Below are 230,686 nucleotides of genomic sequence, written 5' to 3'. Positions count from 1 at the left end.
GGACGCCCGCGATCGCCGTCCATCATCGTCGGTCACCCCTCTCCACGACGTGTCCGCCGTACTCCGTTGTCATCACCTCTGCCGAGTCTGCTCGCCACGGTACTCACCGTCGGCGGGCTGTGCCGCCGCACGGGGTGTGACCGGGGCCGCACGCAACGTCTCAGCTTATCCGAGTCAGACAACGACGCTCATCGACTCGTGGTTCCCGAGCCTGACGAGCCGGGGATCGTCAGCTGTGCGCGCCGATCGCGACCGAACGGCTGCTGGTGTGCCCCTGGGCGGCCAGCGCGTCGCGGATGCTCTGGCGGCCACGGTGGATGCGACTGCGGACGGTGCCGAGCTTGACACCCAGGGTCGCGGCGATCTCCTCGTAGGACAGCCCCTCGATGTCACACAGGACGACGGCGGCGCGGAAGTCGGGCGCCAGCGAGTCGAGGGCGCGCTGCAGATCCGGGTCGAGGTTGGTGGCGTCGAAGATCTGCTGGGGGTCGGGGGTGTCGGCCGGCACGCGGTCGTACTCCTCGGGCAATGCCTCCATGCGGATCTTGCTGCGGCGGCGGACCATGTCGAGGAACAGGTTGGTGGTGATGCGGTGCAACCAGCCCTCGAAGGTGCCGGGGCGGTAGTTCGACAGCGATCGGAACACCCGGATGAAGGTCTCCTGCGTGAGATCCTCGGCGTCGTGCTGATTCCCCGACAGGCGGTAGGCCAGGCGGTAGACGCGGTCGGCGTGCTCGCGCACCAGTTCATCCCATGACGGCATCAGCAGTTCGTCGCCGGTGGCGTCGAAACCTGCGGTGCCCGCCGGAACGGCGGGCACTTCGTCGGTGGAATCGCGGGAATCGGTCATGGTGGGTGGTCGGTTCCTCTCTCGTGAACACAGCCCGGTGACCCAGAGCACTCACCGTGTCGAACAACGTCGCACCGGTCCGGTATTCCCAACGCGCCGGGGCTTCACACCGACTCGCCGGGCAGTACCGTCAACCGGACGCACTCACCCTCTCGTATCGGAGTGTGGTCGCCGTATGAGTCCCCTGAGTGTTCCCTGAGGATGTGACGGGCTCCGACCGCGGCCCGGGATTCGCCCAGGTCGGCGTGCCATGTCCGCGTTGACCGGGCCTGCGGTCTAACCTCGACGCGTGACCGAGTCAACCCCGTCCGCCGGCCCCGATCTGATCGCCTACGCCGAGTCGGCGATCGTCGAGGACGACGCCGTCATCGCCGCCCGTGCCCGCGCAGAGGAACTGGGTGCCACGCCCGTGAGCCCAGCGGTCGGTGCGCTGCTCGCACTCCTGGCCCGCACCGCCGACGCCAAGGCCGTGGCCGAGATCGGCACCGGCACCGGCGTGAGCGGTCTGTGGTTGCTCAACGGCATGGCCGCCGACGGGGTCCTGACCACCATCGACCCCGAACCCGAGCACCATCGTGCGGCGCGGGCGTCGTTCGCCGGGGCCGACATCTCCCCCGGCCGCACGCGCCTGATCAACGGCACACCCACCGACGTGCTGCCGCGTCTCTCGGACACGTCCTACGACCTGGTCTTCATCGACGGTCCCTTGCTGGACCTGCCGCGGTTCGTGACCGAGGCCGTCCGCATGCTGCGCGACGGCGGTGTCGTCGTGGTGCACAACGCGACGGCCGACGGCACCGTGGGCGATCCGTCCCGCACCGACCCGCCGACCGCGGCCGCGCGCGAGGCGGCCCTGCTGATCGCCGACGACGAGCGCCTCCTGCCGGTCGTGATCCCGCTCGGGCCCGGTGTGCTCGCGGCGGTCAAGACCCGCTGACCACAACGCAAACCCACCCATTTTCGGCAGATCCGCCCCCTGAGGGGGTGCTGGGTTTGCCGAAAAAGGGTGGGTTTGCGGGGTCTCACACGCGCGCCGAGTTCGCGAGGCGCCTCACACGTCAGTCGAGAAGCGGATTCCGTTGTCGGGGATCTCGATTCCCGGCCACACGCGTGCGCCGCGCAGGAGTTCGCAGCGCGCACCGATGTCCGCGCCGTCGCCGATGACGGTGTCGCGGATCAGTGCCCGCGGACCGATTCGTGCGCCGAAACCGATGATCGAGCGCTCGACGACCGCACCGGCCTCGATGACCGCGCCGTCGAAGACCACCGCACCGTCGAGGCGGGCGCGGGGCCCGACCTCCGCGCCTCGGCCGACGACGGTGCCGCCGATCAGCAGGGCACCCGGGCCGACGCCGGCACCCTCGTGGACCAGCGACTCGCCGTGGCGATCACCGAGCGCCGGTGACGGTGCGATGCCGCGCACCAGGTCGGCCGAGCCGCGGACGAAGTCCTCCGGGGTGCCCATGTCGCGCCAGTAGGCGTGGTCGACGTGGGCGTGGACGTGCTTGCCCTCGGTGAGCAGGCGCGGGAAGACCTCGCGCTCCACCGAGACGGGCACGCCATACGGGATCGACTCGATGATCTTGCGGTTGAAAACGTATGTGCCGGCATTGATCTGATCTGTCGGCGGGTCCTGGGTCTTCTCCAGGAAGGCGGTGACGCGGCCGTCGCCGTCGGTCGGCACGCAGCCGAACGCGCGCGGATCGCTCACCCGGACGAGGTGGATGGTCACGTCGGCGTCGGCCGCGCGATGGCTGTCGATGACGTCGCGCACATCGGTGCCGCCGAGCACGTCGCCGTTGAACACGACGATGGTGTCGGCGGTCAGCTCGTCGAGGACGTTGCGGATGCCGCCGCCGGTGCCGAGCGGCTCGTCCTCGGTGACGTAGCGCAGACGCAGGCCCAGTTTGGAGCCGTCGCCGTAGTACTCGCTGAACACCTCGGCCTTGAACGAGGTACTGAGGACGACGTCGCGGATCCCGGCCGCGTGGATGCGCGACAGCAGGTGCGTGAGGAAGGGCAGGCCCGCGGTGGGCAGCATCGGCTTGGGCGCCGAGAGCGTGAGCGGACGGAGCCGGGTGCCCTTGCCGCCGACGAGGACGACCGCCTCGACGCCCTCGGCAACAGGCGCCGATCCGCCGACGGACGCGCGCCCCACCGACTCGCGCACGGTGTACTGATCCACTTGATCGGTCCCTTCTTCGTGATGTCCGGTATTCACTTCAGCACTCATCCGTTGTCTTCGCTCGTCGAGGTGTTCTCCGTCGACGTGGTCCGGCGGGCCGCTCGGACCGCAAGACGCGACCGCGCGGCCAGGCCGACGCGCAGCGCGAGCCGCAGCGGTGCACGCCACACACCGGGGTTGCGGTCGGCCTGGAACCGATAGGCACTCTCGTGGTGTGCGGGCAGCATCTTCTCGGGGTTCCGACCGGCGCTGTGCCCCTTGGTGTGCACGATCTCGGCCGAGGGGACATAGACGTTCTGCCAGCCGGCCTTGCCCAGGCGGTCGCCCAGGTCGACGTCCTCCATGTACATGAAATAGCGGGGGTCGAAGCCGCCGACGGCGTCGAAGGCCTCCCGTCGAACCAGCAGGCACGACCCCGAGAGCCAGCCGACGGCCCGTTCCGACGGCGCCTCGTCGTCGGCGCGATAGGCCGCGGTCCACGGATTCTTTTTCCACACCGTGCCGAGGATGGCGTGACCGGTGCCGGAGACGAGGTCGGGAACGCGTCGCGCCGACGGGTAGATGGTGCCGTCGGGTTCCCGGATGAGCGGTCCCAGCGATCCCGCACGCGGCCAGCGCCGCGCAGCGTCGAGGAGTTCGTCGATCGAGCCCGGCTTCCACTCGACGTCCGGGTTGGCGATGAGCACGAACTCGATGTCGGGATCGATCTCGGCGACCCCGCGGTTCATCGCGCGGCCGTAGCCGAGGTTGCCGCCGGTGCGGACCAGTTTCACCGACTCGTAGTCCTTCTCGGCCTGTTCGGGTGCACCGTCGTCGGAGCCGTTGTCTGCGATGACGACCTGCGGCATCACATCGGTCACGGCGTCGAGACTGCGAAGGAATGTCGCGAGGTGATCACCGGAGAAGTAGGTCACCGTGACGACGGCTAGCTGAGCGGGCACCGGCTCAGGGTAACGAACCGCCCGGCTCGACGATCGACGCGTGCAGCGCGGCGCGCCAGTCCCGTAGCGGCGTCAGCCCCGCCGCGGCCCAGGAGCGTCCGGAGAGCACCGAATACGCCGGACGCGGTGCCGGGCGCCGGAACTCCGCCGTGGTGGTGGGCAGCACGCGTGAACGTTCGGCGCCGACCTCCTCGAAGACGGCCGCCGCCACCTCGAACCACGTCGCGCGGCCCGCGTTGGTGGCGTGCAGGACGGTTCCGGTGACCTCGGGGCGGGGCCCGGCGGCCACCAGCTCCCACAGCCCGTCGGCGAGGTCGATGCAGTAGGTGGGCGAACCGAGCTGGTCGTCGACGACCGACACGGTGTCGCGTGTCTGCTCGAGACGACGCATCGTCCCGACGAAGTCGCGGCTCTCGGGTCCGCCGGTGTAGACCCACGCGGTGCGCACGACGGTGGCACGCGGGTCCGCGTCGAGTGCGGCGCGTTCACCGGCGAGTTTGGTTGCCCCGTAGACGGTTGCCGGTTCGCCGCTCACGTCATCGGGTTCGTAGCCGTCGGGACGGTCGCCCGCTGAGCCCGGGCCGTCGAGCGGGGTACCGGGAAAGACGTAGTCGGTGGAGACATGGATCAACCACGCCCCCGCGGCGGCGGTCTGGGCGGCGAGCAGTGCCGGACCGGTGACGTTGACCCGGCGCGCACCCTCCGGATCAGACTCGGCACCGTCGACGTCGGTGTAGGCGGCACAGTTGACCACGACGTCGCCGGCGCCGAGGTCGCCCAGCGCGGCCGCGACCGATGTCTCGTCGGTGATGTCGATGTCGGCGGAGGTCAGCGGACGCCACACCACGGAGTCGGGTGCCTGGGCAGTCCTCTCCTGGAGTGCGGTGCCGAGCTGCCCGCCGGCGCCGACGATGTACACGGTGGGGGTGCTGGGCGTGACACGCATGGCCACCATCGTGCCGCAGACCCCGGCGTGCCACGACTCGGCCGTCCATCAACACGTGACGACCGCTACTCGACTTCTCGGCGTTGCGTTCTCGAATTCCCGAATCACTTCAGTAGCCTGGCGACAGCAACATCAGCTTTCACTCCTGCACCGACAATCCCATGGCGCGGACCGACCGGACGCCACCGTCGAGCAGCACGACGACCACGAAAGGGACCGCGGACCAGTGGATTCACCATCCGACGGCGCACGTGGGCGGCCGCGCCCCAGGCGTGCGGTACCGCCGGAGCCGGGCAGCCGGCGCACTCCGGATGCCGATCACGGCCGACGGCCGGTGCGCGGCGAACGCACTGGTGAACCGGGGTGGCCGCCTCAGGGCGCCCGCCCGCGTCCCGCCGACCCCGAGCCCGGCGCTCCCCGACGCCGGGTGGTGCGTGGTGCTCCCACGACGCAGTCGCGAGCCGAGTCCGCACAACACGCACGGCGCCAGCCGCCGCCCGAACGGATCCCCGCCCGGGATGCCGAAGGCAGGCCTCGTCGACGCCCCGCGGAGCCGCGCGACCCCCGCAGGCGTGTGCCCCCGCAGGAACCGGCGTCTCCCCGCCGGCCGCGGCGTGGCGACGAGCCTCTCGGCCGACGCTCGTCCGGCGAGATCCACACGCGGTCGGCACCCGCCGAACGTAAGCGTTCCGCGTCACCGGATTCCGCCCGCAAGCGCGTCCCTCGACCCGACGCCGAGAAGGCTCCCGCGAAGAAGGCCGCACCGAAGAAGGCCGCACCGAGGAGAACCCCACCGAAGAAGGCCGCACCCGGGAAGCACGCTTCGGCAGGAACAGCCCGAAGTGCTGCCGCGGTGACCGAAAAGCTCTCGGCCACTGCAGAGTCCACCACACCGACCGCTCCGCCGACCGCTCCGCCCGGCACCGTCACTCGCCCTCACGCCGGATGGGCGTCGGGCGCCGGATGGGGTCGCGCGTTGATCGCGATCGCATCGGTCGCCGTGCTGCTGTGCACCGGTTACGCATGGAACACGATGTCCGACCTGGAGACTCGCATCACGCAGCTCGGCGGACTCGGTCTGGGTGGTGCGAAGGACGGCGCCGTCGACATCCTGTTGGTGGGCACCGACTCCCGTACCGACGCGAAGGGCAACCCGCTCTCGCCGGAGGAGGTCAAGCTCCTGCGTTCGGGCGAGGAGGTCGCCACCAACACCGACACCATCCTGCTGGTGCGCATCCCCGAGGACGGTTCGTCGGCCACCGCGATCTCGATCCCACGTGACTCGTACGTCGACGTACCGGGTATCGGCATGAGCAAGATCAACGCGGCCTACGGCACCACCCGCGAAGGCGTGCGCGCCCGCGCCGTGGAAGCCGGGCAGTCGCCCGAGAAGGCGGAGAAGGAAGGCACGCTGGCCGGCCGGAAGGCGTTGGTGGACACCGTCGCCAACCTCACCGGCGTCCAGGTCGACCACTATGCGGAGGTCGGCCTGCTCGGCTTCGTCCTGCTGACCAATGCGGTCGGCGGCATCGACGTCTGCCTCAACGCCCCGGTCCGGGATCCGTTCAGCGGCGCGCGTTTCCGCAAGGGTGTCCAGACCCTCGACGGGCCCAGGGCACTGAGCTTCGTGCGCCAGCGTCACGGACTCCCGCGCGGCGACCTCGACCGCATCACACGTCAGCAGGCGTTCATGGCGTCACTGACCCAGAAGGTGTTGTCCGCAGGCACTCTCACCGATCCGGGAAAGCTCTCGGAGATGCAGAACGCGGTGGCGCGGTCGATCGTCATCGACGACGGTTGGAACATCATCAACTTCGCGGAGCAACTCAAGGACCTCAGCGGCGGCCGCGTGAAGTTCTCCACCATCCCGATCGTCACCGAACAGGGTTGGAGCGAGGACGGTCTGCAGAGCGTCGTCCAGGTGGATCCGCAGGCGGTGAAGACGTACACCAGCGACCTCCTCACCCCGAAGCAGGCCGGGGCCGACGCCCAGCGCGGCGATTTCAAGGTCGACGTCGTCAACGCGGGCACCATCGACGGACTGGGTTCGAACGTGGCGAACATCCTGACCAACAAGGGCTATCAGTCCGGTGAGACCTCCAGCGGCAAGGCCGACACCAAGGACTCGGTGATCTACGCGAAGGAGAATGGCGACGCCGCGCGGCTGCTCGCCAAGGACCTCGGCGGCGTGAAGGTCGTCGAGGACCCGAACCTCGCGGACGACCAGCTCAAGGTGGTCCTCACCAACACCTACGCCGGACCGGGCGGGCTCGGCGACACCGGCGACCAGACCGACAACACCCCGGCCATTGAGCGTGTCGGCAACAAGCGCCCGCCGATCACCGCCGCGAACAAGGGGCCGATGTGCGTGAACTGAGCAGTCCGAACACCGTCGCCGACGCGATCTTCGGTGCGGTGGCCGATCATTCGCGTCCACTGCTGACGTACTACGACGAGGCGACCGGCGAGCGCACCGAACTGTCGGCGGCCACCCTCGGCAACTGGGCGGCCAAGACCGCCAACTATCTCGTCGACGAGATCGGGGTGGGCGCCGGGGATGTCGTGGTGGTGGACCTCCCCGAGCACTGGCAGACCGCCGGGATCGTGATCGGCGCACTGTGGGCCGGCGCCGACGTCCACCTCGCGGACGCCGATGCCGCGGAGGCAGCTTCGGAGCCACGGGTGGTCTTCACCTCGCGCGACCGGCTCGACGACCATCCCGACGCCGACGAGGTCGTGGTGGCCTCACTCGATCCGTTCGCCCTGCCACTGCGTGATCTCCCGCCCGGGGTCGGCGACTACGGGAGCGTCGTGCGGGTGCACGGCGACCAGTTCGTCTCGCGGTCCCCGGCCGTCGAAGCCCTCGACGGCATGCCGACGGCCGAGGTGGTCACCGAGGCCCGGACCGTCGCCGAACGCGACGGCATCGCCGCCGGCACCCGCGTGGTGTCGACGCGTCCCTGGCACACCGCGCCCAGCGTGCTCGCACACCTGCTCGCACCTCTAATTGCCGGTGGCAGTCTGGTGCACGTCGCGAACGCCTCCGCCGAGCGGGTAACCGCGATCGCGGATGTCGAGAAGGCCGGAGTCGTGCTCGGAACACCCTCCGAATAGCCGCAATTGCCGCACGGCCAGGGAATCGCAGTGCACAAGACCCTGCGGGATCGCAGTTGATGCGGCACAGTGGGGACATGCGACTGCCCAACGCACTGGCCCGTTTCAACAAGATCGTCACCAATCCGATCCAGCGGCAGTGGGCACCCCACCTGCCGCCCTTCGCGATGGTCGAGCACGTCGGCCGCAAGTCCGGAAAGACCTACTCGAATCCGGTGCTGGCCTGGGTCGATCGTGACAAACTCACGATCATCCTCACCTACGGCCGGCACACCGACTGGGTGCGCAACGTCCAGGCGGCCGGTTCCTTCGCCATCATCCGCAAGGACGAGCGTTATCAGGTCACCGGTCCGCGCATCGTCCCGTCGGACTCCCCCGACATCGCCTCCGGCGCGAAGATCCCCGCCCGGCTCTTCGAGTCGGCTCTCCTCGGCACCCTGCACAAGGCCTGAACCCCGGTGGCCGACGACCCGCTCGACGATTTCACCGCCGAGGACGTGACCCTGCGCGGCGACACCCGCCGCGTCTACCGCAAGGGCACGGGTCCCGCGGTCATCGTGATCGCCGAGATGCCGGGGATCAGTCCGAAGGTCGCCGACGTCGCGCGGCGCATCGCCGATCTGGGGGCCACCGCCGTCATGCCGTCGCTGTTCGGCGTCGACGGGCGCGATCCTCGGCCGGACAACCTCGGCCGGGTCGGCTCGATGCGGTCGATGCTGGGTACCATCGCCAAGACCTGCATCACCCGCGAATTCACCATTCTCGCAACGGGAAAGACCTCACCGGTCACGGCGTGGCTGCGCGAGCTCGCCGCCCGCGAGCACGACCGCTGCGGCGGTCCCGGGGTGGGTGCGGTCGGAATGTGTTTCACCGGCGGCTTCGCGCTCGCGATGGCCACCGACGAACGCATGCTGGCCCCGGTGCTCTCGCAGCCGTCGCTGCCGTTCGCGGTCCTCCCCGGACGCGCACGCGCGATCGACGTCGGCGACGCCGATCTCGCGAAAGTGCAGGCACGATGCGCCCGCGGCCTGGAGGTGATGGGTCTGCGTTTCGCCGGTGATCAGCTCTCGCCACGTTCGCGATTCGCCTATCTCCAGGAAGTTCTCGGCGACTCGTTCATCGGGATCGAACTCCCCGACGACGCCGCGAACCCGGATTCGATGTTCCCCCGGCCGCATTCGGTGCTGACCGAGGACCTCTACGACGAACCCGGACAACCCACGAGAGAAGCCTTCGACCGGGTGCTGGACTTCTTCACCGACAAACTCGGCTTGTCGCCCGCCACCCCGGGATCGCCTGCGGCAGAGGGCTAGTCGCCGAGCAGTTCCTGCTGGAGCGCGGCATCCTTGTCGAGGACCATCTGCTCGAGGCCCTTCTGGAACGACACCATCCGTTCCTGCAGGACGGGGTCGGAGGAAGCGAGGATGCGCACGGCGAGCAGTCCGGCGTTGCGGGCGCCGCCGACCGACACCGTCGCGACGGGCACACCGGCGGGCATCTGCACGATGGACAGCAACGAGTCGAGGCCGTCGAGGTGTCGCAGCGGCACCGGCACACCGATCACCGGCAACGGCGTCGCCGAGGCGACCATGCCCGGAAGGTGCGCTGCCCCACCGGCTCCCGCGATGATGACCTCGATGCCGTTGGCGGCGGCACCGGCCGCGTAGTCGAGCATCCGCTGCGGTGTGCGGTGTGCCGAGACGACACCCACCTGGAATGGCACGTCGAACTCGGCGAGTGCCTCCGCGGCCGCCTTCATCGTCGGCCAGTCGGAGTCGCTGCCCATGATCAGGCCGACACGAGGGCCCCTGTTCTCGGTCATGAATGCACATCCCATCCGTCGGTCCACGTCGCGTGCGACATCCACTGCGCGGCACGCTCGGCGCGCTCGCGCACCGATTCCATCGATTCACCCGGGCGGCCGACGATGTTCACGTGGCCGATCTTTCGGTCGCGCCGCTCACCCTTGCCGTAGAGGTGCACCTTGGCCTCGGGCATCCGCGCCATCAGGTGGTGCAGGCGCTCGTCCATGGACATCTCCGGTGCGCTCGGCGCGCCCAGGATGTTGGCCATCACGGTCAGCGGCGCGGTCGGCGCGGTGTTGCCCAGCGGGTAGTCGAGAACGGCGCGCAGATGCTGCTCGAACTGCGAGGTGACCGCGCCGTCCATCGTCCAGTGCCCGCTGTTGTGCGGACGCATCGCGAGTTCGTTGACGACGAGTTCGCCGTCGACGGTCTCGAAGAGTTCCATCGCCATCACACCGACCACGCCGAGTTCGCCGGCGAGACGCAACGCCATCTGCTGCGCCTGCTTCGCGACGTCGTCGGAGAGATCCGGTGCGGGCGCGAGCACGACGGCGCACTGGCCGTGACGCTGGATGGTCTCCACCACCGGCCACGCCGCACCCTGCCCGAACGGGGACCGGGCGATCATGGCCGACAGTTCGCGCCGCATCGGCACCTTCTGTTCGGCCAGCAGCGCCGGCGCGTCGGACGGGTACTCGTCGAAGACCGCGAGGGCCTCGTCGGCGCCGTCGACGAGCCAGACCCCGCGACCGTCGTATCCGCCTCGGACCGCCTTGATGACGATCTCCCAGTCGTTGGCCGCGCCGAACTCGGCGAGACGCGCGCGGGCGGCCGTCCGGTCGCCGGCGAGATCGGCGAACTCCGGGACCGGCAGACCCAGCTCGGCCAGGCGAACCCGCATCGCCAGCTTGTCCTGGGCGAAGTGCAGCGCCTTCGACGGCGGGAGGACCGCCACTCCTTCGGCTTCGAGTGCCCGGAGGTGTTGCAGCGGCACACCTTCGTGGTCGAAGGTCAGTGCGGCGGCACCGGCGGCGGCGCGGCGCAGGTCGTCGAGTTCGTCGTGTGAGCCGAGGACGATGTCGGCACTCACCTGCGCGGCCGGGTCCGAATCCGACGCGGCCAGCACGCGCAGACACTGTCCGAGTGTGATCGCGGCCTGATGCGTCATCCGCGCGAGCTGTCCGCCGCCGATCATCGTGACCTTCGGCATACCCGACGCCGCGCCGGCGCTACGCGCCGCCTCCGGGGTGGGTGGCGCGGAATTCGAGGTCATCGGCCCGTTCACTGGCGCTCCATCCGCCTCGCGTGGATTCACGCGAACCATCGTGGCACGTCCGCTCTGTCATCCGCACAACCGCCCGGAGAACTTCCCCGGCGCTGTTGTTTCGTACACTCGGATCTTGTGCCATTGATCGACGAGCTGATCGCTCGCCTCCCAGCGCCGGTCCGACGGCTCGTGATGCGGCACCACGAACTCATCAAGTTCGCCATGGTCGGCGGCACCACCTTCATCTTCGATCTCGCGATCTTCTACAGCCTCAGCCTCACAATCCTCGAGCCGAAGCCGGTGATCGCCAAGATCATCGCCGGGGTGCTGGCGACGATCCTCAGCTACATCCTCAACCGCGAGTGGGCCTTCAAGAACCGCGGCGGCCGTGAACGCCACCACGAGGCACTGCTGTTCTTCATGATCAGCGGGATCGGCGTCATCCTGCAGGCCGCACCGCTGTTCATCGGCAACAACGTCTTCGACATGCGGTCCAACCTGAGTGTGTCCGAGGTCGTCGTCGTCGACTTCGTCCTCGGCTACATCATCGGCAACCTGATGCAGATGGCCTTCCGCTTCTGGGCGCTGCGCAGATTCGCGTTCCCCGAGGAACTCCTCCGCGGTGGCGACGCCGGGTCCACCGACCTGCATCCCTCGCTCGCCGAGCTCAACGATGAGGAACTCGGTCACGCCTGACGTCGGTGTCCGTGCCGCCGGGACCCTGGTCGTCCTGCTCGTTCGGTTCCTCGCCGTATCCGCTCGCATATCGGGCCGGGACGACGATGGCGAACACCGGGGGCCGTCGGACCGTGAGTTCCAGGCGCCCGCCGTCGGCCTCGATCAGCGCCCGTGCCAGCGACAGTCCGACGCCGCTGCGACCGGCACCGGGCCGCTTCCCGGCCGAGAAACCGCGGCGGAAGATGTGCGCGGAGATCTCGTCGGCGACGCCGTCGCCCTCGTCGGCGACCGTGATGCGGACCAGTTCGCCGGCCTGCAGTGTGCTCACCTCGATCCGGCACGTCCCGCGACCGTGCTGTAGCGCGTTGTCGACCAGCACGCTGACCGCCTCCCGCAGGCGTCCGGACTGCGAGGTGAGCGCCTGCGGTGCACCCGCGACCACCGCGGTCAGCTGTCGACCCTGCGCCTCGAAGGCGTGGCGGAAGTCCTCGACGAGTGTGGCGAGCATGTCGCCGACGTCGATGAAATGTGGTTCTGGTTCGTCGGCACGCGAGGCCTCCACCAGTTCGTCGAGATCGGTCGCCAGTCGCTCCACCTGGTCGAGTGCCGCCTCGGCTTCGCTGACGACCGCCGGATCGTCGTGCAGCGCCAGCTCGTCGAGCCGCAACTGGATGGCGGTCAGCCGGCTGCGGAGCTGATGCGACGCATCGCCGGCGATCTCGCGTTCGCGTTCGAGCCTCAGGGCCTGCGCGGTGTTGGCGTCGGCGAGCGCCCGCGACACCCGGTCGAGTTCGGCGATGCCGTACATCTTCCATTCGGTACGGAAGTCGGCACGGCCGAGAGTCGCCGCGCGGTCGGCCAGATCGGTCAGGGGGTCGACGATCCGGCCCGCCGACACCGCCGCCACCACCGAGCCGCCGATCACCGAAGCCACGACCACGAGCAGGACGACGCCGGCCGCGGTCATCTGGTCGTCCCGGACCTCGTTGCGCGGGATGGACAGGGTCAGTGTGCCGGCGGTGCCCAGGCCGATGGATTCCGAGAGTCGGGGCCCATCGATGTCGGCTCCGACGACCATCCGCCGATCGACTCCCCCGAGATCCGGATAGGTAATGGTCAGCTGGCCGTCGGGTGGCAGCAGCAGCTCGAAGGACTGCCGGTTGACCGCCTCGGACGGGATGCGACCGTCGGCTCCCTCCTGCCGGATGAGCTGGTCGGCGATGATCTTGAGCCGGTTGTCGAGAGCCTGATGCGCGTTGTCGGCCACCCACCACCAGGCCACGACGCTCAACGGGATGCCCAGCAGCGCACCCACCGCGATCAGGACGGCAGTCATCGTGGTGAGCAGGCGCCGGCGCATGGAAGCCGGTCGCATCGATGCCGGTCGCATGGGCACTTCCTAGGGGTCGAACCGGAAACCGACGCCGCGCACCGTCACGATGTGCCGCGGGCGGTTGTGGCGGTCGTCGCCGATCTTCCGGCGAAGCCACGAGATGTGCATGTCGAGGGTCTTCGACGACCGCAGATCTGCCGACCCCCAGACCTCGGTGAGGATCTCCTCGCGGGTCACGACCTCCCCCGCACGCTCCATGAGGAATCGCAGGAGGTCGAACTCGCGGTTGGCCAGGGTGAGGTCCTGTCCGTCCACCAGTACTCGCCGTGCCCGCGCGTCGAGTCGGATCGCGCCGCCCTCGAGTACGGGCTCGCCGTCGTCGGGCTGACGCCGGCGGAGCAATGCCCGCACGCGGGCGAGGAGCTCGGCGAGGCGGAACGGTTTGCCCACGTAGTCGTCTGCACCGGCGTCCAGGCCGACCACGAAGTCGACCTCGTCGGTGCGTGCGGTGAGCATGAGGACCGCGAGCGCGGGACGCTGGGCGCGCACCCGCCGGCACACCTCGAGGCCGTCGAGGACCGGGAGTCCGAGGTCGAGGATGAGCAGCTCGTAGCGGCTGTCGAGGGCCTTCTCGAGCGCGTCGGCACCGGTGCTCACGACATCGCACCCGTATCCCTCGCGGGAGAGGGCCCGCGCGAGCGGTTCGGCGATCGCGGTGTCGTCCTCGGCGAGCAGCACGTTGGTCAACGTTCCCGCGCCCCTCTGCTCTCGGGACGGTCGGCGGGGCCGTCCGGGACGCCGTGGTCGTCTTCCGCGTCGTCGCCGTACATCTCGAGCACTTCGTGGTAGAGCAGCGAATGGACCTTCTCCACCTGCGGGATGTCGTCGAAGGACAGCGGTTCGTCGGAGGCCGACTCGATGACCAGCGTGCCGGTCCGGAGCATCCGGTCGATGACGCCGTGCCGGAACTCGACGGTGTTGATCCGCCGGATCGGGATGTCGATACCCGACCGGGTGAGGATTCCGTTGCGGAACATCACCCGGCGGTCGGTCAGGACGAAGTGCGTCGTCTTCCAGGACAGCAACGGCCGGACGAAATACCAGACGAGGCCGAGTGCCCACACCACGCCGACGACGATCAGCAGCACAGTCCGCGGGGTCGAGCCCAGCGACGATCCGGTGATCACGCCCGCGAGGACACCCGCGGCCGCGGTGATGATCCCGAACAACAGGAACGGACCGAGCAGACACTTCCAATGAGGATGCCGGTGGAGAACGACACGTTCACCGGGCGCCAGGTTCTCCCGCGGGTAAGCCATGCGGCTCAGCATAATCGGGACGGCCCTGCCCGGGGCCACGCTGAGTAGACTGCGAGACACCAGTACCGATCGACTGCCGGGCACGTTGGGGCGGTCGGCGAGGAGAATTGTCATGACCTACCAGGACCCGCGGGGCCCGCACCGCGATCCCGACCCACGGACCGCCCGCTACGAGTCCGGGTACAACCCCGACTCGCGGGCCTACAGCCGGCAGGATCCGTATGCCGAGCCGTACCGGGATCCGTACCCGGCCGACGGCCCCGCCGCACCGGGCGGGTACGCCGAGCAGCCGCTGCCGGACCGGGCGCCGCGACGCGCACCCGACGTCAACCCGGTCACCTTCGCCGGTGGCGTGGTGATGACCGGTGTGGTCACCGGCCTCGCTGCATGGCTGGTCGCCTGGATCATCGCGGCGTTCGTCGAGAAGGTGAACGAGTCCGGCAAGCTCGGTGTCTGGAACCCGGTGGCGGCCAGCGAGATCTGGTTCGGTGTCGTGGGATTCCTGTGCGCGCTCGCCGCCGGCGCGCTCTGGTATGTGCTGCAGCTCATCACGCCGGCGCCCAACCAGTTCTATCGGTGGATCGTCGGGCTGCTCCTGATCGCCGCGGTGCTGATCCCGATCCTCACCTACCAGCAGACTTCGGTCGGCATCGAGACCGCGATCCTGCATTTCGTCATCGGTCTGCCGCCGTTGACGATCATCCCGGCGATGGGCATCAAGAGCCTGCAGCGCTGACCCGCACGTCTTCTAGACCGGCCGCAGGTGCGTGACGTCCCCGGCGGCCGCGATCACCTGACGACCGTCGGCGTCGACGACGATCCGCCCGGACGCGTCGACGCCGGTTGCGGTCCCGACGACCTCCTCGTCGCCGGGAAGCACCAGTCGTACGCGGCGCCCGATGGTGTCGCTGTCCTCCCGGTAGCGCGCCGCGAGGCCGTCGACGTCGTTCGGCCACCGGTCGAGCAGATCCGACAGTGCCCGCAGGTACGACGCCGCCAGCTCGGTGAGCGGGACGTCCTCACCGGTCGCCAGCTGCAGCGAGGTGGCGGTCGGGACCGGGAGCTGGTCCTCGGACATCGTCGTGTTGAGGCCGGTGCCGATCACGGCCACCCCGCCGTCCCCGTGCCGGGTGTGGGGTGAACGCGTGTACTCCGAGAGGATTCCGGCGGTCTTGCGCCCGTCGATCAGCACGTCGTTGGGCCACTTGAGACCCGGCCGCACGCCGATCGCCTCACTGATTCCCTGCACCGCGGCGAGCCCGGCCAGCAACGACAACCAGCCGAGGTGTTCGGTGTGCTCGCCGACGTCGACCGCCGCCGACATCGCCAGCTGCGTCCCGCGCGGCGCGGTCCAGGTCCTCGCGTGCCGACCCCGACCTGCGGTCTGGTCGGTGGTCAGGCGCACCGTGCCGTCGACCGGTTCGGTCGCCGCGCGGGTCACCAGGTCGGCGTTGGTCGACCCGGTGGAATCGACCACCTCGATCCGGTGCCAGCGCGTGTCGGCGAGTCGGGTCCGGAGCAGGTCGGCGTCGAGGGACATGTCTGAAGAACCTAACAAATGAACAACCACCGACCGATCGCTCGGGAACCTGAGGGATATCTCACGTTGATCCGGTTGACGTGGCTCACACCCGGGTAGTTAGCATCGACAGTCATGACCACAGCTTCACGCGACGATGCCGCCGCTCCCGACATCCACACGACAGCGGGGAAGCTCGCCGATCTGCGCAATCGTCTCGAAGAGGCGAAGCACCCCGTGGGCGAGGCCGCCGTCGAGAAGACCCATGCAAAGGGCAAACTGACCGCCCGTGAGCGGATCACCCATCTGCTCGACGAGGGCTCGTTCGTCGAACTCGACGCGCTGGCGAAGCATCGCAGCACGAACTTCGGCCTCGCCGAGCGTCGACCGGTCGGAGACGGTGTGGTCACCGGCTACGGCACGATCGACGGCCGCGAGGTCTGCATCTTCTCGCAGGACTCCACCGTCTTCGGCGGCAGCCTCGGTGAGGTCTACGGCGAGAAGATCGTCAAGGTCATGGATCTGGCCATCAAGACCGGCCGCCCGCTGATCGGCATCAACGACGGCGCCGGCGCGCGTATCCAGGAGGGCGTGGTCTCGCTCGGCCTGTACGGCGAGATCTTCCACCGCAACGTCCGCGCATCAGGTGTCATCCCCCAGATCTCGCTGATCATGGGTGCAGCCGCCGGCGGCCACGTGTACTCCCCGGCCCTGACCGACTTCGTGGTCATGGTCGACCAGACCAGCCAGATGTTCATCACCGGCCCGGACGTCATCAAGACCGTCACCGGTGAAGAGGTCACCCAGGAGGAACTCGGCGGCGCGAGTACCCACATGTCGAAGTCGGGCACCGCGCACTACGTCGCCTCCGACGAAGAGGACGCGCTCGAGTACGTCAAGGAACTCCTGAGCTACCTGCCGAGCAACAACCGTGCCGATGCCCCGCGTCTGCCGGTCGCGCAGCCGGCCGCCGGCTCCATCGAGGACACCCTGACCGACGAGGACCTCGAGCTCGACACGCTCATCCCGGATTCGCCGAACCAGCCGTACGACATGCACGAGGTCATCCGTCGCATCCTCGACGACGACGAGTTCCTCGAGATCCAGGCCGACTACGCGAAGAACATCGTCGTCGGTTACGGCCGCGTCGACGGTCGCAGTGTCGGCATCGTCGCCAACCAGCCCACCCAGTTCGCCGGCTGCCTCGACATCGACGCCTCGGAGAAGGCCGCACGTTTCGTGCGCACCTGCGACGCCTTCAACATCCCGATCGTCACCCTGGTCGACGTCCCCGGCTTCCTGCCCGGCACCGACCAGGAGTACCGCGGCATCATCCGCCGCGGCGCCAAGCTGCTCTACGCCTACGGCGAGGCGACGGTCGGCAAGATCACGGTCATCACCCGTAAGGCCTACGGCGGCGCCTACGACGTCATGGGCTCCAAGCACATGGGTGCCGACGTGAACCTCGCATGGCCCACGGCGCAGATCGCTGTCATGGGTGCCTCCGGCGCCGTCGGATTCGTCTACCGCAATCAGCTCAAAGAGGCCGCTGCGAAGGGCGAGGACGTCGACGCACTGCGCCTCGAGCTGCAGCAGGAGTACGAGGACACCCTCGTCAACCCGTACGTCGCCGCCGCCCGCGGTTACGTCGACGCGGTCATCCCGCCGAGCCACACCCGCGGCCAGATCGCGACCGCACTCAAGCTGCTCGAGCGCAAGATGGTCAACCTGCCGCCGAAGAAGCACGGGAACATCCCCCTGTGAGTGAGAGCCCAGCGAGCGAGGCATCCGTGAACGAGAGCACCGAGAAGGCAGCCGAGAAGCCGTTCCTGACCGTCGTCAACGGCAACCCGACCGATGAGGACCTCGCCGTGCTGGTGAGCGTCCTGGCCGGCGCGGGTGCCGGCGGTGGTGAGCCGGAGCCGGAGATCCGCAACGACTGGGGTCGCCCGGTCGATCGACTCCGTCCCCAGTGGGGCGCACCGTCGAGCTTCACCAATCTGCGCTACTGAACAGTGCCTGATTCCCAGATCGGGTCGAACACGCACGAGACCGGGCCGGCCACCGCCGGCCCGGTCTTCGTGCTCGGGTCCGCCTCCCCGGCCCGCCTGCGGGTCCTGCGCGCCGCCGGTGTCGAACCGGTGGTGCGCGTTTCCGACGTGGACGAGGACGCGCTGCTCGAACAGTTGCCGCCGGCCACTCCCGCCGACGCCGTCGTCGCCGAGTTGGCACGGGCGAAGGCCGAGGCCGTCGCCGCGCTGCCGGAGATCGCCGGTGCGGCCGAGAACGGCGAGACGGTCGTGGTGATCGGCTGTGACTCGATGCTGCGTCTCGACGACCGCCTGCTCGGCAAGCCGCACACGCCCGAACGTGCACTCGCGCAGTGGGCCGAGATGCGCGGCCGCAACGCCGACCTGCTCACCGGCCACCACCTGATCCGGCTCGATCCCGATGGCGGCTCGACCAGCGCGACCGGGACGAGTTCCACGACAATCCATTTCACCGATGCCGACGACGACGTGGTCGCTCGCTATGTGGACAGCGGCGAACCGCTACAGGTCGCTGGTGCGTTCACCCTCGACGGACTCGGCGGCTGGCTGGTCGAACGCATCGAGGGCGATCCTTCGTCGGTCATCGGGATCGGTCTGCCGCTCGTCCACCGGCTCCTGACCGAGGTCGGGTTGTCGGTCACCGACTTCTGGAAGCACTGACCACCCACACCCATTCTCACTGCCTCGAAGGGTCACCCCACCTCGAAGAACTCCGGCCAGTACCGCTGCAGGCAGTCCACGGGCTGTCCCTGACGATTGAACTGCGGTCCGGTCAGGCCGATGGTCAGCGCCCGCGCGCGTTCGGTCGCCGACCCGTGCCCCATCGCGCCGCCGGTGTCACCGATGATCGGGAGCAGGGTCGCAACCTGGAGGATCTCCTTGGCGCCCAACGCATCACGCTGGTAGGCCGTGGCCGCCCAGTTGGATGCGAGGCAGTCGGCGATCAGTTCGCTGTTCTTGCCCTGAGGCAGTCGCCGCTCCGGGATGCCGAACGCCTCGGCCATCCGGAACACCACGTTGTGCCCGTACTCGTGGGCGACGACGATCGCGGCGGTGAAGTCCCCGACGATCGGCGACGGCACCCCGAAGACGTTCCCGTCCCAGATGGCGGCGAAGGTGTCGACCGGCAGCACGATGCTGCCCTCGGTCTCCTGGCCGTCGCCGTTGGGTTCCTCGTCGACCCCGCAGAAGAAGGCGTTCGCCTCGTCGGACGGAATCCGGTTGGACGCCCCGTCCTCGTCGATGCACTCGGTGGCGAACGAGGTGCCCGACTCGATCAGGACACGTCCCGGCGCGGGGTCACCCCAACCGAGTTCACCGAACCATCCACCCCACGTCTGGTCGAGGTCGTCGAGCAGCGTGGTGAGGTACTTCGGTACCGCGGTGTCGACGTTGGACGAATTCACCCCGCTGGTCATGAGTTCCGCCGTCGGCGTCGCCAGCTTCGGGCAGTCGTCCGGACGGCATCCCCTGGGGTCGGCGTCGCCCGGCGTCGACGACGGGATGCTCGACCGTGTACTCGGTGTCGGCGATCCCGGTGACGAGGAGGTCGACGTCGAGGCCGACGCCGACGGCGCCGGGCTCGACGGGTCGTCGGAGGAGATGAGCGAACATCCACTCGTCACGGCGAGCACCAGCACCGCCAACGGAACACTCCACCGGACCATTCGCGAGACATCCCGGCGCTCCACGCGAGCCCCACGTCGATCGATCATTGGGCGAACTTAGCAGGCAACCACCCCTTGACCTGGGGATTGTCATCCGACCGAAGCACGCCCTCATCAGCTGCGACAGACGGGAGCCCATCTGCCACCGGGCAGTCGCACGCGCCCATGCCCTACCCTTTGTATCCGGGACCGGTCACGGTCCGCGCGATGTACGTCGAGACGCCCGAACGCACCAAGCTGGAGAACAGACCGTGAGTGTTGAAACCGACCCGAATCCGGCCTTCGCCGAGTACGCCCACCCCGAGCGGTTGGTGTCCACCCAGTGGCTGTCGGCTCATCTCGGCGCCAAAGGCCTCAAGATCATCGAATCCGATGAGGACGTGCTGCTCTACGACATCGGCCACATCCCCACAGCGCAGAAGGTCGACTGGCACCTGCATCTCAACGATCCGGTGACCCGCGACTACATCAACGGCGAGCAGTTCGCAGAACTGATGCGCAGCAAGGGAATCGAGCGCGACGACACCGTCGTCATCTACGGCGACAAGAGCAACTGGTGGGCGGCGTACGCACTCTGGGTGTTCACGCTGTTCGGTCACGAGGACGTGCGCCTGCTCGACGGTGGTCGCGACGCGTGGATGGCCGAGGACCGGGACACCTCCTTCGACGTCCCCGAATACCCGCGGTCGGACTACCCCGTCGTCGAGCGCGACGACACGAAGATCCGCGCCTTCGCCCCGCAGGTCCTCGAGGCGCTCGGCACCGAACCGCTCGTCGATGTCCGCTCGCCGCAGGAGTACACCGGCGAACGCACCCACATGCCCGACTACCCCGAGGAGGGTGCGCTGCGCGGCGGTCACATCCCCACCGCGGTGTCGATCCCGTGGGCCAGGGCCGCTGCTCCGGACGGCCGGTTCCGTTCGCGCGCCGAGCTCGACGAGATCTACGGCGACTTCGCGAAAGACAAGCCCATGATCGCCTACTGCCGCATCGGCGAGCGTTCCAGCCACACCTGGTTCGTGCTGACCCACCTGCTGGGGCACACCAGGGTTCGCAACTACGACGGATCGTGGACCGAGTGGGGCAACGCGGTTCGCGTACCCATCGCCGTCGGCGACGAGCCGGGTGCCGCGCCCGGCCGCAAGTGAGCCCTGACCGACGATGAGCTTGCCCCCAGCCCTGGCAGAAATCGTCGAAGACTTTGCCGCACTAGGTGATTCCGACAAGATCACCTTGCTCCTGGAATTCGCCGGCGAACTACCCGACCTCCCTGAGCATCTGCAACAGGAGGCGATGGAACCGGTACCGGAGTGCCAGTCACCGGTGTTCCTGTCCGTCGACGCCGGCGATCCGGAATCGGTACGGCTGTACTTCACCGCGCCGCGTGAGGCGCCGACGACGCGCGGATTCGCGGCGATCCTGCACCAGGGTCTCGACACCGCGTCGGCGCAGGAGATCCTCGACGTCCCGTCGGACTTCTACTACGACCTCGGTCTGGGCAGCGCGGTCAGTCTGCTCCGCCTCCGGGGTATGGCGGGCATGCTCGGCCGGATCAAGGCGCAGGTGCGCGATCAGACGGCCGGTTCCGGGTCCGACACACCCGGGGTATGAAGTTCATCCAGATCCGCGACGAGCCGATCGCACCGGGGGGTCTCGTCGAGTGGACCCCCTATGTCTCCGGCGGGTTGGGCGCCTGGCGTCCTGATCCCCGCCTGACCTCGCACAACCACGAACAGCATCTGCGTGCCGCCTTCGACTATCGGGTGCGGACCCAGCGCGAGGGTGGGCGGGAGGCCTGGCTGGGCCTGTCGATCGAGTTGGACGAACCGTTGTCGATCCCGGCGATCCGCTCGGTGCTGACCCAGTGGATCGACCGTCACGAGGTCCTGCGCAGCCACGTCGTGATCACGGGGACGGGCCTGCAGCGACTCACCACCGACCCCGGCACCGTGAAACTCAAGATGGGACGCATCGGCTGGTTCGCCGAGCCCGGCCCCCTCGTCGAGCAACTGGGCGGCTCCTTCGACCGTGCCACCGCGCCGCTGCACTGGCCCGCCTACCTGTTCGCGACGGTGGGACGCGCCGACTCGTTCACCCTGCTGTTCGCCGCGGACCACTCCCTGGTCGACGGCTACTCGCTGATCATGGCCCAGCAGGAGCTCGTCTCGCTGTACCGCGCGGCACGCGAACACCGGACCGCCAACCTGCCCGCGGTCGGCAGCTACGTCGACTTCAGCGCCGAGGAACGACGCCGCGCCGACCAGACCGGCGGCGACCATCCGGCAGTGGCCCTGTGGTCGGAGTTCCTGCGCACGGGCGCCAGCGACATGCCGGCCCTGCTGCGGTCCCCGCAGGGCACCAGCCGCGGAATCGGGGACGAAGCCGATCAGCAGTACCTCGAGGAGACGACGATCCCGCAGGAGTCGCTGTGGGGCGTCGTCGCCGACGACGAGACGGCCAACCGGTTCACCGCGATCTGTTCGGAGGCCGGCGGAACGCTGACCGCGGGCATCCTCGCCGCGTTCGCGATGGTCCATCACGAGATGACCGACGACGCGGAGTTCCGCTGCGTGCTGCCCCGGCACACCCGTGACGACGCGCAGTGGCTGACCGCGCTGGGGTGGTTCGTGGGCGTCGCGCCGTTCTGGATGGACATGTCCGACTCCCCGACCTTCGACCAGGCGGTCACCCGCGCCACGGCCGTCCTCAAGCGCGGTCGCCGGGGCGCCTCGCTACCCTTCCTTCGCGTGGCCGACCTGATCGGCCACCACGGTGAGCCGCGGTTCGTGATCTCGTTCATCGACACCCGGTACGCGCCGGGCGCCGGGGCGGCCGACGCCGGCCGCGCGAAGGTGATTCGCAGCCACAGCTACTCACCGCACGAGGTCTACATCTGGATCAACCGGACGCCGTCCGGTTTGCGCTATTCGGCCCGTTTCCCGCGCGAATCCCCGCTCCGCGAATTCGGCGTCGGCGAGTCGTCGACCGAGACTCCCCCCGTCGGGGCCCCGATGCCGGATGCGTCACCTTTTCCGGTCGACGCGGAGGCGAGTGACATTGATCCGACCATCGGTCCCGTACACGCCTACCTGCACAATTTCGCCGAACTCGTACGACGCCTCGGTGATGCGAGCACATTCTCCCGCGCGTTGTGACCCACGGCTCCACCGAACGATTGCTCGGTGGGCTACTGTATTTGCCGGAAGGTCGCGACGCCCGGACTCCCGGCGTCGTCCGCGCCATCACCGTCCGCATCCCGGCCGGCGAAGGCTGCACCCCCGTCTTGACCGTTGTCCGACAACCGTGTCGCACGCGCCACCGCGCGTCGTGAGCACCTGAGTACGAGTAAGGCCCAGGAGAACAAGTGCCCAGTACCGCAATCAGCAAGGTCCTCATCGCCAATCGAGGCGAGATCGCTGTCCGTGTGATCCGCGCAGCCCGGGATGCGGGCCTCGCGAGCGTCGCCGTGTACGCCGAGCCCGACGCGGACGCACTGTTCGTCAAGCTCGCCGACGAGGCTTTCGCACTGGGCGGCCAGACCTCGGCCGAGTCGTACCTGGTCTTCGACAAGATCCTCGACGCCGCCGCCAAGTCGGGCGCCGACGCGATCCACCCCGGTTACGGCTTCCTGTCCGAGAACGCCGACTTCGCCCAGGCCGTCATCGACGCCGGGCTGATCTGGATCGGACCGTCACCCCAGTCGATCCGCGACCTCGGCGACAAGGTCACCGCCCGTCACATCGCGCTGAAGGCCGACGCACCGATGGCGCCCGGCACCAAGGACCCGGTCAAGGACGCCGACGAGGTCGTCGCCTTCGCCAAGGAGCACGGCGTGCCCGTCGCGATCAAGGCCGCGTTCGGCGGTGGCGGTCGCGGCATGAAGGTCGCCTACACCATCGAAGAGATCCCGCACCTGTTCGAGTCGGCAACCCGTGAGGCCATCGCCGCGTTCGGCCGCGGTGAGTGCTTCGTGGAGCGCTACCTGGACAAGGCCCGCCACGTCGAGGCGCAGGTCATCGCCGACCAGCACGGCAACGTCATCGTCGCCGGTACCCGCGACTGCTCGCTGCAGCGTCGTTTCCAGAAGCTCGTCGAGGAGGCCCCGGCGCCGTTCCTGACCGACGAGCAGCGCACCAAGATCCACGAGTCCGCCAAGGCCATCTGCCGCGAGGCCGGCTACTACGGCGCGGGCACCGTCGAGTTCCTGGTCGGCAACGACGGCCTGGTCTCGTTCCTCGAGGTCAACACCCGTCTGCAGGTCGAGCACCCGGTCACCGAGGAGACCGCGGGCATCGACCTCGTCCGCCAGCAGTTCCGCATCGCCAACGGCGAGAAGCTCGAGTTCACCGAGGATCCGACCCCGCGCGGCCACGCCTTCGAGTTCCGGATCAACGGCGAGGACGCCGGCCGCAACTTCCTGCCGGCCCCCGGCCCCATCTCGGTCTACAAGGAGCCGACCGGACCCGGCGTGCGCGTCGACTCCGGTGTTGTCGAGGGCGACGTCATCGGCGGCCAGTTCGACTCGATGCTGGCCAAGCTGATCGTCACCGGCGAGACCCGCGAGCAGGCGCTCGAGCGTTCGCGTCGCGCACTCGCCGAGTTCCAGGTCGAGGGCCTCGCGACGGTCATCCCGTTCCACCGCCACATCGTCTCCAATCCGGCGTTCATCGGCGACGGTGAGAAGTTCGACGTCTACACCAAGTGGATCGAGACCGATTGGGAGAACCCGATCGAGCCGTACACCGGTGGAGAGCCGATCGAGGAAGACGACGCCGCACCGCGCCAGAAGGTCGTGGTGGAGGTCGGCGGACGCCGCGTCGAGGTCTCGCTGCCGGGCGATCTCGCCCTCGGTGGCGGCGGCGGCTCGACCAACGGTGTCATCCGCAAGAAGCCGAAGGCCCGCTCGCGCAAGAAGGGCGGCGGGGCAGCCGTTTCCGGTGACGCTGTGGCCGCTCCGATGCAGGGCACCGTCGTCAAGGTCGCCGTGGAAGAGGGCCAGGAAGTCTCCGCCGGCGATCTGGTCGTCGTCCTCGAGGCCATGAAGATGGAGAACCCGGTCACCGCCCACAAGGACGGCGTGGTCACCGGTCTGACCATCGAGGCCGGCGCCGCGGTCACCCAGGGCACCGTGCTGCTCGAGCTGAAGTAACCCACTCGCTGCCTGAGGTGCGAGGAGCGTAAGCGACGAGCCACGAAGGCCTGGTGAGGCAACCTCGCCGGCCTTCGTGGGCCGCTCCCTGAGTAGCGAGCTTGCGAGCCGCCCGCTCCCTGAGTAGCGAGCTTGCGAGCCTCCCTGCTCCCTGAGTAGCGAGCTTGCGAGCGTATCGAAGGGACACTGTGCAACCAGTCGAGATCAACGCCGGGACGTGGTACCTGCGTTCGCTTCGTGCGGACGACCGGATCACCGACGTCCCGGCGTTGTCTCTTCTCGGGGTCGAGGACCCCGCCGACTACGTCGAGGCAGCCAACTCCGACTGGGACACCGAGACGCGTTTCGTGTGGGCCATCTGCATCCCCACGACCGGCGAGTTGATCGCTCTCGTCGGGGTGACGCCGGACGGCGCCTCGGGCCGGTTGTGGGGTCAGGCGCGCGACGGCTACGACGCGGCGCTCGACGCCGCGATCGGGCCGGTGTCACGGTTTGCCGAAGGTGCGCTGAATCTCACTGTGGCCGAACCCCTCTCGCGCTCCATCAACTGAGATGGATCAGCAGATCGCCCAGGCGCCGTACTCGGATCGGTCTTCGTCGCGTTCTGCGATGCCACCGTTGATCCAGATCGCGCAGTACACGTAATTCGCGTTGTCATTCTGGATGCTTGCCGAGATGTACTGCCCGTACTCCTTGTACTCGGTAAAACTCGACGATCCACACCAGAGCCCATTGTTGCGCTCGGACAACTGAACTCGTTGATCGTAGTGGCGATTTCCGTTGTCGTACTCAACCTCGTTTCCGTAACGCTCGGTCGAACAGAAGACCGTCTTGACACGGTCGTATTGATCGGTGATCACGGCGTGGGCGGGGACCGCCAACCCGAGCACCGGTGCCGCCACGCTCGCGGCGATGGTGGTCACGCGGATGAGAGTGCGCATGTATAGCTCCTTCGAAAAAGCGCGCTGATTACTTCGATTGCACATAGTTCCGAGAACCTCCAGGGCGAGTCGGATGCAGACTCCTCCGCACGACCGACACGGACGGAAGAGAGTTCATCCGGACGGGCGACGCCGCTACGGTCCGAGGCAGCTTGATCTAAGATTCGGAGCAGAGCTCACACATCGCCCGGATACCCGCCGTGCTCTGCCGCAACTTTCCACGGCGGCCGCATAGCTCACATACAGTGCTCGACTCGTCGACGCTCGCGTCGACCAATCGCTCGCACACGCCTCTGGTGAAACTGTCGACGGATTGGCCGTAGACGACATGGCACCGGAGAATTCCGGACTCCTTCCTTACCTCCGCATACGCGAAGTCGGTCGTCACCGTAAAGAGCTGATTGTGAAGCCGAGTGAGCAACGGGAACCACCCGCGCCCGACTGTCTCGTCGACGGCCCGGGCCATGTCAGCGGGTAGCTGTACGGCGCCACAGGTCATCACGCCACACCTCGCTCCTGAGCTTCGATGGACTCCGCGACCGGTGCATCCGTGTCCACGCCCGCGAGCGCGTTCAACGCTTCCGCGAGCAGACGATCGATGCTGGTGTAGATCGAGCTGCATGACTTCTCGATCTTCTGCACATTGCTCTGGATAGAGCCGGCAGCCTTCTTGATGTCCTCGATCTTGCCGAGCTCGTCGACGGCGGCGGTGATCTTCTCTTCGGCGGTCGCGATCTCGTGAGCGCCACTTCTGCCGGCTGCGGCAAGCGCGGATGTCCGGAGAAGCATCAGGGCCGCTCGGACGAGATCGGGATCGTCCACGCCCGGATCGAAGGCAAGGACGATGCGCCGTTTGCCGAGGACCCGAATCGTCTCACCGCAGTTCTGCTCGACCGTCCGGACCAGGCCGATCGCGGCTTCGGCCTTGCGGTTGCGTTCCGCCTCGTCGAAGTACGCGCCCCATCCGTCACGCTTGGAGTCGGTCACTTCGACGACAACTCGTGCCGCACCACCGTCCACGATGAGGACTCCATCGCCCTTCTTGGAACGCGCGACTGATCCGACGATTGTCCCGGTCTCGGTGTACTCGTCACCGAGTCCCGAAGCGATCGCGTGGACAACCGCGTGAATCTCGGACTCGTAGGTCCCACCTTTGATCGGCGACACCTTGGTGACCGAGGCTTTCGCCTCGGCGACCTTCAGGGCAGTGACCACCACGTCGAGTCGTTCGGTCAACTCCGCGTGCTGTTTGCCCATTTGCTCGGTCAGTGCCTCCTGTCGCTTCGTCAGGTCTGCCGTGTGCTTGGCCATCGGAGACGACGGATCGCTGGGGTCGAACTGTTTGGCGGCCTTCGTCAGAAGCTCAGACGTGTTGGCAGACGCCCGCTTGTCCAGGTTCGCGGCGAACTGCTCGAGCAGCGGAGCGAAGCGGTCGATGACTTCGGGGTGAGTACCGCCGAAGAGCCGCTTGAGCTCCGCTTCGGTCTCGCGCTTCATCCCGGCGATCGCCTCGGTGAGGGCCTTGCGGGTCGCTTCATCCGCCTCCCGAAACGCCTTCTGCGCGTCAGCTGCAGCCTTGCTCACCGACTCCGAGGCCGCCTTGACGCTGCGGTCGGTCATGGCGGCCGCCTCGGCGGTGGAAGTCGCTGCTTTCTCACTGAGCTCGGTGACCATGCGCTCCAACGCCCGCGCTTCCTGGGCCTGTCCGGTAGCCGACAGCGCGTGCGCGCCGATCGTGATCGCCTTGGTGACAAACCCACCGAGGTCCGCCTCAGCGAGGGCCGCTACGTCATCGACGACTGCGTCGCGCTCTCCGGTTGTCCAACGTTGCGCCTCACGAACGACGTCCTTGTCGGTCACGGTCAGACCATCGATCACGACGGCTGTGCTCGCCTCGTTGAAGCGGGCGGGCGGGTGCATGGTGTCCATACCCAACTCCTTGTGGTTCCGGCGACCGCGGATTCGGCTGCCGAGAGCCACACTCGCAGCAGGTTCGCGTTCAGAACAGGCGGATCAGTGTTAAGGCGGCTTAACAGTGATCAAAGTTGATGAGTAACGTTCGCCTACTAAGGTGTGAGAGTCAGCTGAATACGCCGAGGAGGTGACCGCCCGATGGGAACTCTGACCATGCAGGACGTCGCCGATCTTGCGAGGGTATCGCGGCCGGCGGTCAGCCAGTGGCGTAAGCGAACTATCGTGCACGGCGAGTCGATGCCGTTTCCCCCGCCGGTCGCCACTATCGGCGGCGTCGAGCACTTCGACGAGCAGGAGATCGTCGCTTGGTTGCAGCGAACACGCCGAGGCAAGAATCGTGACGAGCAGCATCTGGACGTCGGCGCAGTGGCTGTACCGCACGGTATTCGATATGACGACGTCATCTGCCTCCTCGCCTTGTACGCAATCTCTGGAGTCGAACTTTCCACTGCTACAGCCGAATCGCTCATCGAAGTAGCGACAGAGGCCGACCCGGACGATCTGTCGATTCTTCGCGAAATCCGGGCGCTCGATGCCTCGGACGATCTGTTGCACTTCACCGAACAACTCATCGACGCGTCGCTGGGCACCCCGGACGCCCTCGACCGTCTGGAGAAGGGGCGACTGGGACGTTCACGCGGAGTCAGAGACCTCAAGCGTGAAGGATTCGAGGTTGTTCGCAGTATCGTCGGCGCCTTGCTTTCACATCTCGATGCCGATGGCGTTTCGATCGTCCCGGCGGGTGATCCGACGTTGGCTCTGGCATGCGTGAACGCCGAGGAGCAATGCGCGATCGGCGCTCACGTCGCAGATATCCGAAATCTACGGCGGCGTGCGGCAATCTGCCGCATCGAACTGATCGACACTGCACCCGACAGATCTGTCACGGTTGCTTCCTTCGTCGGATCTCCAGTGGCCGGTGCCCTCGACGCGGTCGACGGCATCGTCCTGGATCTGCGAGACGGTGAGGTAGCCGTGGTCATGGCTTCGGCTGCAGCCTTGACCGATCATCTCGCCGGCGACCTTCAAGTGCGTCGTTCGGAGACCCTCAAGATCGGCAATGTCGTGTGCGCCCTGCGCCTTCCACGGGGACTGTGGCGTCAGGCCCACCGGCAGAGTCAAGCTTTGTGGATCTGCCAGGGCGGCACCGAGGCTGACCACGTCGCGGTCGCCGACCTCGATACTGTCGGCTCCGCGGATCTCGGCGATGTGGCCGCAGACGTTTCCGCCGTGCTCGATCAAAACCCCGGCCGCGCACACCGTTTCGTCCGCCGACGCGACCTGCTCGGCATCCGCGCAAGCGGAACTGTCGTTCCGCGCGGCACCAGCGCACCAAAGCTCCGGTCCCGCGCGCAGGACACTCACACGGACCGCGTTCATCGCGCAACCTTGGAGACTTCGGCACCCATCCGGACGGTGGACGTACTCATCGCACCGGCCTCGGGCCGGTTTCGGACACAGGACCATTCGCTCGCCGAGCTGGTCGAACGGAAAATGGTCACCGTGAAAGGCGGCAGCCGTATCGACCCGCGCGACGCTGATGACGCCGGTACCGTCCGAGTGCTTCCGGACGATGTGTTGCGCCTGGACCCGTTCGACGCCGCCCGGCGCTATCCACGGGCGAGGCGCACCGAACCCGGCGACATCGTCTTCGTCGAGAAGCCTGCACCGCGAGCGGTGGTCGATCCGGTTGGTGGATCGTTGGTCGGCGCACCTGCGAAGCTTCTCCGTATCGACCAACGGGCGCCCCTCAGACCGAACGTTCTCGCCGCCGTCATCAACACTCGCTGCGAAGCGGGAAGCGAGTGGCAGACCTGGCGCATCCCGGGCTTCACCGCAGAAGAATCGCAGCAACTCGAGAAGGCACTGGCCGAGATCGCCGACTATCAACGAGCCGTCGAAGCGAAAGCGGCCGCGGCCAAGGACCTCGCCCTTGCACTCATCGACGGCGTTGCGGCCGGTGACATCTCGCTCGACGCGAACGAGACGACCCCGGGCATCTCCGCCGTGACCACGACCGTATCTACCGAATAGCACCCAAAGACTCGGCCGAGGGCACGCCCCTCGCGTCCACCCATGAGAGAGGATTCACCACCGATGGCCGCAAGGCGCAAGACGGCGGAGCCGACCGCTCCGTCGACAATGAAAGAGCTCAAAGACACGCTGTGGAAGGCCGCCGACAAGCTGCGCGGATCGCTCTCGGCGAATCAGTACAAAGACGTGATCTTGGGCCTCGTCTTCCTCAAGTACGTGTCCGACGCGTATGACGAACGGCGCGAGGAGATCCGGAACGAACTCATCGCCGATGGCTTCGACGAGTCACAGATCGCGGATGTGATCGACGACGCCGGCGAGTACCAGGGTGCGGGCGTGTTCGTGGTGCCGCCGATCGCCCGATGGACATACCTGGCCGAGAACGCGAAGGGTAAGCCCTCTGACGATGGTGGACCGGACAAGAACATCGGCCAGTTGATCGACGAGGCAATCGACGCCGTCATCGCGGCCAACAAGTCCCTCGCCGGCACTCTTCCGCGAATTTACAACCGCGACAACATCGATCAGCGACGCTTGGGCGAGCTCGTTGACCTGTTCAACAGTGCACGGTTCAGCCGTCAGGGCGAGCACAAAGCACGAGATCTCATGGGAGAGGTCTACGAGTACTTCCTGGGCAACTTCGCTCGCGCGGAAGGCAAGCGGGGTGGCGAGTTCTTCACACCCCGCAGCGTCGTCCGTGTGATCGTCGAGGTCCTCGAACCCACGAAGGGGCGTGTCTACGACCCATGCTGTGGTTCGGGTGGCATTTTCGTGCAGACCGAGCAGTTCATCTACGAACATGACGGCGATCCCAAGCAGGTGTCGATTTACGGCCAGGAAGCCATCGAGGAAACCTGGCGCATGGCGAAGATGAACCTCGCGATCCACGGCATCGACAACAACGGGCTCGGGGCCAGGTGGGGCGACACATTTGCGCGGGATCAGCACGCCGACATCCAGATGGATTATGTGATGGCCAACCCGCCGTTCAACATCAAGGACTGGGCGCGTAACGAGGAAGACCCCCGCTGGCGCTTCGGAGTTCCTCCTGCGCGCAACGCCAACTACGCATGGCTGCAGCACATCCTGTACAAGCTGGCGCCGGGCGGAAAAGCCGGCGTGGTGCTGGCGAACGGGTCCATGTCGTCGAACAGCAACGGCGAGGGCGACATTCGCGCCGAGATCGTCGACGCGGACCTCGTATCATGCATGATCGCGCTGCCGACCCAACTGTTCCGCAGTACGGGTATTCCGGTGTGCTTGTGGTTCTTTGCCAAAGACAAGACCAAAGGTTCTCAGGGTTCGAACGATCGGACCGGTCAGGTCCTGTTCATCGACGCCCGAGACATGGGTTACATGGTGGACCGCGCCGAGCGTGCGCTGACCGACCAGGAGATCGTCGAGATTGGCGACACGTTCCACGCGTGGCGCGGGTCGGCCTCGGCGACGAAGAAGGGCATTGTGTACGAAGACGTGCCGGGATTCTGTAAGTCGGCGACGCTGGAGGAGATCAAGGCAGCGGGCTATGCGCTGACTCCGGGGCGGTATGTAGGGGCGGCAGAGGACGAGGACGACGGAGAGCCGATCAACGGGAAGATCGCGCGTCTGAGATCGGAACTGTTTGCAGCGCTGGATGAATCGGTACGGTTGGAGAAGGTTGTGCGTCAGCAGATGGAGCGGGTCGATGGGTGACGTCAACCTTACGCCTCTATCAGAGGTTGCCGAGGTAACTGTAGGATTCGTTGGTTCTATGACTCGTGAGTACGTAGATGAGGGAATACCGTTCCTTCGCTCACTGAATGTCCGCCCATATCGAATAGAGATGACGGACATTAAGTACATTGGTAATGAGTTTCACACGAGGATTGCGAAATCCAAAGTACTTCCCGGCGACGTAGTCATGGTGAGGACCGGAAAACCTGGCCAGGCGGCAGTCGTTCCGAAATGGCTCGGCGAGGCGAACTGTTCAGACCTAATCGTGATCCGGCCCGGTCCCGACCTCAACAACGAATGGCTGGCCTATTTCCTGAATGGCATGGCAGCCCACGCCATCGCAGGCCAACTTGTAGGCGCTGTCCAGCAACACTTCAACGTAAAGTCAACGAAAGAGTTATTGCTTCCCCTCCCCCCCAGGGAGACCCAAAACGCCATCGCCGAAGTCCTCGGCGCCCTCGACGATAAACTCGCGGCGAACGAGCAAGTACTCTCCCGCACCCGAGAGCTCTTCGCAGCGATGTGGCAGCGTGCGATAGCGGAAGACGACAGCACGTCGGTCCCACTATCAAGTCTTGCTCGATTCGTGAACGGGCGCGCCTATACGAAGAACGCCACCGGCACCGGACGTGTAGTCGTCAGGATCGCCGAATTGAACTCAGGCCTCGGAGCGTCGACCGTCTACAACGAGATCGACGTGCCCGACGACAACATCGCGAGGCCAGGGGACCTGCTCTTTGCCTGGTCCGGATCTCTAACCGTAGCGAGGTGGCATCTTCCGGAAGCGATAGTGAACCAGCACATCTTCAAAGTCTTACCTCTTGACGGACAGCCGCGGTGGGTCGTCGAACAGGCCCTTCTAAGCAAACTGAGTGAGTTCCGCAATGTCGCCGCTGACAAGGCTACGACGATGGGTCATATTCAGCGTCGACACCTCGACGAACCTGTATGCGTGCCTAGCAGTGCGCAGGTGACGCTCGTCGGGCCAGCGATGCAAGCGTTGTCTGACCAAATCGACGCGTACGAATCTGAGAACTTCGCGCTTGCCCACACCCGCGACCAACTCCTCCCCCTCTTGATGTCCGGCAAAGTGACAGTCAAGGAAGCGGAGACCGAGATCGCCGATCTAGTCTGACGCGACACGGTACCCAGACCACTCAGAACGCCAGTACCCGAAGGACCAACGCATGAGCACAGTTTCAGAAGCCGAGTGGGAGAACCTGGCACTTGAGTGGCTGGCCGACCAGGAGTGGCAACCACTGAAGGGCTCCGACATCGCACCGGGTGTCGAGAACGGCCGGGCCCGACCAGATGACATCGTCCTCCCGGACCGGCTGATCACGAAGATGCGGGAGTTGAATCCCGATGTCCCCTATGAGTATCTCGTGCAGGCGCGGGCCGCGATCCTCGCACCCGAGTCGCAAGACCCGCTCGCCGAGAACCATCGGCTGCACGAGATCCTCGTCAAGGGGTACCGGGGCATCACCTACGTCGATCACGACGGCCTCGAACAGACTCCGACCATTCTTCTGGTTGGAAATCGGCCGGAGGACAATGAACTGCTCGCCGTCCAGCAGGTCACGGTCCGCAACTCAGAACACCAACGCCGATTCGATGTGGTGCTCTACCTCAACGGTCTGCCCGTGGCCTTCTTCGAGCTGAAGCAGGCAGGCGCCGCCCAGGCCGATCTCCCCTCAGCCCACGCACAACTGGGAACGTACCTGCGCGAGTTCCCCCTGGTGTTCCGCTTCGCGGTGGTTTCCGTCATCAGCGATGTCCTCAGCGCGCGGTACGGCACACCGTTCACTCCGCTCGAGCACTACGCCCCGTGGAACGTCGACGACGACGGTAAGCCCCTCAGCATGGGCCATCCCACCGACCCCGCACAGCTGGGACTCGAACTCGAGTACCTCATCGACGGGGTGTTCAATCCCGAACGCTTCCTCCAGATACTGCGAAACTTCACCGCCTTCGACGCGGGTGCCGACGGTTACGTCAAACGAATCGCCAAGCCCCATCAGTATTTCGCGGTCACTAAAGCCGTCGGCAACACCGTCGCCGCCGCCGAGAGCAACGGCAAGGCCGGCGTCGTCTGGCATACACAGGGTTCGGGTAAGTCGATGGAGATGGAGCTTTACGCCCATCTCGTCGCGCGGCAGCCGAAGCTCAAGAACCCCACGATCGTGGTGGTGACGGATCGCCGTGAACTCGACGGACAACTCTTCGAGACATTCAACCGTTCCGAGCTTCTCGACGAGTCACCGGTGAAAGTCACCACCCGTGAGCAACTGCGGGATGAACTGTCGAACCGCACCACCGGCGGCATCTACTTCACCACGCTGCAGAAGTTCAGCCGCACCCAGGCGGAACGGGATGCCGGCGCCGACCATCCCCTCCTCACCGATCGCCGCAACGTCATTGTCGTCGTCGACGAGGCTCACCGTAGTCACTACGACGACCTCGACGGCTACGCTCGCCACCTTGCCGACGCGGTTCCCAACGCCACCCTCATCGCGTTCACCGGCACGCCCATCTCGTTTGCCGAACGCAACACTCGCGAGGTGTTCGGCCCGTACATCGACATCTACGACCTGACTCGCGCCGTCGACGACGGCGCCACGGTGCCGGTCTATTTCGAGCCGCGTCTCATCCAGGTGACCCTCGCCGATGAGGTGACCGAGGACGATCTCGACAGGGCAGCCGACGAGGCGACCAAAGGTCTCGACGACGCCGAACGCGCACAGATCGAGAAGTCCGTGGCGGTCATCAACGCCGTGTACGGCGCTCCGGAACGCGTCAAGGCCCTCGCGAAGGACATCGTCGAACACTGGGAGGGCCGTTCGAAATCGTTGGAGACCTTCATCTCCACACCGGGAAAGGCCTTCATCGTCGCGGCCACCCGCGACATCGCGGCCCGGCTCTACGAGGAGATCGTTGCGCTGCGTCCCGACTGGCACGACGAGGCCGTCGACAAGGGCGTTATCAAGGTCGTCTACTCCGGCAGCGCGAAAGACCAGGGGCTCATCGCCAAACACGTCCGGCGCGACGCACAGAACAAGATCATCCAGAAGCGGCTCAAGGACCCCGACGACGAGCTGCAGATCGTCATCGTCAAGGACATGATGCTCACCGGCTTCGACGCGCCGCCTCTACACACCCTGTACCTGGACCGACCGCTCAAGGGCGCCCTTTTGATGCAGACCCTGGCGCGTGTCAACAGAACCTTCCGCGGCAAACCGTCGGGCCTCCTCGTCGCCTATGCACCGCTCGTCGACAACCTGCAGCAGGCGTTGGCCGAGTACACCGAGACAGACCAGGCAAGCCAACCGGTCGGCCGCAACATCGACGAAGCGGTGGCGCTGACGCAGCAGCTGATCTCTCAGCTGGACGATTTGTGCAGTGGGTACGACTGGCGCACGAAAGCGAAAGAGGCTGATCGAGGTTGGATTCGCGCGGCGATCGGTCTCACCGAGTACCTCCGGTCGCCGGCGACTCCGGGTAACAGCGTGCCGGAGGGCGAGGAAACGCTGGGCGGGCGATTCCGAACGCTCGCCGCACATCTCGCCAAGGCCTGGGCGCTCGCCGGCGGCAAGGACACCCTGGAAGAACTGCGACCGACCGTGCAGTTCTACGAAGAGGTCCGGGTATGGATGGGCAAGTTCGACGCCGCGGACCGGCAAGCCGAGGGCCGGCCCGTTCCCGAGGAGATCAAGAGGCTCCTGTCCTCCTTGGTCGCGACCTCGACCGCAACCGGCCAGATCGTGGACATCTACGATGCCGCTGGACTCCCCAAACCGTCCCTCGCCGATCTCGGACCAGACTTCGAGGCCAAAGCCAAAGCTGCGACGAATCCGCACCTCGCGATCGAGGCTCTGCGTGCGACGCTGACGGAGGAATCGGCGCGTGCCACGCGCAACAACGTCGTGCGACAGCGGGAGTTCTCCGAGCGCATCACCGAGCTCATGAACCGGTACACCAACCAACAGATCACCTCTGCCGAGGTGATCGCCGAACTCATTGCCATGGCGAAAGAGGTCGCTGCGGAAGGCAGCCGTGGACAGAAGTTCTCGCCGCCGTTGAACGACGACGAACTCGCATTCTACGACGCCGTCGCGACGAACGAGTCAGCCGTCGAGTTCCAAGGCGACGACATCCTCGCCCAGATCGCGCGTGACCTTGTGCGGATCATGCAGCGTGACACCAAGTTCGATTGGACGGTGCGTGACGATGTCCGAGCGAAGCTACGGTCGTCGATCAAACGGCTTCTCGTGAAGTACAAGTATCCGCCGGATAAGCAACCGGCCGCGATCACCACAGTGTTCGAGCAAATGGAGATGATGGCCCCGCGCTACGCGGAGAACAACGCCACCACCGACGGGGAGGCTCAGCACTGATGTCTTCTTCGTGCCTTCGGACCTGAAATGGGAGAGGTGATATGGATCGGCTCCCTCCTGGCTGTCATCGGGCTATTCAGCGCGATCGGGGCGCGAGGCACACGATCGAAGCAAGTTGCTTGGTGGCTCCTCCTTATGGGACTTGTCGTGGCACTCTCGCCGGTCTTCCGCGAAGGCGGAGCCGCAAACTGGTTGGGCGCAACCGTCACGTTCATCGGAGGCCTCGCGGCGGGAACGGCGATATTTGGATTCATCGTCTCCGTCGTCCGCAACAGCGAGTGAGAGCTGACGGGCGAGCGCCGCTGCAAAGATAAGCCCTTGACTCGAACAAATGTTCGAGTATTGTGGTGTCATGGCGCGAGGGGCTGGCATCGAATCCACGGATTCGGCAGGTATCACAGAACACTCTGTCGAGCCCACCCTGCGTCCCGATGCCGAACTCTCGGCCACCGAACTGGTCGAGGTCTTGAATCATTGCGCCGGGCTCGCCGCATCGACGGCCCATCGAATGATGACCGTTGCCAGCCTCATTCACGACGAACGCGAGATGGATTACGCCGCGCGTCGCGCCGAGGTGCACAGCGGCCAGCTCGACTCGCTCGAGGCCTTCGACGAGCTCGCTGCCCGGGCGGCGGCCGGCGAGGACCCGTACTCCGAGTTCGGCCCGGACGGACTCGAGCAGGCCATCGCGGAAGTCGGCGCCACCCTCACCATCACCCCCGCCGAGGCCAGAGAACTCATCGCCGCCGGTGACGCCCTGCGCTACCGGTTGTCGTTCACCGGTCACGCCTTGGCCTGTGGACGCATCGACAAGAGGCGATTCCTCGTCGCGCGCAAGCGGACCGAGCTGGTCACCGACCCCGACGAGATGCAGACCGTGGACGCCCATCTCGCCGAGGCGATCTTCGCGCGCGCACCGATGTCGACCACCCGGTTCACCGCCATGGTCGACGCGATCGTCGCCAAGTGGGCACCCGACGCGGTCCGCAGGCGTCGCGAGCGCGCCACCGACGACCGCAAGGTCTCCGTCGGACCCGATCGGTTCAACCCCGGACAATCCCGTGTGTCGGGGTCGCTACCGATCGCCGACGCCGCCGTCTTCGACGCCCGCCTCTCGGCGATGGCGGCGGGTGTCCATGCGGCCGACCCTCGCACCGTCGCACAACGCCGCGCCGACGCGCTCGTCGCTCTCGCCCGCAGCGAAACATCGCTTGCCTGCGCATGTGACGACTGCTCCTCGGGCGCAGCAGGAGCCGACGAGGCCACCGAACCCGAGGACTCCCCGGCGGCCGCCGCTTCTGACGTCGAAGCAGCGCCCGCTGCCGGTCCCCGTACCGTCGACACCACAGCCCCGCGCGCGACCTATCACGTCGTGGTGAACCTCACCACCCTCCTCGGTATCGACGACGATCCGGCATTTCTCGACGGCCACGGCATCATCGACGCCGAGACCGCCCGCACGCTGCTCAACGAAGCCCGACGCACCTACCTCCACCCCACCACCGCACCAACCCCGGAATCGGCGCTGCGCTATGCCCCGTCGAAGAAGCTGCAAGCGCTGGTGCGGGCCGGCGAACTGTGCTGCACCTTCCCCGGATGCAATGCGCCGGTCTGGCAGATCGACCTCGACCACACCCGACCGTTCGACCATCAGCAACCCCGACGCGGTGGCCGCACCCTCGAACGCAACCTGAAACCACTCTGCCGGTTTCACCACCGGATCAAGACCTTCACCAGCTGGCAGGACTACCAGGACGAGTTCCTGACCGCCTGGTTCACCACGCCCACCGGGCACATGTTCGTCGGCAACGCCTACAACGGCCGTGATCTGTTCGGCCGTCTCGCGCCGATTCGCTCACCCGATCATCCAGCGCGCGTCCGGCACGCCACTCAGCGCGACACCGAGTCCCGCCGGGCCCGGCGCGCCGAACAGCGGTGGAACCAGGCCAATCCCCCGCCGTTCTGATGTGCAATCGAACAGAAGTCGCCACGCACCTGCGCGTTCGGCGACTACTGTTCGTTGACCAGAGGCCGTCCGAGCCGATGGAGGTCGCGGTCAGCCACACCAGAGTGATCCATGCTCTCGGGGCCGTTGCCCGCCGTCGAGGAGGCCGACGCGCCACGTCTTCCGATCGCCGAGGCCGTCCTCGACGAGATCGGCTGGCGCACCGGGTATTCGCCGGTGTCCGATATCGACTACGGAATGTGTCTGCGGCGTTCACATCTCGATGACGCCCTCATCCGAACGGCGTCGTCGGTACGGCCGGTTGCTCGGCGAGCGACTCGCCCCGAGTACGCCCAGATCCTGAGCGACATCTACAACCGCGTCCAGGCGCCGTCGTCGATGCTCCCGCTGACCGCTCTCCCCAGCCTCATCCTCGGCGCACTCCGCCAACCCGCGTCGTCGACGCGGGAGGTCGTCGCCGATGTGCGAACCCAGGTCCGGCGTATCCGCGATGACCGGAACGAAAGGCGAGCCCTGGTCCGAGCATCCGCCGGATGAGCCCGCCCCTCGTCCGGTCTAGGTCGTCGCGTTGGCGAACGTGTCCAGATTGCCGGTCGCCTCGATGTACTCGGTCACCCAGCGCTCGATGACCGCCGACGTCTTCTCGACCTTGCGGAACTGCCCGACCACCTGACCGACGGGATTGAAGGCGACGTCGATGCTCTCGTCGGGATGCTTGTGCGTCGCGGCGACCGCCATACCGGAGACCATGTACTGCAACGGCATCCCCAGCGGATCGGGGTTCTCGGGGTTTTCCCACGCCTCGGTCCAGTCGTTGCGCAGCATGCGGCACGGCTTGCCAGTGAACGAGCGACTGCGAACGGTGTCACGGCTCGACGCATCGATGTAGGTCTGCTGCTGGACAGGGGTGTTCTCGGCCTCTTCGACCATCAGCCACTGCGATCCGCTCCACGCACCCTGCGCGCCGAGCGCGAGCGCAGCCGCGATCTGCTCGCCGCTGCCGATACCACCGGCAGCCAGAACCGGCACGGGCGCAACCTCTTTGACGACCTGCGGCCACAGCACGATCGAACCGACCTCACCGCAGTGACCACCGCCCTCGCCACCCTGGGCGATGATGATGTCGACCCCGGCGTCGGCATGCTTGCGCGCCTGCTTCGGGGAGCCGCACAGCGCCGCGACCTTGCGACCGGCCGCCTGGATCTTCTCGATCATGTCCTTCGGGGGCGTGCCGAGCGCGTTGGCGATCAGCGTGACCTTCGGATGCTGCAGCGCGATCTCCACCTGCGGCGTCGCGGTGGCCTCGGTCCAGCCGAGCAGCTGCAGCGAGTTGTCGTCGTCCTCGGCGAGGGGCACCCCGTGGTCGCGGAGCAGCTTGCGCCCGAATTCCAGGGTCTCGTTCGGCACCATCGACTGGAGCAGCTTGGTCAGCTCCTCGCCCGACATGTTCGAGTCCATGCCCTCGTACTTGTTGGGGATCACGATGTCGACGCCGTACGGGTGGTCGCCGATGTGCTCGTCGATCCAGTTCAGCTCGATCTCGAGCTGCTCCGGCGTGAAGCCCACCGCGCCGAGTACTCCGTAGCCACCCGCCTTGCTGACCGCGACCACCACGTCACGACAGTGGGTGAACGCGAAGATCGGGAACTCGATACCGAGTTCGTCGCAGATCGGGGTGTGCATACAGACTCCTCGCCAGGTCAGAATTAGAACGTGTTCTAATCTGAATACCAGGCTCCGCGACGACGGACAAGCGTTCCGCGGAACAGCCTGACGGGGGGCGCCAGACGACAGCGGCTGCAAGAAGTCAGGTGCTGCTGTGCACCAGTGGCCACATGCGTATCGGATACCCGACCGGGTCCGGCCCGGCGACGGTTTCAGACCAAGACCGTCCCTCCGGACAGTCGACGTGGTTGAATCCGAAGACGTCACCGGAAAACAACTCAACCGACCGGCGGCCGGTTCGGCTCATCGAATGATGTGAGTGCCGGTCCAGACGATGCGGAACTATCCCACGGAGGTTCAGATGCCCCGGAATGCCGGAGACCGCTACGAGTGCCAGGATTGCGGAGCGAGGCTCGTCTATGAGAAAGAGTGCCCATGCCCCGAAGGAATGGAACACCGGGAGATCTGTTGCGGCAAGCAGATGACGCCGGTGAAGGACTGACTACCCTGACCTTCGTTGACCTTCGTCTGACGTGACCTTCGTGTCTTACGCCGAGTCCGACGACTCGGCTGTGGGACTCAGAGCGAGGGGTAGCTGCTGATCGAGATCACTGACCCGTCCGTGCCGGGGGCCACGTTGATGGACGCTCCCCTGCCGCGCTTCTTCACCGTGATGCTGGCCGCGAACCGTGACACCGTCTCCGACACGATGTCCCAGTCCCCGTCCCGGACTGCGTTCTTGTAGAACTCGCCGATCTTCTCCACCGAGTCCGGCGAGGTGAGAACCAGCGATCCGGGCGCCTTGCTGACCTCATCGGACGGCTCATAAACAGGCAGACCACCGAAGGTCTCGCCGCCCGAGTCGTCGCCGTTCCCCGTCGTCGCAGAACCCGTCTCGGTACTCACCGCGCTGGTCGCCGAAGTGGTGTCCTCAGATGACGTGGTGTCGCTGTCACAACCCACGACCGCGACCCCGATCGTGATCGCGGCAAAGGACGAAACCAGCGCTTTCTGACGTCGGTTCATGATCAGGGCTCCTCAGGGATTGTGCCGCGATCCTCTTACGCCTCTATCCGTAGCACGCGATCAGCCCGCTCGACACGCCGTTCGGACATTTTGGGCCCGAGATCCGCACGGCCGCCGGGTCAGGCCGCATGCCCCCGCCCTCAGAGCTCTCCGGTGAGCGATTCGGTGACATTGCCCCTCTCGACCGATGGATACTGCAAGGACCGGACACCCTCACGGCACGGACGGAGGCGAACATGCAGTTGGATCGGGCGGACGCCTGCCGCCACTTGGCCATCCATCTCGACGATGAGGTCGGCAGTCTGCTCGACCGGGCGCGCACGACAGCCCGCAACCGAACCAGACAACCTGAATGGTGAGAAGACATGAACTCTCAAGCCGACGGTCACCGCGTGGGTGACCACGAGGTCGAGGTGGAAGCGGGACCGGTCAAGGTCGCGGGACACCTCACCGTTCCCGAGAACGCCAAAGGAGTGGTCGTTTTCGCGCATGGCAGCGGAAGCAGCCGGTTCAGCTCCCGCAACATCTACGTGGCCGACGTCCTCAACGCGGCCGGGATCGCCACCTTGCTGTTCGACCTGCTGACGCCGGAGGAAGAACTCACCCGCGCCAACGTCTTCGACATCGACCTGCTGGCACGAAGACTGGTCGATGTCACCACCTGGCTCGCCGCCCGAACAGACGTGGGGTCGTTGCCGGTCGGCTACTTCGGCGCGAGTACCGGGGCGGGCGCCGCGTTGCGTGCCGCCACCGACCCGGGTGTGGATGTCCAGGCGATAGTGTCGCGCGGCGGTCGGCCGGATCTCGCCGGCGACGCACTGGCCCGGACGACAGCGCCCACCCTGCTGATCGTCGGCGGACGTGACGAACTGGTCCTCGACCTGAATCAGCGTGCTCGAGAATCGATCACCGCCGAATGTGAGATCACCGTGGTACCCGGTGCCACCCACCTCTTCGAGGAGACGGGTGCGCTCGAGCAGGTCGCGGTCCTGGCCCGTGACTGGTTTCTGAGCCATCTCTGAACAGGGCGCGGCGGTCGCGGCGTTCACGCGTCGGAGTTGTCGCCGACTCCCAGACTTCGTCTCGACTACCAGACTTCGATCGAGGTCTGGAGGTCGAGATGAGGTCGACCGGACGACAAACTCTCAACGGACAACGCGGCGGACCTACTTCGGTTCCCGGCGCGCGTACGGTGTCCGGGCGGTCTCGGTGTCGCCGTAGATGATCGCGCGTTCCCGGCGGGAATCGGTCATCAGGGTTGCGCCCCAGGTCATCACGGTTCCCAGGCGGTTTCGGACGCCGGCCAGGAAGGCGATGTGGATGGCGCCCCATGCGACCCATCCGGTGAACCCCGACATCTGGAAACGCCCCGACTGCACGATGGCGTGGCGCCGCGCGATGTAGGCGGCGGTCCCGAGGTCCCGGTACTTGAACGGCGCCCGTTCCCGCTGCCCTGCAACGCTTTCCGCGATCACTCGACCGACGTGGTGACCGCCCTGCATGGCGACCTCGGCGACACCGGCCAGGTCCTTGTACGCCATCACGTCGCCGGCCACGAACACGTCGGGATGGCCGGGCACCGAGAGGTCTGATTCCACCGGGATCCGCCCTGACCGATCCTGTTCGACGCCGAGGGCCGTGGCCAGGGTGGTGGCGAACGGGACGGCCTCGACGCCGGTGGTCCACAGCGTCGTCCGCGCCGGATACACCTCTTTGTGCTTGTCGGCCTTGCGGGTCGTCTCCACGTAGTCGTCGCCCACATCGGTCACGTGCACCCCGAGGTGCGTCTCGACGCCCAGGGCGTCGAGGGTTCGCTGTGCACTCGCCGACAGTCGTGCGTCGAATGACGGCAGCACCCGATCCCCGCCGTGCAGCAACAGCACTCGTGCCTGGGCGGGATCGATGGCGTCGTATTCACGCTCGAGGGCGCGGGTGGCGAGCTCACGGATCTGCCCGGCCAACTCGACCCCCGTCGGCCCTCCGCCCGCGACCGCGAAGGTCAGCCAGGATCGCTGTTCCGCGGGGTCGGTGATCGTCTCCGCCATCTCGAAGGCGGCCATGATCTTGCGGCGGATCGTCAGCGCGTCGTCGAGCGACTTCATCCCCGGTGCATATTTCGCGAACTGATCGTTGCCTCGATACGCGGTACGCATACCGGCTCCGACGACGAGGTAGTCGTAGGGCAGACGGAACGACGACCGGTCGAGACGGTCCACGATGATCTCGCGCGTCTCGACGTCGATGCCGGCGGCCTCACCCAGGACGACATCGAGATTGCGCTGACGCCGGGTCAGGTGCCGGATCGGGCTGGAGATCGCGCCTTCGGACAGCAACCCGGTGGCGCACTGGTAAAGCAGCGGCTGGAAGACGTGGCTGGTTCCGCGGTCGACCAGGGTCACGTCGACCGCGGCCTTCCGCAGGCGCCGGACGCAGTGCATGCCCGCGAATCCTGCTCCGATGACGACGACTCTGGGTCTCGAGGGTGCCATTCCGCCGATTGTTCCAGACGGATCGGCCCACGGGCTGAACATCGCGGCGCGCCACCGCACCGGGCGGATACGGCAGGGGACGCCGTCGACCGTGGTTTAACCCCCATGCCGGCGGGTATCCGCGCCCTGTGGAAGCCAGGGTTTCTCTGTCGGTCAACGGTGTGGCCCGCGATGTCGTGGTGGACACGCGCACCACTCTCCTGGACGGCCTCCGGGATCGACTGGGCGTCTTCTCGCCCAAGAAGGGATGTGATCACGGCCAGTGCGGCTCGTGCACCGTCCTCGTCGATGGTCGCCGCATCATCAGTTGCCTGTCCTTCGCCGTCAGCTACGAGGGCACCGAGATCGTGACCGCCGAAGGACTCGCCGACGCCGACGAACTCCACCCCCTCCAGCAGGCGTTCATCGATCAGGACGCCTTCCAGTGCGGGTACTGCACGCCGGGCCAGGTCTGTTCGGCGGCCGGCATGCTCGACGAGGCCAAGAACGGGCACCCGAGTCACGCCACCGACGACCTCGACCCCGACACCTCGGACGAACCCCTCAGCGACGACGAGATCCGGGAACGGATGAGCGGCAACCTGTGTCGCTGCGCGGCCTATCCCAACATCGTCGCGGCGATCCGGCAGGCGGCGGGACGATGATCCCCTTCACCTACGAACGCGCCGACGACGTGGCCGGCGCGGTCGACTTCCTCCGCGACCATCCCGGCGCGAAGCTGCTCGCGGGCGGCACGAACCTCGTCGACCACATGAAGCTGGGCGTAGCCAACCCGCCTGCGCTGGTGGACATCTCACGACTTCCTCTGGACCAGATCGACGAAAACCCGGATGGTTCACTGCGTCTCGGCGCGACGGCGCGCAACGCCGACACCGCCGCCCATCCCCTGGTCCGCCGTCGCTACCCCATGCTTGCACGCGCCCTGCTCTCGGGCGCATCCCCTCAGCTGCGCAACCTGGCGACCAACGCCGGAAACCTGCTGCAGCGGACACGATGCGTCTACTTCCAGGACGTCACGACCCCGTGCAACAAACGCACACCCGGCAGCGGGTGCTCGGCGATCGGCGGCTACACGCGCTATCACGCCGTGCTCGGTGCGCCCGACACCGATGCCCAGGCAACCTGCGTGGCCACCCACCCGTCGGACCTGGCCGTGGCGCTCACCGCCCTGGACGCACGTGTCGTGGTGCAGGGCCCGGACGGTGAACGCGACTTCGACGTGCGTGCGCTGTACCGGCTACCCGGTGAACATCCCGACCGCGACACGGTTCTCGAGCCCCACGACGTGATCGTCGCGATCGACGTGCCCGCCCCGACCCCCGGATCGACGTCGACCTATCGCAAGGTCCGCGACCGTGCATCGTATGCGTTCGCGCTGGTCTCCGTCGGCGCCGAGATCAGTCTGAACGATGGGACGATCGCGGAGGCGCGGGTCGCATTCGGCGGCGTCGCCCACAAGCCGTGGCGCGCCGAACGGGCCGAGGCCGTGCTCCGCGGACAGCAACCCTCGCGCGAACTGTTCGCCGAAGCCGCCGACGCCGAACTCGCCGCCGCCCGGCCGCTCGACGGAAACGAATTCAAGATCCCCCTCGTCCGACGCACCCTGACCGCCGTTCTCGAGGAGCTGACCACCCGATGAGCGTCGTCGGATCGTCTCCAGCCCCCATCGGCCACGCCCGGATCGACGGCGTCGAAAAAGTCCGCGGCACAGCTCCGTACGCCTACGAACACGTCACCGACGCGGTGTACCTGTGGCCGGTCACCGCGACCGTCGCCCGGGGCCGGGTCACCTCGATGGACACCGCCGCAGCCGAGTCGACCGACGGCGTCGTCACGGTCCTCACCGTCGACGACGCGCCGCGTCTCGCCGACACCTCCGACGGCGATCTCACGATCCTGCAGTCCCCGGAGGTCTCCTACCGCGGCCAGCTCATCGGCGCGGTGATCGCGGAGTCACCCGAAATCGCCCGGGAGGCAGCCGCATCCGTGACGGTCTCCTACGACGAGGCTCCCCACGACACCGCGTTCCGCGTCGACCACCCCAATCGCTACCGGCCCCAGAAGGTCAACGGCGGATTCGAAACCACCTCCGAGACAGGAGAACCCGACCGAATTCTGGCGGATCCGCCGGAGGGCGCCGTCGTGGTCGACGAGTGGTATTCGACGCCAGAAGAGCACAACAATCCGATGGAGCCACACACCGTGGTCGCATTGTGGGCGCCCGACGAGGAGCTCCTCACCCTGTACGACTCGACGCAGTCGACGCAGGGCGTGGTCTCCGCGTTGGCTCCCGTCCTTGGACTCGAACCCGCACAGATGCGGGTGATCGCTCCGCATGTCGGGGGCGGGTTCGGGTCCAAGGGTTCACCCCACTCGCACGACGTGCTGGCCGCCATGGCCGCGATGCGAGTGCCCGGCCGTGCCGTGAAGTTCGCGGTCACCCGACAGCACATGTTCGCCTACGTCGGCCACCGTGCGCCCACGCGATCCCGACTCCGCATCGCCGCGGACGCCGACGGCAACATCACCGCGCTGATCCACGAGGCGCACACCCACAGCGCACATGCCAAGGAGTTCGCCGAGCAGGCCGCCGTCTCGTCGCGGATGATGTACACCGCGCCGCACCGGCGCACCGATCACCACGTCGTACCACTCGACGTCCCGCCGCCGTTCTGGATGCGTGCGCCGGGCGAGGCACCGGGGATGTATGCCGGCGAGGTGGCGATGGACGAACTCGCCCATGCCGTGGGGATCGACCCGATCGAGCTGCGTATCCGCAACGAACCCGCCGACGATCCCGAGACCGGGAAGCCGTGGTCGTCGCGACAGCTCGTCGAATGTCTCCGCGAGGGCGCCGAGCGATTCGGCTGGGACCGCCGTCGTCCAGAACCCGGGACACACCGGGACGGCCGGCATCTCGTCGGATTCGGTGTCGCCTCCTCGACGTACCCGCACATGGTGAACCCGGGCAACGAAGCCTCGATCTCGTACCGGGGCACCCGGTATTCGGTGAGCATCGCGGCCACCGACATCGGGACCGGCGCCTGGACCGCGCTGACGCTCATCGCCGCCGATGCGTTGGGAGTCGAGCCGGACCGCATCGACCTCCAGATCGGTGACAGCGCCCTGCCGAGCGCCACCGTCGCGGGCGGCTCGTCGGGCACCTCGTCGTGGGGTTCGGCGATAGTCACCGCGGCACAACGCTTCCGGACACGTTTCGGCGACGATCCCGCGGACGGCGCCGAGGTCAGCGCGAAGACCGACGAGAACCCCGATCTGGAGAAATTCACCATCGCCTCGTTCGGCGCCCACTTCGTCGAGGTCCACGTCGATGTCGACACCAGCGAGATCCGCATCCCCCGCATGCTCGGTGTGTTCTCGATAGGACGCGCCATCAACCCGCGGACCGTGCGATCACAGCTCATCGGCGGCATGACCTTCGGCATCTCGATGGCGCTGTACGAGGAGAGCGTCCGGGACCCGCGCTTCGGTCACGTCGTCACCCAGGACCTCGCCGAGTACCACGTCCCCGTGCACGCGGACATCGCCGACGTCGACGCCATCTGGCTCGACGATCCCGACGAACACGCGACGCCGATGGGTTCCCGTGGTGCCGGTGAGATCGGCATCGTCGGCAGCGCCGCAGCAATCGTCAACGCCGTCTACAACGCCACGGGTGTGCGCGTCCGAGACCTGCCCGTCCACCTCGACGACCTGCTCGAGCGACTGCCGGACAGCTGAGCGGGCCTCAGCCGACGCCCGGGTAGGCAGACCAGCCCGGGACCGCCGGTGACGCCAGCCACGGGTCGTCGCCCTGCGTTGGCAGCCAGTGCGGCATCCCCGCCTGTCGCGTTGCCGCACAGACCTTCTGGTCGGCGGTCGGCGTGGGATACAGCGCGGAGAAGTCGTATCGCGAGGTGTACCAGCCACCGAAGACGTTCACCTCCGGTGTCCGTTGACCACCACGCGGGGCAGCCGGTGGCCGGTCGCCGGTGCGCCGGATGTCGATCTCGACGGGCCGGGACGTGTCGTATCCGATCGCCCAACTCCGGTCGGGTCCGGACCCGTCACGCTCGACCGAGTGATATCCCTGTCGGCACAGCACGATTCGCGTCCAGTCGGCGTCGTCGGTGCGCCGTATGCCCGTATAGAACGCACTGCCCACCTGCCGTCGGGCGTCCGAGACGCCGGATGGGTAGGCCGTCACCATCTGGTCGATGTTCGACGGTGAGGCCTCGGCGAATCCCGGATAGCCCCACTCAACCGAGGCGCCGGCGTTGGCGAGTTCGAAGGACTCGACGTAGGCGCGCACGAAGGTCCCCTCGGCCGACTGTGGGTCGAGCACCGGTGTGGCAGACCAGCGGAAGGTGGTGTCGAAGCCCGGTGGCAGATGGGCGTCCTGGGTGGCGGCGGGCGACGTGGCCTGCGGTTCCGGCGACACCGAGCACGCGGCCACTCCGAGACCCGCGGCCAGCGCGGCGGTCATCGCGACGATTCGACGGTGGTGTCCTCGCGCCACGTGATCACCTTCTTCGCCGGTGATGGTCCTTACGGCCCGGTGTGCACCGGTTCTGGCTGTTCCGATGCGGGCTCTGTCTGCACCCTATGCACCCTCGCTCGCCAGAAGCGGGATCCCCATGCACCGGAACGGCGACGAGAAGGTCTCGAAATGGGCACATCACGCCGGCTCATCCCCTGGTGTCGACGTCCTCACCCGACGCGAGATCCCCGCACTCGACCGCCATCACCTCCCGGCTCCTCAGGTAGGCCTGCGCACCGACGTCGCCGCAGATGACCTCGAGTGCAGGGCCGAGATGATCCGCACCGATGTACACCGGATGGCCCGGCCGGCCGTCGAAAACCGCACGCACCAGACGCTCGCGCCGACCTCCGGATGTCCCGAGGATGCGCCGCACCACGTCGGGTCCGACGTCGGGGGTATCGACCACGGTGAGCAACACCCCGCCCACCCCGGGCCGACGCGACGCCCATCTCAGCGCCGCCGACACCGACGCACCCAAGCCCTCGGCCCAATCGTCGACGACGAGCGCGGTAGAGCCGATCGGCGGCTCGACGACCGCCGCACCCATGGTCACCGCGATGTCCGCGCAACCCCCGGCCCGCAGCGCGTTCGTCGCCGCATCCAGCCAGTCACCGTCGTGGGCGAGAATCTTCGGCATTCCGTACCGGGTACCGGCGCCGGCGGCGAGCACCACACCGAGAACCGCACCTGTCGTGCTCTCCTCCGGCAACGCTGTCACCGTTCCATCTTCCATGTGCCGCCCGGGCCCGCGAACCTGCGGTGCTCGGATCGACCTCCTAGGCTGGACGCGTGCGCCCAGACGATCGCCGCGATGCCGCCGACGAAGGAGACGTCCGCCGCTTCAACGAGCTGAGCGTCGACGCATGCGTCGAACGGTTGCTCGCCTGTTGCAGCTCGCCGACCTGGGCGCGGCGAGTGGAGACGGCCCGCCCCTTCGTCGACGCGCAGACCCTGCTGGAGCGGGCGGATCAGATCCTGACCGAACTGACCGAGACGGACCTCGACGAAGCTCTCGCCGGGCATCCCCGGATCGGCGACCGGCCCGACAACGCCTCGTCGGCGCGGGAACAGTCCGGCGTCGCCGGTGCCGACCCCTCGGTACTCGCCGAACTCGAGGAGTTCAACGCGGCCTACGAGCAGCGGTTCGGGCACGTCTATCTGGTCTTTGCCAACGGCCGCCCGGCGGACGAACTGCTCGGGATCCTCAAGAAGCGCATCGACAACGACGCCGAGACCGAACGACGCGTGATGCGTGCCGAACTGGCGAAGATCAACCGCAGCCGCCTCATCCGTATGCTGGCGACACACGACACCGACGAGGGAGCTTCCGCATGACCGGCCTGTCCACCCATGTACTCGACGCGACGTCGGGGGCCCCGGCAGTCGGCGTCGAGGTGTCTCTGCAGGACGCCTCCGGCACCGAATTGTCCTCGGGACAGACCGATTCGGATGGTCGTATCGGCGAGATCAACCCCGAACCGCTTGTCCCGGGCATCTACCACCTGGTCTTCGACACCGGGAACTGGTTCTCCGACAACGACATCAAGGCGTTCTACCCCGAGATCGACATCTGCTTCGAGGTCGACGACGCCGATCGCCACTACCATGTCCCGGTGCTGCTGAGCCCGTTCGCGTATTCGACGTATCGCGGTAGCTGATGCCCGTTCGAGAGGACATCTCGGCTCTCCTCGACACGGCCGACCGAGTGCTCGTCGGCATCACCGGGCCTCCGGGCGCCGGGAAGACGACGCTCGCACGGACGCTCGTCGACGACTTCTCGTCGACGCCGGGCGCCGACGCCGTCGGGTACGTGCCAATGGACGGCTTCCACCTGTCGAACGCCGTCCTCGATCGACTCTTCCGCCGCGACCGCAAAGGCGCACCCGACACCTTCGACGCCGCGGGATTCGTTGCCGTGCTTCAGCGCATCGCCGACGGCAACGAGACCGTGTACGTACCCGACTTCGACCACACCGTCGGCGAGCCGATCGCGGCGTCGCTCCTCGTGCCCGAGACCGCGCGACTCGTGATCGTCGAGGGCAACTATCTCGGGCTCGACGAACCCGTGTGGGACGGCGTACGGCCCCCCCCCTCCATCGCCTCGTCTACGTCGACGCCGACGTGGAGGTCCGACGCGAGCGGCTGCTGAAACGGCACATCGCCGCCGGGAAGACCGAAGCCCAGGCGCGCGCCTGGATCGAGACCGTCGACGAACCCAACGCGGAACTCATCGCGGGTACGCGGTCCCGGGCCGACGTGGTCATCGACGGGCTCTAAAAGTGCTGCCGCGCACGGGTTCCGTTCCCGCTCACCAAGATCGGGTGAGCGGGAACGGAACCTGTGAGCGAGACCCCGGAGGAAGCCGAGATCAGCTGAGCTCGATGAGCAGATCACCCGGCGAGACCTGGGTGACCGGGCCGACCGCGACCCGAGAGACCTTGCCGCCGACCGGTGCGGTGATGGCAGCTTCCATCTTCATCGCCTCGATGGTGCCGATCGTTGCGCCTGCGGCGACCTCGTCACCCTCGTCGACCGACAGGGACACGACTCCGGCGAACGGCGCCGCGATGTGCTTCGGGTTGGAGCGATCGGCCTTCTCGGCGGCGGCGACGGCGGAGTCGATGCTGTGGTCGCGCACCGCAATCGGGCGAAGCTGACCGTTGAGCACACACATCACCGTGCGCATGCCCTTCTCGTCCGGCTCGCTGATCGCCTCGAGACCGATCATCAACTCCACACCCGGCTCGAGCGAGACGCGATGTTCCTCGCCGTACCGCAGGCCGTAGAAGAACTGATTCGCCGACAACCGCGAGGTGTCGCCGTAGGTCTCGTAGTGCTCCTCGAACTCCTTTGTGGGACCGGGGAACAGCAGGTGGTTGAGCCGGACCTGACGATCGCGGCCGGGCTTGTCCAGGATCGCCTCGTCGTCGGTCGTCAGCGTCGCCATCTCCGGCGCGGGTGCGCGGCCCTGCAGCGCCAGGGTGCGCAACGGCTCCGGCCATCCACCGGGCGGGTCACCGAGTTCGCCACGCAGGAACCCGATCACCGAATCGGGGATGTCGTAGGAACTCGGGTCGGCGGCGAAGTCCGACGCGGTGATCCCGCGACCCACCAGCGCCAGGGCCAGGTCACCGACGACCTTCGACGACGGCGTCACCTTGACCAGACGGCCCAGCATCGAGTCGGCGGCGGCATAGGCCTGCTCGACGGCCTCGAAGCGGTTGCCCAGCCCCAGCGAGATGGCCTGCTGCCGCAGGTTCGACAACTGACCGCCGGGGATCTCGTGCGAGTACACGCGACCGGTCGGAGCCGGCAGACCGGATTCGAACGGCGCGTACACCTTTCGCAGCGCCTCCCAGTACGGCTCGAGATCACAGACCCGGGCCAGGTCCAGACCGCTGTCGCGGTCTGTGTTCGCAGTCGCGGCCACGATCGCCGACAACGGCGGCTGACTGGTGGTGCCGGCCAGCGCCGCACTCGCACCGTCCACCGCGTCCGCGCCGGCCTGCCAGGCCGCCATGTAGGTCGCGAGCTGACCACCCGGGGTGTCGTGGGTGTGCACATGGATCGGCAGGTCGAAGTTCTTGCGCAAGGCCGAGACCAGCGTGGTCGCCGCCGGCGCGCGCAACAGACCGGCCATGTCCTTGATGGCCAGCACATGGGCACCGGCCTCGACGATCTGCTCGGCCAGACGCAGGTAGTAGTCGAGGGTGTAGAGATCCTCCGACGGCGACGACAGGTCGCCCGTGTAGCTCATCGCCACCTCGGCCACCGCGGTCCCCGTCTCGCGGACCGCGTCGATCGCCGGGCGCATCGCATCGATGTTGTTGAGCGCGTCGAAGATCCGGAAGATGTCGATACCCACATCGGTCGCCTCGGAGACGAACGCGGTGGTGACCTTCGTCGGGTACGGCGTGTACCCGACGGTGTTGGCACCCCGCAGGAGCATCTGCAGACAGATGTTCGGGATCGCTTCCCGCAACTGCGCCAGCCGATCCCACGGATCTTCCTTCAGGAAGCGAAGGGCCACGTCGTAGGTTGCGCCGCCCCAGCACTCCACCGACAACAACTCAGGAGTCAGCGCCGCGACATACGGTGCGACGTTGACCAGACCGGTGGTGCGCACGCGCGTCGCCAGCAGCGACTGATGCGCGTCACGGAAGGTCGTGTCGGTGATACCGAGACGCGGATTCTCCCGCAGGTCGCGGGCGAAGCCCTCGGGTCCGAGCTGCAGAAGACGCTGACGCGAACCGTCGGGCGGCGACGCGAGCACCGAGCGCTCGACGGTGGGCAGCTTGTCCCGCGGGTACACCGTCGTCGGACGCTCCCCGTGCGGCTTGTTGACCGTCACGTCGGCCAGGTACGAGATGATCTTGGTGCCGCGGTCCGCCGACGACCGCGAGGTCAGCAATTCCGGGCGCTCGTCGATGAACGATGTCGTGACCCGACCGGCGCGGAAGTCCGGATCGTCGAGCACGGCCTGCAGGAACGGGATGTTGGTCGCCACACCGCGGATGCGGAACTCGGCCACCGCACGCCGCGCACGACGCACCGCGGTCGGGAAATCTCTTCCTCGACAGGTCAACTTGACCAGCATCGAGTCGAAGTGCCCGCTCACCTCGGCGCCCAGGTTGGCGCCACCGTCGAGGCGCACACCCGCGCCACCCGGGCTGCGGTAGGCGGTGATGCGACCCACATCGGGACGGAAGCCGTTGGACGGATCCTCGGTGGTGATGCGGCACTGCAGCGCGGCACCGCGAATGCGGATGGACTCCTGCGACAACCCGAGATCGTCCAGGGACTCCCCCGCCGCGATGCGCAGCTGCGAACTCACCAGGTCGACGTCGGTGATCTCCTCGGTCACGGTGTGCTCGACCTGGATACGCGGGTTCATCTCGATGAACACGTGGCGTCCCTGCTCGTCGAGGAGGAACTCGACGGTGCCCGCACAGGTGTAACCGATGTGGCGGGCGAAGGCCACGGCGTCGGCGCAGATCTTCTCCCGCAGCTCGTCGGAGAGGTTGGGTGCCGGCGCGAGCTCGATGACCTTCTGATGGCGGCGCTGCAGACTGCAGTCGCGCTCGTAGAGGTGGATCACGTTGCCGTGGTTGTCGGCGAGGATCTGCACCTCGATGTGGCGCGGGTTGACCACGGCCTGCTCCAGGAACACCGTGGCGTCACCGAACGCGGATTCCGCCTCGCGCGATGCCGCGGCGATCGACTCGGCCAGGTCGGCACGATCGTCGACACGCCGCATACCGCGACCGCCACCACCGGCGACCGCCTTCACGAACACCGGGAACTGCATGTCCTCGGCAGCGGCGAGCAGCTCGTCGAGATCCGACGACGGCGCCGAGGACGCCAGCACCGGAATGCCCGCGGCCTTCGCCGCGGCCACCGCGGTGGCCTTGTTGCCGGTCATCTCCAGGATGTCGGCGCTGGGTCCGACGAAGGTGATGCCGGCCTCGGCACACGCAGCCGCGAGACCCTGGTTCTCCGACAGGAAGCCGTAGCCGGGATAGATCGCATCGGCGCCACAGCGCACTGCCGCGGACACCACTTCGTCGACCGACAGGTACGCCCGCACCGGATGGCCCGGCAGACCGATCTGATACGACTCGTCGGCCTTCAGGCGATGCACCGAGTTGCGGTCCTCATACGGGAACACCGCGACCGTGCGCGCACCCAGCTCGTAGGCGGCGCGGAACGCACGGATCGCGATCTCACCCCGGTTGGCAACCAGAACCTTCTCGAACATCGGGTGTTCCCTTTTCTCCCGCTGCGACATTTTTATCGAGTTATCTCGGGTCCGTTCACTCGACGGACCTGTGCAGTACATCACGTGATCCTACTCACAACACAACCCACCCCGAGCATCCCGCGACACCTCCCCGACGAGTACCGAAACAGACTGCCGGACAACATAACCGGGAGAGATTGCACGGGGGTTGTGGAATGCTCTCACCGCAGGTTGGCACGGTGAGAGATCACCAGCGCGGAATATGCCCGAAAACCGACCGATCGCTCTGTCGAGAATTGTTGCCGCACAGTATCCGGATTACGAATAAATCGATCCGAATCGCGCAACCCGAGCACTCGCCTCGGTCAGTGACGCACGCCGCAGACTTTGGTTCGGCAGGCCCGGCACAACTAGCGTCGACTCCGGATTCGCCGTCGCCGTTCGTCACCGGCATTCGTCACCGCCGACCAGGAGGGTCAACATCGTGGGCTTCACACGCTTCGTCGCGCTCGGGGATTCCTTCACCGAGGGTGTCGGCGACACGGACCCGGCCCGACCGAACGGCCTGCGCGGCTGGGCCGACCGCGTCGCCGAACAACTCGCCGCCCGTAACGAGGACTTCAGCTACGCGAACCTGGCGATCCGCGGCCGGCTGCTCGACGCCGTGATCGCCGAGCAGCTCGACGCGGCGGTCGCCATGAACCCCGACCTCATCACCCTCTACGCCGGCGGCAACGACATCATGCGGCCGTCGATCGACCTCGACGCGCTGATGGCCCGATACGCCGCCGCTCTCGGCAAGCTGGTCGCCACCGGCGCCACGGTCGTCGTCTTCACCGCCTACGACACGGGCTGGGCCCCGGTCCTCCGCACGCTGCGCGGTCGCATCGCCATCTACAACGAACTGCTCCGCGAGGTCGCCGAGCGGCACGACGTCGTCGTCTTCGACTACCGGCGACTCAAGGGCTACGACGACTACCGGATGTGGGACACCGACCGCCTGCACATGTCGCCTCTGGGCCACACCCGCATGGCCGCCGAGGTTCTGGACCTCCTCGGTGTCGGCCACGACATCACCCCCGTCGAACTCGAGGCCGCGGCCGAGCTGACCCGCCGCGAGCAGCGTCGACAGAACGCCGAATGGGCGCGCACCTTCCTCGGCCCCTGGGTGATGCGGCGGGCGCGCGGCATCTCCTCCGGCGACGGCGTGACGCCCCGCTGGCCCGAACCCGTGTCGGGCGCGGCCCTGATCGCACGCTGAGACCGTTCCCTCCGGACGTCTCGGGCCGGGACGCAAACGTTCTCCCGCGACCGGGCCGGGATAGTCTGACCTTTCGGAGGTGTGAACGACGCATGAATACAACGGGTCGGACGAGCGAGTGACCAGCAGGACCGAGACCAACGGATCGCAGTGCGAAGAAGACCCGCACACCTCGTCGGACATCCGCCCTCCGCTCGACGCCACCGACGGACACGTCCACCCCCGTGCCGCGGTCACGGTGCTCTGCCTGGCAGGCATCGTCGTCGCCCTGATGCAGACGATCATCGTCCCGCTGATCCCCCAACTCCCGACCCTTCTGAACGCCGACGCGTCCAACACCACCTGGGCCATCACCATCACCCTGTTGGTGGGAGCCGTCGCGACCCCGATCGGCGGCCGCATCGGCGACATGTACGGCAAACGGCTCGCGATCCTCGCCAGCCTCGGATTCGTCGCGGTCGGTTCGATCACCTGCGCCCTGTCCACCTCACTGCCGCTCTTCATCCTGGGGCGCGGTCTCCAGGGCCTCGGATTCGGCATCATCGCACTGGGCATCAGCGTCATGCGCGACATCGTCCCGGCCCGCTACCTCGGCTCGGCGGTCGGCACGATGAGCGCCTCGCTCGGGATCGGCGGCGCGCTCGGACTTCCGTTCGCCGCGGCCATCGCCCAGCACGTCAGCTGGCACGCCCTGTTCTGGTCGTGTGGCGCCGCCGCCGCCCTGGCGGCCGTCGGCGTCGTGTTGACGGTCCCCAAGAGCTCCTCCGCATCCGGTGGACGATTCGATCTCCTCGGCGCGCTCGGCCTGGCCGGGGTCCTGGTCTGCCTCCTCCTGCCGCTGTCGAAGGGCGCGGTGTGGGGTTGGGCCGCCCCGCTCACCCTCGGCTGCTTCGGCGGGTTCGTCGTGCTCCTCGGTGTCTGGTCCGCCGTCGAACTGCGACGCCCGAACCCGCTGATCGATCTCCGCATCCTCGGCGAGCGTCCCCTGCTCCTGACCAACCTGGCGTCGATCGCCACCGGTTTCGCCTTCTACGCCATGCAGCTCATCCCGATCCAGCTGCTCATGGCACCCACCAGCAGTCCCAACGGCTTCGGCTACGACATGGTCCACGCGAGTCTGATCCTCGCCCCGAGCGGCCTGGTCATGTTCGCGCTGTCCAACCTCAGCGGTCGCATCAACGCCGCACTCGGCGCGCGGGTGTCACTCGCCCTCGGCGGCGCGGTGATCGGCATCGGATACGTCGTCTTCATCGTCGGACTCGCGGGCCCGTGGGCCCTGACCTGGGTCCACATGCTGGTGATCGCCTGCTGCATCGGCGCCGGACTGGGAATCGCCTACTCGGCGATGCCCGCACTCATCATGCAGTCGGTGAGCATCGAGCAGACCGGTGAGTCGAACGGCGTCAACGCCCTCATGCGCATCATCGGCACCTCGACCGCCTCGGCCGTCGTCGGCATGCTCCTCACCTGGTCGATGATCACGGTCACCGGACCCGATGGCACCGATCCCGACGGAGGTGTGATCTCGGTCCCGGCCAGCGAAGGCTATCTGTGGGCGTCCGGTATCGCGCTGACCGCCTGTGTCGTGGCGTCGGTGGTCGCGATGGCCATCCCGGGGCGGCGCGGACTCACCGAAACCCCCGTGTGACACCGGACCTCGCCGAACCTGACGTCGCCGACGTCGCCGGTCATCGAGATGCGCGGCCGGGCCGATCCACGTAGCGTGACGCCGTGCCCCCTGCGACGCTCATCGAGAACGCCTACGACGCCGAATCTTTCGGCTGCGCCCCACCGGACCACATGGAATCGGCCGGCCGGGTCGGGCCCGGCGCCGAGCGGTGCGTGTGGTCGGCACCGCGTCGTCGAATCGCGTCGATCGAACCCGGCGAGTTCACCGACCTCGTACTGTGGGACCTGACCACCGCGGTCGCGACGCAGCTCCGCCGCCTTCTCGACAAGGCACACTGATGGATCTCACCGCCGTCACCCAGTACCGATTCGCGCGTTCTCGGGGCGACGTGTTCGCGGGCCCCGGCGAACAACTCGTCGCCGGGGGAACCTGGGTCTTCTCCGAACCCCAGCCGGCCACCACCGGTCTCATCGACCTCAGCGAAATGGGTTGGGAATCGGTCGAAGACCTGCCCGACGGCGGTCTCCGCATCGGCGCCACCTGCACCATCGCGGAGCTGGTCGCACTGCCGCCACGCCCCGGCTTCCGTGCCCATCCCCTCTTCGCCCAGTGCGCGAACGCCCTTCTCGCGTCGTTCAAGATCTGGAACATGGCCACGGTCGGCGGCAACATCTGCCGGTCCTTCGCGGCGGCGTCGATGGTGTCACTGGCCGTCGCACTCGACGCCACGGCGCTCATCTGGAATCCCGACGGTGCCGACCGGTGTGTGCCGGTCGCCGAACTGGTGATCGGCAACGGCATCAACCTCCTGGGCCCCGGGGAAGTCCTCCGCGCCGTCGACTTCCCGGCGCACGCACTGGCCGCGGTGACCGGGTTCCGAAAGATCGCCCTCGCCGACCTGGGACGTTCCGGGGCCGTCGTGACCGGCCGCATCGACCCCGACGCCACCACGGTCTTCGGGATCACGGCCGCAACGGAGTGGCCCACGGTTCTGCGGTATCCCCGTCCGCCGACCGCGGACCGGCTGCATCACGACATCACCACCGCCCCCGGCTACTACACCGATCCGCTCGGGTCCGCCGACTGGCGGCGCGGGGTGTCGGCGGTCCTCGCCGAGGAGATCCGCCTCGAGCTCACCGGGACGGGGTAGAACGATGGAGTTCGAGGTCAACGGCGAGACGATCGACGCCGAACCCGCTGCTGGACAGTGCCTCCGGATGCTGCTCCGCGAACACGCCCACTTCGAGGTGAAGAAGGGTTGCGACGCAGGCGATTGCGGTGCGTGTTCGGTACTCGTCGACGGACAACCCGTGCACTCGTGCATCTTTCCCGCACAGCGCGCCGCCGGGAAGTCGGTGACCACGGTCGCCGGCCTCGGCACACCCGACGATCTGCATCCCGTGCAGCAGTCCTTCGTCGACAGCTTCGGCTTCCAATGCGGGTTCTGCACCGCGGGCATGATCGTCACCGCCTCGACGCTCACCCCGGACGACCTCGGTGACCTGCCGCGGCGGATGAAGGGAAACCTCTGCCGCTGCACCGGTTACCGTTCGATCCGGGACGCCATCGGCAACGCCCTGGCGCCTGCCCGTCCCCGTCCGGCGGTCGGCGCCGGCGTGGGCACCTCGGTCAATCCGCCCGCGGCGCGACGCGTGGTGACCGGTACCGAGGCGTACACCTTCGACGTCCCGGTCGACGGCGCACTGCACATCCACGTACTCGGTTCGCCTCACCCACACGCCCGCATCCTCGCGATCGACACCTCCGACGCCTCGGCCCTCCCCGGCGTCGAGGTGATCCTCACCCACGAGAACGTCTCGACGCCAAGGTTTTCCACCGGACGTCATCAGAACCGGCTCGAGGACCCCGACGACACCCTCGTCTTCGATCCCGTCGTTCGCTTCGTCGGACAGCGCGTCGCCGCCGTCGTCGCCTCGACACCGGGGGTCGCCGAGCAGGCCGCGGCGCTGATCCGCGTCACCTACGAGGAACTGCCCGCGGTCTTCGACCCGGAGGATGCACGCACGCCCGGGTCCCCCGTCATCCATCCCGACCGCACCGTCGACGACCGGGTGATGGAGGCCGAACGCAACATCGTCGCCACCTTCCACGAGGGTTTCGGCGGTGACGTCGACGAAGCACTCGCGGCATCGTCGACGACGGTGCACGGGACATGGCGCAACGGTCGGGTCTCCCACGCACAGCTCGAGACCCACGGTTCGATCGCCTGGACCGATGCCACCGGACGTCTGGTGGTCCGCACCAGCACACAGGTCCCGTTTCTCGTACGCGACGAACTCGCCCGGATCCTTGATCTCCCACCCGAGAAGGTCCGCGTGTTCAGCGGCCGCGTGGGCGGCGGATTCGGCGGCAAACAGGAGATGCTCACCGAGGATCTCGCCGCCGTCGCCACACTGCGCACCGGGCGTCCCTGCGTCTACGAGATGACACGCACCGACGAGATGACGCGAACGACCTATCGCCACCCGATGCGGGTGACGGTGGATCTCGGGGCCGACGACAGCGGCCGGCTCACCGCGCTGCGCGTCGACGTGTTGTCGGACACCGGTGCGTATGGCAACCACGCGATCGGCGTGATGTTCCATGCCTGCGCCGAGTCGGTCTCGGTGTACAACTGCCCGGTCAAGAGGATCGACGCCGAGGTCGTCTACACCAACAACCCGCCGTCGGGCGCGTTCCGCGGTTACGGTCTCGGGCAGGTGATCTTCGCCGTCGAGTGCGCGATGGACGAGCTCGCGATCCGCCTCGGCCTCGACCCCTTCGAACTCCGGCGTCGCAATGCCGTGGCCGACGGCGATCCGCTTCTCATCGCACGTCCCGACCCCGAGGTGGACCTGGTCTACGGCAGTTACGGTCTCGACCAATGCCTCGACCTGGCCGAGTCCGCCCTGCGGCGGGGCAACGGTGCCGTCGTCCCGCCCGGACCACGGTGGCGCGTCGGCGAAGGGATGGCGATCTCCGCGATCGCCACCATGGCCCCACGCGGTCATTTCGCGGATGTCACCGTGGCGGTCGACTCCGTCGGCAACTATCACGTCGGTGTCGGGACCTGTGAGTTCGGCAACGGCACCACGACGGTCCACACGCAGATCGTCGCGACCGCGCTGTCGACCGAACCGGGCCGGGTCTCGTTGTGGCACGGGGACACCGACGCTGTCCCACACGACACCGGAGCGTTCGCCTCTGCGGGTACCACCGTGGCCGGGAAGGCCGTGTACGGCGCCTGCCTCGCGCTCCGCGACATTCTCGTGGGGGCTGCGAGCCGACTCACCGGTATCGATCCCGCCCACATCCAAATGCATTCGGACGGCGCCCTTGCCGACGATCGGCTGATCGGGTTCCGACACCTGATCGACGCGGTCGACGACCGTCACCGGGTGCTGCATCCGGACGGTCCGCGCGCCATCGCCGCCGGCGAGGAACGGGGCGAGATGCGTTCCATCGCATTCGATGTGCAGGCCTTCCGGGTGGCGGTGGACACCGAGACCGGCACCGTCGCGATCCTGCAGTCCGTCCACGCGGCCGACGCCGGCACCGTGATGAATCCCGAACAGTGTCGGGGTCAGGTGGAAGGCGGTGTGGCGCAGGGCATCGGCTCTGCCCTCTACGAGGAGATCATGATCGACGACCACGGCGCACCGCTGACCAAGGTGTTCCGCACCTACCGTGTTCCCCAGATGGCCGACGTCCCGTTCACCGAGGTCTACTTCGCCGACACCGCCGACGAACTCGGCCCGTTCGGGGCCAAATCGATGTCGGAGTCACCCTTCAACCCGGTCGCTCCCGCGCTGGCGAACGCCATCCGACGTGCCCTCGACGTCCGCCCGTACGAGACGCCGATGTCACGGGACCGGATCTGGCGGCTCACGCACCCCGAATCCGCCGACAAACGCCGGAGTTAAAGAGCTGGCAAACAGGCATTCAACATCGGATAAACACTTCTTTGATTCCCTAACAAGTTTGGTGCTCAACAGATTTCATTTGGATGGCAATTGGGACCAAAGATCAAACATTTCGGCAGAATTCCTGCGAAATCGCCTCGCCGAGACGCACACTCCTCATAATCCGACAGTCCAGAGGAGGGCACCATGACACATACTGCACCCGTAGACGACGGCGGAACCCTGTCTGCCAAGCAGGGTATCGCCGCAGGGACGTCCATCGGCGCGGCGATCATCCTGATCGTCGTCGGTGTCGTCCAACTCGCACAGGGCATTGCGGCCGTGGCCGAGGACGAGGTCTTCGTCCGCGGAGTCGACTACGTCTACAAGTTCGACTTCACGACCTGGGGCTGGATCCACATCGTGTTGGGCGCCATCGCGATCATCGTCGGCGCCGGACTCATCAGCGGTGCCGGCTGGGCCAGATTCACCGCCATCGTGATCGCCGGCCTCTCCGTCATCGCCAACTTCCTGTGGCTGCCGTACTACCCGTGGTGGTCGGTCCTGATCATCGCGCTCGATGTGGTCGTCATCTGGGCGGTCTCGACCTGGAATCCCCGGGCCGACTACCGCTGATGATCCCGATCGGCGCCCTCGATGAACACGGAAACCCCTGAGGGCGATCAGGATCCGCACGGAGGATCCCCCATCAGCACGTCCGAACGTGCCGAGCTCGAGCAGCTGCGCACCGAGGTGGCCCGGCTGCGCGAACGGGCCGACACGGGCGAACCAGCGTCGGCCGGCACCGCGAAACGGCGGTCCGGCTGGCGCTGGTTCGCAGTGGGGATCCTGTGCGTCCTCGTCGCACTGCTGGCGATCACCTCGGTCACGTCCCGCTTCGTGCGCGGGGAGATCCTCGACACCGACCGCTATCTGACGACGGTCGCACCGCTGGCCTCGGAACCGGCGTTGCAGGCCGAGATCACCGACACGGTCACCGACGAGATCTTCCAGCGGATCGACGTCGAGGCGTTGACGGCGAACGCCCTCAACGCGCTGAGCGATGCGGTTCCCGCCACCGCGAACGCGCCCCGCGTGGATCGTGCGATCGACGGACTCGCACCGGTCCTCGCCGGCCAGGCCCGCACCTTCGTACAGCAGACGGTGTCGTCCCTGGTCGCGAGCGACCAGTTCGAAACGCTCTGGGTGGAGGCGAATCGCAGGGCGCATGACGCTCTCGTCGCCGTGGTGACCGGAGACGTCGGGCCGTCCTCGGTGACCGTCGATGAGTCGGGAACCGTGAGTATCTCACTCGGGACGGTGATCGAGAACGTCAAGAAACGCCTCCTGGACCGCGGGTTCACCTTCGCCGAGAAGATCCCCACGGTCGACAAGCAGTTCGTGCTGTTCCGGTCACCGGAACTGGTCCGCGCGCAAAGCGCGGTCTCCACGCTCGATACCGTCGCCGACGTCCTGCCGTGGCTGGCGATCGCATGTGCCCTGGGCGCCGTCGCGATCGCACCACGAGGTCGACGACTCCGCGCCCTCTCCCTCACCGGCTTGTCGTTGGTGGTGGGCATGCTCATCCTGGCGATCTCGCTGATCGTCGTCCGCGCACTGTATCTCGATGACATACCGGCGGAGGTGTTGTCGCCCGACGCGGCGGCCGTCATCGCCGACACCGTGACCGAACCACTCCGACTCGCGCTGCGAGCCGTTGCCGTGCTGGGACTCGTGATCGCGATCGGCGCCTATCTGATCGGCGGTTCGTCGTCTGCGACCGCGGTGCGGCACGGATTCTCACACGGTCTCGACTCCCTGCAACATCTGCGGAAGGCACGGCCCCCGAATGCGTTCGAGACGACCGCCTACCGTGCGCGCATCGCGCTGCGGGCGACCGTCATCGGCATCGCGGCGGTGCTGCTCATGTTCTGGAACTACCCGACCGGCCTCGTCGTCCTGCTCATCGCGTTCTTCGCACTCGTCGCGTTGCTGGTGATCGAGATCGTGATCCGGCCGGCACGGGCGTGGCAGGACGACGCGACGGCATGAGGCAGGAGCCGGGTACGGCCGTCCAGGAGGCACCGGTCTCTCGTCGATGGTGGGCGCGTGCGGCAGTCGCGGCGGTGATCGTCGCGCTGCTGCTCCCGGTCGCCGTGTCGGGACTGCGGGCACTGGTGTTGCTGCTGCTGGTCTGCATCGCGTGTGCCGTGGTCATCGTCGTGGCGATCTACTGGTTCCTCATCAGCCGCGGCGCGATCCGCGCGCTGGCCGCTGTCGTCGCCGTCATCCAGCTTCCACTGCTGGCAATCTTCTTGATCCGCGAACGCCAGCTCTGGGTCGTGATCGCCTCAGGGGCACTGGTCGTCGTCGCGATCGCCTGCGCCCGACGCGCATTGCGACCGACTCGGGCACAGTCACTCATGCCGGAACATCCGGCGGCGCCGGTGAGCCGTCCCTTCCTGGTGATGAATCCACGGTCAGGCGGCGGCAAGGTCGTCCGCTTCGACCTGCAGCGCCGGGCCGAGGAACTCGGCGCCGAGGTCGCCATGCTGAGCGGGCCGGAACAAGTCGACGTCACCGAACTGGCCAGGGATGCGGTGAGACGAGGAGCCGACCTCCTCGGGGTGGCAGGCGGTGACGGCACGCAGGCCCTGGTGGCCGCCGTGGCCGCCGAACATCAGGTGCCGTTCCTCGTGATCAGCGCCGGCACCCGAAATCACTTCGCGCTCGACCTCGGGCTGGACCGGCGCGATCCCACCCGATGTCTGGACGCACTTCACGACGGAATCGAGTTGCACGTCGACCTCGGCTGGATCAATGGGCGCCCGTTCGTCAACAACGCGTCATTCGGCGTCTATGCGGAGGTCGTGCAGAGTCCGCAGTACCGCGACGACAAGACCGGAACGGTCCTGCGGATGCTGCCGGACCTGCTCGGCGCGGACTCCGGGCCGGGCCTGCGAGCCCGGATCGGGGACGACACCGTGACCGGGCCACAGGCGATCCTGGTGAGCAACGGTCCCTACGCCACCAATGACCTGGCGGGGCTGGGACGCCGAACGCGCATCGACTCCGGACTACTCGGCGTGGTCACCGTCTCGGTCGCCGACACCCGCCATGCCGTGGGCCTGCTCCGGCGCGGCCACGAACAAGGCCTCGTACAGCGCACGGCGACGCAGGTCGTCGTCGACGCCGACGCCGCCGAGATCCCGGTCGGCATCGACGGCGAGTCGGTGCGACTCCGGACTCCGGTGCGCTGCACCATCGCCCCGGGTGCGTTGCGTGTCCGTGTACCTCGCGAGCGTCCCGAGATCCGCGTCGCACCGCCCCAACTCGACTGGGTCCGGTTACGGGATCTGCTCCGGCCGCGGCTCAGCGGTGGCTGAACCACGGTTCCGGTACGCCTCGACAGCCGACTCGACCGTGGGATAGAACCGCGATTCGTCGAACCGGTCATCGATTTCGAACCGGATGAGCTTGTCCTTGACCGGCCCCTTGAGCTCCGCGAACACCAGACGGATCGATGACGACTCGAGCGAGCGGTCGAGATCGACGAGTTCATCTGCGGCGGTCGTGTCGAGACCGGTGATCGGTTCGGCGGCGACGATGACCCAGGCGACAGGTGACCCGTGGCGCGCCAACGTTTCCCGAACGTGTGAGGCGAAGATCTTGCCGTTGGCGAAGAACAGCGGCGCGTCGAAACGGACCAGCACGAGCCCGGGAATCCGGTGGCCCTCCGGATGCCGATCGACGTCGTGAAAGCCGGTGTCCCGCAACTCCACCAGTTCTGTTCGGTACGGCTGCCAGGCGCGCGCCACCACCGCGACGAACGACAGTCCGATCGCGACCAGGATGCCCTGGAGAACACCCACGAGCGCAACGCCCACGAATGCCGCCGCGGCCAAGCCGAACTCGATCTTGCTCAACTTCCACACCCGGACCATTCCAGATATGTCGATCAGCGCGGTCGCCGCGACGATGACGACTGCCGCCAGCGTCGCGTCGGGCAGATAGGCGGTCACGCCGGGAGCCACCAGGACGAACACCAGTACCGCGACCGCTCCCACGACGCCCGCGAGCTGGGTGTGCGCGCCGGCCTGTTCGGCGACCGGCGTACGGGAACCGCTCGCCGAGATGGGGAATCCGCCGAAGAGTCCACTGGCGATGTTGGCCGTGCCGATCGCCTTCATCTCCGTGCTGCCGTCGACATCCTCGCCGCGCCGGGCGGCGAAGGTCCGCGACAGCACTCCGGAGTCGGCGAAAGCGATCAGCGCGATCCCCGCGGCGGGTCCGACGAGGGACAGCACGTCGTCCCAGTCGATGCCGCCGTACTGCGGCAGCGGCAGTCCCGCCGGCAGCGCGCCGACCATCCCGATGTCGTCGTCGAGTCCGAACAGGGCGGTCACCACGATCGAACCCACCACGGCGACAAGAACCCCCGGTATCCGCGGGAGCCAGCGTCGGAAGACCACGATGACCACGAGACAGGCGATCCCCATCGCGGCGGCGACCGTGTCGACGTCACCGGCGACCACGGAGGTGACGATCTCACCGATCTCCTGGAACAACCCCGAGGCGTCGACCGAGAAGCCGAGCAGTTTCGGCAACTGTCCCACGACGACGATGAGCGCTATCGCGTTCAGATAGCCGAGTCGCAGCGGCTTGGACAGGAGTTCGGTGACGAATCCGAGCCGAAGAAAGCCGCCCAGGAGGAGAATTGCGCCGACGAGCACGGCGAGGATCCCGGCGAGTGCGAGAGCGTCCTCCGGGTCACCGACCGCGGCCAGTGGCAGGACCGCCGCGGCGATCAGCGGCGCGAGCGACGAATCCGGTCCGAGCACAAGGATCTTCGACGGGCCGACCGCGGCATACGCGAGCAGCGGCACGATCGTCGCCCACAGGCCCGCATAAGCCGGCAGCCCGGCGGCTTCGGCGTAGCCCATCCCGGCGGGGATGAGCAGCGCGGTGAGCACCAGCCCGGCGGCGACGTCGGTACGAAGCCACTCGCGCTTGTATCCCCGGGCCGTCGCGAGACCTGGAAGGCGCCAGAGCGCCGACCTGCCGACGCTCATGCGCGCGCTCGCCGCAGTGCGACCGCGTCCAGGCAACGCCGCACCGCGGGTTGGTCGGCGGTCACCTCACCGCTCCTGGTAGGGCGTGGGGATCCAATGCAGCGCCTGGTCGGTATGTCGATACCCATGCGGCTTCTGCCGCTTCGGCAACGTGACGTCGGGAAGTTCGAGCGGGTCGTAGGGCACCTGACCGAGCAGATGGCTGATCACGTTGAGCCGTCCGCGCTTCTTGTCGTCGTTGGACACGACGTACCAAGGCGCCCAGCCGGTGTCGGTGTAACGGAACATCTCGTCGCGCGCCCGGGAGAAGTCGTACCAGCGGCTGTAGGACTCGAGGTCGGCCTTCGACAGCTTCCAGATCTTGCGCGGATCGTCGATGCGGCTCTGGAGGCGCAGCGTCTGCTGTTCCTGACTGACCTCGAGCCAGTACTTCAGGAGGATGATCCCGGAGTCGACCATCGCCCGCTCGACGGTCGGCGTCTGTTCCAGGAACTGACGCGCCTGCTCCTCGGTGCAGTACCCGAGGACACGTTCGATTCCGGCACGGTTGTACCAGCTCCGGTCGAAGATCGCGGTGTCCCGGCCTTCGAAGACCACGCAGACCTTGGCACCCGACGACCGGACCCATTCCTGCATCGCCACCAGTTCGGCATGCAGCGGTTTGAGGGCTTTCCGGTACGCCTTGTCGGACATCGGGTGGGCAGCGGTCCCGCCCGGCCGACCGCAGCCCGGTTGATCGGCCGCGGCCACGCCCGAAAGACCACTGCCGGAATTCTTCCCGCGATGCTTCTTGCCACCCATCGTTCACCTCACAGTCGCCCGACGTCCTGGGCAGCGGATGCGGCGTCCTCGACCACTCGAAGACCTCACATTGCCACACCTCTCCTGAGGGGGCATCGACGAATCACGTCGTATTGTCGACGGCCACGACTCATCTCACGCGCGATGACGCCGAAAAGGGCTCAGATCGATGCCTTCTCGCCACAAACAACGACGAGCGACGGCCCCGGCAGGCGTCTGCCGGGGCCGTCGCTCGGTGCGGTTCGCCGGGTCAGCCGCGCAGCAGCCCCTTGGCGACATGGGTCACCTGGATCTCGTTGCTGCCGGCGTAGATCATGAGCGACTTCGCATCTCGCGCGAGCTGCTCGACCCGGTACTCGGCCATGTACCCGTTGCCGCCGAACAGCTGAACGGCCTCCATCGCCACGTCGGTGGCGGCCTTCGACGAGTAGAGCTTCATCGCCGACGCCTCCGACAGACTCAGCGGCTTACCCGCCTTGCCCCGCTTGATCGCGCTGAAGAGCATGTTCTGCACGTTGATCCGGGCGATCTCCATCTCGGCGAGCTTGAGCTGGATGAGCTGGAACTGGGCGATCTCCTGACCCCACAGCTTGCGCGTCTTGGCGTAGTCGATCGACAGTCGCTGCGCCTCGTTGATGATGCCCAGCGACAGTGCGGCGATGCCGACACGTTCGGCGGTGAAGCCGGCCTTCGCACCTTCGGAACCACGGGAATCTCCCCCGGTGTCCTCCGTCTCGCCGAGCAGACGGTCCTTGCCGACCCGGACGTTGTCGAAGAACAGCTCACCGGTCGGCGAGCTCATCATGCCCATCTTCTTGAACGGCTTGCCCTGGGTGAGCCCCGGCATCCCCTTGTCGAGGACGAAGGACAGCACCTTGCGGTCACGCATGGGCGTTCCGCTGCCGTCGTCGAGCTTTGCGAACACGACGATGGTGTCGGCGTACGGGCCGTTGGTGATGAACGTCTTCTGCCCGTTCAGGATGTAGTCGTCACCATCGCGGCGGACGGTCGTCTTCATGCCGCCGAGGGCGTCGGAGCCCGAATCGGGTTCGGTGATCGCCCAGGCGCCGACCTTCTCCATCGTCACCAGCTCGGGCAGCCAGCGCTTCTTCTGCGCGAGCGTGCCCTTGCCGCGGATCGTCGAGGCGGTCAGGCCCATGCTCACACCCAGCGATGCGACGAGACCCAGGCACACACCCGCGAGCTCGATGTTGACCATCATGAACATCGAGCCGCCCATACCGCCGCCATCGCCGGAGGACTTCTTCTTCTCCCCGTTGGCTTCTGCGGCGAGTTCCTTCTCCAGCGCATCCTTGGCCATCGCGTCGACCCCGAATGTCGACAGCAGCTTGCGGGTGATGTCGTACGGGGGCAGCACGCCGGACTCGAGCTCGTCGAGATGTGGCCGGATCTCCTTGTCGATGAACGCGCGCAGGGCGTCCCGCACCATCAGATCTTCTTCGGACCACTCGAACATCGTCACTCTCCCAGACCGGTGCCCGCCGTGGCGAACACGTTTCAGTTTTGCCGACTCAACTGTGTCAGGAGTCACCCAGGATGTCTAGGTACGTTTACGCGAATTCGTTTCCTCAGGGTCTCGACCAGAGGTAGGAGGCCGCCGGACGGACCTCGACCCCGAAGTATCGAGCGGGGTCGTCGCACAGCAGAGCCTGGGCGACGGGCATCGCGACCACGATCGAGGCCGTCGCGGTGTCGTGATGGTCGCGCCAGGCGTGCACCCTGCGCACGAACTCCGCCACGCTCTCGCCGCCGTGGGGCCGGGCCGTCGGGTCGGTGAAGAAGGCCGCGAGATCGCTCGGGGCGATCTCCTCGGGCATCGATCCCGCCCAGGAACCGACGTCGAGTGTCCGGAGCGCGTCGTCGACGTCCGGCCGCCCGCCCAGGAGGCGGGCAGTCTCGCGGGTCGCGGCCTCGGGTCCGCAGAGGGTCACCGGTCCGGCGACCGATGCGGCGAGCGTTTCGATGTCGCGCCGCCCGCGCTCGTCCAGCGGCGCATCACCGCCGAAACGCACAGATCTGTTGGGACCGGTGCGCCCGGCGGTGATGATCTGCATGAGAACGTCCGGGGCCGTTCAGTTCCCGGTGGCGTCGACCGTCCGGGGCGTGGCCGGGTTCTTCGACCGCGCCATCGCGCCGAGAATCAGCGCGAAGGTCACCGTCAGCACCGTCCACAGGATGACCTGGTTGGTGATCGTGTACACGCGGAAGTCGGCGACCACGTCCGCCGGGAATCCCGGGAACACGATCTGACCGGTGCTGTTGCGCACCGGCTCGGGCACCTCGTCGAACGACGGCAGGAACGCGATCGTGATGCCGACGGCTGTCAGATACGCCGCGCCGCCCACGACCGCCGACACCAACCCGCCGATCCGCGGACGCAGCCACAGCGCGAGTACGACGGCCGCGATCGCCAGCACCACCGACGCGATGGTGATGGTCAGGAAGGCGCCGGTCCGATCCCCGATCGTGTCGTCGTCCCCCACGGCCGGCGGATTGGCCGGGTAGGCGAAGAACGGCACGCCGAAGACGGCCACGAAACCGATCGCGCCGGTCACTCCGGCGACCGCGCGGGCATCGGTGGCGGGATACCGGTTGCCGAGGTAGCTCCACAGCACGGTGAAGGCGACCGCGAAGAACGCCCCCATGCACAGCGCGAACACCAGGTTGCCGACGCCGGCGCCCAGGTTCTCCTGCATGGCGCGGGTGAAGACCTCACCGCCGTCGCCGTGGTGGTGCCCACCCGCCTCGGCGGCATGGGCCAGTGTCTCCTCGGCCTCTGAGCGGGCGCTCTCGTAGTCGACGGCCTTCGACACCACCGGTTCGATGTAGAAACGTGCGAAGACGAACGACAGGATGCCGGCGATCAGGCCCGACAGCAGGCCTGCGCCGATGAATCTCTTCTCCATGTGAACTTGTCCCTGCTGATCGGGTCAGACCGACTCAGTGGCAGGGAAAGCCGAGAAAGTGGCGGGCGTCGTGCACGAACTCGTGCACGTGCGTGTCCTCGCCGAAGACGGACACGACACCCTGGTCGTAGCCGAGGAAGTAGTAGGCGAGCCCGGCCAGCAGCACGGTGAGGCTCAGCCAGAGCGCTGCGCCGGCGACCGACAGATTCGGTACCGCCAGAGCGCGCGGTGCGGGTGTGACTGCTTCGGACGTACGGGTAGCCGTCATGTGAGTTGTCCTTTCGCCGATCTCGCGTCGGAGAGCTGTGGATCAGTTGTCGCCGGCACGGCATCCTGACTCACGTCGTCTCTGGGCACCGTCGAATCACTCGACCGCATCCCCCGAGTCGGCTTTCACAGTGGCGCGACCGTTCCGGATTCTCACCGGATTCCCCGTACAGGCGTGAGATGACTGTATACCCCGACCTGTCACACATGTGAGACATAGTGGAGAGATGCCCCGCCCTTCGGTACTCGACCGCCTCACCGCCCCCACCCGGCGATGGTTCACCGGGGCGTTCACCAAGCCGACCGCGGCGCAGAAGGGCGCCTGGACCTCGATCGCCGACGGCGCGAACACGCTGGTCATCGCACCGACCGGCTCCGGCAAGACCCTGGCGGCGTTCCTCTGGGCCCTCGACCGGCTCGCCGCCGACACCGCTGCACGCCGTCCGGGCACGAAGGTCGTCTACATCTCGCCGCTGAAGGCGCTCGCCGTCGACGTGGAGCGCAACCTGCGCGCGCCGCTCACCGGTATCACCCGCGCCGCGCAGGAACTGAACCTGCCCGAACCGAACATCACGGTCGGCGTCCGCTCCGGCGACACCTCGGCCGCCGACCGCCGCACCCTGGTGAAGACCCCGCCCGACATCCTGATCACCACCCCGGAGTCGCTCTACCTCATGCTGACCTCGGCGGCGCGGGAGAGTCTCACGAACGTCGAGGCGATCATCGTCGACGAGGTGCACGCGGTCGCCGCGACCAAACGCGGCACGCACCTGGCGCTGACCCTCGAGCGCCTCGACGAGCTGCTCGAGAAGCCCGCTCAGCGGATCGGCCTGTCGGCGACCGTGCGGCCACCCGAGGTCGTCGCCGGGTTCCTGTCCGGGTCGGCCCCGTGCCAGGTGGTCAAACCGAAGGCCGACAAGACCTTCGACCTCCGCGTCGACGTCCCGGTCGAGGACATGGCCAACATCCCGCCCGCCCCCGGCCCCGACGGCGCCGACCCGGCCGAACTCGACGATGCCTTCTCTCCCACCGCCGGTTCGCTGTGGCCGTACGTCGAGGCGTCGATCGTCGACCAGATCGAGGCCAACCGGGCGACGATCGTGTTCGCGAACTCGCGACGCCTCGCCGAGAAGCTGACCGCGCGGCTCAACGAGATCCACGCCGGGCGACAGGGCGCGACCACCGAACCCAGGGCCAATCCGACGGTCGCGGGCGGGGCCCCCGCGTTCGTGATGGGCAGCGGGGCGAGCTCCGGCGCCGAAGCCGTTCTCGCGCGTGCCCACCACGGTTCGGTGAGCAAGGAGCACCGCGCCCAGATCGAAGACGACCTCAAGGCCGGTCGTCTCGCGTGCGTGGTGGCGACCAGTTCGCTGGAACTCGGCATCGACATGGGTGCGGTGGATCTCGTGATCCAGGTCGAGGCGCCGCCGTCGGTCGCGAGTGGTCTGCAACGCATCGGCCGCGCGGGCCACCAGGTGGGCGAGATCAGCCAGGGCATCCTCTACCCCAAACACCGCACCGATCTGCTGCACTGCACGGTCACCGTCGAGCGCATGCTCGACGGTGCGATCGAGGAGATCAAGGTTCCCCAGAACCCCCTGGACATCCTTGCCCAGCAGACCATCGCGGCCGCCGCCGTCGACGATCTCGAGGTCGACCACTGGTACGAGGTCGTGCGCCGGGCGGCTCCTTACCGGGATCTGGGACGGGGGGTCTTCGACGCGACACTCGATCTCATCGCGGGCCGATTCCCCTCCGACGAGTTCGCCGAACTCCGTCCCCGGGTCAACTGGGACCGCGACGCGGGCGTGATCACGGGACGCCGTGGCGCACAACGACTCGCGGTCACCTCCGGCGGGTCGATCCCCGACCGCGGGCTCTTCGGCGTCTTCATGGTCGGCGAAAAGTCAACGCGCGTGGGCGAACTCGACGAGGAGATGGTCTACGAGTCGCGGGTCGGCGATGTGTTCGCGCTGGGTGCGACGAGCTGGCGGATCGAGGACATCACCCACGACCGCGTCCTGGTGTCGCCGGCGTTCGGCCAACCCGGCCGGCTGCCGTTCTGGATCGGCGACGCGATCGGGCGTCCCGCCGAACTCGGCGCGGCGATCGGGGCATTCACCGGGGCCATCGCCGACCCCGGGAAGCTCGACACCCACGCCGAGCGGCTCGGGCTGACCGAGAACGCCCGCACCAACCTCGCCACCCTCATCGCCGAACAACGCGAGGCGACCGGACATGTCCCCACCGACCGGACACTCGTCGTCGAACGGTTCCGCGACGAACTCGGCGACTGGCGCGTCATCCTGCACTCCCCGTACGGGCTGCGGGTCCACGCGCCGTGGGCGAGCGCCATCTCCCAGCGACTTCTCGCGACGCTCGGCATCGAAGGCGCCACCACCGCATCCGACGACGGGATCATCCTCCGCCTCCCCGACACCGACGACGCGCCCCCGGGCGCAGATGTCTTCCTCCTCGACCCCGACGAGGTCGAACAGCTCGTCACCGACGGTCTCGCCGACTCGTCGATGTTCGCCTCGAGATTCCGCGAATGTGCCGCGCGTGCACTGCTTCTGCCCCGCCGCGATCCGGGACGCCGCGCACCGCTCTGGCAGCAGCGCCAGCGCAGCGCCCAATTGCTCTCGGTGGCATCCAAGTTCCCCGACTTCCCGATAGTCCTCGAGGCCGTGCGGGAGTGTTTGCAGGACGTGTACGACCTCCCCGCCCTGCTCGATCTGCTCAGCCTCATCCGCTCGCGTCGGATCCGCGTCGTGGAGACCGAGACGCCGAGTCCGTCGCCGTTCGCGGCGTCGCTGCTGTTCGGCTACGTCGGCGCCTTCATGTACGCCGACGACGCACCACTCGCCGAACGTCGCGCCGCCGCATTGTCACTCGACACCAGCCTGCTGGCGCAACTGCTGGGCCGCGTCGACCTGCGCGAGTTGCTCGATCCCGGTGTCATCGCCGAGGTCATCGCCCGCCTGCAACGGCTGTCCCCGGATCGCCAGGCGCGCGACGCCGAAGACATCGTCGACCTGCTCCGCTGGCTCGGACCGCTGACCACCGAGGAGGTCGAGGTCCGGTACCGCGGCGAGACGCCGGTGGCCGAAGTGCTCGCCGAGCTGCACCGCAGCGGTCAGATCATCTCCGTCAACCACAACCGGCGTGCGCTCTGGGCCTCGATCGACGACACCGCGCGGTTGCGCGACGCACTCGGAGTCCCTGCACCACTGGGCATTCCGGCCGCCTTCCTCGAACCGGTACCCGATCCGATCGGCGACGTCATCGGACGTTACGCCCGCACCCACGGGCCGTTCACCATCGCCGACGCGGCGGCGGCCCTGGGGATCGCGACGGCCGTCGTGCGCGACACCCTGGGCCGCCTCGCGGGCGAACGACGCGTCGTCGAAGGTGATTTCCTCCCGGAGACCGGACCGGCCGATCCGGCTCAGGGGACGGCACCGACGACCCAGTGGTGCCACACCGACGTCCTCGGGCAGATCCGTCGTGGGTCGCTCGCCGCGAGCCGGGCCGAGGTCGCACCGGTCGGCACCGAGGTCCTCACCAGATTCCTCGTCGAGTGGCAGCACGGGTCACCCGGGACGCAGTTGCGCGGCGTGGACGGAGTGGCGACGGTCGTGGACCAGCTCGCCGGATATCCGCTCCCGGCGTCGGCCTGGGAGTCGCTGATCCTGCCCGCACGCGTCACCGACTACGCACCGTCCATGCTCGACGAGCTGCTGAGCAGTGGCGAGGTCGTCTGGTCGGGGCACGGCCGCATCGGCAACGCCGACGGCTGGGTGGCCCTGCATCCGGCCGACGTCGCCGCGTTCACCCTCCCCGAGTCCGACACCATCGACACCACCACCGTCCACGACGCCATCACCACCGCCCTCGAACCCGGTGGTGCACTGCGGTTCCCACAGATCGCCGGGGACATCGGCACGGGTACGACGACACCCGCCGCCGATGTCGAGAGTGCACTGTGGGACCTGGTCTGGGCCGGTCAGGTCAGCAACGACACCTTCGCTCCGGTGCGCGCGCTGCTCCATCCCCGGCGCAGTCCGTCGACTCCACGGTCGGCACCCGCCCACCGCGCACGAGGCCGCGCACCACGACTCCGCGCCGGACGCCTCTCCGCGCGCTACCTGACCGAGCACGCGTCCGGGCCACCGGTCGCGCCGACCGCGAGCGGTCGATGGTTCGCACTGGACCGGCCCGTGATCGACCCGACCATCGCCACGCAGGCACTGTGCGACCAGCTGCTCACCCGGTACGGCGTGATCACCCGGGGCAGCGTCACCGCCGAAGAGGTGACCGGCGGATTCGCCCGGGTGTACAAGGCGCTCAACGTCTTCGAGGACAACGGCCAGGTACGTCGCGGCTACTACGTCGACGGACTCGGCGGCGCACAGTTCGCCTCCCCGGCCACGGTCGACGAGTTGCGGCGGCACGCCCTACCCGACCGCAAGCCCCCGCGCGAGGCCACCATCCTCGCCGCCACCGACCCGGCGAACCCGTTCGGTGCGGCGCTGGAGTGGCCGAGGTCCCGGGATGCCGATGCCGGTCACCGACCGGGTCGCAAGCCCGGCGCGCTGGTGGTGCTGGTCGACGGCGAGCTCGTGTGCTTCGTCGAACGCGGCGGCAAGACGCTCCTGACCTTCACCGACTCGATCCCCGCCCTGGAATCCGCTGCCGGAGCACTGGTGGCCCTGGTCCGTGCGGGCCGCATCTCCCGGTTGACGATCGACCAGATCGACTCGGAACCGGTGCGCGGCACCGACTTCGGCAAGGTCCTCGTCGAGGCCGGTTTCGCCACGACCCCGCGCGGCATCCGACTCCGGTACGGAACCCATGCCTGAGGGCGACACGGTCTTCGCCGCGGCCGCCCGGCTTCGTCAGGGTCTGGAAGGACGCACACTCATCTCGACGCAGTTCCGCATCCCGTCGCTGGCCACCGCCGACCTGTCGGGACGGACCGTCGTCGGGGTCAGGTCGAAGGGAAAGCATCTGCTCATCGACGTCGAGGAGAGCGAGCCCGGTGCAGGCGACGCGGTCAGCATTCATTCCCATCTGAAGATGGAGGGTGTCTGGCATGTGCATCGCCGGGGCCAGAAGTGGCGTCGCCCCTCGTACCAGGCGCGGGTGGTGCTGCGCACCGACGATCACGAAGCCGTCGGCTTCGATCTCGGCACCCTCGAACTCCTCGCCGACCCCGACGCCGCCCTCGCCTACCTGGGGCCAGATCTGCTGGCCGACGACTTCGATCGTGACGAAGCGATCCGCCGACTCGGCGCAGACCCCGAGCAGACCATCGGCGCGGCACTCCTCGACCAACGCCTGATGGCCGGCGTCGGCAACGTCTTCCGCAGCGAGATCTGTTATCTGCGTGGCGTTCTCCCGAGCCGTCCGGTCGGAGACGTGGACCTCGGCCCGATGGTCGACCTCAGCCGTCGATTGCTGTGGGCCAATCGGATGCGCTCGGCCCGGACCACCACCGGCAACACCTCACCGAACGCGCGCATGTGGGTGTACGGCCGCAACGGCCAGTTGTGCCGCCGCTGCGCGACGATCGTCAAACGCGGCGAACTCGCCTCGACCGGTGGCGAGCGATCCGTGTACTGGTGCCCACGCTGCCAGAGTTGATCGCAAACCCACCGGTTTTCGGCAAAACCGGCACCCTCGAGGGTGGAGAGTTTGCCGAAAACCGGTGGATTTGTGGCGGCGTCAGACGGGGTAGCGTTCGGGTTCGGGTCCGAACTCGAAACGACGCGCGGTGATCTCCTCGACCGCGATCTCCACGTAGTTGTACTTGACCGTCGCGATCCACGGACGCAGCGGCAACCGGTCGGCGGCCTCGATCTCACTCAGTGCGGACAGAATCCGCGCCGAGCCCTTGGCCACCACACTCCACCCACCGGTGTCGGTGTGGGCGTCGGACTCGAACGCCACCCGGTTGTTCACCACCACCTCGGCGAGTTTGGTCCCCTCGCCCGTACGCAAGGTGATCTTCCCGTCCGCCGCATAGTAGTTGACCGGGAAGATGTCGGGAGTGTCGTTGACGCTCAAGGCTATCCGTCCCAGCTCCCCGGAGCCGAGCAACTCCCAGGCTTCTTCCGGAGCGAGTATCTGAACCGGCATCTCCGTCATGATCAGTCCCTTCTTCCCCAGTTCGATGATCCCCTACGAGAGACGGTGGCGACAGAGGACAAAGTCTCCGAGTTCGCCGAGTGGCCGGCGGTCTCACTCGGGGACGGGCACCGGCTCCAGGATCTCCGACCGCGCCTCGGGTGCGGCCGCCCGCAGGGCGTCGGCCGAGTCGTCGTCGGGTTGCTGCTGCGAGGCCACCTCGGCCTCCACCCGGGCGATGTAGGTCGCGACCTCGAAGTCGCGCTGTTCGGTGGTCCACCCCAGGATCGGGGCGAGCAGGTCGGCGACCTCGTCGGCACAGTCGACGCCGCGATGGGAGTACTCGATCGCGATACGGGTACGCCGCGCCAGCACGTCCTCGAGATGCCGTGCGGCCTCGGCGACCGCCGCGTAGACCACTTCGACGCGGAGATACTGCGGCGCCGCGCCCAGCGGTGCGAGCAGCGACCTGTCCTCGGACGCGTAGTAGAGAACGTCGTCGATCAGCGAGCCGTAACGGTTGAGCAGTCGTCGAATCCGGTACGGGTGGAGGCCGTACCGCTGTCCGAGATGCTCGCACTGGTTGATGAGCGCGAAGTACCCGTCGGCGCCGAGGAGCGGCACCCGCTCGGTGATCGACGGCGCCACGCGGGTGGGGATGAAGTCGTTGCAGGCTTCGACGGCGTCAGCGGCCATCACCCGGTAGGTGGTGTACTTGCCGCCCGCGATCGCCACGAGTCCCGGCGCCACGGTGGCGACGGCGTGCTCGCGCGAGAGTTTCGACGTCTCGTCATCCTCACCGGCCAGCAGCGGCCGCAGACCGGCGTACACGCCTTCGATGTCGTCGTGGGTCAGCTTGGTGACCAGCACCTCGTTGACACGCTCCAGGATGTAGTCGATGTCCGCACGGGTGGCGGCCGGATGTGCGAGATCGAGGTTCCAGTCGGTGTCGGTGGTGCCGATGATCCAGTGGGTCTCCCACGGGATCACGAACAGCACCGAATTGGCGGTGCGCAGGATGATCGCGGTCTCGCTGACGATCCGGTCACGCGGCACCACGATGTGCACGCCCTTCGACGCGCGCACCTTGAAGTGACCGCGCTGCTTGGACAACGCCTGGACCTCGTCGGTCCAGACCCCGGCGGCGTTGATGACGCAGTGGGCGCGCACCTCGGTGACGTCGCCGCTCTCGGTGTCCCGCACGCGCACTCCGAGAACGCGGTCGGATTCGCGGAGAAAGCCGATCACCTGCGTCGAAGTACGGATGACCGCGCCATAGTTGGCCGCGGTGCGGGCCACGGTGAGGCTGTGCCGGGCGTCGTCGACGACCGTGTCGTAATACCGGATCCCGCCGATGAGCGAGTTGCGCTTGAGTGCCGGAGCCACGCGCAGCGCGCCCGATCGTGTGACATGGCGCTGGCCCGGCACCGATTTGGCGCCGCCCATGCGGTCGTAGAGGAAGATTCCCGCCGCCACATACGGCCGCTCCCAGACCCGCTGAGTGAGCGGGTAGAGGAACGGGAGGGGTTTCACCAGGTGCGGGGCCAGCAGGCGCAGCGAGAGCTCGCGCTCCGTGAGGGCCTCCCGGACGAGACCGAACTCGAGTTGCTCCAGGTAGCGGAGTCCGCCGTGGAACATCTTCGACGACCTGCTCGAGGTCCCCGAGGCGATGTCGCGCGCCTCGACCAGCGCCACCCGCAGACCTCGCGTGGCGGCGTCGAGCGCGGCGCCGACCCCGACCACCCCGCCACCGATCACCACGATGTCGAACTGTTCGTCACCGAACCGCCGCCACGCCTCGGCGTGGTAGAGCGACCCCATGTCCGCCGGCCGGTCCGGGTTGAACTCGGTGTTCATGTTCGCCGAGCCTAATTGATTCCGGCCCACACCACAGCGTGCGACACTGACGGCGTGGGCAGTTCAGGCAATTATGTGGCGGCGATCGACCAGGGCACCACCTCGACCCGGGCGATGATCTTCGACCGCAAGGGACACGTCGTCGGGGTGGAACAACTCGAACACGAACAGATCTTCCCGCGGGCCGGCTGGGTCGAACACGACGCCGCCGAGATCTGGCGCAACACCCGCCGGGTCGGCGCCGCCGCACTGGCCTCGGCCGACCTGACCGCCAAGGACATCGTCGCCTGCGGCATCACCAATCAGCGCGAGACCACGGTGATCTGGGACCGCGAGACCGGACGGCCGGTCCACAACGCCATCGTGTGGCAGGACACCCGCACCGCCGAGGTGTGCACCGAACTCGCCGGCGACGTCGGTGTCGACCGTTACCGCGAACGCACCGGCCTGCCACTGTCGACCTACTTCGCCGGACCCAAGATCCGCTGGCTGCTCGACAACGTCGATGGGCTTCGCGAGCGCGCCGAATCCGGCGAGTTGTGCTTCGGGACAATGGATTCCTGGATTGCGTGGAACATGACCGGCGGAGTCGACGGTGGGCAGCACGTCACCGACGTCACCAATGCCTCGCGCACCATGCTCATGGACCTGCGGACGCTGAGCTGGGATGAGGAGATCTGCGACGAGATGGGCATCCCGATCTCGATGCTGCCCGAGATCCGCAGCTCGTCCGGCGACTTCGGCGCGCTGCGAGGCAACGGACCACTCCCCGGCGTCCCGCTGACCGGCATCCTCGGCGACCAGCAGGCCGCCACCTTCGGCCAGGCCTGCCTGTCACCCGGCGAGGCCAAGAACACCTACGGGACCGGTAACTTTCTGCTGCTCAACACCGGAACCGAGCCGGTCTTCAGCGAGCACGGCCTGTTGACGACGGTCTGTTACCGCATCGGCGACGAGCCGGCGCGCTATGCGCTCGAGGGGTCGATCGCGGTGACCGGCTCGCTCATCCAGTGGCTGCGGGACAATCTCGGCCTGTTCCCGGTGTCGTCGGATGTGGAGAAGCTGGCCGCGGAGGTCGACGACAACGGCGGCGCCTACTTCGTACCCGCCTTCTCCGGCCTCTTCGCGCCACGCTGGCGCTCCGACGCCCGCGGTTTGATCGTCGGTCTGACACGCTTCGTCAACAAGGGCCACCTGGCCCGGGCTGCGTTGGAGGCCAGCGCCTTCCAGACCCGCGAGGTCATCGAGGCGATGCAGGCCGACGCCGGCATCGAGCTGTCCACGCTCAAGGTCGACGGCGGGATGGTGGTCAACGAACTGCTCATGCAGTTCCAGGCCGACATCCTCGACGTCCCGGTCGTCCGGCCCGTGGTCAACGAGACCACGGCACTGGGTGCGGCATACGCGGCCGGTCTGGCGGCGGGGTTCTGGGAGAGCGAGGACGACATCCGCGCGAACTGGGCCGAACACAAACGCTGGGAACCCGCCATGGCCGAAGAAGAGCGGGAACGCCTGTACGGCGAATGGAATCGCGCCGTCGAGCGCAGCTTCGATCTGGCGTGAATCAGGCGACATAGTCGGCGAGAACCCCGACGACACCCGCGGTGCCCCCGAGCGCGGCGGCGGCTTCGTAGGCAGCCTCCCGCAGAGCGGTGCGCGGTGCCTCCGCGGCCGTCGACACCGACATCGCGGCGAGGACGCAGTCAACAGCCCGGGCACGGCGGAAGCTGTCGAGTTGACGATCGGTGTCACCGCGTCGCTGGTGGGCGAACGAATCGAAATCGTGTTGTGCGGCAACGACCCTCAACGACGCCACGCCCGCCGGCTCGGCACTCCCCTGCTGGCGCCACTGGCGGATCACGTCGCGGACCTCGGGGGTCGACACTCCGGTCACGTCCATGACGGTGGCGACCAGGAGATGCAGACACCGGATGATGTCCTCGTCGGGCACCGCGGAGGCGAGCCGGGCGACACCGCCGGGCAGCCTGTCCACCCGGCTCAGCATGTCCGGCCACGTGTCGTCGACGATGGTTCCTCGCCTCCGCCGGTACCCGCGTCGGCGGTACCGGGGTGCCGAACCGCCGGAGCGAGCGCGTCACCCGGCGTCGGCTGCGGGGGTACGGCCTCCGGTGCGGCCGGGGCCATGTGCGGAATCCAGTCGCCGATCACCGGCGGCCCGACGAGCGGCAGGTCGCCGACGATCTCCGCGCCGTGCTCTCGGTTGCGCAGGTAGGGCGCCGCCTTGTGCTTGTCGTCGTCCTCGGCGCCGGGCCGGCGGGCCGTGGGCGGCGCACCGGCGGGGCCCACCGGTGGTGCGATCCCCGCACGTGGTCCCGCAGCACTCGCTGCCGGCGGCGTCGACGTCGTCGGCGTGGCGACTCCGGGCGACGACGGCGTCAGCGGGAGCGGTCCGACCACCGGGGCGATCGGTACTCCGGCCCCGACGCCGGAACCCGTTCTGTCAGAACCATTTCCGCGATCGTTCCCGGATCGTCCGGCACCGGCAACACCGTGCGTGCCGACACCGCCCGGTGTGCCCTGACCGCCGCGGAGCAGACCGTCGGGGTCGTCGGCATCCCGGCGGCCGGACGATCCCGACGGCGAGGAGGACGACGAGACCGGCGCGACCGGGGTGGGTCCACCTCCCGCCGGTCCAGGTCCCGGCCCACCGGTCGCGACCGGGGCCGTGGCGCCACCGGAACGGCCGAAGTCTCCCGCGTCGACGGTGTTCGCCGCCTGGCCGCGCGGCGCCTCGGAACCGGACCCCGGGCCGGCCGCGGACGACGGGCCGTCGATCCCGCGCACCACGTCGTCGGGCCCGGTGGGCTCCGGAAGCGCGTGCTGGACACGCTGCATCGGTGACGAGTACGTGCCCGACATGGTGCGGTCCGCCTCGAACCGCACCATCGGAGCGTCCTCGGGGTTGTCGCGGAGATGCTGCTGCAGTTCTCGCAACCGCCCCTCCTGACCCCGTGTCGCACCGACGATCCCGACGGCGGTACTCAGGGCCTCGCCGACCACGGTGGCCGTCGCCAGGCTCCGTTGCATGGCGTCGGACAACGCCTTTCCCGTATCGAGGGCGGCATCGGAGGCGAGGCCGAGCAGCTCGTCGCCGAACATCGCCGCCATGCGATCCGACGAGCGGCGCACCGCCTCGATCGCCTTGAGGATCGTCTCGACGTCACCGGAGGCCCGACCGGGATCCATGGTGCGGAGGGTGTCGATGATCTCGTCGATGCCCATGCCGGCCCAGTCGGTGCGTCCCCCGCCGAACGACGGCGCGTTCGACACACCCCGGTTGTTCTGCGCAAACGGGTCGGCAACGGGCCCTGTCACGACATCTCCCCCTGCGTCGCGGTGCGCCCGGTTCCGGGCGGATTCTCCACGACCCTACCGTGATCGCGCCGCTCGACGAGGTGTCAGTCCAGATCGTCGTGCCGGACGAGCTGACGCGCGGCCTCGGTGATCGAACCGGACAGCGACGGGTACACCGAGAACGTCTGCGCGAGATCGCCGACGGTCAGTTTGTTCTGCACCGCGAGGGCCAGCGGGAGGATGAGCTCGGAGGCGTTGGGCGCCACCGCGACACCACCGATCACCACGCCGGTGGCCGGACGGCAGAAGATCTTCACGAATCCGCGACGCAGCCCGCTCATCTTGGCGCGCGGATTGGTCGCCAGCGGCAGCATCACCGTGCGCGCGGGGTACTCGCCGGCGTCGATGGCCTTCTGCGAGACCCCGACGGTGGCGATCTCGGGACGCGTGAAGATCGCCGACGCAACGGTTTTCAGCTTGATCGGGCTGACGCCCTCGCCCAGGGCGTGGTACACGGCGATGCGACCCTGCATGGCGGCCACCGAGGCCAGCGGCAGCAAGCCGGTGCAGTCGCCGGCCGCGTAGATTCCGGGCACCGAGGTCCGCGACACCCGGTCCACCCGGATGTAGCCACCCTTGTCGACCTCGACCCCGGCACGCTCGAGTTCGAGGTTCGCGGTGTTGGGAATCGAGCCGACGGTCATCAGCACGTGACTGCCGGTGACGGTGGACCCGTCGGCGAGATGCGCGGTGACGGTGTCACCGTCGCGAACGACCTTGTCGGCACGCGCGTGCTTGACGAGTTCGACGCCGCGCTCGGCGAGCGCATCCTCGAGCACCAGGGCGGCGTCCTCGTCCTCGTGCGGGAGCACGCGGTCACGGCTCGACACCAGCGTCACCTTCACACCGAGTTCGGTGTAGGCGTGGACGAACTCCGCGCCGGTGACACCGGAACCGATGACGACGAGATGCTCGGGCAGCTCTTCGAGGTCGTAGAGCTGACGCCAGGTGAGGATGCGTTCGCCGTCGGGCTGCGCGTCGGGCAGGATGCGCGGCGACGCGCCGGTCGCGATCAGCACGACGTCACCGTCGTAGCGCTCGGTGCTGCCGTCGGCGAGGGTCGCGACGACGCAGTGGGTCGAGACGCCGACCTGCGTCTCGTCGAGAACGGCGGTACCGGAGACCAGTTTGACGCCCTCACTGAGGAGTCGCGACTTGATGTCGGCGGACTGGGCGAAGGCGAGGTCGCGCACGCGCTGATGGATCTGCGGGAGGGTGACCAGGGTGTCGTCGGTCTTGATGTTGATGCCGAGGTCGACGGCGCGACGCACCTCGGTACGGATACCGGTGGAGGCGATGAAGGTCTTCGACGGGACGCAGTCCCACAACACACAGGCACCACCGATCCCGTCCGAATCGATCACCGTGATGTCGGCGCCGTACGCGGCCGCGGCGAGCGCCGCCTCATAACCCGCTGGTCCACCGCCGATGATGACGATCCTGGTCACTGTGCACTCCTGTCCTTCACCGGTCTCGTCGCGGCGGCCTTCGTGGGGCACCGTGCGCCCGGCGTGGTGTTGTCGAATGGGCGAACTGGTTGGTGCCGGACCGGCGGGCGTCCGACTGGCTGGTGTCCGACTGCTGATCCGACTGGGGCGAGCCTCGCGGGGTGGTGCGTCGCTCTGATGTGGCGGACCGTCACGTGGTGTCGCGCCACCTAACAACGTAGTCCCGATCGTCCCGCGGCACTCCTCGGGTGGCCCCGCATGCGGCGTACGCCACTCCTCCCCTCCTGCCTGTCGCCTTCCGGACTCGCCGCCGACCCACTAGGCTCCACCCGTGCCGATTTACGCAGCCTACGGATCCAACATGCATCCCGAGCAGATGGCGGAACGCGCGCCGCACTCGCCGATGTCGGGTACCGGATGGCTACGCGGGTGGCGCCTGACCTTCGGTGGCGGCGACATCGGCTGGGAGGGTTCACTCGCGACGGTCACCGAGGACCGCGACGACCCCGACGCCCGTGTCTTCGTCGTCCTGTACGACGTGACGACCGAAGACGAGGAACTCCTCGACCGGTGGGAGGGTTCCGAGCTCGGCATCCACCGCAAGATCCGCGCACGCGTCGACACCGCCGACGGCCCCGTGCTGGCCTGGCTGTATGTGCTCGACGCCTACGAGGGCGGACTCCCCTCGGCCCGCTATCTCGGTGTCATGGCCGAGGCCGCGGAGATCGCCGGCGCCCCCGCCGACTACGTCCAGGACCTGCGGTTGCGCGAGTCGCGCAACGTCGGGCCCGGGCCGGGGCCCGTCGAACCCTGAGGTCCTGGGCCCGTCGAACCCTGAGGTCCTGGGCCCGTCGAACCCTGAGGTCTTCTAGGGCGCGAACGGCGGCGTCAGTTCCGGCAGTTCGCCGGCGGCGCTGCGTGCGTTGAGTACGACCCCGGCGAGCGTGCGGACGCCGATGGCGAGGGCGCGTTCGTCCAGGTCGAAGTTGGGGGCGTGCAGGTCGACCTGCGGACCGAAACCGTCCCACACGCCGAGTCGGGCCATCGCTCCCGGAACCTGCTCGAGGTACCAGGAGAAGTCCTCGCCGCCGGGTGACTGCGGGGTGGCGGCGACGGTCTCGGGGCCGATCGCGGCGACCGCGCGTTCGAGCATGCCCACCGCGATCTCGTCGTTGACGACGGGCGGAACGCCTCTGAAGTAGGAGAGGTCGTAGCGCACGCCGAGCGGCGCGAGGAGTTCGCCGACGACGCTGCGGACCAACGGTTCCAGTGCCGCCCAGGTGTCGTGGTCACCGGTGCGGACCGTGCCGCGCAGCCGGCCTTCCTGCGGGATGGCGTTGGCGGCGCTGCCGGCATTGGCCGCACCCCACACCATCACCGTGCCCGATCGGGGGTCGACGCGCCGCGAGAGCACGCCGGGCAGTCCGGTGATCACGGTGCCCATCGCGTAGATCAGGTCGCCGGTCAGGTGCGGGCGGGAGGTGTGTCCGCCTGCGGAGTGGAGTTGCAGGTCGATGTGGTCGGCCGCCGACGTCAGCGGACCCGATCTCAGGCCGACGGTGCCGACGGGCAGACGCGGATCGCAGTGCAGCGCGAAGATGCGCCCGAGTCCGCTGGTCACACCGGCTTCGATGGCGTCGAGCGCGCCACCGGGCATGACCTCCTCGGCCGCCTGGAAGATCAGCCGGACACCCACGGGCAGCGGACCAGCCGAGGCCAGGAGTTTGGCCACACCGATCAGGATCGCCGTGTGGGCGTCGTGTCCGCAGGAGTGAGACGCACCCTCCACGGTCGAGGTGAACGGGAGGCCGGTGTGTTCGGTGACCGGCAGGGCGTCCATGTCGGCGCGCAGACCGATCCGCGGTTCACCGGAGGGACCGAGGTCGCAGACGACGCCGGTGCCCAGCGGGAGCCGGCGCGGGTCGAGACCGGCGGCCGACAGTTCGGCCATCACCAGCTCGGTGGTGCGCACCTCCTGCCGGGACAGCTCGGGATGAGCGTGGATGTCGCGCCGCCACGCGATGAGCTCGGGGCCGTGGGCGGCCAGCCACGCGTCGATGATGCGCGACGCGTCGGGGAGTCTGTCCGCCGTCACGCCGGTCACGACAGGACCCCTGCCGGAGTCGGAAGGGCGAGGTCGTCGAGCAGTGGTCCGCGCAGGCCTCGTTTGATCAGGGCGAGGTTTGGGCCGGCCGTCGCCGCGCGCGAAGCGGCGACCTCGGCGGCGCGGGCGGTCAGCCGCTCCGCCTCGACCGCCTCGTCGACGATCCCCGCCGCGGCGGCCTCGGCGGCGCCGTACCGCCGGCTGGTGTACATCGCCTCGGTCGCGGCCCGATCAGTGAGCCGCGTGCGCAGGAGTGTCGACATGCCGCGGGTGAAGGGCATGTTCAACGCGGCCTCGGGCAGGGACCAGAACCCACGTTCGGTGCGCATCAGCACATGGTCGGTGCACAGGGCGAGCATGGCGCCGGCACCGAACGCGTGGCCGTTGATCGCGGCGACGGTCGGGACGGGGAGCGTGAGGATCGTGGCGTACAGCGAGTGCACGCGGTCGAGGTATGCGGGCAGTTGATCCGGCGCGGCGAAGATGTGGTCGGTGTCGAGCCCGTTGGTGAAGAACTTGCCGGTCGCGGTCAGCACCAGTGGGCGGCTCGGGTCGGCGCTCACCTCACCGAGCAGTCGTTCCACCTCGTCGAGCCATTCCAGACGGAAGCGGTTCTCGGGGTCCGACTCGTCGAGTTCGGCGCCTGCGGCCCCGAGCTGGAGTTCGACGACCTCCCCGACCTCGTTGAGATATGGCATGGCCTGACCCTATCGCCCCGCGACGAGTCCTCTCCGGGCACGGCCGTCGCACGATGCCGCGGTGCCGCACCGGCGTCGGGGTCACCGTTTAGGGTTGGCGCATGGATCCCACTGCCGATGCCGACGCCGCAGCCATCGTCGCAGCCGCCACCATCGCCGCCGAGACCGACGCCGCCGCACACGATGTGGCCGTGATCCTCGGCTCCGGGTGGGCGCCGGCGGCCGACGCGTTCGGCGCGCCGATCCGTTCGTTGCCGATGTCCTCGATCCCCGGCGTCACCCCGCCCGCGGCCGCCGGTCACGGCGGAGTGATCCACTCGGTCCGGGTCGGCGACCGCCGAGTCCTCTTGATCCTCGGCCGGATTCACGCCTACGAGGGCCACGATCTCGCACGCGTCGTGCACCCGGTGCGTACCGCGGCCGCGGCCGGCGTCCACACGGTCGTGCTCACCAACGCGGCCGGCGGCCTGCGCGAGGACATGTCGGTGGGTCAGCCGGTCCTGATCTCCGACCACCTCAATCTGACGGCTCGTTCTCCGCTGGTCGGCGCACAGTTCGTCGACCTCGTCGACGCCTACTCCCCGCGGTTGCGGGAGATCGCCCGTCGCGTCGACCCGTCGTTCGCCGAGGGTGTCTACGCCGGTCTACCCGGACCGCACTACGAGACCCCGGCCGAGATCCGGATGCTCCGCACGCTCGGAGCCGACCTGGTCGGCATGTCGACCGTGCACGAGACGATCGCGGCCCGGGCGGCCGGACTCGAGGTTCTCGGGATCTCGCTGGTGACCAATCTGGCCGCCGGGATCACCGGCGAACCCCTCAGCCACACCGAGGTGCTCGACGTCGGGCGTGCGTCGGCGACACGCATGGGCGAGCTGCTCGCCCAGATCATCGGCGAGCTGTAGAACCGATCCCGACGCCGAATCCTCACCCGAGCAGTCCCGACAGATCTCGAGGAGCACCATGACCTATCCACCCGACGGTTCCGGCGGTTACCCGCCCGGCGGGTACCCGGGCGCCTATGGGCCTGGTGGCTATCCGCAGGGTCCGCCACCGCAACCGCCGCGCTCGCCTTGGACGTCGCCCGCGGTCCTGGTGGCGATCGGCGCCGGTGTCCTGCTGGTCGTGGCAGGGGTGCTCGCCGCATTTCTCCTGATCCCGTCGGACGAGGAGTCCGCCGACACGACCGCCGCGACCACCACCAACCCGGAGCCCGCGACGATCACGAGCACCGTCACCCGGTCCCCGACACCTCCCCAGACGACCGTCACGACGACCCCGCCACCGGCGCCGAACGGTCCGACCCCGACCGTGACGGGTGCCGACTGGCAGGGATTCGTCACCGGTCCGCGGTGCAACGCGGCCGACGACCCGGCCGTCGCGATCGGTCAGACCTCACGGTCCCGGGTGGTCATCTGCCAGGTCGGGAACCAGACGGGTCGCTGGTACTACAAGGGCCAGGCACCCGAGGGCGGCATCGAGCTGCAGTTCCCGACCCGCGTCGGCAACACCTTCGAGGCGCGCAACGGAGCGGTCCGCTATCTGGTGTCCCCCGCGAGTCTCACCATCGTCGAGGGCGGTTCGGTGCTGACGAACGAACCGATGCTCGCCTACTGGTCGCTGCCCGGCTGAACCGCTCGCGACCGGCCGCCGTCCTCGGCACGAACCCCGTCAGCGCGGCCCGAACTGACGATCGCCGGCGTCGCCGAGCCCCGGCACGATGTAGTTGACATCGTTGAGTCCCTCGTCGATCGCCGCCACGACCAGCCGGCACGGATGGCCCGACTCCTCCAGGAGGGCCACGCCCTGCGGCGCCGCGACGACGCAGACCGCGGTGATGTCGGTGGCGTTGCGCGCGACGAGCAGTTCGATCGTGTGCAGCATCGACCCTCCGGTCGCGAGCATCGGGTCGAGCACGAAGACCGGAAGTCCGGAGAGGTCCTCGGGCAGCGACTCGAGATACGGCACCGGTTGTGCGGTCTCCTCGTCGCGGGCGATGCCCACGAAGCCGACCCGGGACTCGGGCACCATCGCATGCGCCTGCTCGACCATTCCCAGACCCGCTCGCAGGACCGGCACGAGCAGCGGCGGCGTAGCCAGACGCGATCCGGTGTACGGGACCAGCGGCGTCCTGATCTGCATGTCGACACGCGGCGCACCGGCCAGCGCCTCATAGATGAGCATCTGGGTGAGATCCGACAGCGCCGCACGGAATCCGGCGTTGTCGGTGGTCTCGTCTCGCATCGTCGTCAGACGCGCGGCGGCCAGGGGATGATCGACGATCAGGCGTTCCATGGCGACCAGAGTATTTCCTGGGTCCGTCCGCGTGCGCAGTGCGTGCCGTGAGCCGCGTCGGGTGTCCGATGGAACCGAACGGGCGTCCGCCGCGTCAGAATCCCATGAGCCCGCGATCCACGACCTCATCCGCCGCCCTCACGCCTCCCGACCACACCCCGGGTACCACGCTACTGACGGATTCCGCGGCACTGCAGGACTTTTCGTCAGCCCACAGTGCCGGCGGCGCTCTGCTCGGTGATCGTGCCGCTGACGAAGCGGCACTGGTCGACCTCGCGATCACGTTCGGGATCATCGGCGCGGAGTTCCTCGCCGCGGTGGTCGAGTTCCTGCAGATCCACCGGCGCAGTATCGAGACGACCGCGGCACGTCAGGAACAACTGGCGGCGGCCACCCGGCGCGCCGACGAAGGCTACCTCGACTGCGACTGCGCGGCCGCCGACCGGGAGTTCACCCTGTGATGCCCGGTGTAGAGCTCTTCATCGAACCGTTGCGCCTGCTCGTCGGCGCACTCGGCACCGGCGTCCTGGCGCCGGGCAATCCGGCAGAGACGATCCGGTCCGCCGCGTCGGCCGTCGACGCCGCGCGCCGTGGGTCGGTGGCGGCCACCGAAGCCGTCCGCCCGCATTGGGAGGGGTCAGGCGCGGACGCCGCCACCGACGCGGCCGTCGGACTGCAGCAGAGCATGGGCGCGCTGACGGGGGACGCCGACGAATTCGCCCGCCTCGTCGAGAGCGCCGGCAGCAAGGTCCGATCGGCATCGACCCAACTCGGCGCCCTGGTGGATTCGCTCGAACGTCGCGCCCGCGCGTTCGGGAGCGAACTGTTCACGCCGGCCGGACTTCTGACGATGCTGCCGGTGGCGGCCGAGCACCTCGGGCGCGGCCTCGAGATCGTCTCCCGCACACGCGCCGACCTCCGCTCCGACACCGACGCGATGACTTCCCTGGGCCGACGGATCGCGCCCGCCGCGGTCACGACCGCCGCACCGCCGGGCGAGCGGCATTCGGGATCCCCGGCATCCGGACGCGTGCCGATCACCCTCCCCGACGGTTCGGTGGCGTACGCGCCCGACGAGCGAGCGGCGATAGCCGTCCGGGCGGCGTTGAGTCAGCGCGGTGTTCCCTATGTCTGGGGCGGGACGACGCCCGCCGGATTCGACTGCAGCGGTTTCACGCGCTGGGCGTATCGGCAAGCCGGCCTCGAACTCCCCCGCCTGGCCCAGGATCAGGACACCGCCGGATTCCGCGTGTCCCGGGCGCAATTACAGCCGGGCGATCTCGCCGTGTGGTCCGGCCACGTGGCGATGTACATCGGCAACGATCAGATGATCGAGGCCGGCGATCCGGTGGGTGTCTCACCGGTTCGGACCGCCAATCTCGACCAGACCTTCGAGGGATTCTTCCGGCCGCGCTGACGATGCGGCGCGAGTACCGTTCGGCGTCTGTGGGGGCACTACTGGATCCATGGCGATCAATCGCTAGGCTGTGTCCCCATGGCCGGAGACATCGTCCCGATTGAGCTCGGACTCACCGACGGAAACAGCTTCACCCTGTGGGCACCCCGCTGGCGGGAGGGTGACGACGAGTGGGAGGCGTTCCTCGGTCTCGACGAGGATCTCTACGTCCTGCCCGGCGTCGCCGAACTCGCGGCCTTCATCCGCACCAACGACGACAACGACCTCGTCGAGCATCCGGCGTGGCCGACCATCGTCGGCGTGCAGGCCGACGAGCTGGTGCCGGACGAGCGCCACACCTACGACCTGGTGGGCGTGCCGGAGCTGGCCGCCGAGGACCCGACCCCTGAGGTCATCGCCGAACTCGAGGACGCACTCGAGATCGTGCGCATCCTGGGTGAGGTCTGCGAGCTGACCTCGGTCACGAAGTTCTTCAACGGCAACCCGATCCTGGGTGCGGTCACGACCGGCACGCGCAACTTCGAGGGTCGCGAGGGCCTCGACCTGTGGGTGCGCATCGGACGTCTCATCGCGAAGCACTGGGACGACGTCCTCGACGCGATCGACGAGGTCATCACCACGCCGAAGGTCGACGCCAAGGCCGTGGAGACCGCCGAAGCCGAACTCGAGGCCGCCGCCTCCGCCGAGGACGAGGACGAGCCGGACGACGACGACATCGAGATCGTCGAGACCGCGGACGACGAGGCCGAGGACGAAGACGACGAAGACGAAGACGAAGAAGATGAGGACGATTACGACGACGACGATTTCTGGGCGTCGGTCGGCATCGACCCGATCAAGATCATCACGCGCGGCAACGAGTACCTGACGCTGCGCTGCTACCTCGGCGACGACCCGGTCTTCCTCGGCACCAAGGGCAAGATCTTCGTGTTCACCTCGGCGCGGGCACTCTCCCGCTTCCTCGCCGACGACAACAGCCATGACCTGTCCGACCTGTCGACGTTCGAGGACATCCGCACCGAGGCGACCAACGGCTCGCTCGAGTTCGACGTCATCGACGACAACGTGTACGTGCTGCCCGGTCTCGCCGAGGACATCGCCGACGGCCCGCGCCGCATGGACCGCGACCAGCTCGACCTGGCCGTCGAACTGTTCACCGACGCAGCCGACTACGCCGGCGACGACACCGTCAACGAGGCACTGGGATCGTCCACTCCCCTCGGCTGGTTCGTCGACTACACCGTCAACCCCGACCCGAAGCGGATGGCCCCGAGCGGACCGTTCGACAACGAGGCCGAGGCGTGGCGCGCACTCGAGCACGACTTCGAGAACCGGCTCGTCAAGAAGGGCTGAACCGCCGCCACCCGCTCCTTGAGTAGCCCCGGAGCTTGCGGAGGCGCTACACCCGCTCCTTGAGTAGCCCCGGAGCTTGCGGAGGGGCGTATCGAAAGGACCTACGCCGCCGGCCGTCATCCCCGCCGGCCGAGTAGGCCCGAGGGGTTACCCGAGGGCCGTCATCCCCGCCGGCCGAGTAGGCCCGAGGGGTTACCCGAGGGCCGTCATCCCCGCCGGCCGAGTAGGCCCGAGGGGTTACCCGAGGGCCGTATCGAGGTCACCCCAGCAGCACCGCGTAGCCCGGCTTGATCACGTCGTCGATGAACGCCAGACGTTCGTCGAAGTGGATGAACGCCGACTTCATCGCGTTGACCGTGAATCGTTCGAAATCGGCCCAGCCGTAACCGAACTGATCGGCCAGCAGTCCGAACTCCTTGCTCATCGTGGTGTCACCCATGAGCCGGTTGTCGGTGTTCACCGTGACGCGGAACCGGAGTCGGGCCAGCACGTTGAACGGATGCTCGGCGAGTGATGCGACCGCGCCGGTCTGCACATTCGAGCTCGGGCACAGCTCGAGCGGAATCCGCTTGTCGCGCACGACGTTCGCGATCAGGCCGAGCTTCGCGCCGGTGAAGGAATGGGCGGCGAGGTCGACGCCTTCGGGGAGTTCGATGTCGTCGAAGACCCGCACGCCGTGCCCGAGACGGTCGGTGCCGCAGAAGCCGATGGCCTCGTGGATCGACGGCAGGCCGAACGCCTCGCCCGCGTGGATGGTGAACGGCGCACTGTTGGCCCGCATGTACTCGAAGGCGTCGAGATGACGGGTCGGCGGGTGGCCCGCCTCGGCGCCGGCGATGTCGAAGCCGACGACGCCGCGCTCGCGGTAGCGCACCGCGAGTTCGGCGATCTCGCGCGACCGTGCCGCGTGACGCATTGCGGTGACCAGACATCGCACGCTGATGCGCTTCCCGCGGTCGGCGACGATCCGCTCGCCGTCGGCGAAGCCACGGAGAACCGCTTCGACGACCTCGTCGAGGGTGAGCCCGGCCTCGAGATGCTGTTCGGGTGCGTAGCGGACCTCGGCGTACACGACGTTGTCGTCGGCGAGGTCCTCCACACACTCGCGCGCGACCCGTTCGAGGGCGTCGACGGTCTGCATGACGGCGACGGTGTGGGTGAAGGTCTCCAGATAGCGCTCGAGGGAGCCGCTGTCGGCGGCCTCCCGGAACCAGCGCGCGAGCCCGGCCGCGTCGTCGACCGGCAGCCCGTCGTAACCGACCTGGTGTGCGAGTTCCAGGACGGTCGCCGGCCGCAGCCCGCCGTCGAGGTGGTCGTGAAGGAGCACCTTGGGCGCAAGGGTGAAGTGCGCCGGATCCAGCGTCGTCATCTTGTGAACCTAACGGAATCGAGGATCAGTGGCCGGTCGCCGGCGCCGCGTCTGTCGGTGCCCCCGTCCTCGATCCGAAACGCACCGTCGAGGCTCGAGCGCGCGCCGGCGATCCGTTCCTCATCCTGGGTGTGCAACGTGAACAGCGGTTGACCGGCGCGGATGGGGTCGCCGGGTTTGGCGTGGATGATGACACCCGCCTCGGCCGAGACCGATTCCCCCGGTTTCGACCGTCCGCCGCCCAGCCGCCACGCGGCGTCCCCGACCGCGCGCGCGTCCATATCCGTCACGATGCCGTCTCGATCGGCGGTGACCACCTCCTGGTGCCGGGCGACCGGCAGCGGAGCATCCGGGTCGCCGCCCTGCGCGGCGATCATCGACCGCCAGGAGTCCATCGCCCGGCCGTTGGCGAGATGCGACGCCGGGTCGGCGTCGGGCAGACCCGCGGCGTCGAGCATCTCCCGGGCCAGTGCCAGGGTCAGTTCGACGACGTCGGCGGGCCCACCGCCGCCGAGCACCTCGACCGACTCGGCGACCTCGACCGCATTGCCGACCGCCAGGCCCAGCGGAACGCTCATGTCGGTGATCAGCGCCCGGGTGTCGACCCCCGCGTCGTGTCCGAGTTCGACCATCGTCGACGCCAGTTCACGCGCATCGGATTCGTCGGGCAGGAAGGCGCCCGAGCCGGTTTTCACGTCGAGGACCAGGGCTCCGGTGCCCTCGGCGATCTTCTTGCTCATGATCGAGGTCGCCAGCAGCGGGATGGACTCGACCGTCCCGGTGACATCACGGAGCGCGTAGAGCTTACGGTCGGCGGGTGCGAGATCCGCGCCCGCGGCACAGATGACCGCACCCACCTGCTCGAGCTGGGCGAACATCTCCTCGGTACTCACCTCGGCCCGCCAGCCGGGAATGGATTCCAGCTTGTCCAGGGTGCCGCCGGTATGCCCCAGGCCGCGGCCGGACAGCTGCGGAACCGCGACTCCGAAGGACGCGACCAGAGGCGTCAGGGGCAGCGTGATCTTGTCCCCGACGCCACCCGTGGAGTGTTTGTCGACGGTGGTCAGGGGACGTCCGTCGCGGCGAAGGCCGGTCAGATCCATCCGGCGTCCGCTGTCGATCATCGCCCGGGTCCAGGTCGCGATCTCCCGCCGGTTCATGCCGCGGAGGTAGATGGCCATCAACAGCGACGACATCTGTTCCGGCGCGACCTCGCCGCGCGTGAAGCCGTCGACCACCCAGGCGATCTGCGCGTCGCTGAGCTCGAAGCCCCCACGCTTGGTCGCGATCACCGAGACGGCGTGGATGACCTCGTCGCTCGCAGCCCCGAGCGAGGAGGTCACGAGACGACCTCCGCGATGTCGTCGGGACCGAACGCGTCCGGCAGGAGGTCGAAGAGGGGACGCGGGCCGGCGGGGTGATCGACGAGGAGTTCGCGGCCTCCGTGCTCGAGGAGGACCTGCCGGCACCGCCCGCACGGCATCAGGATCTTCCCGGAGGCATCGGTGACCGTCACCGCACGCAGGGACCGATCACCCTGTGAGATCAGCTGCGCGACCAGCGCGACCTCGGCACATATACCCAGGCCGTATGAGACATTTTCCACATTGCAGCCGGCCACGACACGCCCCTCGGAGGTGACGCCCGCCGCCCCCACCGGGTAGTGCGAGTACGGCGCGTAGGCACGGGACAACATTTCAGTTGCCCTGTGTCGCAGGACATTCCACGGTATTTCGGTAAGCACGCCCACCTCCTGGCAAATCGTGTAACCAACCGGACATGCGCAATTCATCGCGGCCAAAGCTCGGGTAAGGCAAACCTAAGTCGTAATGTCTTGTGCCTCAGATCGGTTCGGGCAATTTATCACCGCAATGGGCATGGGTTTAGAGTCTCTTGTCATGGGTCCATGGTCGAGTCGGAGCATGCCGATTCGACGCGTCCATCGACGATGTTGGAGGCCACTTTTCCGATGAGCACCTCGACCGAAGTCGCACCTGACCCGGTGCGTCGACGTTCCCTGTACCGCGGCGACCCGGGCATGTGGTCCTGGGTCCTGCACCGCATCACAGGCGTCACCATCTTCTTCTTCCTGTTCGTACACGTGTTGGACACCGCGGTCATCCGCGTCGATCCCAACCAGTACGACGAGATCATCGAAACCTACAAGACCCCGATCATCGGTCTCATGGAGATCGCCCTGGTCGCGTGCGTCCTGTTCCACGCCTTCAACGGCGTGCGCCTGATCCTGGTGGACTTCTGGGCCAAGGGCCCCAAGTACCAGCGTCAGATGCTGTGGGTCGCGATGACCCTGTTCGTCGTCGTGTTCGCCGCCGGCGCCATCCGCCTGCTGCAGATCATGTTCAGCCACCTGTAGGAGACACCAGAGATGACCACCTCGGAAGCCACCGGTGTCGCGAAGACCCTCGGCAAGGAACACGACCGTCCGGCCAGCCTGGACAACCCTCGTTCGCCCCGCAAACCCAAGGGCGGCAACTTCGAGAAGAACGCATGGATGTTCATGCGCTTCTCCGGCCTGATCCTCGTCTTCCTGACGATCGGCCACATGTTCATCATGCTCGCCTGGGACGGCGGTGTGCACCGCATCGACGCCTCGTTCGTCGCCGCGCGGTGGAGCTCCCCCGGCTGGCAGATCTGGGACCTGACCATGCTGTGGTTGGCCCAGCTGCACGGCGGCAACGGTGTCCGCACCGTCATTGCCGACTACTCGCGCAAGGACTCGACCCGCTTCTGGCTCAACGTGCTGCTGGCCGTGTCGATGATCCTGACCCTTGTGCTGGGCACCTACGCGATCCTCACCTTCGACGTCAACAGCGTCGGCTAAAGGAGACCAACAACATGCAGGAACACCGCTACGACGTCGTCATCGTGGGCGCCGGCGGCGCCGGGATGCGCGCGGCGATCGAATCCGCACCGCGCGCCCGCACCGCGGTTCTGACCAAGCTCTACCCCACCCGCAGCCACACCGGCGCGGCTCAGGGCGGCATGTGCGCCGCGCTGGCCAACGTCGAGGAGGACAACTGGGAGTGGCACACCTTCGACACCGTCAAGGGTGGTGACTACCTCGCCGATCAGGACGCCGTCGAGATCATGGCCAAGGAGGCCATCGACGCGGTGCTCGATCTGGAGAAGATGGGTCTGCCGTTCAACCGGACCCCCGAGGGCAAGATCGACCAGCGTCGATTCGGCGGGCACACCCGCGACCACGGCAAGTCGCCCGTGCGTCGTGCCTGCTACGCCGCCGACCGCACCGGTCACATGATCCTGCAGACGCTGTACCAGAACTGCGTCAAACACGACGTCGAGTTCTTCAACGAGTTCTACGCCCTCGACATCTGCCTCACCGAGAACGAAGACGGCGAGCAGGTCGCCACCGGCGTCGTCGCCTACGAACTCGCCACCGGTGAGATCCACGTGTTCCACGCCAAGTCGATCGTCTTCGCGACCGGCGGCTCGGGCCGCATGTACAAGACGACGTCCAACGCCCACACCCTCACCGGTGACGGCATGGGCATCATCTTCCGCAAGGGCCTGCCCCTCGAGGACATGGAGTTCCACCAGTTCCATCCGACGGGCCTGGCCGGCCTCGGCATCCTCATCTCAGAGGCCGTGCGCGGTGAGGGCGGCATCCTGCGCAACGCCGACGGCGAGCGCTTCATGGAGCGCTACGCCCCCACCATCAAGGACCTCGCGCCCCGCGACATCGTCGCCCGCTCGATGGTTCTCGAAGTGCTCGAGGGCCGCGGTGCCGGACCCAACAAGGACTACGTCTACATCGACGTGACCCACCTCGGCGAGGACGTCCTCAACGAGAAGCTCCCCGACATCACCGAGTTCGCGCGCACCTACCTCGGCGTCGACCCGGTCACCGAGTACGTGCCGGTGTTCCCGACCTGCCACTACGTCATGGGTGGCATCCCGACCAACGTCGACGGTCAGGTGCTGCGCAACAACGACGAGGTCGTACACGGTCTGTACGCCGCCGGTGAATGTGCCTGTGTGTCGGTGCACGGTGCCAACCGCCTCGGCACCAACTCGCTGCTCGACATCAACGTCTTCGGACGCCGCGCAGGTATCGCCGCCGCCGAGTACGCCAACAACGCCGACTTCGCCGACCTCCCGGAGAAGCCGACCGAGATGGTCGACGGCTGGCTGGAACTGCTCCTGTCCGAGCACGGCCACGAGCGCGTCGCCGACATCCGGACCGAGCTGCAGGCGTCGATGGACGCCAACGCCTCGGTGTTCCGGACCGAGGAGACCCTCAAGCAGGCGCTGACCGACATCCACGCGCTCAAGGAGCGGTACGCCCAGATCAAGGTCCACGACAAGGGCAAGCGTTTCAACAGCGATCTCCTCGAGGCCATCGAGCTAGGCTTCCTGCTCGAGATGGCCGAGGTCACCGTGGTCGGCGCACTCAACCGCAAGGAATCGCGTGGCGGCCATGCACGCGAGGACTACCCCGATCGCGACGACGTGAACTACATGCGTCACACCATGGCCTACAAGAAGGGCACCGACCTTCTCTCGGACATCGAGCTGGACTACAAGCCCGTGGTGCAGACCCGTTACGAGCCGATGGAGCGTAAGTACTGATGACATCTGTTCTGGACAAGCCCGCACCCTCCTCCGACGAGCCGCCACTGCCCCCGGTGCCCGACGAGGCCACCATGGTCACGCTCAAGATCTTCCGGTTCAACCCGGAGAATCCGGACGCCCAGGGCTTCGAGAGCTTCCGCGTCCCGGCACTGCCGACCGACCGTCTGCTCAACCTGCTGCTGTACGTGAAGGGCTACCTCGACGGCACCCTGACGTTCCGCCGCAGCTGCGCACACGGCGTGTGTGGTTCCGACGCGATGCGCATCAACGGCGTCAACCGTCTGGCCTGCAAGCTCCTGATGAAGGACATGCTCCCCAAGGACAAGTCCAAGGAGATCACCATCACCGTGGAACCCATCAAGGGTCTTCCGGTGGAGAAGGATCTCGTGGTCAACATGGAGCCGTTCTTCGACGCGTACCGCGCGATCAAGCCGTTCCTGATCACCTCGGGCAACGAGCCGACCCGTGAGCGCATCCAGAGCCAGAGCGACCGCGCCCGCTTCGACGACACCACCAAGTGCATCCTCTGTGCGTGCTGCACCACGAGCTGCCCGGTGTTCTGGACCGAGGGTTCCTACTTCGGCCCCGCCGCGATCGTCAACGCGCACCGCTTCATCTTCGACAGCCGGGACGAGGGCGCCGTCGAGCGTCTCGACATCCTCAACGACGTCGACGGTGTGTGGCGCTGCCGCACCACCTTCAACTGCACCGACGCATGCCCCCGTGGCATCCAGGTCACGCAGGCGATCTCGGAGGTCAAGCGCGCACTGATGTTCTCGCGCTAGAGGTTCCAACGCTTTCTCTGCAGCCCGGCAACAGCCCGCACCGATTCGGTGCGGGCCGTTGCTCATCCGGGCGCCGGGCCTGCGCGCAGGCCCGCCTCGCGGCCACCGGAAACCCGCGTCGCACCTCTCGCCGCCACTGAGGTGCGAGGAGCGATAGCGGCCGGACTGAGTAAGCGACGAAGGAGCGCATCGAAGTCGACGAGCCACCACCGCTCCCTGAGGTGCGAGGAGCGATAGCGACGAGCCTCGAAGGGCCTGGTGACCATAGCGCGAGAACTGTTCCGAGCGAGTACCTCTCACCTTCGCTCGTAACGGCGGCCGCACGCATGCAGCATTAGGTGTCGCCAGACGACACCTAATGCTGCACCTACGGGATCGGACGTCGGGAGTTGCCATCGAGGTGCCCTGGCCGGGCCGAGATGAACTCGCGTGCGACATCGACCCGGCCAGGCGACACCGGCCGATGTCGCCCGTTCTGAGTGTCATCGCACACGACGTCAGTCCGACGCCCGTCGGTGAGAGACTCCCGCGACGATCGAGTCCACCAGCTCCGCCTCCTCCTCCGGCGCGGCCGGCCACAGCAGCATCGTCAGCACCGACCGGATGACGGCGCTCATCGAAATTCCCTAGTTTCGCTCACCGAAATTCCCTACCCGTGTGGCATCGCCAACGAGGGCGGGTCTCCCCGGATGCTGGTGGTCTCTGACCACGCACCAGCTATCCAAAGGAGACCCGCTCCTCATGCTTACACGAGAGGAAGACGTGGAAATTCGCGCCCTGAAAGAACGAGGCTGGACGATCGCGGCGATCGCCCGTCACACCGGCCGAGACCCCAAAACAATCCGGTCCTACCTGAACGGCACCACCGCCCCTGGCGTGCGTAAACGTAGCGCCCCGGACCCGTTCGACAGGTTCGTCGCCTACGTCACCGCCCGCCTGCTCGACGACCCGCATCTGTGGGTGCGGACGTTATGCGACGAACTCGAAGACCTCGGCTACGCGATGTCGTATCAGACACTTTCCCGCAAGATCCGCGAGCTGGCGCTGCGACCGATCTGCCAGGCCTGCCTGACCGCCACCGAACGTCCCAACGCTGTCATCGAACACCCACCTGGTGAAGAGACACAATGGGATTGGGTGGATCTTCCCGATCCACCGGCCGCCTGGGGCTGGGGTTCGACAGCCCACTTGTTCGTCGGCACCCTCGCCTGTTCAGGCAAGTGGCGCGGCGTACTGGCCCCAGCGATGACACAACCGCATGTCGTCGATGGACTCGATCGGATCAGCCGAGGACTGGGCGGAATCAGCCGAGTCTGGCGATTCGACCGGATGGCCACGGTCTGCCATCCAGAATCGGGACGCATCACTGCGAGCTTCGCCGGCGTCGCCAAATACTATGGAGTCTCGGTCGCGATCTGCCCACCGCGCCGCGGCAACCGCAAAGGGGCAGTGGAGAAGTCCAATCACACTGCCGCCCAACGCTGGTGGCGCACATTGCCCGACGATGTGACCGTTGAACAAGCTCAAGCGAGTCTCGATCAGTTTTGCCGCACCCGCGGCGATACCCGCTTACGGGCAACCAAAGACGGCAAAGCCTCCGTAGCGACGATCGCGACCGCCGAAGGGCTGCACCCCCTGCCAGCCACCGCGTATCCCGCGATTCTGGCCACCGAGCGCACCGTCTCACGACAAGCATTGGTCGCCTACCGCGGCAACCGCTACTCGGTTCCACCCGAGCTCGCCTGCGCACAGGTCACCGTCACCCAGGTCCTGGGCACCGAGGTCATCGACGTCGTCACCGCCTCGGGAATCACCATCGCCCGCCACCAGCTGGCGGCCGACGGGACCGGGGCGATGGTCCGCGATCACGGCCACATCTACGCCCTCGAACAAGCAGCCATGGCCAGCGCGAACACCGGACGACCCCACCGCCGCAAAGAACGCATCCCACCCGGCCCGGACTCCATCGCTGCCGCACAGCAGCTTCAGGCAACAGCTAGCAAAGCCGATCAGCACGACTCCATGATTACCGAAACAGTCACTAGTGCAACCCAATCCGAAGAATCAGACGCAGTGATATACGACCTTTCGGTCTACGAACGTGCCGCCCACGGAAGGAACACCCTGTCATGACCACCCACGACACACCGACCGGCGCCGACCGGTTGCCGGCACCGAACACCGCCGAAGCCGCCAGCCTCTACCAACGCCTGCGCGGGCATCTCGCGGTCCTCAAACTTCACGACGCCGCCGAAGCGCTGCCCTCGGTCCTGAACCAAGCAGCCGCCGAAGAACTATCGATGACCGCAACACTGGACCGGCTCCTTTCCATAGAAGTCGAGGCCACTGAAGCACGCCGGCTACTGGGTCGCCTGCGGTTCGCGTGCCTGCCCACACCAGCATCACTGCAGGACTTCGACTACGACGCCGCCGCAGGCATCGACCGCAAGCTGATCGAGGAACTAGCAACCTGCAGATACCTCGAAACAGCGACGAACGTGCTGCTCATCGGCCCTCCAGGAGTCGGAAAAACACATCTGTCGGTCGGACTCGCCCGCGCCGCGGCGCACGCCGGATACCGGACGTACTTCACCACCGCAGCCGACCTCGCGGCCCGCTGCCACCGAGCCGCCCTCGAAGGCAGATGGGCCACCACGATGCGATTCTATGCCGGGCCGACACTGCTCGTGATCGACGAACTCGGGTATCTTCCGCTGCCCGGCGAAGCGGCATCAGCTTTGTTTCAGGTTGTCTCACAACGATATATGAAGACATCAATCGTAATGACAACCAACCGTGGCGTGGGATCGTGGGGCGAAGTACTCGGCGACAACACCGTCGCCGCAGCAATGCTCGACCGCCTCCTACACCGCTCGGTCGTACTCAACCTCGATGGCGATTCCTACCGCTTACGAGACCACAACGCACGAACGGAAAAGCTCCGCAAAGCCACCACCGGAACCCGCCAACCGCTACAGTAAACACCGCTCACAGGTAGGGAATTTCACCGAGCATGATCAGGGAAATTCGCTGAGCCTCGTCACGGATGGCGAACCGTGCCGCGACGGCATCATCGGGGTCGATGCCGATGAGTTCCGCTGCCACGGCCAGCACCGTCGGCGACGCGAGCACGGTCGGGGTCGACGCAATGAGGTTCGCCGGGCGGAGGAACTGGCGGATCACCCGGTCTGCCCGGAGCGCCCGGACGGCCTCGGTGATCGCGACCCGCGCCCGCTCCTCCCCCACTGCGCCGGCCGCCTCTGCGTGGATCGCCTCGAGCACGGGCGCAGCGGTGGTCGCGAGAACCGCCTCGATCAACGCGGTCCGGCCACCGGCGTGCCGGTAGTGTCATTTGCCACTGCTATGGGACCGCCTGGATTGCCACGAGGATGGGACCACCTTGGCGCGTTATTGAGGATGCTCTGCGGGGTTGGGTCGGTCAAGTCCGGGTCGGTGTCGTTGGCGGTAGGAGGGGCCTTCGATGACGAGGGTGTGCGCGCGTGAGGTGAGTCGGTCGATGGCCGATTGGGCCAGTAGCGCGTCGGCGGTCATGGTGAGCCATTCGGCGGGTTCTCGGTTGGATGTGACGATGGTGGTCTTGGTCTGCTGGTGGCGTTCGACGATGAGTTCGTAGAAGTCGTTGGTTTCGGTCGCGTCGAGCGCTCTGAGTGCGAAGTCGTCGATGATCAGGATGTCGACGGCGGTGATGCGGCGGAGTTCGGCGTCGACGCTGTTGTCGAGGCGGGCGGCTTTGAGTCGGTGGAACAGTTTGTCCGCTCGCGCGAACAGCACTGTTTTGCGTCGGCCGATGGCCATGTGGCCCAACGCGTTTGCTAGGTGTGTTTTGCCGACTCCGACGGGGCCGAGCAGGATCGCGGAGTGGCCGGCGTCGATGAACCGCAGGGTGGTGAGGTCCTCGAGCAGGGGGCGGTCGTAGAGTAGATCGTCTGCCGCGCGCCAGTTGTCGATCCGCATGCTGGGGTCGAGACCTGCCTTGGCTGATCGTCGGGCGGCGGAGCTGGATTCACGCCGTGAGACTTCATCGGCGAGCAATTGTTGCAGGAACGTCAGGTGCGAGGTTTTGTGTTGGCGGGCCAGGGCTGCGCGTTGGGGCAGGGTGTCGGCGAGGGCTCCGAGTTTGAGGGTTTTGAGCAGGCCGAGCATGTCGGCGCCGACAGGTTCGGGCACACTGTTGGTGGTTCGGGTCATCGGTTCACTCCTGAATGGTGTTGTCGGGGTTAGGAACAAGTGTCAACTGTGTTCTGTTGGTTGCGTATTCGGAGGGGTCGCGGGCAAAGCGAGACGATTCCGACCCGGCGGCCACGGGCATGTCCGGGGTGGTGTTCTCGGTGGCCTGCTCAAGCATCGAGGCGATCTTGGGCACGGCGATGACATCGAACTCCAGGGCGGTGGCACAGGCAGCATCGACAGGTCCGGGCCCGTAGGTGCGCACCAGGCCGAGCAGGGTGTACACCGCCCGCACCCGAGACCACGGGCGCGGGTCGTCGACGATACGGGCCGCGTAGAGCCCGATATGGGGGCCGTGATGCTCGCAGGTGGCCTGCAGCTTGCTGATGTTGCGCAGCGCGTAGGCGGCCTTGTCTGCGGGGTAGTCGTTGGGGTCGGTGCTCTGCCCACCGGCGGGCTGGCGCGGGTGTTGCTTGACCAACTCGCCGCGGTGATAGAACTTCACCGCTTCGCTGTCCAGGCGAACGTCCAGTGTCGAGCCGATCCAGGTTTCGGGCAGTGAGTACAGTGCTTTGCCGACCGAGGCGTGAAAGTCTCTGTGCACCTTGACAGTTTTGAAGATCGGTACGTCGTAGTCGGCCGGTATCGGTAACAGGTGGGCGCGCTCGTCTGTGTCGAACAGCACCGCTGGCGCGGCGGCGGTGGTGCCGTGAATCCGCAGCCCCGCGGTGCTCTGGCACCACGCCACCGCGGCGGCCTGGGCATCGGGCAGGCTCGAGAATCGCTCACCGGCCCAAAAGTTGTTCTGCACGTAGTGGATGGTGCGTTCTACCCGCGGCTTGTCGGTTGGTGTGGCGACTCGGGCGGTGTCGGTGACGAACCCGGCATGCTGGCCGTAGTCCAACCAGCCCCGAGACAACCTCGGATTGAGGGTGTCTGCTTGGGTGACAATAGGTTTCATGTTGTCCGGAATGATCACAGCGAACACGCCGCCGAAGAACTCCCACGCCGCTGAACAGCCCTCGAGGATCGTTGACAGGGTTTGGGTGTGTGAGAGCCACACGAACGTGTGCCGCGAGTACACGGCGGTGAACACCAGCGCGAACACTTTGCGGCGCTTACCTGTTGCCGCATCATCGAGCATCCCGAGGTAGCCGAAGTCGATCTGGCACTCCACCCCGGGATCCCCATCGGCCACCCGCACCGTGGTCGTGGTGCGGCGATACCCACAGCACTCGGTCGCGAACCGCACCAGCGTCCGATACGGGACCACACACCCCTGACGGGCCAGCAGGATGTGAATCTTCGTCACCGTCAACGGTTCTGGATTCTCCGGCGTTCCTCCCCTCACCCACTGCGTGATCTGTTCGCTGAACGGCACCAACGCTTCCCACGCCTGGCCATGACCCTTCGGCCGCGCCGGACGCACCCCGGCCACCACCGCACCGAGCAACTCATCGGTCAGTGCCGACGCACCGACATCGCGCGTCAACCCCGCCGCCTGCGCCGCCGCGATGTAGCGTCGCACCGTCTTCCTATCGACACCCGCACGCGCGGCGATCGTGCGCAGACCCGGCGCCGGTAACCCCACCGCAAGGCCCAACCACAACCGCAGGACTTCTCTGATCTCTTCCACTGCAACCTCCCGGTAGCCCATGCCGTCGGCCCCTTCCGTGAACATCGTCACGGCCGAGTCAACGGACAAAATGAAGGACCACCAGCGCGACGCGCCGGTGGTCCCATAACTGGCAATCCAGGTGGTCCCATCCCTATGGCAAACAATCAGCCCAGGTGGTCCCTTCACGGTGGCAAATGACACCGGTAGATCGTCGCTCGCGAGCAGTGCGCTCGGAGCGCCAGTTCGTCGACGCTGAACGCGTCGAGTCCCCGCGTGGCGATGAGCGCCGCCGCCTGGGAGACGAGCTTCCTTCGCGCCGCGTCGCCTCGATCGCCACCGACGAGCCAGTCCGTCATCCCCGCACCTCCGTCACCGATTCTCATCATGAGACAGATGACCGAATCATGCACGCCCTTTCCGACAGGTCAGAGCGATCAGGTGAGACAGCGGAGCCGCTCACCGGAGTAGCCGGGTATCGACTTGGCGTGGGATCGTTGCCCCCTGCATGCCGGTCGGCGACGCTGAGAGAATGCTCGCACTCGACGATCCCGCCTTCCTGTCGCGCTTCCACAGCGGATTCCCGGTCCAGCGGATCGGCGACTCCCCGTTCTTCGCCGTCGGCTCCTGGGAACTCATCGCCGACGTGGTGCGCCGACCTCAGGAGTTCTCGTCGAACCTGACCGCCACCATGGTTGCCACGAGGACGGGTCGGTCTCGGAGTTCCCGGTGGCCGGCCTCGGCGACGCGATGCACGTCCTGGCGACCGCGGACGGTCTACGGCACCGGCTCCACCGGTCGCTGGTCATGCCGTCACTGACGCCGGCACGTATCCGTGCGTTGGAGCCCTATGTCGCCGAGGTGGTGGACACCGCGTGGACCGAGGGACTGAACGAGAACACGATCGACTGGACAACCGCTGTCGCACAACGTGTCCCGATAACGGTGGTCACCGAACTGCTCGGTCTCTCACACGACGACGTCGGCGATCTCGCCCACTGGGCGGGCGCAACCAATGTGCTGATCGACGGCGTCATCACCCCCGGTCAGCTCACCACCGCGACCACCGCCGTCGCCGAACTCACCGCCTACCTCGGCGACGCGCTCGATCGGGCGCGCGACGACGACCGGGCGGGCACGCCGGGACGAGGCGTGCTTGCCGACATCGCGTCGGCCGTCTCCCGTGAGGACCTGGATCGCCCGTCTGCGGTGATGATCCTCCTGCAACTGGTCGCGGCGGGCTCCGACTCCACCGTCAGCCTCCTGACCAGCGCCGTCCGGATGCTCACGCAGCATGCCGACGTCGCCGCGCGACTCCGCCGCGAGCCCGGGCTCATCCCGGCCTTCATCGAGGAGACACTGCGCCTGGATTCCCCTTTCCGCGGCCACTTCCGGCATGTCGTGTCCGACACCACCCTCGGCGACACCCACCTTGCGGCCGGCTCCCACGTCTATCTCATGTGGCGCGCGGCCAACCGTGATCCCGAGCATTTCGACGCCCCGCCGACCATCGACCTCGACCGTGCCACCGCCCGGTCGGGACACGGCTCGCACCTGGCATTCGGCAAAGGACTCCATCTGTGCGTCGGTGCCGCCCTGGCCCGCCTGCAGGGCCGCCTGGCGATCTCCCGATTGCTCAGCGCCACAACGGATTTTCGGCAGACTGCGGCGATGGAGCTGACACTCGTTCGGTGAACCGTGGAACCGCCCGGCGTTCGGCTGCGTCCAACAAGAACCCATCCAGCCCGCCGAACGGAGCGCCGACGTGGTCCGAGTCCTGTACTTCCGCCTTCTACTCACCGTCCTGGTCAGCACAGTGCTGTGCCTGGCGGTCTTCTCACCCGCAACGGCGTCGCCTCCGGACGAGCCGGACACCCACCGGATCACGATCACCTTCACCTCCGACCGGCAACTCAACGGTGCCGCCGTGTGGTTCGACGCCGACGGCCGGCTGCGAACGCAAACCGACGTCCCGCTCGCACATCAGGACGGCCCGACGAAGCTGTGGTCGGCGACCCTGGTGTACACGAGACCTTCGCCGCGCGAACCACTCGATGCGCTATTCCAATCCAGCGGAACCTTTTCCAGATGCGAGATCCGCGTCGACTCCGTTCTCGTGGCCGACGACACGGTACGCGGACCGCACCCGACGAGCAGGTGCCGACCACGCAATTGAGCCGGGTTTCGAACTTACCGGGAGGAACCGGAACGGAGAATCGTACTCTGGCTCTCGTCATGGATACGTGAGCGGAGAACGGGCATGTCGGAGCGCATCGAGGCCGGATCGGTCGGAGCCGACGCGGGCACGCCCGGCATCATCGAGAACCCGGGAAGCAAGGGACTTCGCGCCGGATCGATCGGGCTGATGGGAAACGTCATCATCGGCTTGTCCGCTGTCGCACCGGCTTACAGCCTCGCCGCCACCCTCGGTTACGTGGTCGACAACGTTCGCGACAAGGCACCGGCGATGTTCGTCCTCGCGTTCATCCCGATGCTGCTAGTGGCCTTCGCCTATCGCGAACTGTCCCGCGACACCCCCGACTGCGGCACCACCTTCACTTGGGGCACAAAGGCTTTCGGTCCATGGATCGGCTGGATCGGCGGCTGGGGTCTCGCGGTGTCGGCGATCATCGTGCTCGCCAACGTCTCCGAGATCGCCGCGCTGTACCTGTTCCGGTTCCTCGGCCTGGACGGTCTGGCCGACAGCCTGATCGCGAAGATCCTGCTCGGGAGTGTCTTCATCATCGGCATGACCTGGGTCAGCATCCGCGGCATCGTGATCAGCGAACGCATGCAGGCGATCCTGATGTTCATCCAATTCGCGGTGCTCATCGTCGCGAGCGTGATCGCCCTGGTCAAAGTGGGCACGGGCCGTGCCGGAGCGCAAGCGATCGACCCCGAGTTGTCGTGGTTGTGGCCGAACGGTCTCGATCAGTCGCAGATCGCGGCGGCGGTGATCCTGTGCATCTTCATCTACTGGGGATGGGATGCGTGCCTGGCCATCAGTGAGGAGACCAAGGACCCCGACAAGACCCCGGGACGCGCCGCCGTGCTCACCTGTCTGATCCTGGTCGCGACCTACGTGCTCGTCGCCTATGCCGTCCAGTCGTTCGCCGGCTTCGGCGACACCGGGATCGGACTGGGGAACGAGGCGAACGCCGAGGACGTGCTGACCATCCTCGGCGATCCGGTGGCGGGTGCGGTCATGTCCTCGGCACTGCTGTTGACCGTCTGCGTCTCCGCGTTGTCCTCGACCCAGTCCACAATCCTGCCCACCGCACGGAGCAGCCTCTCGATGGCCGTCTACAAGGCGCTCCCCGACAGGTTCGCCTCCATCCATCCGCGCTACATGACGCCGGCCTTCGGTACCGCCGCGATGGGCGCCGCGGCGCTCACCTTCTACCTGGCCCTCTCACTGCTCAGCCAGGACACGCTCGCCGACTCCATCTCCTCCCTCGGACTGGCGGTGGCGTTCTACTACGGCATCACCGCCTTTGCCTGCGTCTGGTACTTCCGGTCGACCCTGTTCGGCTCCGCCCGGAATTTCTTCCTGCGCGGCCTTCTCCCACTCCTCGGCGGACTCGCGATGGCCGCGGCCTTCATCCGTTCGGCGATCGACATGATCTCGCCGGACTACGGCGCCACCTCGGTCGGCGGTATCGGAGGTGTCTTCGTACTCGGCGTGGGCATGCTGGTCCTCGGCATTCCCCTGATGCTGGCCTGCTTCGCCCACAACAGTGACTTCTTCCGGGGCAGGACACTGACCGCGACCACCGAGGTGAAGGTTCCCGATGTCCACTGACACGACCGCGCCCCGGCCCGAGTCGGAGCCCCCCGACGAGGAGACCGAACCCCCGACCACTCCGCGCCTCACGGTCGGATACCTCGCGACGCCCTCCGGCGCCGACGGTGTCGTCCTGGCCGTGGCGCTCGCACGTGTCACCGGGGCGACGATCGACCTGGTGTGCGTGGTACGGCCGGTCCCCTATGACGGCCGGCCCGGTCTCGCCCAGTATCAGCAGCGCATCGAGGCGCAGGCAGCCGAATGGCTCCGCGAGGGGGCTGCACTCATCCCCGCGGGGTTCCCCCATCGCACCGTCGTCACGGTCGACGACTCCTTCGCCGGCGGCCTCGCATCGCACGCGGTCGCGACGCAGGCCAGGATGATCGTCGTCGGCGGCACCGGCGACGGTCTGCTCCGTCGCCACACCCTCGGCACCGTCAGCAACGAACTCGTCCACTCGTCGCCGGTTCCGGTCGCCCTGGCACCACGTGGATATGCCGACCGGGTCGACGCGGTCCTCGACACGGTGACCGTCGCCGTGCCGGTGAAGCCCGGCGCCGACAATCCGCTCCCGTTCGCCGAGAAGCTCGCCGAACGCGCAAAACTCGACCTCCGGCTGCTGTCCCTGGTCTCCCTCGAGTCCCCCTTCGACGACGACTCGTCGCGTGACGCGCGGACCGCACAGATCGCCGTCGCGCGTGAACTTCTCGACAAAACCCGCGCCGAGGTGAACGCCGAACTCGCCGTCGACGTCCTCGTCGCCGACGGCGCCACTCTCGACGAGGCACTCGCCAACCTGCCGTGGGACGCCAACGACATCGTCGCCGTCGGTTCCGGACACCTGGGATCGTCCAACCGGGTCTTCCTCGGCAGCACCGCCTCACGCATCCTCCGATGGACGACGGCACCGGTCATCGTGGTCCCCAAGAACAGCTGAGAACTGCCGAGCAGGAAGCGGGTCAGCTGTCGAAACCCAAGCCGACCTTGTCCAGCAGAGTGAGCCACGCACCCCGACGGCCGTTCCGGCGTTCGCTGCGCGCGATCTGCTGCCGGGTGACGGTGATGCCGGCCCACCGAACCGGCTCCGGTGGGAACGGTAACGGCTTGCGGCGCACCATCTCCAGGGCGGTCCGTTCGGTCTGCAGACCATCGACGAGGTCGAGTGCGGTCGCGGCCGCGAAATGCGAGGCACCGACGCCGAGACCGGTGAAGCCCACCGCCGTCACCACCTGCCCGTCGTGGGAGGTGTCCCAGAAGGCGCAGAACCTCGAGCAGGTGTCGATCACCCCGCCCCACGTGTGCGTCGCGGTGATCCCCTCGAGTTGCGGGAACATCTGCAGCAGATGCTCACCGAGCAGCGCCCACTCACCGGGGCGATGCGCGCGACGCGGATCGTCGTCGGAACCGAAGTGATACGGCGCATCCCAGCCGCCGAACAGCAGCCGGTTGTCCGCGGTGAGCCGGAAGTAGTGGAAGCGTGGACCGCTGTCGGCGAGTCCCTCACGCCCGGACCAGCCAAGAGACGCCAGCTGGTCGTCGGACAGCGGTTCGGTCATCAGCGCGTAGTCCCACACGGGGACGGTGTAGAGACGCAGCCTACGGACCAGCGACCTGCTCGCCGACGTCGCGACCACGACCCGGCCGGCGCGCGCCTGTCCGTATCCCGTTCGCGCGCAGACCCTGCCCGACGAACCATGGCCCGACGGCCCCCTGGACAGTCCCAGTACCTCGGTCTCCTCGTGGATTCGTACCCCGAGCCGTTCCGCGGCGTCGGCGAGACCGAACGCGAGCTTTGCCGGATCGATCAGCATGACCTCGGGGTCGTAGAGTGCGCCCCGGACCATGGGCGAGTCGACGCGTTCCCGCGCCGCGGATGCGTCGAGCAGCACGAGCTCCTCGCCGAGCGCCCGGCCCGCGGCCGCGGTCGCGGCCAGTGCGTCGTACTGCCATCCGGTGGTGGCGAGGTCGAGTTCTCCGGTGCGCTCGACGTCGGCGTTGATGCCGAGACGGGCCAGCGTGCCCTCGATGGCGTCGAGTGTTTCGCGCCCCATGTGCAGCAGCGTCGGCATCTCGTCGCGGAAACGCTGCAGACCGTTGCCGAGCCCGTGCGTGAGGCTGGCGGCGCAGAAGCCGCCGTTGCGTCCGGACGCGTGTTCGGCGATCCGGTCGCGTTCGACGAGCACGATGGTCCGAGACGGATCCCGTTCGGCCGCTTGGACCGCGGTCCACAGCCCGGTGAGGCCACCGCCGATCACCAGCAGGTCGGCGGTGACCTCACCGACGAGTCGGGGCCTCGGTTCCGGACGGAGATCCCGATCGAGCCAGTAGGGGCGGGCCGCGGCCTGCGCGACCATCTCGACGCCCCGGGAGGTCGGCTCGCGGGCCCACGTTCCGGTCGTCACACCGACCGACCATTCAGGGCGAAGACCGTTCGGTGCCATTGCTTTTCGGCGACGCCGTGGATGTCACTCATGACGTGCTTGATCAGCAGGTACTCGTCGAGGGAGTAGGTCGACATGTCCTTGCCGAAGCCGGAGGCGCCGTACCCGCCGTGCGGCATCTCGCTGATGATCGGGATGTGATCGTTGATCCAGACGCAACCGGCGTGGATCTCGCGCGACGCCCGCTGTGCGCGATAGACGTCGCGCGTCCACGCCGACGCGGCGAGGCCGTACGGGGTGTCGTTGGCGCGACGGATCGCGTCGTCGTCGTCGATGAAGGGGCTGACCGTGAGCACCGGTCCGAATACCTCCTCGCGGTAGATCTCCGAGTTCTCCGTGACATCGGCGACGAGCGTGGGCGGGTAGAAGGCGCCCCGACCGTCGGGCACCGCGCCGCCGGTGACCACCCGGGCCCCGGCTGCCCGGGCACGCTCCACCATCCCGGCCACCTTCTCGCGGTGCCGTCGTGAGATGAGGGAGCCCAGATCGGTGGCGGGGTCGGTCGGATCGCCGATGACGACGCGCGACATGAGGTCCGCGACGCCGTCGACGAATTCGTCGTGGAGCGTGGGGGCGACGATCGCCCGGGTCGCCGCGGTGCAGTCCTGTCCGCCGTTGATGATCGAGGCCGCGACCGCACCGTGGATCGCTGCCGGCAGGTCGGCGTCGTCGAAGACGACGAACGGCGCCTTGCCGCCGAGTTCGAGTTGGATCCGTGCCCCGGTGGTGGCGGCCTGCGTCATCACCTGCCGGCCGACCGCGCTCGACCCGGTGAAGGTCACCATGTCGACGCCGGGATGTCCGGCCAGGTGGGCGCCGGCATCCGGACCGGTGCCGACGACGATGTTGAGAACGCCGTCGGGCAATCCGGCCTCGGTGGCGATGCGGGCCATCGTCAGCGTCGTCAGCGGCGTGATCTCGGCCGGCTTCAGGACCACCGCGCACCCGGCGGCGAGTGCCGGGATGACCTTCCACACCGCCATCTGCAGCGCGTAGTTCCAGGGCGTGATGGTGCCGACGACGCCGACGGGTTCACGGCGGATCGACGAGGTGTGGTCGCCCGAGTACTCCGCACTCGCCTTGCCCTCGAGATTGCGTGCGACACCGGCGAAGAACTCGATGTTGTCGATCGATCCGGGGACGTCGAACTCGGTCGCGAGCCGGATCGGCTTGCCGGTGTGCGCGACCTCTTCGGCGATCAACACCTCGGACTGCGCCGCCAGCGCTCTGGCCAACGCGAGCAGGACACCCGCCCGTTCGGCCGGGGTGGCACGTCCCCAGGCCGGCTGCGCGGCGCGGGCACTCGCGATCGCGGCATCGACATCGCCGCGACCTGCGAGTTTCACAGTCGCAACCGGCTGATCCGTGGCAGGATTGACCACGATGTGATCGGCACCGGTCGAGTGATGTGGCTTACCGTTGATCCAGCCGGACGGAATGCTGGTTGGTGGGGACATACCCCCAGAGCCTACCGATGTCGTTGCGGATTCACGCGCTGAAGCCAGGTTTCACTACGGTTTCCGTCGTCAATGTTGCGATTTACTGCTAAATCCGTCACCATCATGGGGTGGCTGACCCTGTATCCACACAGCTGGACGCAACCGCGAAGAAGATCATCGAGCTCCTGCAGGCCGATGGTCGGAGCAGCTACGCCTCCATCGGCAAGGTCGTCGGACTCTCCGAAGCCGCCGTGCGCAACCGTGTGCAGAAGCTCAGCGACAGCGGTCTCATGCAGATCGTCGCCGTCACCGACCCTCTCAAACTCGGATTCGCACGCCAGGCGATGATCGGCATCCGTTGCGTCGGCGACACCCAGGCGCTCGCCGAACGGCTCGCGGAACACCCCGAGATCGACTACGTGCTCCTGACCGCGGGGTCCTTCGACATCCTGATCGAGGTCGTCTCCGAGGACGACGACCACCTGCTCGAGATCCTCAACAAGAAGGTACGGGTGCACCCGGAGGTCGTCGGTACCGAGACCCTCGTCTACCTGAAACTCGTGAAACAGCAATACAACTGGGGAACCCGATGACCGTGACCGCCCCCTCTACGCCCCCGAACTCCGCTCAGTCACTCGGCGCCCGCAGTGCAGCTCACCTCTGGGGACACTTCGCCCGGCACGGCGACGCCATCACCCCTCCGGTGATCACCCGAGGGGAGGGCGTCCGCATCTTCGACGATCGGGGACGCAGCTACCTCGACGGCCTGGCGGGACTCTTCGTCGTGCAGGTGGGTCACGGACGCGTCGAACTCGCCGAGGCCGCCGCCCGGCAGGCCAAGGAGCTCGCCTTCTTCCCGCTGTGGTCGTACGCGACACCGCCGGCCATCGAGCTCGCCGAGCGGCTCGCCGCCTACGCGCCGGGCGATCTCAACCGTGTCTTCTTCACCACCGGTGGCGGTGAGGCCGTCGAGAGTGCCTGGAAACTGGCCAAGCAGTATTTCAAGCTGGTCGGCAAACCCGGTAAGCACAAGGTGATCTCGCGTGCGGTCGCCTACCACGGCACCCCGCAGGGCGCACTCGCGATCACCGGCGTGCCGGCGCTCAAGGAGGCCTTCGAGCCGTTGACGCCCGGTGCGTTCCGGGTGCCGAACACCAACATCTACCGGGCGGACGACCACCTGTCCGATGACCCGAAGAAGTTCGGCCGCAGGGCCGCCGACCGCATCGCCGAGGCGATCGAATTCGAGGGCCCCGACACCGTGGCGGCCGTCTTCCTCGAACCCGTCCAGAATGCCGGCGGCTGCTTTCCGCCGCCGCCCGGCTACTTCGAGCGGGTGCGCGAGATCTGCGACGAATACGACGTCCTGCTCGTCTCCGACGAGGTGATCTGCGCATTCGGTCGCATCGGTTCGATGTTCGCCTGCGAGGACTTCGGCTACGTCCCCGACATCATCACCTGCGCCAAGGGCATGACGTCGGGCTACTCGCCGATCGGCGCGATGATCGCCAGCGACCGGCTCTTCGATCCGTTCCGCGACGGCACCACGACCTTCGCGCACGGCTACACCTTCGGCGGGCACCCGGTGTCGGCGGCGGTCGCGCTGGCCAACCTCGACATCTTCGAGCGCGAGGGCCTCAACGATCACGTCAAGACCCAGGCCCCGGCCTTCCGGGCGACCCTTGAGAAGCTGTACGACCTGCCGATCGTCGGCGACGTGCGCGGCGAGGGCTTCTTCTACGGGATCGAGCTCGTGAAGGACAAGGCCACCAAGGAGACGTTCACGGCAGCCGAATCCGAACGCATCCTGCGCGGGTTCCTGTCCACCGCGCTGTTCGACGCCGGGCTCTACTGCCGCGCCGACGATCGCGGCGATCCCGTCGTGCAGCTCGCGCCGCCGCTGATCGCGGGACAGGCCGAGTTCGACGAGATCGAGCAGATCCTGCGGTCGGTCCTGGGCGAGGCGTATTCGCTGCTGTAGTCCGCATGGCCGAACGTCGGACACGACGCGTTCGCACGTCCGGAGACCACGTGGTTCCGCTGGTAACGTGCGATCGGTGACCTCGGGGTGGACTCGCCGGACCGCATCGGCACTCGTTGCCGCTGTTCTCGGGATGCTTCTGTGCATGTCCGCCGGACCGGTCGGCGTCGGACCGGCCGGGGCCGTCCCGCTCCCCACCGGCGCCCCGCCCGCCTTCAGCACTCCGGTCACCGATCACTGTCCGCACAAGATCGGCACGCCGCCTGCTGTCGACGAATCCGAGGCGGTCGCACCGGGTTCGACGACCCCTTCCTCGCTGCCCGTCCCGACACCCGCGATCGGGGGTGAGGATCTCTCGTACTGCGGCGTCGTCGCCGACCCGGCGGCCGGTCCCGTTCCGCCACGGCTGACCTCGGCCGGGTGGCTGATCGCCGACCTCGACTCCGGCCGCGTCATCGCGGCCAAGGACCCCCACGGGCGGTACCGGCCCGCGTCGACGATCAAGGTGCTGCTCGCACTCATCGCCCTCGACGAACTCGACCTCGACGCGACGGTCATCCCGACCGCGGAGGACTGGAGCACCGAGGGCGACTCGTGCGGGATGGGACCGGGCGGTCACTACACCGTCCGCGACCTGCTCACCGGCCTGCTCATGGTGTCGGGCAACGACTGCGCGAACGCCCTCGCCCGCGAACTCGGTGGCGTGGAGACCACGCTGGAGAAGATGAACGAACGCGCCCGCGAGCTGGGCGCCGCCGACACGCGCGCGGCGAGCCCATCGGGTCTCGATGCCGCCGGGATGTCCTCCTCGCCTTACGATCTCGCGCTGATCTTCCGAGCAGCCATGGCGCAGGAGACCTTTCGGGAGCTCATCGCGAAGCCCACCTTCCGATTCCCCGGCTATCCGCGCCGACCAGACGTGCCCGGCGACAAGGACCATCCGGCCTACGACATGTACAGCAGCAATCGGCTTCTCGTGGACGGCTATCCGGGCATGCTCGGCGGGAAGACCGGCTACACCGACGACGCGCGCAAGACCTTCGTCGGCGTGGCCGAACGCGACGGCCACCGCATCCTCGTCGTGCAGATGTACGGATTGTCGGTCGAGGGCGACATGTACTGGGATCAAGCGCGGGAGATGTTCGAATACGGCTTCCGTGCAGGTCCCGAGATCACCGTCGGACATCTCGTCGACCCCACTGCTGAAGCGGCGGAATCCACTGCGCCGCGCGCCGCCTCGTCCCCGGACTCCCACCTCGCGAGTTCGGGTTCCGACACCGCCTCCCCGATGTCGGTGCGCGTCCTCATCGGTCTCGTCGCGGCGCTCGCCGCCGTGGTCTTGCTGCTGTTGGGACTCAGGCTTTTCGGCCGCAGGTGATCCACCCACCTGCTTCTGCTCAGAAGGGCGGTGGGTACGTCAACGCCTGCGGACGACCCCCACGAGCGTCGCGATCGCCGCGCCGGCACCCGCCGCGGCCGCCAGTGCCGCCGGACGCGGCGTCGGACTCACCTCGACCGTCGGCGAGATGACCACTGGCCGATGCAGTTCCGCGTCGGGGTCCTCCTCGACCTGGAACTCCTCGTTCGCTTGGTCGGTCGCACACCAGGCGGCGGCGTACAGCACGATGCGCGACGCGAGGTACGCGAACACCATGACACCGAGGATCGGGCCGAATGCCACACCCGCCGGGCTGCTCAGCACCGACTGGAGGTAGAGCCCGCCGACCGTCTTGACGATCTCGAACGCGACCGCGGTGATCAGTCCGGCTTTCAGGGTGTTGCGGAATGGCAACTGCACCAGGGGAAGCCGCGCCATGATGAACGTGAACAACGCCCAGGTCGCGAGGATCGAGACCGCGGTCGACACCACCCGCACGAGGATCGGCGCCCACGACGCGTCGTCGAGGCCCACCCACCCCAGCACAGTCTTGGTGAGACCCGAATTGCCCAGCGCGGTCACGGCCATCGTCACCGCGAAGGCGACGCCGAGTCCGGCGAAGGTCACCAGATCCCACACTTTCGACATGACCGCGTTGCGTTGTACTCGACCACCCCACATCTCGGTCATTCCGGTACGGACCCCGGAGATCCAGCCGATGCCGGTGAACGCCGCACCGAGCAGGCCGACCACACCCACCGTGGTACGGGAGTCGATGGCCGAGGTGATGATGTCGGAGACCTGATCGCCGAGTTGCCCCGGCATCTTCTCCACGACCGCGTCCTGGATCTCCTGCAGCACCTCCGGCTGTTGGGCCAGCACGAAGCCGGCGACCGCGAACGCCACCATGATGATCGGGACGAGCGCGAGGATGCCGTTGAAGCTGATGCTCGCCGCGTAGAGATTTCCGCGGCGGTCGTTGTAGCGGTCCACCGTCCGCACGACGTGGTCGAGCCAGGTCCAGCGCTCACGCCGGTCCTCGTAGATCGACTTCGCACGGGTGACGAGTGACTTCCCCGAATCGACCACCGAACTCACCGCACGCCTCCTCGTCGAATCGCCGAGGAGGTCGAACTCAGGACTGTGTCAGCGCCTCGGCGACAGGAATCCCACCTTGTCATAGACCGACTCGAGGGTCGCCGAGGCCACCGACCGAGCGCGTTCGGCGCCACGAGCGAGAATCGCGTCGAGCTGCGCGGGATCGTCCATGTAGTCGGAGACGCGGCCACGCAGCGGCGTGACGAACTCGGTGAGCACGTCGGCGGTCTCGACCTTGAGGTCGCCGTACCCCTTGCCCTGGTACTTGTCGACGAGGACGTCCACCGGAGTGCCACTCAACGCCGACTGGATGGTGAGCAGGTTGCTCACACCCGGCTTGTTCTCGGGGTCGAACCGGATCTCGGTCTCCGTGTCGGTCACCGCCGAACGGATCTTCTTCGCAGACTTCTTCGGCTCGTCGAGCAGATTGATGAGGCCCTTGTCGGACTCCGCCGACTTGCTCATCTTGGCGGTCGGGTTCTGGAGGTCGTAGATCTTCGCGAACTCCTTGACGATGTATGCCTGGGGGACCTTGAGGACCTTGCCGAAACGCGAGTTGAAACGCTGCGCCAGATCGCGCGTGAGCTCGAGGTGCTGACGCTGGTCCTCGCCCACCGGCACCTGATCCACCTGGAAGGCGAGGATGTCCGCGGCCATGAGGATCGGATAGGTGAACAGCCCGACACCCGCCGCGTCCACGCCCTGCTTGGCCGATTTGTCCTTGAACTGTGTCATCCGGCTCGCCTCACCGAAACCGGTGATGCACGACAGCACCCAGGTCAGCTCGGCGATCTCCGGGATGTGCGACTGGACGTAGATCGTGGAGCGCTCGGGATCCACGCCGACGGCCAGCAACTGAGCGACCGACAGACGCGTGCGATCGGCGAGGGTCTTCGGATCGAACGACGCCGTGATCGCATGCATGTCCGGGATGAAGTAGTACGCCTCGAAGTCGTCCTGCAGGGCCACCCACTGGCGGACCGCACCCAGGTAGTTACCTAGGTGGAAGGAATCGCTGGTCGGCTGGATTCCCGACAGCACGCGCGGTCGGGCGGCACCGGATGCGGAGGCGTCAGAACTCATTGGTCCATTTTCGCAGACCCGCAAAGCCCTTTGACGCGGGTGCCCGCCTCACTCGTAGACGACGGTGACCGGCGCATGATCCGACCACCGCAGGTCGTACGCGGCCGCCCGGTCGACGGTGGTCTTGACCGCCCGCTCGGCGAGCGAGCGGTTGGTCAGCTGATAGTCGATCCGCCAGCCGGAGTCGTTGTCGAAGGCCTTGCCACGCCACGACCACCACGAGTACGGGCCGCTCTCACCGGGATGGAGCTCACGGGAGACGTCACGCCAGCCGGTCTCGAGGAGCCCGCCCACCCACGCGCGTTCGTGCGGCAGGAAGCCCGGGCTCTTGAGATTGCCCTTCCAGTTCTTGATGTCCGCCTCGGCATGGGCGATGTTCCAGTCGCCACCGACGACGACGTGCCGGCGACGACGGACGAGCCGACCGAGATGGTCGCCGAACTCGTCGAGAAACCGCGCCTTCTCCTCGAATTTGGCGATGTCCTTCTCGGCGTCGGTGAGCGCCGCACCCTTGGGCAGGTACAGACTGGCCGCGGTCACCGGTCCGAGATCGGTGTCGAGGTCGACCTCGAGATAGCGACCGAGTTCGTCGAACTCGGCGCTCCCGAAACCGATCCGGACGGCGTCCGGCGCCCGGCGGGTGAGCACGCCGACACCGGCATGCCCCTTGACCGCCGACTCGCTCATCGTGAGATGCCAGCCCGCCTGAAGAGCGGGAGCCAGGGCGTCCCGGGCGAGGTCCTCGCTCGCGCGTACCTCCTGCAACAGCACGATGTCGAGCGACGAGTCCTCCAACCAGGGCAGGAAGCCGCGGTTGTTCTCGGAACGATGTTTGACCGCCGCGCGGATTCCGTTGACGTTGACCGTGGAGATGGAGAGTGGCACGAGGCCACATAGTACGGATTCGGTCCGACAGATCCCGCGCCCGCCGCATACCTCCCGAGACGGGTCTACGGGTCTCCGATTGAGACGAAATGGAGGTAAGGCAACCCTTGTGCTCACCGAGGAGAATATGTAAGCATTACCTAATCCAGGCACTACGTTAGGTCCGAAGATGTTCGTTTGCATATGCCGCGCCGTCACCGTCGACGAAATACATGAGCACTGTGATGCCGGTGCCTACACCGTCGACGACATCAGTGATCGGTGTGGCGCGGGCGAGGGCTGCGGAACCTGCCTGGAGAAACTCGACAGCATCCTGAGCGAAAGGGCGGCCACCTCGACGAGCGCTGCATGATCCGACACTGACAACTCCAGTCACAACCTCGCGCGAGTACACGCGCGGGGCGTTTTGCCGTGTTAACTTCGTCACCAGACAATCGGCTAACGGGAGGCTGTCAGATGCGTGGCGACGACGAGATCATTGCACTACTCAACGAGCAGCTCACGAGCGAGCTGACCGCGATCAACCAGTACTTCCTCCACTCGAAGATGCAGGCGAGCTGGGGTCTGACCGAGGTCGCAGCGAAGACCCGCGCGGAGTCGATGGAGGAGATGACGCACGCCGAGATCCTCACCGACCGCATCCTCTTCCTCGACGCACTGCCCAACTATCAGCGACTGCTGCCGCTCCGAATCGGGCAGTCCATCCGGGAACAGTTCGAGTCGGACATGGCCGTCGAGGTCGAGGTCGTCGAGCGACTCCGCCCGGGCATCGCCATGTGCCGCGAGAAGGGCGACATCACGAGCGCGAACATCCTCGAAAAGATTCTCGCCGACGAGGAAGAGCACATCGACTACCTCGAGACGCAACTCGAGCTGATCAACAAGCTCGGCGAACCGCTCTACCTGTCGAAGACCATCGCGACTCCCCCGTCCAACGGCTGACGAACAGCAGCCGACCGCTCAGGCGCCGACCGGCCGTCGCCGAGCGGTGGCGATCGCGACAACCGCGACGGCGATTCCGCCGACGGCGAGCACCGCGCCGATCGCCGACGGCGACAGGAACCCCCACCCGGCCGAGACCACCACGCCGCCGAGGAACGCGCCCGCGGCGTTGGCAACGTTGAGCGCCGAATGATTGAGGGCGGCGGCCAGTGTCTGCGCGTCGGCAGCGACGTCCATCAGCCGCGTCTGGAGAGCCGGCAGCATCGTCGATCCGGTCAGCGCCACGAAGTAGGTGAGAATCAGTGCCGCCCAGGCATTCTCGGCGAGCACCGCGAAGGCGGCGAGAGTCACCGCGCTGGTGAACAGGCCGGCGAGGATGGCGACGGACACACTCCGATCGGCCGCGTAGCCGCCGACGAAGTTCCCGGTCACCATGCCCAGTCCGTACAGCATCAGGGCGAAGGGCACGACGGAGACCGGCAGTCCCGTGACCGACGTCAGGGCCGAGTTCAGATAGGTGTAGAACGCAAACATCCCGCCGAACCCGACGACGCCGATCACCAGGGTGAACCACACCTGCGTTCGTCTGAGTGCCCCGAGTTCGGTCAGCGGGTCGGTGATCGTCATGCCGGACAGGGTCGGCAGCACACGGACCAGTGCGACGACGGTCGCGATGCCGATGACGACGACGATCGCGAATGCGGTGCGCCACCCGAACGTCTCCCCCAGCCAGGCCGCCGCGGGCACGCCCACGACGTTCGCCACCGAGAGACCGAGCATCACCTGCCCGACCGCCTTGGCCCGATTCCGCGGACCGGCGAGGTGCGCGGCGACCAGCGCCGCGACGCCGAAGTACGCACCATGCGGAAGACCGGCGACGAACCGCGCCACGAGTAGAAGTCCGTACGACGGCGCGAGCACGGTCGCGAGGTTGCCGATCGTGAACGCCACCATCAACGCGATCAGGAGCACCCGCCGCGACATGCGCGCCGTGAGCGCCGCGATCAGCGGAGCACCCACGACGACGCCGAGCGCGTAGGCGGAGATGACGTGGCCGGCGGTCGGCTCGGAGACACCGAGGGAACCGGCGATGTTCGGGAGCAGACCCATCGCGACGAACTCTGTGGTCCCGATGCCGAAACCGCCCAGCGCGAACGCCAGGATCGTCAACCGGCGGGCACGACTCGAGATCGTCGACGAGGGACGCTCCTGCACCTTCGACGATGCGTCGTCGAGCACCTTCGGAACGAGGTCGTCCGGCGCACCGGTGGTCGTCGTGGGAGCGTCAGGCACGCCTCATGCCAACCGGCCCATGGAGACCACAATTCCCCCGGACCCGGTGAGTTGCTTCACAGGGGGCCGACGACCCCGCCCGCCTGCCCGATCGCTGGGCGATCGATTCCTTGGAGGTTGCCGGGACTACTCGGAGCCCGAGTCCCCGCTCGACGAACTGTCCGATCCGCCATCGCTGTTGCCGGAACCGCTGCTCGAATCCGACCCGCCGCTGCCGGAACTGCCCGAGTCCGAGCCGTCCGGGTTCGAGGTCCCGGAGTCGGCGCTGCCGGAGCCGCCGTCGGGATCGGAGCCCGGGGTCCCGGCGTCCGACGACGGCGCGTCGGAGGAATCGGTCTCCGACCGCGTCACGCCCGGATCACCGCCACCGGTGGACGGGTCGGTGCCGTCTCCGCCGCCGGCCGGGCCGTCGTCGGGTTCGGCGGCCGACGCAGGCGCCGAGGTGTCCGTATCCGCCGAAGAGTCGACTCCGGACGGACCGCTCGCCACCTCGGTGACGGCCGGGATGCCGGAACCGCCGTGGGTCGCCTCGACCTCCGGTCCGCTGGTCTCGGGATCGTCGTCGACGGCGGCGAAGGTTCGGGCGAGAGTCACCGGCACCTCGGAGTCGTCGTCGGCGAGCACGGTGAAGGTGTTCGGCTGCGACGTGACGGTCGGTCCGACGATCGCGCCCGCCCAGTACCGCACGGCGTTCACCGGCAGCAGCACGATGCTGCGAACGCTGGCGGCCAGCGCGGTCACACCGCGCATGAGTCGCGCCGGGGACAGGCTGACGATGCCCTGCAGGATGTCCTCGAAGACGAAGAGGTCGGGAAGGTAGGCGCCGTAACCGAGCTGCGGCAGCGGCGGGAGGACACCCTGGACCAGGCGGACGACGGGCTGCAGGTTCGCCAGGGTGATCCCGAGCGGGAGGCCGACCGTCGGACGGCCGGACAGGAAGTCGCCGATCTCGCCGGTGTAGCCGAGGTCGGATGCCCAGCCCTGGACCAGCTCGGCGAATGCCGACTTCGCGCCGACCATGCAGACCGTCCCCGCGTCGTTGCACGAGACCGGTCGCGTCGCCCACTGGGACGCGGGGTCCCGGTACATCGCGTACGGGTAGAGGAAGTGCTTGACCTGGTAACCGAGGAGCCCGTCGATCGCACCGATCGGGTCGTGGATGGGATCGGGCAGGTCACAGATGGGGTCGCCCTCGATACAGACCGACACCACCCGACCCTCGAGCTCACCGAAACCGGCGTCGGTCCCGCTCGTCCCGCGCGGACCGGACATCGTCAGCCCCGGGATCACGCCGATCAGGGACAGTTCGATGCCGCGTCCGGTCTTGTCGCCGGCCTGCCGCGGGTCGGAGTACAACTCGCCGCTGATCCCGTCCGGGTCGATGACGACGGTGATCGGATTGCCGTCCTCGTCGAGGAGTGGGTCGCCGTTCTCGTCGGTCGCCACGACCTCGACCGGACCCGAGCCGATGTCGGCCAGGACATCACCCGCGACCCGGGCACCCTGCGAGTACCCGGCGACGACGACCGGCTTACCCGAACACCGGGTCTGGTAGCCGGCGATCGCCGATGTGGTCGCCGCGTTTCCCTGCGCCACGCTCGAGTCGTACCCCGTGGCGCCCAGCGGCCAGAGCGTCGTCGGATAGTCGGCGTAGATGATCGTGTATCCGTTGTCGCCCGCATACTCGGAGTCCGGGTCCGGATTCCCGTCCGGCCCGAGCCCTCGGTACCGCTGTGTGACCCCGACCAGGTGTTGCCCCTCGGGGTCGTTGGTGCCGGCGGCGATCACGACCGCCCCCGCTCCGCAGGACTCGGATGCCTCCGCGAGGGCGTCACCGGGGAGGCATAGGGCGACGGCCACCGCGAAACCGGTTGCAGAGGCGACGAGGACGGAGATCCGTCGAGAGCGGAGGTGCGCCAGCGCAGCCATGAGGTGTTCTCCTCGATGAACCCGGACCATGCCAGTGCGGAAGCCCGCCGGGGTTGCCCGAACCCTAAGGCGACGACGAAGAACCTGACATGATGCTGAGAAGCGCTAACGACGCTGTACTGGGGATTCGCCGTGCCGTTTGACCGATTTCAACCGCTCGGACCACACGCTCAGTACACGGTTCGGAGGCAGTGTGAGGGGTTCGACTCGGCGTGACCGGGAGGGTTCTCAGGCACTCACATCCGTGTTATATCCTTGTCGCCAGGTCATGAGTATCAGCGCCAAGCCCCGGCTTGCTGATCGGCAACCCTCCAACCGCGGTGGGGTGCTCCGGGTGATGACCGGGTTGGGATCGCAGCAGCGAAGCCCCGGCAAGCGCGGGTCCGAAGGTCGGACCCCAACAGGGTCGAATTTGGCCCTGCCGACCGTAGAAAGTGATCAATCGTCATGTCTGATGCCAACGAGGGCACGAATCCGGCCGACAACTGGAGCTTCGAAACCAAGCAGATCCACGCCGGCCAGACCGCCGACGCGGCCACGAATGCCCGGGCTCTGCCGATCTACCAGACCACCTCCTACGTCTTCAACGACACGCAGCACGCGGCGAACCTCTTCGGTCTCGCGGAGCCGGGCAACATCTACACCCGCATCATGAACCCGACCCAGGACGCGGTCGAGCAGCGCATCGCCGCCCTCGAGGGCGGCGTCGCCGCTCTGCTCGTGGCCTCCGGGCAGGCCGCCGAGACCTACTCGATCCTCAACATCGTCGAGACCGGCGGTCACGTGGTGTCCAGCCCGCGTCTGTACGGCGGCACCTACAACCTGTTCCACTACACCCTGCCGAAGCTCGGCGTCGAGGTGAGCTTCGTCGAGGATCCCGAGGATCCGGCGTCGTGGCAGGCCGCCGTCCGCGAGAACACCCGCGCGTTCTTCGGTGAGTCGATCTCCAACCCCAACAACGAGATCCTCGACATCAAGGGAGTCTCCGAGGTCGCACACCGCAACGGCGTGCCGCTGATCATCGACAACACCGTCGCCACCCCGTACCTGATCAACCCGCTGGCCCACGGCGCCGACGTCGTCGTCCACTCGGCCACCAAGTACATCGGCGGACACGGCACCGCGATCGGCGGCGTGATCGTCGACGGCGGCACCTTCGACTGGCGTGTGCAGCGCGACGGTAAGGACCTGTTCCCCGGCTTCACCACCCCGGACCCCAGCTACCACGGTGCGGTCTTCGCCGACCTCGGTGCGCCGGCCTACGCACTCAAGGCCCGCGTCCAGTGGCTGCGCGACACCGGTGCCGCCATCGCCCCGTTCAACGCCTTCCTGCTCGCCCAGGGCCTCGAGACCCTGAGCCTGCGCATCGAGCGTCACGTCGCCAACGCGCAGAAGGTCGCGAAGTTCCTCGAGGGTCATGCGCAGGTCGAGTCCGTCGCCTACGCCGGCCTCGAGTCCTCGCCCTGGTACCAGCGCGGCCAGGAACTCGCCCCCAAGGGACAGGGTGCGATCATCTCCTTCGAGATCGCCGGCGGTGTGGACGCGGGCAAGAAGTTCGTGGACGCGCTGACTCTGCACAGCCACGTGGCCAACATCGGCGACGTCCGCTCGCTGGTCATCCATCCGGCCTCGACCACCCACAGCCAGCTGACCCCCGAGGAGCAGCTCGCCGCAGGTGTCACCCCGGGACTTGTTCGCCTGGCCGTGGGGATCGAGGGAATCGACGACATCCTGGCGGACCTCGAACAGGGCTTCGCAGCCGCCAAGTGAGACAGGTGAGGCAATTTTGTCGGTGAGTATCGACCTGAACGCGCAAGCGTCTGATCAGCCCGACTGGGAATCGGTCCCGGACGGGAAGCTCGTCGGCATGAGCATCGGCTCGCTGCCTCTCGACAGCGGCGAACGGATCGACAACGTCACCCTGGCGTTCCAGCGCTGGGGGACGTTGTCGCCGTCCCGCGACAACGTGATCCTCACCCTGCACGCACTCACCGGCGACTCCCACGTCACCGGTCCCGCCGACAACGAGCACGAGGCGCCCGGCTGGTGGGACGGCCTCATCGGTCCGGGCATGGCCATCGACACCGACGAATGGTGCGTCATCTCGGCCAACGTCCTCGGCGGCTGCAAGGGATCGACGGGTCCCGGGTCGCTCGCCTCCGACGGTCGGCCGTGGGGTTCGCGATTCCCACAGATCACCGTCCTCGACCAGGTCCGCGCCGAGGTCGCTCTCCTCGACCGTCTCGGAATCCGCAGCGTCGGAGCAGTTCTCGGCGGATCGATGGGCGGAGCCCGTGCACTCGAGTGGGCGATCGAATACCCCGAGCGCGTCCGCAGCGCACTGGTGCTGGCCGTCGGCGCCCGTGCCACCGCCGACCAGATCGGCATCCAGACCACCCAGATCGCCGCCATCAAGTCCGACCCGGCCTGGAACGGCGGAAACTACCACGGCACCGGACAGGTACCGCTGACCGGGATGGGCATCGCCCGTCAGATCGCGCACCTGTCGTACCGCAGTGAGCCCGAGCTCGACGAGCGCTTCGCCAACGAACCGCAGGGCGACGAGCAGCCGCTGCTCGGCGGCCGGTACGCCGTGCAGAGCTACCTCGAGCACCAGGCGTCGAAACTCATGCAGCGCTTCGACCCGAGCAGCTACGTCGTGCTCACCGAGGTCCTGAACCACCACGACGTCGGCCGCAACCGCGGCGGCATCAAGAAGGCGCTCAACGAGTGCACGGTCCCCGTCATCGTCGGCGGGATCGACTCGGATCGTTTGTATCCCTTGCGGTTACAGGCCGAGCTCGCCGAAGAGCTGGGCAACTGCGTCGGCGGTCTGCAGGTCGTGCGATCCGACACCGGGCACGACGGCTTTCTCACCGAATTCGACGCCATCAGCGACCTGCTCAAGCGCACGGTCGAACTGGCCCGCCGCGACGCCTGAGCCGGTCCCCGTTCTTCGGCGCTCAGCGCGGGACGGGTACCGGGCTGCTTGACGACGGAGCGGCAGGTGCTTCCGCCCGCGGCGTGGCCGAGTGATCGGGCGGAGGAGGAGTCGGCGCCGGACTCGACGGCAGTAGCTCCTTCGGCAACAGATCCGGTGGGATGCGCGGCGTCGTGCCCGGAGCGAACGGCAGCGTCGGCCACGGATACGGCGACAATGTACGCGTGCTCGTACCGGTCGACGGCGAGGTCGGCGCCAACTCTGTGGTGGCCCAGCCCGGAGCGTCCCGGTCCGGTGTCGGAACCGGTTGCTGGGGCACGGTCGGCTGCTCGAAGGTCTGCTCGAAGGTCTGCTCGACGGGCTGGTCTGGGACGCGCGTCACCGGAGCCGACGTCGTGGGCACCGGATCGGATCGCTGCTCGCTCGTCGTTGCGACCGCCGGGACACTGTCGACCGACGGCGACGGCTCGGTGACCTGTCGTTCGGCGAACGAGGAGCTGACCGCGTAGATGGTGATCAGTGCCGCGGCGATGATCGCGCCCGCGACCGCGAGCGGCATGGCCGAGAGCCACTCACGCTGCGGACGACCACCGATGAAGGCCAGTCGCGCGGTGCTCGGACCACTCTCACCGGCGAGGAGCGCCGCACCCGTCGCTGCCACCAGTTCCGGGGCGGACGGGCACACTGTGTCGAAGTCATGCCCCTGGGTGATCTCCCGGACCGCGGGCAGATTGGCGAGACCACCGACGAAGACCACTGCGTCCGGATTGATGCCTCGCGCGGCCACGTCGGCCACATAGCGGTCGAACACCTCGCGTGCCTCACGCACCATCGGTTCGACGGCGCCCGCGACATGGGATTCGGTCAGCGACACCCGTCCCGAACCGCCCGGAAGCGTCACCGGCGAACCCTCGGTGCCACCGGATCCCGCACCGCCGTAGGCGATCTCTTCCTTCGCGGTCCGGCAGGCGCTGAGCAACTCGCTGCGCCCGGCGCGGGTGCGCGACGAATCTCCGAGAGCCGGGTTGTCGGCGGTGAGACCTTCGGCTATGGCGCGGTCGAGACGCCGGCCGCTGATGACGGTCGAGCGTTCGACGGCGGTGATCTGCCGGTTCTGCGGGTCGACGGTGTACATGGTCATACCGGTGTCACCGCAGTCCACGACCACGGCCGCGGAGAAGCGATCGATCTCGCCGGTGTCGGCGAGGTAGGCGACGACGGCCTCGTCCTCGGCGACGAGACGGATCTGGCGGCGGGGGCCGCTCCCCCGTGATCGCAGATGGCGTCGTTGGGCTGTGGTCCGGGCCGCGACGCCGATCGGGCCGACGCGTGCGTCGGCCTCGCGGGCTGCGCTGAGCATGACGTCGATACCGGCGTTCACGCGCCCCGGGCCGTCGAGCCCGTCGGTCGGGTCGACGTCGATCACGCGCGAATCCACCACACTGCGGCCCAGATCGTCACGCGTCAGCAAGACGTAGTGGATCATGCCGGCGCCTGCCGACACGCCCATCGACGTCACTCGGTTCACGTGGCCATCGGTCGGTGTTGCAGTGATACGTACTCCAGCGGTCGATGCGTCTGCCCAGCGTCGTACTCAGTGCTGTCGGCAGCGAGATTTGCCTGGTCAGGCGCGACCACTGCGTCTCAAGGTCACGCTCAGGTCTCTATTGTAATCAATCCGTTCCCAACGAGTCGATCGACGTGGCGAGCCAGAGCATCACACCACCGACCGTCGCCATCACCGAGACGTCGAACAGTTTCCCTCTGACCTGCAACAATCCGGCCTGCGACGAAGGGATGAACGCCCGGAGCAACGCACCGACGAGAAGCGCCGCGCCGAAAACGAAAGATCCGCGTCGCCATCGGTCGAACATCACGAACAGCGCGGCCACGAGCACGCCGAGCATCACCAGCAGATATGGGATCTGAACGAGGACCGCACGCACCCCGTGCACCTGCTCGGGCACGGGTTCGGCTCCGTGAGCTCCGTCACCCGGAGGTCGCGGTCTCGGTTGGTTCGGATCCGTCGAGGGCGGATCCGAACCGGCCGGGCCGACGTGCGGCTCGTCCGGGCTCACGCCGTGCCGCCGCCCTCGACCCCGGCGACGGCCTCGGCAGCGGCTTGTTGGGCGGCGAGCTGCTGCTCGGCCCGTTCGACGACGTTGACGAGCAGGAATGCGCGGGTCAGCGGCCCGACTCCGCCGGGGTTCGGCGACACGTGTCCGGCGACCTCCCACACGTCGGGATGGACGTCGCCGACCAGGCCGTCGTCGGTCCTGCTGACGCCCACGTCGACGACCGCGGCACCCGGCTTCACCATGTCCTTGGTGATCAGATGCGGTACACCTGCAGCGGCGACGACGATGTCGGCACGCTCTACCTCCGAGCGGAGGTCCGCGGTCCCCGTGTGGCAGAGAGTGACTGTGGCGTTCTCACTGCGCCTCGTCAGCAGCAGGCCTATCGGCCGTCCGATCGTGACCCCACGACCGACGACGGTGACGCGGGCACCCGCGATCGGGACGTCGTAGCGCCGGAGGAGATGGATGACGCCGCGCGGCGTGCAGGGCAGTGTCGACTCCTTGCCCAGCACCAGTCGACCGAGGTTGATCGGGTGCAGTCCGTCGGCATCCTTGAGCGGGTCGATCCGCTCGAGCGCCGCGTTCTCGTCGAGGTGCTTCGGCAGCGGCAGCTGCACGATGTATCCGGTGCAGGCCGGGTCGGCGTTCAGTTCGTCGATCGCGGCGTTGAGCTGCTCGGTGGTCGCGTCGGCCGGCAGGTCCTTGCGGATGGATTCGACACCGATCCGGGCGCAGTCGGCGTGCTTGCCCTTGACGTAGGAGTGCGAGCCGGGGTCGTCGCCGACGAGTACCGTGCCCAGACCCGGGGTGATGCCCGCCTCGCGCAGTTTGTTCACCCGTTCGGTGAGATCCGCGAAGATCTCGTCGCGCGTGGTCTTGCCATCCAGTCGTATCGCGGTCACGCCCGACATTCTTCCATCCGGAGCGAGCGCGATGTGAGCCACTACTGTCTGTGCCGTGAGAGCAACCCGGGCCGACGTCGACCCCGCCGCCAGGACCATCTCCCCTCTCCTGCGGCGCACACCGACATCGCACAGCACCATCGAGACCGTCGACGGCCCGCGGGACGTCGCGTTCAAACTCGAGTACCTCCAGCTCGGTGGCTGTTTCAAGGTCCGGGGCAGCCTGTGGGCGACGCTGCACGCGCGCGCCGAGGGAACGCTGACGGACGCCGGGGTGCTCGTCGCGTCAGGAGGCAACGCCGCGATCGGCGCGGCCTGGGCCGCACGGATCGCCGGCGTGCCCTGCACCGTCGTGATCCCGGAGACGGCTCCCGCGGTCAAGGTCGGAACACTGCGAACTCTGGGCGCGGAGGTTCATCTCGTCGGGCTGCGCTACCAGGACGCCGCCGACGCCGCGGTGGAGATCGCCGCGACCACCGGCGCCCTGGCTCTCCACGCCTACGACCTGCCCGACATCGTCGCGGGTGCGGGCACGATCGGCCTCGAGGTCGCCGAGGACATACCCGGTCCGGTCACCACCGTGGCCTGCGTCGGCGGCGGTGGGCTCCTCGCCGGTCTCGCGGCGACCCTGCGTCCCGGCGACCGCCTGGTGGGTGCCGAACCCCTCGGGGCATCGTGTTTTCACCAGGCACGGGCAGCGGGTTCACCGGTCCCGGTCGAACTCGAGAGCATCGCCGCCGATTCCCTCGGTGCGACCCGCCTCGGTGACATCTGCTGGGAGACCGCCGCACAGCATCCGGACGTCGACAGTGTGCTGGTGACCGATGACCAGCTCGTCGCCGCTCGACGAATGCTGTGGGACTCTCACCGCATCCTCGTCGAACACGGCACCGCCGCGGCCGTCGCCGCGGTGACCACCGGAGCGGTTCGGACAGAACCGGATTCGACGCTGTGCATCGTGCTGTGCGGTGCGAACACGGGTTTCGACCTATAGCGGACACGAACCGTCGCCGTCACTCCCGGCGAGGCCTGCGACTACGCTGAGCACATCATGTTCCGGATCATGTTCTATCAGCCCTGCATCCCGCCGAACACCGGAAACGCGATCCGGTTGGCCGCCAACACCGGGTGCGAACTACACCTCATCGAACCCCTGGGATTCTCGATGTCCGACGCCCAGGTCAAGCGGGCGGGTCTGGACTATCACGAGATGGCGAACGTGACCGTGCATCCCAACCTGGTGACGGCGTGGACCACGTTGAAGCCCGAGCGCGTGTTCGCGTTCACCGCACATGCGGAGCGCTATCACACGGACGTCGACTACCGGCCCGGCGACGTCCTGCTGTTCGGCCCCGAACCGACCGGACTGCCCGCGGAGGTCCTCGCCGAACCCGAGGTCACCGACCGGGTGCGCATCCCGATGCTCGCCGGCCGTCGTTCACACAACCTCGCCAACGCGGCGAGCATCGTCGTCTACGAGGCATGGCGGCAGAACGGTTTCGCCGGGGCCGTCTAGCCCACCCGGAACCGCTTGGTGCGGGCGGTCGCCCCGCCGATGAGCGCGACCTTGCTCTTGGGCACTCCGAGATGTGAGGCGAGCAGTTCGGCAACGGCCTTGTTGGCACGGCCCTCGGTGGCGGGCTCGCGAACGTAGACGGTGACGGAACCGTCGGGTCCGGTTTCCACCAGCGGACCCTTGCTGCTCTTCGGCTTGACGGTCACCACAACCTGCTGCGACATCGATATCCCCGATTCATTGTCTTCCCACTCGGGCAGGCCTCCCGCGGGCTACTGCCAGTCTCTGGATCTGGTTCCAACTCGAAGATCCATGCGCTGCAAACGATCTGCGACGATGGTCACGGCCCCCTCGGCATTCTGTACCCGGCCGCGCACCAGCAGAGCCGGTGCTGTCTGTGCCAGTACACGGTACCGCGCCCACAGGCCCACCGAACACACCACATTGACCATCCCCGTCTCGTCCTCCAGGTTGATGAAGGTCACGCCCGAAGCCGTCGCGGGTCGTTGGCGATGGGTCACCGCACCGCCGATCAGCACACGCGCGCCGTCGGGCACCGACAGCAACCGGTCTGCGGCCACCACCCCCAACGCATCGAGCCGAGGGCGCAGGAACTGCGTCGGATACGTCTTCGGGGTGATGCCGGTGGCCCAGGCATCGGTGGCCGCCAACTCGATGTCGGACAGGCCGGGCAGCGTCGGGGTGGCACCCGCCGATCGCAGTTCCAGCTGATCGTCGCGGACGGTCGCGGCAGCACCGGCCTCCCAGAGCGCCTGACGTCTGCTGAGGCCGAAACCGTCGAAAGCCCCGGCCCCGGCGAGACCCTCGAGTTCCTTGGCGCTCAGGGCAGCACGCCGGGACAGGTCGGTGATGTCGGTGTACGGCCCGTCGGCGCGACGGTCGACGATGCGTTGGGCGACCTCCTCACCGACCCCGCGCACCCCGTCGAGTCCCAACCGCACGTCGAGGCCCTCGTTCTCCAGAGTCGCGTGCGCGAGGGAGGCGTTGATGTCGGGACGATGGACGGCCACCCCGTGCCGGCGGGCATCGGCGACCAGCGACTGCGGCGAGTAGAACCCCATCGGCTGTGCCCGCAGCAGTGCTGCACAGAACGCGGCCGGATGGTGCAGCTTGAACCACGACGAGTAGAAGACCAGCGACGCGAAACTCTGCGAGTGGCTCTCCGGGAAGCCGAAATTGGCGAAGGCGGCCATCTTCTCGAAGATGCGGTCGGCGGTGTCGCCGGTGATGCCGTGCAGTCGCTCCATGCCGGCGTAGAAGCGTTGGCGCAGGCGTTCCATCTTCTCCGGCGACCGTTTGGAGCCCATCGCCCGACGCAGCTGGTCGGCCTCGGAGGCGTCGAAGCCCGCGACGTCGACGGCCAGCTGCATCAGCTGCTCCTGGAACAGCGGCACGCCCAGAGTCCGCTCGAGGGCCTTGAACATCGACGGATGTTCGACGGTGACCGGTTCCTGCCCGTTGCGTCGTTTGATGAAGGGATGCACCGAGCCGCCCTGGATGGGACCGGGACGGATCAGCGCCACCTCGACGACCAGGTCGTAGAAACACCGCGGTTTCAGCCGCGGCAGGGTCGCCATCTGCGCGCGCGACTCCACCTGGAACACGCCCACCGAATCGGCACGGCAGAGCATCTCGTAGACCGCGGGTTCGGCGAGATCGAGCGTGGCGAGGTCGACCTCGATGCCCTTGTGCTCGGCGACCAGGTCGATCGCATAGTGCAGCGCCGAGAGCATGCCGAGACCGAGCAGGTCGAACTTGACCAGCCCGATGGCCGCGCAGTCGTCCTTGTCCCACTGCAGCACGCTGCGGTTCTCCATCCGCGCCCACTCCGTGGGGCAGACGTCGGCGATGGGCCGGTCGCAGATCACCATGCCACCGGAGTGGATGCCCAGATGCCGTGGCATACCGAGGATCTCACCGGCCAGATCGGTCACGTCCGATGGTGCGGTGTCCGGGGACTTCGCCCAGGCGTCCTGCTGACCGGGCGCATACCCCAGGGCCCGCGCCATGTCCCGGATGGCCGAGCGACCGCGATAGGTGATGACATTGGCGACCTGCGCGCTGCGATCCCGGCCGTACCGGCGGTAGACGTACTGGATGGCCTCCTCACGACGGTCGGACTCGATGTCCACGTCGATGTCGGGCGGCCCGTCGCGTTCGGGGGCCAGGAACCGCTCGAACAGCAGCTTGTTGGCGACCGGGTCGACGTTGGTGATCCCCAGGGCGTAACAGACGGCCGAGTTGGCCGCGCTCCCCCGGCCCTGACACAGGATGTCGTTGGCCTTGCAGAAGTCGACGATGTCGGCGACGACCAGGAAATAGCCGGGGAACGTGAGGGTCTCGATGATGGCGAGCTCGTGCTCGATCTGCCGGTAGGCCTGCGGATGTTCGGTGGGCGTGCCGTAGCGGCGCCGGGCGCGGGTCATGGTGAGTTCACGCAACCAACTGGCCTCGGTGTAACCCTCCGGCACGTCGAACGGCGGCAATTCCGGCGCGATCAGGCCCAGTTGGAAGGCGCAATCGGCGGCGAGGCCGGCCGCGTTGTCGATCGCGTCGAGGTGCGCGGGCATCAGCCGTGCCATCTCGTCGCCGCTGCGCAGATGCGCGCCGGCCACGCCCGGCATCCAGCCCGCGATGGTCTCGATGTCGGTGCGGGCCCGAACCGCCGCCATCGCCATCGCCAGCCGGCGGCGTCGGGGCGCGGCGAAGTGCGCACCGGTGGTGGCCACCGTCGGCACCCCGGCGCGCGCGGCGAGACCTTCGAGCACCGCGTTGCGTTCGTCGTCGTCGGGCATGGCCTGGGCGGTGAGCTCCAGGACGACGTTGCCGTGGCCGTAGGTCTCGATCATCTCCCGCAGCGCGATCTCCGCGGCCGGGACGCCGCCGCGGTCCAGCGCGCGTCGGACCGCGCCCTTCCGGCAGCCGGTGAGGATCAGCCAATGCCCGTCCCCGGCACCGGCCAGGGCGTCGCGGTCGTAGCGCAGCAAGCCCTTCTCGCCCGCGACCATGTGCGCCTCGGCAATCGTCCGCGACAGCCGGCGGTAACCCTCGCCGTCACGGGCGAGGACCAGCAGGTGTTCTCCCGGGGGATCGTTGTGTCCGGTTCGTGCGATGTCGGGCTCCAGCGACAGCTCCGCACCGAAGACCGTCGGCATCCCGAATTCGCGGGCGGCCTCGGCGAACCGGACGATCCCGTAGAAGCCGTCGTGGTCGGTGACGGCCAGCGCCGCCAGACCGAGCCGCTGCGCCTCCTCGACCAGTTCCTCCGGCATCGACGCACCGTCGAGAAAGCTGTAGGAGCTGTGGGCGTGGAGTTCGGCGTATGCCACCGACGACGATCCCCGCGTGATGTCATCCGCCTGGTACGCACCACGTTTGCGCGACCAGGCGGGGCTGTCGCCGCCGTCGCCCGGGAACATCGCGTGGTCGCTGTCATCGGGACCGAAGGCGGTACCCGGACGTCCGCCGTCGGGTGCCCGACCGGAGAGCACCCGCTCCATCTCCGACCACGTCGGTGGTCCCTGATCCCAGCCCACCCGAACAGTCTATCGAACACGAGTTCGAATTGACATCCGGATTCCCCGCCGATCCCCGTAGGCCGTTGCGTCCGGCTCGAGTTAGTGCAACTCTGAGTACCAGACAGATTCCATCTCCCATCGGGGGACGGGACATCCAGCGGGTGGCATGCCCGCTCACATGACGGGATCCCTACATGACTAGCTACTTCATCACCGGAGGCAGCGGGTTCATCGGCCGGCGCGTCATCGATCGTCTTCTGACCGTCGACCCCGACGCGACCATCCACGCACTGGTGCGCGAATCCTCTCGATCCACGTTCACCGCCCTGCTCGACGACCTCGGTGCCGCCGATCGAGTGACCCCGGTCGTCGGCGATCTGACCAGCCCGGGCCTCGGCCTCGACGCGAACGACCTGCCGGATTTCGACCACGTGGTCCATCTCGCCGCGATCTACGACATGGCCGCCGGCGCCGAGTCGCAACGGGCCGCCAACGTCCTCGGCACCTCACGCGTCGCCGACTTCGCCATCGCCCACGACGCCCTGTTGCATCACGTCTCCTCGATCGCGGTGGCCGGCGACCATCGCGGCCGCTTCGACGAAACCGATTTCGAAGTCGGGCAAGGCTTTCCGACTGCGTATCACCGGACCAAGTTCGAGGCCGAACGAGTCGTGCGCGAACGCGAGGGCCTGCGGTGGCGCGTGTACCGGCCCTCGATCGTCGTCGGCGACTCACAGACCGGCGAGATGGACAAGATCGACGGCCCCTACTACTTCTTCGGTCACCTCGCGGCGCTCGGACGTCTCCCGTCGAAGCTGCGGTTGCCGATGCCCGACCTCGGCACGCTCAACATGGTGCCCGTCGACTTCGTCGCCGCAGCCATGGTGGCGCTCATCGCCGTGGAACCGCAGCGCAGCGGACTCGTGTTCCACCTCGGGGACCGGCGTTCGCTCACCATCACCGAGATGTACAACGCGCTCGCCCCGTCCTTCGGTGCACCCCGGGGATTCGACGCCGTCCCCCACGCCATGGTCGAGCCGGTACTGGCGCTGTCCGCGATGGGACCGGCCCGCGTCGGCCGCAATCTCCTCGCCACCCAACAGGGCATCCCACCGGCGGTGCTCGACGCGGTGTCGCTGCCGGTGGACTTCTCCTCCGACGCCACCATCGCCGTCCTCCACGAGCACGGGATCGGTGTCCCCGAATTCGCCGAATACGCACCCCGCCTGTGGCAGTACTGGTCTGCGCACCTCGACCGTTCCCGCAACCGGCGTCGCGACCCCCGCGGCCCTCTCGTGGGCAAGAACATTCTCATCACCGGCGGGTCGAGCGGCATCGGGAAGGCCACCGCCCGGATGTGCGTCGCACGTGGCGCCAACGTGATCATCGTGGCCCGATCTGCCGACGAACTCGATTCCGCCGCCGCCGAATTGAATTCGACGACCAGCAAGAAGGGCATCCCGCCCGGCCGTGCGGTGGCGTATCAGTGCGACATCACCGACGAGGAATCGGTCAACGCGCTGGTCAAATCGGTACTGGCGGAGCACGGTCACGTCGACGTGCTGGTCAACAACGCCGGCCGGTCCATCCGGCGCGCCACCGTGAACTCGGTGCAACGCTCCCACGACTATCACCGGGTCATGGCGGTCAACTACTTCGGCGCGGTCAACCTCATCCTCGGACTCCTGCCGCACATGGTTGCCCGGCGGTCGGGACATGTGGTCAACGTGACCTCGATCGCGGTGCAGTCCCGCGGTCCGCGCTTCGGCGCCTATGCGGCGTCGAAGGCGGCGCTGGAGGCGTTCAGCGATGTGACCGGCACCGAAACCGTCTCCGATCATGTGACATTCTCCAATGTGCGTCTGCCGCTGGTGAAGACGCGGATGATCTCCCCCACCGAGGCGTACGACAACCAGCCCGGCACCTGGGATGTCGACAAGGCCGCGTCCCGGGTGTTGCACGCCATCATCGATCGGCCCAAACGGGTCAGTTCGGTCGTCGGGACGATCGCCGAACTCGGGCATCGCTACACCCCTGATTTGACCACCCGCATCCTGCACCAGGAGTACCTGCTGTTCGGCGAGTCGGCGGCCGCCATGGGGCGTCCCCGCAGTTCCGGTGGTCGCGACGCGTGATCGACACCCCGTACCTGGAGGTCGACGTCGACCGACTGGACCGCAACCTCGCCACACTCGCCGGAGCAGCCCGGAACGTCGGCGTCGACGTCCGGCCGCACGCCAAGACCCACAAGTGCGCCGAGATCGCCCGCCTTCAGATCGATCACGGCGCGGTGGGGCTGACCGTGGCGACCATCGGCGAGGCCGAAGCCTTCGCCGACGCCTCCGATGCCACCGGGTGCACCGACATCTTCATCGCATACCCGTTGTGGCCGAACGCCGTCCAGGCGTCTCGACTGCGCGCGCTCGCCGAGCGGGTCAGTCTGCGAGTGGGGGTCGATTCGCTCGCCGGCGCCCGGCATCTCGCCAGGTCGCTCGGCACGGCCGGCCTGCAGGTGCTCGTCGAGGTCGACTCCGGTCAGCACCGCACCGGCGTCGCCCCGGAACTGGCCGGTTCCGTCGCCGAGGCGGGTGTCGCGGCGGGACTCGACGTCATCGGCGTGTTCACCTTCCCCGGCCATTCCTACGGTCTCGGTGACACCCGACGTGCCGCGGCCGAGCAGGAGGTGGCCGCGCTGGCGACGGCGGCCGCCGGGTTGCGCGCGAACGGCGTCGACCCCCGCGTCCGGAGCGGCGGTTCGACCCCGACGGTCGGCTTCCTCGACGCGGGACATGCGGATGTCCTCACCGAGATCCGCCCCGGCGTGTATCCGTTCAACGACGCGCAGCAGGTGGAGATCGGCTCGTGCGGCTTCGACGAGGTCGCGTTGACCGCGGTCGCGACGGTGGTGCGCCGGGACGCCCACCGGATCGTCCTCGACGCGGGCAGCAAGATCCTCGGCGCCGACCGCGCACCCTGGGCCACCGGGTACGGCCGGCTCCTCGACCATCACGATGCCCGCATTGTGCTGCTGTCGGAACATCATGCGGTGGTGGAGTTCCCGGCGGAGTCTCCCGACGAGGACATCCCGGGTATCGGGAGCTTCGTTCGCGTGGTGCCGAACCACGTGTGCAACGCGGTCAACCTGGTCGACGAGCTGGTGGCGATCGACGGCTCGGACACCAGGTGGCCGGTGATCGCGCGGGGTCGTAACAGCTGAAGACCTCATTCGTAGACCCCTTCGACGATCCACTCCCCACCGCGGTAACACAGCAGCAGAGCGCGTGAGTCGTCGAGCAGCACCTGTGCCCGTGCGATCAGTTCGGTGGTCCCTGCCGCGGATGCACGGTCCATGCCGACCGGCCACGGGCCGGCCCACCAGCACAACCCCCAGCTCGTCTTCCGGCTCTTCCCCCCACCCGGCGACTCCGACAGCCGGACGGTCACCGGCTCGGCGGTGAACGCTCCCCGGTCGGTCACCCGCACCGGTCGGCCGACGGCGTCGAGCACACTGACAGCCGTCTCCACCAGCACTGTCGGGGTGGGTTGCGGCAGGTGGCCGGGCCACGGTGCGGACGGGTCGCGGCGCGGTGTCCGTTCGTCGCCGAGGGACACCATCGTGATCTGCTCGGCAGGTCCGCGCCCACCGCTGAGCACCGGGATACGAACCGCATCGCCACCCAGCAGTCCCTGGATACGGACTAGTGAGCGACGGGCGCGTTCTTCGACGTCGGGGTCGACCGCTGTGCCGCCGGAGAGTGCGTCGGAGAGCTGATAGTGCAGGGCACCGGCCTCGACGACCTCCACCGGTATCAACCGCAGCCGCACGATCGGCGAGTCGGGACGGGTGTCCTTGCCCGGTCCACTCGTTCCCCCGCCATTCGTTCCCCGGCCGCCGTTCCCCCGCCGCCCACCGGTCAGCCACCCCTCCAACTGCCAGCGGATGCGGTCCGCGGTCGTCTCCGGAGTCAGTGGCTGTGCACAATGCCACGTCCGCGAATGCTGTTGGCCGCGTTCGGTGATCGCTTCGATGGTGAGTCGGGTGCAGGCGACCGCGGCGTCCCGCAGACGACGATGCAGTTTCTCGGCGAGGGTACGTCCGATGAACGCCGCGACGTCGATGCGGTCGACGGGCGGATCGCAGGTGTGGTCGACGTCCAGTTCCGTCGGCAGATGCCGGCCTGAGGGCACGCGCCCCGGCAATGCATTGGCCAGACGGTGCGCGAGCACCGCATCGCGGGCGAATCGGGTGGCCACGTCGGCGATGTCCATCTCGGCGAAAGCGCCGATGGTGCCGATCCCCAAGCGCCGCAACAGATCCACCAGCTCGACACGTGACGGGTCGCTCATGCTGGGTTCGAGGGCGAGATCGGCGACGGGACGCCCGGCGAGATAAGCCCGGTCACCACCCGGTTCCACCTGATGGCCGTGCCGCGCGGCGAGGACCGCGGTGAAGATCTCGTCGGCGATGCCGACCTGCGATTCGATACCGCAGGCAGACACCACGTCGACGAGTTCCTCGGCGAGCGCCTCCATGCCGCCGAAGTAGCGCGCCGCCCGATCACCGGGGATCACCAGAAGACCCGGCCGGAGCACCTCGAGGGTCGGGATCACCTCGGCCACCGCGGCCACCACCGGATCGAACAGCCGGCCGTCGCGACCCTCGTCGGCCGCGACCACGGTCATCTCCGGGCACACCGCCTGTGCCTGGCGTTTGCGCATGCCGCGTCGGACGCCGACGGCCCGGGCGGTCGCCGAACAGGCGACCACCCGGTTCGCCGACAGCACCGCCACCGGATGCAACGGCGGCAGATCGGCCTCGGCGGCCGCCGCCATCGCCGGCCAGTCCGGGCACCAGAGTGCGAGAGTCCGCCTGGCGAGCTCCTGCTGTGTCATCGGTTCACCCCTGCCATCAGTTCGCGACCGCGAGGACCGGACGAGCACTCGTCGTCGAGACCATCTCCACCGTCCGGCCGGCACCCTGGCCTCGTGCCAGGAGATCGACCTCGGTGCTCTGCGACTGCCTGCCGCGTCCCGAGGCCGTGACCTGCAGCCTCATCCCGCCGATGCGGCCGTAACCGCTGCGTGCGGAGTCCAGGTCGGTGGCGCCGGGCACCAACGGGCTGTGGCGGTAGGTGAGCACCCGCGCCTCGATGGTCAGCTGCGCACCCGGCCATGTGCCACCGGCGACCAGCAGGACCGACGACTGTTTGCGTACGCGTCCCATCACCACGCGCGCCCGTGACGGGGCGACCGCATCCGCCGCGCCCACCCCCGGTCCGACCTTGCCGAGCACCACCAGGTCCATGCCGTCGAGCAGCACCGCGGCGACCTCCACCGGATCGATGCCGGGATCGGGGATGGTGGCGATGCGCGAGAGGTCCGCACCCATCTCCACCGCCGACAACAGGCTCAGCCGGGGCATCCCGACGATCCCGACCTGACCGCCCGCGCGGGTGACCGATGCGATCATCGCGACCAGCAACGAGTTGGCACCGTCGAATCGGGCGACCGTTCCACGCGGAATCCCGTTGTGCGGCAGTATTTCCGACAGCGGTTCGGGGATCGGCAGCACGCCTGCGGCCGGATCACGCGTCTCCACCGCGTGCCGGTCGGGACGCCCCGACATCGCCGCCATGCGTCGGCGGAGTCCGGCCAATTCATCCGTACGGGACGACACATCCATGACACTCTCCAGTCGCGTGGTGGTACTCGAGCGAGCCGGGAAGGTGCTGCGCCATCTGATTATCGAACCGCCGCAAGGAATGATCCGAGAGTGATCTCGTCCGCCGATCATTCGAACATTGTTTCGATACCCAGAGGGTAGAACCACCCACCGACAAGCGTCAACCGACAGCCATCAGCACCCGATCGACGGACGTAACACGTTGCACTGGCGCATCTTTCGTCACAGAAAGCAAACCTGTGGCGCGACCGGGACTCAGAACAGGGTGAGCGCGTGCTGCAGTTCGGGCGCGGCGACCGACCCCGCCGGCTCCGCATCCGCGCCGGACTGCCGTAGGCCGCCCGAGCCCGCCAGCCCGTGGCGCTGCACCATGGGTTGCATCCGCTCCCGCAGCCACGACGAGTACTCGGGTGTCACGTAGGCACCGCGTCCATAGAGGCCGCGGTAACGGCGGATCAGCGCCGGGTGCTCCTCGGCCAGCCACTCCAGGAACCAGGGTTTGGTCGAGGACCGCAGATGCATCGGGAACGCCGTCACGCCCGACGCGCCGGCCGCGGCCAACGCCTCCAGCAGCGCATCGAGGTGCGACGTCGAGTCGGTCAGGTAGGGAATGACCGGTGCGACCATCACATGAGGCGCGAGGCCGGCGTCGGCGAGGTCGCGGATCAGCGACAGCCTGGCCTGCGGCGACGGTGTGCCCGGTTCGATCTTCTTCTGCAGATCCGGGTCGATGATGGCCAGCGAGATCCCGATGCTCACCGGGATCTGGGCCGCCGCCTGCCGCAACAGGGGCAGGTCACGCCGGATCAGCGTGCCCTTGGTGAGGATGGAGAACGGCGTCCGGGACTCCGCCAGCGCCGAGATCACCCCCGGCATGAGCTTGTACCGGCCCTCGGCCCGCTGATAGGGGTCCGTGTTGGTTCCCAGCGCGACGGTCTCCCGCGTCCAGGAGCGTCGTTTCAGCTCCTTGCGCAGCACGGCGGCCACATTGAGCTTCACGACCACCTGGGAATCGAAGTCCTTGCCCGCGTCGAGGTCGAGGTATTCATGCGTCGGCCGGGCGAAACAGTACCGGCACGCGTGGGTGCATCCGCGAAAAGTGTTGACGGTGAACTGAAACGGGAGATACGAGGCCTCCGGGACACGGTTGAGAGCACTCTTCGCCAGCACCTCGTGGAAGGTGACACCCTCGAAGTCGGGCGTCCGCACCGACCGCACCAGGCCGGAGCGGCTCAGCCCGGGGAGTGCCCCGTCGTCGACCTCGACCGCCTGCTCGGACCATCGCATACCAGCGAGTCGAACACATGTGCGATCGGACTGTCAAGTGCGATGCCCGCCGGCGATCCCTCGCCGCTATCATCGCCGTATGCCACCGTCCGTCGGAACCCATCATGCCCCAGGTCCCCAGTACCTGGTGGCCGGCCGATACCGCCTGAAGTCGCGGATCGGCGGCGGCGGCATGGGCACGGTGTGGCTCGCTCGCGACCAGCTCCTCGATCGCGACGTGGCCGTCAAACAGGTCGTCTCCACCGAGGGCCTCACCGAGGATTCCGCGGACAACGTCCGTAAGCGGGCGATGCGCGAGGGTCGCATCGCCGCGAAGCTGTCGCACCGCAACGCCATCGCGATGCACGACGTCGCCCTCGACCGCGGTGAGCCATGGCTGGTGATGGAGTACCTGCCGTCACGCAGCGTCGCCCAGATCCTGCACGCCACAACGACGCTCGAGCCGATGGAGGCCGCCCAGATCGGTGCGCAGGTGGCCGACGCGATGGTCGAGGCCCACGCGGCCGGCATCGTGCACCGCGACATCAAGCCGGGCAACATCCTGATCGCCGAGGGCGGCCGCAACGCCGGCCTCGTCAAGATCACCGACTTCGGCATCTCGCGGGCCAAGGACGATGTGACACTCACCCAGACCGGCGTGATCACCGGCACCCCAGCCTATTTCGCTCCCGAGGTGGCCCGCGGCGCGGAGCCGATGGAGGCCTCCGACGTCTATTCGCTGGGTGCCACGATCTACACGATGGTCGAGGGCCAGCCACCGTTCGGCGTCGACGACAACTCGATCGCGTTGCTGCACAAGGTCGCCCGGGCACGGATCAATCCGATGACGAAGGCCGGTGATCTCGAACCGGTGCTGCTCCGTCTGCTGGAACCGAGTCCGACGAAACGACCGTCGATGGCGGAGGCGCGCGACGCCCTCACCGCTTTCGCCGCCGGCTCCCGCGGCACCAGGGACCAGGTGCTCACCGGCCTCATCACCCGCCCCGGAGCAGGTACGCCGGTGTGGGCGCAGCGCGCCAACCGCTCGTCGACCACGGGACCCCATCGCCCGGTGGCCGGCGCGACCCTGCCGCCGTACGCCCCGACCGTGGCCGGCGATCGCGGCTCACGCGACATCCCCCATACGCGGCAGGAGCACCACTCCCCGACGCTGATGTCGACGCCGCAGCCGTATTCGGCTGCCTCCCAGTCGTCGTCACCCCATCGTCAGCCGATGAACCCCGGCTATGGGGAACCGTCCCGGAACTCGGCCACCTCGAGCACGGCCCTCGCGGTGTCGGTCTTCGTGTTCTTCGCCGTGCTGGCGGTGCTCGTGGTCCTCGCGATCGCGCTGTTGCGCTAGGGTTTCGACAAGCTCAACCAGCGGAGACGAGCTCAACCAGCGGAGACGAGCCCAACCAGCGGATCAGCCGATGTGGCGTGTCGCCGCCCAGCGGGTCAGGGCGTTGCGGTTGGACTGCTGGGTCTTGCGCAGCACGTTGGATGCGTGCGTCTCCACGGTCTTGATCGAGATGAAGAGCTCCTCGGCGATCTCCCGATAGGTGTACCCGCGGGCCAGCAGTCGCAACACCTCGAGTTCACGGCGGGTGAGGGAGTCGAGTTCCGGATCCAGCGGCGGTTCGGGCGCCGACGACTTGCCGGTGAACGAATCGAGCACGAACCCGGCCAACCGGGGGCTGAACACCGCATCGCCCTCCGCGACACGACGCACCGCATCGGCGAGTTCGGCGCCGTCGATCGTCTTGGTCACGTACCCGCGGGCACCGGCCCGGATCGTCGCGATCACGTCTTCGGCGGCGTCGGAGACGCTCAGGGCGAGGAAGACCGGCGTCGACGCCGCATCGGTACCGAGCCGGTCGAGTACGCCACGCAGCACCGCGACCCCGCCACCGGCCGGCATGTGGACGTCGAGGAGCACCACGTCCGGTGCGGTGGAGACGATTCCGGCGATCGCCTCCGGCACCGTACCCGCCTCCCCGACCACCCGCAGTCCCGGTTCGTCGGCCAGCTCCGCGCGCACCCCGGAACGGAACACGGCGTGGTCGTCGACGAGGTACACGGTGTAGCCCGACGCCGGTGCGCCGGTGGTCGTGTCCATCGAATTCGAGGTCTGCTGGGGGGTCATCGCACCTTCCGGTCGTCCGTTGTTTCCTTCTCTGCCTGCTCCGTCTGGGCCTGATGCACCGGCGGTGCGCCGGTCTCCGCGCCCACCTCGTCGACCTCGTCGACCGCCTCGTCGACCGCCTCGTCGACCACCGGTACACGGTCGACGCGCGGCATCGTCAGAGCGACATTCGTCCCGCGCCCCGGTGTCGAGGTGATCGCCACCCGACCGCCCATCCGTTCCATCCGCGACCGGATCGACCGGCTGATCCCCTGGCGGTCGTCGTCGACGACCATCGGGTCGAAGCCCACGCCACGGTCGCGGACGAACACCTCGACCTGGTCCTCGGTCACCTCGCTGTACACGTCGACCGTGCGCTCACCGGAATGCTTGGCCGCGTTGACCAGCGCCTCCCTGGTCGCCCCGGCCAGCGCCGACCATCGTTTCGCATCCCGCGCGTCGTTGGGCCGCAGATCACCGACGGTGATGATCTCCACGTCGACGCCATAGGCGTCCTCGACCTCCGCGCCGACGCTGCGCAGCGCCGCCGCGAGCGAACCGCGTTCCTGCGCGGGGTCGCCGAACAGCCAGGCACGCAACTCCCGTTCCTGGCTGCGGGCGAGCCGCGCGACCTCCTCGGGACGGTGGGCCTTCTTCTGGATCAGCGCAAGGGTCTGCAGCACCGAGTCGTGCAGGTGCGAGGCGATCTCCTCGCGTTCGGCATTGCGGATGCGTGCGGCGCGCTCTTCGTTGAGGGCACGCCACATCCGCATCCACAGCGGCACGGTGAGGAGCACGACGCCGATGAGTGTCGCCACCACCGCGAGGATCGTCGAGTTGAGGCCGCCGAAGCTGCGATCGCCGGCGACGACGATCACCACGAGTCCGCCGACGACGAGCAGCACGCCGCCGATCAGTCGTGTCCAGGTCAGCAGCGGAGCGCGGGGCGCGCGGTGGGAGGTGTCGAACTCCCGCCACACGAGGCTCGCACCGATCGCGATGAACACGAAGGGAACGAGATACTCCGCAGGTGTGCCCGAGGCGGCGAAGCCGACGACCGACATCGCGACGAGCCCGATCACCGCGAGCCCCAGGGACTGCCGGCGCTCGCCCGGCGCGGGCAGAGCGGTGTCCTTGCCGGGCGGGCAGAAGAACCAGAGCAGACCGTAGGCCACGACCCCGGCTCCGGCCAGCGCGGCGAGCACCACGAACACGATCCGGACGCGGAAGACGTCGACCCCCAGATGGTCGGCTATCCCGCCGGCGACCCCGGCGACCACCCGGCCGCCGTCCCGGCGTACCAGCCGCGGCGCAGGCTCCACCTCCGTTCCACTCACCCCTCGATGGTCCCATGGCATGCCAATCCGGACATCGGGGTTCTCCCCCGTTTCTCCACCCGTGACTCGGGGTGCCCGACCCGCACCCCCGATCGGCGCCGGGGGTGAAATCAGGGGATCACCCGATGTGCTGCGGGCCCTCGAGGGAGCACGATGATCCCCATGGACACCAAGGAGTTCCAGAATCAGCTCAGGGAGCTGTGGTCGACGCGCCCCTATCGTCCGGAGAACCGGACCATCGCCGGCGTGTGCAGTGGCATCGCGGCCCGCTACCGCGTCGACCCCACGCTCGTGAAGGTCGCCTTCGTGGTCTCCGCCTTCTTCGGCGGCAGCGGGTTGATCCTCTACCTGGCGGCCTGGATCGCGTTCCCGGGGTCCCAGCGCGCCCATGCCGAAGCACTGCGCGCCGCGTACTCCGGCGGCCACGGCGGGCACCGACGCCACGGTCACGGCCACGGCTGGGGCAATCCACAGGTGATCGTGCTGGTCGTCCTCGCGATCGTGATCGTCACCTCGATCGGCCCCAACCGCACCTGGGGTTCGGGTGGCCTGGTCGGCGCGATCCTGATGCTCGGCGGGTGGTACCTGCTCTATCTGCGCACGCCCACGCCCCCACCCGGGACCAGCATCGACACCGTGGCCGTCACCGACGTCGTGGTCCCACCGCCGTCGGCGGGGCAATTCGAACGATGGGTCCCACGCACCATGAGCGATACCGGGATGACCGGTTCCGGGACGACCGGTTCTGGGACGACCGCCGCGAACTCGGCGAGCACACCCACCGTCGACCTGCAGAAGTCCACGGCCGACACCGGCCCGAACGCGGCGGCAACGAAGGAGACGGGCATGAACCAGGGCGACGTCGACACCGGATCGGCCGGGCAACGCTGGTCTCCCCTGCCGACTCCGGTGCCGGCCTCCGACGACCTCGACCCGGCACCGCCGGCCTGGGATCCGTTGGGAGCGGCCCCGTTCGCCTGGGATCTCCCCGAACCCGCCGCCCCGGTGAGGTCCATCGAGCCTCGGCGCCGTCGGTCACCGCTGACCATGGTCGTCCTCGGACTCGCGATCATCGTCGGCGCGGTCGGGGCCGCCCTGAATCAGGCAGGGGTGGACTGGTTCACCACGCCCCGAGTCCTCTCGTTGTGCCTCGCAGTCGTCGGCGCGGGCCTGTTGCTGGCCGCAACCCTCCGACGACGCACCGGCGAGCACAGCACCGGTCTCCTGCCCGTGGCCATTCTGCTGGGCGTCGCGACGATCGTCACCACGACGGTCTCGGGGATCACGATCCCGAACGGAGGGGCCGGCGATCGAGTGTGGAAGCCGTTGACGGAGAACGACATCCAACCCGAGTACTCCCTCGGCGTCGGCGAGATGACCCTCGACCTGCGCGAGGTCGACCTCACCGCGGACCGGCGGGTGGAGCTCCAGAACGGGATGGGCGTCATCAAGGTCGCGTTGCCCGAGAACATGAACGTCCGTGTCACCTGCGACACCGGGATCGGCGACATCGACTGCCCCACCGGACTCGACGGTGGTCGCGACGGCACCGACGGACCCGTTCTCGAGATCGACGCACACACCGGCATGGGAGAGGTTCAGGTCACACGATGAGCGAGCAGATGAACGGCGATCCCGCCGCTACCGAGGACTACGCCGAATCAACGCACCGCGCACCGGGATTGGGGATCGTGGGGATCGCGGCACTGGCCGTCGCCGGGTGGGGTCTGGCCGGCGGGCCGGCACTTCCCGAAGCAGCCGACCTCGGCTGGGCCGCCGTCGGCATCGGGCTGCTGATCGGACTGATCCTCATCATCTCCGGGACTCGCAGCCGGAGATGAAAGGCGAGGGGTGAACACATCAGGCCGGCGTCGTGATCACGACGCCGGCCTGATGTGTTGTGTCACTCCCACTCGATGGTGCCCGGCGGCTTGCTCGTCACGTCGAGGACGACGCGGTTGACGTCGGGGACCTCGTTGGTGATCCGGGTCGAGATGATCTCGAGGACCTCGTAGGGCACGCGCGTCCAGTCGGCGGTCATCGCGTCCTCGCTCGAGACCGGGCGCAGCACGATCGGATGACCGTAGGTACGGCCGTCACCCTGGACGCCGACGCTGCGGACGTCGGCCAGCAGCACCACCGGGCACTGCCAGATCTGGGCGTCGAGACCGGCGGCGGTCAACTCCTCGCGGGCGATGAGGTCGGCCTTGCGCAGCATCTCGAGCCGATCGGCGGTCACCTCGCCGACGATGCGGATCGCCAGACCCGGACCCGGGAACGGCTGGCGCGCCACGATCTCCTCCGGCAGGCCGAGTTCGCGGCCGACGGCACGGACCTCGTCCTTGAACAGCAGGCGCAGCGGCTCGACGAGGCTGAACTCGAGATCCTCGGGCAGGCCGCCGACGTTGTGGTGGCTCTTGATGTTCGCGGTGCCGCTGCCGCCACCGGACTCGACCACGTCGGGGTAGAGCGTGCCCTGGACCAGGAAGTCGACCTTCTCGCCCGTCTCGGCCTCCTCGCCGAGGACCTCGCTCACCGCGCCCTCGAAGGAGCGGATGAACTCGCGGCCGATGATCTTGCGCTTGGTCTCCGGGTCGCTGACACCGGACAGTTCCTCGAGGAACTTGTCGGCGGCGTCGACGGTGACGAGCTTGGCACCGGTCGCGCCGACGAAGTCGTGCTGGACCTGCTCGCGCTCACCGGCTCGTAGCAGTCCGTGGTCGACGAAGACGCAGGTGAGACGGTCGCCGATGGCGCGCTGGACCAGCGCGGCGGCCACCGCGGAATCGACTCCGCCCGACAGACCGCAGATCGCCCGGCCGTCGCCGATCTGGTCGGCGACCGCGTCGATGAGGGCGTCGGCGATGTTCGCGGCGGTCCAGGTGGCCTCGAGACCGGCGATCTCGTAGAGGAAGCGGGTGAGGACCTGCTGGCCGTGCGGGGTGTGCAGCACCTCGGGGTGGTACTGGACGCCCGCCATGCGGCGCTCGAGATTCTCGAACGACGCGACCGGAGCACCGGGCGTCGAACCGGTGACGATGAAGCCCTCCGGCGCCTGCTGCACCGCATCGTTGTGACTCATCCACACCGGCTGGGTCTCGGAGAGGCCCTGGTGCAGGACACCGCCACTGTTCACCGTGAACGTGGTGCGGCCGAACTCGCGGCCGCCGGTGTTGGCTACCTCGCCACCCAGCTTTGCCGCCATCGCCTGGAAGCCGTAGCAGATGCCGAAGACCGGGATGTCCAGGTCGAAGACGGCGGGGTCGAGTTCCGGGGCGTCCTCGGCGTACACCGACGCCGGTCCGCCCGAGAGGATGATCGCGACCGGGTTCTTCTCCTGGATCTTCGCCAGCGGGACGTCGTGGGAGATCACCTCGGAGTAGATCCGCGCCTCGCGCACCCTTCGTGCGATCAGCTGCGCGTACTGCGCTCCGAAATCGACGACGAGTACGGGCCGCGGGCCCTCGAGGAAATCCTCGGCAGAAGAGTCTGTCACCCGGCCGAGTCTAGTGGTCGACCTCGACGTGAAATACTTCGACACCGACATGACTGCATCTACCCGTACCTCCGCTTGGTCGCTGAGCATCGGCGACCTCACCCAGGCCGCCGTCTTCGCCGCGTTGATCGCCGCGCTCGGCCTGCCCGGGACCATCAACATCGGCTCCAGTGGCGTGCCGATCACATTCCAGACGCTGGGTGTGATCCTCGCGGGCGCCGTCCTGGGCCCGAAGAAGGGAACTCTCGCCGTCGTCATCTTCATGGTGCTGGCCATCGCGGGACTCCCCATCCTGTCCGGCGGACGCAGCGGCCTCACCGCCCTGGCCTCCCCGACCGCCGGCTACTTCGTCGGCTGGCTGCCGGCGGTCATCGTCATCGGTGTGCTGACTGCGGCGATGCTCGCGGTCGGCGACCGGCCGCGGTACCGCGTGCTCTGGGGCATCGGGATCAACGCACTGGGCGGGATGTTCGTCATCTACCTGTTCGGCATTCTCGGGTTGATCCTGCGCACCGATCTGACGGTGTGGGCGGCGATCACGTCGAACGGCCCGTTCCTCATCGGCGACGTGATCAAAGTCGTCGTCGCCGCACTGGTGGCCGCGCAGATCCACCGCGGCCGCCCCGGCCTCATCGAGCCGCTCCGACTGTTGCGGCGCTCCGGCGCCGACAGCTGAGCCGACCCGGCCGGCGCCACACCTCGATGATCGAGTTCACGAACGTCTCGCACTCCTACGACGATCGGGTCGTGCTGCGTGACGTCTCGTTGAATCTCACCGAGAACCGGATCGGGATCGTCGGGGCCAACGGCAGCGGGAAGTCGACGCTGGCGCGGATGATCAACGCGCTCGTCGTGCCGGTCTCGGGCACCGTGACCGTCGACGGTCTTCTCGTCGCCCGGCACAAACGTGAGGTCCGACGCCGTGTCGGGTTCATCTTCTCCGACCCCGACCGGCAGATCATCATGCCGACGGTCATCGAGGACATCGAACTGTCGCTGCGCCGTACCGACCTCGACAAGAAGCAGCGCGCCGTCCGGGCCCTCGAGGTACTCGAGCGTTTCGGTCTGGCCCAGCACGCCGACCATCCCGCTCAACGACTGTCCGGCGGACAGAAACAACTTCTCGCGCTCGCGTCGATCTTCGTGACCGACCCGGCGATCATCGTCGCCGACGAGCCGACGACCTTGCTCGATCTGCGCAACACCCGCATGCTCACCGACGTCTTCGCGTCACTCGACGAACAGCTGATCGTCGTCAGTCACGACCTCGACATCCTCGATGGCTTCGACCGGGTCATCGTGATCGACGAAGGCCGGGTGGTCGCCGACGACGAGCCGGCTCCCGCCATCGCGTTCTACCGGACCCTGATGTCGTGAACGTCCTCGGCGTCTACCGTCCCGGGAACACCCTGCTGCACCGGCTTCCACCGGGCGTCAAATTCGTCGCCATGGCGGTGGCGATCCTCGTGATGTCGCTGACCGTGGGGACACTGCTCACGCTGGGGGTCGCGACCCTCGGTGTCGCGGCGACCTTCGCGCTCGCCGGCATCGGCCCGCTCGAGGCCTGGCGTCAGCTCCGCCCGCTGACCTGGATGTTGTTGTCCATCTTCGCTTTTCAGGTCATCTTCACCGACTGGCAGCGCGCGGTGGTGATCTGTGGCGTCCTGGCGCTGTCGGTCGCCCTGGCGACGGTCGTGACGCTGACGACCCGCACCACCGACATGCTCGATGCGATCGTGCGCGCCCTGGGTCCGCTTCGACGGATCGGGGTGCGCACCGACCTCATCGCCATCGCGCTCGCACTGACGATCCGCGCCATCCCGCTGATGGTCGAGGTGGTGCGCGAGGTCGACGAGGCACGCCAGGCCCGCGGGCTCCGGCCGGGTCCGCGGATCCTGGTCGCGCCGGTCGTGCTCGCCGCCCTCCGCACCGCGGACGGCTTCGCCGACACACTCACCGCGCGCGGGCTCGACTAGCGCGGGAGGTGGGGATCAGGTCGCGTTTTGTCCCGGTCTCCGGGACAAAACGCAATCTGATGAGTTTCGGAATCTACGCGGTGACGCCCGGGCCCGTGACCGGTGTGATCGGCAGCCGCAGCGCGCCGGGAGCGTCCGCCGGGACGACGGGCGCCGCCGGGACCGTGGGGTCGATCCGCTGGTAGCTCTCCCCCTGCGCGGGCCGACGGTCTTCCTCACCCTTGTTGGGCCACAACGCGACCGCCCGTTCGGCCTGCGCACAGATCGTCAGCGAGGGGTTCACACCGAGGTTCGCCGAGACCGACGCGCCGTCGGTGACGTGCAGCGTCGGGTAGTTCCACACGCGCTGATACGGATCGATGACACCGCTGTCCGGATCGTCGGAGATCGCACACCCGCCGAGATAGTGGGCGGTCAGCGGCATGTTGAGGATGTCGCCCCAGGTGCCGCCGGCGACGCCGCCGTTCAGCTTGGTCGCCATCCGGCGAGTTGCCTCGTTGCCCTTGGGAATCCATGTCGGGTTCGGTTCGCCGTGACCCTGTTTGCTCGTGATGTAACGCAGCGGTCCGCGCTTGCGCACGAAGGTCGTCAGCGAGTTGTTGTTGTTCTGCATGACCAGCGCGATCACCGTCCGCTCACTCCACTGGCGCACGACGAGCAGCCGCACCAGCAGGAACGGGTTCTTCGCGACCTGCTTGAGGATCTGCCCGAACCGGTTGCGGCGCGTGCCGCCGTCGGTGAGCAGCGTCTGCAAGTAGGCAATTGCATTGGAGCCCTTGCCATATCGCACCGGCTCGATGTGGGTGTTCGGTTCCGGATAGAACGACGACGTGATCGCGACGCCGCGTGAGTAGTCGTGCTCGGGGTCGACCCGCGAACCCATCGCGCCCAGGATCGACTCCGAGTTGGTCCGGGTCAGCCGGCCCATCGCATCCGAGATCTGCGGCAGCGTGGTGACTTTCGCGTGATGCATCAGTCGCTGGGTGTTGAACGTCCCCGCGGCGAGGATCACCTGGCCGGCGGTCAACGTGCGCCGACGACGTCCCAACGGTCCCCACGACGACGAGTGGTGTGTCCCGACCTCCCACGAGCCGTCTGCCCGCTGGACGAGGGAGTCGACCGTCGTCCGGTCGATGATGGTGGCGCCGTTGCGTTCGGCGAGTCCGAGGTAGTTCTTCAGCAGGGTGTTCTTCGCACCGACGCGGCAGCCGGTCATGCAGGCACCGCATTCGGTGCACGCGGTGCGGTCGGGTCCGGCGCCGCCGAAGTACGGGTCGGGCACCGTCTCGCCGGGTGCACCCTCGAGTCCGGTCTTGGCACCGAAGAACACGCCGACGGGCGTGGGCGTCACGGTATGGCCGACGCCCATCTCCTCCGCCACCTCCGCGACGATCCGGTCGGAGTCGGTGATGGTCGGGTTGGTGACCACGCCGAGCATCCGCCGGGCCTGGTCGTAGTACGGGGTGAGTTCGTCCTCCCAGTCGGTGATGTGGTTCCACTGCGGGTCGGTGAAGAACGGTGTCGGAGGCTTGTACAGGGTGTTCGCGTAGTTCAGCGAACCGCCGCCCACACCCGCGCCGGCCAGGATCATCACGTCTTTGAGCGCATGGATGCGCTGGATGCCGTAGAGACCGAGCTTCGGGGCCCACAGCCAACGGTTCAGCCGCCAGCTGGTCTTGGCGAACTCCTCGTCCTCGAAGCGGCGTCCCGCCTCGACGACACCGACGCGGTAACCCTTCTCCACCAGTCGGAGCGCGCTCACGCTGCCACCGAATCCGGAGCCGACGACGAGGACGTCGAAGTCGGTGGAGCTGTCGGATCGCTTTGTCACACCCATGGAAACCATACTAATAGCTGTTGTCACATGGGATAAGCCAGGTCACCCTAACCCTTCGATACGCGTCCTCCGCAAGCTCCGGACGCTACTCAGGGAGCGAGCGACGGGTCTCCGCAAGCTCCGGACGCTACTCAGGGAGCGAGCGACGGGTCTCCGCAAGCTCCGGACGGTACTCAGGGAGCGAGCGACGGGTCTCCGCAAGCTCCGGACGGTACTCAGGGAGCGGTCAAGCGTGGACGGACAGCCCCACGCGCTGGAATTCCTTGAGGTCGCAGTACCCCGCCTTGGCCATCGCGCGCCGCAGCGCACCGACGAGGTTGAGCTCGCCGAACGGATCGTCGGACGGGCCGTTGAGGACTCGATCGAGGCTCGGGCGGTCGGCGTTGCCGGCCACCTGGAGCAGCGCCCCGCGCGGGGTGTCGGGGTGAGCGGCGGCCGACGGCCAGTACCAGCCACCACCGGGAGCCGACGCCGAGGCGGCGAGCGGCGTACCGAGCACCGCGGCATCGGCACCGCAGGCGATGGCCTTGACCAGGTCACCTGAGGTGTGGATGTCGCCGTCGGCGATGACGTGGACGTAGCGTCCACCGGTCTCGTCGAGGTAGTCGCGACGGGCGGCGGCCGCGTCGGCGATGGCGGTCGCCATCGGCACGCCGATGCCCAGCACCTCACCGGTGGTCGTCGCTCCGGCTGCCGAGCCGTAGCCGACGATGACGCCCGCGGCACCGGTGCGCATCAGGTGCAGCGCGGTGCTGTGATCGAGGACGCCGCCGGCGATGACCGGGATGTCGAGGTCGGCGATGAACGTCTTCAGGTTCAGCGGTTCGCGCTGGGCCCCGTCGGCGTCGACCTGCGCGACGTGCTCGGCGGAGATGATCGTGCCGTGCACCACGAGGAGTTCGACACCCGCCTTGAGGAGGGCGGGGGTCAGTTCCGGTGCGTGCTGCGGGCTGACGCGCACCGCGGTGGTGACACCGGCGTCGCGGACCTGCGCAACCGCTTCGGCGAGAAGGCCGCTGTCGAGGGGTGCGGCGTGCAGCTTCTGCAGATGACGCACCGCCGCATACGGATCGGGATCGCCGGCGGCGATGGCGGCCAGCTCCTCGAGCTTGGCCTCGACGTCGCGATGCCGCGCCCACAGTCCCTCGCCGTTGATGACGCCGAGCGCGCCGAGCTTGCCGAGCTCGATGGCCACCGACGGCGACACCAGGGCATCGGTCGGGTGGCTCAGGATCGGGGACTCGAACCGATAGGCATCGATCTGCCACGCGGTGGAGACGTCCTTGGACGAACGGGTCCGACGGGACGGGACGATGCTGATGTCGTCCAGTTCGTAGGTCCGTCGGGCCGTCCGGCCCATGCCGATTTCGACGAGGTCACGCACCAGTGCGCCTTTCTGCGGAGTTCAGCTGCACGACGACCCTACGGCGTCCCCGGTCCGGAGGGACCGGCGGGAACGGCCGCGGGATGTCAGCGGGAATAGTAGTTGGGCGCTTCGGAGGTGAGGGTGATGTCGTGGGGATGCGATTCCTTGAGCCCGGCCGCGGTGATCTGGACGAAACGTGCGGTCTGGAGATCGGTGATCGACGACGAACCGGTGTAGCCCATCGCGGCACGCAGACCACCGACGAGCTGGTGGATCACCTGCGCCAGCGGACCGCGGAACGGCACGCGACCCTCGATGCCCTCGGGGACGAGCTTTTCCTCTTTGAGGACGTCGTCCTGGAAATAGCGGTCCTTCGAGTACGACTTGGCCTGGCCGCGGCCCTGCATCGCGCCGAGTGAACCCATGCCGCGGTAACTCTTGAACTGCTTGCCGTTGACCAGGACGAGTTCGCCCGGTGCCTCGGCGGTGCCGGCGAGCAGCGAGCCGAGCATCGCGGTCGACGCACCGGCGGCGAGCGCCTTCGCGATGTCGCCCGAATACTGCAGACCGCCGTCGGCGATGACCGGCACACCGGCCTTCTGGCACACGGCGACCGCCTCGAGGATCGCGGTGATCTGCGGGGCACCCACGCCCGCCACCACGCGGGTGGTGCAGATCGAGCCCGGTCCGACGCCGACCTTGACCGCATCCGCACCGGCGTCGATGAGCGCTTGGGCGGCCTCGCGGGTCGCGACGTTTCCGCCGACGACGTCGACACGATCGCCGACCTCCGCCTTCAGCTTGGCGACCATGTCGAGCACGAGGCGATTGTGCGCGTGGGCGGTGTCGACGACGATCACGTCGACGCCCGCGTCGGCCAGGGCCATCGCGCGGTCCCACTGCGGCCCACCGGTACCCACCGCGGCGCCGACGAGGAGACGACCGTCGGAGTCCTTGGTGGCATTCGGATGCTGTTCGGTCTTGACGAAGTCCTTGACGGTGATGAGACCGGTGAGTCGACCGTTGCCGTCCACGATCGGCAGCTTCTCGATCTTGTTGCGACGCAACAGCCCGAGCGCGGCCTCGGCGGACACGCCCTCCTGCGCCGTGATGAGCGGCGCCTTGGTCATGACCTCGGCGACCGGACGGTTCTGGTCGACCTCGAAGCGCATGTCGCGGTTGGTGATGATGCCGACGAGCTCACCCTTGTCGTCGACGACGGGCAGCCCGGAGATCCGGTACCGCGCACACATCGCGTCGACCTCGGCGAGGGTGTGCGACGGCGTGCAGGTGACCGGATCGGTGACCATGCCGGCCTCGGACCGCTTGACGGTCTCCACCTGGGCGGCCTGCGCTTCGATGGACAGGTTGCGGTGCAGCACGCCCATGCCGCCGGCGCGCGCCATCGCGATGGCCATGCGAGACTCGGTGACGGTGTCCATCGCGGAGCTCACCAGCGGCACGCGCAGCGTCACGTTCTTGGTCACTCGCGAGGAGGTGTCGACCTCACTGGGGATCACGTCCGAGGCCGAGGGCAGCAACAGGACGTCGTCGAAGGTCAGGCCGAGCATTGCGACCTTGCCGGGATCGTCTCCACCGGTGCGAACATGCGTCATCGGTCCATCGTATCGAGTCGACCGATGCGGCGATCGTCACACGTGCACTCCGGCGCCGGTGGGACGTCCGGGACCCCGCGTTCCCACGTTCGGGAACCTCCTCCGGCACCGGCTCGGATACCTTCGGAATACCTTTGGAGGGCTACGGCGGAACAGCGCCCGGATCGGCTACGGTGGTGGTGTGCGTGACCACCTGCCACCCGGCCTCCCGCCGGATCCGTTCGCCGACGACCCGAGCGATCCCGCTTCCGCACTGGACAGTGTGGAACCGGGCATCCCTCTGGACGAGAACGAGCGGCTGGCGGTCGAGGAGGACCTGGCCGATCTCGCGGTCTACGAGGCGCTGCTCGCCCACCGCGGCGTCCGCGGTCTCGTCGTCGTCTGCGACGACTGCCACGAGGACCATTACCACGACTGGGACATGCTCCGGGCCAACCTGATCCAGCTGCTCATCGACGGGACCGTCCGGCCGCACGAGCCGGCCGTCGACCCGCGACCCGACGCCTACGTCACCTGGGACTACTGCCGCGGCTACGCCGACGCCCGCAACCATTTCGACGAAGGCCGCTGACACCAGCGGGCCACCGCCCACCAGACCGACATCTCCCCCTCACACGACTGCGCCCGTACCGAGATCGGTACGGGCGCAGTCGTCTGCGGTTGGTTCCTGCGGATCTAGCGGGGCCGTCCGTCCGACGCGTCGACACCGGGCGGCGGTGTCCACGGGAAGGCCGGGAAGTCGGCGGGTGTACGCGACACCGAGGAACTCGTCGTGGGTTCGGTGGGCCCGGTGGTCGGCTCGCTCGGCGGGGCCGACTGTGACGGCTCCTCGGTCTGACCGGGCTCCTCCGCGGGAGGCGGCACCTCGGTCGTCGGTGTCGTGGTCACCGAACTGTCGGAGGGCGACCTCTGGTCGGTCCGGTTGCGCACGTCCGGATTGGTGGTCGTTGCGCCGGATTCGGTCGCCGCGGATTCCGACTGACCGGCCGACGACGTCGCATCCCGGGTCGGCGGCAGGCCGACCCCGGCGCGGAGCCGGTTCATCCAGTCCGACATCTCCTCCCGGCTGTCCTTGTCGCGCATCGGCCCCATGCTGCTCTGGGCCTTCGCGATGAAGCTCGCGGCCGCCTGCGTGTCGCCTGCGGCGATCGCCGCCTCGGCACGTTCGAGGTCCGCGCGCACATCGTGGGCGGCCTGGGTCTCCGACGCCGCCTCGGCGAACACGACCTGCTTGACGCCCCACAGCGGGTCGCCCGGTTGCGAGCCCTCGGACAGGACGGTCAGGCCGGCCGCTGCCACGATGACGATCGCGGCCGCGCCGGACACCACGCGCAGGTGGCGCACCATGCGGCGGCCACGACTCGCGCGTTCGGTGCTCGCGATCGCGCGCTCGACGTCGTCGACGGACACCAGCTGCGGCACCGGGGTCGACACGACCTCGTTGCGCCACCCCGAGAGAAGTTCTGCGAGTTGGTATTCGGTGCTGTCACGGGTGGGGACGGGCACATCGTGGGAAAGTGCGTCGAGGAAGTTCTCGTCGAAACCGACCTCGGCGATGTCCAGTGATTCCGCACCGATTGCGCCCGCTTCGTGCCCGAGAGCGTCACCGCCGGTTGCGGGCCCTCCGGCGGCGGGACCTCCGGTGGACGGGCCGCTCGGACCCGGTCCCCGACCCCGGCTCGACGGCTGACCCGGACGGCCGAGATGTTCGCGTCCGTGGACAAAGCGACGATCGCGCCAGTCAGACTCCCCGCTCATCGTGACCTCCTGTCCGTGTCAACTCGTCCTTCAGCTTCGCCAGCGCCCGGTGTTGGGCCACTCGAACCGCACCCGCGGTGCTCCCGATCATCTGGGCCGTCTCCTCGGCCGACATGCCGACGACCAGCCGGAGTACCAGCACCTCGCGCTGCTTCTCCGGAAGTATGTCCAGTAACGCGCGCATCCGCCTACTGCCGTCGGCGTCGAGAGCGGACTGCTCCGGTCCGCCGGTCACATGACCCACCTCGGGCACATCCTCCACCGGGTCGGACTTGACCCGGGCGGCCACCCGCATGGCATCGGCGACCTTGTGTGACGTGATGCCGTAGACGAAGGCCATGAACGGCTTGCCCTGGTCCCGATAACGGGGCAGCGCGGTCATCACCGCCATCAAAGCCTCCTGCGCGATGTCGTCTGCGGAGAACAGATGACGTTCTCCTACTCCGATTCGCCCTCGGCAATAGCGCAGGATCGGTTCCTGCACGCTTTCGAGGACAGAGGTGAGAGCTGCACGGTCGCCCTGGCCCGCGGCCCGGACAGCGTCGTCCAACTCACCACCTGACAGCTTCATCGCGCGTAGGAATCCCCGTGTTACAGATCGGTTGACCGTCGTGAGGCGGTCCTGTTACGGGCCGCGACACCCCTGAACGTCACCGCAACGCACGAGGCAGACCCTCAAACACCTTAGCCATCACTCCGCGGGCGTCAGTGCCATGCCCTTGCCGCTCAGCGTGGCGCGCAGTTCTCGACATCTCTCCTCTTCCGACGCCGACGCCACGCCCGTGCCGACGAGCAGGCTCGTCGCCGCCCATTCCAGGGGCATCAAACCGTGTTCACCTGCATCGACGACGACGCGACGGGCCCGCGCGGCCGATGCCTCGGAATTCCCCGCCCCGGCGAGGGCCGCCGCGTGGATGAGAGAGGTCTTCACGCGATGCCGGACCGGCACGTCCGAGGTGCCGGCCAGATGACGGACGAGCCGGTCGGCGGCCTCTGCATGAGCCAACCCCGCGGCGACGTCTCCGGAGTACAGCCCGAGTTCGGCACTGACCCATTCCCAGCGCAGCCGGCACCGGCCGTGGGTGAGCCAGTCCACGGCTTCCGATGAGGCCCACCCCTCCGGGCCGGACCCGCCCGGCCCGGACAGCTGCTCCCGAGCACGACCGAGCAGTCGCGCCGACGCCCGGAAACGAAGGAGACCGAGATTGTCGGCAGCCAGTCCGATGAGAGCATCGGACTGTGCGGCCCGTACCGGGTCGATCCGAGCCGAGTCATCCCGTCCCAGATCGTCCGCGACCGGATGGACACCCGCGACCGTTGCGAAGGCGACCCCGTCGAGTCCCAGCGCGAGATCGTGGCGTCCGCCCTGCCGCAGCAGCGAGGCCGTCGTGCTCCGGCACAGCGACAGCAACGCGGCGGCGGGTCCGCGGGGCGTCGACCCCTGTGTGGACCTCACGTCCTCGTCCAACCGCGCCAGCATGGTGAGCGCCGCGGCGTATTCACCGCGGCCTCCCGCCTCCACCGCGGCCTCCCAACGCAGTTCAAGAGCCTTGTCGAGGCCCCGTGAAGTGGTCTTGATCACTACTTCTCTTTTGGTTTGCATGAATTTAACGAACGATTCCCAACGTTAATCCTGCGACCAGATCACCGGCGGATAATAACCAGATTTCCTCGGTGTTAACCGTTGACACGGCCGTCGTTCGATGATCAGGTCGTGTTCACTCGTCGAGGAAAGCATTGGTCTTTCCATCTACGCAGGTCGCGGCCCATTACCTTCGTCCGATCAGAGGGCGTGACAACCCCTCGACCCCGCTGTGCTAGCACCATCCGTTCATCTAACCCGCCGTTAACATTTAGGAGACTTTCACTGCCCCGATGTCTGATTTCGACGGTATTGACGCCATTTCTCAGGGCCGCTTAATGTGAGCCCAAGCGTTGCAGGAAATCGACGTTTCTCGACCGAGCACCTCGGTGCGGCCTTAGACAAGGAGTAGCTGCCATGCCTCAGCCCAATCATCTCCCCGGCCCCAACGCAGACATCTGGGACTGGCAGATGTCCGGCCTCTGCCGCGGCGTCGACTCGTCGATGTTCTTCCATCCTGACGGTGAACGTGGCCGTGCGCGCGCCCAGCGTGAACGTCGGGCGAAGGAGCTGTGCCACCAGTGCCCCGTCATCGCCCAGTGCCGCGAGCACGCGCTGGCAGTGGCCGAGCCCTACGGGATCTGGGGCGGACTCTCGGAGTCCGAACGCAGCATGCTGATGAAGCGCGGCGTCGGTCGCCGCATGGCGAGCTGAGCAGTCCGTAGCCGCCGGCGGACGGCGAGCAGGGCCCTGCGGACACCACCGCGAACGACACAGGAGCCGGACATCCTCGGAGGATGCCCGGCTCCTGTGTGTGTATCACCGCTCGATCGGTGAACTACCGCTCGATCAGTGCGAGTGACCGTGTCCGGCGTGGCCGGCGGGCTCCTCGGCGGGTCGATCGGTGACCGCGGTCTCCGTGGTGAGCACCATGCGGGCGACCGACGCGGCGTTGACGACCGCGGAACGGGTCACCTTCACCGGATCGATGATGCCCTCGCCGACGAGGTCCCCGTAGGTGAGGCTCGCGGCGTTGAAGCCCTCGTTCTTGCCGAGGTTGGACACCTTGTCGACCACCACGGCGCCGTCGAGACCGGCATTGGAGGCGATCCAGTACAGCGGCGCCTTGGCAGCATCCCGCACCACGCGGACGCCCAGCGCCTCGTCGTCGGTCAGCGAGGCGGCGAGCTCGTCGAGCACCTTCGACGCCTGCACGATCGCCGAACCACCGCCGGGGATGATGCCCTCCTCGACCGCGGCCTTGGCTGCGGCGACGGCATCCTCGACGCGGTGCTTGCGTTCCTTGAGCGAGGTCTCGGTGGCCGCACCGACACGGATGACGGCGACCCCGCCGGCCAGCTTGGCCAGACGCTCGGAGAGCTTCTCCTTGTCCCAGTCGGAGTCCGACTCCTCGATCTCACGACGCAGCTGCGCGGCGCGGCCGGCGATCGCCTCCTTGGTACCCGCACCCTCGACGATGGTGGTGGCGTCCTTGGTGACGACGACACGACGTGCCGAGCCGAGGACCTCGAGGCCCACGGTCGACAGGCTCAGGCCCACGTCCGAGGTGACCACGGTGCCGCCGGTGACGACCGCCAGGTCCTCCATGAACGCCTTGCGGCGGTCACCGAAGAACGGCGACTTCACCGCGACGGCTCGGATGGTCTTGCGGATCGAGTTCACGACCAGGGTCGACAACGGCTCGCCCTCGACGTCCTCGGCGACGATCAGCAGCGACTTGCCCGCCTCGACGACCTTCTCCAGCAGCGGCAGGAACTCCGGCAGCGAGCTGATCTTGTCGCGGTACAGCAGCACGAGCGCATCCTCGAGGACCGCTTCCTGGCTGTCGACGTCGGTGACGAAGTACGGCGAGAGGAAGCCCTTGTCGAACTGCACGCCCTCGGTGATCTCGAGTTCGGTCTGCAGCCCCGAGCCCTCTTCGACGGTGACGACGCCATCGGCGCCGACCACGGACATCGCCTTGCCGACCATCTCGCCGATCTCCTCGTCGCGAGAGGAGACGGTGGCGACCTGGGCGATGGACTGCTCGCCGGCGACCGGGGTCGCGGCGGCCAGCAGGGCTTCGCTCAGTGCGTCGGCGGCCTTGCTGATGCCCTGTCCGAGCGCGATCGGGTTGGCACCGGCGGCGACGTTGCGCAGACCGGCCTTGACCATCGCCTGCGCGAGAACCGTTGCGGTGGTGGTGCCGTCACCTGCGACGTCGTTGGTCTTGGTCGCAACCGACTTGACCAGCTGGGCACCGAGGTTCTCGAAGGGGTCCTCGAGGTCGATGTCGCGGGCGATGGTGACACCGTCGTTGGTGACACTCGGTCCACCGAATGCCTTGGCGAGGACCACGTGCCGGCCGCGCGGGCCGAGGGTGACCTTCACGGTGTCGGCGAGCTGGTCGATGCCTCGCTCGAGCGCCCGCCGCGCGGTTTCGTTGAATTCAATCTGCTTGGCCATGAATCTCTTTCTTCACGGGAGTCGGTCGAGACAACGCACACCGCCCCGGTACCCCTGCACGGGGAGCCGGGGCGGTGCGTCGAATCGCGAACGACTCGCGGGGTCTGTGTGGCCCGAGTCCTACTTGCCGATGACGGCGAGGACGTCGCGCGCCGACAGGATCAGGTACTCCTCGCCGGCGTACTTGATCTCGGTGCCGCCGTACTTGCTGTAGATGACGGTGTCACCTTCCTTGACGTCCACGGGGACGCGGTTGCCCTGCTCGGTGACCCGGCCCTCGCCGACGGCGATGACGGTGCCTTCCTGCGGCTTCTCCTTGGCGGAGTCCGGGATGACCAGGCCCGAGGCGGTGGTCGTCTCGGCCTCGACGGCCTGCACCAGGATCTTGTCCTCAAGCGGCTTGATGTTCACGCTCGCCACGATGTGAGTCCTCAACTTTCGTACTGAGAAAGAATCTGCACGTTCATGGCCCTGGGACAAAACCTCGTCGTCGCGGGTGTCCGAGGCTTCGTTCAGCGCCAGCTAGCACTCTATACGTGCGAGTGCCAGCACTCAAGGGTGGTGGGTGCAAAATGCCCGAGTTTCGCTCCCCGCGATCGCAGCTCAGGAAGCGCCAGAGCCGCGATGCGGATTTCAGAGCTGACTGACCCGTACCGACATCGCCGGATCGGAAGCCACCGTGAGCGGCGACGGCGCCGCGCCCCCGGCGATCACATGTGCGCCCAGGGTCGCGATCATCACGCCGTTGTCGGTGCACAGTCTCGGCTTCGGCACGCGCAGCGTGATGCCGGCGGCCGCACAGCGCTCCTCGGCGAGCGACCGGATCCGCGAGTTCGCGGTGGCACCGCCACCGAGGACGAGCGTGTCGACACCCAGATCACCGCACGCGCGGACGGCCTTCATGGTGAGGACGTCGGCGACGGCCTCCTGGAACGACGCCGCGACGTCGGCCACCGGAACCGCCACCCCGTCGCGCTCACATTTCTCCACGTAACGCGCGACCGCGGTCTTGAGACCGCTGAAGGAGAAATCATGGCGGGCATCGCGCGGCCCGGTCATCCCGCGAGGGAACGCGATGGCCTTCGGATCGCCGTCGCGCGCAGCGTGGTCGAGGGCCGGGCCGCCGGGGAACCCGAGGTCCAGCAGTCGGGCGATCTTGTCGAAGGCCTCCCCCGCCGCGTCGTCGACGGTGGTGCCGAGTTCGACGATGGGCTCCGCGAGATCGGTGACGTGCAGCAGGTGTGTGTGTCCACCCGACACGAGGAGGGCGACGCACTCGGGCATCGGTCCGTGCTCCAGCGTGTCCACCGCGACATGTCCGCCGAGGTGATTCATCGCGTACAGCGGTACGTCCCAGGCCAGCGCATACGCCTTGGCGGCCGCGACGCCGACGAGCAGCGCACCGGCCAGTCCGGGTCCGATGGTGACCGCGATGGCGTCGGGCCTGTCGATGCCGGCGGCCTCGCGGGCGCGGCGCATCGTCGGCACGATGGCCTCGAGATGCGCGCGTGAGGCGATCTCGGGGACGACGCCGCCGAACCGGGCGTGTTCGTCGACGCTCGAGGCGACCTCGTCCGCGAGCAGCGTCGCATGGCCGGGTGTGTCACCGTCGGCCGGCGTCCAGCGCACGATGCCGACCCCGGTCTCGTCGCAGGAACTCTCTATGCCCATGACGATCACGCCGGGCCCTCCTCGGGATCGAGCGGCCGTCCCGAACTCGGGGCCCGCAACATCGTGTACGCATCCGCGCCGGACGGCTGGTAGTAATTACGGCGGAACCCGGCGGTGCTGAAGCCGTGCCGGGAGTACAGGGTGATCGCGACGTCGTTGTCGGTGCGGACCTCGAGGAAGACCGGCGCGTCGACGGCGTCGGCCACCGTCAGCATCGCCTCCAGCAACGCCTTGCCGATCCCCCGCCCCCGGTGGGCGGGATCGACTGCGATCGTGTGGATCTCGCATTCGTAGGCATCCGGCTGACCGAGCGTGGAGATCCCGGCGTAGCCGATGACCTCACCGCCCGCACGTTCCCGCGCCGCGAAGTAGGTGTTGTACGGCGCGTTCAGTTCGGCCCGGAACGCCGAGGCCGGCCAGGGCGAGTCCTCGGCGAACATCTGCTTCTCCAGCGCGGCGCAGTGCGGGATGTCGCCATAGATCAGCGCGTCGATGATCAGTTCGGGGGCGGTCACCGCGCGGCTCCCAGCTTCCTGGCCTTCTGCTCGACCGCGTCGGGGCGTCGGAGATACAGCGGCACAAGTGGTTCCGGCACCACGCCGGCCTCGATTGCCGACGCGGCGGCCGCGACGAGCCCCCGGGCCGACGGCACGGTCACCTGCGGGGTCGTCTCCGTCCAGCCGACCAGCTCCAGATGCGACGCCGACCCGGACACCGCACCGACCTCGCCGGTGGTGAACACCGGGGCCAGCTCCTCGGCGACCGTCGCCGGCGCGGACACCTCAGGTCCGCGGACACACGCCCCGTCGCGGTACAGCGCCCAGTACACCTCGCGGCGCCGGGCATCGGTGACGACGAGGACGTCGGGACGCCCGGCCGGCGGAGTCGTCTCGAGTGCGAGCGCGTCCAGCGAACACACGCCGTGTGCGGGAATGCCGAGTGCGTCGGCGAACGCCGCGCCGGTGGCCATACCCACCCGCAGGCCGGTGAACGGTCCGGGACCACATCCGACAACCACCGCGGAGAGGGCGTCGCGGGAGATCCCGGATTCGGCAAGGCATTCCGCGATGAGAGTGGTCAGCAGCTCCGCGTGCCGGCGGTGGTCGGTGACCACGCGTTCGGCGAGCACGCACACGCCGCCGATCGTCTGGCCGGTCAGTTCGACGACGCCGGTGACCACCGAGTCGGTCGCGGTGTCGATCGCGAGCACCGTCCGCGCCGCGTCGACACCCCGTTCAGCCGAACTCATTTATCGGTCACCCACTCCCATTCCACGTGTCGCACATCGGTGTCCACGTCGCGACGCAACCGCACCACCAGGTATCGCTGTGCCAGCCGCTCGGCCACACCCTCACCCCATTCGACCACGACGACCGCATCGGTCAGTTCGGTGTCCAGGTCCAGGGCGTCGAGTTCGTCCAGGCCGCCTCGTGCCGGCCCACCGGCCTCGTCGCTGCCGGCCAGGCCGAGCCGGTAGGCGTCGACATGGACCATCGCCGGGCCGCCGGGTCGGCCCGGTCGGTGCTCGCGCGCGATGATGAAGGTCGGCGAGGTGACCCGGCCCTCGACCCCCAGACCTGCGCCGATTCCGCGAGCCAGGGCCGTCTTGCCCGCACCGAGCGGGCCGTCGAGGATCACGAGGTCCCCGGCGGACAACACGGTGGCGAGTTCGGCGCCGAACGCCTCGGTGTCGGCGACCTCGGGCAGCTCACGGGTTCCGGTGCGGTCGGTGACCGGTGTCGTGTGGATTCCGTCGGTGTGCGATCTCTCTGGGCTCATGCCTTCCCCAGCTTCTTCCACCAGCGCCGACGGGGCGCCGGCCGGGCGATCCGGGCGCGGTCCACGAGATCGACGATCGCGTCGCTGACCATCCGGGGTTCCTCCATCTGGACCATGTGGCCGGCCCCCTTGACCACCACGAGACGGGAATCCGGACCGAGCTGGGAGTACATGCGCACCGAGTTCGGCAGCGGTGTCAGCCGGTCCTTGTCGCCGCACACGACGGTCGTGGGCACCTGCGCCAGCACCGGCAGTGCCGTCGATTCGTCGTGGATCTCCAAGGCGTGCAGGAAGTTCACGATGGTCTCGATCGGCGTGTTCTGGATCATCTTCTCCACGGCACTACCGAGTGCCGGGCTGAAGAACGCCGGCCCGAAGCTGGCCGCGACGAGCACGGGTTCGAGGGCTTGGCGGGTCAGGCCACGACCTGCCTGGACCAGGCGCGGCGCGCGTCGGACGCTCAGGCGGAAAGCGTCGACCACCGGATTACCCAGTCCCTCACCGAGTCCCGCCTCGGTGAGGCCACGCGACGCGGTCGCGACCAGACCCACGCCGGCAACCGGGCCCGTCGACGAGAACAGGGCCGGATGACGACGGGCCAGCCCCATCACCGTCATGCCGCCCATCGAATGGCCCACCACGACAACGGGTCCGGCGGTCACCGTGGAACGGATCACGGCCGCGGCGTCGTCGGCGAGCTGGGCGATCGTGCAGGTCTCCACCGGCGCGGGATCGCTCTCGCCGTGTCCGCGGTGGTCGTAGAAGACGAAACGGTAGTTGCGGTCGGCCCACTCCGCCGCGAGTTGGTCGCGCTGGAAGTGCCAGCTCGCCAGCCGCAGGCTGAATCCGTGTACGAAGACGATGGTGAGCTCGGGAGGTGTGCCGTCGGGAACGTCACCGAGGTCGACGGTCCGGACCGCGAGGTCGAGTCCGTCGTCGGTGGTCACCGTCCGCGCCTGCTCGTCGTACAACCTGGTGAGGTCGATGTCGGCGTGGGGATCGGACTTGCCGACGACGCTCTTGCGCGCGATGTTGCGCGCGGCGCCGACCGCCGCCATACCGCCCAGTGCCGCGACACCGGCCAGCCCGGCCAGCAGTCCGACGCGTTCGGAATCGTCCACCACACTCACCCCGCTCACTCGTCGGCCACCGCGTCACCGCGAGCCGGGCTCGCGTTCACGTAGCGCCGGACCACGCGGCTGCCGATCTGGGAGACGATCTCGTAGTCGATGGTGCCGATGGCGTCGGCCCAGTCCTTGGCGGTTAGGCCCCCGCGGGCCCCGGTGCCGAAGAGTTCGACCTCGTCGCCCTCCCGCACCCCGGCCGCGTCGGGTCCGAGGTCGACGACCAGCTGATCCATGCAGATCCGGCCGACCCCGCCGAAGAGCCGGTCACCGATCCGTACGCGAAGTCGTCCCGACAGCAGGCGCGGGACCCCGTCGGCGTAACCCGCGGGGATCACCGCGACGACGGTGTCGTGCGGTGCGATCCAGGTCTGGCTGTAGGAGACACCCTCCCCGGCGGCGACGCGCTTGACCAGGGCGATCTGCGCCGACAGCGTCATCGCCGGGATGAGCCCGAAGTCGCCGCGCTCGGGGACCGGGGTACGACCGTAGAGCGCGATCCCGGGCCGGACCATGTCACGCGCCAGGTCCGGACGAGTCAGTGCCGCAGGTGAATTCGCCATGTGGATGATCTCGGGCGCCGCGCCGAGGCGAGCGAGGTCGGCGGCTGCGGCGTCGAGCCGGGCGGCCTGTTCGCTGTTGAGTGGATGGTCGGGTTCGTCACCGCGGGCGAGGTGACACATCACCGCGCGGACGGTGACGGCTCCCTCGGCGTGCACCTTCGCGATCTTCACGGCGAAGTCGTCCCACTCGTCGGCCGCGACGCCGCTCCGGTTGAGTCCGGTGTCGACCTTGACCGTGACACTCGCCGCGACTCCGGTGGCACGGGCGGCCTCGACCACCGCGTCGAGCTGGGTGGACGAGGACAGGGCGATCTCGATGTGGTCGGTGACCGCGCCCTCGAAGTCCGCGGCCGGGGTGTGCAACCAGGCGGTGATCGGGGCGTCGATCCCGGCGGCACGCAGGGCGCGGGCCTCGGTGATGTGCGCGACGCCCAGCTCGGCGGCGCCCGCGGCCAGTGCGGTCCGCGCGACCGGCACGGCGCCGTGACCGTAGGCGTCGGCCTTCACGACGGCCATCACGGCAGCATTCGAGGTCGTCCGCAACACGTCGAGGTTGTGCGCGATGGCGCCGAGGTCGACGGTCGCGGTCAGAGCAGGGGAAGTCATCGCCGACCATTCTCCCAGATCGTCGCGAACGATTTGTGCGCGGAGACCTGCCCAGCGCCGTGACCAGCCGTTTCACCCGGCCGCCTATGAGGAATCACACCGATGCGGGCGCACCGGGGACACGGTTGGGCGGACGTCACGATGATGCGCGTGACGGCGTCGGCGGCTCCGCTCCTGCTCGTCGTGTGGCGAACTCGCGGATCGCCGGTCGCAGGGCCGCGAGCAGCGCGGAGGCGCCGATCGGGGCTCCCCGACTCGCCAGCAGGGCGGCGTGGGCGTGGACGCGGGCCGCCGCGGCACCCGCCTCCTGTGGTGACCGACCCGCCGCGAGCAGTGAGCCGGCGATCCCGGCCAGCACGTCGCCCGCGCCGGCGGTCGCGGCCCACGACGCCCCGGCGTCGTTTCCGACGACCCTTCCCGACGGGTCGGCGATCAGCGTGATCCGGCCCTTCAGCAGCACCGTGACACCCCACCGGGCGGCGAGGTCGGCGACCGCGGACACCCGATCGGCGCCCACCTCGGTCCCGGTCAGCCTCGCGAACTCCCCGGCATGGGGAGTCAGGAGCGTGGGCGCCCGACGGCCGTCGACGAGTGCGGGATCGGTCGAGACGATGGTGAGCGCATCGGCGTCGACGAGAACCGGCAGATCGGAGTCGAGGACGGTACGCAGCGTCGCCGTCGCGGCGGCGTCGGTGCCCATTCCCGGACCGGCCACCCATGCCTGGACGCGGCCGGCGTCGGCGAGGTCCGGAGCGGCGATCACCTCGGGGAAGTGCGAAACGACTTCGGCGTGAGCCGATCCGACATACCGCGTCATGCCCGAGGTCGCGGCCACCGCGGCCCCGGAGGCCAGGATCGCCGCGCCCGGATAGCGGTGCGAGCCGGCGACGACCCCGACCACGCCCTGGGTGTACTTGTCGTCGGCAGGTCCCGGCACCGGCCAGTCGATCTCCTCGTCGGAGTACGAGATGAGTTGCTGCGCAGCCGGTTCCGTAGGGTCACCGATGCCGATGTCGACGACGATCACGCGACCACACCGGGGCGCGGCGAGAAGGTGTGCGCGCCGGGGGAAGCCGAAGGTGACGGTGAGATCGGCGCGGACCGACGGGTCGTGGACCTCGCCGGTGTCGGCGTCGACACCGGACGGCAGATCGACTGCCACGACCGTGGTCTCGGCACCGAGACCGGCGAAGACCGCCGCCGCGGCGGGTCGCAGCGGTCCGCGGCCGCCGATGCCCACGACACCGTCGATGACGACGTCGGGATGCCCCGGCAATGAGTCGACGACACGCCCGCCGGCCGACCGGAACGCCCGTAGCCCGGCCGGGTGCGCCTTGTCGGGTGCCAGCAGCACCGCATGGGCGGCTGCTCCGCGGCGGGCGAGTTCGGCGGCGGCGAAGAGGGCGTCGCCGCCGTTGTCACCCGCCCCGACGACCACTCCTACCGTCCGCCCGTAGCATCCGCCCGTCCGGTTCAACTCCCCCACGACGGCCTGCGCGACGCCGTGCGCGGCGCGGCGCATCAGCGTTCCGTTGGCGAGGAGGTCCCCCGACGCCCGCTCGGCGTCGCGGACCTCGTCGGCGGTCAGGTACCGGGTCGACATCGGGACCGGTCTACTCGACGGTCACCGACTTGGCCAGGTTGCGCGGTTTGTCGACGTCGTAACCGCGCGCCTGGGCGACGCTGGCGGCGAACACCTGCAGCGGCACCGTGGAGACCAGCGGCTGCAGGAGCGTCGGCGTCTTCGGGATCGGGATGAACTCGTCGGCGACCGCGCGGGCGGCGGCGTCGTCGGATTCGGCGATGACGATCGTGCGCGCACCGCGGGCCTGGATCTCGCGGATGTTGCTGACCATCTTCGAGTGCAGCACCGCGCGACCGTCCGCGGACGGCATGACGGTGATGACGGGCAGACCGTCCTCGATCAGCGCGATGGGCCCGTGCTTGAGTTCACCGGCGGCGAAGCCCTCGGCGTGCATGTACGCGAGCTCCTTGAGCTTGAGCGCACCTTCGAGGGCCACCGGGTAGCCGACGTGACGGCCGATGAACAGCACCGTGTTGTGGTGGGCCAGCGACTGCGCGAGCTCGCGCACCGGCTCCATGGTCTCGAGGACCTCGGCGACCGAGTCGGCCATCGCCTCGATGGCCGCGAACTCGCGGGCCACCTCGTCGGCGTACTTGGTGCCGCGGGCCTGCGCGAGCGCCAGACCCACCAGATAGGCCGCGACGATCTGCGCGAGGAAGCACTTGGTGGACGCGACACCGATCTCCGGACCGGCGTGGGTGTACAGCACCGCGTCGGATTCGCGCGGGATCTGCGCACCGTTGGTGTTGCAGATGGCGAGGACTCGTGCCTTCTGATCCTTTGCGTGCCGGACGGCCTCGAGCGTGTCGGCGGTTTCGCCCGACTGGGAGATCGCCACGACCAGCGTCGACCGGTCGAGGACCGGGTCGCGGTAGCGGAACTCGCTCGCCAGCTCGATCTCGACAGGCAGACGCGTCCAGTGCTCGATCGCGTACTTGGCCAGCAGTCCGGCGTGGTAGGCCGTACCGCAGGCGACGACGAAGACCTTGTCCACATCGCGCAGGTCGTCGTCGGTCAGTCGCTGCTCGTCGAGCACGATGCGCCCGTTCTGCAGGTGTCCGAGCAGGGTGTCGGCGATCGCGCGCGGCTGCTCGGCGATCTCCTTCAGCATGAAGAAGTCGTAGCCGCCCTTCTCGGCCGCCGCGAGATCCCAGTCGATGTGGAACGGCTTGCCCGCGCGCTCATTCCGGTCGAAGTCGGTGATCGTGTAGGTGTCGGCGGTGATCACGACGACCTCGTCCTGGCCGAGCTCCACGGCCTCGCGGGTGTGCTCGATGAACGCAGTCACGTCGGATCCGACGAACATCTCGCCCTGCCCGACACCCACCACGAGCGGGGTCGACCGGCGTGCCGCCACGATGGTGTCGGGATGGTCGGCGTGGGTGAACACGAGGGTGAACGCACCTTCGAGCCGGCGCAGCGCGGCATAGGCGCTGGCCACGAAGTCGCCGGCGGTCGGGCCGAGGGCGTAGTACTTGGAGACCAGGTGGACGGCGGTCTCGGTGTCGGTTTCCGAGCCGAACTCGACGCCGTCTTCTTCCAGCTCGGCCCGCAGCTCGGCGTAGTTCTCGATGATGCCGTTGTGGACGACCGCGATCTTGCCGTCGTCACTCGCGTGCGGATGCGCATTGCGGTCGGTCGGCTTGCCGTGCGTGGCCCACCGGGTGTGCCCCATGCCCGTGGTCCCCGACAGCGACTCCCGGCCGACGGTCGCGATCTGCTTCTCCAGGTTCTCCATGCGGAGCGCCTTCTTCTGGATCGCGGTGTTACCGGCGCCGTCGAGAATGGCGACACCCGCCGAGTCGTACCCGCGGTACTCCATCCGTCGCAATGCCTCGACGACGATGTCCAGGGCATCGCGGCGCCCCACGTATCCGACGATTCCACACATAGCTAGTCAGCGTACCTGCGCGCGGTGCGGACGATGCGCTCGCGCGCGGGGGCGTCACTCCAGGGTCTTGGGGACCACGACGTTCGGGGCCGCGGCGGGCACCGGAGACGCTGCGCGACGACGCCTGCGTTCCTTGGCGCCGAGCAGTTTGGCGATTCGGTCCTGCACCTCCGGCGGATCGTCGAGGTCAACGGCCGGGACTTTGCCGAGGACGGTGCCGGGATCGGAGAACGCCTGGTACTCGGGGTCCTGGGTAAGCGTGTGGAGCAGAAATCCGGTGGTCAGCGCACGCGCGGCGCCGTGCGTCTTCTTGTCGGCCCCGTTGCTCCCCCACAGCGCGCCGATCGTGCGATGTTCGACGAGGCCCCGCGACGTCGCTCCGGGCGGCGTGCGCAGCACCACACGGCGCTCGTCGTCTGATGTGTGGTCGGCGCCATACGCCTGCGCGAGCGGTAGCGCGTTGCCGTCGATGGTGTCGAGTTCGCCGATCGAGGAGACGATGAGCCCCGGCGCGGTCACTCGACGTGCCGCGGGCAGGAGCCCGGCGGTGGTCGGCGCCGGGAAGAGCGCGACCACACCCCGGACGTCGGGCTGCCGCTGGCCGTGCAGGATGCCCTCCGACGCAGCGATGACGGCGGCGGACGCCCCGAAACCGTGACCGGCGAAGCCCACCTTCGCCGGGTCGACGGTGATCTCGCCGAAGCCCAGCCGGACCCGGGTCACGATCGACAACGCCGAACGCAGCTCCGCGGCCATCGCGTCGTCGGACACCAGTACCCCCCGCTGACCGGCTGGGACCGCCACCACGATGCCCCACGACGCCAAGTGCTGGCACAGGTCGCGGTAGCGGCTCGGCGAGGACAGCCAGCCGTGCCCGAAGGCGATGGCGGGCAGTCGTTCCCCGCTCGCAGGGGTGAACACCTCGCCGCGGGTACCGACGATCCCGAGATCGCCGTGGAGAACGCGATTCGGGCCCCGACGGCCGAGCGCGGTCATCAGCTTCGCGGGCGACTGCGATGGTTTCGGACGCTTCTTGCCTGGCACAGCTGACAGCCTATGCGTTCGGCGGCGGCAGATGCGGACTGGCGTCGGCCATGTCGGCGGGCAGCATGATGCCGGGCAATGCGTCGGCGGCGTTGGCCTCGCGCTCCAGTTCGGCACGAAGCCGTTGCGCCGCCGACTGCTCGGCGGTGCGCCGGTGGTCGGTCATCGCGATCTCGAGATCGCGCTGTGCCGCGGAGAAGCGGTGTGAGGCATCGGCGACCTCGGCGGTGGCAGAGCGCGCCAGCGCTTCGATCTGATCGGCGAGACTCACTGGTCACCCGCCAGGGCCAGATCTCCGGTCGATCGCTCGGGTGAGCTCGACGCCCCGCCGACGGCCGGAGATGTGCGGCCGCTGCGGGTGTCGGCGACGATGTGGGTCGGTGTCGGCGTCTGCGGTCCGGGACCGGCCGCCGGCCTGCTCTCGAAAGCAGCCGGTTCGGCCCCACGAATCTTCTGCGCGACTTCGGGTTCCGCGGCCGACGAGCCGCTCAACCGGAACGGGATGTCCCCTTCGTCGGACTCGCGCACAGGTAGCACCGTCTCGGTCGGCGGGAGGGGCGGCTCGGTCGGAGTTGCTTGGGGCCGGACCGGCTCGGCAGCACGCGCGACGGGCCGGGTCTCGGGTTCGACGGGCTCGGGTTCGACGGGATAGGGATCGTCGTCGATCCCGTCGAGGGACCGGTTCAGGATGTCGAGGATTCCGGCGATCCCGCGCAGTGTCGCGTCGACGGAGGTGGTGAACAGTGCCACGCGCGACCGGATGTCCTCGACCGCGACATCGAGCGGGACACGTCCGGAGAGCACGGCCTGTGGGAGCTCGGCCGGTGGGGTTCCCGCGGCATTCGGTGCCGACAGACGCGCGAGGGCCAGATAGAAGGAGCGCAACAGACGGTCGATCCCCGATGCGGCCGCAGAGGTGGCGTCGGTGATCGTGTGCAGCAGATAGAGGTCGGATTCCGCGCGCCGCTGATGGTCGACGACGGTCTCGATCACGAACGACGCGGACTCGCCGTGCCAGCCGTCGTCGAGCCGGACCCGCTGCTCGGGCAGGTGATGCAGCTGATCGGACACGGCTCGATGAGCGGAGACCAGCACCCGGCTGTCCGCCGCGAGCGCCGCGATGTCGAAGTCGTCCACCGCACGGAGCCCCGCACGGATCGTCACGTCGTCGGGAACCGGTACACCCATCAGCCGTCCGACCGCCAGCAACTGGGTCAGCGCCCCGGTACCGTCCTGCGCGTCCTTCCGCAGCGTGGCCAGCGAATCCGCACCCCGCCTCATCCCGTCGTCGCCCCCGACCCCGGTGTCGCACGGGTGATCTCGTCCGCGGCGTGCGCGTCGCCCGCGGCCATGATGATCGCGGAGTTCCGCAGGGTGTCGGCGAGAACGGCCGCAGCCCGTGATTGCGTTCGGAGTCGGACGGAGAGCGTGGCACTCATCTCGGCGTAGGTCGCGGCGGACGGACCCAGCGACGACGCCGGGCCGGGGTCCGCATCGGTGCGCGCCCACCGGCCGAAGTCGTGCGCGGCCAGGTCGTCGGCCACCGCGTTCAGAACCAGGGACGAACGCCGGTAATAGCCCGCGACCGCGGACACCTGCTCGACGTCCATGGCGATCCGGTTCGACCCCGCGCTGTCCATGCCCACCCCCCTGACGATGCCTGATGGTACCCATCCCGCGCGCTCGCCGTCTCCGCCCGGAACACGTCATCTGTTGGACGCTCACGGGACGCTGCCGGTTCCATCTCCCGGGCCGGCATCCGCGGACCTTGGGATTTCCGACAATGACCCCGCCGATGGGCCCTTCCGGTCGTCACATCCATCGCCCAGAGTGACACCGACCACACCGTCGGCGAAAGGACCATGCAATGAGTACGTCGGACGTCAGCTTCGGGCTCTGGTACGACTTCCGCAACCCGCCCGGGAACTCGCGCGGTTTCGGCGACTTCTATCGAGCGACGCTCGATCAGATCGTCTGGGCGGAGTCGATCGGGATCGACTCCGTCTGGCTGACCGAGCACCACTTCATGGAAGACGGCTACACACCCTCGCCGTTCCTCCTCGCCTCCGCCATCGGCGACCGGACGACGACGATGAGGATCGGCACCAACCTCGTCGTGTCGCCACTGCACAACCCGATCCGGCTCGCCGAGGACTCCGCCACGCTGTCCCTGCTGACCGGCGGACGTTTCTCGCTCGGTGTCGGGCAGGGATATTGGGAGCCGGAGTTCGAGGCTTTCGGACGGCGGCTGATCAACCGGCCGAGTCTGCTCGAGGAAGGCGTGGAGATCGTGCGTCGTTGCTGGTCCGGGTCGGCCGAACCATTCGACGGCAAGCGCCTGCGCAAACCCGCGCTGCCCGTCACGCCCACGCCGGAGACGACCCCCGACCTCCTGGTCGGCGCGATGGCCGATCCGGCGATCGAACGAGCCGCACGCATCGGTGACGGTTTCCTCGGCACCCAGAACGCACACCACGCGTCCTACCTGGACGCGCTCGAAAGACTCGGCCGGTCCCGTGACGACGGCCGGATCTTTGCCGGGCAGTGGACCATCATCGCCGACGATCCCGAGCGGGAATGGTCGCGCATCGGCGCCCACGCGCTCTACCAGATCAACAAGTACATCGAGATGGGCGCGTTCGGTCCCATCCCGCAGTTCACCGAACCCGATCAGCTCGTCGAGGCCGGCTCGTTCACCCTGTGGGACCCGGCCACCGCCGTCGACGAACTCACCACAACCCCGCAGATCGAGGACGTGCACTTCTGGGCACAGCTGCCCGGCGAGTCCATCGACAGCGGCAGCGCCCGCATCGAGCTCCTCGCCGGCACGGTCGTACCCGGGGTCAGAGCCCGACTGGCCGCGCGATCGTCGGTGGAGGTCCCTGCATGAACCAGGGCCCATCCTCCGCACCCCCCACGCCGCCGTCGGCGCACCCCCTCCTGATCACCGACTTCCTGTTCCGGGCGCGAGACATGTTCGGCGACAAGGAGATCATCGATCACGTCGACGGCGCCGAGGTCTTCCGGTACACCTATCGCGACTATGCCGACCGGGTCCTGCGGCTCGCGTCGGCCCTCATCGCGAGCGGCATACGTCCGGGTGACCGGGTCGGCACACTGGCCTGGAACCACCGTCGGCACCTGGAGCTGTATCTCGCGGTGCCGCTCGCCGGCGCGGTGCTGCACACGATCAACGTCCGACTCGCCCCCGACGAGATCGCCTACATCGTCGATCACGCCGACGATGCGATGATCTTCGCCGACCCGACGCTGGAACACCTGCTCACCACCGCTCGCGCGCAACGCCCGGACATGCCGGTCGTGCCGATCGACGCCGACGCCGACCCCTCTGGTGCCGATTCCGCGATCGCGGCGATCTCGCTCGACTCGTCGACGAGGACGGTCGGGTCATGCCCCACGACGGGATCAGCCGTGGCGAGGTCCTGATCCGCGGGCCGTGGGTCGCCACCCGCTATTACCGGGCCGACCATCCGGACAGGTTCGACGACGGCTGGTTGCGCACGGGCGACATCGGGGTCATCGACGAACACGGCTATCTCACCATCGTCGACCGCAGCAAGGACCTCATCAAGAGCGGCGGCGAGTGGATCAGCTCCGTGGCCCTCGAGGAGGCGCTCGTCGAGCATCCGGCCGTCCACGCGGCGGCGGTGGTCTCCGTACCGCATCCGCGCTGGCAGGAGCGCCCGGTCGCCTACATCGTCGGCGACGACGGCCTCGATGTCGACGAGGTCGCGGCGGAGCTCGCCGAGCGTGTGCCGCGCTGGTGGATGCCCGAGAACATCGTGATCGTCGACCATCTCCCGCGAACCAGCGTGGGAAAACTCGACAAACGGACTCTCCGTGAGCGGGCCGCCGGCACACCCGACTTGTGGGAACCCACAACCGCCGCGGATTCTCCGGTTCCGGTGACGCACGGCGATTCCTAACGTCGACCTTGTGAAGTTCAGCCTGTTCTACGTGTTGGAGAGTCCGGACCGGGACTTTCGGCGGGCCTACGAGGAGATGCTCTCGCAGGTCGAGATCGCCGAACGTCTCGGATTCGAGGGGGTCTGGCTCGCCGAACACCACGGCAGCGCCTACGGGTCGATGCCGTCACCGCAGGTCGCGGCGGCCGCCATCGCGTCCCGCACCTCCCGGATGCGCATCGGGATCGCGGTCAGCAACCTGACCCTCGCGTGGCCGGTCCGGATCGCCGAGGACTTCGCGATGGTCGACGTGATCTCCGGTGGCCGGCTCGACTTCGGTGTCGGACGCGGCTACCAGCCCCACGAGTTCCGTGCGATGGGCGTGGCCGACAAGCAGGACGTCAGCCGCGAGGTCTTCGACGAGGCGTTCCAGATCGTCACGGGTCTGTGGACCAAGGCCATCGGTGAGCCGTACACGTTCCACGGCAAGCACTTCCACATCGACGGCGTCGACTGCCGACCGACGCCACTGCAGCGACCGACACCCCCGATCTACGTGGCGTCGATCAGTCCCGAGACCTTCGACCTGGTCGCCGATCACGGCCACAACATGCTCGTCACGCCGACCCTGATGACACTGCCCGAACTCAACGGGTTCGTCGTCGGCGCCAAACGCACGCTGATGCATCGGGGTCGCGATCCGCTGTCCCTCGACTTCCCGATGAACTGGCAGATCCATCTCGCCGAGGACGACGCACTGGCCGTCCGACGGGCACGACCGAGCCTCGAGTGGTACTTCGACAACGTCATGTCCGCCGTTCCTCAGGGCGTTGCGACACCCGCGGGCTACGAGCGATACGCCGCGCTGGCAGAGGCCGCCGCGGAGGGTGCGATGTCACTGACCGGCCTGCGTGAGGGCGGGGTCTGCTACGTCGGCGACCCCGACGGGCTCATCCGCGACATCGAGATCCTCCGCGAGGAAACGGGTCTCGACCATCTCATCTGCTGGATGCGGTTCGGCGGCATGGCACACGAGGACGTCGTGCGGTCGATGGAACTGCTCGCCGACCAGGTCATGCCGCATTTCGCCGACGCCCCGCCGCTGGTCCCCCGCGCCCCGCGGAACGAGGAACCCGCCACCCAGGCCGACAAGTTTTTCGAAATCGAGTTCGACGAAGAAGGAGAAGTCCATGAGCTATCTCGCGGTTGAGAACGATCGCCGGATCTACTTCGAGCACCACCGCGGGGACGAGCGTCCCATCGTGCTGATCCACGGGTGGGGCGCCAACACCCGCTGCTGGGACACGACCGCTCCCGCGCTCAAGGCCGCGGGCCACGAGGTCGTCCTCGTCGATCTGCGCGCCTGTGGCCGCTCCGACAAGGACTTCGAGGATGCGACGATCGCGGCGCTCGCCGACGACGTGGTCAAGGTGGTCGAACACCTCGGCCTGTCGTCCCCGGTCATCAACGGCTGGTCCCTGGGCGGAGCGGTCGCCACCGCTGCCGCCGCCGCACTCGGCTCGCGTGCCGGCGGCCTGGTCCTGACCGGTGGTGCGTCGCCGCGCTACACCGCGACCGACGACTGGCCCGGCGGCTCCACCGACGACGTCGAGGGTGTGCTCACCGGCGCCGCCGCCAACCGCGCCGACACCTTCCGCGGGGTGGCCGCGGCGGTGTGCGCAACTCCCCCGAGTTCCGATGTCCTGGACTGGATCTGGGGGATGTTCATGGAGATGGGACCCGTCGGCGACGACTCACTGCGCGACCTCGCCCGGACCGACCTGCGCAAGGAACTCGGCGGGCTCGACATCCCGATCCTGCTCCCGCACGGCCGCGACGACGCCTTCGTCCCCTTCGCCGGGGCCGAGGCCGTCCTCGAACTCAACTCGCGCGCTCGTCTCGTCCCGTTCGACGCCTGCGGTCACGCCCCGTTCCTCGAGGACCGGGACCGCTACCTCGCCGAACTGACCGGCTTCCTGAAGTCATGAACACCCGACCCCGGGTCTGGATCGTCACCGGCGGATCGCGCGGCATCGGCCGGGCGGTCGTCGAGAACCTCACAGCCCGAGGCGATTCGGTCGTGTCCCTGGCCCGTGGCGTGTCCACCACGCCGTTCACCAGACCGGCTCAGGTCCTGGAACTGAAGACCGACATCACCGATTCCTCTTCGGTGGCCGGCGCGCTGGCCACGGTCAAGGAGGAGTACGGCAGTGCCCACGGCCTGATCAACGTCGCCGGCGTGCACCGCGGTGGACGCGTCGACGATCTGAGTCGCGAGGACTGGGACCTTGTGCTGACCACCAACCTCACCGGCGCCTTCGAGATGTGCAAGGCCACGGTCCCGATCCTCGAACCGGGCTCGTCGATCGTGAATGTCGGTGCGGTGGTCGGTTTCCGGGGATTCCCGGGCGACGTCGCGTATGGCTCGGCCAAGGCCGGTCTCAGCGGTCTGACCCAGGTCCTGGCCGCGGAACTCGCCCCACGCGACATCCGGGTGAACCTGGTCATCCCCGGTTTTGTGGATACCGACATGACCTCGGGACTCAGCGACCGGGCGCGGGCGCGTGTCGTCTCGTCCATCCCGGCCGGACGTACCGGCCGGCCGGAGGAGATCGCGCAGGTCATCGTCGATGTCGCGTTGTCCACCTACATGTACGGCGCCATCGTGCCCGTCGACGGCGGACTGATGAACACCTTCAGCGGCGGTGGCCGGTGACGTGGGCTCGCGACACCCCGCACCGGTTGTGACAACCCACAAGAGACGCGAAACGCAAGGGTGACTCACGCCACATCGACCCATAACGTCGTTGTTGCACACAGTTTCTCGCCTTCCCCCCCGGGGGGGCGGTCAGAAGGAGGCCAATCGGTGTCAACCAGTACGGCAAGCGTCAGCACGGAGCAGCAGAACAAGGCTCTGGTCGCGGAATTCATGGAGGTGTTCTCCCGCGGCGACGTGGACGCCATCCTGTCCTACCTGGCGCCGACGGCCACCTGGTGGGTGGGCGGAGAGATCGAAGGCATCTCCGGGACCAAGGACAAAGAGGCATTCGGCGAAATGCTGGCCGGCCTCTCCTCCACCACCAAGACCGGTGCCATCGCCCTCACCCCGCTCGCCTTCACCGCCGAGGGAGAACGCGTCGCGGTCGAGACCGAGTCGTACTCGGAGATGAACAACGGCAAGGTCTACAACAACCTCTACCACTTCGTCTTCGTGGTCCGCGAAGGAAAGATCCACGAGGTCAAGGAATTCCTCGACACCGAGCACACCCGCGCGGTCTTCCTCGGCTGAGCCCCGGTCGCCGGCGGTCCCCGACCCTCATCCCGCCGCCGGCGGCCATTCCCCTCGAAAGACCCGATCTTTCGAGATACCCAGTACCCCAACCCCTGTGATCAAGGAGTCAATGCAATGGATGTCGGCGTACTTCTCGTCTTCCAGAACTACCACGAGAACGTGAGCGACGAAGAGGTCTTCCTGCGCGACCTCGAGCTCGGCGTACTGGCCGAGAAGGCCGGTTTCGACTCGGTCTGGTCGGCGGAGCACCACTTCGACGACTACTCGATGTGCCCGGACAACTTCGCGATCCTGTCCTACCTCGCCGGCCGGACCTCGAAGGTCAAGCTCGGCATCGGCGCCACGATCCTGCCGTGGAACGATCCGCTCCGCGTCGTGGAGAAGGCCATCATGCTGGACCAGATGTCCGGCGGGCGTGTGCTTCTCGGCATGGGACGCGGTCTGGCGAAGCTGGAGTACGAGGCTTTCGGAATCCCGAATGGACGAGGCGCGCCCCCGCTTCAACGAGGCCGCCGAGATGGTGCTGCGCGGACTGCGCACCGGCGTCGTCTCCGGCGACGGCCCGATGTATCCGCAGAAGGAGATCGCGCTGCGTCCCGCCCCCAATCCGAACACCTCTTGGGACGGAAGGCTTTTCGCCGCCGCGATGTCACCCGACTCGGTGCCGGTGGTCGCCGACCTCGGTGTCCAGATGATGACCTTCATGCAGTTCCCGTTCGAGCAGCATGCCGAGGCCATCAACGGCTGGAAGCAGATGTTCCGCGATGCCCAGGGCACCGAGCCCGGCCCGCCGGTCATCCAGGACTTCGTCATCTGTCACGAGGACGAGGAGGAGGCCCGTCGCCTGGCCTACGAGCACGTCAACCGGTACTTCCTGTCGGTCATCAAGCACTACGACTTCGCCGGCAAGCACTGGCGTGAGACCAAGGGCTACGAGACCTACCAGGCGGGCGCGGACATGATCCGCGAGGCCAGGCATGGAGGCCGCTGCCGACGCCTACGTCGAGGCGAACATCTACGGCACACCTGAGCAGTGCATCGAGAAGTACGCCTACCGCCACGAGCTCATCGGCGACTTCCTGCCCAACGCGGCCTTCGCCTTCGGCGGTCTCCCCTTCGACGCCGCCGAGCAGAGCCTGAAGCTCTTCGGCGAGAAGGTCGTCCCCGCGGTCCACAAGATGAAGGCCAAGACGCCCGCCGGGGTCTGACGCCATCCGAACGTCGCTGCGGCGCCGGCACTCTCCGGCGTCGCAGCGACTCCAACCCTCTCACGCATCTCCAGGAGGATCGATGAGCGAAACCGTCATCGACCAGGTGGCCCTCGAGTTCCGCGAGGTGATGGCCCGGGTCTGCACGCCCGTAGCGGTCATCACCGCGTTCGACGACCAGCGACCGCACGGCTCCACGGTCAGCGCATTCACGTCGCTGTCGATGGGACCGCCGATGGTCCTGGTGTCCCTCGATCGCGGCTCCGACCTCCTCGCGATCATCCGTCGCACCGGTCGATTCGGCGTCAACGTGCTGGCCCACGACCAGGCCGACGTCGCGATGCGGTTCGCCCGCAAGGGCGCCGACAAGTTCGACGGGATCGTCTGGTCGGAGTCGTCTGCACTCCCCCGCCTCGACGGCACCTCCGGCTGGCTGGCCTGCACGACCGAATCCCTGGTGGACGGCGGCGATCATGTTGTCGCACTGGGCAACATCGCCGCAACCGGCGTCGCCCCCGTAGCACCTCTCACCTACCACGACCGGGTGTTCGGCACCCACCGAGCATTCGAGGTCGCCTCGTGAACACGATCCCCAGCACCCCGACCCCCATCGCGACCGAGGCGTCCACCCAGGCGGTCGCCCGTGCCGTAGCGGCGGTCGCCGCCGGCGGTTTCGTGGTCGTGGTCGACGACGACGACCGGGAGAACGAAGGCGATCTGATCTGTTCGGCGGCTTCCGTCACCGAGGAACAGATGGCGTTCCTGATCCGGCACACCACCGGCATCATCTGTGCGCCCATGACCGCCGACCGCGCCCGCCGGCTCGAGCTACCGCAGATGGTCGAGGACAACCGGGACGCGCACGGCACCGCCTTCACCGTCACCGTCGACCACCGGGATGCCGGCACCGGGGTCTCGGCACACGACCGCGCGCTCACGGTCCGGGCGCTCGCCTCCGACGACACCCTGGCCGGCGATCTGCGCCGTCCCGGGCACGTCTTCCCGCTGCAGGCGCGCGACGGCGGGGTCCTCACCCGCGCCGGACACACCGAGGCCGCCGTCGATCTGGTGACCATGTCCGGCGCCGGCGAGGTCGGGGTCATCGGCGAGATCATCGCCGACGACGGGACGATGCGACGCGGCGACGACCTGCTCGAGTTCGCCGAACGTCACGGACTGCCCGTGCTGCGCATCGCCGACCTCGTGGCCCACCGGACCGCCGCCGGTTCGTTCGTCCACCAGATGGCCACCGCGGCGATGCCGACCCTCTTCGGCGACTTCCGCGCGGTCGCCTACCGCTCGGACATCGACGGCACCGAACATCTCGCTCTCGTCATGGGCGACGTGGCCGCAGCCGGTGCCACCGCCGAGGGCGCGCTGGTCCGCGTACACAGCGAATGCCTGACCGGCGACATCGTCGGCTCGTTGCGCTGCGACTGCGGTGCACAACTCGAACAAGCTCTGTCAGCCATCGCGGAAGAGGGCTGCGGAGCAGTCGTCTACCTGCGCGGACACGAGGGTCGCGGCATCGGGTTGGGCCACAAGATCCGCGCTTATGCACTCCAGGAACAGGGGCTCGACACCGTCGACGCCAACACCGCTCTCGGACTCCCGGTGGACTCGCGCACCTACGGCACCGGCGCCGCGATCCTGAAGGACCTGGGCATCCGCCGCGTCCGCCTGATCACCAACAACCCGGCGAAGTACGGCGGACTCGGAGGGCACGACCTCGAGATCGTCGGACGCGTCGGACTGCCGACCGTGTCGACCCCGCACAACGTCCGGTATCTGCGCACGAAGAGGGAGCGGATGGGCCACGTGCTGCCCACCGAGGCCGTCGCCGAGGCGCCGACCGGGACGACGGGTGCATGATCCGCCTCACCACTCATTGCTACTGTGAGGTTCATCATGAGCAGTCGGTGAGGAGGTCGCGCGGATGACGTCCATGGTGGAGCACGGGGTCGACGCCGGATCGGCACATGCCACCGGCCGCGAGCGCGAGGTCATCGCGGCCTTCGCCGAGATCACGACCGAAGCGATCACCGACACGAAGCTGGAAGATCTCCTCAGCCTGGTCGGCCAGAAGCTCTGCGCACTTCTCGGCGTCACCCGGTGCTCGGTGTACCTGCGGCACGCCAACGGCAGCTACCGCGGCGCCGCGGGCTTCTGCCAGGAGGCCGGCGACATCACCGAGGCCGTGAAGAGGCAGGTCTCCGGTTTCGACGGCGACCTCTTCAGCCAGGAGGTCATCAACACGCGCGCGCCCGTCGTCATCGCCGACGCGCTCAACGACCCGCGTCCCCACCGCCGAACGATGACGCACTGGGATGTCCGCGCGATGCTCGGCGTCCCGCTCACCTTTCTGTCGGAGCTGTCAGCCAAGCCTGTGGTCCTCTACAACAACTCGTTCGACGTGCTCGCCTGGTCCGCGCCGGACGCGCTGAAGCTCACCGCTCCCCCGGTGATGAGCGAGAAGGTGCGGGCCACCGCCTCGGTGCGTCAGGCGCTCGCCGAACTGTCGGTGAGCACGCCGTCGGCCATCGTGCCCGCGCAGCTGGCCGTCGGCCTCGGTCGTCGGCATCTCATGTGCCGCATGGTGATCGAGGGCAAGCAGACCGGCTTCCTCGGCATCGTCGAGGTGGGCCGCAGCCTGGAGGCCCTCGACGCCAACATCGCCGAACGCGGCGCCACCGTCCTGGCGCTCCAGATGCTCTCCGAGCGTCGGCAGATCGAGACCGAGGGTCAGGCGCGCGACGATTACCTCTCCGATCTACTGCGCAACAGCCGCGACAAGGAGCACCTGGTCCGACGAGGCCCGCAGTTCGGCATCGACCTGACCAATCCCCATGTCCTCGTTCGCTTCGCCGTCGACGACGCGACCGACAGCCTGACGGCGTCGGCGATTCAGTCCCTGGTCACGCGCACCTTCGCGTCGGTGATGTCGATCTCCCCGCCACCGGCCGTCCGGCTGCCCGGGGCGGTCATCGTGATGGTCCGCCTGGAGTCCGACGACCTCGACGAGGTCGGGCACGTCCGCGACCACGTGTCGACGATCCGCGATCGACTCTCCGGTGACCTCTCGCTCGGGGCGACCCTGATCTCCGGGATCTGTCGCACGCCGGTCGACTATCCGCACGCTCATCGCGACCTGCGCGAGATGGGCTCGGTGGCAAAGTCTTTCGGTTGGGACGAGCGGGTGATGACGCTCGACGAGCTCGGCTTGTTCCGGGTGATCGTGTCCAGCGGCCACGTCAAGGAGGCCCTGCACTTCGCGCACTCCTTCGTCGCGCCGGTACGACAGCACGACGACGGCACCCTCCTCGCCACCTGGCGCGCCTTCGTGGCCGCCGACGGCAAGGTGCAGGCGACCGCGTCGGCGCTGGACGTCCACGAGAACACCATCCGGTACCGCCTTGGCCGGATCAAGGAGATCGCCCGTCGCGATCCGACGTCGCTGGACTGCCTGCTGTCGGCGAAGATGGCCTTCCAGGTCCTGGATCTCGCAGGTCAGTGAACTGCGTCGATGCCGGTTGGAGATTCCTCCAACAGATCAGCACGACGACGGTTCTCCGCGAGGCGGACACGCCATAGGTTCGTCTCATGGCCCACAGCACGATCCCCGACCGTCCTGCTCCCGCCGACCCCATCCCGGTGGACATCGCAGCGCTGACGGCGTGGATGGACGAGCAGGGCCTCCCCACCGGTGACACCACCGAGCTCCGGCCGCTGCACGGCGGTACCCAGAACATCATGGTCATCGTCAGCCGCGGCGGACGTGAGTACGTCCTGCGGCGCGGGCCCCGGCACCTGCGCCCGCAGTCGAACGCCGCGATCGCCCGCGAGATGACCCTGCTGTCGGCCCTGAGTTCGACCGAGGTCGCGCACCCGCGCTTCGTCGCCGGCACCACCGATCCCGACGTCCTCGGCGCGACCTTCTTCCTGATGGAGCCGGTGCACGGGTTCAACGCCGCCGATGCGCTGCCGGCCCCGTACGCCGCGACAGCGGAAGGACGCGAGGCGATGGGTTACGCCCTCGTCGACGCACTCGCCGGACTGGCGGCGGTCGACCACTCCGTCATCGGCCTCGACGACTTCGGCAAACCGGACGGCTTCCTCGAACGGCAGGTGCCCCGGTGGCTCGCCGAACACGAGCGGTACGCCGCCACACCGGGATATCGGGGCGGAACATTCCCCGATCTGGATCGCATCGCCGGTTGGCTCGAGGACAACCGTCCCGGCCACTTCCGGCCCGGACTGTTGCACGGCGACTACCACGTGGCGAACGTCCTCTATGATCACCGCGCTCCCCGGGTCGCGGCCATCGTCGACTGGGAGATGGCAACCGTCGGCGATCCGCTGCTCGATCTCGGTGTGCTGCTGGCGATCTGGCCCGACGACCCGCGGCAGCCCGATCTCTACGAGAGCGCACTCGGACGCGCCGGCAACCTGCCGAGCCGGTCCGCGATCGTCGCCCGCTACGCGGAGCGTTCCGACCGGGATCTCGACGCACTGGACTGGTACACCGTTCTCGCGAGCTTCAAACTCGGCATCATCCTCGAGGGCACCTACGCCCGGTCATGTGACGGCAAGGCGCCCCGCGACGTCGGTGAACGGCTGCACCGCTACGCCGACGGTCTGTTCGTCCGCGCACGCGGGATCACCGCCGGCGCCTGACCCGTCGCACATCGCCGGCGCTTCCCCACCCCACCCGTACTCGTCAACGATCCCCCACAGAAACGGAGCACACCACCATGGCCTGGGATTTCTCCACGGAACCCGAATTCCAGAAGAAGCTCGACTGGATGAAGGATTTCGTCCGTACCGAGGTCTTCCCGCTCGAGACCCTCGATCTCGACTGGGATCAACTGCGCAAGGCGATCGCCCCGCTACAGGAAGAGGTCAAGGCGAACGACCTGTGGGCCGCACACCTCGACCCGGAACTCGGCGGACAGGGATACGGCCAGGTGAAGCTGGGCCTGATGCAGGAGATCCTGGGTTCCACACCGTACGGACCGCTCGTGTTCGGCTGCCAGGCACCGGATTCCGGCAACTGCGAGATTCTCGCCGCGGTCGGCACCGAGGAGCAGAAGAAGCGGTGGCTCGAGCCGCTGCTCGCCGGCGAGTACTATTCCTCGTTCGCGCTGACCGAACCCGACAACGCCGGCGCCGATCCGACCAACCTCACCACCACCGCGGTCCGCGACGGCGACGAGTGGGTTCTCAACGGCCACAAGTGGTTCATCAGCAATGCAGCCACCGCCGACTTCATGATCGTCGTCGCCGTCACCGATCCCGACGCCGAACGCCACCGTCGCCCCTCGCAGTTCATCATCCCGATCGACGCACCGGGTCTCGACGTGGTCCGCGACATCGGTTCGGTCGAGAATCCCCGGCCGCGCCCGCACACCTACGGTTCGCACTGCGAGGTGGTGCTGCGTGACGTCCGGGTCGACGACACGGCACTGCTCGGCAATCGGGGCGACGGCTTCCTCATCGCCCAGAAACGACTGGGCCCCGGCCGGATTCACCATTGCATGCGCTGGATCGGTCAGGCGAGTCGCGCATTCGACATGATGTGCGAACGCGCCACCTACCGGTACGCCCACGGATCGGTCCTCGCCGACAAGCAGACGGTCCGCAACTTCATCGCCGACTCCGCGGCCGAGATCCAGGCCCTCCGTCTGATGACGCTGCATGCCGCGTGGCGCATCGACGAGGAGGGCACGGCCGCCGCCCGCAAGGACATCGCGCTCATCAAGTTCTTCGGCGCCAAGATCCTGCACGACGTCATCGACCGCGCGCTCCAGGTCCACGGCTCACTCGGCTACAGCGCGGACCTGCCGCTGGAGTCCATGTACCGCGCGGCACGCGCCGGCCGTCTCTACGACGGCCCCGACGAGGTGCACCGCGACAGCGTCGCCCGCCAGTACCTCAAGGGATACACACGACCGGCCGACGACCGGCCGACCGAGCACATCCCCACCCGGCGCGAGGCCGCCCGGCGTCGCTTCGCCGAATTGCTCGCCGAACAGCCCTGAACGCACCCTTCTCGTCCCCTCCTCCGAAACAGAAAGCGAACACGTATGTCTCTCAACGGAAAAACTGCCATCGTCACCGGCGCCGCACAGGGTATCGGTCAGGCCACGGCCATCCGACTCGCCGCAGACGGCGCCCATGTGGTCGCCGCCGACATCCAGGACTGCGAGGTCACCCTCAAAGAGATCGCCGAGGCCGGCGGTTCCGCGGAGGCGGTCCGCCTCGATGTCCGCGTCGCCGACGACTGGGCGGCCACGGTGGAGCAGATCACCGCCTCACAGGGCTCGATCGACTTCCTGGCCAATGTGGCCGGCGTGGTCAACATGATCAGCGAGGACACCGTCGTCGGCCTCACCGAGGAAGCATGGGACGTCGTCGTCGGCACCGACCTCAAGGGCGTGTGGCTCGGCATGCGAGCGGTCATCCCCGGCATGATCGAGAACGGTGGTGGCCGCATCGTCAACATCTCATCGATGGCCGCGCTTCGGGGTCTGCCCAACCTGGCGTCGTATTCGGCGGCCAAGGGCGGCGTCGTGGGCCTCACCAAGCAGGCCGCCTACGAGTACGGCCCGCACAACATCCTGATCAACGCCATCGCACCGGGCACCATCGACACCCCGATCCTGGCCGACATCACCGAGGAGATGCGACAGGCGAATGCCAACGCGCACATCGTGCGTCGGCTGGGTCGCCCGTCGGAGATCGCCTCGATGGTCGCCTATCTCATGCGTGAGGGCGACTTCCTGACCGGCGAGATCTACCCGGTCGACGGCGGCTGGTCGGCCAAGGGCAACTTCTGAGAGGAGATCTCAGTCGCGCAGCTCGATGCCATGAGCGGCCACGGCGTCGAGCAGCGCCGTCGGGCGATCGGCCGGCGGCACATCGTGCACGAGCGCGAAGGAACACCCCAGCGCACGCGCACCGCCGTCGGCCTTCACGCTGTCCCCGACCATGAGCACGTCGCCGGCCGGCACGCCGATCGGGTCGAGGGCGGCGCGGAAGAGGCGCGGTTCGGGTTTGATCGCGCCGACCTCATAGGAGAGCGCGTAGGCGTCCACGAGGTGGTCGATGCCGTGCAGGGCAAGGACTTTGCGCAGATCGAAGGCGATGTTGCTGACGATGCCGATCGGCACCCCGGTGTCCGCGAGACGCGTCAGCACCTCGACGGTGTCGGCGAACGGCACCCACGATTCCGGGTCGAGGACCCGGTCGTAGAGCGAGTTGGCGTGACCGGCGTTGCTCATCCCGACCGTGCGCAGCAGGGCGAGGTACCCGACCCGGTGCAATTCCGGATCGAGATCCCTTCGCTCCCAAGCGGTCCGGTCGTCGCCCTCGATACCCTCGGGCAGTCCGACCGGCGCGACCATGCGGCGGATGATGTCCGCCTGCCGCTCCGGGACGAACGCCTCGCCCGCATCGTCGAGGAGATCGACGAACCAGTCGTCGCGCGCCTCGAAGCGGAACAGGGTGCCGGAGAAGTCGAACAGGACCGCCCGCGGAGTGCTGGCCCTGTCCACGAGATCGGGGGTCATGCGCCGGCGGCGGCGACGACATCGGCGAGGCGACGGGCGACCGTGCCCGCCTGCTCCGCGGTGCCGGCTTCCACCATCACCCGGACGAGCTGTTCGGTTCCGGAGGGACGCAACAGAACTCGTCCCGATTCGCCCAGTTCGGCCTCGGCGTCGACGACGGCCTGCTTGACCGACTGCGACTCCGCGACTGCGTGTTTGTCGGCGACGCGGACGTTGATGAGCTCCTGCGGCAGCACCGTCACGATGCCGGCCAGGTCGGCCAGTCGCGACGAGGTGGCCGCCATGCGGGCCATGATCATCAGGCCGGTGAGGATGCCGTCGCCGGTGGTTCCCGATCCCGGGACCACGATGTGGCCGGACTGCTCACCGCCGAGGGAGTACCCGCCGCGACGCAGCTCCTCCACCACGTAGCGGTCGCCGACGGCCGTGGTACGCACCGTGATTCCCGCCTCGCGCATCGCGATGTGCAGGCCGAGGTTGCTCATGACGGTGGCGACGAGGACGTTCTCGTGCAGACGGTTCTTGTCGGCGAGCGACGTCGCCAGGATCGCCATGATGGCGTCGCCGTCGACGATCTGACCGGTGGAATCCACTGCGAGGCAACGATCGGCGTCGCCGTCGTGGGCGAGACCGAGATCGGCGCCGTGCTCGAGGACGGCGGCCTGCAGCTTGTCCATGTGGGTGGAACCGCAGTCGGCGTTGATGTTCAGGCCGTCGGGATCGGCGTGGATCGCGATGACCTTCGCACCGGCGTCGGCATAGGCCAGCGGCGCGAGTTGCGACGCGGCGCCGTGTGCGCAGTCGACCACGACCGTCAGACCGTCCAGACGCTCGTCGACGGCCTGGGCCAGGTGCCGCCGGTAGCGGTCTCCCGCGTCCGGTGCGTCGAGGACACGACCGACCGCCGCACCGATGGGCCGGACGAAGTCGTCGTCCATCGCCGCTTCGATACGGTCCTCGACCTCGTCGTCGAGCTTGTGCCCGCCGGCGGAGAAGAACTTGATCCCGTTGTCGGGCATGGGGTTGTGCGACGCGGAGATCATCACGCCGAACTCGGCGTGGTAGTCCGCGGTCAGGAACGCGACCGCCGGGGTGGGCACGGTGCCGACGCGGATGGCGTCGACGCCGGTCGCGGCGAGTCCCGCGCACACGGCGGCTTCCAGCATCTCGCCGGAGGCTCGTGGGTCGCGACCGACCACCGCACGCGGGCGGCGCGAGTGATCGTCGGACAGGTCCTCGAAAACGACCGCGGCGGCCGAGGCCAGGCGCAACGCGAGCTCGGGAGTGAGCTCGGCGTTGGCCAGGCCTCGGACGCCGTCGGTACCGAAAAGGCGTGCCAAGATCAGCGCTTGGAGTACTGCGACGCCTTGCGGGCCTTCTTGAGGCCGTACTTCTTGCGCTCGACCGCACGCGGGTCACGGGTGAGGAAGCCGGCCTTCTTCAGGGCGGGGCGATCATCCGGGGTGACCTCGATGAGGGCACGAGCGATGGCGAGACGCAGCGCACCGGCCTGGCCCGAGGGGCCGCCGCCGACGAGCTTGGCGAAGATGTCGAACGACTCGGTGCGCTCGACGGTGACCAGCGGAGCCTTGATGAGCTGCTGGTGCACCTTGTTGGGGAAGTACTCCTCCAGCGAACGGCCGTTCAGCTTGAACTCACCGGTGCCCGGCAGCAGGCGAACGCGGACGACGGCTTCCTTGCGGCGGCCGACGGTCTGGATCGGACGGTCGATCACGACCGGCTCGCGAACCTCTTCGACAGCGGCAGCGGTGTCGTAATCGTCGGCAGCGGCCTCGACGGCCTCCACGGCCTCAACGACCTCGACAGCTTCTTCGACGGCCTCGACGGCCTCGTTGATGTTCTCGTTGGTCACTGGGCCACCTGCTTGATCTCGAAGGGAACGGGGCGCTGAGCCGCGTGCGGATGGTTCGGGCCTGCGTAGACCTTCAGCTTCGAGGCCATCGCACGGCCGAGCTTGTTCGAGGGCAGCATGCCCTTGATGGCCTTCTCGATGACGCGCTCGGGGAAGGTCTCGAGCAGCTCGGCAGTGGTGCGGGACTTCAGGCCACCGGGATGCCCCGAGTGGGTGTAGTTCAGCTTGCGCTCGGCCTTGTTGCTGGTCAGCGCGACCTTCTCCGCGTTGATGATGACGACGAAGTCGCCACCGTCCATGTGCGGGGCGTAGGTCGGCTTGTGCTTGCCGCGGAGCAGGTTCGCGCTCTGCACGGCCAGCCGGCCGAGCACCACGTCGGTGGCGTCGATGACGTGCCACGTACGCGTGATGTCACCGGCCTTCGGGGTGTAGGTAGGCACAGTTGGTCCTCAACTCTTGTCTTGTGGGTGCTGGTCGGATGTACGGCGGAGGTTGTTCCCGGCGACCAGTGGGGACCCGGGTCTCTTCTGCCTGTGCACGCGTGTGTGCGACAGGCGCCGAGCACCAGCGATCCAGGTTACGCGACCGTGCAGGTCAGGGTCAAAACGCCGAGCCGACCCGTCACGCTCGTCCCCTACTGCCCCACCCGTACCGATCTGACGGCCTCCGCGCATTCGCGGTCCACAGATTCGGCGGTCGTCCCGGCCTGACACCCGATGGACACCTGCAGACCGTCGTCGACGATGACATACCAGCGGATGGCGCTGCCCGACGCCGGTGCCTCCCGGTAGCTGATGACGTCGCGTCCGGCGTAGCGGGTGTCCGCGGAGAACTCGGTGACGACGTCGTCGCCCCGTTGGTCGATGCGATTGCGCAGACTCGTGGCGACGGACTGCCGGGTCGACCCGTCGCGCAGCTCGGTCAGGACCGCGATGATCCGCCGGCCGTCGTCGGCGGAGACGAACACGGTGCGGGTCGTGGTCGGGTCGTCGGTGGTGTCGCTCGGGGTGTCCTGCCCGGACTCCCGCCAGTTCCCGGGAACCGACATCGTGGCGCGGCCGACCGCGACCTCGGCAGCAGCGGGCGCGGGGTCGTCCCGCTGCCACCACCCCACCCCGAAGGCGACGGCGACGACCACCACCGCCGCGGCCGCAGCACCGGCCAGCACACGACGGCTGCGTCGCCTCGACGCGTCCGGCGCCGGCATCGCGGGCCCGTCGGCCACCGGCACGGCGTCGTCGGCGACACCACCGGTCCGGCGGCCCAGACGGACGAGAAGGTCGCGGTCCACCGGCACGACACGGCCCGCGATCGCGTGCGCGGCGACCAGCTCTGTCGCCGCCGCCACCTCCCGCGGATCGTCACCGTCGACGAAGACGGCTTCGACCGCGTCGTCGATGATCGACAGCCCCTCGGCCTCCCGGTCCCCCGGCTCGATCACCCCACTGCGCTCGATGTCCCAGCCCTCGGGGTGTCGCCGCACGATCTGCACATCCCACGCAGCCGGGCGTGGACGGGCGGGATCGTGGGGCGGTTCCGGGATGTGCGTGGTCTCCACGACGGCACAGCGCCGCACGGTGATGTCGGCGTGGCTGCGCGCGATGAGGACCGCACGCGGGAGAAGCGTCAGTGGCGCCTGGCCCGCCCTCCGCCCTCCGGCATCGGCCAGCGACGACGCGCGCCGGTGTCCCCAGGTACTCGGATGCCCGACGATCAGCGGGCGGTCCGGATCCGAGGCGTGGACACCCATCTCGTCGAACGCCTGCTGCCACGCCTGCCGCAGGTGCCGGCGCCGGCCGTCGAGCACGACCGTCATCTCGTCGACCGCGAGGAGCAGCGGGCGCAGATCGCGGTCAGGGCACCTGAGCCCGGTGACCGGATCCCAGATCCGTGGCTGCCCGAACGCGAGGTCGACGACCGTCGGACGGCGTCGGCTCACCCCGCTCCTGCCCGTACCCGTGTCGTCCAAGGCAGATCCGTCGCTAGTCGTCGGCCGGTAGGTGGGCGACCTGGATCATCTCCTGCGGACGCACCCGCGAGACGAGTTCACCGCGTCCGGGCACCAGCCGCTGCATGCGGCTGCGTCCGGTGATGAAACCTTCGTCGCGGTCGCCGCTCATCAGCAGGATGTCGGACGACAGGTCCTTCAGCCGCGCGATCACGGGATCGAACATCGCCCGGCCGAGGCCGCCGGATCGACGCGCCAGGACGATGTGGAAACCGATGTCTCGGGCGTGCGATGCGTACTCGATGACCGGCAGCAACGGGTTGCCCGACGATGTTGCCACCATGTCGTAGTCGTCCACCACGAGGTACACCTCCGGCTTGCCGGCCAACCACGAACGCTCCCGCAGCTGCTGAACGGTCACGTCGTTCGGGGGCATGCAGTCCTTGAGATATGCCGCCAGCTGGTTCATCAGTGTCATGGCATTGTCGTGCGAGCTGGCATATCCGGCGAGGTGATCGCCGTCGACCACGCCGAGCATCGTGCGGCGGTAGTCGATGAACGCGATCTTCACCTGCTCCGGGGTGCCGCCGGCGACGAGGCCGCGAACGATCGCGCGCAGCACGTTCGTCTTTCCGTGCTCGACGTCGGCGAACACCATGAAGTGGGGCTGTGCGTTGAAGTCGAGCACCACCGGGGCCAGCTCCAGTTCGCCGACGCCGATCGCGACCTGGTTCAGCGACAACGTGACCTCGGCCGCGGCCAGCCCGTTCTGGACGGCCGACATCGCGATCTCGGTGCTCAGCTTGCGGACCGGCAGCGCCGAACGGCCCGGGTACGCGGCGGCGAGTTTCTCCGCCGAGGCCACCACACCGGCGGGCAGCGACTCGGCGCTGCTGACCGGGTCGAGGCGCGGCAGGGCGATGAGCATGTGGAGCTCTTCCGCGGTGAGACCCCGACCGGGACGGTTCTGCGGGACGCCCGCAGCGGCGCGGCGACTCATCTCGGAGTCCGACGGGTCGCCGAGGCGCAGTTCGATGCGCGTACCCAGGAGGTCTCGGACCGCCGGGCGGATCTCGGCCCACCGCGAGGCGCTGACGATCACGTGCACGCCGAAAGACAACCCCTGAGAGACGATCGTGGTGATCTGCTCCTCGAGCGACTCGAGTTCGGAACGCAGCACGCTGATGCCGTCGAGCACGAGGAAGACGTCGCCGAACCGGTCGGCGGCCAACGGATCGTCGGGCGCGAGGGTCCCGGAGGCGAACCAGGCCGCACGGCGGGCCCGGTAATCACGCATCGACTCGACGCCGAGACGGCCGAACAACAGCTCCCGCGCCCGGACGACCGCCCCGACCTCGGCAACGGTGCGGCGGACGGCATCCATGTCGCCGCGGGACGCAACCGAACCAACATGTGGGAGACCGGCGAGGCCGGCGAGACTGCCGCCGCCGAAGTCCAGGCAGTAGAACTGCACCTGTTCCGGCGTGTGCGTGGCCGCCGCGGCCATGATGATCGTGCGCAGCGTCGTCGACTTGCCCGACTGCGGGCCACCGACCACGGCCACGTTGCCGGCCGCGCCCGCCAGGTCGATGACGAGGGGATCGCGTCGCTGGTCGTAGGGGCGATCGACCAGACCGATGGGCAAGGCCAGGTTGCCGGGGACCGTCGGCTTGGTCCAGTCGCGTGCTCCGACCAGGTGTTCCACGGTCGGCGAATCGTCGAGCGGGTCCAGCCAGACCCGGTGAGCCGGCGGGCCGGAGCCCTCCATGCGACCGATGATGGTCTGCATCAGCGTCGGCACCGACACCGAGGTCGGCTCGAAGTCGGCGGGCGCGGCGTCGAGGGCCGGCGGCTCCTCGTCGAGCAGGCTCGCCGCCTGATCGAGCAGCGACCGCGGGGAACCCTCGTCCAGCGGGACCGGCAGCGCGGTGAAGACCTTGAGGTTCCCGAGTCGCGGTATCCCCGACGTCATGGTGTCCGAGGTGTCTGACGCCACGGCCGGCGAATAGTACGGACCCGAGACATAAGAGGTGTTGAACCGGACCGGGTCGTCCGAGTCACATTTCAGGTAGGCCGAACCGGGCACGCTCGGTAGGTGGTAGGCGTCGGGGACACCGAGTACCGACCGGGATTCGTTGGCGGAGAAGGTTTTCAGGCCGATTCGATACGACAGGTGGGAGTCGAGCCCACGGAGCTTGCCCTCCTCGAGACGTTGCGAGGCCAGCAGCAGGTGGATGTGCAACGAGCGGCCCAGACGACCGATCGCGACGAAGAGTTCGGCGAAATCCGGTTTCTGCGAGAGCAGTTCGGAGAACTCGTCGACGACGATGAACAGGGCGGGCAGCGGTTCGAGGCGCACACCCGAGGCGCGGGCACGTTCGTAGTCGGCGACGTTGGCGTAGTTGCCCGCCGCACGCAGGACCTCCTGGCGGCGATTCATCTCGCCCGACAACGCATCCTTCATGCGGTCGACCATCGACAGTTCCTGCTCGAGGTTGGTGATGATCGCCGCGACATGCGGTGCGGACTCGAGCCCGAGGAAGGTCGCGCCGCCCTTGAAGTCGACGAGGACCAGGTTCAGCTCGGTCGGCGAATGCGTGGCCAGCATGGCCAGGACGAGGGTCCGCAGGAACTCCGACTTGCCGGAACCCGTCGCACCGATACAGAGGCCATGGGGTCCCATGCCACCGTGGGCGCTCTCCTTGATGTCGAGTTCGACCGGCGCGCCGCTCGGGGTGTATCCGATCGGCACCCGCAGACGTTCTCGACCGGTGCGTCCGCGCCAGGCCGTGGCCGGGTCGAAACGGGCGGCGTCGTCGATGCCGAGGAGGGCGGGCAGGCCCGGATCGGTCGAGGTGGCCTCCGATTCCAGGTTCGCCAGGGTGGCCGCCGTCGCCAGCCGGTACCGGGCCATGCGGCGTGCGATCGCCTCCGCCTCGGCGATCGTCAGCGAGTCCATGTCCGCGAATTCCTCGACGCCCGCGACGCTCCGGGCCGAGACCTTCCCCCCGCGCACCACGAGTTGCAGGCCGCGCCGGGCCGCGAGACCGTCCGGCGGTGCCGTCAGGTCGAGGACGGTCACGCCCTCCATGCCCGCGGAGCTGAGGATGCGCTCGTCGCCGGCGACGTAACCGTCGTCGATGACGACCACCAGGTGGGCGCGGTTCCCGTTCGGCGGCGCCGACCTGCTGAACCGACCTCGCTCCAGCAGGTCGGCGGCCAGCGCGTTCTCGAGATCGGCGAGCGTCGGATAGATCATCCGCATCGGCCCGATACCGTCGCGCAGCGTCGGATGCCCTACGTGCGGAAGCCATTTCGCCCAGTCCCAGGCTTCGCCGGCGGGGTCGCCGGTGACGATGCCGATGTGGAGGTGGTCGGGGCCGTGGAAGGCGCAGAGTTCGACGATCATCGAACGGACCAGTTCGCGGGTCTCCTGCCGGGCACCCTCGATGTTGATCGCCGGGAAGCCGCGGAGCGAGATCGACCGGGGCAAGCTGTACACCGCGGAATGGGTCCGCACGAAGCGACGCAGGGCCACCATCGACACCGGCTCGATGTCCTCGAGCGGGCCGGTCTCCGGCGGCATCAGCCGCGTCGCGAGGCGTTGGACGCCGACTCCCACACGCACATGGGCGAAGTCGTTGTCGGCGGGGCGTCGCTCCCACATCCGCCGGCTGCCGACGACGTCGAGCAGCGCGTGCGGATCGGGATGACTCCAGGTGCGGGCGGCGCGCTGGTTCTCCACGGTGTCGAAGACCTGGGCGCGCAACTGGCCGAGGTAGCGGAAGTAGTCCTTGCGCTCCTCGTTGAGTTCCGCGGCGCGCTTGCCGCCGCCGCGCCCACCGGCGGCGAACATGCCGAACATCGACATGAGCATCATCAGCGGGAACATCATGAACAGCGGATTGGTCAGGATGTTGCGGCCACCGGTGACCATCATCAGCGCGATCATGCCGACGACGGCGACGATCATCACCACCGGCAGCAGCTTCATGAGCAGGTTGCCGGGCACCACGCGCGGGACGTCCGGCGGCGCCTGGATGTTGACCTCGCCGCCCGGCATTCGAGGCGGCGTGATGCGTGGCCGACGCACGAATCCCTCAGTGGTCGTGACCACTCGATCCCCCCTGACACCTCGAGCTGTGTATCCCCGGGCGGGCGAACCCGCTGAAGTTGGCTATGTTAGCTGCTGAAACCTGGGGGAGGATTGACCTGTATGTCACCTGTGGACGGATTCGCGCCGGGACACCCGACGACCGCCGCGGACGGCAGTGGCGGTGACCGTCGACGCGCGGACACCGCAATCGAGCCGCAGCTCGTACGTGTTTCGGTGCTGGGCGGCAACACCCAACTCGACGTCGGACTGCCCGCGGGCATCCCGATCGCCGGACTCATCGGTGACCTCGTCGCACAGATCGAGTCGCGCAACCCCAACCGTCACGACCCGGACGACCCCGACTCGGATTCCCGCGGCCGCGGCCGCCCGCACGACCGGCAGAACCGCTGGACCCTGGCCCTGGTCGGTCAGGAACCGCTGGCCCTGCACCGCTCGCTGTCGGAGTCGGGAATCCGCGACGGCGACCTTCTCCTGCTGACCTCCACCCGGACCGGTGAGTCGCCGATCCTGTTCGACGACGTGGTCGATGCCGTTGCGCGACTGAACGAATCCCAGTTCATGAGCTGGACCGCGACCTCGGCGAGGTATGTGGGTCATGCACTGGCCCTGGTCGCGGCGGTCGCCGCGGCGGCGGGGCTCGCCGCGAGTCGACTCGACAGCGGCGCACTGTGGCTCGCGGGAGGATCCGGGCTGGCGGTGATCGGACTGATCACCGCGGCCACGATCGTCGCGCGCTACTACCGGGATCAGCTCAGCTCGACGATCCTCTCGGTCTGCGCGGCGCCGATGGCATTCGTGACCGGCATGATCCTCACGCCCGGATCCTTCGGCGCCGCGCATCTGACACTCGGATTCGCGCTGACCCTGGCCACGGCGGTCATCACCTACCGGATGACCGCGGTCGGTGCGACCGCCCACAGTGCGGTGACCAGCGCCGCACTCGCCGGCGTCCTGGGATGTGGTGCCCGAATGCTCATCGACGCCGACGTCGCGGAGGTCGCGGCCGTCGTCGCGGCGGTGGGTCTGCTGCTGATCGGGCTCTCCCCACGACTGACGATCCTGCTCGCCAAACTGCCGTTGCCGCCGGTCCCCACCGCGGGCGCGGCCATCGACGTCAAGGACATCGAACCGCAGCCGTCGATCGAGGGCATCGGCGCGATCGGGGCCACGGCACTGCCGAAGGCCGATGCGCTGGAACGTCGCTCATACATCGCCAACGCGTACCTGACCGGCATCATCGGCGGCCTCACCGGCATCGTCGCGATCTCGGCGGTGCTCACCGCCGCTCCCCTCGCCGGCTTCGAATGGAAGAACGCGGCCTACGCCGCGATCATCGGCGTGGTCCTGTGCCTGCGCGGACGCTCCCACAGCGACCTCTTCCAGGCGGCGATCCTCATCATCGGCGGCGCGCTCGTGGTGCTCACCCTGCTGGTCGGTCTGGCGTTCGGGGACGGCCGGTGGCCGATCGTGTCCTTCGCCCTGGGCAGCGTCGTCCTGATCGCCGCGCTCGTCTTCGGAGTCGTTGCGCCTCATCAGGATTTCTCCCCGGTGATGCGCCGGTGGGCGGAGATCGGCGAGTACATCCTCGTCGCGCTCATCGTCCCGCTGCTGCTGTGGTTGCTCGACCTGTACCGGATCGTCCGGGAGATCTGATGTCCCGGGCACGCACCCGGATCGCGGCGCCTCTCGCGCTGGCGCTGACCGCGACCCTGCTCGGGTTGACCTCCTCCCCCGCCGCCGCGGTCACCCCGCCGCGTGTCGACGCATCGGCACTGATCCGTTCGGCACCTGTCGCACCGCCGGAACCGACCGAGCAGAGCCATCTGTGCAACACCGCGACCCTCACCCGCAACACCGCGAATCCGACTGCCGCCCAATCGATGATGAATCTCGAGGAGGCCTGGCGCTTCAGCCGTGGCGCCGGACAGCGGGTGGCCGTCATCGACACCGGCGTGACCCCGCACCCGCGACTCGGGCGCGTCACCGCGGGCGGCGACTACGTCTCGAACGGCACCGGACTCGAGGACTGCGACGCCCACGGCACCCTGGTCGCGGGCATCATCGCCGCCCGGCCGAGCACCTCGGACGCCTTCGCCGGCGTCGCGCCCGCAGCTTCGATCATCGGCATCCGCCAGTCCAGCAGCGCCTTCAAGGCCAAGAACGATCGCCGCGACGACGACCCCGCACCGGCGATCGGCTCGGGCTACGGTTCGGTCCGTACACTCGCCCACGCCATCGTCCGCGCCGTCGACCTGCGCGCCACCGTCATCAACATCTCCGAGGTCGCGTGCGCGCCGGCGGCCGACAAGGTCGACGACCGCGCACTCGGGGCGGCGATCCGATACGCCTACGACCGCGACGTCGTGGTGGTGGCGGCGGCCGGCAACATCACCCGGGACGGCGCCTGCCAGAGCCAGAATCCGACGCCTCCCGCCGGCGACCCGGACGACTGGAGTGCGGTGACGACGATCGCGAGTCCCGCGTGGTACTCGCCGTACGTCCTCACCGTCGCCTCGATCGACGCCGCGACCGGCACACCGAGCGATTTCAGCCTCCACGGCCCGTGGGTGGGTGTGGCGGCACCGGGCACCGACATCGTGAGTCTCGACAGCGCGAAGGGTTCGGGCCGCCTGGTGTCGGCGCAACGCAGCGAGAACGGGCCGCTGCCGCTGATCGGGACGAGCTTCGCCGCACCCTACGTCGCCGGTACCGCAGCTCTGGTCCGGGCACGGTTCCCCGACCTGAGCGCACGGGAGGTCATGGATCGGATCGTGGCGACCGCCCACGCCCCGGGAACCGGACACGACCAGCGGATCGGTCACGGGGTCGTCGACCCGGTCTCCGCCCTGACCGCGGAACTACCCGCCGATCAGCGGGCCGGGCCGCAGTCGGCCCCGATCGCCGCACCGGCACCCCCGACGCCGCCGGACCACACCGCACGCAACGTCGCCGTCGCGGGGGCGGGTGTCAGCGCCGCGCTCATCGCGACCGTGCTGGCGATCGCGCTGCCCCACCGTCGGGTGCGCAAGCTCGACCCCGACGAGTTCTGATCAGACAGATTCTGATCAGCTGGTGGTACGCGCGGGCCGCAACTCCCGCGGCAGCGCGAAGGTCAGTGTCTCGTTGGCGGTGTTGACGGTGTCCACCGTGTCGTAGCCGCGTTCGGCGAGGAAGTCGAGCACGCCGCGGACGAGGACCTCGGGCACCGACGCACCGGAGGTGACGCCCACCGTGCTCACACCTTCGAGCCAGACGTCGTCGATCTCGCGCGCGTAGTCGACCAGGTGGCCGGCCCTGGCGCCCGCCTGCAGGGCCACCTCGACCAGGCGAACCGAGTTCGACGAGTTCTTGGAACCGACGACGATGACGAGATCGCAGTCGGGGGCCATCGCCTTGACGGCGACCTGCCGGTTCTGGGTGGCGTAACAGATGTCGTCGCTGGGCGGATCGTTGAGCAGCGGGAACTTCTCGCGCAGGCGCCTCACCGTCTCCATGGTCTCGTCGACCGAGAGCGTGGTCTGCGACAGCCAGACCAGCTTCGACTCGTCACGCACGGTCACCGAGTCCACACTGTCCGGGCCGTCCACCAGCTGGATGTGCTCGGGCGCCTCACCGGCCGTCCCCTCGACCTCCTCGTGGCCCTCGTGGCCGATCAGAAGGATGTCGTAGTCGTCGCGGGCGAACCGCTTGGCCTCCTGGTGCACCTTCGTCACCAGCGGACAGGTCGCGTCGATGGTCTTCAGGTTGCGTTCCGCGGCGGTCGCATGGACCTGCGGTGAGACACCGTGTGCGGAGAACACGACGATCGACCCCTCCGGCACCTCGTCGGTCTCCCCCACGAAGATCGCCCCGCGATCCGCCAGGGTCTCGACCACGTGGCGGTTGTGCACGATCTCCTTGCGGACATAGACGGGAGCGCCGTGCTTGTCGAGAGCACGCTCGACCGTCTCCACCGCGCGGTCGACACCCGCGCAGTAGCCGCGAGGTTCGGCGAGCAGGACACGCTTCGTGACAGACATGCTTCCAGGGTACGGGTTACAGACGGGTGCCCGTGATGGCAGAGTGTTGGCATGCATCGCGCACCCTACCCGGCCCGTATCGCCGCAGGTCTGATCGTCACCGCCCTCGAGGAGACGCGCAAGCTTCCCGCGCTGTTTGTCACCCTCCCGATGACTGCGGTCAGCCAGACCCTGCAGGCAGGTATGCGGGCCCAGCAGAACATCGCCGAACTCGCCATCAAGGGCGACGCCGTCCTGGAGATGATCTTCGACAAGCCCAGCGAGGAGCCCGAGTGGGCCCGCTTCGACGAGGACGACGTCGAGACCCCGGCCCCCGACGCCGACGCCCACGCCGGCGACGTACCGATCGAGACGCCCGCGAAGCCCGCCAGGCCTTCCACGAAGGCCACCACCGTCGACGACGAGATCGAGGCCGCCGCCGACGGCAACGACCCGGGCGACCAGCCCGCCGATGCCACGGATGCCACCGCCGCACCGCCGCGTGCCGATGCCGGCCGTTTCGCGCTGTACAGCTCCGCGCCCGAAGACGTCCTGGACGCCGCGGAGACGCCGGCGACCCCTGCCCCGGCGTCGAAGAACGGCTCGACACCCGAGATCGTCGAACTCATCGACTACGACACGCTGACCCTGGCACAGTTGCGGGCACGTCTACGGGCGGTCGGCACCGACGACCTCACCAGCCTCGTCGACTACGAGAAGTCGAACCGCGGTCGCGCACCGTTCGTGACGATGCTCGAGAACCGGATCGCGTCGCAGAACAAGCGCTCCACCGAGGCGTGAGCGGGACCTCGCCGAATTCGGCCGAGAATCCGTGGCCGGTACGCACGGTCAACACGAAGATCGCCGACTGGATACACCGATTGGGCCAGATCTGGGTGGAGGGTCAGGTCACCCAGATCAGCCGGCGCCCCGGTACCCGCACGGCCTTCCTCACCCTGCGGGACCCGGCCGCCGACATCTCCATCTCGGTGACGTGCAGCCCGGATCTGTTGACGCGCACCGAGGTTCCGCTGACCGACGGCAGCCACGTGGTCGTCCTCGGCCGCCCGAGTTATTACACGGGCCGCGGCACGGTGTCGTTGCGGATCAGCGACATCCGTCCGGTCGGGGTCGGCGAACTGCTGCTGCGGATCGAACGCCTCCGTCAGCTGCTGGCCGCCGAGGGGTTGTTCGACAGCCGGCTCAAACGTCCGCTGCCGTTCCTGCCCCGCGCCATCGGGCTGATCAGCGGGCGGGCCAGTGCCGCCCAGCACGACGTGGTCAGCGTCGCCACCAGCCGGTGGTCGGCCGTGCGCCTGGACATCCGTGAGGCACCCGTGCAGGGCCCGACGGCGGTGGCACGGATCCTGACCCACCTCGCCGACCTCGACGCCCACCCCGACGTCGAGGTGATCATCATCGCCCGCGGCGGCGGCAGCGTCGAGGATCTGCTGCCGTTCTCCGACGAGGCGCTGTTGCGGGCGGTCTCGCGGTGTCGGACGCCGGTGGTCAGCGCGATCGGGCACGAGCCCGACAATCCGCTGCTCGACCTCGTCGCCGACCTGCGTGCGGCCACCCCGACCGACGCCGCCAAGCGAGTGGTGCCCGACGTCGAGGCCGAACTCGCCGGGATCGACGACCTGCGCCGGCGTAGCGCTCAGGCGTTGCGCAACTGGGTGCGCCGCGAGACCGGGGTGATCGACGGACTGCGGCGACGTCCGGTCCTCGCCCGGCCGGGCGTGATCGTCGACCAGGAGTCCGCGAACGTGGCCGAGCTGGTGCGTGCCCTGCGGCGCGACGTCCTACGCCACGTCGACACCGAGGACCGGCGCCACGAGCACCTCGCGGCCCGGCTCTCGACCCTGGGCCCGGCCCAGACCCTCGCGCGTGGCTACGCGGTCGTGCAACGAACCGACACCGACGTGACCCACGTCGTCAGCACTCTCGACGATCTGCCGGCGGGCGCCGAACTACGCATCCGCGTCGCCGACGGCGCGGCGAGGGCCACCGTCACCGCCACCGAGGCACCCACATCCACGTCCACGGACGACGAAGGAGATTCGTGAGCACCGACGAGGAGTACACACCGGTCACCGAACTCGGATACGAGGAGGCGCGCGACGAACTCGCCGACATCGTCAGCACACTCGAGCACGGTGGCCTCGATCTCGACACCTCACTGGCCCTGTGGGAACGGGGCGAGGCGCTCGCGACTCGCTGCGAAGAACATCTCCGCGGCGCGCGTGAACGCATCGAAACCGTGATCGCACAGAAGAATTCGGCCGACGACGACGATGAGTGACCTCAGTCGAAGTCGACGAGGACCCGCTGGTCGACCGCGGACACCCGCGACCGCTCGGCGGCTCGAACCGGACCATCGGTGAGCACCAGCGGTTCCCGGCGGCCGGCCGGTGGGTCGACTCGCACGCACGGCACGCTGATGACCTGACCGCCGGTCGCCGCAACGGCCGCGCCGGCCCCGTACACGGGAACCACGATCACCAGCAGTGCGACGAGCACCGCGACGAGGACGAGTCGTCCCCACATGATGTTCAGCCAGGCGTCGGCCTGTGCGGACAACGACGTCGCCGGTGTCCACCTGTACCTGTGCCAGAATTCCCCGGACATGAGCGCCTCCTGGAGCAGACGCTATGAACGGAGGCACTCGTCATCGCGAGTAGTCGGCTACTCGAATCGTCTCCACTCAGGCATCGAGCGGTGGCTGCGTCGCCACCGACGACGCGATCGTCTCGATGTCGGAGTCCGGTCCCCGGGAGAGCACGCCGATCCGGACATCGCCGAAGTCGGCGATCCAGAACTTCTTGCCCTCGGAGGTCTCGTAGGTCACCCACTGCCGGCCACCCGCTTCGCGGGTACCGGTGCCGGTGGTGTCCGCGTACTCGTCACCGCTCCCGCCGAGGTACGGCACCAGCAGGTCCTCCGAGGCGTCGGTCTGACTCAGCTGCACATAGGCCTTGCTCGCACTGAGCCAGCCGACGGTGCTGACCCGATGTCCCTCGATCGCATCCGACGAGCCGGAGTTGGGCTTCCATCCTTCGGGTGTGGGCGGCCGGCGGATCGGGAACGGCATCTGCCGGGCGTCGGCGTCCAGTGCGGTGACCACGTCGAACGCGGGCACCTTGCTGTCTGCGGGGTCCTGATTCAAGCCGACCGAGCAATTCCCCGACGCGATCGCCACCAATGCACACAGCGCGATCAGCGGCACCAACGACCAGAACATGTCCTTGCCGTTGATGAGAATGCGCGGTTTGTCTGCCATGTCGCCGAGTATCCCACTACCAGGGTCAGTCACCGAACGGCCGGTGTGACATGCAAGGATGGTCCCTGAGATCACCGCCACACCCACGGATCCCAGGGGCTGCGACCCACTGAGATCGGGGCCACACATGAGGAGCCGAAGCCCATGACAGCCAGCAACCACCAGGCACCCGATCGCAACCTCGCGATGGAATTGGTCCGTGTGACGGAGTCGGCTGCACTCGCGGCCGGCCGCTGGGTGGGTCGCGGTGACAAGAACGGCGGCGACGGCGCGGCGGTGGACGCGATGCGCCAGCTCCTCTCGACGGTCTCCATGCGCGGCGTCGTCGTGATCGGCGAGGGCGAGAAGGACGAGGCGCCGATGCTGTACAACGGCGAAGAGGTCGGCAACGGCGAGGGCCCCGACTGCGATGTCGCGGTCGATCCCATCGACGGCACCACCCTGATGGCCGAGGGCCGCCCCAACTCGATCTCGGTGATCGCGGTCAGCGAACGCGGCACCATGTACGACCCGTCGGCCGTGTTCTACATGGACAAGATCGCCGTGGGTCCGGACGCCAAGGGCGCCATCAACATCAACGAGTCGGTCGAGTGGAACATCAACTCGGTCGCCAAGGCCAAGGGCATCGACGTCGCCGACCTCACCGTCATCGTCCTCGACCGGCCCCGCCACGCCGATCTCATCGGCGAGATCCGCCAGGCCGGCGCCAAGATCCGCCTCATCTCCGACGGTGACGTCGCCGGCGCCGTGGCGGCCGCCGACGACTACTCGACCGTCGACATGCTGATGGGCGTCGGTGGCACCCCCGAGGGCATCATCACGGCCGTCGCGATGAAGTGCATGGGCGGCGAGATCCAGGGCAAGCTGTGGCCCCGCAACGACGAGGAGCGCCAGAAGGCCATCGACGCGGGTCACGACCTCGACCGGGTCCTGACCAACGACATCCTGGTGAGCGGCGAGAACAGCTTCTTCTGCGCGACCGGTGTCACCAACGGCGACATGCTGCGCGGCGTCACCTACCGTCCCAACGGTGCGACCACTCGTTCGCTGGTCATGCGATCGAAGTCGGGCACCGTCCGCCGCATCGAGGCCGTCCACAAGCCGGCCAAGCTGCGCGAGTACGCCCGCATCAGTCTCTGACGCCCGGCGTCGACCTCTGACACACCGAGCAAACGGCCCCGCGTCGGGGAGCTGCGACCGTGATCCATCTCACGAGTCCGGTCACCTCTGACGTGGGGCCGTTTTGCTGGGGCGATACGATCCGGTGCGTGAGTAAACCACCCTCAGCCCCCGAGTTTCTCTACTCTGATCTGCTCCCCATCGGCGCCGACGAGACCCCCTACCGACTCATCACCACCGAGGGTGTCTCGACGTTCGAAGCCGGCGGACAGACGTTCCTCAAGGTGGAGCCGGAGGCGATCCGCAAGCTCACCGCCGAGGCCATGCACGACATCAGCCACTACCTGCGCCCGGCCCACCTCGCGCAGCTCCGCAAGATCATCGACGACCCCGAGGCATCGGGCAACGACCGCTTCGTGGCCCTCGACCTGCTCAAGAACGTCAACATCTCCGCCGGTGGCGTCCTGCCGATGTGCCAGGACACCGGCACCGCGATCGTGATGGGCAAGAAGAGCGAGGGCGTGCTGACCGGCACCGACGACGCCGAGGCGATCTCGAGGGGTGTCTACGACGCCTACACGCAGCTCAACCTGCGCTATTCGCAGCTCGCACCGCTGACCACGTACGACGAGAAGAACACCGGGACCAACCTCCCGGCCCAGGTGGAGATCTACGCCACCGAGCAGGGCCCCAAGGGCCCGGAGTACAAGTTCCTGTTCATGGCCAAGGGTGGCGGGTCGGCCAACAAGTCCTTCCTGTTCCAGGAGACCAAGGCCATCCTCAACCCGAAGTCCATCCTCGAGTTCCTCGACGAGAAGATCCGCTCGCTCGGCACCGCGGCCTGCCCGCCCTATCACCTGGCCGTCGTGATCGGTGGCACCTCAGCCGAATTCGCGCTGAAGACCGCCAAATACGCCTCCGCGCACTACCTCGACAACCTGCCGACGGAGGGTTCGATGTCGGCGCACGGCTTCCGCGACCTCGAGCTCGAGGACGAGGTCTTCAAGCTGACCCAGTCCTTCGGCATCGGCGCCCAGTTCGGCGGCAAGTACTTCTGCCACGACGTCCGCGTCGTGCGTCTGCCCCGCCACGGCGCGTCGTGCCCGGTGGCCATCGCGGTGTCGTGTTCGGCCGACCGGCAGGCGCTCGGCAAGATCACCGCCGACGGGGTGTTCCTCGAGCAGCTCGAGACCGACCCGGCCGAGTACATGCCGGCTGCCGGTGTGGCGGAGGACATCTCGGGCGGCGAGGTGGTCGAGGTCGATCTCAACCGCCCGATGACCGAGATCCTGGCACAGCTGTCGCAGTACCCGGTCAAGACACGCCTGTCGCTGACGGGCCCCCTGGTGGTGGCCCGCGACATCGCTCACGCGAAGATCAAGGAACGCCTCGACGCCGGCGAGCCGATGCCCGATTACCTGCGCGATCACCCGGTGTACTACGCCGGTCCGGCCAAGACCCCGGAGGGCATGGCCTCCGGTTCGTTCGGTCCCACGACCGCCGGCCGCATGGACTCCTACGTCGAGCAGTTCCAGGCCGCCGGCGGCTCGATGGTCATGCTGGCCAAGGGAAATCGTTCCAAGCAGGTCACCGAGGCGTGCAACTCGCACGGCGGCTTCTACCTCGGCTCGATCGGCGGCCCGGCCGCCCGACTGGCGCTCGACTGCATCAAGAGCCAGGAGATCATCGAGTACCCCGAGCTCGGGATGGAGGCAGTGTGGAAGATCGAGGTCGAGAATTTTCCGGCCTTCATCGTTGTTGACGACAAGGGCAACGACTTTTTCACCGACCCGAGTGGGGCCGTCAACGTCCCGCTGAGCGGCATAAGGATTCGATCGAAGGAGTAGAACACCTATGACCGAGGCACAGGGCAAGAACGAGGCACCGGACAAGCAGGAATACCGCACCGAGCACGACACGATGGGCGAGGTGCAGGTGCCCGTCGATGCTCTGTGGCGCGCCCAGACGCAGCGGGCGGTGGAGAACTTCCCCATCAGCCATCGCCCGCTGGAGCGGGCGCAGATCCGCGCCATGGGCCTGCTGAAGGCGGCCTGCGCCACGGTCAACAAGGATCTGGGACTCCTCGACGCGGAGCGAGCCGACGCGATCATCGCGGCGGCCACCGAGATCGCCGACGGCAACCACGACGACCAGTTCCCGATCGACGTCTTCCAGACCGGGTCGGGCACGAGTTCGAACATGAACACCAACGAGGTCATCGCATCGATCGCGAAGGCCAACGGGGTGGACGTGCATCCCAACGACCACGTCAACATGTCGCAGTCGTCGAATGACACGTTCCCGACCGCCACGCACGTCGCGGCGACCGAGGCCGTCGTCACCGACCTCGTCCCGGCGCTCGACCATCTCCGGAAAGCACTGTCCGACAAGGCAACCGAGTGGCGTGACGTGGTCAAGAGCGGCCGCACACACCTGATGGACGCGGTGCCGGTGACTCTCGGCCAGGAGTTCGCCGGGTATGCACGGCAGATGGAGGCCGGCATCGAGCGCGTCACCGCGACCCTGCCGCGTGTCGGCGAGCTGCCCATCGGCGGCACCGCGGTGGGCACCGGACTCAACGCGCCGGCCGGCTTCGGCACCAAGGTGGTCGCCGAACTCGTCCGCCGCACCGGTGTCGAGGAACTCTCGTTGGCCAAGGACAACTTCGAGGCGCAGGCCGCCCGGGACGGGCTCGTCGAACTGTCCGGCCAGCTGAAGACGATCGCGGTGTCGCTCACCAAGATCGCCAACGACGTCCGGTGGATGGGCTCGGGACCGCTGACCGGCCTGGGCGAGATCCTGCTCCCCGACCTCCAGCCGGGTAGTTCGATCATGCCGGGCAAGGTCAATCCCGTTCTGCCCGAAGCGGTCACGCAGGTGGCGGCACAGGTCGTCGGCAACGACGCGGCGGTCACCTGGGGCGGCGGCAACGGCGCCTTCGAACTCAACGTCTACATCCCGATGATGGCCCGCAACGTCCTCGAGTCACTCAAGCTGCTGGCCAACGTGTCCCGACTGTTCGCCGACCGCTGCATCTCGGGATTGCAGGCCAACGTCGACCGTCTCCGCACCCTGGCCGAGAGCTCCCCGTCGATCGTCACACCGCTCAACAGCGCGATCGGCTACGAGGAGGCCGCTGCGGTCGCCAAACAGGCCCTCAAGGAGGGCAAGACGATCCGCCAGACCGTGATCGATCGGGGCCTCGTGGGCGACAAGCTCAGCGAGGAGGAACTCGACGCGCGCCTCGACGTTCTCAAGATGGCCAATCTCGACCGGGAACGCTGAGTACGGCCGGGCCATGACGAACCTGAAGCCCTCCCCACGGACTGGCAGACCGCACTCGTCCTCGTCGCCCACCCCGACGACCCGGAGTACGGGATGGCGGCAGCGGTCGCGCGATGGACCGGCGAGGGCAGGCGGGTGGTCTACGCGCTCGCCTCCAGCGGCGAGCGCGGCATCGAGGGAATGTCACCGGCCGAATGCGGCCCGCTGCGCGAAGCCGAACAGCGCGCCTCCGCGTCGATCGTCGGCGTCGACGAGGTGGAGTTCTGGGGCTTCCCCGACAGCGACATCCGTAACACCCGCGAACTCCGGGCGAAGATCACCGAGACCATCGAACGCATTGCGCCGCAGGTGATCCTGTCATTGTACGGGGGTCCCGAATGGGCCCCCGGCCAGCCGAATCAACGCGATCACATGGAGTTCGCCGCGGCCGTGCTCGACTCCTACGACGCCCTGGTCGCGGCCGGATACGACGAGGTGCCCGCGTGGTTGTTCGAGAACGGTCCGGCCGCAACGCATGCGGTCGACGTCGACGAGCAGTTCGAGGTCGCCGTCCGGTCGCTCGCCGCGCACGACCGCTACCTGTCGGTCCTCGACCCGGACACCCCTGTCCTCGATCAGGCACGCGCCCAGATCGACCGGGCGACCGCGCCGCGGGACGGTGCCGACGGTGTGCGCACGGCGGGCTTCGAGCTCAAACGACCCATCAACATGTGACCTTCGGCCTCTCGCGAAAAGTTCGCCACCAGGAGAAAGTGTGAGGGTCAGTCTCTCGAACCCCCGAGAGTCTCCTCCAAGTACGTAGGAGGTGACCGGTCAGCACTCTCACCGGTGTTCTCGTCGCATTCCTCGCAGCCTTCGCCGTCTGCGCTCTCGTCGGGCTATCCATCTGGCTCGTCGTTCTCTTCGGCCTCCTGTCGGGAGTGCAGGCCGTGGCATGGGTGACCGAGCGGACGTCGGCCTGGCGATTGCCGGCCGACCACGACACCGGTCCGTGGGCCGGCCCCACCACCTGACCCGACGCGACGTGACACGACGCGACGACGCGAACTAGAGCGGAACAGTCCACCGCATGGACAACCCGTGGCCGGCCCCGGGTGTCGTCAGCGCGAAGGTCCCGCCCAGTTCCTCGGCTCGGAGCCGCATGTTGGTCAGCCCGCTCGGAGTGACGTCCTCATCTAGCCCGACCCCGTCGTCGGTGACCTCCACGGCCAGGTCGTCGGCGACCGAGATCGCGACCGTCAACGTCGTGGCGTGGGCGTACCGGACCGCATTGCTCAACGCCTCGCGGACCACCGCGATCACCTGGTCGGCGAGTCGCGGCTCGACGATCGACAGCGGTCCCGCCATCCGCACATGGGTCTGTATCGGCAGATCGTCGACCTGCTGATCGATCGTCTCCTGCACGCGTTGACGGAGACGTGTGGTCTCGGATTCTTCCGCCTGCAGATCGAAGATCGTCGAGCGCACGTCCTGCACGATGTCCTGCAGATTGTTGATGGATCGCGTCAGCCGGGCCCGGATCTCGGGTGACTGAGTGCGCTGCAGCGTCGCCTGTAGCGTCAGCCCCTCGGCGAAGATCCGCTGGATCACGTGATCGTGCAGGTCGCGCGCGATTCGTTCGCGATCCTCCAGCACCCGCATCTGCTGGGTCTGGTTCGCCGCGCTGGCCAGCTGGAGTGCCAGGGCCGCCTGATCGGCGAAGTCCGCGCTCAGGCTCAGCAGGTCCTCTGCGAACGCGTCGCGTCCCTTGGACCGCACGGCGATCAGCACTCCACGGGTCGACTCCACCGTGCGCAGCGGGGCGACCATGACCGGACCGTGCCATGCCGAGGAGTGCCCGGAGATGTCGTACTCGAGTTGGTCACGCAGAACCGGCCGGCGTCGCCGGAAAGCGTCGCCGGAGGTCGAGCCCCTGGTGGGCACGGTCCGCCCGCGAAAGACATCGGCGTCGATGCCCTCGGCGACCGTGACGACGAGTTCTTCCACTAGTTCGGGCGGCATCTCGTGGTCGTGGGGTTCGGCGATGCAGACCAGGTCGGCGTCGGCCAGGGTGAGCACCTTGCGGGCAATCGCCTCGAGGACCTCCTGGTTGTCGGCACCCGTCAGCAGCTCCGCGATGATGTCCCGATTCGCCTCGATCCAGGCGAGCTGTGTCTGCGCCTGCTCGTAGAGCCGGGCGTTCTCGATGGCGATGCCCGCCGCCGCCGCCAGTGCCTGGATGACGAGTTCGTTGTCCTCGGTGAACAGTGCACCGTTCTTCTTCTCGGTCAGGAACAGGTTGCCGAAGATCTCGTCACGTACCCGGATCGGGGCGCCCAGGAAGGTGGTCATCTGCGGATGATTCGGCGGGAAACCTACCGCCGCGGGGTGCTCGGAGAGGTCGTCGAGCCGCAACACCCGCGGGTCGTCGATGAGCAGGCCCAACACGCCGCGTCCCGTCGGCAGGTCTCCGATCTCGGTGCGGACCTCCTCGCTGATGCCCTGGGCGAGGAAAGCCGAGAGGTCGTATCCGCTGCCGAGAACGCCGAGCGCGCCGTACTCGGCGTCGACCAAGCGGATTCCGGCGGCGACGATCGACTCGAGAGTGGTCTCCAGATCGAGTTCGGAACTCACCGACAGCATGGCTTCGAGCAGACCGTCGATGCGGTCTCGAACATCGGCGATCTGCGTGATCCGGTCGCCGACCTTACCGAGGAGCTCACGCAATCGCTTCTGCGACGGCGCATTCTGTAGTTCGATAGACCTCGCGCCACGTTCCGGGAATTCGCGGACCATATTCTGGATGATACACCCTGCGGTCCGTCGAGTATTCGGTTGAATAATTCTCGACAAATGACTTCGAAGCCCTCGATCAGTAAGTCCCGCACCGCAATTGGATATTCCGCGAACCGTCGCATCAGTGGTGAAACGGACATTCCGGATATGTGCGAATCTGCCGGTCCGGGCAATCCGGGTGAAACACGTCTGGGGTCGTCCTACAATTCGTCTCAGCGGCACCCGCGCCGGAGGGAGGTGTGGCCGATGATCTCGGTTTTCCTCGTCGATGACCACGAGATCGTCCGACGGGGCCTCGTCGAACTCCTGGACCACGAGGACGACGTCCGGGTGGTCGGCGAGGCCGCGACCTGCGCGCAGGCGCTCGCCCGCGTCCCCACCGTGAAACCCGATGTGGCCGTCCTCGACGTCCGCCTGCCGGACGGCAACGGGATCGAACTGTGTCGCGAGCTGCTCAGCCGCGTCGACGGCCTGCGCTGCCTCATCCTGACCTCGATGACCGACGACGAGGCCATGATGGACGCGATCCTTGCCGGCGCCAGCGGGTACGTCATCAAGGACATCACCGGCATGGAGCTGGCACGTGCCATCACCGACGTCGGCGCCGGCCGTTCACTGCTCGACAACCGCGCTGCCGCGGCCCTCATGGACCGGTTGCGCACCCAGCGCGAGAAAGAGAAGAAGCCCGGCGACGCATTGAGCGAGCAGGAGAGCACTCTGCTCGCCCTCCTCGGCGAGGGGCTGACCAATCGGCAGATCGCCGCGCGGATGCACCTTGCGGAGAAGACCGTGAAGAACTACGTCTCCCGGCTGCTCGGCAAACTCGGCATGGAACGCCGTACGCAGGCAGCGGTGTACGCGGCGAAAGTGGCGCAGCGGGGCAACGGCCGCTGAGCTCCACGCTCATACCCCGCCACCTCGAGCGCAAACGTGTCATTGGTCCCCATTCTGGGGACTCTTTACCCGATGACTCGCCCCCCGCCGAGGTCTGTACTGGAGAACGGAAGCCAATGCCGGGACACCCCGGCGCTCGGTGCGTGACCTCCAGAGGGGACAGCCGTGTGACCGCGTCCAGATTCACCGACGGGCCCGTTGTCGTCGGCATCGACGGTTCCGCCACCGCACGCGCGGCGGCACGCTGGGCCGCACGCGACGCCGCTCTCCACCGGTCCGAGATCGAGATGATCGCCTCGGCGAACCTGTCGGCCGACGAGCCGCACGTCCTCGATCCGCTTCGGGACCGGTTCGAACGTGCGCTGGCGGAGGCCCGCCGGGTCGTCGAGGATTCGACGGACACCCCCGACCCGTTGAAGATCACGACCCAGGTGGTCGACTCCCCGCCGATCGCCGCCCTGCTCGACGCATCGGATCGGGCGCGGTTGGTCGTCGTGGGCAACCGCGGGCACATGGCCGGACATCGGGTGGTTCTCGGGTCGGTGACCATCGCCCTCGCCGAGTACTGCAGATGCCCGTTGACGGTCGTCCGGGACACCGCAGCGCATTGGTCTCAGGCGAACGTCGTGGTCGGCACCGACGGTTCCCCGGGCGGACGGCGCGCGGTCAGCGCCGCATTCGCCGCCGCTGCCCTGCGCAGCGTGCCGGTCACAGTCGTCCACGCCTGGTGCGACGCCGACATGTCCGTGCCGTGCACGGTGTCCGACTGGCCGACCCATCGGAGCCGAGCCGACGCCTGGCTCGATGATGAACTGGCCGAGGTACGCCGCCGATATCCCCAGGTCACCATCCGCTGCGCGGTAACCCGGGACCGTCCCGCACGCGCACTTCTCGACCACGCCCAAGCAGCCCAACTGCTCGTCGTGGGCGCCTGCGGCCGCGGCGGATTCGCCGGCATGAGACTCGGCTCGACGAGCCTGTCGGTCCTGCGATCCGCGCGGTGCCCGGTGATGGTCGTACCCCACGACCGCTGAGCCGCGGCCGCGGATCGGCCAACCATGTGCCATTCGGCCCTGTGAGACCCACATCACATCCGGTGACACTGAGGTGGTCGTTCGTCCAAGTCGCGAGTCCGCCGACGACGCGACGACAGGGCCCGAATCGAAACCCAGCCACAGAGGTCCCGTCATGACAGTCATATCCCCGTTGGCCGCCGAAACCGAGGGTTCGGCCGACCGGTACTGCGACAGCTGCGGACGCAGCTTCGTCACACGATCGCCGTTGTCCCAGGCCGACCGGGACGACTGGGCCAGGGTCAACGGCTGGCACATCGGGGCCGACGAGACCTTCTGCCCTGCCTGCCGGCAGGCGCGCCTCGAGATCAGCGATCCGTGAGATCCGGCGGCGGTGTCTTCAGCCGCCGAGCCCGGCGCCGAGACCCAAGAGGGATGGCACCGCGCCGACCAGCTGCGACAGCAGGCCGGTCAGCTCATCGGAGGCAGGAAGGTCGGGAGTCGACGGCGTGGCACCCGGAGTTGTTTGAGGGGTTGCTCCGGGCGCCTCGCCGGTCGGCGCACCCTGGTTCACGCCGATCGTGATCTTCGGATTCTTCGCCGGGTCGAGCCAGACGAGGATCTTCTTCATCAGCTCGCGTTCGATGGCGACGCAGCCCATCGTCGGTTCGTTGTTGGTCACGTGCAGGAACATCGCCGACGCCTTGCCGGGCGTGCGCTGCGGGTTGTGCGCGATGTTGACGGCGTAGTCGTAGACCGGACCCGAGTTGTACAGGTTCTCGCTGTCACCGCCGGGGCTCTGCGCCTGACGCACGTGGGTGTTGTAGGTCGGTGACTTGGGATCGGAATCCCACCAGTCCTGCTGATCGACCTTGATGTAGGGCATTTTGGTACCCGGGTTCTGCTGACGACCGAACGCCTGGTCGAGCGGGAACGTGCCCTGCGGCGTGCGGGGCACGTTGTCCTGCGGTTCCCCCATGCCCAGGGAACCGAGGAAGGCCTTGCCGGGCCCGAGAACCGGCTTCCAGCTGCCGTCGGCGCCCTTTTCGAAGGCCGTGAGGGTGGCAGTCGTGTCCGACGCCTTGGGCGCGGTCACCACGATCATCTGGCCGGTCGCCCCGCCGGCACGCTCGACGCCGCCGGGCGCATCTGCGGAACCGCTGTCACCGGACAGCTGGTCGAGCACGTCGTCGAGCACCGGGATGCCCAGTCCCGTCGCCGCTCCCGGTCCCGTCGGACTCCCCGGAGTGGTCGGGGTGGTCGGCTCCGGCTCGGCGAAGGCCTGACCTGCGCCACCGGCACACGCGGCGAGCACCGCTATCACCAATAGTCCCAGAAGTCTCATTCGCCTCATCAGTAACTTCAGCACCACACCAGTGTGACAGTGCGCAAGATCTCATGAGTCACGTGATGGTCACGGTGCAATGAGGATCAGATCAAGCATCCCGACCTCCGACCTCATTCCGACCGCCGAGACGGCTGTCGATTCTCGATGGAAAATCAACGATGATCCATTGCTCGCCGCGCAGGACAATGCGTCGGAAGACCAATTGTTCAACACGTCCCGGGTAATTCACCGAGCTTTCCTTTGCAGGAACGAAACAAAATCGTTAGCGTCGGAAATGGCGAAAGTCGATCAGCGACATCGCCGATCGGAACACCACCGACAAAGGAGAAACAATGGGTTCCCTCGAGAACATCGAAGTTGTGACAGCCCTCATCGATCTGCTCAAGGCGCTCAGCGGCGTCGACGGCGGCGCAGCCTGATCGCGTCCGAGAGACCGGTCCGCCACTGAGGTTCGCAGCGTGACAACGCCGAACACAGCGGTGGACCAGACGGAAGGCCGCGCCGATTCCCTCCCCTCAGCGAATCGTCGCGGCCTTCCTTCTTTTCACAGCCGATTGTCGCCCGCTCGCTACGCTCCCGGCGCGGACGGCCCGAACTCCTCCAGCATTTCCGTCACCAGCGCTGCAATCGGCGACCGTTCGCTACGGGTGAGCGTGATGTGCGCGAAGAGCGGATGCCCCTTCAGCTTCTCGATGACCGCGGCCACGCCGTCATGCCGGCCCACTCGAAGATTGTCGCGTTGCGCGACGTCGTGGGTGAGCACCACGCGCGATCCCGATCCCAGTCGCGACAGCACCGTCAGCAGGACGTTGCGTTCCAGCGACTGTGCCTCGTCGACGATGACGAACGAATCGTGCAGTGACCGACCACGGATGTGCGTCAGCGGCAGCACCTCCAGCATCCCGCGGCTCAGCACCTCCTCGATGACCTCCGGTGAGGCGAGCCCCTCCAGGGTGTCGAACACCGCCTGTGCCCACGGACCCATCTTCTCGGCCTCACCACCCGGGAGGTAGCCGAGTTGCTGGCCGCCGACCGCGTACAGCGGCCGGAACACCACCACCTTGCGCTGGGTCCGGCGTTCCAGGACCGCCTCGAGACCGGCGCACAGTGCCAGCGCCGACTTGCCTGTCCCCGCCTTTCCGCCGAGCGAGACGATGCCGACGCTGTCGTCGAGGAGCAGGTCGAGGGCGACGCGCTGTTCCGCGGAACGCCCGTGCAGGCCGAACGCCTCCCGGTCTCCCCGCACCAGCTGCACGCGCTTGTCCGGATTGACGCGACCGAGGGCACTCGACGACGGACTGAGAAGGCGGATGCCGGTGTGGCAGGGCAGCTCCCTGGCCTCGTCGAGGTCGATGACGCCGTCGGCGAACAGCGCGTCGATCGTCGAGGTCTCGACGTCGAGTTCGGTCATCCCCGACCACCCGGAGACCACCACGTCCTGTGCGTGGTACTCGTCCGCGGCCAGACCGACCGCGCCGGCCTTCACCCGGAGCGGCGTGTCCTTGGACACGAGGGTGACGTCCTTGCCCTCGGCACGCAGGTTCAGCGCACAGGCCAGAATCCGGGAATCGTTGCTGTCGGTGCGGAAACCGGCCGGCAGGACGGCCGGATCGGTGTGGTTGAGCTCCACCTGGAGGGTGCCGCCCTCATCGCCGATCTCGATCGGCAGATCGAGCCGGCCGTGTGCCAGCCGCAGGTCGTCGAGCATGCGCAACGCCTCACGTGCGAACCAGCCGAGCTCGTGGTGGTGACGTTTGCCCTCGAGTTCGCTGATGACCACCAGTGGCAACACCACTGAGTGCTCCGCGAAGCGCATGACCGCCCAGGGGTCGGACAGCAGCACGGAAGTGTCGAGGACGTAGGTGCGTGTGGTCACGTGGGGCTCCTACGTTCATGCGGCGCCCGCACAAACCAGTTCTCGCAGTTGACCGGCCGGTCGAAGTCCGTTGCCCTCGGCGTCAGCCGAGGTGGACGAGGACCGGGGCCGGCCCCCTCGCGTTGCTGCTGCAATCCACGAATCGAACCTCCCGGACGAACCGCTTCCCCGCGGTCCGTACTCGACAACGTACGCGTTGGATTCTCGAGCGGCGCGCCCGAATCAGGTGTGTCGGCGTGAATTTCGCGTTAACCGCAGTATCGTCTGCTCCAGGGACGCAAACGGCGCCACCAGGACATTCGTCGTCCTGATGGCGCCGTGCGCGAGTTCTGGGAGCGGTGGGCCGCGTCTAGCCGCGAGCGCGCGAGAGGATGCGCTGGCGCGCCGCCTCGGCCTCCTCGCCCAGCCCCTCCACGGAGTCGAGCTTGACCGCGTCGGCGAGGGTGGCGGCGATGTCCCGCCAGGTGTCGGAGTTCTCGTAGTCGGCGATCAGTGCGCGCTCGGCCTCGAAATCATCGATGTCGTGACCGATGGCCTCGGCCCGGCCCACCGCCAGCGCGGAGTCGATCGCGATGACGGTGGCGTCCTGATCGGCGACGATGCCGGCGTTGAGGAACGCACCGAAGGTGTTGGCCTGCTGCTGGTCGTCGGCCGAGATCTTGGCGAGGATCTGCACCAGGACGTCGTCGGCGGCGACCGCCGACATCCGCTTGATGAAGCTGACGCACTGGTTCTCGTGCACGGCCATCAATGCGAGCACATCCAGCGGGCCGAGCGGATCGACCTGCTCCGGGGTCTGCCGGTAGCCCTTGGTGACGTGGACGAGTCGCCGGTCCTCGGCGTCCACCGGGTCGATCGCGCGGCGCACGACGAGGTAGTCGCGCAGCACGATGGAGTGCCTGTTGTCCTCCGCGGTCCACACGCCGATCAGCTGACGCCATTCGGAGAAGGCCGGGAAGTGCTTCGCCAGCACGCGGTGGTAGGACGGCAGGTTGTCCTTGGTGAGGAGGAGCGCCAGCAGCCCGGCACGTGCCTCGTCGGACAGCGTGGCCTGCGACGGGTCGAAGTCGTCTCCGCCGAGAAACGCGAAGTTGCGTCCGTCGTCCCACGGCACCCAGTCGTGCGGGTTCCACGGGCTGGCGGCCGACTGGTGGTCTTCCGCGATCTCGGGAAGAGCCTTCTCGAGCGCGATGATCAGGTCGTCTTCAGTGAGTGCGTTCATCGCTGCAAGGATACGGAGCCCGCTCGAAGGTGGGCAATCCAGGTCAGATCCGAGCCGAGTCAGATCCGACTCATCAGCCCCCACTCCTCGAGTCCCTCGTAGAGCGGGAAGTCGAGGGCGAGCTTCGAGACACGGCCGCGCAGCGTCGAGACGTCGGCCGACGAACCGGCGGCGAGCGCCGTGGCGATGATGTCGGCGACCTCGACGAACTGCTCGTCGCCGAAGCCACGGGTGGCCAGCGCGGGCGTTCCGATGCGAAGACCCGAGGTGACCATCGGCGGGCGCGGGTCGAACGGCACCGCATTGCGGTTGACGGTGATGCCGACCTGGTGGAGCAGATCCTCGGCCTGCTGTCCGTCGAGGTCGCTGTTGCGCAGGTCGACGAGCACGAGATGGACATCGGTGCCGCCGGTCAGGACCGACACGCCTGCCTTGGCGACGTCTTCACCGGTGAGGCGGTCGGCGAGGAGCTTCGCACCGGAGAGGGTGCGACGCTGACGGTCGGCGAATTCCTCGGTGCCGGCGATCTTCAGTGCGACGGCCTTGCCGGCGATCGCATGCATGAGTGGCCCACCCTGCTGGCCGGGGAACACCGCCGAGTTGAGCTTCTTGGCCCATTCCTGCTTGGCGAGGATGATGCCGGAGCGGGGGCCGCCGAGTGTCTTGTGCACGGTCGAGCTGACGACGTCGGCGTGCGGGACCGGCGACGGGTGCAGACCGGCGGCGACGAGTCCGGCGAAGTGCGCCATGTCGACCCAGAGGTGGGCGCCGACCTCGTCGGCGATCGAGCGGAACGCCTCGAAGTCGAGGGTGCGCGGGTAGGCGGACCAGCCGGCGACGATGACCTTCGGCTTGACGTCGAGGGCGATCTTGCGCACCTCGTCCATGTCGATGCGGAAGTCCTCCTTGCTCACGCCGTAGAAGGCGTTCTCGTAGAGCTTGCCGGAGAAGTTGAGTCGCATGCCGTGCGTGAGGTGACCGCCGTGGGCGAGGTCGAGACCGAGCATGGTCTCCCCCGGCTCCATCAGGGCCTGCAGCACGGCCGCGTTGGCCTGCGCACCCGAGTGGGGCTGGGCGTTGGCGAAGTCGGCGCCGAACAGTTCCTTGGCACGGTTGCGGGCGATGTCCTCGACCACGTCGACGTACTCACAGCCGCCGTAGTAGCGGCGTCCCGGGTAACCCTCGGCGTACTTGTTGGTGAGCACGCTGCCCTGCGCCTGCAGCACCGCGCGCGGCACGAAGTTCTCCGAGGCGATCATCTCGAGAGTGTCCCGCTGACGGCTGAGTTCGCCGTTCATCGCGGCGGCGACGTCGGGGTCGAGCTCCGCCAGGGACATCGAGTTCACGGATGACGAGTTCGCGGTCATGTCGTCAAGTCTAGGGAGCCCCCCTACTCATCCCCTAACCCGGCACCAGCTCACGCCGCAGGCTCGCCGGGATGAGAGGTTCGTCGAGCAACCGCCCGAAGGCCGCGGCGCGGTCGCCGGCGGCGTCGAGCCAGCTCTCGAGCAGCTGGTAACCCTCGACGTAGGTGCTGATGTATGCACGCCACAGCGGCGAGGTGAGGAACCGCAGCATCTGGCGGGTCCGCTCGGGCGGCGCGAGCAACCACGTCTGGAGGAAGTCGGCCACGGAGTCGGCGCCGGCGTGCTGGTCGTGCAGCATCAGGGCCGCATCCTGTCGGACGGTCAGGAGTTCGGAGGTGGCGCGTCCGATGCGCATCGCCCGGTCGGCGTCGAAGCGCAGACCGAGGTCGGCGTAGATCTCCTGTGCCCAGAACCCCCAGTCCTTGCCCATGATGGCGGTCAGGGCGTGGTCGGCGAGTCCCTCGGCCATGAGGCACTGCGGGGTGTTGACGAGGAAGATCGACTGCTCGTACTGGCCGGCGCCGACGAGCAACTGTTCCTTGCGGCAGTGCTCGGTGTGGTGGCCGGGGTAGGCCTCGTGAGCGATCAGGTGCGGAAGCGACGACATGTGCTGCGTGAGGTCGACGTTGATCGCGACCCGGGACCGGTAGTCGCCGAGGTAGTAGTTGAACCCCGACCACGGTTTGTCGGTGACGACCTCGAAGTCGACGATCTCGTTGTCCGGCAACGGGTATTGCGCGCGTACACGTTCCCGGAGGGCACCACTGAACGCCCGGACGCATTCGTCGACCTTCTCGGCGGGGATCTCGTCGGCACGACGATGCGCGGCGTAGGCGTCGCGCAGCTCGGTACCGGTGGCGTCGCCGATGCCGAGCGCCTCGGCCAGTTCCGTGTGGGCCTGCCGGTAACGGTCGGCGTCGGCGAGGGCGATGTCGACGTCGAAATAGGCGCTGACCTCGTCGACGAACGAGACGTCGTCGCCGGCGAACTTGCGCGCCGAGCATTCGAGCGCGCGCAGGTGGGCACCGATGAATTCCGCCCGGTCCGCGGGGAGATCACCGGGGAGGTCGGCGCGCAGGGCTCGCGCCTGTGCGGCCAGTTGCGCCGGGTCGGGTGCGGGTCCGTTGGCGATCTCGGCGCGCACCGCCGGGTCGCCGGTGAACGCGTCGACGAAGCCTTCTTCGAGCCGATCGAACGCCAGCCCCAGCCGCAGGTAGGCGGTGACGAGGTCGGGGTTCGCGTGGTCGGCCGGCATACCGGCACGTTACCGCGAGCAGACTCACCGCGTGGACCCACCGCGTCGCAGCCAGGGGTGGGCCCTAAGCTGTTACGCATGACGACCCGGGCAGCCGCGCGTACCACGACCCCGGAGCAGCGCTGATGGCTCGCAATGCCAGTGATCGGGACCCCAGCCTGTACCTGGAACTCGACCGCCGGCAGTGGCGCGAACTGCGTGAGTCGATGCCCCTCGTGTTGAACGAGTCCGAGCTCGCCGAGCTCGTGGGTCTCGGTGAGCAGATCGACCTCGACGAGGTCGCCGACGTCTACCTTCCCCTGTCACGTCTGATCCATCTGCAAGTCGCTGCGCGCCAACGACTGTTCGCGGCCACCTCGACCTTCCTCGGCGAACGCCAGGTCAACCGGCAGGTCCCGTTCGTCATCGGCATCGCGGGCAGTGTCGCCGTCGGCAAGTCGACGACCGCGCGCGTGCTCGCGGCCCTGCTCGCCCGGTGGGAGTCACATCCGAAGGTCGACCTCATCACCACCGACGGCTTCCTGCTCCCGACGGCGGAGATGCAGCGTCGAGGCATCTTGCACCGCAAGGGTTTTCCCGAATCTTACGACCGGCGCGCGCTGCTCAGGTTCGTGACCGAGGTGAAGTCGGGTGCTCGCGAGGTCGCCGCGCCGGTGTACTCCCACCTCGCCTACGACATCGTGCCGAACGTCTATCACTATGTGCGGCAGCCCGACATCCTCATCCTCGAGGGGCTCAACGTCCTGCAGACCGGCCCGACCCTGATGGTGTCGGATCTCTTCGACTTCTCCATCTACGTCGACGCCAGGATCGAGGACATCGAGGAGTGGTACATCTCCCGGTTCCTGCAGATGCGGACCACCTCCTTCGCCAACCCGGACTCCCACTTCCACGCCTACGCCTCGCTCACCGACAAGCAGGCGACGGCCGCGGCCCGGGACCTGTGGACCTCCATCAACCGGCCGAACCTGATCGAGAACATCCTGCCCACCCGGCCACGGGCCTCGCTGGTCCTCCGCAAGGACGTCGACCACTCCATCAACCGGGTGCGCCTGCGGAAGCTGTGAGCATCAGGTCCACCAGTTCGGCGCTGTTGCGGCCGGCGGACGCCCGGTCCGCCTCGCTGTTGGACAGGTGCAGGGCACCGATACCCATCGCGAAGATCCAGGTCGCCCGGATCGATGCGGTCTTTCGGTCCAGGCCGCCCATCCTTTTTCGTATGTTACGTTTCGGCCCGTGGACACCCCGACATCCGGAACGGTCACGATCACCGACGAATTCATCGCCTCGCTGGCCGAGCGCGCCGGTCGCGCAGAGGATCTACGGCAACTGCCCGCCGAGACGATCCGGGACGCGACCGACTCCGGCCTGTTGGATCTGTTGATCCCCAAACGGTTCGGCGGACTCGAAGCCCCGTTCCCCGAGATCCTCGACCACGTCCGACGCCTGGCACACGGATGCACGTCGAGTGCCTGGACGCTGGGTTTCTACACGCTGCACGGCTGGATCACCGCACTGTTCGGCGAGGAGGCACAGAAGGAGGCGTTCGCCGATCGCCCATACCTCGCACCGGCACCGCTGGCGCCGACCGGCACCGCGGAGCCCCGGGGTGCCGGTTTCTCGGTATCCGGACGCTGGTCGTGGGCCACCGGGATCATGGCGGCCGACTGGGTGATGGTGGGCGCCATCGTCACCGGCGACCGACCGGACGCGATTCTCGCGCTGTTGCCGATCAGCGACGCACGAGTCGACGACGTCTGGCACACCGACGGCATGCGGGCGACCGGTTCGAACGACGTGGTGATCGAGAACGCCTTCGTACCCGCCCATGGCACCGTCCGGGTCCGGGATCTGTACGCAGGCAAGACACCTGGCGCATCGCTGCACGACAACCACTCGTATCGCTGGCCGATGGTGCCCGCCCTCGCCCTGCTGGCCGCGATGCCCGCACTGGGTACGGCCGAACGGGTCGCCGACATGTACGCAGCACGACTCTCCGAACGGGTCCTCGCTTACCAGATGGTCAAGCAGAAGGACAAGCCTGCGTCCCGAATTCGGCTGGGAGACGCGCGAATCCGACTACAGGCCCTCCGTGGTCTGCTCGCGGAGACCACCACGACCATCGACGGAAAGCTGGCTGCCGGAGAGACGGTCGACATCCGCACGCGTGCGCAGGCACGCCTCGCCGCAGCCCGGATCGTGAACGAGTCGAGAGCGGTGATCGGCACCCTGCTCGAGGCTTCGGGTGCCAGTGTGCACTTTCTCGACCACCCGATGCAGCGTGCACGCCGAGACGTCGACGTCCTGGCCGGTCACGTCGTCTTCGATTACGACGAGATCCGGGAGATCGCGGCATCTCTCGAGATCGGCATGGAGATCTCCCCGTTCGCCATGGTCTAGTGTCAGCCGGCGGTCACCGACGCACGCCGCTCGTCGAGCCCGGCCGGGTAGCCGCCGGCGATCGCGATCCGGTTCCAGGTGTTGATCATCGCGATCGCGGCCACGAGCTGCCCGGTCTCGACGGCGTCGAAATGCGCTCGCACGTCGTCGAATACGCCGTCGGTGACCTCACGGTCGCCGAGCAGTGTCAGCTGTTCGGCGAGCGCGAGGACCGCGCGTTCGCGTGCGTCGAAGACCGCCCCGGCCTCAGGCCATGCCGGAAGCATCAGCAACTTGTGCGGGTCGATCTGCGCGGCCAGCGCGTCCCCGGCGTGCATGTGCAAGCAGTAGGCGCAGCCGTTCAGCTGCGACACCCGCATCGAGATCAGCTCGCCGATCTCCGCGTCGACACCCGCCGACGACACCCGCTGCAGGGCGACCAGCGCCTTGTAGACGGCGGGATTGTCCCGCGGAATCCACATGCGTGTCGACGGGCGCGTGCGAACACTCATCGTGCGCTGCCCGCGGAAGCGTCGGCGCGGCGGGCCAGCCACTGCTCGAGTGTGGTCGGGGTGACCACGTCGGGGTTCGCCGGCACCAGTCCCCCGCCGCGGATCGCCGGCCCGCCGACAGGCGCCCCGAGAACCCAGCGTGGCGAGCCCCGCCTTGCCGCAACGGCTTTCGCCACCTCGACGAGACCCATCTCGGCGGGCCCGGCGACCTCGATCCTGCGGACCCCTCCCCCGTTCGCGGGGACAGGCGCCGCGGTTGCCGTGTCCGCGACCACCTTCGCCACATCCCCCGCGGCCGCGGGACGGCACCACATCTTCGGTACGACCGCGACGGGGCCGAAAGCCATTCTCCCCATCATCTGTTCGGCGAGTTCGAACCACTGCACCGAGGCCAGGATGGTCAGCGACGCCGGGTCGACGACATCGCGGTACGCGGCCTCCTGGGCCGCTTTGCCTTGGTAGTAACCGAATTTCGCGTTAACCGCCGGATCGTAGGCGTTGACGATGGAGACGACGACGACGTGCCCGACCGCGGCTGCGGCGGCGGCCCTGCCGATGTTGTGCGCCGTCGTCCGGAAGAAGTCGACGGCCTTCTTCGCACTCAGCGTCTCGAGGCTGAGGCAGTCGACCACCGTGTCGGCCCCGGACAGCGCCCCGGCCAGACCGTCACCGGTATAGGCATCGACCCCGGTCCCCCGGTTCGCCCGCACCACCTCATTGCCGCGCTCGGCGAGGATGTCCGCAACCCGGCTGCCCAGTTCTCCGCTAGCTCCGACCACCACGATCTTCATCTCGCCCTCCTCGCCGACATCGTCGGCCTCTGTGTCTGTTCACCTGTTCAGGACTTACGCTAGTTCGGGATTAGCACAAGAAAGTGGTCCAATCCGATGGAAGAAACCGGAGTCAATTCGAGCGTTACCCCTCCCGATCCCTGGGCGGAGGTCGCCGCGCGGCTCGGCGCCGACCTGTTTCTCGACCTGCAGCCGGACCCCGAGGCGAGTGCCCGCGGCCGGGGTGCGACGCTGCGTCGAACACTCACGGAGGCGTTGCGCTCGGCCATTCTCGACGGACGCCTGCCCGCCGGCACCGCACTGCCGCCCTATCGTTCACTTGCTGCCGACCTCGGACTGGCCCGCGGCACGGTGTCGACCGTGTATCAGGAGCTGATCGCCGAGGGCTGGCTGACCACTCGCCAGGGCTCGTCCACGCGAGTGGCCGACGGCGCGGCACACCCCGACACCGCCGTGAACCCCACCGACACCCAGATCGTCGGCGAGGAACCCGCGACGCCCCCCACTTTCCGATTCCCGCACGACTTCTCGCTCGGTCAACCGTGCGCGAGCATGTTCCCGCGGACCGACTGGATCCGCGCCACCCGTCGGGTACTCACCGATGTCGGCGACGAGGCCTTCGCTCCGTCACACCCGCAGGGCCGACCGGAACTCCGCCGCGCCCTGAGCGGATACCTGAGCCGCACCCGCGGTGTTCGTACGAGCGCCGACCGGATCGTGCTCGGCACCGCGGTACAGTCCGCACTGGAGTTGCTGTCGCGCAACGTTTTCGGAGACTCACTCGCGGTCGAGAGCCACGGCCTGCCCTTCCACTGGCAGGCGGTCGAGCGCGGCGGCACCCGGGTGATCCCGATCCCCGTCGACGACGAGGGCATGGTGATCGACGAACTCGAGCGCAGCGACGCCTCGGCGGTCCTGCTGTCCCCGAGCCATCAGTTCCCGACCGGGGTCGCCCTGTCCCCGGCACGACGCATGCAGGTCATCGAGTGGGCGCGTCGCACCGGTGCGATCATCGTCGAGGACGACTACGACGGCGAGTTCCGTTATGACCGTGACCCCGTCGGCGCACTGCAGGCGCTCGGTCCGGATGTCGTCATCCATGCGGGGTCGATGAGCAAGAGCCTCTCCCCTGCCGTCCGCGCCGGCTGGCTCGCCCTGCCACCGAGGCTGGTGGACATCGTGCTGGGCGCCAAAGGACTGCGTGAACCGGATGCGAGCATCGTCGATCAGCTGATCCTCGCGGACCTGATCGACTCCGGCGCCTACGACCGACACATCCGCCGGAGCCGGCAGTTCTATCGACAGCGCCGCGACGCACTCGTCGACGCGGTCAGCGCGAGCGGATTCGAGGTACCCGGGATCGCGGCCGGACTGCACGCGGTCGTCCCCGTCGGCCACGCGGACGAGCACACCCTGGTCCACCAGGCATTCGGACGCGGGATCGGTGTCGTCGGACTGTCGTTGTTCCGCCATCCCGACGCCGACCCGCTGCCCAACGGCGGTCTGGTCGTCGGATTCGGAACCCCCGCGGCGTCGACCTTCACGACCGACCTTCAGGCGCTGCGCGACCTACTTGCCGTATCGCCTGCTGCGCGCCGAGTAGTCCCGTAGCGCACGGAGGAAATCGACGCGGCGGAACTCGGGCCAGTATGCGTCGGTGAACCAGATCTCCGAATATGCGCTCTGCCACAACAGGAATCCCGACAGTCGCTGTTCTCCGGAGGTCCGGATCACCAGGTCGGGATCGGGCTGTCCCTTGGTGTAGAGGTTCGCGTCGATCGCCTCGACGGTGACCGCCTCGATCATCTCCTCCGGCGTCGCCCCGGCGGCACGCTGCTCGTCGAGCAGCGCTCGCACCGCGTCGACGATCTCCTGCCGGCCGCCGTACCCGACGGCGACGTTCACGTTCATGCCGTTCCGTTCGGAGGTGCGCTCGGCTGCCGCCCGCAGTCGCCGGCCGACGGCGTCCGGCAGGGCGTCGAGCGTGCCGACGATGCGGATGCACCAGTCCCCGTCCGGCGAGGAGATCTCGTCGACGATGTCGGGCACGATCTCCAGCAGTGCGTCGAGTTCGTCCGACGACCGGTTCAGGTTCTCGGTGGAGAGCAGATAGATGGTGACGGCCTCGATGCCCAGACCCGCACACCAGCCGAGCATGTCGGCGATCCGCTGGGCACCCACCCGATGTCCGTGGCTGACGTCCTCGAATCCGGCCTCGCGCGCCCAGCGCCGGTTGCCGTCGCAGATGATCGCGACATGCCGCGGTAGGCGTTGGGTGTCGAGGAGTTGGATGAGTCGACGTTCGTAGATGGTGAGAACTGGTCGGCGCACCCGATCCGGCAGCAGCTTCATCCTTCGCGGCCTCGTGTCACGTGGGACACCTTACGCGTCGGGGTGCGAGCAGGATGACCCCGCCGACGTCCACAACCATCCCTACACACGAGTAACTTACGGTACCGTAGGTTTTGTGAACACACTGCCGAGCCCACCCCTGGACGTGAACGATCGCCCCCGTCTTCGCGGCGTGATCCACCACTACTCCTCGTATGTGGCAGCGGTCGCCGGCCTCGCGCTGGTCATCGGGGCCGCAATCCTCGACGGTGCCGTCGCCGCGCTGACATGCGCGGTGTACGCCGTCACCGTGGTCGGGCTCTTCACCGTCAGTGCCACCTACCACCGAATCCCGTGGAAGACGGCGCGGGCGCGCATCCGGATGAAGCGCGCCGATCACGCGATGATCTTTCTGTTCATCGCCGGCACCTACACACCGTTCTGTGCCCTCGGACTACCGTCCCCGGTCAGCTGGTGGGTGCTCGGCATCGTGTGGACGGGCGCGCTCGGCGGATCGCTGCTGAAGATCCTGTGGCCGGGCGCTCCCCGCTGGCTGGGCGTCACGCTCTACATCCTGCTCGGCTGGGTGATCGTCGTGGTCGCTCCCGCACTCGTCGCCCAGACGGGCTACCTCGTCATGATCCTGCTGGCACTCGGCGGAGTGCTCTACAGTCTCGGCGGCGTGCTGTACGCCGCCCGCTGGCCCGACCCGTGGCCGCGCACGTTCGGCCACCACGAGGTCTTCCACCTCTGCACCGCGGTTGCCGCGATACTGCACTACGCCGCTGCCTGGCTGGTCGTCGCGGGATAAGAACCTCCGGCTATGATCCGGCGGTGAACCCGGCCCAGCAGACCGTGAACAGATTGCGCGGATGCGCAGTCGGCGCGCTGTCCGCGAGCACGGGCATCGCCGCACACGGGATGGCCGGCGGCGCAGTGCCCGGCACCTCGTCGCTGCTGGTGATGGTCGCCGCATGCGTAGTACTCGGCGAGACCGTCGGCACGACACTCCGTCGCCCGGCGGGTTGGTTCACGACCTCGGCGTGTCTCGCCTTCGGCCAGCTGGTCGCCCACCTCTCGTTGACCACGCTCGACGATGCAACCGCTCACGGACACCATGGCGTCGGCGCCGTGACACCGACGATGGCCGCCGTGCACCTCGGCGTCACGGTCGTGGGCGCTGTCGCGATCCGCGTCGGAGAGACCGCGATCCCCGCCGTCCTGACCGCGATCGTCGCCGCTCTCCGGCAGGTTCTCGACCCGCCGACCGTCGAGGCGCCGAGGCTCGATCGTCTCTTCGCCGTCTCCGACGCGCGCCGGAGTCTCCGCGCCGTTGCCGCCCTGGACACCCGGGGCCCGCCGCTGATGGCCGGCTGACCATCCATCTCTCACCGACCCGCTGATCCAGCGGGCCGGTCGGCGCGTATACCCGGCGGTCACCGACTGACCGATCATCGTCGTGGCTGCCGCGCGCCGTCATCATCGAAAGGCGGGCCCGTGCCCCACTCTTCTTCTCCGGTCATGTCCGATCCACCCGACACTCCCGAGACAGCCGGCTCACCACCGGCCCGTCCCTCGGGCTGGCAACCGCTCTTACGGCGACTGCACTTCTACGCCGGTTTGTTCGTCGCACCCCTCCTCGTCGTCGTCGCGATCACCGGTGGCCTGTACGCGATCGCCCCGTCCCTCGAACAGGTCGTCTACCGCGACCAGTTGCACACATCCAGCTCCGGTGACGCCCGACCGGTCGCCGAACAGGTCGGCGCCGCGGTTCGGCTCCGTCCCGACCTGACGCTCTCCGCGGTGCGGCCGGCGGCCTCCCCCGGCGACACCACCCGCGTGCTGTTCGACGACCCGACGCTCGGCGAATCCGAACGGCAGGCCGTCTTCATCGACCCGGTCACCCTGGAGTCGACAGGGCAGCTCGTCTCCTACGGCAGTGCTGCCGCCCTACCGTTGCGCGCCTGGTTGAGCGGCCTGCATCGCAACCTGCATCTCGGTGAGCCCGGCCGGATCTACAGCGAGCTCGCTGCCTCCTGGCTGTGGGTGGTCGCTCTTGGCGGTCTGGCACTGTGGATCTCACAGGCGAGACGTCGCCGTTCCGCGGAACACTTTGCGACGTTCGACGCCCAGGCGACCGGACGGAACCGGACCCGCAACCGCCATGGGGTGATCGGAGTGTGGCTCGTCGTCGGATTGGTGTTCTTGTCCGCCACCGGGCTCACCTGGTCGAAGTACGCCGGCGACAACGTGGCCGAACTCCGGACGGCGCTGAGCTGGACGACGCCCACGGTCGTCACCGCAGTGGGTGATCATGGTGATCACCACGCCGACCATGGTGCCGAACCACAACCGGACGCCTCGTCGATGATCGACGAACTCGACCGCGTTCTCGATGCGGCGCGGGCCGCGGGTGTCGACGACGCCGTCGAGGTGACCCTGCCGTCCGACGCCGGCACCGCGTTCACGGTGACCGAGACGCGTCAGCCGTGGCAGTTCACCCCGGACAGTGTCGCCGTCGACGGCGCGACCGCGCACATCGTGGACGAATCCCGGTTCGGCGACTGGCCATTGGCGGCGCAGCTGACGAACTGGGGCATCGCCCTGCACATGGGCATCCTGTTCGGCTGGATCAACCAGCTGGTGCTTCTGCTGTTGTCGATCGCCTTGCTGGCCTTGATCATCCGCGGCTACCAGATGTGGTGGCAACGCCGTCCACGGCGGTCGGGACGTCTCGCGGTCGGCCGTCCGCCGGTCCGTGGCGCGTTACTTCGGCTGCCGTCGCCATCCGCGACGGCAGTCATCGTCATCGCGGTCGCCATCGGTTGGTTCCTGCCCCTCCTCGGGCTCAGCCTGACCGTGTTCGTACTCGTCGATGCCGTGATCTCGAGGTGGCCACGCCGCAGGGCAGACATCCCTACAGGCGAGCAACTCACGGTACCGCAGGTTCTGTGAACACAGTGCCCAGCTACCTCCGGACGCGGCCGATCGCCCGTCTCCGGGGGTGCTGGGCATCGTGTGGGCGGGTGCACTCGGCGGAGTCGGCTCAGCAGGTCACATGTGCATGTCCATCGGCGGCATCATCCCCATGCCGTGCATCCACATCATCAGGTGGTGACAGATATGCATCATCTGATCGAGCATCCTTCCTCACCTCCCCGGGTTTCGACGACGACACCGGACAGCCGGTTCAGGAAGAGGGCCGCCCAGTCGGTGCGCAGATGGCTTCGACAAACGACCCGACCGCGTTCTCCGGTAGGTGACGTGCGATATCGGCTTCGCTGATCATGCCCACGAGACGATGTTCCTCGAGTACGGGGACACGACGGATCTGGTGTTCCTCCATCATGTGCATCACCTGCTCGACGTCCGCGCCGGCATCGACATGGTAGGTACGGCCCTGTGCCAGGTCACCCGCCGTCATCGTCGACGGGTCACGTTCGGCAGCAATACATTTCACGACGATGTCGCGATCAGTGATGATGCCCTGGAGGCGATCGTCGTCGCCGCAGATCGGCAGTGCCCCGACATCGAGCTCAAGCATGAGCTTGGCTGCGGAGCCGAGGGTGTCGTGTTCACCGATACAGGTCGCACCGGTATGCATGATGTCGCGTGCAGTGGTCATCAGATGTCTCCAAACTCATTGTGAATAACTGCTTTACACCGTCATCGGCGTTACACCGTCAGTTGCCCTCGCCGCCCTCGGCGGGGCTCCTCTTGATCTCGATCCGCTTCTCGGGAGACGGCGCTTCGCCCACCGGCATCGTCACGGTGAGGATGCCGTCGGTATAGGTCGCGTCGATGTCGTCCTCCTTCGCACCTTCGGGCAGCGGCACGGAGCGATAGAAACTCCCGTAGTGGAATTCCGTCCGGGTGCCTTCTTCGCTGCGCTCCTCGCGTTCCGCCTTGATCGTCAATCGCCCGTCACGGACGCTGATGTCGAAGTTCTTGTCCGGGTCCATACCGGGCAGTTCGGCACGCAGGGTGTACTTGCCCTCATCGAGGTGTTCCTCGACGCGGATCAGACGTCCTGCCCCGGAGCCCCATGGAGGCATGGACTCGAATCGGGACATCAGATCGGACCAATCCGGCAACGCCGGCCACGACGGGTTGGGACGGCGGGCTGATCGAATACTCATGGCTACCTCCGAAAACAGGGGAATTCGAGATGACTGACCTCTTGATTGCATGCCGAATCAGTACGTTGCGGTAGGGCCAACCGTCATCCATCGAAGGACTGTAGACTCAGTCCCACCCTCGCCTTCTTCACCTCGCCTTCTCTTCACGCGAACATCACGTTGCCGCCGCCTCTCGGTGGCGTCCACGTCAGGTGATCCTGGTCGGCTGAGGCCATGCCGGGAACCCCGGCCGGTACACCGCCGGCCACACTCCACTGCGACCCCGACCTCACCCTTCGGGCAGGCACCCCCCGACGCCGGTTCCTCTCCTGGGCCGGACTCGTGACGGGACTGGCCTTCACCCCGGGACTGCTGGGCGGAGCTCCTCCTGCTGCGACCTCCCCGGCGCATTCAGCCGGCGTGTTCTCCCTCGGAGTCGCCTCCGGCGATCCCCTGCCGGACGGCGTCGTGCTGTGGACGAGGCTGGTGCGCAATCCGTTCGCCCGACTGGGCGGGATGGGTTCACGTCCGGTGCGCGTCGAGTGGGAGATCGCCGCGGACGAGTCGATGACACGAGTCGTCCGACGCGGGGCCGCCCACGCCACCGCGGAGTGGAGTCACAGCATCCACATCGACGTGCGTGGCCTCGCCCCCGCGGCCGATTACTTCTACCGTTTTCGTGCCCTCGGCGAGATCTCCCCGGTCGGGCGGACCCGCACCGCCCCGGCTCCCCACGCCCGCGTCGGCGCCTTGTCCATCGCGGTGGCGTCGTGTCAGAACTGGGCGGACGGTTACTACCACGCCTTCGCCGACATGGCCGCGCACGCACCGGATCTGGTGCTGCACCTGGGTGACTACATCTACGAGAAGCCGATCCCGGGTGACGCCCGCCGCGGTGTGGCGCGACCGGTGTCGGCGGCACGCGAGGCCGTCGGTCTCGACGACTATCGGGAACGGTACGCCCTCTACAAGACCGACCCCGACCTGCAGCAGGCTCATGCGGTGTCGCCGTTCGTGATCTCCTTCGACGATCATGAGGTCGACAACAACTGGGCCGCAACGATTCCCGAGGACAAGACATCCCTCTCGGAATTCGCCGTCCGCCGCGCCGGAGCGCTGCGGGCGTGGTGGGAGAACACCCCGGTGCGGACCACCGCACGACCTGACGGCACCTTCATCCGCGCGCACCGGCGCCTCACCTTCGGCGACCTCGCGGAGATCAACCTCCTCGACACCCGCAGCCACCGCAGCGATCAGGTGAACGGGGACAACGACTGCCCGCAGAACGCCCGAACCGCGGACCCGTCGCGGACGATCCTCGGTCCGCGGCAGGAACGCTGGCTCCTCGACGGCCTGGCGTCGAGTCGCGTTCGATGGGATGTCCTCGCCCAGCAGGTCCCGATGGCCGACCTGGCCCGCGGCGAATCCCGGGCGGTCAGCATGGACGGGTGGAGCGGCTACGAGTCATCGCGACGTCGCATCCTCGACGGGGCGGCACACCGCGGCGTACGAAACCTGGTGTCCCTTGCCGGCGACATCCACCGGAGCGTCGTCGCCGACCTACGGACCGACTATGTCGACGCCTCCCCCACCCGCGGAGTCGAACTCGCCACGACGTCGATCACGTCCGGCGGCGACGGCGAGGACAGCGACGGCAGCGACCGCCGGCTGAAGGCCGCCTCGCCGCATGTGCGGTTCGGCAACTCCCAGCGCGGCTACCTGCTCAACCGCATACAGCACGACCGGTGGGAGGCCGAGTTCCGCGTGGCACCGTCGGTGCGATCACCACGCGGCTCGCTGCGGCGCCGCGCCGTCGTCACCATTCCCGACGCGACCGCCGAGGTCGACGTCGTCTGACCGTCAGGCGCGAGCGAGCACGTCGAGGACGGTGGCGCTGGCCTCCCAGCCCATGCACTTGTCGGTGACCGACTTGCCGTACACCAGCGGGGTCGCGTCCGTCGACTGGGCGCCGGGCTCGAGGAAGCTCTCCAGCATCACGCCGCTGATGTTCGAGGCCTCGCCGGCCTCCCGGGCCGCACGCAGGGTCGCCGCGATCTCGGTGGCGACCTCCGCCTGGCGGATGTGATCCTTACCGGAGTTGGCGTGCGAGCAGTCGATCATCACCCGCGCCGGGAGGCCCGCCTTCTCGAGGGCCGCGGCGGCCGACGCGATCGACTCGGCGTCGAAATTGGGTCCGCGGGTACCGCCCCGAAGGATGATGTGGCAGTCCTCGTTGCCGGCGGTCTCGACGACCGCGCCGTTGCCGAAGTCGTCCACTCCGAAGAAGACATGTTCGGCCGCAGCGGCATTCACCCCGTCGATGGCGACCTGGACGTTGCCGTCGGTGCCGTTCTTGAAGCCGATCGGCATCGACAGGCCCGAGGCGAGCTGGCGGTGCACCTGGGATTCGGTGGTGCGGGCGCCGATGGCACCCCAGGCGACGGCGTCGGCGATGTACTGCGGGCTCGTCGGCTCGAGGAACTCGCAGCCGACGGGCAGTCCGAGGTCGATGATGTCGAGCAGCAGTGATCGAGCGGTCCGCAAGCCGCGTTCCACGTCGAAGGTGTTGTCCATGCCGGGGTCGTTGATGAGACCCTTCCAGCCGACCGTGGTCCGCGGCTTCTCGAAGTAGACCCGCATGACGATCTTCAGGCGATCGGCGTAGGCCTCGGCCAGCGGTGCCAGACGGCGGGCGTAGTCGATCGCGGCGATCGGATCATGGACCGAGCACGGTCCGACGATGACGAGCAGGCGCTCGTCGCGGCCGGCGAGGATGTCGGCGATCTCCTCGCGGTCCCGCGCAACCGCGAGCGCACGACGCGCGGTCAGCGGCAGCTCGCTGCGGACGGTGTCCGGCGACGGGATCGGACGGAAGGACTTGATCCGACGATCGGAGGTCGATTCGGTTTGCTCGGCCGTACGCGTCGAGAGATCCGGGAGTGTGGTCACGATGTGTGCCTTTCGAGGTCATGCCCTGTCGGTGGTCAAACCGGGGCACGCCTTCTCAGTGGTGGAGCCCCGCTCAAAACGACAAGAGCAGCGACCGTATGGTCGCTGCTCGGGCTCCGGGTGTTACGTGCGCGCGCTTGGTCAGCGCTTCATCGTGGCCCCACCCGGAGCCTCGATAAAGCGCCAATAGGCGCGCACGGTGCTGATCACGGCGACAACACTAGCACAGGGCTCTCCTACGGATGGCCATGGGTGTCAGGGGTGACCCCGGTCGATCAGTTCACTGAGCACGATGATCGATTCGGATCTGTCCACCGGACCGGCGGCCCGGATGCGCTCGAGTGCCTGCTCGAGGTGGCGCACATCGCGGGCGCGAACCCGAAGGATGGCGTCGGCCTGACCCGAGATCGTCGCCGCGCTGACGACCTCGGGGATCGGTTCCCACGACGCCTTGAGCTCGTCGGGTGAGATGTTGCCGCGGCAATACACCTGCACATAGGCCTCCGTGGTCCATTGCATGGCGTGTGGATCGACGATCGCGGTGAACCCCCGGATCACCCCGTCGTCGAGGAGCCTGTCGACGCGCCGCTTGACCGCGGGCGCCGAGAGTCCGACCTCGTCGCCGATCTGGGCATAGGTCGCCCGCGCGTCGCGGGTGAGGCAGGCAAGCACCTTCTCATCGAGATCGTCGAGGTGTCGCAACAGAGGTCCCCTTTCCGGGAATTCGCGGCGATTTGTTGCGCCCATACGCAATTCACGGCGATTGTTTGCACCGGAGTCCGACGATACCCTCGATTCATGACGCTGATGCCCCACGACGTGAAACCTCCCGACCACGATGTGGAACCGCATGTGGCACACAACTACTCGCCGATCCCGGTGACCGCGGCCAGCGCCGAAGGCGGATGGATCACCGATGTCCACGGCAAGCGTCACCTCGACTGTCTCGGCGCCTATTCGGCGGTCAACTTCGGACACCGGCATCCGCGGATCGTCGCCGCGGCACTCGAGCAGATCGAACGGGTCACCCTCACCAGCCGCGCGTTCCGCTCGGACCGGCTCGAACCGTTCTGCGCCGCACTTGCCGAGTTGTGCGGCAAGGAGATGGTGCTGCCCATGAACACCGGCGCCGAAGCCGTCGAATCGGCGATCAAGGTCGCCCGCAAATGGGGATACGACGTCAAGGGCGTGCCCGACGGCCGCGCCACGATCATCGTCGCCGGCGGCAACTTCCACGGCCGCACCACGACGATCATCTCCTTCAGCGACGACCCCGACGCGCGCAACGGATTCGGTCCGTACACACCGGGTTTCGTACGCGTCCCCTACGGCGACGTGGAGTCACTCGCCGCTGCGATCGACGAGACGACCGTCGGTGTCCTGGTCGAGCCCATCCAGGGTGAGGCCGGGATCATCGTGCCGCCCGACGACTATCTGCCGCGAGTACGCGCTCTCTGCACCGCCGCCGACGTGCTGTTGATCGCCGACGAGATCCAGTCCGGCCTCGGCCGCACGGGACGGACCTTCGCCCTCGAACACTGGGGCGTCGAACCCGATGTCTACCTGCTGGGCAAGGCGCTGGGCGGCGGGATCGTGCCGGTGAGCGCGGTCGTCGCGAACAGCGACATCCTCGGGGTCCTGCACCCCGGACAGCACGGCTCGACGTTCGGCGGGAACCCACTCGCCGCGGCGATCGGTCACACCGTCGTCGACATGCTCGCCGAGGGCACCTGGCAGCGACGCGCCACCGACCTCGGCAACCACCTGCACACGCGTCTCGGTGAATTCGTCGGCCACGGTGTTATCGCGACCCGCGGTCTCGGACT

At 67.9% G+C, this 230,686-nt stretch carries 208 protein-coding genes, 6 pseudogenes and 2 riboswitches (2 of these 216 running past the window's edge); of the genes and pseudogenes, 111 read left to right on the top strand and 103 right to left on the bottom strand.

Features of this window, described 5'->3' with window-relative positions; translation table 11 throughout:
* Together IHQ52_RS12010 and sigE are read right to left on the bottom strand one after the other, a co-directional pair.
* Positions 1-26 carry the beginning of a hypothetical protein gene (locus tag IHQ52_RS12010; RefSeq protein WP_006437241.1) on the bottom strand. It extends 496 nt beyond the left edge of the window, so only the first 26 of its 522 coding nucleotides appear in the window; the start codon lies at positions 24-26; the stop codon falls past the left edge of the window.
* Between the two features lie 203 nt (positions 27-229).
* A complete protein-coding gene (sigE, locus tag IHQ52_RS12005; RefSeq protein ID WP_006437240.1) occupies positions 230-850 on the bottom strand; it encodes an RNA polymerase sigma factor SigE in 621 nt (206 codons plus the stop codon).
* Positions 851-1,139: 289 nt separating this feature from the next.
* On the opposite strand from sigE, the gene IHQ52_RS12000 reads away from it, so the two are divergent.
* Positions 1,140-1,787 (top strand): O-methyltransferase, encoded by a 648-nt coding sequence (locus IHQ52_RS12000; protein WP_006437239.1) that lies wholly within the window; start codon positions 1,140-1,142, stop codon positions 1,785-1,787.
* A 114-nt stretch (positions 1,788-1,901) separates the two neighbouring features.
* On the opposite strand, the gene manB is transcribed toward IHQ52_RS12000, so the two are convergent.
* From manB to rfbD, 3 genes are read right to left on the bottom strand one after another with little or no spacing between them, the layout of a single operon-like run.
* A complete protein-coding gene (gene manB, locus IHQ52_RS11995; protein ID WP_006437238.1) occupies positions 1,902-3,035 on the bottom strand; it encodes a mannose-1-phosphate guanylyltransferase in 1,134 nt (377 codons plus the stop codon).
* A 44-nt stretch (positions 3,036-3,079) separates the two neighbouring features.
* Positions 3,080-3,976: a glycosyltransferase family 2 protein gene (locus tag IHQ52_RS11990; RefSeq protein WP_006437237.1), complete on the bottom strand. Its 897-nt coding sequence runs from the start codon at positions 3,974-3,976 to the stop codon at positions 3,080-3,082.
* A gap of 4 nt (positions 3,977-3,980) precedes the next feature.
* Entirely contained in the window at positions 3,981-4,931 is a 951-nt protein-coding gene (rfbD, locus tag IHQ52_RS11985) for a dTDP-4-dehydrorhamnose reductase (RefSeq protein WP_040004855.1), read from the bottom strand.
* Between the two features lie 565 nt (positions 4,932-5,496).
* Here rfbD and IHQ52_RS11980 point away from each other — a divergent pair.
* The 4 genes from IHQ52_RS11980 (at position 5,497) to IHQ52_RS11965 (ending at position 9,349) form a co-directional block, all read left to right on the top strand.
* A complete protein-coding gene (locus tag IHQ52_RS11980) occupies positions 5,497-7,299 on the top strand; it encodes an LCP family protein (RefSeq protein ID WP_238063438.1) in 1,803 nt (600 codons plus the stop codon).
* The gene (locus IHQ52_RS11975) at positions 7,287-8,036 is read left to right on the top strand and encodes a TIGR03089 family protein (RefSeq protein WP_182155455.1); all 750 of its coding nucleotides are present in this window, start codon (positions 7,287-7,289) and stop codon (positions 8,034-8,036) included. Before IHQ52_RS11980 ends, IHQ52_RS11975 begins: the two co-directional genes overlap by 13 nt.
* Positions 8,037-8,113: 77 nt before the next feature.
* On the top strand, positions 8,114-8,488 hold the full coding sequence (locus IHQ52_RS11970; RefSeq protein ID WP_182155453.1) for a nitroreductase family deazaflavin-dependent oxidoreductase: 375 nt from the start codon (positions 8,114-8,116) through the stop codon (positions 8,486-8,488).
* Between the two features lie 6 nt (positions 8,489-8,494).
* The gene (locus IHQ52_RS11965) at positions 8,495-9,349 is read left to right on the top strand and encodes a dienelactone hydrolase family protein (RefSeq protein ID WP_006437232.1); all 855 of its coding nucleotides are present in this window, start codon (positions 8,495-8,497) and stop codon (positions 9,347-9,349) included.
* Here the strand turns inward: IHQ52_RS11965 and purE are convergent.
* Positions 9,346-9,858, bottom strand: a complete 513-nt coding sequence (purE, locus tag IHQ52_RS11960; RefSeq protein WP_006437231.1) for a 5-(carboxyamino)imidazole ribonucleotide mutase — start codon at positions 9,856-9,858, stop codon at positions 9,346-9,348. The two genes, IHQ52_RS11965 and purE, sit on opposite strands and share 4 nt — an antisense overlap.
* Positions 9,855-11,114, bottom strand: coding sequence for a 5-(carboxyamino)imidazole ribonucleotide synthase (locus tag IHQ52_RS11955; RefSeq protein ID WP_317725043.1), 1,260 nt, complete (start codon positions 11,112-11,114; stop codon positions 9,855-9,857). Before IHQ52_RS11955 ends, purE begins: the two co-directional genes overlap by 4 nt.
* Before the next feature lie 129 nt (positions 11,115-11,243).
* On the opposite strand from IHQ52_RS11955, the gene IHQ52_RS11950 reads away from it, so the two are divergent.
* Positions 11,244-11,804, top strand: coding sequence for a GtrA family protein (locus IHQ52_RS11950; RefSeq protein WP_006437229.1), 561 nt, complete (start codon positions 11,244-11,246; stop codon positions 11,802-11,804).
* Here IHQ52_RS11950 and IHQ52_RS11945 read toward each other — a convergent pair.
* The 3 genes from IHQ52_RS11945 to IHQ52_RS11935 are packed head-to-tail and all read right to left on the bottom strand — an operon-like array spanning position 11,776 to position 14,450.
* Positions 11,776-13,146 (bottom strand): sensor histidine kinase, encoded by a 1,371-nt coding sequence (locus tag IHQ52_RS11945; RefSeq protein WP_006437228.1) that lies wholly within the window; start codon positions 13,144-13,146, stop codon positions 11,776-11,778. The two genes, IHQ52_RS11950 and IHQ52_RS11945, sit on opposite strands and share 29 nt — an antisense overlap.
* A 39-nt stretch (positions 13,147-13,185) precedes the next feature.
* On the bottom strand, positions 13,186-13,866 hold the full coding sequence (locus IHQ52_RS11940; protein WP_006437227.1) for a response regulator transcription factor: 681 nt from the start codon (positions 13,864-13,866) through the stop codon (positions 13,186-13,188).
* Complete coding sequence (locus tag IHQ52_RS11935) at positions 13,863-14,450, bottom strand: PH domain-containing protein (RefSeq protein WP_238064258.1); 588 nt, start codon at positions 14,448-14,450, stop codon at positions 13,863-13,865. Before IHQ52_RS11935 ends, IHQ52_RS11940 begins: the two co-directional genes overlap by 4 nt.
* 100 nt (positions 14,451-14,550) lie before the next feature.
* Here IHQ52_RS11935 and IHQ52_RS11930 point away from each other — a divergent pair, with 100 nt between their 5' ends.
* Complete coding sequence (locus IHQ52_RS11930) at positions 14,551-15,174, top strand: hypothetical protein (RefSeq protein ID WP_006437225.1); 624 nt, start codon at positions 14,551-14,553, stop codon at positions 15,172-15,174.
* Between the two features lie 12 nt (positions 15,175-15,186).
* Here the strand turns inward: IHQ52_RS11930 and IHQ52_RS11925 are convergent, their stop codons facing one another.
* The gene (locus tag IHQ52_RS11925) at positions 15,187-15,978 is read right to left on the bottom strand and encodes a biotin--[acetyl-CoA-carboxylase] ligase (protein WP_238064257.1); all 792 of its coding nucleotides are present in this window, start codon (positions 15,976-15,978) and stop codon (positions 15,187-15,189) included.
* A 114-nt stretch (positions 15,979-16,092) separates the two neighbouring features.
* Here IHQ52_RS11925 and IHQ52_RS11920 point away from each other — a divergent pair, with 114 nt between their 5' ends.
* The 3 genes from IHQ52_RS11920 to IHQ52_RS11910 are packed head-to-tail and all read left to right on the top strand — an operon-like array spanning position 16,093 to position 18,668.
* Entirely contained in the window at positions 16,093-17,721 is a 1,629-nt protein-coding gene (locus IHQ52_RS11920; protein WP_182155445.1) for an acyl-CoA carboxylase subunit beta, read from the top strand.
* The gene (locus tag IHQ52_RS11915; RefSeq protein ID WP_006437222.1) at positions 17,718-17,969 is read left to right on the top strand and encodes an acyl-CoA carboxylase subunit epsilon; all 252 of its coding nucleotides are present in this window, start codon (positions 17,718-17,720) and stop codon (positions 17,967-17,969) included. Before IHQ52_RS11920 ends, IHQ52_RS11915 begins: the two co-directional genes overlap by 4 nt.
* Positions 17,970-17,972: 3 nt before the next feature.
* Positions 17,973-18,668, top strand: a complete 696-nt coding sequence (locus tag IHQ52_RS11910) for a Maf family protein (RefSeq protein ID WP_238064256.1) — start codon at positions 17,973-17,975, stop codon at positions 18,666-18,668.
* Between the two features lie 32 nt (positions 18,669-18,700).
* Here IHQ52_RS11910 and IHQ52_RS11905 read toward each other — a convergent pair whose 3' ends face one another.
* Positions 18,701-19,426, bottom strand: coding sequence for a neutral zinc metallopeptidase (locus IHQ52_RS11905; RefSeq protein WP_182155088.1), 726 nt, complete (start codon positions 19,424-19,426; stop codon positions 18,701-18,703).
* On the opposite strand from IHQ52_RS11905, the gene IHQ52_RS11900 reads away from it, so the two are divergent.
* From IHQ52_RS11900 to IHQ52_RS11875, 6 genes are all read left to right on the top strand, one after another.
* Positions 19,425-19,736 carry a hypothetical protein gene (locus tag IHQ52_RS11900; RefSeq protein ID WP_006434575.1) on the top strand — a complete coding sequence of 104 codons (312 nt, stop codon included), beginning with the start codon at positions 19,425-19,427 and terminating at the stop codon, positions 19,734-19,736. The genes IHQ52_RS11905 and IHQ52_RS11900 overlap by 2 nt on opposite strands.
* A gap of 190 nt (positions 19,737-19,926) precedes the next feature.
* Positions 19,927-20,823 carry a sulfurtransferase gene (locus IHQ52_RS11895; protein ID WP_238064255.1) on the top strand — a complete coding sequence of 299 codons (897 nt, stop codon included), beginning with the start codon at positions 19,927-19,929 and terminating at the stop codon, positions 20,821-20,823.
* A 13-nt stretch (positions 20,824-20,836) separates the two neighbouring features.
* Complete coding sequence (locus IHQ52_RS11890) at positions 20,837-21,286, top strand: SufE family protein (protein WP_006434573.1); 450 nt, start codon at positions 20,837-20,839, stop codon at positions 21,284-21,286.
* Complete coding sequence (locus IHQ52_RS11885) at positions 21,283-22,830, top strand: condensation domain-containing protein (RefSeq protein ID WP_238064254.1); 1,548 nt, start codon at positions 21,283-21,285, stop codon at positions 22,828-22,830. Before IHQ52_RS11890 ends, IHQ52_RS11885 begins: the two co-directional genes overlap by 4 nt.
* A gap of 209 nt (positions 22,831-23,039) precedes the next feature.
* Positions 23,040-24,824, top strand: coding sequence for an acetyl/propionyl/methylcrotonyl-CoA carboxylase subunit alpha (locus IHQ52_RS11880; RefSeq protein ID WP_182155085.1), 1,785 nt, complete (start codon positions 23,040-23,042; stop codon positions 24,822-24,824).
* Positions 24,825-25,012: 188 nt separating this feature from the next.
* A complete protein-coding gene (locus tag IHQ52_RS11875; RefSeq protein WP_182155083.1) occupies positions 25,013-25,375 on the top strand; it encodes a GNAT family N-acetyltransferase in 363 nt (120 codons plus the stop codon).
* Between the two features lie 6 nt (positions 25,376-25,381).
* Here IHQ52_RS11875 and IHQ52_RS11870 read toward each other — a convergent pair whose 3' ends face one another.
* Together IHQ52_RS11870 and IHQ52_RS11865 are read right to left on the bottom strand one after the other, a co-directional pair.
* Positions 25,382-25,765: a hypothetical protein gene (locus IHQ52_RS11870; RefSeq protein WP_182155081.1), complete on the bottom strand. Its 384-nt coding sequence runs from the start codon at positions 25,763-25,765 to the stop codon at positions 25,382-25,384.
* A gap of 498 nt (positions 25,766-26,263) precedes the next feature.
* The gene (locus IHQ52_RS11865; RefSeq protein WP_238064253.1) at positions 26,264-27,694 is read right to left on the bottom strand and encodes a Fis family transcriptional regulator; all 1,431 of its coding nucleotides are present in this window, start codon (positions 27,692-27,694) and stop codon (positions 26,264-26,266) included.
* Between the two features lie 183 nt (positions 27,695-27,877).
* Between IHQ52_RS11865 and IHQ52_RS11860 the strand changes: the two genes are divergently transcribed.
* The 6 genes from IHQ52_RS11860 to IHQ52_RS11835 all read left to right on the top strand — a co-directional run bounded on the left by IHQ52_RS11860 (position 27,878) and on the right by IHQ52_RS11835 (position 38,383).
* Positions 27,878-29,773: a helix-turn-helix transcriptional regulator gene (locus tag IHQ52_RS11860; protein ID WP_238064252.1), complete on the top strand. Its 1,896-nt coding sequence runs from the start codon at positions 27,878-27,880 to the stop codon at positions 29,771-29,773.
* Positions 29,774-29,836: 63 nt separating this feature from the next.
* Entirely contained in the window at positions 29,837-31,465 is a 1,629-nt protein-coding gene (locus tag IHQ52_RS11855) for a class I SAM-dependent DNA methyltransferase (protein ID WP_238064283.1), read from the top strand.
* The gene (locus IHQ52_RS11850; RefSeq protein WP_238064251.1) at positions 31,458-32,621 is read left to right on the top strand and encodes a restriction endonuclease subunit S; all 1,164 of its coding nucleotides are present in this window, start codon (positions 31,458-31,460) and stop codon (positions 32,619-32,621) included. The genes IHQ52_RS11855 and IHQ52_RS11850 overlap by 8 nt, the downstream gene beginning before the upstream one ends.
* A gap of 52 nt (positions 32,622-32,673) precedes the next feature.
* Complete coding sequence (locus IHQ52_RS11845) at positions 32,674-35,880, top strand: type I restriction endonuclease subunit R (RefSeq protein WP_238064250.1); 3,207 nt, start codon at positions 32,674-32,676, stop codon at positions 35,878-35,880.
* 352 nt (positions 35,881-36,232) lie between these two features.
* Entirely contained in the window at positions 36,233-37,846 is a 1,614-nt protein-coding gene (locus IHQ52_RS11840) for an HNH endonuclease signature motif containing protein (RefSeq protein ID WP_238064249.1), read from the top strand.
* Positions 37,847-37,957: 111 nt separating this feature from the next.
* The gene (locus IHQ52_RS11835; RefSeq protein WP_238064248.1) at positions 37,958-38,383 is read left to right on the top strand and encodes a hypothetical protein; all 426 of its coding nucleotides are present in this window, start codon (positions 37,958-37,960) and stop codon (positions 38,381-38,383) included.
* Positions 38,384-38,401: 18 nt separating this feature from the next.
* Here IHQ52_RS11835 and IHQ52_RS11830 read toward each other — a convergent pair whose 3' ends face one another.
* Together IHQ52_RS11830 and IHQ52_RS11825 are read right to left on the bottom strand one after the other, a co-directional pair.
* On the bottom strand, positions 38,402-39,529 hold the full coding sequence (locus tag IHQ52_RS11830) for a nitronate monooxygenase (RefSeq protein WP_024497257.1): 1,128 nt from the start codon (positions 39,527-39,529) through the stop codon (positions 38,402-38,404).
* 561 nt (positions 39,530-40,090) lie between these two features.
* Positions 40,091-40,537, bottom strand: a complete 447-nt coding sequence (locus IHQ52_RS11825) for a hypothetical protein (RefSeq protein ID WP_006434564.1) — start codon at positions 40,535-40,537, stop codon at positions 40,091-40,093.
* Positions 40,538-40,935: 398 nt separating this feature from the next.
* Between IHQ52_RS11825 and IHQ52_RS11820 the strand changes: the two are divergent.
* Positions 40,936-41,559, top strand: a pseudogene (locus IHQ52_RS11820) (dienelactone hydrolase family protein); the annotation flags it as partial.
* Positions 41,560-41,703: 144 nt separating this feature from the next.
* On the opposite strand, the gene IHQ52_RS11815 reads toward IHQ52_RS11820, so the two are convergent.
* Entirely contained in the window at positions 41,704-43,026 is a 1,323-nt protein-coding gene (locus IHQ52_RS11815; RefSeq protein ID WP_040004488.1) for an NAD(P)/FAD-dependent oxidoreductase, read from the bottom strand.
* Positions 43,027-43,154: 128 nt separating this feature from the next.
* Between IHQ52_RS11815 and IHQ52_RS11810 the strand changes: the two genes are divergently transcribed.
* From IHQ52_RS11810 to IHQ52_RS11800, 3 genes are read left to right on the top strand one after another with little or no spacing between them, the layout of a single operon-like run.
* Positions 43,155-43,670, top strand: coding sequence for a (2Fe-2S)-binding protein (locus IHQ52_RS11810; RefSeq protein ID WP_006434560.1), 516 nt, complete (start codon positions 43,155-43,157; stop codon positions 43,668-43,670).
* On the top strand, positions 43,667-44,665 hold the full coding sequence (locus IHQ52_RS11805; RefSeq protein ID WP_006434559.1) for an FAD binding domain-containing protein: 999 nt from the start codon (positions 43,667-43,669) through the stop codon (positions 44,663-44,665). Before IHQ52_RS11810 ends, IHQ52_RS11805 begins: the two co-directional genes overlap by 4 nt.
* Positions 44,662-46,767, top strand: coding sequence for a xanthine dehydrogenase family protein molybdopterin-binding subunit (locus IHQ52_RS11800; protein ID WP_096273795.1), 2,106 nt, complete (start codon positions 44,662-44,664; stop codon positions 46,765-46,767). Before IHQ52_RS11805 ends, IHQ52_RS11800 begins: the two co-directional genes overlap by 4 nt.
* Positions 46,768-46,774: 7 nt before the next feature.
* Here the strand turns inward: IHQ52_RS11800 and IHQ52_RS11795 are convergent, their stop codons facing one another.
* Complete coding sequence (locus IHQ52_RS11795; protein ID WP_096273793.1) at positions 46,775-47,512, bottom strand: hypothetical protein; 738 nt, start codon at positions 47,510-47,512, stop codon at positions 46,775-46,777.
* A gap of 202 nt (positions 47,513-47,714) precedes the next feature.
* The gene (locus IHQ52_RS11790; RefSeq protein ID WP_394854772.1) at positions 47,715-48,302 is read right to left on the bottom strand and encodes a nucleotidyltransferase family protein; all 588 of its coding nucleotides are present in this window, start codon (positions 48,300-48,302) and stop codon (positions 47,715-47,717) included.
* Positions 48,303-48,358: 56 nt separating this feature from the next.
* Between IHQ52_RS11790 and uraD the strand changes: the two genes are divergently transcribed.
* From uraD to IHQ52_RS11775, 3 genes and pseudogenes are all read left to right on the top strand, one after another.
* Entirely contained in the window at positions 48,359-48,904 is a 546-nt protein-coding gene (gene uraD / locus IHQ52_RS11785) for a 2-oxo-4-hydroxy-4-carboxy-5-ureidoimidazoline decarboxylase (RefSeq protein ID WP_096273791.1), read from the top strand.
* Entirely contained in the window at positions 48,901-49,227 is a 327-nt protein-coding gene (gene uraH / locus IHQ52_RS11780) for a hydroxyisourate hydrolase (RefSeq protein ID WP_006434554.1), read from the top strand. The genes uraD and uraH overlap by 4 nt, the downstream gene beginning before the upstream one ends.
* Positions 49,227-49,846: pseudogene (locus tag IHQ52_RS11775) on the top strand (nucleoside/nucleotide kinase family protein). Before uraH ends, IHQ52_RS11775 begins: the two are co-directional and overlap by 1 nt.
* Before the next feature lie 91 nt (positions 49,847-49,937).
* On the opposite strand, the gene IHQ52_RS11770 reads toward IHQ52_RS11775, so the two are convergent.
* Positions 49,938-53,327, bottom strand: coding sequence for a pyruvate carboxylase (locus IHQ52_RS11770; protein WP_006434552.1), 3,390 nt, complete (start codon positions 53,325-53,327; stop codon positions 49,938-49,940).
* Between the two features lie 466 nt (positions 53,328-53,793).
* Here IHQ52_RS11770 and IHQ52_RS11765 point away from each other — a divergent pair, with 466 nt between their 5' ends.
* The 8 genes from IHQ52_RS11765 (at position 53,794) to IHQ52_RS11730 (ending at position 63,488) form a co-directional block, all read left to right on the top strand.
* Positions 53,794-54,570 (top strand): SGNH/GDSL hydrolase family protein, encoded by a 777-nt coding sequence (locus IHQ52_RS11765; protein WP_096273789.1) that lies wholly within the window; start codon positions 53,794-53,796, stop codon positions 54,568-54,570.
* A gap of 118 nt (positions 54,571-54,688) precedes the next feature.
* Positions 54,689-56,218: an MFS transporter gene (locus tag IHQ52_RS11760; protein WP_096273787.1), complete on the top strand. Its 1,530-nt coding sequence runs from the start codon at positions 54,689-54,691 to the stop codon at positions 56,216-56,218.
* Between the two features lie 83 nt (positions 56,219-56,301).
* Positions 56,302-56,538, top strand: coding sequence for a hypothetical protein (locus IHQ52_RS11755; protein WP_096273785.1), 237 nt, complete (start codon positions 56,302-56,304; stop codon positions 56,536-56,538).
* Positions 56,538-57,350 (top strand): FAD binding domain-containing protein, encoded by an 813-nt coding sequence (locus tag IHQ52_RS11750; protein WP_096273784.1) that lies wholly within the window; start codon positions 56,538-56,540, stop codon positions 57,348-57,350. Before IHQ52_RS11755 ends, IHQ52_RS11750 begins: the two co-directional genes overlap by 1 nt.
* 4 nt (positions 57,351-57,354) lie before the next feature.
* Positions 57,355-60,123: a molybdopterin-dependent oxidoreductase gene (locus IHQ52_RS11745; RefSeq protein WP_096273782.1), complete on the top strand. Its 2,769-nt coding sequence runs from the start codon at positions 57,355-57,357 to the stop codon at positions 60,121-60,123.
* Between the two features lie 186 nt (positions 60,124-60,309).
* Entirely contained in the window at positions 60,310-60,738 is a 429-nt protein-coding gene (locus IHQ52_RS11740) for a DUF7144 family membrane protein (protein WP_006434546.1), read from the top strand.
* 21 nt (positions 60,739-60,759) lie between these two features.
* On the top strand, positions 60,760-62,154 hold the full coding sequence (locus tag IHQ52_RS11735; RefSeq protein WP_006434545.1) for a hypothetical protein: 1,395 nt from the start codon (positions 60,760-60,762) through the stop codon (positions 62,152-62,154).
* The gene (locus tag IHQ52_RS11730) at positions 62,151-63,488 is read left to right on the top strand and encodes a diacylglycerol/lipid kinase family protein (RefSeq protein ID WP_006434544.1); all 1,338 of its coding nucleotides are present in this window, start codon (positions 62,151-62,153) and stop codon (positions 63,486-63,488) included. Before IHQ52_RS11735 ends, IHQ52_RS11730 begins: the two co-directional genes overlap by 4 nt.
* Here IHQ52_RS11730 and IHQ52_RS11725 read toward each other — a convergent pair.
* The 6 genes from IHQ52_RS11725 to IHQ52_RS11700 form a co-directional block, all read right to left on the bottom strand.
* Positions 63,450-65,174 (bottom strand): SulP family inorganic anion transporter, encoded by a 1,725-nt coding sequence (locus IHQ52_RS11725; protein ID WP_096273780.1) that lies wholly within the window; start codon positions 65,172-65,174, stop codon positions 63,450-63,452. The two genes, IHQ52_RS11730 and IHQ52_RS11725, sit on opposite strands and share 39 nt — an antisense overlap.
* A 66-nt stretch (positions 65,175-65,240) precedes the next feature.
* Complete coding sequence (locus IHQ52_RS11720) at positions 65,241-65,975, bottom strand: polyphosphate kinase 2 family protein (RefSeq protein ID WP_096273778.1); 735 nt, start codon at positions 65,973-65,975, stop codon at positions 65,241-65,243.
* Between the two features lie 250 nt (positions 65,976-66,225).
* Positions 66,226-67,452, bottom strand: a complete 1,227-nt coding sequence (locus IHQ52_RS11715; protein WP_096274938.1) for an acyl-CoA dehydrogenase family protein — start codon at positions 67,450-67,452, stop codon at positions 66,226-66,228.
* Positions 67,453-67,564: 112 nt separating this feature from the next.
* A complete protein-coding gene (locus IHQ52_RS11710) occupies positions 67,565-68,050 on the bottom strand; it encodes a histidine phosphatase family protein (RefSeq protein ID WP_006434540.1) in 486 nt (161 codons plus the stop codon).
* Positions 68,051-68,068: 18 nt separating this feature from the next.
* Entirely contained in the window at positions 68,069-68,902 is an 834-nt protein-coding gene (locus IHQ52_RS11705) for a CbtA family protein (protein ID WP_006434539.1), read from the bottom strand.
* A gap of 34 nt (positions 68,903-68,936) precedes the next feature.
* Positions 68,937-69,170, bottom strand: a complete 234-nt coding sequence (locus IHQ52_RS11700; RefSeq protein WP_006434538.1) for a CbtB domain-containing protein — start codon at positions 69,168-69,170, stop codon at positions 68,937-68,939.
* Positions 69,171-69,207: 37 nt separating this feature from the next.
* Positions 69,208-69,386: riboswitch (cobalamin riboswitch) on the bottom strand.
* Between the two features lie 10 nt (positions 69,387-69,396).
* Here IHQ52_RS11700 and IHQ52_RS11695 point away from each other — a divergent pair.
* Together IHQ52_RS11695 and IHQ52_RS11690 are read left to right on the top strand one after the other, a co-directional pair.
* The gene (locus tag IHQ52_RS11695) at positions 69,397-74,031 is read left to right on the top strand and encodes an ATP-dependent helicase (RefSeq protein WP_096273776.1); all 4,635 of its coding nucleotides are present in this window, start codon (positions 69,397-69,399) and stop codon (positions 74,029-74,031) included.
* Positions 74,024-74,815: a DNA-formamidopyrimidine glycosylase family protein gene (locus IHQ52_RS11690; protein WP_006434536.1), complete on the top strand. Its 792-nt coding sequence runs from the start codon at positions 74,024-74,026 to the stop codon at positions 74,813-74,815. The genes IHQ52_RS11695 and IHQ52_RS11690 overlap by 8 nt, the downstream gene beginning before the upstream one ends.
* Positions 74,816-74,896: 81 nt before the next feature.
* Here IHQ52_RS11690 and IHQ52_RS11685 read toward each other — a convergent pair whose 3' ends face one another.
* Together IHQ52_RS11685 and glpD are read right to left on the bottom strand one after the other, a co-directional pair.
* Positions 74,897-75,319: a pyridoxamine 5'-phosphate oxidase family protein gene (locus tag IHQ52_RS11685; protein WP_096273774.1), complete on the bottom strand. Its 423-nt coding sequence runs from the start codon at positions 75,317-75,319 to the stop codon at positions 74,897-74,899.
* A gap of 93 nt (positions 75,320-75,412) precedes the next feature.
* The gene (gene glpD / locus IHQ52_RS11680) at positions 75,413-77,155 is read right to left on the bottom strand and encodes a glycerol-3-phosphate dehydrogenase (protein WP_096273772.1); all 1,743 of its coding nucleotides are present in this window, start codon (positions 77,153-77,155) and stop codon (positions 75,413-75,415) included.
* A 75-nt stretch (positions 77,156-77,230) separates the two neighbouring features.
* On the opposite strand from glpD, the gene glpK reads away from it, so the two are divergent.
* On the top strand, positions 77,231-78,718 hold the full coding sequence (glpK, locus tag IHQ52_RS11675; RefSeq protein WP_096273770.1) for a glycerol kinase GlpK: 1,488 nt from the start codon (positions 77,231-77,233) through the stop codon (positions 78,716-78,718).
* 1 nt (position 78,719) lies between these two features.
* Here glpK and IHQ52_RS11670 read toward each other — a convergent pair whose 3' ends face one another.
* The 3 genes from IHQ52_RS11670 to IHQ52_RS11660 form a co-directional block, all read right to left on the bottom strand.
* Positions 78,720-79,160 (bottom strand): hypothetical protein, encoded by a 441-nt coding sequence (locus IHQ52_RS11670; protein ID WP_096273768.1) that lies wholly within the window; start codon positions 79,158-79,160, stop codon positions 78,720-78,722.
* Positions 79,154-80,491 (bottom strand): hypothetical protein, encoded by a 1,338-nt coding sequence (locus IHQ52_RS11665; protein WP_096273766.1) that lies wholly within the window; start codon positions 80,489-80,491, stop codon positions 79,154-79,156. The genes IHQ52_RS11670 and IHQ52_RS11665 overlap by 7 nt, the downstream gene beginning before the upstream one ends.
* Positions 80,492-80,574: 83 nt before the next feature.
* A complete protein-coding gene (locus IHQ52_RS11660; protein ID WP_006434530.1) occupies positions 80,575-81,978 on the bottom strand; it encodes an NAD(P)H-quinone dehydrogenase in 1,404 nt (467 codons plus the stop codon).
* Positions 81,979-82,309: 331 nt separating this feature from the next.
* On the opposite strand from IHQ52_RS11660, the gene IHQ52_RS11655 reads away from it, so the two are divergent.
* Entirely contained in the window at positions 82,310-82,792 is a 483-nt protein-coding gene (locus IHQ52_RS11655; RefSeq protein WP_006434525.1) for a gamma-glutamylcyclotransferase family protein, read from the top strand.
* A 54-nt stretch (positions 82,793-82,846) separates the two neighbouring features.
* On the opposite strand, the gene IHQ52_RS11650 is transcribed toward IHQ52_RS11655, so the two are convergent.
* Both IHQ52_RS11650 and IHQ52_RS11645 read right to left on the bottom strand, forming a co-directional pair.
* Positions 82,847-84,082 carry an amidohydrolase gene (locus tag IHQ52_RS11650; protein WP_096273764.1) on the bottom strand — a complete coding sequence of 412 codons (1,236 nt, stop codon included), beginning with the start codon at positions 84,080-84,082 and terminating at the stop codon, positions 82,847-82,849.
* Entirely contained in the window at positions 84,079-84,780 is a 702-nt protein-coding gene (locus IHQ52_RS11645; RefSeq protein ID WP_096273762.1) for an enoyl-CoA hydratase/isomerase family protein, read from the bottom strand. The genes IHQ52_RS11650 and IHQ52_RS11645 overlap by 4 nt, the downstream gene beginning before the upstream one ends.
* A gap of 101 nt (positions 84,781-84,881) precedes the next feature.
* Here IHQ52_RS11645 and IHQ52_RS11640 point away from each other — a divergent pair, with 101 nt between their 5' ends.
* Positions 84,882-85,685: a purine-nucleoside phosphorylase gene (locus tag IHQ52_RS11640; protein ID WP_024497223.1), complete on the top strand. Its 804-nt coding sequence runs from the start codon at positions 84,882-84,884 to the stop codon at positions 85,683-85,685.
* A gap of 58 nt (positions 85,686-85,743) precedes the next feature.
* Positions 85,744-86,412, top strand: a complete 669-nt coding sequence (locus IHQ52_RS11635) for a hypothetical protein (protein WP_096273760.1) — start codon at positions 85,744-85,746, stop codon at positions 86,410-86,412.
* A 39-nt stretch (positions 86,413-86,451) separates the two neighbouring features.
* Here IHQ52_RS11635 and upp read toward each other — a convergent pair whose 3' ends face one another.
* Entirely contained in the window at positions 86,452-87,075 is a 624-nt protein-coding gene (gene upp / locus IHQ52_RS11630) for a uracil phosphoribosyltransferase (protein ID WP_096273758.1), read from the bottom strand.
* Positions 87,076-87,179: 104 nt separating this feature from the next.
* On the opposite strand from upp, the gene IHQ52_RS11625 reads away from it, so the two are divergent.
* The 3 genes from IHQ52_RS11625 to IHQ52_RS11615 all read left to right on the top strand — a co-directional run bounded on the left by IHQ52_RS11625 (position 87,180) and on the right by IHQ52_RS11615 (position 89,845).
* Positions 87,180-87,536, top strand: a complete 357-nt coding sequence (locus IHQ52_RS11625; protein WP_096273756.1) for an ESX-1 secretion-associated protein — start codon at positions 87,180-87,182, stop codon at positions 87,534-87,536.
* Positions 87,536-88,492, top strand: coding sequence for a C40 family peptidase (locus IHQ52_RS11620; protein WP_096273754.1), 957 nt, complete (start codon positions 87,536-87,538; stop codon positions 88,490-88,492). The genes IHQ52_RS11625 and IHQ52_RS11620 overlap by 1 nt, the downstream gene beginning before the upstream one ends.
* Before the next feature lie 78 nt (positions 88,493-88,570).
* Entirely contained in the window at positions 88,571-89,845 is a 1,275-nt protein-coding gene (locus IHQ52_RS11615; protein ID WP_096273752.1) for a primosomal protein, read from the top strand.
* 259 nt (positions 89,846-90,104) lie between these two features.
* Here IHQ52_RS11615 and IHQ52_RS11610 read toward each other — a convergent pair whose 3' ends face one another.
* The 3 genes from IHQ52_RS11610 to IHQ52_RS11600 are packed head-to-tail and all read right to left on the bottom strand — an operon-like array spanning position 90,105 to position 92,910.
* The gene (locus tag IHQ52_RS11610) at positions 90,105-91,214 is read right to left on the bottom strand and encodes an adenosine deaminase (RefSeq protein ID WP_006434516.1); all 1,110 of its coding nucleotides are present in this window, start codon (positions 91,212-91,214) and stop codon (positions 90,105-90,107) included.
* Positions 91,211-92,557: a thymidine phosphorylase gene (locus IHQ52_RS11605; RefSeq protein WP_096273749.1), complete on the bottom strand. Its 1,347-nt coding sequence runs from the start codon at positions 92,555-92,557 to the stop codon at positions 91,211-91,213. Before IHQ52_RS11605 ends, IHQ52_RS11610 begins: the two co-directional genes overlap by 4 nt.
* Positions 92,554-92,910 carry a cytidine deaminase gene (locus IHQ52_RS11600; protein ID WP_420871245.1) on the bottom strand — a complete coding sequence of 119 codons (357 nt, stop codon included), beginning with the start codon at positions 92,908-92,910 and terminating at the stop codon, positions 92,554-92,556. The genes IHQ52_RS11605 and IHQ52_RS11600 overlap by 4 nt, the downstream gene beginning before the upstream one ends.
* A gap of 273 nt (positions 92,911-93,183) precedes the next feature.
* Between IHQ52_RS11600 and sdhC the strand changes: the two genes are divergently transcribed.
* Genes sdhC through IHQ52_RS11580 form a run of 4 tightly spaced genes read left to right on the top strand, consistent with a single transcriptional unit; the run spans position 93,184 to position 96,613 of the window.
* Positions 93,184-93,588 (top strand): succinate dehydrogenase, cytochrome b556 subunit, encoded by a 405-nt coding sequence (sdhC, locus tag IHQ52_RS11595; protein WP_006434513.1) that lies wholly within the window; start codon positions 93,184-93,186, stop codon positions 93,586-93,588.
* Positions 93,589-93,600: 12 nt separating this feature from the next.
* Positions 93,601-94,056, top strand: a complete 456-nt coding sequence (locus IHQ52_RS11590; protein WP_005195959.1) for a succinate dehydrogenase hydrophobic membrane anchor subunit — start codon at positions 93,601-93,603, stop codon at positions 94,054-94,056.
* Between the two features lie 14 nt (positions 94,057-94,070).
* Positions 94,071-95,825, top strand: a complete 1,755-nt coding sequence (sdhA, locus tag IHQ52_RS11585) for a succinate dehydrogenase flavoprotein subunit (protein WP_006434512.1) — start codon at positions 94,071-94,073, stop codon at positions 95,823-95,825.
* Complete coding sequence (locus tag IHQ52_RS11580; protein WP_024497211.1) at positions 95,825-96,613, top strand: succinate dehydrogenase iron-sulfur subunit; 789 nt, start codon at positions 95,825-95,827, stop codon at positions 96,611-96,613. Before sdhA ends, IHQ52_RS11580 begins: the two co-directional genes overlap by 1 nt.
* A gap of 497 nt (positions 96,614-97,110) precedes the next feature.
* Here IHQ52_RS11580 and IHQ52_RS11575 read toward each other — a convergent pair.
* Positions 97,111-97,218: pseudogene (locus IHQ52_RS11575) on the bottom strand (TetR/AcrR family transcriptional regulator); the annotation flags it as partial.
* A 136-nt stretch (positions 97,219-97,354) separates the two neighbouring features.
* Between IHQ52_RS11575 and IHQ52_RS11570 the strand changes: the two are divergent.
* The gene (locus tag IHQ52_RS11570) at positions 97,355-98,746 is read left to right on the top strand and encodes a Mu transposase domain-containing protein (RefSeq protein WP_096273747.1); all 1,392 of its coding nucleotides are present in this window, start codon (positions 97,355-97,357) and stop codon (positions 98,744-98,746) included.
* The gene (istB, locus tag IHQ52_RS11565; RefSeq protein WP_006438910.1) at positions 98,743-99,594 is read left to right on the top strand and encodes an IS21-like element helper ATPase IstB; all 852 of its coding nucleotides are present in this window, start codon (positions 98,743-98,745) and stop codon (positions 99,592-99,594) included. Before IHQ52_RS11570 ends, istB begins: the two co-directional genes overlap by 4 nt.
* A gap of 61 nt (positions 99,595-99,655) precedes the next feature.
* Here the strand turns inward: istB and IHQ52_RS11560 are convergent.
* The 4 genes and pseudogenes from IHQ52_RS11560 to IHQ52_RS11545 form a co-directional block, all read right to left on the bottom strand.
* Positions 99,656-99,958: pseudogene (locus tag IHQ52_RS11560) on the bottom strand (TetR/AcrR family transcriptional regulator); the annotation flags it as partial.
* A gap of 63 nt (positions 99,959-100,021) precedes the next feature.
* Positions 100,022-100,822, bottom strand: coding sequence for an ATP-binding protein (locus tag IHQ52_RS11555; protein WP_006438890.1), 801 nt, complete (start codon positions 100,820-100,822; stop codon positions 100,022-100,024).
* Between the two features lie 4 nt (positions 100,823-100,826).
* Positions 100,827-102,482 carry an IS21 family transposase gene (istA, locus tag IHQ52_RS11550; protein WP_232513133.1) on the bottom strand — a complete coding sequence of 552 codons (1,656 nt, stop codon included), beginning with the start codon at positions 102,480-102,482 and terminating at the stop codon, positions 100,827-100,829.
* 137 nt (positions 102,483-102,619) lie between these two features.
* A pseudogene (locus IHQ52_RS11545) lies at positions 102,620-102,775 on the bottom strand (TetR family transcriptional regulator); the annotation flags it as partial.
* Positions 102,776-102,948: 173 nt separating this feature from the next.
* On the opposite strand from IHQ52_RS11545, the gene IHQ52_RS11540 reads away from it, so the two are divergent.
* From IHQ52_RS11540 to IHQ52_RS11520, 5 genes are all read left to right on the top strand, one after another.
* The gene (locus tag IHQ52_RS11540; RefSeq protein WP_232513091.1) at positions 102,949-103,236 is read left to right on the top strand and encodes a hypothetical protein; all 288 of its coding nucleotides are present in this window, start codon (positions 102,949-102,951) and stop codon (positions 103,234-103,236) included.
* Positions 103,224-104,111, top strand: a complete 888-nt coding sequence (locus tag IHQ52_RS11535; RefSeq protein WP_232513090.1) for a cytochrome P450 — start codon at positions 103,224-103,226, stop codon at positions 104,109-104,111. Before IHQ52_RS11540 ends, IHQ52_RS11535 begins: the two co-directional genes overlap by 13 nt.
* Positions 104,112-104,181: 70 nt before the next feature.
* Positions 104,182-104,592, top strand: a complete 411-nt coding sequence (locus IHQ52_RS11530; protein ID WP_096273745.1) for a hypothetical protein — start codon at positions 104,182-104,184, stop codon at positions 104,590-104,592.
* 84 nt (positions 104,593-104,676) lie between these two features.
* Entirely contained in the window at positions 104,677-106,218 is a 1,542-nt protein-coding gene (locus IHQ52_RS11525; RefSeq protein WP_096273743.1) for an APC family permease, read from the top strand.
* Positions 106,208-107,137 carry a universal stress protein gene (locus IHQ52_RS11520; RefSeq protein WP_006434506.1) on the top strand — a complete coding sequence of 310 codons (930 nt, stop codon included), beginning with the start codon at positions 106,208-106,210 and terminating at the stop codon, positions 107,135-107,137. The genes IHQ52_RS11525 and IHQ52_RS11520 overlap by 11 nt, the downstream gene beginning before the upstream one ends.
* A 22-nt stretch (positions 107,138-107,159) precedes the next feature.
* Here IHQ52_RS11520 and IHQ52_RS11515 read toward each other — a convergent pair whose 3' ends face one another.
* Together IHQ52_RS11515 and IHQ52_RS11510 are read right to left on the bottom strand one after the other, a co-directional pair.
* Positions 107,160-108,602, bottom strand: coding sequence for an NAD(P)/FAD-dependent oxidoreductase (locus IHQ52_RS11515; protein ID WP_006434505.1), 1,443 nt, complete (start codon positions 108,600-108,602; stop codon positions 107,160-107,162).
* Positions 108,599-110,098: a gamma-aminobutyraldehyde dehydrogenase gene (locus IHQ52_RS11510; RefSeq protein ID WP_006434504.1), complete on the bottom strand. Its 1,500-nt coding sequence runs from the start codon at positions 110,096-110,098 to the stop codon at positions 108,599-108,601. The genes IHQ52_RS11515 and IHQ52_RS11510 overlap by 4 nt, the downstream gene beginning before the upstream one ends.
* 110 nt (positions 110,099-110,208) lie before the next feature.
* Between IHQ52_RS11510 and IHQ52_RS11505 the strand changes: the two genes are divergently transcribed.
* The 3 genes from IHQ52_RS11505 to IHQ52_RS11495 all read left to right on the top strand — a co-directional run bounded on the left by IHQ52_RS11505 (position 110,209) and on the right by IHQ52_RS11495 (position 113,439).
* Positions 110,209-110,673 (top strand): Lrp/AsnC family transcriptional regulator, encoded by a 465-nt coding sequence (locus tag IHQ52_RS11505; protein WP_006434503.1) that lies wholly within the window; start codon positions 110,209-110,211, stop codon positions 110,671-110,673.
* Positions 110,670-112,061, top strand: coding sequence for an aspartate aminotransferase family protein (locus IHQ52_RS11500; RefSeq protein ID WP_006434502.1), 1,392 nt, complete (start codon positions 110,670-110,672; stop codon positions 112,059-112,061). The genes IHQ52_RS11505 and IHQ52_RS11500 overlap by 4 nt, the downstream gene beginning before the upstream one ends.
* Positions 112,062-112,137: 76 nt before the next feature.
* A complete protein-coding gene (locus IHQ52_RS11495) occupies positions 112,138-113,439 on the top strand; it encodes a D-alanyl-D-alanine carboxypeptidase family protein (protein ID WP_040004484.1) in 1,302 nt (433 codons plus the stop codon).
* 39 nt (positions 113,440-113,478) lie between these two features.
* Here IHQ52_RS11495 and IHQ52_RS11490 read toward each other — a convergent pair whose 3' ends face one another.
* The 3 genes from IHQ52_RS11490 to IHQ52_RS11480 are packed head-to-tail and all read right to left on the bottom strand — an operon-like array spanning position 113,479 to position 116,505.
* Positions 113,479-114,537, bottom strand: coding sequence for a YhjD/YihY/BrkB family envelope integrity protein (locus IHQ52_RS11490; RefSeq protein ID WP_006434500.1), 1,059 nt, complete (start codon positions 114,535-114,537; stop codon positions 113,479-113,481).
* Between the two features lie 48 nt (positions 114,538-114,585).
* On the bottom strand, positions 114,586-115,620 hold the full coding sequence (trpS, locus tag IHQ52_RS11485; protein WP_006434499.1) for a tryptophan--tRNA ligase: 1,035 nt from the start codon (positions 115,618-115,620) through the stop codon (positions 114,586-114,588).
* 48 nt (positions 115,621-115,668) lie between these two features.
* A complete protein-coding gene (locus IHQ52_RS11480; RefSeq protein ID WP_006434498.1) occupies positions 115,669-116,505 on the bottom strand; it encodes an exodeoxyribonuclease III in 837 nt (278 codons plus the stop codon).
* Positions 116,506-116,674: 169 nt separating this feature from the next.
* Here IHQ52_RS11480 and IHQ52_RS11475 point away from each other — a divergent pair, with 169 nt between their 5' ends.
* Together IHQ52_RS11475 and bfr are read left to right on the top strand one after the other, a co-directional pair.
* A complete protein-coding gene (locus tag IHQ52_RS11475) occupies positions 116,675-116,857 on the top strand; it encodes a (2Fe-2S)-binding protein (RefSeq protein WP_006434497.1) in 183 nt (60 codons plus the stop codon).
* A gap of 104 nt (positions 116,858-116,961) precedes the next feature.
* Positions 116,962-117,447: a bacterioferritin gene (gene bfr, locus IHQ52_RS11470; protein ID WP_006434496.1), complete on the top strand. Its 486-nt coding sequence runs from the start codon at positions 116,962-116,964 to the stop codon at positions 117,445-117,447.
* An 18-nt stretch (positions 117,448-117,465) separates the two neighbouring features.
* Here bfr and IHQ52_RS11465 read toward each other — a convergent pair whose 3' ends face one another.
* A complete protein-coding gene (locus IHQ52_RS11465) occupies positions 117,466-118,740 on the bottom strand; it encodes an MFS transporter (protein WP_006434495.1) in 1,275 nt (424 codons plus the stop codon).
* Positions 118,741-118,866: 126 nt separating this feature from the next.
* A complete protein-coding gene (locus tag IHQ52_RS11460; protein WP_006434494.1) occupies positions 118,867-120,669 on the bottom strand; it encodes a PE-PPE domain-containing protein in 1,803 nt (600 codons plus the stop codon).
* A 264-nt stretch (positions 120,670-120,933) separates the two neighbouring features.
* A riboswitch (SAM riboswitch) is annotated at positions 120,934-121,053 on the top strand.
* Between the two features lie 63 nt (positions 121,054-121,116).
* Here IHQ52_RS11460 and IHQ52_RS11455 point away from each other — a divergent pair.
* Both IHQ52_RS11455 and metX read left to right on the top strand, forming a co-directional pair.
* Positions 121,117-122,439 (top strand): bifunctional o-acetylhomoserine/o-acetylserine sulfhydrylase, encoded by a 1,323-nt coding sequence (locus IHQ52_RS11455; RefSeq protein WP_006434493.1) that lies wholly within the window; start codon positions 121,117-121,119, stop codon positions 122,437-122,439.
* A 16-nt stretch (positions 122,440-122,455) separates the two neighbouring features.
* Positions 122,456-123,610: a homoserine O-acetyltransferase MetX gene (gene metX, locus IHQ52_RS11450; RefSeq protein WP_006434492.1), complete on the top strand. Its 1,155-nt coding sequence runs from the start codon at positions 122,456-122,458 to the stop codon at positions 123,608-123,610.
* 22 nt (positions 123,611-123,632) lie between these two features.
* Here the strand turns inward: metX and IHQ52_RS11445 are convergent, their stop codons facing one another.
* From IHQ52_RS11445 to IHQ52_RS11435, 3 genes are all read right to left on the bottom strand, one after another.
* A complete protein-coding gene (locus tag IHQ52_RS11445; RefSeq protein WP_006434491.1) occupies positions 123,633-125,120 on the bottom strand; it encodes a hypothetical protein in 1,488 nt (495 codons plus the stop codon).
* 163 nt (positions 125,121-125,283) lie between these two features.
* Positions 125,284-125,577: a DUF3017 domain-containing protein gene (locus IHQ52_RS11440; protein ID WP_006434490.1), complete on the bottom strand. Its 294-nt coding sequence runs from the start codon at positions 125,575-125,577 to the stop codon at positions 125,284-125,286.
* Between the two features lie 107 nt (positions 125,578-125,684).
* Positions 125,685-126,590, bottom strand: coding sequence for a bifunctional methylenetetrahydrofolate dehydrogenase/methenyltetrahydrofolate cyclohydrolase (locus IHQ52_RS11435; RefSeq protein ID WP_182155221.1), 906 nt, complete (start codon positions 126,588-126,590; stop codon positions 125,685-125,687).
* Positions 126,591-126,645: 55 nt separating this feature from the next.
* Here IHQ52_RS11435 and IHQ52_RS11430 point away from each other — a divergent pair, with 55 nt between their 5' ends.
* Positions 126,646-127,584, top strand: coding sequence for a serine/threonine dehydratase (locus IHQ52_RS11430; protein ID WP_006434488.1), 939 nt, complete (start codon positions 126,646-126,648; stop codon positions 127,582-127,584).
* A 57-nt stretch (positions 127,585-127,641) separates the two neighbouring features.
* A complete protein-coding gene (locus IHQ52_RS11425) occupies positions 127,642-128,106 on the top strand; it encodes a tRNA (cytidine(34)-2'-O)-methyltransferase (protein WP_006434487.1) in 465 nt (154 codons plus the stop codon).
* Here IHQ52_RS11425 and IHQ52_RS11420 read toward each other — a convergent pair.
* Together IHQ52_RS11420 and IHQ52_RS11415 are read right to left on the bottom strand one after the other, a co-directional pair.
* Positions 128,103-128,330: a DUF167 domain-containing protein gene (locus IHQ52_RS11420; RefSeq protein WP_006434486.1), complete on the bottom strand. Its 228-nt coding sequence runs from the start codon at positions 128,328-128,330 to the stop codon at positions 128,103-128,105. The genes IHQ52_RS11425 and IHQ52_RS11420 overlap by 4 nt on opposite strands.
* 48 nt (positions 128,331-128,378) lie before the next feature.
* On the bottom strand, positions 128,379-131,663 hold the full coding sequence (locus tag IHQ52_RS11415) for an error-prone DNA polymerase (protein WP_096273741.1): 3,285 nt from the start codon (positions 131,661-131,663) through the stop codon (positions 128,379-128,381).
* A 176-nt stretch (positions 131,664-131,839) separates the two neighbouring features.
* Here IHQ52_RS11415 and IHQ52_RS11410 point away from each other — a divergent pair, with 176 nt between their 5' ends.
* A complete protein-coding gene (locus IHQ52_RS11410; RefSeq protein ID WP_182156241.1) occupies positions 131,840-133,780 on the top strand; it encodes an SDR family oxidoreductase in 1,941 nt (646 codons plus the stop codon).
* Positions 133,777-134,862: an alanine racemase gene (locus tag IHQ52_RS11405; RefSeq protein WP_006434483.1), complete on the top strand. Its 1,086-nt coding sequence runs from the start codon at positions 133,777-133,779 to the stop codon at positions 134,860-134,862. The genes IHQ52_RS11410 and IHQ52_RS11405 overlap by 4 nt, the downstream gene beginning before the upstream one ends.
* 5 nt (positions 134,863-134,867) lie before the next feature.
* Here the strand turns inward: IHQ52_RS11405 and IHQ52_RS11400 are convergent, their stop codons facing one another.
* From IHQ52_RS11400 to IHQ52_RS11390, 3 genes are all read right to left on the bottom strand, one after another.
* Complete coding sequence (locus tag IHQ52_RS11400) at positions 134,868-136,538, bottom strand: DNA polymerase Y family protein (RefSeq protein WP_182156243.1); 1,671 nt, start codon at positions 136,536-136,538, stop codon at positions 134,868-134,870.
* Between the two features lie 16 nt (positions 136,539-136,554).
* Positions 136,555-137,328: a hypothetical protein gene (locus IHQ52_RS11395; RefSeq protein ID WP_182156246.1), complete on the bottom strand. Its 774-nt coding sequence runs from the start codon at positions 137,326-137,328 to the stop codon at positions 136,555-136,557.
* A gap of 255 nt (positions 137,329-137,583) precedes the next feature.
* Positions 137,584-138,615 carry an Rv2578c family radical SAM protein gene (locus IHQ52_RS11390; RefSeq protein ID WP_006434480.1) on the bottom strand — a complete coding sequence of 344 codons (1,032 nt, stop codon included), beginning with the start codon at positions 138,613-138,615 and terminating at the stop codon, positions 137,584-137,586.
* Positions 138,616-138,694: 79 nt separating this feature from the next.
* Here IHQ52_RS11390 and IHQ52_RS11385 point away from each other — a divergent pair, with 79 nt between their 5' ends.
* Positions 138,695-139,957 (top strand): serine/threonine-protein kinase, encoded by a 1,263-nt coding sequence (locus IHQ52_RS11385; RefSeq protein ID WP_182156248.1) that lies wholly within the window; start codon positions 138,695-138,697, stop codon positions 139,955-139,957.
* A 63-nt stretch (positions 139,958-140,020) separates the two neighbouring features.
* Here the strand turns inward: IHQ52_RS11385 and IHQ52_RS11380 are convergent, their stop codons facing one another.
* Entirely contained in the window at positions 140,021-140,740 is a 720-nt protein-coding gene (locus tag IHQ52_RS11380; protein WP_276530809.1) for a LuxR C-terminal-related transcriptional regulator, read from the bottom strand.
* Positions 140,737-142,077 carry an ATP-binding protein gene (locus tag IHQ52_RS11375; protein WP_220455776.1) on the bottom strand — a complete coding sequence of 447 codons (1,341 nt, stop codon included), beginning with the start codon at positions 142,075-142,077 and terminating at the stop codon, positions 140,737-140,739. Before IHQ52_RS11375 ends, IHQ52_RS11380 begins: the two co-directional genes overlap by 4 nt.
* A 132-nt stretch (positions 142,078-142,209) precedes the next feature.
* Between IHQ52_RS11375 and IHQ52_RS11370 the strand changes: the two genes are divergently transcribed.
* Both IHQ52_RS11370 and IHQ52_RS11365 read left to right on the top strand, forming a co-directional pair.
* Positions 142,210-143,670, top strand: a complete 1,461-nt coding sequence (locus IHQ52_RS11370) for a PspC domain-containing protein (protein WP_182156250.1) — start codon at positions 142,210-142,212, stop codon at positions 143,668-143,670.
* Positions 143,667-143,897 (top strand): hypothetical protein, encoded by a 231-nt coding sequence (locus IHQ52_RS11365; RefSeq protein ID WP_182156252.1) that lies wholly within the window; start codon positions 143,667-143,669, stop codon positions 143,895-143,897. Before IHQ52_RS11370 ends, IHQ52_RS11365 begins: the two co-directional genes overlap by 4 nt.
* A 62-nt stretch (positions 143,898-143,959) precedes the next feature.
* Here IHQ52_RS11365 and guaA read toward each other — a convergent pair whose 3' ends face one another.
* The gene (guaA, locus tag IHQ52_RS11360) at positions 143,960-145,552 is read right to left on the bottom strand and encodes a glutamine-hydrolyzing GMP synthase (protein ID WP_182156254.1); all 1,593 of its coding nucleotides are present in this window, start codon (positions 145,550-145,552) and stop codon (positions 143,960-143,962) included.
* 49 nt (positions 145,553-145,601) lie between these two features.
* On the opposite strand from guaA, the gene IHQ52_RS11355 reads away from it, so the two are divergent.
* Genes IHQ52_RS11355 through IHQ52_RS11345 form a run of 3 tightly spaced genes read left to right on the top strand, consistent with a single transcriptional unit; the run spans position 145,602 to position 147,528 of the window.
* On the top strand, positions 145,602-146,228 hold the full coding sequence (locus tag IHQ52_RS11355) for a biotin transporter BioY (RefSeq protein WP_040004483.1): 627 nt from the start codon (positions 145,602-145,604) through the stop codon (positions 146,226-146,228).
* A gap of 26 nt (positions 146,229-146,254) precedes the next feature.
* Complete coding sequence (locus tag IHQ52_RS11350) at positions 146,255-146,929, top strand: energy-coupling factor ABC transporter ATP-binding protein (protein WP_006434472.1); 675 nt, start codon at positions 146,255-146,257, stop codon at positions 146,927-146,929.
* Positions 146,926-147,528 carry an energy-coupling factor transporter transmembrane component T family protein gene (locus IHQ52_RS11345; protein ID WP_006434471.1) on the top strand — a complete coding sequence of 201 codons (603 nt, stop codon included), beginning with the start codon at positions 146,926-146,928 and terminating at the stop codon, positions 147,526-147,528. Before IHQ52_RS11350 ends, IHQ52_RS11345 begins: the two co-directional genes overlap by 4 nt.
* A gap of 73 nt (positions 147,529-147,601) precedes the next feature.
* Here the strand turns inward: IHQ52_RS11345 and IHQ52_RS11340 are convergent, their stop codons facing one another.
* The 3 genes from IHQ52_RS11340 to guaB form a co-directional block, all read right to left on the bottom strand.
* Complete coding sequence (locus tag IHQ52_RS11340) at positions 147,602-149,365, bottom strand: GMC family oxidoreductase N-terminal domain-containing protein (protein ID WP_006434470.1); 1,764 nt, start codon at positions 149,363-149,365, stop codon at positions 147,602-147,604.
* Positions 149,366-149,591: 226 nt separating this feature from the next.
* Entirely contained in the window at positions 149,592-150,749 is a 1,158-nt protein-coding gene (locus tag IHQ52_RS11335) for a GuaB3 family IMP dehydrogenase-related protein (RefSeq protein WP_006434469.1), read from the bottom strand.
* Positions 150,750-150,835: 86 nt separating this feature from the next.
* Positions 150,836-152,347: an IMP dehydrogenase gene (gene guaB, locus IHQ52_RS11330; RefSeq protein ID WP_024500326.1), complete on the bottom strand. Its 1,512-nt coding sequence runs from the start codon at positions 152,345-152,347 to the stop codon at positions 150,836-150,838.
* Between the two features lie 181 nt (positions 152,348-152,528).
* On the opposite strand from guaB, the gene IHQ52_RS11325 reads away from it, so the two are divergent.
* The gene (locus tag IHQ52_RS11325; RefSeq protein WP_006434467.1) at positions 152,529-152,918 is read left to right on the top strand and encodes a DUF5319 domain-containing protein; all 390 of its coding nucleotides are present in this window, start codon (positions 152,529-152,531) and stop codon (positions 152,916-152,918) included.
* Between the two features lie 104 nt (positions 152,919-153,022).
* Here IHQ52_RS11325 and IHQ52_RS11320 read toward each other — a convergent pair whose 3' ends face one another.
* The 3 genes from IHQ52_RS11320 to IHQ52_RS11310 all read right to left on the bottom strand — a co-directional run bounded on the left by IHQ52_RS11320 (position 153,023) and on the right by IHQ52_RS11310 (position 155,687).
* Positions 153,023-154,105 (bottom strand): anti-sigma-D factor RsdA, encoded by a 1,083-nt coding sequence (locus tag IHQ52_RS11320; protein ID WP_024500325.1) that lies wholly within the window; start codon positions 154,103-154,105, stop codon positions 153,023-153,025.
* Complete coding sequence (locus IHQ52_RS11315) at positions 154,089-154,676, bottom strand: sigma-70 family RNA polymerase sigma factor (protein WP_024500324.1); 588 nt, start codon at positions 154,674-154,676, stop codon at positions 154,089-154,091. The genes IHQ52_RS11320 and IHQ52_RS11315 overlap by 17 nt, the downstream gene beginning before the upstream one ends.
* A gap of 120 nt (positions 154,677-154,796) precedes the next feature.
* On the bottom strand, positions 154,797-155,687 hold the full coding sequence (locus IHQ52_RS11310; RefSeq protein WP_006434464.1) for a hypothetical protein: 891 nt from the start codon (positions 155,685-155,687) through the stop codon (positions 154,797-154,799).
* A 417-nt stretch (positions 155,688-156,104) separates the two neighbouring features.
* Here IHQ52_RS11310 and IHQ52_RS11305 point away from each other — a divergent pair, with 417 nt between their 5' ends.
* On the top strand, positions 156,105-156,401 hold the full coding sequence (locus IHQ52_RS11305; RefSeq protein ID WP_006360721.1) for a WhiB family transcriptional regulator: 297 nt from the start codon (positions 156,105-156,107) through the stop codon (positions 156,399-156,401).
* 135 nt (positions 156,402-156,536) lie between these two features.
* Here IHQ52_RS11305 and groL read toward each other — a convergent pair whose 3' ends face one another.
* From groL to IHQ52_RS11235, 14 genes are all read right to left on the bottom strand, one after another.
* The gene (gene groL, locus IHQ52_RS11300; RefSeq protein WP_006434463.1) at positions 156,537-158,153 is read right to left on the bottom strand and encodes a chaperonin GroEL; all 1,617 of its coding nucleotides are present in this window, start codon (positions 158,151-158,153) and stop codon (positions 156,537-156,539) included.
* 120 nt (positions 158,154-158,273) lie between these two features.
* The gene (gene groES, locus IHQ52_RS11295; RefSeq protein ID WP_004019185.1) at positions 158,274-158,573 is read right to left on the bottom strand and encodes a co-chaperone GroES; all 300 of its coding nucleotides are present in this window, start codon (positions 158,571-158,573) and stop codon (positions 158,274-158,276) included.
* 213 nt (positions 158,574-158,786) lie between these two features.
* On the bottom strand, positions 158,787-159,833 hold the full coding sequence (gene tsaD / locus IHQ52_RS11290; RefSeq protein WP_024500323.1) for a tRNA (adenosine(37)-N6)-threonylcarbamoyltransferase complex transferase subunit TsaD: 1,047 nt from the start codon (positions 159,831-159,833) through the stop codon (positions 158,787-158,789).
* Positions 159,830-160,339, bottom strand: a complete 510-nt coding sequence (gene rimI, locus IHQ52_RS11285; protein WP_096273723.1) for a ribosomal protein S18-alanine N-acetyltransferase — start codon at positions 160,337-160,339, stop codon at positions 159,830-159,832. Before rimI ends, tsaD begins: the two co-directional genes overlap by 4 nt.
* A complete protein-coding gene (gene tsaB, locus IHQ52_RS11280; protein ID WP_024500321.1) occupies positions 160,336-161,073 on the bottom strand; it encodes a tRNA (adenosine(37)-N6)-threonylcarbamoyltransferase complex dimerization subunit type 1 TsaB in 738 nt (245 codons plus the stop codon). Before tsaB ends, rimI begins: the two co-directional genes overlap by 4 nt.
* Positions 161,070-161,603: a tRNA (adenosine(37)-N6)-threonylcarbamoyltransferase complex ATPase subunit type 1 TsaE gene (gene tsaE / locus IHQ52_RS11275; RefSeq protein WP_024500320.1), complete on the bottom strand. Its 534-nt coding sequence runs from the start codon at positions 161,601-161,603 to the stop codon at positions 161,070-161,072. The genes tsaB and tsaE overlap by 4 nt, the downstream gene beginning before the upstream one ends.
* Positions 161,600-162,742 (bottom strand): alpha/beta fold hydrolase, encoded by a 1,143-nt coding sequence (locus tag IHQ52_RS11270; protein WP_024500319.1) that lies wholly within the window; start codon positions 162,740-162,742, stop codon positions 161,600-161,602. The genes tsaE and IHQ52_RS11270 overlap by 4 nt, the downstream gene beginning before the upstream one ends.
* The gene (gene alr / locus IHQ52_RS11265) at positions 162,739-163,896 is read right to left on the bottom strand and encodes an alanine racemase (RefSeq protein ID WP_024500318.1); all 1,158 of its coding nucleotides are present in this window, start codon (positions 163,894-163,896) and stop codon (positions 162,739-162,741) included. Before alr ends, IHQ52_RS11270 begins: the two co-directional genes overlap by 4 nt.
* A gap of 136 nt (positions 163,897-164,032) precedes the next feature.
* Complete coding sequence (locus IHQ52_RS11260; protein ID WP_024500317.1) at positions 164,033-165,499, bottom strand: bifunctional ADP-dependent NAD(P)H-hydrate dehydratase/NAD(P)H-hydrate epimerase; 1,467 nt, start codon at positions 165,497-165,499, stop codon at positions 164,033-164,035.
* A gap of 10 nt (positions 165,500-165,509) precedes the next feature.
* The gene (gene glmS / locus IHQ52_RS11255) at positions 165,510-167,372 is read right to left on the bottom strand and encodes a glutamine--fructose-6-phosphate transaminase (isomerizing) (RefSeq protein WP_024500316.1); all 1,863 of its coding nucleotides are present in this window, start codon (positions 167,370-167,372) and stop codon (positions 165,510-165,512) included.
* Between the two features lie 54 nt (positions 167,373-167,426).
* A complete protein-coding gene (locus IHQ52_RS11250; protein WP_024500315.1) occupies positions 167,427-168,416 on the bottom strand; it encodes a dienelactone hydrolase family protein in 990 nt (329 codons plus the stop codon).
* A 10-nt stretch (positions 168,417-168,426) separates the two neighbouring features.
* The gene (locus IHQ52_RS11245; RefSeq protein WP_024500314.1) at positions 168,427-168,687 is read right to left on the bottom strand and encodes a hypothetical protein; all 261 of its coding nucleotides are present in this window, start codon (positions 168,685-168,687) and stop codon (positions 168,427-168,429) included.
* On the bottom strand, positions 168,684-169,697 hold the full coding sequence (locus tag IHQ52_RS11240; protein ID WP_024500313.1) for a hypothetical protein: 1,014 nt from the start codon (positions 169,695-169,697) through the stop codon (positions 168,684-168,686). The genes IHQ52_RS11245 and IHQ52_RS11240 overlap by 4 nt, the downstream gene beginning before the upstream one ends.
* Complete coding sequence (locus tag IHQ52_RS11235; protein ID WP_024500312.1) at positions 169,694-170,056, bottom strand: hypothetical protein; 363 nt, start codon at positions 170,054-170,056, stop codon at positions 169,694-169,696. The genes IHQ52_RS11240 and IHQ52_RS11235 overlap by 4 nt, the downstream gene beginning before the upstream one ends.
* Before the next feature lie 227 nt (positions 170,057-170,283).
* On the opposite strand from IHQ52_RS11235, the gene IHQ52_RS11230 reads away from it, so the two are divergent.
* The 15 genes and pseudogenes from IHQ52_RS11230 (at position 170,284) to IHQ52_RS11155 (ending at position 183,678) form a co-directional block, all read left to right on the top strand.
* Complete coding sequence (locus IHQ52_RS11230) at positions 170,284-171,306, top strand: LLM class flavin-dependent oxidoreductase (RefSeq protein WP_024500311.1); 1,023 nt, start codon at positions 170,284-170,286, stop codon at positions 171,304-171,306.
* Positions 171,303-171,863 (top strand): AMP-binding protein, encoded by a 561-nt coding sequence (locus IHQ52_RS11225; protein ID WP_024500310.1) that lies wholly within the window; start codon positions 171,303-171,305, stop codon positions 171,861-171,863. Before IHQ52_RS11230 ends, IHQ52_RS11225 begins: the two co-directional genes overlap by 4 nt.
* On the top strand, positions 171,827-172,363 hold the full coding sequence (locus IHQ52_RS11220; protein ID WP_238064247.1) for an AMP-binding enzyme: 537 nt from the start codon (positions 171,827-171,829) through the stop codon (positions 172,361-172,363). Before IHQ52_RS11225 ends, IHQ52_RS11220 begins: the two co-directional genes overlap by 37 nt.
* Positions 172,364-172,373: 10 nt before the next feature.
* Positions 172,374-173,552: an LLM class flavin-dependent oxidoreductase gene (locus tag IHQ52_RS11215; RefSeq protein WP_096273721.1), complete on the top strand. Its 1,179-nt coding sequence runs from the start codon at positions 172,374-172,376 to the stop codon at positions 173,550-173,552.
* On the top strand, positions 173,533-174,330 hold the full coding sequence (locus IHQ52_RS11210; protein ID WP_024500307.1) for an alpha/beta fold hydrolase: 798 nt from the start codon (positions 173,533-173,535) through the stop codon (positions 174,328-174,330). Before IHQ52_RS11215 ends, IHQ52_RS11210 begins: the two co-directional genes overlap by 20 nt.
* On the top strand, positions 174,327-175,058 hold the full coding sequence (locus IHQ52_RS11205; protein ID WP_024500306.1) for an SDR family NAD(P)-dependent oxidoreductase: 732 nt from the start codon (positions 174,327-174,329) through the stop codon (positions 175,056-175,058). Before IHQ52_RS11210 ends, IHQ52_RS11205 begins: the two co-directional genes overlap by 4 nt.
* Before the next feature lie 150 nt (positions 175,059-175,208).
* Positions 175,209-175,631, top strand: a complete 423-nt coding sequence (locus tag IHQ52_RS11200) for a nuclear transport factor 2 family protein (protein ID WP_024500305.1) — start codon at positions 175,209-175,211, stop codon at positions 175,629-175,631.
* A 117-nt stretch (positions 175,632-175,748) separates the two neighbouring features.
* Positions 175,749-176,664, top strand: a pseudogene (locus tag IHQ52_RS23775) (LLM class flavin-dependent oxidoreductase).
* Positions 176,612-176,842, top strand: coding sequence for a hypothetical protein (locus IHQ52_RS11185; protein WP_232513087.1), 231 nt, complete (start codon positions 176,612-176,614; stop codon positions 176,840-176,842). Before IHQ52_RS23775 ends, IHQ52_RS11185 begins: the two are co-directional and overlap by 53 nt.
* An 82-nt stretch (positions 176,843-176,924) precedes the next feature.
* Complete coding sequence (locus IHQ52_RS11180; protein ID WP_096273719.1) at positions 176,925-177,425, top strand: flavin reductase family protein; 501 nt, start codon at positions 176,925-176,927, stop codon at positions 177,423-177,425.
* Positions 177,422-178,714, top strand: a complete 1,293-nt coding sequence (locus tag IHQ52_RS11175) for a bifunctional 3,4-dihydroxy-2-butanone-4-phosphate synthase/GTP cyclohydrolase II (RefSeq protein WP_024497584.1) — start codon at positions 177,422-177,424, stop codon at positions 178,712-178,714. Before IHQ52_RS11180 ends, IHQ52_RS11175 begins: the two co-directional genes overlap by 4 nt.
* Before the next feature lie 64 nt (positions 178,715-178,778).
* A complete protein-coding gene (locus IHQ52_RS11170) occupies positions 178,779-180,356 on the top strand; it encodes a helix-turn-helix domain-containing protein (protein WP_024497583.1) in 1,578 nt (525 codons plus the stop codon).
* An 86-nt stretch (positions 180,357-180,442) separates the two neighbouring features.
* The gene (locus tag IHQ52_RS11165; protein ID WP_096273717.1) at positions 180,443-181,516 is read left to right on the top strand and encodes a phosphotransferase family protein; all 1,074 of its coding nucleotides are present in this window, start codon (positions 180,443-180,445) and stop codon (positions 181,514-181,516) included.
* 77 nt (positions 181,517-181,593) lie between these two features.
* Positions 181,594-182,880, top strand: a complete 1,287-nt coding sequence (locus IHQ52_RS11160; RefSeq protein ID WP_024497581.1) for an acyl-CoA dehydrogenase family protein — start codon at positions 181,594-181,596, stop codon at positions 182,878-182,880.
* Between the two features lie 45 nt (positions 182,881-182,925).
* Positions 182,926-183,678, top strand: coding sequence for an SDR family NAD(P)-dependent oxidoreductase (locus tag IHQ52_RS11155; protein ID WP_006434439.1), 753 nt, complete (start codon positions 182,926-182,928; stop codon positions 183,676-183,678).
* Positions 183,679-183,687: 9 nt separating this feature from the next.
* On the opposite strand, the gene IHQ52_RS11150 is transcribed toward IHQ52_RS11155, so the two are convergent.
* The 6 genes from IHQ52_RS11150 to eccCa all read right to left on the bottom strand — a co-directional run bounded on the left by IHQ52_RS11150 (position 183,688) and on the right by eccCa (position 192,348).
* On the bottom strand, positions 183,688-184,410 hold the full coding sequence (locus IHQ52_RS11150) for an HAD family hydrolase (protein ID WP_024497580.1): 723 nt from the start codon (positions 184,408-184,410) through the stop codon (positions 183,688-183,690).
* Positions 184,407-185,750: a phosphoglucosamine mutase gene (glmM, locus tag IHQ52_RS11145; RefSeq protein ID WP_024497579.1), complete on the bottom strand. Its 1,344-nt coding sequence runs from the start codon at positions 185,748-185,750 to the stop codon at positions 184,407-184,409. The genes IHQ52_RS11150 and glmM overlap by 4 nt, the downstream gene beginning before the upstream one ends.
* A 2-nt stretch (positions 185,751-185,752) precedes the next feature.
* Positions 185,753-186,283: a 30S ribosomal protein S9 gene (gene rpsI / locus IHQ52_RS11140; RefSeq protein ID WP_024497578.1), complete on the bottom strand. Its 531-nt coding sequence runs from the start codon at positions 186,281-186,283 to the stop codon at positions 185,753-185,755.
* On the bottom strand, positions 186,280-186,723 hold the full coding sequence (gene rplM, locus IHQ52_RS11135; RefSeq protein WP_006434435.1) for a 50S ribosomal protein L13: 444 nt from the start codon (positions 186,721-186,723) through the stop codon (positions 186,280-186,282). Before rplM ends, rpsI begins: the two co-directional genes overlap by 4 nt.
* A gap of 194 nt (positions 186,724-186,917) precedes the next feature.
* Positions 186,918-188,222, bottom strand: coding sequence for a type VII secretion-associated protein (locus IHQ52_RS11130; protein WP_024497577.1), 1,305 nt, complete (start codon positions 188,220-188,222; stop codon positions 186,918-186,920).
* Between the two features lie 43 nt (positions 188,223-188,265).
* On the bottom strand, positions 188,266-192,348 hold the full coding sequence (gene eccCa, locus IHQ52_RS11125) for a type VII secretion protein EccCa (RefSeq protein WP_096273715.1): 4,083 nt from the start codon (positions 192,346-192,348) through the stop codon (positions 188,266-188,268).
* A 99-nt stretch (positions 192,349-192,447) separates the two neighbouring features.
* On the opposite strand from eccCa, the gene eccD reads away from it, so the two are divergent.
* Positions 192,448-194,001 carry a type VII secretion integral membrane protein EccD gene (eccD, locus tag IHQ52_RS11120; protein ID WP_096273713.1) on the top strand — a complete coding sequence of 518 codons (1,554 nt, stop codon included), beginning with the start codon at positions 192,448-192,450 and terminating at the stop codon, positions 193,999-194,001.
* The gene (gene mycP, locus IHQ52_RS11115; protein ID WP_024497574.1) at positions 194,001-195,398 is read left to right on the top strand and encodes a type VII secretion-associated serine protease mycosin; all 1,398 of its coding nucleotides are present in this window, start codon (positions 194,001-194,003) and stop codon (positions 195,396-195,398) included. Before eccD ends, mycP begins: the two co-directional genes overlap by 1 nt.
* 15 nt (positions 195,399-195,413) lie before the next feature.
* On the opposite strand, the gene IHQ52_RS11110 is transcribed toward mycP, so the two are convergent.
* On the bottom strand, positions 195,414-196,367 hold the full coding sequence (locus IHQ52_RS11110; RefSeq protein ID WP_024497573.1) for a 4-hydroxy-3-methylbut-2-enyl diphosphate reductase: 954 nt from the start codon (positions 196,365-196,367) through the stop codon (positions 195,414-195,416).
* A gap of 51 nt (positions 196,368-196,418) precedes the next feature.
* Here IHQ52_RS11110 and IHQ52_RS11105 point away from each other — a divergent pair, with 51 nt between their 5' ends.
* From IHQ52_RS11105 to IHQ52_RS11095, 3 genes are read left to right on the top strand one after another with little or no spacing between them, the layout of a single operon-like run.
* Positions 196,419-197,147 (top strand): lipid droplet-associated protein, encoded by a 729-nt coding sequence (locus IHQ52_RS11105; protein WP_024497572.1) that lies wholly within the window; start codon positions 196,419-196,421, stop codon positions 197,145-197,147.
* Positions 197,144-198,412 (top strand): exodeoxyribonuclease VII large subunit, encoded by a 1,269-nt coding sequence (gene xseA / locus IHQ52_RS11100; RefSeq protein WP_006434428.1) that lies wholly within the window; start codon positions 197,144-197,146, stop codon positions 198,410-198,412. The genes IHQ52_RS11105 and xseA overlap by 4 nt, the downstream gene beginning before the upstream one ends.
* Positions 198,409-198,648 (top strand): exodeoxyribonuclease VII small subunit, encoded by a 240-nt coding sequence (locus tag IHQ52_RS11095; RefSeq protein ID WP_006434427.1) that lies wholly within the window; start codon positions 198,409-198,411, stop codon positions 198,646-198,648. The genes xseA and IHQ52_RS11095 overlap by 4 nt, the downstream gene beginning before the upstream one ends.
* Before the next feature lie 2 nt (positions 198,649-198,650).
* Here IHQ52_RS11095 and IHQ52_RS11090 read toward each other — a convergent pair whose 3' ends face one another.
* Positions 198,651-198,974 (bottom strand): hypothetical protein, encoded by a 324-nt coding sequence (locus IHQ52_RS11090; RefSeq protein ID WP_006434426.1) that lies wholly within the window; start codon positions 198,972-198,974, stop codon positions 198,651-198,653.
* 76 nt (positions 198,975-199,050) lie between these two features.
* Complete coding sequence (locus IHQ52_RS11085; protein ID WP_006434425.1) at positions 199,051-199,626, bottom strand: DUF4245 domain-containing protein; 576 nt, start codon at positions 199,624-199,626, stop codon at positions 199,051-199,053.
* A 144-nt stretch (positions 199,627-199,770) separates the two neighbouring features.
* Between IHQ52_RS11085 and glpX the strand changes: the two genes are divergently transcribed.
* The 4 genes from glpX (at position 199,771) to IHQ52_RS11065 (ending at position 204,744) form a co-directional block, all read left to right on the top strand.
* Positions 199,771-200,766, top strand: coding sequence for a class II fructose-bisphosphatase (gene glpX, locus IHQ52_RS11080; protein WP_006434424.1), 996 nt, complete (start codon positions 199,771-199,773; stop codon positions 200,764-200,766).
* A 128-nt stretch (positions 200,767-200,894) separates the two neighbouring features.
* Positions 200,895-202,592 (top strand): fumarate hydratase, encoded by a 1,698-nt coding sequence (locus IHQ52_RS11075; protein ID WP_006434423.1) that lies wholly within the window; start codon positions 200,895-200,897, stop codon positions 202,590-202,592.
* Between the two features lie 7 nt (positions 202,593-202,599).
* Positions 202,600-204,030, top strand: coding sequence for a class II fumarate hydratase (locus tag IHQ52_RS11070; RefSeq protein WP_024497571.1), 1,431 nt, complete (start codon positions 202,600-202,602; stop codon positions 204,028-204,030).
* A 93-nt stretch (positions 204,031-204,123) separates the two neighbouring features.
* Positions 204,124-204,744, top strand: a complete 621-nt coding sequence (locus IHQ52_RS11065; RefSeq protein ID WP_024497570.1) for a PIG-L deacetylase family protein — start codon at positions 204,124-204,126, stop codon at positions 204,742-204,744.
* A 333-nt stretch (positions 204,745-205,077) separates the two neighbouring features.
* Here the strand turns inward: IHQ52_RS11065 and IHQ52_RS11060 are convergent, their stop codons facing one another.
* Positions 205,078-206,805 carry a GAF domain-containing sensor histidine kinase gene (locus tag IHQ52_RS11060; protein ID WP_024497569.1) on the bottom strand — a complete coding sequence of 576 codons (1,728 nt, stop codon included), beginning with the start codon at positions 206,803-206,805 and terminating at the stop codon, positions 205,078-205,080.
* 246 nt (positions 206,806-207,051) lie between these two features.
* Here IHQ52_RS11060 and IHQ52_RS11055 point away from each other — a divergent pair, with 246 nt between their 5' ends.
* The 3 genes from IHQ52_RS11055 to IHQ52_RS11045 all read left to right on the top strand — a co-directional run bounded on the left by IHQ52_RS11055 (position 207,052) and on the right by IHQ52_RS11045 (position 209,094).
* Positions 207,052-207,699 (top strand): response regulator, encoded by a 648-nt coding sequence (locus tag IHQ52_RS11055; protein WP_006434419.1) that lies wholly within the window; start codon positions 207,052-207,054, stop codon positions 207,697-207,699.
* A gap of 167 nt (positions 207,700-207,866) precedes the next feature.
* Positions 207,867-208,733 (top strand): universal stress protein, encoded by an 867-nt coding sequence (locus tag IHQ52_RS11050; protein ID WP_006434418.1) that lies wholly within the window; start codon positions 207,867-207,869, stop codon positions 208,731-208,733.
* 154 nt (positions 208,734-208,887) lie between these two features.
* Complete coding sequence (locus IHQ52_RS11045; protein WP_006434417.1) at positions 208,888-209,094, top strand: hypothetical protein; 207 nt, start codon at positions 208,888-208,890, stop codon at positions 209,092-209,094.
* An 18-nt stretch (positions 209,095-209,112) separates the two neighbouring features.
* Here the strand turns inward: IHQ52_RS11045 and IHQ52_RS11040 are convergent, their stop codons facing one another.
* From IHQ52_RS11040 to IHQ52_RS11020, 5 genes are all read right to left on the bottom strand, one after another.
* Positions 209,113-210,057 (bottom strand): L,D-transpeptidase family protein, encoded by a 945-nt coding sequence (locus tag IHQ52_RS11040; protein ID WP_024497568.1) that lies wholly within the window; start codon positions 210,055-210,057, stop codon positions 209,113-209,115.
* Positions 210,058-210,628: 571 nt separating this feature from the next.
* Positions 210,629-211,936, bottom strand: a complete 1,308-nt coding sequence (locus IHQ52_RS11035) for a PhoH family protein (RefSeq protein WP_006434415.1) — start codon at positions 211,934-211,936, stop codon at positions 210,629-210,631.
* Positions 211,937-212,285: 349 nt separating this feature from the next.
* Positions 212,286-213,158 (bottom strand): acyl-ACP desaturase, encoded by an 873-nt coding sequence (locus tag IHQ52_RS11030; protein WP_006434414.1) that lies wholly within the window; start codon positions 213,156-213,158, stop codon positions 212,286-212,288.
* Positions 213,159-213,217: 59 nt separating this feature from the next.
* Positions 213,218-214,525: a serine hydroxymethyltransferase gene (gene glyA / locus IHQ52_RS11025; protein ID WP_024497567.1), complete on the bottom strand. Its 1,308-nt coding sequence runs from the start codon at positions 214,523-214,525 to the stop codon at positions 213,218-213,220.
* A 34-nt stretch (positions 214,526-214,559) separates the two neighbouring features.
* Positions 214,560-215,780 carry a DUF885 domain-containing protein gene (locus tag IHQ52_RS11020; RefSeq protein ID WP_096273711.1) on the bottom strand — a complete coding sequence of 407 codons (1,221 nt, stop codon included), beginning with the start codon at positions 215,778-215,780 and terminating at the stop codon, positions 214,560-214,562.
* A gap of 125 nt (positions 215,781-215,905) precedes the next feature.
* Here IHQ52_RS11020 and coaA point away from each other — a divergent pair, with 125 nt between their 5' ends.
* The gene (coaA, locus tag IHQ52_RS11015; protein WP_006434411.1) at positions 215,906-216,847 is read left to right on the top strand and encodes a type I pantothenate kinase; all 942 of its coding nucleotides are present in this window, start codon (positions 215,906-215,908) and stop codon (positions 216,845-216,847) included.
* Here coaA and IHQ52_RS11010 read toward each other — a convergent pair.
* Positions 216,819-216,989: a hypothetical protein gene (locus IHQ52_RS11010; protein WP_157228250.1), complete on the bottom strand. Its 171-nt coding sequence runs from the start codon at positions 216,987-216,989 to the stop codon at positions 216,819-216,821. The genes coaA and IHQ52_RS11010 overlap by 29 nt on opposite strands.
* 27 nt (positions 216,990-217,016) lie before the next feature.
* On the opposite strand from IHQ52_RS11010, the gene IHQ52_RS11005 reads away from it, so the two are divergent.
* Complete coding sequence (locus tag IHQ52_RS11005; RefSeq protein WP_006434410.1) at positions 217,017-218,180, top strand: acyl-CoA dehydrogenase family protein; 1,164 nt, start codon at positions 217,017-217,019, stop codon at positions 218,178-218,180.
* 2 nt (positions 218,181-218,182) lie between these two features.
* On the opposite strand, the gene IHQ52_RS11000 is transcribed toward IHQ52_RS11005, so the two are convergent.
* Complete coding sequence (locus tag IHQ52_RS11000; RefSeq protein WP_024497565.1) at positions 218,183-218,671, bottom strand: carboxymuconolactone decarboxylase family protein; 489 nt, start codon at positions 218,669-218,671, stop codon at positions 218,183-218,185.
* Entirely contained in the window at positions 218,668-219,462 is a 795-nt protein-coding gene (locus IHQ52_RS10995) for an SDR family oxidoreductase (protein WP_024497564.1), read from the bottom strand. Before IHQ52_RS10995 ends, IHQ52_RS11000 begins: the two co-directional genes overlap by 4 nt.
* Positions 219,463-219,558: 96 nt before the next feature.
* Between IHQ52_RS10995 and pdxR the strand changes: the two genes are divergently transcribed.
* Entirely contained in the window at positions 219,559-221,073 is a 1,515-nt protein-coding gene (gene pdxR / locus IHQ52_RS10990; RefSeq protein WP_096273709.1) for a MocR-like pyridoxine biosynthesis transcription factor PdxR, read from the top strand.
* Here pdxR and IHQ52_RS10985 read toward each other — a convergent pair.
* The gene (locus IHQ52_RS10985) at positions 221,032-221,814 is read right to left on the bottom strand and encodes an isoprenyl transferase (protein ID WP_024497562.1); all 783 of its coding nucleotides are present in this window, start codon (positions 221,812-221,814) and stop codon (positions 221,032-221,034) included. The genes pdxR and IHQ52_RS10985 overlap by 42 nt on opposite strands.
* 115 nt (positions 221,815-221,929) lie before the next feature.
* On the opposite strand from IHQ52_RS10985, the gene trhA reads away from it, so the two are divergent.
* The 3 genes from trhA to IHQ52_RS10970 all read left to right on the top strand — a co-directional run bounded on the left by trhA (position 221,930) and on the right by IHQ52_RS10970 (position 224,748).
* The gene (gene trhA, locus IHQ52_RS10980; RefSeq protein ID WP_024497561.1) at positions 221,930-222,604 is read left to right on the top strand and encodes a PAQR family membrane homeostasis protein TrhA; all 675 of its coding nucleotides are present in this window, start codon (positions 221,930-221,932) and stop codon (positions 222,602-222,604) included.
* Positions 222,605-222,627: 23 nt separating this feature from the next.
* Positions 222,628-223,170 (top strand): hypothetical protein, encoded by a 543-nt coding sequence (locus IHQ52_RS10975; protein ID WP_024497560.1) that lies wholly within the window; start codon positions 222,628-222,630, stop codon positions 223,168-223,170.
* 144 nt (positions 223,171-223,314) lie between these two features.
* Complete coding sequence (locus IHQ52_RS10970; protein ID WP_220455778.1) at positions 223,315-224,748, top strand: PepSY-associated TM helix domain-containing protein; 1,434 nt, start codon at positions 223,315-223,317, stop codon at positions 224,746-224,748.
* A gap of 235 nt (positions 224,749-224,983) precedes the next feature.
* Here IHQ52_RS10970 and IHQ52_RS10965 read toward each other — a convergent pair whose 3' ends face one another.
* Both IHQ52_RS10965 and IHQ52_RS10960 read right to left on the bottom strand, forming a co-directional pair.
* Entirely contained in the window at positions 224,984-225,418 is a 435-nt protein-coding gene (locus tag IHQ52_RS10965; RefSeq protein ID WP_006434399.1) for a CBS domain-containing protein, read from the bottom strand.
* 58 nt (positions 225,419-225,476) lie between these two features.
* Positions 225,477-225,932, bottom strand: coding sequence for an Hsp20/alpha crystallin family protein (locus tag IHQ52_RS10960; protein WP_006434398.1), 456 nt, complete (start codon positions 225,930-225,932; stop codon positions 225,477-225,479).
* A gap of 213 nt (positions 225,933-226,145) precedes the next feature.
* On the opposite strand from IHQ52_RS10960, the gene IHQ52_RS10955 reads away from it, so the two are divergent.
* Positions 226,146-227,768 carry an alkaline phosphatase D family protein gene (locus IHQ52_RS10955; protein ID WP_024497558.1) on the top strand — a complete coding sequence of 541 codons (1,623 nt, stop codon included), beginning with the start codon at positions 226,146-226,148 and terminating at the stop codon, positions 227,766-227,768.
* A gap of 3 nt (positions 227,769-227,771) precedes the next feature.
* On the opposite strand, the gene IHQ52_RS10950 is transcribed toward IHQ52_RS10955, so the two are convergent.
* Positions 227,772-228,860: a 3-deoxy-7-phosphoheptulonate synthase gene (locus tag IHQ52_RS10950; protein WP_006434396.1), complete on the bottom strand. Its 1,089-nt coding sequence runs from the start codon at positions 228,858-228,860 to the stop codon at positions 227,772-227,774.
* Between the two features lie 255 nt (positions 228,861-229,115).
* Positions 229,116-229,562 (bottom strand): Lrp/AsnC family transcriptional regulator, encoded by a 447-nt coding sequence (locus IHQ52_RS10945; protein ID WP_006434395.1) that lies wholly within the window; start codon positions 229,560-229,562, stop codon positions 229,116-229,118.
* A gap of 96 nt (positions 229,563-229,658) precedes the next feature.
* Here IHQ52_RS10945 and rocD point away from each other — a divergent pair, with 96 nt between their 5' ends.
* Positions 229,659-230,686, top strand: the 5' portion of a protein-coding gene (rocD, locus tag IHQ52_RS10940) for an ornithine--oxo-acid transaminase (RefSeq protein WP_024497557.1). The gene runs 187 nt beyond the window's last position; the window shows 1,028 of its 1,215 coding nt (coding positions 1-1,028); its start codon is at positions 229,659-229,661; the stop codon falls past the right edge of the window.

The organism is Gordonia amicalis (assembly GCF_022059885.1).
Classification (GTDB): Bacteria; Actinomycetota; Actinomycetes; order Mycobacteriales; family Mycobacteriaceae; genus Gordonia; species Gordonia amicalis.
The sequence above is the reverse complement of the archived record's forward strand: the minus strand, read 5'-3'. Positions and strand labels throughout refer to the sequence as shown.

Excerpts from the sequence above, each read along its gene's own strand:
- sigE (WP_006437240.1), bottom strand. The coding sequence starts at position 850 with ATGACCGATTCCCGCGATTCCACCGACGAAGTGCCCGCCGTTCCGGCG.
- rfbD (WP_040004855.1), bottom strand. The coding sequence starts at position 4,931 with ATGGTGGCCATGCGTGTCACGCCCAGCACCCCCACCGTGTACATCGTC.
- IHQ52_RS11970 (WP_182155453.1), top strand. The coding sequence starts at position 8,114 with ATGCGACTGCCCAACGCACTGGCCCGTTTCAACAAGATCGTCACCAAT.
- purE (WP_006437231.1), bottom strand. The coding sequence starts at position 9,858 with ATGACCGAGAACAGGGGCCCTCGTGTCGGCCTGATCATGGGCAGCGAC.
- IHQ52_RS11955 (WP_317725043.1), bottom strand. The coding sequence starts at position 11,114 with ATGACCTCGAATTCCGCGCCACCCACCCCGGAGGCGGCGCGTAGCGCC.
- IHQ52_RS11945 (WP_006437228.1), bottom strand. The coding sequence starts at position 13,146 with ATGCGCCGGCGCCTGCTCACCACGATGACTGCCGTCCTGATCGCGGTG.
- IHQ52_RS11935 (WP_238064258.1), bottom strand. The coding sequence starts at position 14,450 with ATGCTGAGCCGCATGGCTTACCCGCGGGAGAACCTGGCGCCCGGTGAA.
- IHQ52_RS11930 (WP_006437225.1), top strand. The coding sequence starts at position 14,551 with ATGACCTACCAGGACCCGCGGGGCCCGCACCGCGATCCCGACCCACGG.
- IHQ52_RS11925 (WP_238064257.1), bottom strand. The coding sequence starts at position 15,978 with ATGTCCCTCGACGCCGACCTGCTCCGGACCCGACTCGCCGACACGCGC.
- IHQ52_RS11920 (WP_182155445.1), top strand. The coding sequence starts at position 16,093 with ATGACCACAGCTTCACGCGACGATGCCGCCGCTCCCGACATCCACACG.
- IHQ52_RS11900 (WP_006434575.1), top strand. The coding sequence starts at position 19,425 with ATGAGTTCCGCCGTCGGCGTCGCCAGCTTCGGGCAGTCGTCCGGACGG.
- IHQ52_RS11905 (WP_182155088.1), bottom strand. The coding sequence starts at position 19,426 with ATGACCAGCGGGGTGAATTCGTCCAACGTCGACACCGCGGTACCGAAG.
- IHQ52_RS11890 (WP_006434573.1), top strand. The coding sequence starts at position 20,837 with ATGAGCTTGCCCCCAGCCCTGGCAGAAATCGTCGAAGACTTTGCCGCA.
- IHQ52_RS11885 (WP_238064254.1), top strand. The coding sequence starts at position 21,283 with ATGAAGTTCATCCAGATCCGCGACGAGCCGATCGCACCGGGGGGTCTC.
- IHQ52_RS11870 (WP_182155081.1), bottom strand. The coding sequence starts at position 25,765 with ATGCGCACTCTCATCCGCGTGACCACCATCGCCGCGAGCGTGGCGGCA.
- IHQ52_RS11865 (WP_238064253.1), bottom strand. The coding sequence starts at position 27,694 with ATGGACACCATGCACCCGCCCGCCCGCTTCAACGAGGCGAGCACAGCC.
- IHQ52_RS11860 (WP_238064252.1), top strand. The coding sequence starts at position 27,878 with ATGGGAACTCTGACCATGCAGGACGTCGCCGATCTTGCGAGGGTATCG.
- IHQ52_RS11855 (WP_238064283.1), top strand. The coding sequence starts at position 29,837 with ATGGCCGCAAGGCGCAAGACGGCGGAGCCGACCGCTCCGTCGACAATG.
- IHQ52_RS11850 (WP_238064251.1), top strand. The coding sequence starts at position 31,458 with ATGGGTGACGTCAACCTTACGCCTCTATCAGAGGTTGCCGAGGTAACT.
- IHQ52_RS11845 (WP_238064250.1), top strand. The coding sequence starts at position 32,674 with ATGAGCACAGTTTCAGAAGCCGAGTGGGAGAACCTGGCACTTGAGTGG.
- IHQ52_RS11840 (WP_238064249.1), top strand. The coding sequence starts at position 36,233 with ATGGCGCGAGGGGCTGGCATCGAATCCACGGATTCGGCAGGTATCACA.
- IHQ52_RS11835 (WP_238064248.1), top strand. The coding sequence starts at position 37,958 with ATGCTCTCGGGGCCGTTGCCCGCCGTCGAGGAGGCCGACGCGCCACGT.
- IHQ52_RS11830 (WP_024497257.1), bottom strand. The coding sequence starts at position 39,529 with ATGCACACCCCGATCTGCGACGAACTCGGTATCGAGTTCCCGATCTTC.
- IHQ52_RS11825 (WP_006434564.1), bottom strand. The coding sequence starts at position 40,537 with ATGAACCGACGTCAGAAAGCGCTGGTTTCGTCCTTTGCCGCGATCACG.
- IHQ52_RS11815 (WP_040004488.1), bottom strand. The coding sequence starts at position 43,026 with ATGGCACCCTCGAGACCCAGAGTCGTCGTCATCGGAGCAGGATTCGCG.
- IHQ52_RS11805 (WP_006434559.1), top strand. The coding sequence starts at position 43,667 with ATGATCCCCTTCACCTACGAACGCGCCGACGACGTGGCCGGCGCGGTC.
- IHQ52_RS11800 (WP_096273795.1), top strand. The coding sequence starts at position 44,662 with ATGAGCGTCGTCGGATCGTCTCCAGCCCCCATCGGCCACGCCCGGATC.
- IHQ52_RS11795 (WP_096273793.1), bottom strand. The coding sequence starts at position 47,512 with ATGACCGCCGCGCTGGCCGCGGGTCTCGGAGTGGCCGCGTGCTCGGTG.
- IHQ52_RS11790 (WP_394854772.1), bottom strand. The coding sequence starts at position 48,302 with ATGGAAGATGGAACGGTGACAGCGTTGCCGGAGGAGAGCACGACAGGT.
- uraH (WP_006434554.1), top strand. The coding sequence starts at position 48,901 with ATGACCGGCCTGTCCACCCATGTACTCGACGCGACGTCGGGGGCCCCG.
- IHQ52_RS11770 (WP_006434552.1), bottom strand. The coding sequence starts at position 53,327 with ATGTTCGAGAAGGTTCTGGTTGCCAACCGGGGTGAGATCGCGATCCGT.
- IHQ52_RS11750 (WP_096273784.1), top strand. The coding sequence starts at position 56,538 with ATGGATCTCACCGCCGTCACCCAGTACCGATTCGCGCGTTCTCGGGGC.
- IHQ52_RS11745 (WP_096273782.1), top strand. The coding sequence starts at position 57,355 with ATGGAGTTCGAGGTCAACGGCGAGACGATCGACGCCGAACCCGCTGCT.
- IHQ52_RS11740 (WP_006434546.1), top strand. The coding sequence starts at position 60,310 with ATGACACATACTGCACCCGTAGACGACGGCGGAACCCTGTCTGCCAAG.
- IHQ52_RS11735 (WP_006434545.1), top strand. The coding sequence starts at position 60,760 with ATGAACACGGAAACCCCTGAGGGCGATCAGGATCCGCACGGAGGATCC.
- IHQ52_RS11730 (WP_006434544.1), top strand. The coding sequence starts at position 62,151 with ATGAGGCAGGAGCCGGGTACGGCCGTCCAGGAGGCACCGGTCTCTCGT.
- IHQ52_RS11725 (WP_096273780.1), bottom strand. The coding sequence starts at position 65,174 with ATGAGCGTCGGCAGGTCGGCGCTCTGGCGCCTTCCAGGTCTCGCGACG.
- IHQ52_RS11720 (WP_096273778.1), bottom strand. The coding sequence starts at position 65,975 with ATGGGTGGCAAGAAGCATCGCGGGAAGAATTCCGGCAGTGGTCTTTCG.
- IHQ52_RS11715 (WP_096274938.1), bottom strand. The coding sequence starts at position 67,452 with ATGTTCGAGTGGTCCGAAGAAGATCTGATGGTGCGGGACGCCCTGCGC.
- IHQ52_RS11710 (WP_006434540.1), bottom strand. The coding sequence starts at position 68,050 with ATGCAGATCATCACCGCCGGGCGCACCGGTCCCAACAGATCTGTGCGT.
- IHQ52_RS11705 (WP_006434539.1), bottom strand. The coding sequence starts at position 68,902 with ATGGAGAAGAGATTCATCGGCGCAGGCCTGCTGTCGGGCCTGATCGCC.
- IHQ52_RS11700 (WP_006434538.1), bottom strand. The coding sequence starts at position 69,170 with ATGACGGCTACCCGTACGTCCGAAGCAGTCACACCCGCACCGCGCGCT.
- IHQ52_RS11695 (WP_096273776.1), top strand. The coding sequence starts at position 69,397 with ATGCCCCGCCCTTCGGTACTCGACCGCCTCACCGCCCCCACCCGGCGA.
- IHQ52_RS11690 (WP_006434536.1), top strand. The coding sequence starts at position 74,024 with ATGCCTGAGGGCGACACGGTCTTCGCCGCGGCCGCCCGGCTTCGTCAG.
- IHQ52_RS11685 (WP_096273774.1), bottom strand. The coding sequence starts at position 75,319 with ATGACGGAGATGCCGGTTCAGATACTCGCTCCGGAAGAAGCCTGGGAG.
- glpD (WP_096273772.1), bottom strand. The coding sequence starts at position 77,155 with ATGAACACCGAGTTCAACCCGGACCGGCCGGCGGACATGGGGTCGCTC.
- IHQ52_RS11670 (WP_096273768.1), bottom strand. The coding sequence starts at position 79,160 with ATGCTGAGCCGGGTGGACAGGCTGCCCGGCGGTGTCGCCCGGCTCGCC.
- IHQ52_RS11645 (WP_096273762.1), bottom strand. The coding sequence starts at position 84,780 with ATGCCATATCTCAACGAGGTCGGGGAGGTCGTCGAACTCCAGCTCGGG.
- IHQ52_RS11640 (WP_024497223.1), top strand. The coding sequence starts at position 84,882 with ATGGATCCCACTGCCGATGCCGACGCCGCAGCCATCGTCGCAGCCGCC.
- IHQ52_RS11635 (WP_096273760.1), top strand. The coding sequence starts at position 85,744 with ATGACCTATCCACCCGACGGTTCCGGCGGTTACCCGCCCGGCGGGTAC.
- upp (WP_096273758.1), bottom strand. The coding sequence starts at position 87,075 with ATGGAACGCCTGATCGTCGATCATCCCCTGGCCGCCGCGCGTCTGACG.
- IHQ52_RS11625 (WP_096273756.1), top strand. The coding sequence starts at position 87,180 with ATGAGCCCGCGATCCACGACCTCATCCGCCGCCCTCACGCCTCCCGAC.
- IHQ52_RS11620 (WP_096273754.1), top strand. The coding sequence starts at position 87,536 with ATGCCCGGTGTAGAGCTCTTCATCGAACCGTTGCGCCTGCTCGTCGGC.
- IHQ52_RS11615 (WP_096273752.1), top strand. The coding sequence starts at position 88,571 with ATGGCCGGAGACATCGTCCCGATTGAGCTCGGACTCACCGACGGAAAC.
- IHQ52_RS11610 (WP_006434516.1), bottom strand. The coding sequence starts at position 91,214 with ATGACGACGCTGGATCCGGCGCACTTCACCCTTGCGCCCAAGGTGCTC.
- IHQ52_RS11600 (WP_420871245.1), bottom strand. The coding sequence starts at position 92,910 with ATGTTGTCCCGTGCCTACGCGCCGTACTCGCACTACCCGGTGGGGGCG.
- sdhC (WP_006434513.1), top strand. The coding sequence starts at position 93,184 with ATGAGCACCTCGACCGAAGTCGCACCTGACCCGGTGCGTCGACGTTCC.
- IHQ52_RS11590 (WP_005195959.1), top strand. The coding sequence starts at position 93,601 with ATGACCACCTCGGAAGCCACCGGTGTCGCGAAGACCCTCGGCAAGGAA.
- sdhA (WP_006434512.1), top strand. The coding sequence starts at position 94,071 with ATGCAGGAACACCGCTACGACGTCGTCATCGTGGGCGCCGGCGGCGCC.
- IHQ52_RS11580 (WP_024497211.1), top strand. The coding sequence starts at position 95,825 with ATGACATCTGTTCTGGACAAGCCCGCACCCTCCTCCGACGAGCCGCCA.
- IHQ52_RS11570 (WP_096273747.1), top strand. The coding sequence starts at position 97,355 with ATGCTTACACGAGAGGAAGACGTGGAAATTCGCGCCCTGAAAGAACGA.
- istB (WP_006438910.1), top strand. The coding sequence starts at position 98,743 with ATGACCACCCACGACACACCGACCGGCGCCGACCGGTTGCCGGCACCG.
- IHQ52_RS11555 (WP_006438890.1), bottom strand. The coding sequence starts at position 100,822 with ATGACCCGAACCACCAACAGTGTGCCCGAACCTGTCGGCGCCGACATG.
- istA (WP_232513133.1), bottom strand. The coding sequence starts at position 102,482 with ATGTTCACGGAAGGGGCCGACGGCATGGGCTACCGGGAGGTTGCAGTG.
- IHQ52_RS11540 (WP_232513091.1), top strand. The coding sequence starts at position 102,949 with ATGCTCGCACTCGACGATCCCGCCTTCCTGTCGCGCTTCCACAGCGGA.
- IHQ52_RS11535 (WP_232513090.1), top strand. The coding sequence starts at position 103,224 with ATGCCGTCACTGACGCCGGCACGTATCCGTGCGTTGGAGCCCTATGTC.
- IHQ52_RS11525 (WP_096273743.1), top strand. The coding sequence starts at position 104,677 with ATGTCGGAGCGCATCGAGGCCGGATCGGTCGGAGCCGACGCGGGCACG.
- IHQ52_RS11520 (WP_006434506.1), top strand. The coding sequence starts at position 106,208 with ATGTCCACTGACACGACCGCGCCCCGGCCCGAGTCGGAGCCCCCCGAC.
- IHQ52_RS11510 (WP_006434504.1), bottom strand. The coding sequence starts at position 110,098 with ATGTCCCCACCAACCAGCATTCCGTCCGGCTGGATCAACGGTAAGCCA.
- IHQ52_RS11500 (WP_006434502.1), top strand. The coding sequence starts at position 110,670 with ATGACCGTGACCGCCCCCTCTACGCCCCCGAACTCCGCTCAGTCACTC.
- trpS (WP_006434499.1), bottom strand. The coding sequence starts at position 115,620 with ATGAGTTCTGACGCCTCCGCATCCGGTGCCGCCCGACCGCGCGTGCTG.
- IHQ52_RS11475 (WP_006434497.1), top strand. The coding sequence starts at position 116,675 with ATGTTCGTTTGCATATGCCGCGCCGTCACCGTCGACGAAATACATGAG.
- bfr (WP_006434496.1), top strand. The coding sequence starts at position 116,962 with ATGCGTGGCGACGACGAGATCATTGCACTACTCAACGAGCAGCTCACG.
- IHQ52_RS11460 (WP_006434494.1), bottom strand. The coding sequence starts at position 120,669 with ATGGCTGCGCTGGCGCACCTCCGCTCTCGACGGATCTCCGTCCTCGTC.
- IHQ52_RS11455 (WP_006434493.1), top strand. The coding sequence starts at position 121,117 with ATGTCTGATGCCAACGAGGGCACGAATCCGGCCGACAACTGGAGCTTC.
- IHQ52_RS11445 (WP_006434491.1), bottom strand. The coding sequence starts at position 125,120 with ATGGGCGTGTCGGCAGGCGCCGGCATGATCCACTACGTCTTGCTGACG.
- IHQ52_RS11425 (WP_006434487.1), top strand. The coding sequence starts at position 127,642 with ATGTTCCGGATCATGTTCTATCAGCCCTGCATCCCGCCGAACACCGGA.
- IHQ52_RS11420 (WP_006434486.1), bottom strand. The coding sequence starts at position 128,330 with ATGTCGCAGCAGGTTGTGGTGACCGTCAAGCCGAAGAGCAGCAAGGGT.
- IHQ52_RS11410 (WP_182156241.1), top strand. The coding sequence starts at position 131,840 with ATGACTAGCTACTTCATCACCGGAGGCAGCGGGTTCATCGGCCGGCGC.
- IHQ52_RS11400 (WP_182156243.1), bottom strand. The coding sequence starts at position 136,538 with ATGACACAGCAGGAGCTCGCCAGGCGGACTCTCGCACTCTGGTGCCCG.
- IHQ52_RS11395 (WP_182156246.1), bottom strand. The coding sequence starts at position 137,328 with ATGGATGTGTCGTCCCGTACGGATGAATTGGCCGGACTCCGCCGACGC.
- IHQ52_RS11390 (WP_006434480.1), bottom strand. The coding sequence starts at position 138,615 with ATGCGATGGTCCGAGCAGGCGGTCGAGGTCGACGACGGGGCACTCCCC.
- IHQ52_RS11385 (WP_182156248.1), top strand. The coding sequence starts at position 138,695 with ATGCCACCGTCCGTCGGAACCCATCATGCCCCAGGTCCCCAGTACCTG.
- IHQ52_RS11380 (WP_276530809.1), bottom strand. The coding sequence starts at position 140,740 with ATGACCCCCCAGCAGACCTCGAATTCGATGGACACGACCACCGGCGCA.
- IHQ52_RS11375 (WP_220455776.1), bottom strand. The coding sequence starts at position 142,077 with ATGCCATGGGACCATCGAGGGGTGAGTGGAACGGAGGTGGAGCCTGCG.
- IHQ52_RS11370 (WP_182156250.1), top strand. The coding sequence starts at position 142,210 with ATGATCCCCATGGACACCAAGGAGTTCCAGAATCAGCTCAGGGAGCTG.
- IHQ52_RS11365 (WP_182156252.1), top strand. The coding sequence starts at position 143,667 with ATGAGCGAGCAGATGAACGGCGATCCCGCCGCTACCGAGGACTACGCC.
- IHQ52_RS11355 (WP_040004483.1), top strand. The coding sequence starts at position 145,602 with ATGACTGCATCTACCCGTACCTCCGCTTGGTCGCTGAGCATCGGCGAC.
- IHQ52_RS11350 (WP_006434472.1), top strand. The coding sequence starts at position 146,255 with ATGATCGAGTTCACGAACGTCTCGCACTCCTACGACGATCGGGTCGTG.
- IHQ52_RS11340 (WP_006434470.1), bottom strand. The coding sequence starts at position 149,365 with ATGGGTGTGACAAAGCGATCCGACAGCTCCACCGACTTCGACGTCCTC.
- guaB (WP_024500326.1), bottom strand. The coding sequence starts at position 152,347 with ATGACGCATGTTCGCACCGGTGGAGACGATCCCGGCAAGGTCGCAATG.
- IHQ52_RS11320 (WP_024500325.1), bottom strand. The coding sequence starts at position 154,105 with ATGAGCGGGGAGTCTGACTGGCGCGATCGTCGCTTTGTCCACGGACGC.
- IHQ52_RS11315 (WP_024500324.1), bottom strand. The coding sequence starts at position 154,676 with ATGAAGCTGTCAGGTGGTGAGTTGGACGACGCTGTCCGGGCCGCGGGC.
- IHQ52_RS11305 (WP_006360721.1), top strand. The coding sequence starts at position 156,105 with ATGCCTCAGCCCAATCATCTCCCCGGCCCCAACGCAGACATCTGGGAC.
- groL (WP_006434463.1), bottom strand. The coding sequence starts at position 158,153 with ATGGCCAAGCAGATTGAATTCAACGAAACCGCGCGGCGGGCGCTCGAG.
- tsaB (WP_024500321.1), bottom strand. The coding sequence starts at position 161,073 with ATGAGTTCGGCTGAACGGGGTGTCGACGCGGCGCGGACGGTGCTCGCG.
- tsaE (WP_024500320.1), bottom strand. The coding sequence starts at position 161,603 with ATGAGCCCAGAGAGATCGCACACCGACGGAATCCACACGACACCGGTC.
- alr (WP_024500318.1), bottom strand. The coding sequence starts at position 163,896 with ATGACTTCCCCTGCTCTGACCGCGACCGTCGACCTCGGCGCCATCGCG.
- IHQ52_RS11260 (WP_024500317.1), bottom strand. The coding sequence starts at position 165,499 with ATGTCGACCCGGTACCTGACCGCCGACGAGGTCCGCGACGCCGAGCGG.
- glmS (WP_024500316.1), bottom strand. The coding sequence starts at position 167,372 with ATGTGTGGAATCGTCGGATACGTGGGGCGCCGCGATGCCCTGGACATC.
- IHQ52_RS11240 (WP_024500313.1), bottom strand. The coding sequence starts at position 169,697 with ATGAGGCGGGGTGCGGATTCGCTGGCCACGCTGCGGAAGGACGCGCAG.
- IHQ52_RS11235 (WP_024500312.1), bottom strand. The coding sequence starts at position 170,056 with ATGGACAGCGCGGGGTCGAACCGGATCGCCATGGACGTCGAGCAGGTG.
- IHQ52_RS11230 (WP_024500311.1), top strand. The coding sequence starts at position 170,284 with ATGAGTACGTCGGACGTCAGCTTCGGGCTCTGGTACGACTTCCGCAAC.
- IHQ52_RS11225 (WP_024500310.1), top strand. The coding sequence starts at position 171,303 with ATGAACCAGGGCCCATCCTCCGCACCCCCCACGCCGCCGTCGGCGCAC.
- IHQ52_RS11220 (WP_238064247.1), top strand. The coding sequence starts at position 171,827 with ATGCCCCACGACGGGATCAGCCGTGGCGAGGTCCTGATCCGCGGGCCG.
- IHQ52_RS11210 (WP_024500307.1), top strand. The coding sequence starts at position 173,533 with ATGAGCTATCTCGCGGTTGAGAACGATCGCCGGATCTACTTCGAGCAC.
- IHQ52_RS11205 (WP_024500306.1), top strand. The coding sequence starts at position 174,327 with ATGAACACCCGACCCCGGGTCTGGATCGTCACCGGCGGATCGCGCGGC.
- IHQ52_RS11185 (WP_232513087.1), top strand. The coding sequence starts at position 176,612 with ATGGAGGCCGCTGCCGACGCCTACGTCGAGGCGAACATCTACGGCACA.
- IHQ52_RS11180 (WP_096273719.1), top strand. The coding sequence starts at position 176,925 with ATGAGCGAAACCGTCATCGACCAGGTGGCCCTCGAGTTCCGCGAGGTG.
- IHQ52_RS11170 (WP_024497583.1), top strand. The coding sequence starts at position 178,779 with ATGACGTCCATGGTGGAGCACGGGGTCGACGCCGGATCGGCACATGCC.
- IHQ52_RS11165 (WP_096273717.1), top strand. The coding sequence starts at position 180,443 with ATGGCCCACAGCACGATCCCCGACCGTCCTGCTCCCGCCGACCCCATC.
- IHQ52_RS11160 (WP_024497581.1), top strand. The coding sequence starts at position 181,594 with ATGGCCTGGGATTTCTCCACGGAACCCGAATTCCAGAAGAAGCTCGAC.
- IHQ52_RS11155 (WP_006434439.1), top strand. The coding sequence starts at position 182,926 with ATGTCTCTCAACGGAAAAACTGCCATCGTCACCGGCGCCGCACAGGGT.
- IHQ52_RS11150 (WP_024497580.1), bottom strand. The coding sequence starts at position 184,410 with ATGACCCCCGATCTCGTGGACAGGGCCAGCACTCCGCGGGCGGTCCTG.
- eccD (WP_096273713.1), top strand. The coding sequence starts at position 192,448 with ATGTCACCTGTGGACGGATTCGCGCCGGGACACCCGACGACCGCCGCG.
- mycP (WP_024497574.1), top strand. The coding sequence starts at position 194,001 with ATGTCCCGGGCACGCACCCGGATCGCGGCGCCTCTCGCGCTGGCGCTG.
- IHQ52_RS11110 (WP_024497573.1), bottom strand. The coding sequence starts at position 196,367 with ATGTCTGTCACGAAGCGTGTCCTGCTCGCCGAACCTCGCGGCTACTGC.
- IHQ52_RS11105 (WP_024497572.1), top strand. The coding sequence starts at position 196,419 with ATGCATCGCGCACCCTACCCGGCCCGTATCGCCGCAGGTCTGATCGTC.
- IHQ52_RS11090 (WP_006434426.1), bottom strand. The coding sequence starts at position 198,974 with ATGTCCGGGGAATTCTGGCACAGGTACAGGTGGACACCGGCGACGTCG.
- IHQ52_RS11085 (WP_006434425.1), bottom strand. The coding sequence starts at position 199,626 with ATGGCAGACAAACCGCGCATTCTCATCAACGGCAAGGACATGTTCTGG.
- glpX (WP_006434424.1), top strand. The coding sequence starts at position 199,771 with ATGACAGCCAGCAACCACCAGGCACCCGATCGCAACCTCGCGATGGAA.
- IHQ52_RS11070 (WP_024497571.1), top strand. The coding sequence starts at position 202,600 with ATGACCGAGGCACAGGGCAAGAACGAGGCACCGGACAAGCAGGAATAC.
- IHQ52_RS11065 (WP_024497570.1), top strand. The coding sequence starts at position 204,124 with ATGGCGGCAGCGGTCGCGCGATGGACCGGCGAGGGCAGGCGGGTGGTC.
- IHQ52_RS11060 (WP_024497569.1), bottom strand. The coding sequence starts at position 206,805 with ATGGTCCGCGAATTCCCGGAACGTGGCGCGAGGTCTATCGAACTACAG.
- IHQ52_RS11055 (WP_006434419.1), top strand. The coding sequence starts at position 207,052 with ATGATCTCGGTTTTCCTCGTCGATGACCACGAGATCGTCCGACGGGGC.
- IHQ52_RS11045 (WP_006434417.1), top strand. The coding sequence starts at position 208,888 with ATGACAGTCATATCCCCGTTGGCCGCCGAAACCGAGGGTTCGGCCGAC.
- IHQ52_RS11040 (WP_024497568.1), bottom strand. The coding sequence starts at position 210,057 with ATGAGACTTCTGGGACTATTGGTGATAGCGGTGCTCGCCGCGTGTGCC.
- IHQ52_RS11030 (WP_006434414.1), bottom strand. The coding sequence starts at position 213,158 with ATGAACGCACTCACTGAAGACGACCTGATCATCGCGCTCGAGAAGGCT.
- glyA (WP_024497567.1), bottom strand. The coding sequence starts at position 214,525 with ATGACCGCGAACTCGTCATCCGTGAACTCGATGTCCCTGGCGGAGCTC.
- IHQ52_RS11020 (WP_096273711.1), bottom strand. The coding sequence starts at position 215,780 with ATGCCGGCCGACCACGCGAACCCCGACCTCGTCACCGCCTACCTGCGG.
- coaA (WP_006434411.1), top strand. The coding sequence starts at position 215,906 with ATGGCTCGCAATGCCAGTGATCGGGACCCCAGCCTGTACCTGGAACTC.
- IHQ52_RS11010 (WP_157228250.1), bottom strand. The coding sequence starts at position 216,989 with ATGGGCGGCCTGGACCGAAAGACCGCATCGATCCGGGCGACCTGGATC.
- IHQ52_RS11000 (WP_024497565.1), bottom strand. The coding sequence starts at position 218,671 with ATGAGTGTTCGCACGCGCCCGTCGACACGCATGTGGATTCCGCGGGAC.
- IHQ52_RS10995 (WP_024497564.1), bottom strand. The coding sequence starts at position 219,462 with ATGAAGATCGTGGTGGTCGGAGCTAGCGGAGAACTGGGCAGCCGGGTT.
- pdxR (WP_096273709.1), top strand. The coding sequence starts at position 219,559 with ATGGAAGAAACCGGAGTCAATTCGAGCGTTACCCCTCCCGATCCCTGG.
- IHQ52_RS10985 (WP_024497562.1), bottom strand. The coding sequence starts at position 221,814 with ATGAAGCTGCTGCCGGATCGGGTGCGCCGACCAGTTCTCACCATCTAC.
- IHQ52_RS10970 (WP_220455778.1), top strand. The coding sequence starts at position 223,315 with ATGTCCGATCCACCCGACACTCCCGAGACAGCCGGCTCACCACCGGCC.
- IHQ52_RS10965 (WP_006434399.1), bottom strand. The coding sequence starts at position 225,418 with ATGACCACTGCACGCGACATCATGCATACCGGTGCGACCTGTATCGGT.
- IHQ52_RS10960 (WP_006434398.1), bottom strand. The coding sequence starts at position 225,932 with ATGAGTATTCGATCAGCCCGCCGTCCCAACCCGTCGTGGCCGGCGTTG.
- IHQ52_RS10955 (WP_024497558.1), top strand. The coding sequence starts at position 226,146 with ATGCCGGGAACCCCGGCCGGTACACCGCCGGCCACACTCCACTGCGAC.